Source organism: Streptomyces sp. NK08204, assembly GCF_020400585.1.
GTDB lineage: Bacteria > Actinomycetota > Actinomycetes > Streptomycetales > Streptomycetaceae > Streptomyces.
Map to the genome: position 1 here is coordinate 1 of NZ_JAINVF010000014.1, position 174,705 is coordinate 174,705.

The 174,705-nt window shown below is 71.5% G+C and carries 147 protein-coding genes, 1 pseudogene and 1 riboswitch; of the genes and pseudogenes, 41 read left to right on the forward strand and 107 right to left on the reverse strand.

The window, feature by feature from the left end; translation table 11 throughout:
• Positions 1-319: 319 nt before the first annotated feature.
• Together K7G59_RS21260 and ptsP are read left to right on the forward strand one after the other, a co-directional pair.
• Complete coding sequence (locus tag K7G59_RS21260; RefSeq protein ID WP_225836553.1) at positions 320-769, forward strand: PTS glucose transporter subunit IIA; 450 nt, start codon at positions 320-322, stop codon at positions 767-769.
• A gap of 81 nt (positions 770-850) precedes the next feature.
• Positions 851-2,521 (forward strand): phosphoenolpyruvate--protein phosphotransferase, encoded by a 1,671-nt coding sequence (gene ptsP / locus K7G59_RS21265; protein ID WP_225836555.1) that lies wholly within the window; start codon positions 851-853, stop codon positions 2,519-2,521.
• A gap of 69 nt (positions 2,522-2,590) precedes the next feature.
• On the opposite strand, the gene K7G59_RS21270 is transcribed toward ptsP, so the two are convergent.
• Complete coding sequence (locus K7G59_RS21270) at positions 2,591-3,484, reverse strand: hypothetical protein (protein ID WP_225836557.1); 894 nt, start codon at positions 3,482-3,484, stop codon at positions 2,591-2,593.
• Positions 3,485-3,611: 127 nt separating this feature from the next.
• Positions 3,612-5,579 (reverse strand): acetoacetate--CoA ligase, encoded by a 1,968-nt coding sequence (locus tag K7G59_RS21275; protein ID WP_225836559.1) that lies wholly within the window; start codon positions 5,577-5,579, stop codon positions 3,612-3,614.
• Between the two features lie 214 nt (positions 5,580-5,793).
• Here K7G59_RS21275 and K7G59_RS21280 point away from each other — a divergent pair, with 214 nt between their 5' ends.
• Positions 5,794-8,154 (forward strand): glycoside hydrolase family 31 protein, encoded by a 2,361-nt coding sequence (locus K7G59_RS21280; protein WP_225836561.1) that lies wholly within the window; start codon positions 5,794-5,796, stop codon positions 8,152-8,154.
• Positions 8,155-8,164: 10 nt separating this feature from the next.
• Here the strand turns inward: K7G59_RS21280 and K7G59_RS21285 are convergent, their stop codons facing one another.
• The gene (locus tag K7G59_RS21285; protein WP_225836563.1) at positions 8,165-8,701 is read right to left on the reverse strand and encodes an NUDIX domain-containing protein; all 537 of its coding nucleotides are present in this window, start codon (positions 8,699-8,701) and stop codon (positions 8,165-8,167) included.
• Between the two features lie 616 nt (positions 8,702-9,317).
• Between K7G59_RS21285 and K7G59_RS21295 the strand changes: the two genes are divergently transcribed.
• From K7G59_RS21295 to glpK, 3 genes are all read left to right on the forward strand, one after another.
• On the forward strand, positions 9,318-10,970 hold the full coding sequence (locus K7G59_RS21295) for a GGDEF domain-containing protein (protein ID WP_225836565.1): 1,653 nt from the start codon (positions 9,318-9,320) through the stop codon (positions 10,968-10,970).
• 358 nt (positions 10,971-11,328) lie between these two features.
• Entirely contained in the window at positions 11,329-12,078 is a 750-nt protein-coding gene (locus K7G59_RS21300; protein WP_225836566.1) for an MIP/aquaporin family protein, read from the forward strand.
• 144 nt (positions 12,079-12,222) lie between these two features.
• A complete protein-coding gene (gene glpK, locus K7G59_RS21305; RefSeq protein WP_225836567.1) occupies positions 12,223-13,758 on the forward strand; it encodes a glycerol kinase GlpK in 1,536 nt (511 codons plus the stop codon).
• Between the two features lie 124 nt (positions 13,759-13,882).
• Here glpK and K7G59_RS21310 read toward each other — a convergent pair whose 3' ends face one another.
• The 5 genes from K7G59_RS21310 to K7G59_RS21330 are packed head-to-tail and all read right to left on the reverse strand — an operon-like array spanning position 13,883 to position 21,760.
• Positions 13,883-14,488: an ATP/GTP-binding protein gene (locus tag K7G59_RS21310; protein ID WP_225836568.1), complete on the reverse strand. Its 606-nt coding sequence runs from the start codon at positions 14,486-14,488 to the stop codon at positions 13,883-13,885.
• Entirely contained in the window at positions 14,469-18,107 is a 3,639-nt protein-coding gene (locus K7G59_RS21315; RefSeq protein ID WP_225836569.1) for a hydantoinase B/oxoprolinase family protein, read from the reverse strand. Before K7G59_RS21315 ends, K7G59_RS21310 begins: the two co-directional genes overlap by 20 nt.
• A gap of 24 nt (positions 18,108-18,131) precedes the next feature.
• Positions 18,132-18,527 (reverse strand): DUF742 domain-containing protein, encoded by a 396-nt coding sequence (locus K7G59_RS21320; protein ID WP_225836570.1) that lies wholly within the window; start codon positions 18,525-18,527, stop codon positions 18,132-18,134.
• A gap of 9 nt (positions 18,528-18,536) precedes the next feature.
• Positions 18,537-18,971, reverse strand: coding sequence for a roadblock/LC7 domain-containing protein (locus K7G59_RS21325; protein ID WP_225836571.1), 435 nt, complete (start codon positions 18,969-18,971; stop codon positions 18,537-18,539).
• Positions 18,968-21,760, reverse strand: coding sequence for a nitrate- and nitrite sensing domain-containing protein (locus tag K7G59_RS21330; protein ID WP_225836572.1), 2,793 nt, complete (start codon positions 21,758-21,760; stop codon positions 18,968-18,970). Before K7G59_RS21330 ends, K7G59_RS21325 begins: the two co-directional genes overlap by 4 nt.
• Before the next feature lie 420 nt (positions 21,761-22,180).
• Here K7G59_RS21330 and K7G59_RS21335 point away from each other — a divergent pair, with 420 nt between their 5' ends.
• Complete coding sequence (locus tag K7G59_RS21335) at positions 22,181-22,714, forward strand: hypothetical protein (RefSeq protein ID WP_225836792.1); 534 nt, start codon at positions 22,181-22,183, stop codon at positions 22,712-22,714.
• Between the two features lie 107 nt (positions 22,715-22,821).
• Here K7G59_RS21335 and K7G59_RS21340 read toward each other — a convergent pair whose 3' ends face one another.
• Genes K7G59_RS21340 through K7G59_RS21350 form a run of 3 tightly spaced genes read right to left on the reverse strand, consistent with a single transcriptional unit; the run spans position 22,822 to position 24,487 of the window.
• The gene (locus tag K7G59_RS21340; RefSeq protein WP_225836573.1) at positions 22,822-24,006 is read right to left on the reverse strand and encodes an NAD(P)/FAD-dependent oxidoreductase; all 1,185 of its coding nucleotides are present in this window, start codon (positions 24,004-24,006) and stop codon (positions 22,822-22,824) included.
• Positions 24,003-24,167, reverse strand: coding sequence for a hypothetical protein (locus tag K7G59_RS21345; protein WP_225836575.1), 165 nt, complete (start codon positions 24,165-24,167; stop codon positions 24,003-24,005). The genes K7G59_RS21340 and K7G59_RS21345 overlap by 4 nt, the downstream gene beginning before the upstream one ends.
• The gene (locus K7G59_RS21350) at positions 24,164-24,487 is read right to left on the reverse strand and encodes a bifunctional 3-phenylpropionate/cinnamic acid dioxygenase ferredoxin subunit (RefSeq protein ID WP_225836577.1); all 324 of its coding nucleotides are present in this window, start codon (positions 24,485-24,487) and stop codon (positions 24,164-24,166) included. Before K7G59_RS21350 ends, K7G59_RS21345 begins: the two co-directional genes overlap by 4 nt.
• A gap of 299 nt (positions 24,488-24,786) precedes the next feature.
• Between K7G59_RS21350 and K7G59_RS21355 the strand changes: the two genes are divergently transcribed.
• The 9 genes from K7G59_RS21355 (at position 24,787) to K7G59_RS21395 (ending at position 37,044) form a co-directional block, all read left to right on the forward strand.
• Positions 24,787-25,626 (forward strand): IclR family transcriptional regulator, encoded by an 840-nt coding sequence (locus tag K7G59_RS21355; protein WP_263976595.1) that lies wholly within the window; start codon positions 24,787-24,789, stop codon positions 25,624-25,626.
• A gap of 218 nt (positions 25,627-25,844) precedes the next feature.
• Positions 25,845-26,930, forward strand: a complete 1,086-nt coding sequence (locus K7G59_RS21360) for an S-(hydroxymethyl)mycothiol dehydrogenase (RefSeq protein ID WP_225836579.1) — start codon at positions 25,845-25,847, stop codon at positions 26,928-26,930.
• On the forward strand, positions 26,927-27,547 hold the full coding sequence (locus K7G59_RS21365) for an MBL fold metallo-hydrolase (RefSeq protein WP_225836581.1): 621 nt from the start codon (positions 26,927-26,929) through the stop codon (positions 27,545-27,547). Before K7G59_RS21360 ends, K7G59_RS21365 begins: the two co-directional genes overlap by 4 nt.
• A gap of 62 nt (positions 27,548-27,609) precedes the next feature.
• Positions 27,610-30,114 (forward strand): FAD-dependent oxidoreductase, encoded by a 2,505-nt coding sequence (locus tag K7G59_RS21370; protein ID WP_225836583.1) that lies wholly within the window; start codon positions 27,610-27,612, stop codon positions 30,112-30,114.
• Positions 30,115-30,123: 9 nt separating this feature from the next.
• Positions 30,124-31,278 carry an N-methyl-L-tryptophan oxidase gene (solA, locus tag K7G59_RS21375; RefSeq protein WP_225836585.1) on the forward strand — a complete coding sequence of 385 codons (1,155 nt, stop codon included), beginning with the start codon at positions 30,124-30,126 and terminating at the stop codon, positions 31,276-31,278.
• An 8-nt stretch (positions 31,279-31,286) separates the two neighbouring features.
• Entirely contained in the window at positions 31,287-32,423 is a 1,137-nt protein-coding gene (locus tag K7G59_RS21380; RefSeq protein WP_225836587.1) for an aromatic ring-hydroxylating dioxygenase subunit alpha, read from the forward strand.
• On the forward strand, positions 32,416-33,882 hold the full coding sequence (locus K7G59_RS21385; protein ID WP_225836589.1) for an aldehyde dehydrogenase family protein: 1,467 nt from the start codon (positions 32,416-32,418) through the stop codon (positions 33,880-33,882). The genes K7G59_RS21380 and K7G59_RS21385 overlap by 8 nt, the downstream gene beginning before the upstream one ends.
• Before the next feature lie 12 nt (positions 33,883-33,894).
• Positions 33,895-35,466: an APC family permease gene (locus K7G59_RS21390; protein WP_225836591.1), complete on the forward strand. Its 1,572-nt coding sequence runs from the start codon at positions 33,895-33,897 to the stop codon at positions 35,464-35,466.
• Between the two features lie 27 nt (positions 35,467-35,493).
• Positions 35,494-37,044: a GMC family oxidoreductase gene (locus K7G59_RS21395; protein ID WP_225836593.1), complete on the forward strand. Its 1,551-nt coding sequence runs from the start codon at positions 35,494-35,496 to the stop codon at positions 37,042-37,044.
• A gap of 3 nt (positions 37,045-37,047) precedes the next feature.
• On the opposite strand, the gene K7G59_RS21400 is transcribed toward K7G59_RS21395, so the two are convergent.
• From K7G59_RS21400 to K7G59_RS21415, 4 genes are all read right to left on the reverse strand, one after another.
• Positions 37,048-41,658, reverse strand: a complete 4,611-nt coding sequence (locus K7G59_RS21400) for a hypothetical protein (protein WP_225836595.1) — start codon at positions 41,656-41,658, stop codon at positions 37,048-37,050.
• A gap of 89 nt (positions 41,659-41,747) precedes the next feature.
• Positions 41,748-42,626, reverse strand: coding sequence for a hypothetical protein (locus K7G59_RS21405; RefSeq protein ID WP_225836597.1), 879 nt, complete (start codon positions 42,624-42,626; stop codon positions 41,748-41,750).
• Between the two features lie 31 nt (positions 42,627-42,657).
• A complete protein-coding gene (locus tag K7G59_RS21410; protein WP_225836599.1) occupies positions 42,658-44,187 on the reverse strand; it encodes a hypothetical protein in 1,530 nt (509 codons plus the stop codon).
• 300 nt (positions 44,188-44,487) lie between these two features.
• Positions 44,488-45,195 carry a GntR family transcriptional regulator gene (locus tag K7G59_RS21415; RefSeq protein ID WP_225836601.1) on the reverse strand — a complete coding sequence of 236 codons (708 nt, stop codon included), beginning with the start codon at positions 45,193-45,195 and terminating at the stop codon, positions 44,488-44,490.
• A 141-nt stretch (positions 45,196-45,336) separates the two neighbouring features.
• Between K7G59_RS21415 and K7G59_RS21420 the strand changes: the two genes are divergently transcribed.
• Genes K7G59_RS21420 through K7G59_RS21440 form a run of 5 tightly spaced genes read left to right on the forward strand, consistent with a single transcriptional unit; the run spans position 45,337 to position 49,770 of the window.
• Positions 45,337-46,656: an MFS transporter gene (locus K7G59_RS21420; protein WP_225836603.1), complete on the forward strand. Its 1,320-nt coding sequence runs from the start codon at positions 45,337-45,339 to the stop codon at positions 46,654-46,656.
• The gene (locus tag K7G59_RS21425) at positions 46,656-47,483 is read left to right on the forward strand and encodes a putative hydro-lyase (protein ID WP_225836605.1); all 828 of its coding nucleotides are present in this window, start codon (positions 46,656-46,658) and stop codon (positions 47,481-47,483) included. Before K7G59_RS21420 ends, K7G59_RS21425 begins: the two co-directional genes overlap by 1 nt.
• 22 nt (positions 47,484-47,505) lie before the next feature.
• On the forward strand, positions 47,506-48,264 hold the full coding sequence (locus K7G59_RS21430; RefSeq protein ID WP_225836607.1) for a LamB/YcsF family protein: 759 nt from the start codon (positions 47,506-47,508) through the stop codon (positions 48,262-48,264).
• A complete protein-coding gene (locus tag K7G59_RS21435; RefSeq protein ID WP_225836609.1) occupies positions 48,261-48,878 on the forward strand; it encodes an allophanate hydrolase subunit 1 in 618 nt (205 codons plus the stop codon). Before K7G59_RS21430 ends, K7G59_RS21435 begins: the two co-directional genes overlap by 4 nt.
• A 22-nt stretch (positions 48,879-48,900) precedes the next feature.
• Positions 48,901-49,770, forward strand: coding sequence for a biotin-dependent carboxyltransferase family protein (locus K7G59_RS21440; RefSeq protein ID WP_225836611.1), 870 nt, complete (start codon positions 48,901-48,903; stop codon positions 49,768-49,770).
• Positions 49,771-50,017: 247 nt separating this feature from the next.
• Here the strand turns inward: K7G59_RS21440 and K7G59_RS21445 are convergent, their stop codons facing one another.
• Entirely contained in the window at positions 50,018-51,433 is a 1,416-nt protein-coding gene (locus tag K7G59_RS21445) for a HEAT repeat domain-containing protein (RefSeq protein WP_225836613.1), read from the reverse strand.
• Positions 51,434-51,744: 311 nt separating this feature from the next.
• Positions 51,745-52,137 (reverse strand): ankyrin repeat domain-containing protein, encoded by a 393-nt coding sequence (locus K7G59_RS21450; protein WP_225836615.1) that lies wholly within the window; start codon positions 52,135-52,137, stop codon positions 51,745-51,747.
• Between the two features lie 332 nt (positions 52,138-52,469).
• Here K7G59_RS21450 and K7G59_RS21455 point away from each other — a divergent pair, with 332 nt between their 5' ends.
• Both K7G59_RS21455 and K7G59_RS21460 read left to right on the forward strand, forming a co-directional pair.
• Complete coding sequence (locus tag K7G59_RS21455) at positions 52,470-52,664, forward strand: hypothetical protein (RefSeq protein WP_039656925.1); 195 nt, start codon at positions 52,470-52,472, stop codon at positions 52,662-52,664.
• A gap of 40 nt (positions 52,665-52,704) precedes the next feature.
• A complete protein-coding gene (locus K7G59_RS21460; RefSeq protein ID WP_225836617.1) occupies positions 52,705-54,384 on the forward strand; it encodes a type IV secretory system conjugative DNA transfer family protein in 1,680 nt (559 codons plus the stop codon).
• 20 nt (positions 54,385-54,404) lie between these two features.
• On the opposite strand, the gene K7G59_RS21465 is transcribed toward K7G59_RS21460, so the two are convergent.
• On the reverse strand, positions 54,405-55,913 hold the full coding sequence (locus tag K7G59_RS21465; RefSeq protein WP_225836619.1) for a PLP-dependent aminotransferase family protein: 1,509 nt from the start codon (positions 55,911-55,913) through the stop codon (positions 54,405-54,407).
• Positions 55,914-55,977: 64 nt separating this feature from the next.
• Here K7G59_RS21465 and K7G59_RS21470 point away from each other — a divergent pair, with 64 nt between their 5' ends.
• From K7G59_RS21470 to K7G59_RS21485, 4 genes are all read left to right on the forward strand, one after another.
• Positions 55,978-56,667, forward strand: coding sequence for a YitT family protein (locus K7G59_RS21470; protein ID WP_225836621.1), 690 nt, complete (start codon positions 55,978-55,980; stop codon positions 56,665-56,667).
• Positions 56,664-57,437 (forward strand): glycerophosphodiester phosphodiesterase, encoded by a 774-nt coding sequence (locus K7G59_RS21475; RefSeq protein ID WP_225836623.1) that lies wholly within the window; start codon positions 56,664-56,666, stop codon positions 57,435-57,437. Before K7G59_RS21470 ends, K7G59_RS21475 begins: the two co-directional genes overlap by 4 nt.
• A 60-nt stretch (positions 57,438-57,497) precedes the next feature.
• Positions 57,498-58,844, forward strand: a complete 1,347-nt coding sequence (locus K7G59_RS21480) for an MFS transporter (RefSeq protein WP_225836625.1) — start codon at positions 57,498-57,500, stop codon at positions 58,842-58,844.
• A gap of 278 nt (positions 58,845-59,122) precedes the next feature.
• A complete protein-coding gene (locus K7G59_RS21485; protein WP_003977404.1) occupies positions 59,123-59,497 on the forward strand; it encodes an RNA polymerase-binding protein RbpA in 375 nt (124 codons plus the stop codon).
• Between the two features lie 96 nt (positions 59,498-59,593).
• On the opposite strand, the gene fxsA is transcribed toward K7G59_RS21485, so the two are convergent.
• The 4 genes from fxsA to K7G59_RS21505 form a co-directional block, all read right to left on the reverse strand.
• Positions 59,594-60,145, reverse strand: coding sequence for an FxsA family membrane protein (fxsA, locus tag K7G59_RS21490; protein WP_225836627.1), 552 nt, complete (start codon positions 60,143-60,145; stop codon positions 59,594-59,596).
• A gap of 84 nt (positions 60,146-60,229) precedes the next feature.
• Positions 60,230-61,024, reverse strand: coding sequence for a polyprenol monophosphomannose synthase (locus K7G59_RS21495; protein ID WP_225836628.1), 795 nt, complete (start codon positions 61,022-61,024; stop codon positions 60,230-60,232).
• A 562-nt stretch (positions 61,025-61,586) separates the two neighbouring features.
• On the reverse strand, positions 61,587-63,191 hold the full coding sequence (locus K7G59_RS21500) for an amidohydrolase (RefSeq protein ID WP_225836630.1): 1,605 nt from the start codon (positions 63,189-63,191) through the stop codon (positions 61,587-61,589).
• A 69-nt stretch (positions 63,192-63,260) separates the two neighbouring features.
• The gene (locus K7G59_RS21505) at positions 63,261-63,701 is read right to left on the reverse strand and encodes an Lrp/AsnC family transcriptional regulator (RefSeq protein ID WP_043498889.1); all 441 of its coding nucleotides are present in this window, start codon (positions 63,699-63,701) and stop codon (positions 63,261-63,263) included.
• Between the two features lie 246 nt (positions 63,702-63,947).
• On the opposite strand from K7G59_RS21505, the gene K7G59_RS21510 reads away from it, so the two are divergent.
• Positions 63,948-64,385, forward strand: a complete 438-nt coding sequence (locus K7G59_RS21510) for a hypothetical protein (protein WP_225836633.1) — start codon at positions 63,948-63,950, stop codon at positions 64,383-64,385.
• 960 nt (positions 64,386-65,345) lie between these two features.
• Here the strand turns inward: K7G59_RS21510 and K7G59_RS21515 are convergent.
• The 6 genes from K7G59_RS21515 to K7G59_RS21540 form a co-directional block, all read right to left on the reverse strand.
• The gene (locus K7G59_RS21515) at positions 65,346-66,518 is read right to left on the reverse strand and encodes an acyl-CoA dehydrogenase family protein (protein ID WP_225836635.1); all 1,173 of its coding nucleotides are present in this window, start codon (positions 66,516-66,518) and stop codon (positions 65,346-65,348) included.
• A gap of 178 nt (positions 66,519-66,696) precedes the next feature.
• Complete coding sequence (locus K7G59_RS21520) at positions 66,697-67,368, reverse strand: TetR/AcrR family transcriptional regulator (protein ID WP_225836638.1); 672 nt, start codon at positions 67,366-67,368, stop codon at positions 66,697-66,699.
• Between the two features lie 76 nt (positions 67,369-67,444).
• Positions 67,445-67,591, reverse strand: a complete 147-nt coding sequence (locus tag K7G59_RS21525) for an SCO1431 family membrane protein (protein ID WP_225836640.1) — start codon at positions 67,589-67,591, stop codon at positions 67,445-67,447.
• Positions 67,592-67,690: 99 nt separating this feature from the next.
• Complete coding sequence (locus tag K7G59_RS21530) at positions 67,691-69,064, reverse strand: peptidase C39 family protein (protein ID WP_225836642.1); 1,374 nt, start codon at positions 69,062-69,064, stop codon at positions 67,691-67,693.
• 731 nt (positions 69,065-69,795) lie between these two features.
• A complete protein-coding gene (locus K7G59_RS21535; protein WP_225836644.1) occupies positions 69,796-71,334 on the reverse strand; it encodes an amino acid permease in 1,539 nt (512 codons plus the stop codon).
• Between the two features lie 53 nt (positions 71,335-71,387).
• Positions 71,388-72,344, reverse strand: coding sequence for a hypothetical protein (locus tag K7G59_RS21540; RefSeq protein WP_225836645.1), 957 nt, complete (start codon positions 72,342-72,344; stop codon positions 71,388-71,390).
• 303 nt (positions 72,345-72,647) lie between these two features.
• On the opposite strand from K7G59_RS21540, the gene K7G59_RS21545 reads away from it, so the two are divergent.
• Both K7G59_RS21545 and K7G59_RS21550 read left to right on the forward strand, forming a co-directional pair.
• Complete coding sequence (locus tag K7G59_RS21545) at positions 72,648-73,268, forward strand: uridine kinase (RefSeq protein WP_225836802.1); 621 nt, start codon at positions 72,648-72,650, stop codon at positions 73,266-73,268.
• 432 nt (positions 73,269-73,700) lie between these two features.
• A complete protein-coding gene (locus tag K7G59_RS21550) occupies positions 73,701-75,563 on the forward strand; it encodes an AAA family ATPase (RefSeq protein ID WP_225836647.1) in 1,863 nt (620 codons plus the stop codon).
• Between the two features lie 156 nt (positions 75,564-75,719).
• Here K7G59_RS21550 and K7G59_RS21555 read toward each other — a convergent pair whose 3' ends face one another.
• From K7G59_RS21555 to K7G59_RS21595, 9 genes are all read right to left on the reverse strand, one after another.
• Positions 75,720-76,808 carry a hemolysin family protein gene (locus K7G59_RS21555; protein ID WP_225836649.1) on the reverse strand — a complete coding sequence of 363 codons (1,089 nt, stop codon included), beginning with the start codon at positions 76,806-76,808 and terminating at the stop codon, positions 75,720-75,722.
• Positions 76,805-78,139, reverse strand: coding sequence for a hemolysin family protein (locus tag K7G59_RS21560; RefSeq protein ID WP_225836650.1), 1,335 nt, complete (start codon positions 78,137-78,139; stop codon positions 76,805-76,807). Before K7G59_RS21560 ends, K7G59_RS21555 begins: the two co-directional genes overlap by 4 nt.
• Before the next feature lie 246 nt (positions 78,140-78,385).
• Positions 78,386-78,838: a PH domain-containing protein gene (locus tag K7G59_RS21565; RefSeq protein WP_225836652.1), complete on the reverse strand. Its 453-nt coding sequence runs from the start codon at positions 78,836-78,838 to the stop codon at positions 78,386-78,388.
• 42 nt (positions 78,839-78,880) lie between these two features.
• Positions 78,881-79,738: an ATP phosphoribosyltransferase gene (hisG, locus tag K7G59_RS21570; RefSeq protein WP_225836655.1), complete on the reverse strand. Its 858-nt coding sequence runs from the start codon at positions 79,736-79,738 to the stop codon at positions 78,881-78,883.
• A gap of 48 nt (positions 79,739-79,786) precedes the next feature.
• Positions 79,787-80,059: a phosphoribosyl-ATP diphosphatase gene (locus K7G59_RS21575; RefSeq protein WP_225836656.1), complete on the reverse strand. Its 273-nt coding sequence runs from the start codon at positions 80,057-80,059 to the stop codon at positions 79,787-79,789.
• 34 nt (positions 80,060-80,093) lie between these two features.
• Entirely contained in the window at positions 80,094-80,579 is a 486-nt protein-coding gene (gene ribH / locus K7G59_RS21580; protein WP_225836657.1) for a 6,7-dimethyl-8-ribityllumazine synthase, read from the reverse strand.
• A 23-nt stretch (positions 80,580-80,602) separates the two neighbouring features.
• Positions 80,603-81,943: a bifunctional 3,4-dihydroxy-2-butanone-4-phosphate synthase/GTP cyclohydrolase II gene (locus K7G59_RS21585; RefSeq protein WP_225836658.1), complete on the reverse strand. Its 1,341-nt coding sequence runs from the start codon at positions 81,941-81,943 to the stop codon at positions 80,603-80,605.
• Positions 81,940-82,581 (reverse strand): nicotinamide mononucleotide transporter family protein, encoded by a 642-nt coding sequence (locus K7G59_RS21590; RefSeq protein WP_225836659.1) that lies wholly within the window; start codon positions 82,579-82,581, stop codon positions 81,940-81,942. Before K7G59_RS21590 ends, K7G59_RS21585 begins: the two co-directional genes overlap by 4 nt.
• Positions 82,578-83,180 (reverse strand): riboflavin synthase, encoded by a 603-nt coding sequence (locus K7G59_RS21595; protein ID WP_225836660.1) that lies wholly within the window; start codon positions 83,178-83,180, stop codon positions 82,578-82,580. The genes K7G59_RS21590 and K7G59_RS21595 overlap by 4 nt, the downstream gene beginning before the upstream one ends.
• 155 nt (positions 83,181-83,335) lie before the next feature.
• Positions 83,336-83,466: riboswitch (FMN riboswitch) on the reverse strand.
• A 299-nt stretch (positions 83,467-83,765) separates the two neighbouring features.
• Here K7G59_RS21595 and K7G59_RS21600 point away from each other — a divergent pair.
• Positions 83,766-84,524, forward strand: coding sequence for an SDR family oxidoreductase (locus tag K7G59_RS21600; protein WP_225836661.1), 759 nt, complete (start codon positions 83,766-83,768; stop codon positions 84,522-84,524).
• 300 nt (positions 84,525-84,824) lie between these two features.
• Here the strand turns inward: K7G59_RS21600 and K7G59_RS21605 are convergent, their stop codons facing one another.
• Positions 84,825-86,063, reverse strand: a complete 1,239-nt coding sequence (locus K7G59_RS21605; protein WP_225836662.1) for an ROK family transcriptional regulator — start codon at positions 86,061-86,063, stop codon at positions 84,825-84,827.
• A gap of 116 nt (positions 86,064-86,179) precedes the next feature.
• Here K7G59_RS21605 and K7G59_RS21610 point away from each other — a divergent pair, with 116 nt between their 5' ends.
• A complete protein-coding gene (locus K7G59_RS21610) occupies positions 86,180-87,394 on the forward strand; it encodes an MFS transporter (RefSeq protein WP_225836664.1) in 1,215 nt (404 codons plus the stop codon).
• On the opposite strand, the gene K7G59_RS21615 is transcribed toward K7G59_RS21610, so the two are convergent.
• Together K7G59_RS21615 and K7G59_RS21620 are read right to left on the reverse strand one after the other, a co-directional pair.
• Positions 87,354-87,812, reverse strand: coding sequence for a thioesterase family protein (locus K7G59_RS21615; RefSeq protein ID WP_225836666.1), 459 nt, complete (start codon positions 87,810-87,812; stop codon positions 87,354-87,356). The two genes, K7G59_RS21610 and K7G59_RS21615, sit on opposite strands and share 41 nt — an antisense overlap.
• A 386-nt stretch (positions 87,813-88,198) precedes the next feature.
• Complete coding sequence (locus K7G59_RS21620; RefSeq protein ID WP_225836668.1) at positions 88,199-92,536, reverse strand: hypothetical protein; 4,338 nt, start codon at positions 92,534-92,536, stop codon at positions 88,199-88,201.
• Positions 92,537-92,731: 195 nt separating this feature from the next.
• Between K7G59_RS21620 and K7G59_RS21625 the strand changes: the two genes are divergently transcribed.
• On the forward strand, positions 92,732-92,890 hold the full coding sequence (locus tag K7G59_RS21625; protein WP_225836669.1) for a hypothetical protein: 159 nt from the start codon (positions 92,732-92,734) through the stop codon (positions 92,888-92,890).
• 34 nt (positions 92,891-92,924) lie between these two features.
• Here the strand turns inward: K7G59_RS21625 and K7G59_RS21630 are convergent, their stop codons facing one another.
• Positions 92,925-93,239: a transposase gene (locus K7G59_RS21630; RefSeq protein WP_225836670.1), complete on the reverse strand. Its 315-nt coding sequence runs from the start codon at positions 93,237-93,239 to the stop codon at positions 92,925-92,927.
• Between the two features lie 192 nt (positions 93,240-93,431).
• On the opposite strand from K7G59_RS21630, the gene K7G59_RS21635 reads away from it, so the two are divergent.
• Together K7G59_RS21635 and K7G59_RS21640 are read left to right on the forward strand one after the other, a co-directional pair.
• Positions 93,432-94,118, forward strand: a complete 687-nt coding sequence (locus K7G59_RS21635; RefSeq protein ID WP_225836671.1) for a DUF5995 family protein — start codon at positions 93,432-93,434, stop codon at positions 94,116-94,118.
• Between the two features lie 115 nt (positions 94,119-94,233).
• Positions 94,234-95,163: an LLM class F420-dependent oxidoreductase gene (locus tag K7G59_RS21640; RefSeq protein WP_225836672.1), complete on the forward strand. Its 930-nt coding sequence runs from the start codon at positions 94,234-94,236 to the stop codon at positions 95,161-95,163.
• A gap of 82 nt (positions 95,164-95,245) precedes the next feature.
• On the opposite strand, the gene K7G59_RS21645 is transcribed toward K7G59_RS21640, so the two are convergent.
• The 10 genes from K7G59_RS21645 to K7G59_RS21690 all read right to left on the reverse strand — a co-directional run bounded on the left by K7G59_RS21645 (position 95,246) and on the right by K7G59_RS21690 (position 107,108).
• A complete protein-coding gene (locus K7G59_RS21645) occupies positions 95,246-96,943 on the reverse strand; it encodes an NAD(P)/FAD-dependent oxidoreductase (RefSeq protein WP_225836673.1) in 1,698 nt (565 codons plus the stop codon).
• Positions 96,944-96,998: 55 nt separating this feature from the next.
• Complete coding sequence (locus K7G59_RS21650) at positions 96,999-97,787, reverse strand: carbon-nitrogen hydrolase family protein (protein ID WP_225836674.1); 789 nt, start codon at positions 97,785-97,787, stop codon at positions 96,999-97,001.
• A 270-nt stretch (positions 97,788-98,057) separates the two neighbouring features.
• The gene (locus K7G59_RS21655; protein WP_225836675.1) at positions 98,058-98,438 is read right to left on the reverse strand and encodes a DUF742 domain-containing protein; all 381 of its coding nucleotides are present in this window, start codon (positions 98,436-98,438) and stop codon (positions 98,058-98,060) included.
• 7 nt (positions 98,439-98,445) lie between these two features.
• Complete coding sequence (locus tag K7G59_RS21660; RefSeq protein ID WP_225836676.1) at positions 98,446-98,883, reverse strand: roadblock/LC7 domain-containing protein; 438 nt, start codon at positions 98,881-98,883, stop codon at positions 98,446-98,448.
• Entirely contained in the window at positions 98,873-101,563 is a 2,691-nt protein-coding gene (locus K7G59_RS21665) for a nitrate- and nitrite sensing domain-containing protein (protein WP_225836678.1), read from the reverse strand. The genes K7G59_RS21660 and K7G59_RS21665 overlap by 11 nt, the downstream gene beginning before the upstream one ends.
• A 92-nt stretch (positions 101,564-101,655) precedes the next feature.
• Entirely contained in the window at positions 101,656-103,149 is a 1,494-nt protein-coding gene (locus K7G59_RS21670; RefSeq protein ID WP_225836681.1) for an HAD-IA family hydrolase, read from the reverse strand.
• A 16-nt stretch (positions 103,150-103,165) separates the two neighbouring features.
• Entirely contained in the window at positions 103,166-104,242 is a 1,077-nt protein-coding gene (locus K7G59_RS21675) for an ABC transporter ATP-binding protein (protein ID WP_225836683.1), read from the reverse strand.
• Positions 104,243-104,248: 6 nt separating this feature from the next.
• Entirely contained in the window at positions 104,249-105,067 is an 819-nt protein-coding gene (locus tag K7G59_RS21680; RefSeq protein ID WP_225836685.1) for an ABC transporter permease, read from the reverse strand.
• On the reverse strand, positions 105,052-105,951 hold the full coding sequence (locus K7G59_RS21685) for an ABC transporter permease subunit (RefSeq protein WP_225836687.1): 900 nt from the start codon (positions 105,949-105,951) through the stop codon (positions 105,052-105,054). Before K7G59_RS21685 ends, K7G59_RS21680 begins: the two co-directional genes overlap by 16 nt.
• The gene (locus tag K7G59_RS21690; protein WP_225836689.1) at positions 105,948-107,108 is read right to left on the reverse strand and encodes an ABC transporter substrate-binding protein; all 1,161 of its coding nucleotides are present in this window, start codon (positions 107,106-107,108) and stop codon (positions 105,948-105,950) included. The genes K7G59_RS21685 and K7G59_RS21690 overlap by 4 nt, the downstream gene beginning before the upstream one ends.
• Positions 107,109-107,331: 223 nt before the next feature.
• Here K7G59_RS21690 and K7G59_RS21695 point away from each other — a divergent pair, with 223 nt between their 5' ends.
• Complete coding sequence (locus K7G59_RS21695) at positions 107,332-108,072, forward strand: GntR family transcriptional regulator (RefSeq protein WP_225836691.1); 741 nt, start codon at positions 107,332-107,334, stop codon at positions 108,070-108,072.
• A gap of 36 nt (positions 108,073-108,108) precedes the next feature.
• Here the strand turns inward: K7G59_RS21695 and K7G59_RS21700 are convergent, their stop codons facing one another.
• The 9 genes and pseudogenes from K7G59_RS21700 to fmt all read right to left on the reverse strand — a co-directional run bounded on the left by K7G59_RS21700 (position 108,109) and on the right by fmt (position 116,248).
• The gene (locus K7G59_RS21700; RefSeq protein WP_190059775.1) at positions 108,109-108,561 is read right to left on the reverse strand and encodes an Lrp/AsnC family transcriptional regulator; all 453 of its coding nucleotides are present in this window, start codon (positions 108,559-108,561) and stop codon (positions 108,109-108,111) included.
• A 27-nt stretch (positions 108,562-108,588) separates the two neighbouring features.
• Positions 108,589-108,816 (reverse strand): annotated as a pseudogene (locus K7G59_RS21705) (amino acid permease C-terminal domain-containing protein); the annotation flags it as partial.
• A 233-nt stretch (positions 108,817-109,049) separates the two neighbouring features.
• On the reverse strand, positions 109,050-110,492 hold the full coding sequence (locus K7G59_RS21710) for a GuaB1 family IMP dehydrogenase-related protein (RefSeq protein ID WP_225836693.1): 1,443 nt from the start codon (positions 110,490-110,492) through the stop codon (positions 109,050-109,052).
• A 94-nt stretch (positions 110,493-110,586) separates the two neighbouring features.
• Positions 110,587-110,955, reverse strand: a complete 369-nt coding sequence (locus tag K7G59_RS21715; protein ID WP_225836695.1) for a barstar family protein — start codon at positions 110,953-110,955, stop codon at positions 110,587-110,589.
• Positions 110,952-111,443 carry a ribonuclease domain-containing protein gene (locus tag K7G59_RS21720; protein ID WP_225836697.1) on the reverse strand — a complete coding sequence of 164 codons (492 nt, stop codon included), beginning with the start codon at positions 111,441-111,443 and terminating at the stop codon, positions 110,952-110,954. Before K7G59_RS21720 ends, K7G59_RS21715 begins: the two co-directional genes overlap by 4 nt.
• An 86-nt stretch (positions 111,444-111,529) precedes the next feature.
• On the reverse strand, positions 111,530-112,573 hold the full coding sequence (locus K7G59_RS21725; RefSeq protein ID WP_225836699.1) for a sugar-binding transcriptional regulator: 1,044 nt from the start codon (positions 112,571-112,573) through the stop codon (positions 111,530-111,532).
• Positions 112,574-112,663: 90 nt separating this feature from the next.
• Positions 112,664-113,350 (reverse strand): ribulose-phosphate 3-epimerase, encoded by a 687-nt coding sequence (gene rpe, locus K7G59_RS21730; protein WP_225836701.1) that lies wholly within the window; start codon positions 113,348-113,350, stop codon positions 112,664-112,666.
• Between the two features lie 481 nt (positions 113,351-113,831).
• Positions 113,832-115,250: an RsmB/NOP family class I SAM-dependent RNA methyltransferase gene (locus K7G59_RS21735; protein ID WP_225836703.1), complete on the reverse strand. Its 1,419-nt coding sequence runs from the start codon at positions 115,248-115,250 to the stop codon at positions 113,832-113,834.
• Between the two features lie 65 nt (positions 115,251-115,315).
• Positions 115,316-116,248 (reverse strand): methionyl-tRNA formyltransferase, encoded by a 933-nt coding sequence (gene fmt, locus K7G59_RS21740; protein ID WP_225836705.1) that lies wholly within the window; start codon positions 116,246-116,248, stop codon positions 115,316-115,318.
• 257 nt (positions 116,249-116,505) lie between these two features.
• Here fmt and K7G59_RS21745 point away from each other — a divergent pair, with 257 nt between their 5' ends.
• Positions 116,506-117,054 (forward strand): hypothetical protein, encoded by a 549-nt coding sequence (locus K7G59_RS21745; protein ID WP_225836707.1) that lies wholly within the window; start codon positions 116,506-116,508, stop codon positions 117,052-117,054.
• Positions 117,055-117,154: 100 nt separating this feature from the next.
• On the opposite strand, the gene K7G59_RS21750 is transcribed toward K7G59_RS21745, so the two are convergent.
• From K7G59_RS21750 to pyrR, 14 genes are all read right to left on the reverse strand, one after another.
• Positions 117,155-119,308, reverse strand: a complete 2,154-nt coding sequence (locus K7G59_RS21750; protein ID WP_225836710.1) for a primosomal protein N' — start codon at positions 119,306-119,308, stop codon at positions 117,155-117,157.
• 122 nt (positions 119,309-119,430) lie between these two features.
• On the reverse strand, positions 119,431-120,639 hold the full coding sequence (metK, locus tag K7G59_RS21755) for a methionine adenosyltransferase (protein WP_225836712.1): 1,209 nt from the start codon (positions 120,637-120,639) through the stop codon (positions 119,431-119,433).
• 264 nt (positions 120,640-120,903) lie between these two features.
• Entirely contained in the window at positions 120,904-122,106 is a 1,203-nt protein-coding gene (gene coaBC / locus K7G59_RS21760) for a bifunctional phosphopantothenoylcysteine decarboxylase/phosphopantothenate--cysteine ligase CoaBC (protein WP_225836714.1), read from the reverse strand.
• Between the two features lie 112 nt (positions 122,107-122,218).
• Positions 122,219-122,491 carry a DNA-directed RNA polymerase subunit omega gene (gene rpoZ, locus K7G59_RS21765; RefSeq protein WP_005319902.1) on the reverse strand — a complete coding sequence of 91 codons (273 nt, stop codon included), beginning with the start codon at positions 122,489-122,491 and terminating at the stop codon, positions 122,219-122,221.
• 38 nt (positions 122,492-122,529) lie between these two features.
• Entirely contained in the window at positions 122,530-123,087 is a 558-nt protein-coding gene (gene gmk, locus K7G59_RS21770) for a guanylate kinase (RefSeq protein ID WP_225836716.1), read from the reverse strand.
• A 60-nt stretch (positions 123,088-123,147) separates the two neighbouring features.
• On the reverse strand, positions 123,148-123,471 hold the full coding sequence (locus K7G59_RS21775; RefSeq protein ID WP_003977346.1) for an integration host factor: 324 nt from the start codon (positions 123,469-123,471) through the stop codon (positions 123,148-123,150).
• Between the two features lie 278 nt (positions 123,472-123,749).
• Positions 123,750-124,604 carry an orotidine-5'-phosphate decarboxylase gene (gene pyrF / locus K7G59_RS21780; protein WP_225836718.1) on the reverse strand — a complete coding sequence of 285 codons (855 nt, stop codon included), beginning with the start codon at positions 124,602-124,604 and terminating at the stop codon, positions 123,750-123,752.
• Positions 124,601-125,707 (reverse strand): quinone-dependent dihydroorotate dehydrogenase, encoded by a 1,107-nt coding sequence (locus tag K7G59_RS21785; protein ID WP_225836720.1) that lies wholly within the window; start codon positions 125,705-125,707, stop codon positions 124,601-124,603. Before K7G59_RS21785 ends, pyrF begins: the two co-directional genes overlap by 4 nt.
• Positions 125,708-125,772: 65 nt before the next feature.
• Positions 125,773-129,081: a carbamoyl-phosphate synthase large subunit gene (gene carB, locus K7G59_RS21790; RefSeq protein WP_225836721.1), complete on the reverse strand. Its 3,309-nt coding sequence runs from the start codon at positions 129,079-129,081 to the stop codon at positions 125,773-125,775.
• Positions 129,074-130,216: a glutamine-hydrolyzing carbamoyl-phosphate synthase small subunit gene (gene carA / locus K7G59_RS21795; RefSeq protein WP_225836724.1), complete on the reverse strand. Its 1,143-nt coding sequence runs from the start codon at positions 130,214-130,216 to the stop codon at positions 129,074-129,076. The genes carB and carA overlap by 8 nt, the downstream gene beginning before the upstream one ends.
• Positions 130,213-130,851 carry a hypothetical protein gene (locus K7G59_RS21800; RefSeq protein WP_225836725.1) on the reverse strand — a complete coding sequence of 213 codons (639 nt, stop codon included), beginning with the start codon at positions 130,849-130,851 and terminating at the stop codon, positions 130,213-130,215. The genes carA and K7G59_RS21800 overlap by 4 nt, the downstream gene beginning before the upstream one ends.
• Positions 130,848-132,134 (reverse strand): dihydroorotase, encoded by a 1,287-nt coding sequence (locus K7G59_RS21805; RefSeq protein ID WP_225836728.1) that lies wholly within the window; start codon positions 132,132-132,134, stop codon positions 130,848-130,850. Before K7G59_RS21805 ends, K7G59_RS21800 begins: the two co-directional genes overlap by 4 nt.
• A gap of 5 nt (positions 132,135-132,139) precedes the next feature.
• Positions 132,140-133,153, reverse strand: coding sequence for an aspartate carbamoyltransferase catalytic subunit (locus tag K7G59_RS21810; RefSeq protein ID WP_225836731.1), 1,014 nt, complete (start codon positions 133,151-133,153; stop codon positions 132,140-132,142).
• A gap of 98 nt (positions 133,154-133,251) precedes the next feature.
• Positions 133,252-133,833: a bifunctional pyr operon transcriptional regulator/uracil phosphoribosyltransferase PyrR gene (pyrR, locus tag K7G59_RS21815; protein ID WP_225836734.1), complete on the reverse strand. Its 582-nt coding sequence runs from the start codon at positions 133,831-133,833 to the stop codon at positions 133,252-133,254.
• 252 nt (positions 133,834-134,085) lie between these two features.
• Between pyrR and bldD the strand changes: the two genes are divergently transcribed.
• The gene (gene bldD / locus K7G59_RS21820; protein WP_014671524.1) at positions 134,086-134,589 is read left to right on the forward strand and encodes a transcriptional regulator BldD; all 504 of its coding nucleotides are present in this window, start codon (positions 134,086-134,088) and stop codon (positions 134,587-134,589) included.
• Between the two features lie 186 nt (positions 134,590-134,775).
• Here bldD and nusB read toward each other — a convergent pair whose 3' ends face one another.
• The 18 genes from nusB to K7G59_RS21910 all read right to left on the reverse strand — a co-directional run bounded on the left by nusB (position 134,776) and on the right by K7G59_RS21910 (position 153,942).
• Positions 134,776-135,210, reverse strand: coding sequence for a transcription antitermination factor NusB (gene nusB / locus K7G59_RS21825; protein ID WP_225836738.1), 435 nt, complete (start codon positions 135,208-135,210; stop codon positions 134,776-134,778).
• Between the two features lie 2 nt (positions 135,211-135,212).
• On the reverse strand, positions 135,213-135,779 hold the full coding sequence (gene efp / locus K7G59_RS21830) for an elongation factor P (protein WP_225836740.1): 567 nt from the start codon (positions 135,777-135,779) through the stop codon (positions 135,213-135,215).
• Between the two features lie 50 nt (positions 135,780-135,829).
• On the reverse strand, positions 135,830-136,936 hold the full coding sequence (locus K7G59_RS21835; RefSeq protein WP_225836743.1) for an aminopeptidase P family protein: 1,107 nt from the start codon (positions 136,934-136,936) through the stop codon (positions 135,830-135,832).
• 80 nt (positions 136,937-137,016) lie between these two features.
• Positions 137,017-137,823, reverse strand: a complete 807-nt coding sequence (locus K7G59_RS21840) for a Pro-rich N-terminal domain-containing protein (RefSeq protein ID WP_225836745.1) — start codon at positions 137,821-137,823, stop codon at positions 137,017-137,019.
• Positions 137,824-138,018: 195 nt separating this feature from the next.
• On the reverse strand, positions 138,019-139,110 hold the full coding sequence (aroB, locus tag K7G59_RS21845) for a 3-dehydroquinate synthase (RefSeq protein ID WP_225836747.1): 1,092 nt from the start codon (positions 139,108-139,110) through the stop codon (positions 138,019-138,021).
• The gene (locus tag K7G59_RS21850) at positions 139,107-139,589 is read right to left on the reverse strand and encodes a shikimate kinase (RefSeq protein ID WP_225836804.1); all 483 of its coding nucleotides are present in this window, start codon (positions 139,587-139,589) and stop codon (positions 139,107-139,109) included. Before K7G59_RS21850 ends, aroB begins: the two co-directional genes overlap by 4 nt.
• Positions 139,590-139,621: 32 nt before the next feature.
• The gene (gene aroC / locus K7G59_RS21855) at positions 139,622-140,806 is read right to left on the reverse strand and encodes a chorismate synthase (RefSeq protein ID WP_225836749.1); all 1,185 of its coding nucleotides are present in this window, start codon (positions 140,804-140,806) and stop codon (positions 139,622-139,624) included.
• 178 nt (positions 140,807-140,984) lie between these two features.
• On the reverse strand, positions 140,985-141,824 hold the full coding sequence (locus tag K7G59_RS21860; protein ID WP_225836751.1) for a shikimate dehydrogenase: 840 nt from the start codon (positions 141,822-141,824) through the stop codon (positions 140,985-140,987).
• Between the two features lie 800 nt (positions 141,825-142,624).
• Positions 142,625-144,346, reverse strand: coding sequence for an endolytic transglycosylase MltG (mltG, locus tag K7G59_RS21865; protein ID WP_225836752.1), 1,722 nt, complete (start codon positions 144,344-144,346; stop codon positions 142,625-142,627).
• Positions 144,347-144,467: 121 nt separating this feature from the next.
• A complete protein-coding gene (gene ruvX, locus K7G59_RS21870) occupies positions 144,468-144,932 on the reverse strand; it encodes a Holliday junction resolvase RuvX (protein WP_225836754.1) in 465 nt (154 codons plus the stop codon).
• A 27-nt stretch (positions 144,933-144,959) separates the two neighbouring features.
• A complete protein-coding gene (gene alaS, locus K7G59_RS21875) occupies positions 144,960-147,632 on the reverse strand; it encodes an alanine--tRNA ligase (protein WP_225836755.1) in 2,673 nt (890 codons plus the stop codon).
• Positions 147,632-147,976, reverse strand: coding sequence for a hypothetical protein (locus tag K7G59_RS21880; RefSeq protein ID WP_225836757.1), 345 nt, complete (start codon positions 147,974-147,976; stop codon positions 147,632-147,634). The genes alaS and K7G59_RS21880 overlap by 1 nt, the downstream gene beginning before the upstream one ends.
• A gap of 9 nt (positions 147,977-147,985) precedes the next feature.
• Positions 147,986-148,432: a DUF948 domain-containing protein gene (locus tag K7G59_RS21885; RefSeq protein ID WP_225836759.1), complete on the reverse strand. Its 447-nt coding sequence runs from the start codon at positions 148,430-148,432 to the stop codon at positions 147,986-147,988.
• A 396-nt stretch (positions 148,433-148,828) separates the two neighbouring features.
• A complete protein-coding gene (gene rpsD / locus K7G59_RS21890; protein ID WP_225836760.1) occupies positions 148,829-149,443 on the reverse strand; it encodes a 30S ribosomal protein S4 in 615 nt (204 codons plus the stop codon).
• Positions 149,444-149,746: 303 nt separating this feature from the next.
• Positions 149,747-151,102 carry a replication-associated recombination protein A gene (locus K7G59_RS21895; protein ID WP_225836762.1) on the reverse strand — a complete coding sequence of 452 codons (1,356 nt, stop codon included), beginning with the start codon at positions 151,100-151,102 and terminating at the stop codon, positions 149,747-149,749.
• 44 nt (positions 151,103-151,146) lie between these two features.
• A complete protein-coding gene (locus K7G59_RS21900) occupies positions 151,147-151,803 on the reverse strand; it encodes a vitamin K epoxide reductase family protein (RefSeq protein WP_225836764.1) in 657 nt (218 codons plus the stop codon).
• A gap of 153 nt (positions 151,804-151,956) precedes the next feature.
• The gene (gene hisS, locus K7G59_RS21905) at positions 151,957-153,219 is read right to left on the reverse strand and encodes a histidine--tRNA ligase (protein ID WP_225836765.1); all 1,263 of its coding nucleotides are present in this window, start codon (positions 153,217-153,219) and stop codon (positions 151,957-151,959) included.
• Positions 153,220-153,231: 12 nt separating this feature from the next.
• Entirely contained in the window at positions 153,232-153,942 is a 711-nt protein-coding gene (locus K7G59_RS21910) for an MBL fold metallo-hydrolase (protein ID WP_225836767.1), read from the reverse strand.
• A gap of 186 nt (positions 153,943-154,128) precedes the next feature.
• On the opposite strand from K7G59_RS21910, the gene K7G59_RS21915 reads away from it, so the two are divergent.
• Together K7G59_RS21915 and K7G59_RS21920 are read left to right on the forward strand one after the other, a co-directional pair.
• Positions 154,129-154,962: a peptidylprolyl isomerase gene (locus K7G59_RS21915; protein ID WP_225836769.1), complete on the forward strand. Its 834-nt coding sequence runs from the start codon at positions 154,129-154,131 to the stop codon at positions 154,960-154,962.
• A 142-nt stretch (positions 154,963-155,104) separates the two neighbouring features.
• A complete protein-coding gene (locus K7G59_RS21920; protein ID WP_225836770.1) occupies positions 155,105-156,334 on the forward strand; it encodes a DUF349 domain-containing protein in 1,230 nt (409 codons plus the stop codon).
• Positions 156,335-156,395: 61 nt separating this feature from the next.
• Here K7G59_RS21920 and K7G59_RS21925 read toward each other — a convergent pair whose 3' ends face one another.
• The 15 genes from K7G59_RS21925 to pgsA form a co-directional block, all read right to left on the reverse strand.
• Positions 156,396-158,906, reverse strand: coding sequence for a bifunctional (p)ppGpp synthetase/guanosine-3',5'-bis(diphosphate) 3'-pyrophosphohydrolase (locus tag K7G59_RS21925; protein WP_225836771.1), 2,511 nt, complete (start codon positions 158,904-158,906; stop codon positions 156,396-156,398).
• A 239-nt stretch (positions 158,907-159,145) separates the two neighbouring features.
• Positions 159,146-159,685, reverse strand: coding sequence for an adenine phosphoribosyltransferase (locus K7G59_RS21930; RefSeq protein ID WP_225836772.1), 540 nt, complete (start codon positions 159,683-159,685; stop codon positions 159,146-159,148).
• The gene (gene secF, locus K7G59_RS21935; RefSeq protein ID WP_225836773.1) at positions 159,682-160,788 is read right to left on the reverse strand and encodes a protein translocase subunit SecF; all 1,107 of its coding nucleotides are present in this window, start codon (positions 160,786-160,788) and stop codon (positions 159,682-159,684) included. The genes K7G59_RS21930 and secF overlap by 4 nt, the downstream gene beginning before the upstream one ends.
• A 3-nt stretch (positions 160,789-160,791) precedes the next feature.
• Positions 160,792-162,609, reverse strand: coding sequence for a protein translocase subunit SecD (gene secD / locus K7G59_RS21940; protein WP_225836774.1), 1,818 nt, complete (start codon positions 162,607-162,609; stop codon positions 160,792-160,794).
• Between the two features lie 140 nt (positions 162,610-162,749).
• On the reverse strand, positions 162,750-163,250 hold the full coding sequence (gene yajC, locus K7G59_RS21945) for a preprotein translocase subunit YajC (protein WP_225836775.1): 501 nt from the start codon (positions 163,248-163,250) through the stop codon (positions 162,750-162,752).
• Between the two features lie 178 nt (positions 163,251-163,428).
• Positions 163,429-164,517 (reverse strand): Holliday junction branch migration DNA helicase RuvB, encoded by a 1,089-nt coding sequence (gene ruvB, locus K7G59_RS21950; RefSeq protein ID WP_225836776.1) that lies wholly within the window; start codon positions 164,515-164,517, stop codon positions 163,429-163,431.
• Between the two features lie 53 nt (positions 164,518-164,570).
• Entirely contained in the window at positions 164,571-165,176 is a 606-nt protein-coding gene (gene ruvA / locus K7G59_RS21955; protein ID WP_225836777.1) for a Holliday junction branch migration protein RuvA, read from the reverse strand.
• Positions 165,173-165,712: a crossover junction endodeoxyribonuclease RuvC gene (gene ruvC, locus K7G59_RS21960; protein WP_225836778.1), complete on the reverse strand. Its 540-nt coding sequence runs from the start codon at positions 165,710-165,712 to the stop codon at positions 165,173-165,175. The genes ruvA and ruvC overlap by 4 nt, the downstream gene beginning before the upstream one ends.
• Before the next feature lie 105 nt (positions 165,713-165,817).
• On the reverse strand, positions 165,818-166,570 hold the full coding sequence (locus tag K7G59_RS21965) for a YebC/PmpR family DNA-binding transcriptional regulator (protein ID WP_225836780.1): 753 nt from the start codon (positions 166,568-166,570) through the stop codon (positions 165,818-165,820).
• Positions 166,571-166,618: 48 nt separating this feature from the next.
• Positions 166,619-167,224: a pyridoxal 5'-phosphate synthase glutaminase subunit PdxT gene (gene pdxT / locus K7G59_RS21970; RefSeq protein ID WP_225836782.1), complete on the reverse strand. Its 606-nt coding sequence runs from the start codon at positions 167,222-167,224 to the stop codon at positions 166,619-166,621.
• 36 nt (positions 167,225-167,260) lie between these two features.
• Positions 167,261-168,166, reverse strand: coding sequence for a pyridoxal 5'-phosphate synthase lyase subunit PdxS (gene pdxS / locus K7G59_RS21975; RefSeq protein WP_023552068.1), 906 nt, complete (start codon positions 168,164-168,166; stop codon positions 167,261-167,263).
• Positions 168,167-168,279: 113 nt separating this feature from the next.
• On the reverse strand, positions 168,280-168,822 hold the full coding sequence (locus K7G59_RS21980; protein ID WP_225836784.1) for a hypothetical protein: 543 nt from the start codon (positions 168,820-168,822) through the stop codon (positions 168,280-168,282).
• A gap of 663 nt (positions 168,823-169,485) precedes the next feature.
• A complete protein-coding gene (locus tag K7G59_RS21985) occupies positions 169,486-170,646 on the reverse strand; it encodes a glycosyltransferase family 4 protein (protein ID WP_225836786.1) in 1,161 nt (386 codons plus the stop codon).
• On the reverse strand, positions 170,643-171,551 hold the full coding sequence (locus K7G59_RS21990) for a phosphatidylinositol mannoside acyltransferase (RefSeq protein WP_225836788.1): 909 nt from the start codon (positions 171,549-171,551) through the stop codon (positions 170,643-170,645). The genes K7G59_RS21985 and K7G59_RS21990 overlap by 4 nt, the downstream gene beginning before the upstream one ends.
• Positions 171,548-172,279, reverse strand: a complete 732-nt coding sequence (pgsA, locus tag K7G59_RS21995) for a phosphatidylinositol phosphate synthase (protein ID WP_225836805.1) — start codon at positions 172,277-172,279, stop codon at positions 171,548-171,550. Before pgsA ends, K7G59_RS21990 begins: the two co-directional genes overlap by 4 nt.
• 225 nt (positions 172,280-172,504) lie before the next feature.
• Here pgsA and K7G59_RS22000 point away from each other — a divergent pair, with 225 nt between their 5' ends.
• The gene (locus tag K7G59_RS22000; protein WP_225836790.1) at positions 172,505-174,703 is read left to right on the forward strand and encodes an elongation factor G-like protein EF-G2; all 2,199 of its coding nucleotides are present in this window, start codon (positions 172,505-172,507) and stop codon (positions 174,701-174,703) included.
• Positions 174,704-174,705 lie beyond the last annotated feature (2 nt).

Consider the following 174,705-nt stretch of genomic DNA (forward strand, 5'->3'; position numbering starts at 1 on the left):
ATGTTTCAAACTCTATCAGTGTTTTTCCGTCTCCCTGACCACATCTCCCGCGGACATGCGGAAGGCGACCCTGGATGGGATCTGACAAGTTTGGATGCTGCTGAGAGATGACGCTTTCACGCCGGTCCGCCTCAAGCAGGGTTACGACTGTACACGGAGCCCCGAAGCAGGTGCAAATGAACCGGGCTGGTGGTCTAGACCACTAGCTGGTAGCTTCCATGCGGAACGGCCACTTCATCTGGCATACCCTGCTGCTGCGTGTGCCGTCCGGGACAGCCCGTGACGGCTCCTGTGCAGCTCCACCCCTGGGAGGCTTCCCATGACCACCGTGACGTCCCCGGTCGCTGGACGCGCCATCGGACTGGCCGCTGTGCCGGATCCGGTCTTCTCCGGGGCCATGGTCGGCCCGGGCACGGCGATCGACCCCGTACGTGAACCCTCCGAGGCGGTAGCGCCCGTCGACGGCGTCATCCTCTCCCTGCACCCGCACGCCTTCGTCGTTCTCGACGCGAGCGGACGCGGCGTACTCACCCATCTCGGCATCGACACCGTGCAGCTCAACGGCGAGGGCTTCGAGCTCCTCGTCAGCAAGGGCGACACCGTCACGCGCGGCCAGGGCATCGTGCGCTGGGACCCCGCCGCAGTGGAGGCTGCGGGCAAGTCCCCGGTGTGCCCGATCGTCGCGCTCGAGGCCACGGCCGAGTCCCTCTCCGACCTCCGCGACAGTGGCGATGTGAAGGCCGGCGACAGCCTCTTCGCCTGGCAGTGACGGCAGTGCCGGCCCGAAGGGCGGCGAACACGACAACCCCTGCGGCGGCGGGACCTGCCGCACTTATCGGAGACGGGTGAGATGGAAACAACGCTGCGAGGCGTCGGCGTGAGCCATGGCGTGGCGATCGGCGAGGTTCGGCACATGGGAACCGCGGTGCTCGAACCGCCGGCGAAGCAGATCCCGGCGGAAGAGGCGGGACGCGAGCAGGGCCGCGCCCGTCAGGCCGTGGACGCCGTTGCCGCCGACCTGGTGGCGCGCGGCAATCTGGCGGGCGGCGAGGCCCAGGCCGTGCTCGAGGCGCAGGCCATGATGGCGCAGGACCCCGAGCTGATGGCGGACGTGGACCGGCGGATCGCTGTCGGCAGCACGGCGGAGCGTGCCGTGTACGACGCGTTCGCCGCCTACCGTGAGCTGCTGGCCGGTGCGGGTGAGTATCTCGCCGGCCGCGTAGCCGACCTGGATGACGTGCGCAATCGCATCGTCGCCCGGCTGCTCGGGGTGCCGATGCCCGGTGTCCCGGACAGTGACGAGCCCTATGTGCTCGTGGCGCGCGATCTCGCGCCGGCCGACACGGCACTTCTCGACCCGGCCCTCGTGCTCGGCTTCGTCACCGAAGAGGGCGGGCCGCCGAGCCACAGCGCCATCCTCGCGCGGGCGCTCGGCGTCCCGGCGGTCGTGGCGCTGCCGGGCGCCGGTGAGCTGGCGGAGGGCACGGTGATCGCCGTGGACGGCAGCACCGGTGACGTCTTCGTGAACCCGAGCGCCGAGAAGACGGCGCAGCTGGAGGCCGCTGCGGCCGAGCGCAAGGCCGCGCTGGCCGCCGCGACCGGGCCCGGTGTCACCGCCGACGGGCACAAGGTGCCGCTGCTGGCCAACGTGGGCGGCCCGGCGGATGTGCCGGCCGCGGTGGAGGCCGGGGCCGAGGGCGTCGGTCTGTTCCGTACCGAGTTCCTGTTCCTGGACGACAGCAAGAACGCGCCGTCCGAGGAGAAGCAGGTCGAGGCCTACCGGCAGGTGCTGGAGGCGTTCCCCGAGGGCCGGGTGGTCGTACGGGTGCTGGACGCGGGCGCCGACAAACCGCTGGACTTCCTGACGCCGGCGGACGAGCCGAACCCGGCGCTGGGCGTGCGGGGCCTGCGGACGCTGCTCGACCACCCCGACATCCTGCGTACGCAGCTGACCGCGCTGGCGAAGGCCGCCGAGGGGCTGCCGGTCTACCTCGAGGTCATGGCGCCCATGGTGGCGGACCGTGCCGACGCCAGGGCGTTCGCGGACGCCTGCCGGGCCGCGGGGCTGCCGGCGAAGTTCGGCGCGATGGTCGAGATCCCGTCGGCCGCTCTTCGGGCACGGTCGATCCTGCAGGAGGTCGAGTTCCTGTCGCTGGGGACGAACGACCTCGCGCAGTACACGTTCGCGGCGGACCGGCAGGTGGGCGCGGTGTCGCGGCTGCAGGACCCATGGCAGCCCGCGCTCCTGGACCTGGTCGCCCTGGCCGCCGAGGCGGCCAGGGCCGAGGGCAAGAGCTGCGGCGTGTGCGGCGAGGCCGCGTCCGACCCCCTGCTGGCCTGCGTGCTGACGGGTCTGGGCGTCACCTCCTTGTCCATGGGTGCGGCGGCCATTCCTTATGTGCGGGCGACGCTGGCGAAGTACACGCTGGCGCAGTGCGAGCGGGCCGCTGCCGCTGCTCGTGCCGCCGACAGCGCCGAGGACGCGCGCTGCGCTGCTCAGGCGGTGCTGTCCGGCGAGTAGTCGTACCGGCGCGGCCGGTCTGCCGGGTTAAGGGGCGCCCCGCCTTCGGGTGGGGCGCCCCTGCTGTGCTCAGTGGCGGTGTTCCGGTGCCGTGTCCTCCTCTGCGAGGTCGGGTGGCTCGCAGTAGTCGACGCCGGACTCCGGGGAGAGGAGGTCGCCCGATTCGACGTCGGTGCAGTAGGCGTCGAAGACCTCCGAGGCGGTGAGGGGTTCCAGGCCGCCGCCGCGCAGCCGCCAGCCGCAGACCCGGTCGGCCGTGCCGGCGGTGCTGGTGCGCATGACGAGGCCGCCTGGGCTGCGGGTCGCGAGTCCCAGGGCGAGGACGCTGGTGAATTCCAGGGCTTCCGCGTCGTCGAATCGCGGGCGGCCATCGGCGTCCCGGTCGCCGTGGAGGACGGAGATCAGGGTTTCCGGTGGTCCGGAGACGCTGCAGACGAGGTGCCTGTCGCCGGCAGGAGCGCTGTGGAGGATGCGGGTCAGGATGGTGGAGGCGCGGTCGAAGGCCGCGCGGCCGATGTCCTCGCCGCAAGTGGGGCAGGGACCGAGGCGGGTCAGCAGGGTGGTGGCGTACTCCCAGGTGGCCTGCCGTACCGCCTCGTCCACGAGGGCGGGCAGGAGCGTGGCCAGGGGCCGGCCGTCGTAGGGGACGGTGGGGCCGGTGGCCGCGAGTTCAGCGGTGAAACGGGTCCGGCTCGCGGGTGCCTCGGGATCGAGACCTGTGCTCGCGCAGAATTCGGCGTATTCCTCGGGGTCGAACAGGGCGAGTGTGGTGTGGCTGCCCTGGGCGGCCCGTGTCTTGAGGAGGGCCTCGACCTGCTGCAGGTAGGTGGGATGGTCGTCGAAGGTGAAGCTGCGGTAGCGCCGCATGGCACGGAAGTCGTGCTCGTCGGTGAGCAGGCCGATGGTGCCGGCGATTTCGCGGCGCAGGAAGCGTCGCATGGTGGTGTGGTCGGAGTGCGCCATGTTTTCCCCCAGTCGCGCAGTCGATCAGTGCTCACTCACCGTAACCGGCAGCACTGACAACGGAACCGGCCCCGGATCATGCCGAGGTGTTCGGCGAGCTCCGGGGCCGGTGGTGGAAGGGGGCGGGTCAGGCGCGCTTGCGGGCCAGTTCCTCGTAGAAGCCCAGCAGGGCCAGGTTGTCGATGGATCCGGGGTTGACCGCCTTCTGCAGCGGTGTGCCCTGCAGGAGCCGCTTGACCGGGACCTCGATGCGCTTTCCGGTGAGAGTGTGGGGGATGCCGGGGACCTCGATGATCTCGTCGGGCACGTGGCGTGGTGAGAGCTGCTCGCGGATGGCCTTCTTGATGCGGGTCAGCAGTACCTCGTCCAGGACGGCACCCGGGGTGAGGTGGACGAACAGGGGCATCCAGTAGCCGCCGTCGGGCTCTTCGATGCCGATGACGAGGGACTCCCTGATCTCGGGCAGGCGTTCGACGACCTCGTAGATGTCGGCCGACCCCATGCGGACGCCCTGCCGGTTGAGGGTGGAGTCGGAGCGGCCGTGGATGATCACCGAGCCGCGTGAGGTCAGGGTGATCCAGTCGCCGTGGCGCCAGAAGCCGGGATAGGTGTCGAAGTAGCTGTCGTGGTAGCGGCTGCCGTCGGGGTCGTTCCAGAAGCGGATCGGCATGGAGGGCATGGGATTGGTGACGACCAGCTCGCCCACCTCGTCCACCAGGGGCTTGCCGCTGGGGTCCCAGGACTGCAGGTCGGTGCCGAGGCCGGGGGCCTGGAGTTCGCCGATGTGGACGGGCAGGGTCGGTACGGCTCCGGCGAAGCAGGAGCAGACGTCGGTGCCGCCGCTGACGGAGGCGATCCACAGGTCGTCGCGGACCTCGTCGTGGAGCCAGCGGAACCCGTCGGGCGGCAGGGGGGAACCGGTGGTGGCGACGCACTGGATCTTCGAGAGGTCGAAGTCGCGGGCGGGGTGCACCCCCGCCTTGCGGCAGGCCATGACGTAGGCGGCGGAGGTGCCGTAGAGGGTGGCTCCGGTGCGTTCGGCGATCCGCCACTGGGCTCCGGTGTCGGGGTACCCGGGGCTGCCGTCGTACAGGACGATCGTCGTTCCGGTGAGCAGGCCGGAGACGAGGAAGTTCCACATCATCCAGCCGGTGGACGTGTACCAGAAGAAACGGTCCCCGGGGCCGAGGTCGCAGTGCAGGCCGAGCTGCTTGAGGTGCTCGACCAGGATGCCGCCCTGGGACTGGACGATGGCCTTGGGAAGACCGGTGGTGCCGGAGGAGTACAGCACCCACAGGGGGTGGTCGAACGGGACCTGCTCGAAGACGGGCTCGGTGTCGGCCGAAGTCAGGGCAGCCCAGTCCAGGACGCCCTCGGGTGCCTCGGTGCCGAGGAGAGGAATGTGCACCACGGCGCGCAGGGTAGGCAGCTCGCGGCGCAGCTCGGCGACGATCTCGCGACGGTCGTGCTCCTTGCCGCCGTAGCGGTAGCCGTCGACGGTGAACAGGACGACGGGCTCGACCTGCTGGAAGCGGTCGAGGACGCTGCGGGCGCCGAAGTCGGGGGCGCACGAGGTCCACACGCCGCCGACGGCCGCCGTGGCGAGGAGGGCGACGACGGCCTCGGGGATGTTGGGGAGGTAGCCGCTGACGCGGTCGCCGGGACGGACGCCGAGCGCGCGGAGTTCGGCGGCCAGGGAGCCCACCTGGCGGCGCAGCTCGGACCAGGTCACCGGGCGTGGGTCGTGGGTCTCGTCGACGTACAGGAGGGCGGGTTCGTCCTCGCGGCCGGCCGCGGCGCGCAGGGCGTGTTCGGCGTAGTTGAGGGTGGCGCCGGGGAACCACTGGGCGCCCGGCATCGACCGGTCGCCGAGCACGCGCGAGTAGGGGGTGGAGAAGCGTACGTCGAACCACTCGGTGACGGCTTTCCAGAAGGTGTCGAGCTGGTCGACGGACCACCGGTGCAGGGCCGGGTAACCGCCCTCGGCGGGGGCGCCGTGGTGCTCGGCGGCCCAGGCCTGGAATTTGGTGATGTGCGCCTGGGCGATCCGCTCGGGATCGGGCTGCCAGAGTGGCTGGGCGTTCTCTGTCGACATGTGGGCGGCTCCCGGGCTGTGCGCGTCGTGTGCGTCGGTCCGCGCACGGGCTGGGGTGTGCGCGTGACGCGGCTGACAGGACGATGCCATGTGATCGACTTATGCACCAGGGCGTGCCCCACATAGTCGGTGTCATGAAGATGTGGGCCTGGCACGGGTGAACGGTAGTTGAACGCCACGCGCGCGTGGGGCGGTCAGTGGCAGGGTGAGCAGCATGGACGGTCGTGACCTGGTGCGTTCGGTGAGTGTGGTCGGTTCGGGAAAGGCGGCTGGGAGGTTGCGCACCGTACGGGCCGCGTGGCGCAGGAGGCGGATAGACGCCACCGGGCTGCCGCCGCGGGGGGCCGAGCGCGCGCGGGTTCCGGGACGGGTCCAGGAGGTGGAGCCGGGTCCCGGAGGCGGTCTGATCCGCTTCAGCCGGTCGGAGCTGCGGATCACCGTGGCGGTCAACGGAGCTGTCTTCCTGGGCTGGGACGGGGCGGGTCCGGAGCCGTCGTACGCGCTTGCCGGCGGCTGTCCCGAGCCGGATCCGCGGGCGGTGCTGGAGCCGGACAAGGACGGCGGCTGGCGGGTGGTCGCCGAGAGGGTGACGGTGGTCGTCTCGCGGCACGGCGCGGTGGAGGTGTGCACGCCGGGCGGTGTGACCCTGCGCCGGGACCTTCCGCCGCGCTGGTGGGAGCCGGTCGGCGGGGGTGAGGCTCGGTGGATGCAACGGTCGGAGGTGGCGGCGGACGCCAGGTTCTTCGGCCTGGGTGGGCGCGCCTGCGGGCCCCGACTGCGAGACGGCACGTACCGGCTGTGGAACACCGACCCTGGCCGGGCGTTCGGGCCGGGCGACGATCCGCTGTATCTCACCATGCCGGTGCAGCTGGTGGTGGCGGACGCCGCCGCGCATCTGGTGTTCCACGACACCTCGTGGGACGGCACGGTGACCCTGCGGGAGGGCGAGGAGGGCGCCGGCTCCGGGCACGACCGGGCGGGGCGCTGCGAGGTGCGGATGGACGGCGGCCCGCTGCGGTGCTGGGTGGCGGTGGGCACGCCCGCGCGCGTGCTGCTCACGTGGGCGTCGCTGACCGGGGCGCCGGCGCTGCCGCCCGCGTGGGCGCTCGGCCATCATCACGCGCGGTGGGGTTTCGGCAGTGAGCAGGAGGTGCGCCGGATCGTCTCGGGTTACCAGGAGCGCGGCCTTCCGCTCGACGCGGTCCACCTGGACATCGACCATTTCGAGGACCATCAGGTGTTCACGGTCGACCAGGAACGCTTTCCCAAGCTCCCCGTGCTCGCGGAGGAGCTGCGCCGCGACGGGATCCGGCTGGTGTCCATCGTCGACCCAGCGGTGAAGGCCGCGCCCGGCAATCCTGTCTACGACAGCGGTTCGGCCGTGGACGCGTTCGCGCAAGACGCCTCTGGGCGCACGGTACGGGGTGTGGTGTGGTCCGGCGAGTCGGTGTACCCGGACTTCACGCACGCGCGCGTACGCAAGTGGTGGGGCGGGCTCTACGAGGAGCGACTGGGGCAGGGTTTCGCGGGTTTCTGGCACGACATGAACGAGCCCGTGTCGTTCACCGCGTTCGGTGAGCAGACGTTGCCGCGTTCGACACGGCACTCCTTGGAGGGCCGTGGCGGTGATCACCGGGAGGCCCACAACGTGTACGCGCTGTGCATGGCGCAGGCGGCCTACGAGGGGCTGCGCGAGCTGTCTCCGCACGAGCGGCCGTTCCTGTTCTCCCGCTCCGGCTGGGCGGGGATGCAGCGCTACGGGGGCACGTGGTCGGGGGACGTGGCGACAGGCTGGCCGGGGCTGCGGGCGTCGCTGTCGCTGGTCCTGGGGCTCGGGCTGTGCGGGGTGCCGTACTCGGGGCCGGACGTGGGCGGGTTCGACGGAAGTCCGTCGCCGGAGCTGTACCTGCGGTGGTTCCAGCTGGGGGCGCATCTGCCGTTGTTCCGGACGCATGCGAGCCTGCGGGCGGGGCGCAGGGAGCCGTGGGAGTTCGGTGCCGAGGTGCTGGAGCACGCGCGCGTGGCGCTGCTGCGACGCCGGCGTCTGCTGCCGTACTTCATGACGCTGGCGCATCTGGCCCGGCGCACCGGCGCGCCCTATGTGCGGCCCCTGTGGTGGGGGGCTCCGGAGGATCGCGCGCTGCGTGACTGCGAGGACGCGTTCCTGCTGGGCGACAGCCTTCTGGTGGCTCCGGTACTGGATCCGGGCGCCGACCGGCGTGCCGTGCAGCTGCCGCCGGGCCGCTGGTACGACACGGTGACGGAGGAGGCGTACGAGGGTGCGGCGCGGGTTCTGCTGGACGCGCCGCTGTCCCGGATACCGGTGCTGGCGCGGGCGGGTGCCGTACTGCCCGTGCGCGGCGCGGACGGCGGGCTGGAGCTGGAGGTGTGGGCACCCGCGCGGGGGCGGACGGGGGGCGGACTGGTGGTGCCGGACGCGGGCGACGGGTGGGACGAGCCGGAGATGGAGCGCTACGTCGCCCGCCGGCAGGGCCGGCGGGTGGTGGTCACCAGGGAGCGGGAGGACGGCGTGCAGGAGCCGCCCTACCCGGTGCGTGTGCGGGGGCTCGGCTGAGCGGTACGGCTCAGACGTACCGGCCGTCGAACCATGCCTTCACGGCCGCGGTGTGCAGCGGGAAGGCGAGTTCCTCGGGCCTGCGCAGCAGCCGCCAGCCCTCGGTCTCGTCCGTGGGGGCGGAGGGCGGCAGGCCGTCGGCCGGGCGTTCCGGGAGCAGTCCGAACAACAGCAGGTGCCCGTCGGGCGAGCTCATGGCGTCCACGAGCCGTACGTCGCGGGCGGCGGCGTCGATGCCCGTCTCCTCCTTGAGTTCGCGGACTACGGCCTGCTTCCAGTCCTCCCGGTCGTCGACGTATCCGCCGGGCAGTGCCGTGCCTCCGCGCGCGGGGGCGACGGTTCGGGTGACGACGACCAGGGCGGTGCCCTTGGTGTCGTAGACGGGCTGGAGCGCGATCGCGACCGGCAGCGGGTTGCGGTAGGCGACGGTGCCGCAGGAGGGGCAGGTGCGCGGCCAGCCGGAGATGCCCTCTCCGTAGGGCGCTCCGCAGCTCGAACAGTGAGAGTCCGGAGCGGAGTTGGCAGTTGAGTGCTGAGTTTCGGACACGCGCGGACTGTATCCGATCGCGGGAAGGACGTCTTCCGGAAGCAGAATGACAGGGATTGACGAGGCCGGGTGACCCCCGGCGGTTCACCGCAGCGGTCTGCCTCTTCGCGACGGCTCGCGGCGGATTCCCTGACGTTCCGCCAGGTGGGGGCGGCCGGCATGGACTTCGCCACCGGCACGGGGCGGCCCGGCCGTTGCGGATCCTGGCGGTACGAATTCCGGCGGTACGGATCCAGGTGGAGTCGACGCCGACCCCGCGCTTCCCGGGGCGCGACAGGTCTCAGGGACCGTGCAGCGGGACGACGCCGGCGCCGGGCTCACCTCTTACGGGAAGGCCGTGCCCGCTCAGGCCGTCGCCAGGTCTGTGAAATGACGTGGCAGTCGGCAGACGCCGCGGGCACGCGCCAGGTCGCCGGGGCCCGTGGGGGAATCACCGCCGGTCAGGGGGTGTTCGGGTGGGAATCGGCGGTGGTCGCGGCGCGCTGCCGAATGCGGCGACGCGAGTGCGGCAGCCGGGTCCGATGATGTTGTCGACGCTCTGCGACCACCCCGGAATCCTGCGTGAACGTCTCATGAACTGCGCCTGGGCGCACGCGGTCGGAGCCATCATGCTCCCGTGCACTCCTGGACGGATACTCTCCGCTTCGCCTTCCAGCCCGTGGTCAACCTGAGGACGAGCACGGTCGCCGCACTGGAGACGCTCGCCCGCCCGGAGACCGGCGACGTCCTGGCCGAGGCTCGTCGGGACCCCGAGCTCGACGCCAGGCTGACCGTGTTGGCGCTCCGCGCGGCGACTCGCACCAAGACGCTGCTGCCGCTGCACCTCAACGTGTTCGCGGCCACGCTCGCCGACCTCGGCGGCCTCACCCCGCTGCACGACGCCGTACGCGCGGCGGGGCGCCTGCCCTGGGAGGTGACGCTCGACATCGTCCCGCCCTACACCCATGTGCCCCAACGGGCCCTGCTCGAGGCAGTGACCACCTTGCGTGCGCAGGGCTTCCGGATCAGCGCGGACGGTGTCGGGGAGGGGGATGTGCCCCTCAGACTGCTCACCGACCTCTCTCCCGACCTGGTCAAGCTCGACGCCTCGCTGCTGACGCGGCCGGCCGCGGTGCGGGCCATGCGCACGCTGTGCGAACAGCTGGGCGCGCTGGTGGCGGTGGAGGGTGTGGAGACCGAACTGCAGTGCGCGGCGGCCGTGTCGGCGGGTGCCCAACTGGCCCAGGGGGAGCTGCTCGCTCCCGCCGCCCGGATTCCCGCCGCGGACGTGTACGTTCCGTCCGGCTCCGGCGGGTCCGTGGCTGCCGCGCCCCGATCGGGCCCCTCGGTGCGGGAGTTCGTGCGCCCCGCCGCCGTTCTGCCGGCCACCGCCTCCGCCGGGCAGGTGCGGGCGCTGCTGACCGGCTCCCCGGACGTCTCCGGGGTGCTGCTGGTGGACCAGGCCGGGGCGCCCCTCCGGTCGGTTCACCGCTCCCGCTTCCTGCTGTCCATGTCCGGGCGTTACGGGCACGCCCTTTACGCGGACCGCCCGGCGTTCAAGCTCGGTGACGCGCCGCGCACGGTCGGTGTCGACGCCACCGCCTGGGAGGTGCTGGACGTGGTCGCGGTCGGCGGCCGGGACCGTACGTCGGACGATGTGGCGGTGGTCGACCGACATGGCCGGTGCGTGGGCGTCGTACGGCTCGCGGATCTCGTTCGGGCACTGGCCGAGAGTCGGGTGGAGGAGGCGGCGGGGCTCAATCCGCTGACCAGGCTGCCTGGTTCGCAGGCGATCACGGACGAGGCGGACCGGCGGATCGCGGACGGCCGGCCGTTCGCCCTGAGCTGGCTGGACATCGACCACTTCAAGCAGGTCAACGACGGCGCCGGGTTCGCCGCGGGCGACGAGCTGATCCGCTCGGTCGGGCGGGCACTGCAAGAGGCTGTGCCGGGGCACGCGCGCGTGGGGCACATCGGCGGGGACGACTTCCTGGTGCTGGCCGACGAGGAGGCGCTGGACGCGCTGGTCGCCGCGGTGCTCGACGCTCCCTGGTCCGCGGGCGGCCGGCCGGTCACCCTGTCCCTGGCGACGGTCGTGTGCGCACCCGGCAGCGTGGCCGACCACCGGCAGGCCGCCGCCCATCTCGCCCCTCTGAAGAAGGCGGCGAAGGCACTGGACGGCGCCGGCTGGGTGCTCGGGCGTGCCGGGCTTCCCGGCCACGAGGTACGGCGCGGTTCGGGCACGGCGCCGGCCCGGGCGGGCTACGCGGCGGCCGAGCCGGGTGGGTGAACGGCCCGCCTGTGCAGGTCCGTCGAGGCGCATCCCGGGGACAAGGGCCGTCGGGGAGACTCCGGGTGAGTCGCTGTCACCGTTGCCGTCGTCGACCTTGACGCCCCTCGAACGCCGGTGAACACTTCCCGGTGTCAGCCGACATCGCCGCACATTCTCGGCGTTATCAGGCACTGCGCCATGGGTCTGCCCTGCTCCACGTCCCTTTCTGCCCAGGCGGTCCGGCTGCGACGGCACGCTCGTCATCGACGCCTGGCGGGGCGCGGACCCTCCCCGCCTTCGGCTGAAGTCGCCAAGGGAACGTTCCTGCACGGAGGGCCGGGGCCGATCGCCCCGAGCCGACGCCTAGGGAGCCGCCATGAGCAATGGAGACATATTCGTCGGCGAAGTCATCGGCACCGCGATCCTGATCCTCTTCGGTGCCGGTGTCTGCGCCGCCGTCACCCTCAAGCACTCGAAGGCACGGGCCGCGGGCTGGATCGTGATCGCGTTCGGCTGGGGGTTCGGCGTGCTCGCGGGCGCGTACACCGCCGCTCCCCTCTCCGGCGGGCATCTGAACCCCGCGGTCACCATCGGCATCGCCGTGGACACCGGCAAGTGGGGCAAGGTCTGGGTGTACCTGCTGGGCCAGATCGTCGGCGCGATGCTCGGTGCGGTCCTCGCCTACCTGGTCTACCTCGCCCAGTTCCAGGCCAACGTCCGCCCGGAGGGCACGACCGAGGCGACCGACGACGAACCGGTGCCCACGCTCGGCATCTTCTCGACCGTCCCGGAGATCCGGAACCCGGTCGCCAACCTGATCACGGAGATCATCGCGACGGTCGCGCTGGTGCTGCCGATCCTCGCCTTCGGGCTGACCAAGGGCCTCGGCGAGTCCGGCACCACCGTGCTGATCGTCTCGCTGCTCGTGGTCGGCATCGGACTCTCCCTCGGCGGGCCCACCGGCTATGCCATCAACCCGGCCCGTGACCTCGGCCCGCGCATCGTGCACCACTTCCTGCCGATCCCGAACAAGGGCACCTCCGACTGGGGTTACGCGTGGATCCCGGTCGCCGGCCCGCTGATCGGCGGAGTGCTCGCGGGTCTCGTCTACAACGCGGCCTTCTGAGACCGCCGGGCTCGTGCGACACGGCGCGCGAGCCCCCGCGATCCGCCCCTCGAATCCCACCCCAGCGACCCGGCTCAGCGACCACCCCAGCGACCACCCCAGCGACCCGGCCCAGCGATTCGACCCAGCGACCCAGGGACAGCCATGACGGACACCGCCGAGAAGTACGTCGCCGCCATCGACCAGGGCACCACGTCCAGCCGCTGCATCATCTTCGACCACGGCGGCGCGATCGTCGCCGTCGACCAGCGCGAGCACCGCCAGATCTTCCCGAAGCCGGGCTGGGTGGAGCACGACGCCACCGAGATCTGGTCCAAGGTGCAGGCCGTGGTGGCCGGGGCGCTCGCCAAGGCCGGGCTGCGCGCGGACCAGCTGAGTGCCCTCGGCATCACCAACCAGCGGGAGACGACGGTCCTGTGGGACCGCGCCACGGGCAAGCCCGTGCACAACGCGATCGTCTGGCAGGACACCCGTACCGCGGCCCTGTGCCACGAACTGGGTGGCACGGACGGCCAGGACCGCTTCCGCGAGCGGACCGGGTTACCGCTGGCCAGCTACTTCTCCGGGCCCAAGGCGGCCTGGCTGCTGGATCACGTGCCGGGCCTCCGGGAGCGCGCCGAACGCGGCGAGATCGCCTTCGGGACCATCGACTCCTGGCTGATCTGGAACCTCACCGGCGGCACCGACGGCGGCCGGCACGTCACCGACGTCACGAACGCCGGCCGCACCATGCTGATGAACCTCGACACCCTCCAGTGGGACACCTCCATCCTCTCCACGATGAACATCCCCGAGGCGGTCCTGCCCGAAATCAGGTCCTCCGCCGAGGTGTACGGCCCCGCCGTCGGTCAGCTCGCCGGTGTGCCCGTGGCCTCGGCGCTGGGCGACCAGCAGGCCGCCGTGTTCGGGCAGGCCTGCTACGACGTCGGCACCGCGAAGAACACCTACGGCACCGGAAGTTTCCTGCTGCTCAACACCGGCGACCGGCCGGTGCCGTCCAAGAGCGGGCTGCTGACGACGATGGGCTACAAGCTCGGCACCGAGGCGCCGGTGTACTGCCTGGAAGGGTCCATAGCGATAACGGGCGCGCTGGTCCAATGGTTCCGCGACCAACTCGGGATCATCCGCACCGCCGATGAGATCGAGCCTCTCGCGGCGAGCGTCGAGGACAACGGCGGCGCCTACATCGTGCCCGCCTTCTCCGGTCTGTTCGCGCCCTACTGGCGTTCCGACGCGCGTGGGGTCGTCACCGGGCTCACCCGCTATGTGACGAAGGCCCATCTGGCGCGCGCGGTGCTGGAAGCCACGAGCTGGCAGACCCGGGAGGTCGTGGACGCCATGTACCAGGACTCCGGGGTCAGGATCACCACCCTGAAGGTCGACGGCGGCATGACCGGGAACAACCTGCTCATGCAGCACCAGGCGGACGTCCTCGGCGTCCCCGTGATCCGGCCCCGGGTGTCCGAGACCACCTGCCTGGGCGCCGCCTACGCGGCCGGTCTGGCGACGGGTGTGTGGAACGACCTCGACGAGCTGAAGTCGCACTGGCAGAAGGACGCGGAGTGGGCGCCCGCCATGGAGGCGTCCGTGCGCGACCGTGAGTACGGCAACTGGCGCAGGGCCGTCGGGAAGAGCTTCGGGTGGCTGGCGGAGGGCGACGCTCAGAGCCGCCCGTCGTAAGTCGCTTCACGCGCTTTGGCCCTTCCCAGGACCACGGCCCGTACCCCGGTCGGCGGGATACGGGCCGTACGCGCGCACGGACGCGGCGTAGCGGGTCCGCGGGGGGACGGGGTGGGGGTGCCGGTCAGACGATGACGGCCCGGCGGCGGTCGGCCGCGTACTCCATCGCGTGCTGGACGACGCCGATGAGTACTTCCTTGACGGACTCCCGGTCGCGGGCGTCGCACAGCAGGACGGGTACGTCGGTGTCCAGGTCGAGGGCCTGGCGTACCGCGTCGGCCGGGTACCGGTCGGCCCCCTCGAAGCAGTTGACGCCGACCGTGAACGGTATGGAGCGCCGCTCGAAGTAGTCGACGGCGGCGAAGCAGTCCTCCAAGCGGCGCGTGTCGGCGAGCACGACGGCACCGAGCGCGCCCTCGGACAGCTCGTCCCACATGAACCAGAACCGTTGCTGTCCGGGCGTGCCGAACAGGTACAGCACCAGGTCCTCGCGCAGGGTGATGCGCCCGAAGTCCATGGCCACGGTGGTGGTGCGCTTGCCCTCCACACCACTGGTGTCGTCCACCGGCCGCCCGGCCTCGGTGAGTGACTCCTCGGTGCGCAGCGGCCTGATCTCGCTGACCGCGCCGACGAGAGTCGTCTTGCCCACGCCGAAGCCACCGGCCACCAGGATCTTGAGGGTGACGGGCTCGACCGGAGGCATCGCTCGCTCAGAACGCCCGCAGATCATCGGTCTCTTCTCCTGCTTGAAGGGGGTCGGGCGACGGTCGGCCGTAGCCGCCGCCACCTGGGGTTTCGATGACGAGTACGTCGTGGGGGCCGACGTCCGCGGAACCGCTCGCGCCGAGGTCGGTGACCGTGCCGTCGGCTCGCTCCACCCGGTTGGCGCCGAGCGCGCCGGGGCCGCCGCCCGCCATGCCGTACGGCGGGACGCGGCGGTGCTGGGAGAGCGTGGAGACGGTCATGGGTTCGAGGAAGCGGATGCGGCGCAGAGCGCCGTCTCCGCCGCGCCAGCGTCCGCTTCCGCCGCTGCCCCGCCGGACGGTGAACTCCTCCAGCCTGACGGGCAGGCGCCACTCCAGGACTTCCGGGTCGGTGAGCCGGGAGTTGGTCATGTGGGTCTGGACGACGTCGGCGCCCGGGAAACCGTCACCGGCACCCGATCCGGAGGCGACGGTCTCGTAGTACTGGTGGCGTTCGTTGCCGAAGGTCACGTTGTTCATGGTGCCGGAGCCCTCGGCCTGGACTCCGAGCGCGGCGTAGAGGGCACCGGTGATGGACTGGGACGTCTCGACGTTGCCCGCGACGACGGCGGCGGGCGGCTCGGGCGCGAGCATGGAGCCGGGCGGCACGACGATGTCCAGGGGGCGCAGACACCCGTCGTTGAGTGGGATGTCGTCGGCCACCAGGGTGCGGAAGACGTACAGGACGGCCGCGTTGACCACGGCGAAGGGGGCGTTGAAGTTGGTGGCGAGCTGTGCCGAGGTGCCCGTGAAGTCGATGGTCGCGCGGCGCTCGGTGCGGTCGACGCGGACGCGGACGCGGAGGACGGCGCCCGAGTCGGTCTCGTAGGCGTACTCCCCGTCGTCCAGGGCGTCGATGACACGGCGGACCGCTTCCTCCGCGTTGTCCTGGACGTGCCGCATGTAGGCCTGGACGACATCGAGGCCGAACTCCTCGATCATGCGGCGGACTTCGTCCACGCCCTTCTGGTTGGCGGCGATCTGTGCCCGCAGGTCGGCGAGGTTGGTGTGCACGTTCCGGGAGGGATGGGGCGCCTCGGCGAGCAGGCGCCTGGTCTCCTCCTCGCGCAGCCGGCCGTTCTGCGCGAGCAGCCAGTTGTCGAAGAGGACTCCCTCCTCCTCGATGCTGCCGCTGTGGGCGGGCATGGAGCCGGGGGCGATGCCGCCGATCTCGGCGTGATGGCCCCGTGAGGCGACGTAGAAGAGGATCTCCGGCTCACGTTCCGTGTCGGTTGCGGAGTCGGTGTCGAAGACGGGGGTGATCACGGTGACGTCGGGCAGGTGTGTGCCGCCGTGGTACGGGTCGTTGACGGCATAGGTGTCGCCCGGTCGCATCGAGGCGCCGCGGCGGCGGATGACCTCCTTGACGCTGGTGCCCATGGATCCCAGGTGCACGGGGATGTGGGGGGCGTTGGCCACCAGGTTTCCGTCCGGATCGAACAGGGCGCAGGAGAAGTCCAGGCGTTCCTTGATGTTGACGGACTGGGCCGTGGACTCCAGCCGTGCGCCCATCTGTTCGGCGATCGACATGAAGAGGTTGTTGAAGACCTCCAGCAGAACCGGGTCGGCTTCTGTGCCGATGTCGGAACTCTGCGTGATCGCCGCGCGTTCCATGACCAGATGCCCGTCCTCGGTCGCCGCGGCCCGCCAGCCGTCGTCGACGACGGTGGTCGCGCCGGCCTCCGCGATGATCGCGGGGCCGGTGACGGTCTCGCCGGGAGGAAGGTTCTCGCGGCGGTGGAGGGGTACGTCGCGCCAGACGCCGCCGGTGTGGAGGCGGACGGTGCCGGGGGCGGCCGGGTGGCCTTCGTAAGGGGCGAGGGCGGACAGATCGGGGGGCGCGGTGATGCCGGTGGCTTCGACGGAGAGGGCTTCGACGACGATCGGGCGGTCGAGGGCGAAGGAGTACGTGGCGCGATGGCGTTCTTCGAAGGCGTGCCTCATCGCGCCGGGCTCGGCCAGCTCCACGGTCAGGGTGGTGTCGGTGCCGTCGTAACGGAGCTGAGCGCGCCGGGTGACCTCGATGCGGTCCTCCGGCACGTCCTCGGCGAGGAGTTCGGCGCGGGCGGCGCCCTCCAGGTCGTCGGCCGTCTTGAGGACGGCCGGCATCGAGGCGGCCCGCAGGGGTGCCTCGACGGACTGTTCGCGCATGGCGGTGGTGTCGGCGAGTCCGATGCCGAGCGCGGACAGGACACCGGCCATGGGAGGTACGAGGACGGTACGGATGCCGAGCGAGTCGGCGACCCTGCACGCGTGCTGGCCCCCCGCCCCACCGAAGGTGGTGAGGGCGTACCGGGTGACGTCGTGGCCCTTCTGGACGGAGATCCGCTTCACGGCGTTGGCGATGTTGGCGACGGCGATCTGCAGGTAGCCCTCGGCCACCTGCTCCGGGGTGCGGTCGTCGCCGGTCTTCTCCCGGATCTCGCGGGCGAGGGCGGCGAAGCGGTCGCGGACCAGGGCGGTGTCGAGGGGCTGGCCGCCGTCGGGCCCGAACACGCTGGGGAAGTGGCCGGGCTGGATACGGCCGAGCATCACGTTGGCGTCGGTGACCGTGAGCGGGCCGCCCGCCCGGTAGCAGGCGGGGCCGGGGTCGGCGCCCGCCGAGTCGGGGCCGACGCGGTACCGGGAGCCGTCGAAGTGCAGGACGGAGCCGCCGCCGGCCGCGACGGTGTGGATGTCCAGCATGGGCGCGCGCAGCCGGACGCCCGCGATCTGGGTGGTGAAGACCCGCTCGTACTCGCCGGCGAAGTGCGAGACGTCGGTGGAGGTGCCGCCCATGTCGAAACCGATGACGCGCTCGAAGCCCGCGCGCTGCGACATGCGGGCCATACCGACGATGCCGCCGGCCGGCCCGGAGAGAACGGCGTCCTTGCCGCGGAACTGTCCGGCCTCCGCGAGTCCGCCGTTGGACTGCATGAACATCAGGCGCACGCCCTGGAGTTCGTCGGCGACGTGCCGCACGTAGCGGCGCAGCACGGGCGACAGGTAGGCGTCCACGACGGCGGTGTCCCCCCGCGGCACCAGCTTCATCAGCGGGCTGACCTCGCTGGACAGCGAGATCTGCGGGAAGCCGGTGCGGGCGGCGAGGTCGCCGATGGCCCGCTCGTGGGCGGGGTACAGGTGGCTGTGCAGGCAGACGACGGCGACCGCGCGGATACCGTCGTCGTACGCCTGCCGCAGCGGGCCCGCCAGGGCGTCCAGGTCGGGGGCGCGCAGGACGGTGCCGTCGGCGGCGACGCGTTCGTCGGCCTCGACGACCCGCTCGTAGAGCAGCTCGGGCAGTTCGATGCGGCGGGCGAAGATCCGGGGCCGGTTCTGGTAGGCGATGCGCAGGGCGTCACCAAAGCCCCGGGTGATCACCAGAAGGGTGCGTTCGCCCTTGCGTTCGAGCAGGGCGTTGGTGGCGACCGTCGTGCCCATGCGGACGGCGTCGATGGGCTCTTCGGAGCCGTCGAGGAGTTCACGGACGCCGGCGACGGCCGCGTCGGTGTACCGGGCGGGGTTTTCGGACAGAAGCTTGTGCGTGAGCAGCCGGCCGTCCGGGCGACGCGCGACGATGTCGGTGAAGGTGCCGCCTCGATCGACCCAGAACTGCCAGCCTGTCACGTCACTACTCCGCTTCCGCGCCGGTCACAGTGCCCGGAGGCCGTTGATCACGTCGCGCAGGATACTCTCGTCCGGCAGCTCGGCCGGGGGCACCGGCCGTGTCACGTGGACGAGCTCCGCGTGCACGAGGTCGCCGATGAGCACACGGACGACCCCGATCGGCAGATCGAGTTCCGCGGCGAGTTCGGCAACCGACTGCGGTGCCGTACGACAGAGTCCGACGATCTCCACATGCTCCGGGGACAGTGTCTGGTCCGCCTCCGGATCACCCGTGCCGGGTTCCGTGCCGACCACCGCGATCAGGTCGAGGCGGTGCTGGGCCGCGCTCGTGGTGCGGCCACGCGTCATGGCGTACGGACGGACGACCGGTCCGGCCTCGTCGTCGAACCAGTGGCTTGTTCCCTGACCGTCTCCGCTCATGCCATCCCACTACCCGCCCAGGGGCAGACCGGTGCGCGGAGCAGTGCCCAGATGCACACCGACCCGCTTGACCAGCAGTGTCATCTCGTAGGCGACCTGCCCGACGTCCGAGTCCGCGTCCGAGAGGACGGCGAGGCAACTGCCGTCCCCGGCGGCGGTCACGAACAGGAAGGCGTCGTCCAGCTCGACCACGGTCTGCCGGACGCTACCCGCGTCGAAGTGACGGCCCACGCCCTTGGCCAGGCTGTGGAAGCCGGACGCGACGGCTGCCAGATGCTCGCTGTCCTCCCGGGTCAGATCCTTGGACACTCCCGTGGGCAGACCGTCACCGGAGAGTATGACGGCCTTGCGGATGCTGGCGACCCGGTCGACGAGGTCGTCGAGGAGCCAGTTCAGCTCTCCCTTGTTCGTCTCCGTGTGGCCGGTGGCCTTCGGTGCGGTCATCGACCGTCCCCCTTAGTCGTTCCTCGTGCTGCGCCGTTCTGGGCCCCGTCGCCCGCGGCGTTGTCCTCACGGCCGCGCTGCCAGCCGCGCTGGAGCGAGGCCATCCGGCTGCGGACCTCGGCGGCGTCGCGGTCGCCGACGGGCTGCGGTCGGCGTTCGGCGCTGCGTTCGATGTCCTGCCTCAGCTGCGGGGCCAGGCTGGCCTGTCGTACGCGCCGGGGCAGCGGGCTCATGCCCGGCATCGGTTCCCGGGCGGTGCCGTGGGCCGCCGGGGCCTGCTCTCCCGGTCCACCGGTCAGGGCGGCGGGCCGGGGCCGCCTGGGCAGCGCCGGGTGCCCCGCGGTCTCGTCACCGCCCGGAACCGGCCCGCGCTCCTCGACGCGGTCGGTGTGTCCCGTGACGTCGCGGGAGGCGTCTGTGCTCCGGCGGCTGGGCAGCGGGGCCAGTGTGCCCCCGCCGGGCTGTTCCTGCGGCTCGCCGAAGTGGGAGCGCTGCTCGGTCACGGGCCTGCCGTGGGAGCTGACCAGCTTGGGCGTCTGCCGCCGGGGCAGCGGTACGGGCCCGCCGACCACTCCGTTCTGCGGGTCCCCCAGCTGCGAGGGGGCCGGCTGATGACGGTCGCCCGGCTGGAAGGCACCCGGGTCGTCGGCGCGGGAGCGGGAACGGCGGGGGCGGAAGAGTCCGCCGCGCTCGCTGTCCTGGTCCGTCAGGGCGCCGGGGAAGTCGTTGAGCGCGTCCAGGCCGACGGGCGCCTCCAGCTCGACCGGTCCGTCCAGCACGGACGTCGGCATCCCGGGCAGCTGCGCCGGTGCCTGCGCGCGGGCGACGGCGCGGCCCGCCGCCGGTTCGGACTCCTGCGCGGGCCGGTTCCGGTCGAGGCGGAAGCCGGTCCCGTCGGTGTCCGGGACGTCCTCGGTCAGAAGCGTGTCGGGGATGAAGAGAACGGCGGTGGTCCCGCCGTAGGGGGAGGGCTGGAGGGAGACCCGGACGTTCTGGCGCTGGGCGAGACGGCTGACCACGAAGAGGCCGAGCCGGTCGGTGTCGGAGAGTTCGAACTCGGGCGTCTCGGCGAGCCGCAGGTTGGCGTCCAGCAGCGCGTCGGCCGTCATGCCGAGGCCCCGGTCGTGGATCTCCAGGGTGAAGCCGTTGGCGACTCGCTCGCCGAGGACCTGGACGGCGGTGTGCGGGGGCGAGAAGACCGTGGCGTTCTCCAGGAGTTCGGCCACGAGGTGGGTGATGTCGGCGACGGCCGGTCCGGTGACGGCGATGCGCGGCAGGCGCCGTACCTCGATGCGCTCGTAGTCCTCGACCTCGGCGACGGCGGCCCGGACGACGTCCATCAGCTGCACGGGGCGGCGCCACTGCCGTGACGGTGCGGCGCCGGACAGGATCACCAGCCCCTCGGCGTGCCGGCGCATGCGGGTGGTGAGGTGGTCCAGGCGGAACAGGTCGGCGAGTTCGTCGGTGTCCTCGGTCCGGCGTTCCATGGTGTCCAGCAGCGTGAGCTGCTTGTGCAACAGCACCTGGCTGCGGCGGGCGAGGTTGACGAACACCTCGGAGACGCCCGCCCGCAGTTCGGCCTGCTTGACGGCGGCCTCGACGGCGGCGCGCTGCAGGGTGTTGAGGGCCTGGCCGACCTCGCCGATCTCGCTCTTGTCGTACTCCAGCCGCGGCACCTCGGTCTCCACGTCGACCTGTTCCCCGGCGGACAGGCGGCGCATCACGCTGGGCAGTCGGACACCGGACGCCTCGTGGGCCTCCGTCCGCAGCTGCCGCAGGTCGCGGATGAGGTCGCGGCCGACGCGGATGGACATGACGATGGAGAACACGACGGCGAACAGGCCGAGCAGGCCCGCGATGACCGCTTCCACGATGACGTGCATGGCCAGGGGACGTATGCGGTTCTGGAAGTGGTCGTTCGCCTGGTCGTCGAAACCGCCGAGTTGACGGAGGGCGGGGCCGGCCGCGGAGTCCCAGCTCTTGGCGGTGATCCCGCGGGGGGTTCCCGGATCGCTGCGGGTGACGGTCTCTTCGGCTGCGCGCAGTGCCGCCGTGGGGGCGTTCTTCCAGAAGCGTTCGTAGCGTTCGCGCTCCGCGGTGGGCAGCTGCGCAAGGCCGACGGCGTACAGCGCCGTGCGCTGGGCGGCGAGGTCGGCGATCTCACGGATCTCGTTGCGGGTCAGCGTGCCGACGACCAGGGCGGAGCCGAGCAGCGCGTCCTCGCGGGAGAGCAGATCGCGGGCGGCGGAGACGTGGACCAGGGCGCGAGCCTGCTTGTCCAGGTCGACGTCGTCGACCTGGTCGAGGGAGCTGAGCAGGGTGTAGCAGGAGCCGATGAGCCGGTTGTACAGGTCGAAGGCCTGGGCGCGGGTGACCGTGCCCTCTTCGACGCTGCGGCGCAGCGAGTCCAGACCGTCGAACCCGTCCAGCACGGTGGTGAGACGGTCGCGCCCGTTCCCGTCGAGTCCGTCCTGGCCCTCGGCGTTCTTGCGGACCTCGGCGATCGCCTGGTCGGAGGCCGTGCGGGTGTGGTTGAGCGTCGAGACGGCGTCGGTGGCCCGCGGGTCGGCGAGGTAGAGCAGCGTCTGGCGGCGTTCCTCCTGCAGGACACGGATCGCGTCCTCCGTCGGATAGCCGATGTCCTGCCTCTCACCCGTCACATGGAACAGCTGGGCCACTTCACGCCCCGTCAGTACCGTCGCGAAGCCCCAGACAGCGGTCAGGGACACCAGCGGCACGAGGAGCAGCGCCACGATCTTCCGGCGGATCGACTTCCCGCGAAAGCGCATGGCCTCCCCCAGCTCGGCCCCCGCCGACCGGGGGCACGTATATCCGTCAACAAACGGCGCGAGCCTACTACCGCATCACAGGTAACTCGAAGACATATTCGGAGTGTGAAATTCCGTACTGGCAGCGGGAGATGGCGAGTTGTCCGGGCATTGCGGGAGATTGTCCCCGCGATTCGACCGCCCGCGACGGGACCGGCCGCAGCGGCCCGGACAGGTGGTTGGCTGGAAATTTTCGCCGAGGGGAATCTTCGCGGGACCCCGTTCGTCCTTCTCTACAGGAAATGGGGGCGGAATCGGACACAGGAGCCGCATCCCGCATCTCGGCGGCGTAAAGCAGCGCAAGCCGGGCAGCCACTGGGGAGTCGGTGTCTTCGGGTGCCGGGGGTGAGCGGTCTGCCGGCGGTGGGGAGTGACACGGTGATGGGCACGGCGGAGCGGCGCGAGGCGCCGGAGGAGAACGTGGCGGATCGCTGGGCGATGCGGCGGGGCCGAGGGGCGCTGGATCGCGACATTCCGGCGCGGGAGCACATCCGGGGGTCCAACGAGCGTCAACGGCAGGCGCGAAACCGGCCGTTGTGGGTCGATGAGCCCGCGCGCCGACGCCGGATGCCCGATCCGGTGCGTACGGCCGCGGTGCGGGCGGTACTGATCACCTCGGTGACGCTGATCCAGGCGATGATCGCGTTCCTGTGCACCATGGCCGGGTCCTGGCTGGCCTTCCCGATGGTGATCGGCAGCGTGGTGAGCACGGTGGTGGCCACCTGGGCCGTGGTCGACGTATGGGTGACCCGCCAGGTGTGGAACCAGCGGTACGGGGTCGTCTCCGAGCCGAGCAGCACGGCCCGGGCGCTGCGCCGGGAGCGCCGCGCCCGTCGGCGCGAGGAGCGGTCCGCCAGGCGGGAGCAGGAGCGCATACGCCGACGGGGCGGCGCCGGGCGGCTGTCGCACCCCTGATCCCGGGATCGTCCTGGGCGGGGACACCGGCAGTCACGGCGAGTCCCGCTGCCGCGGCCCGGCCGGTGCTCACGGCGAGGCACCGCTGCCGTGGTCCCGGTCGCTCCTCACGGCACGGCCGGCTGCACTCGCCCCTCTTCTCGGCCGAGTTCCCGCCGGGCCCGTGTGAAGGGGCGGGGGCGGTCCACCGCGAGCACGGCGACCGTGCGGCCGTCGCGTTCGTAGCGGGCGAGGAAGCCGCTCTCCCCGGGATCGTCGGCCGTGAGGTCGCCCTCCGTGACCCGGACGGTGTCCCCCTCGCGCCACCGGCCGGCGAACTGCAGGCGCGAGCCGTACTGGTCGGACCAGAAGTACGGCACTGTGCGCAGGGTGTGGAGGGTGCGGCCGGCGAGCAGGTTGGCCACGGCGACTCGGGGCTGCTCGGTCGCGGAGGTCCAGTGCTCGGCCCGGACGCCGCCGACGCGGGCCACGTCGCCGACCGCGACGACCTGGGGCAGGCCCGTTGCACAGCCGCCGTCGCAGAGCACGCCGTCGTGGCGGGCGAGCGTCGAGCCCGTCAGCCAGGACGTGTTGGGGGTGGTGCCGATCCCGACGATCACGACATCGGCGGGCAGGGTGCGGCCGTCGGTGAGGTCGACGCCGCTCACCCTGCCGGTACCGCGCAGCCCGGCCACGCCGGTTCCGGTGACGAGGTGCACCCCGCCGCGGCGATGGAGCGCGGCGCACACGGCGGCCATGTCGGCGCCGAGATGGGCCACGAGCGGGAGCGGGGCGGCTTCGACGACCGTGACGGCGTGGCCGAGCAGGGCGCACGAGGAGGCGGTCTCGGCGCCGATGAAGCCACCGCCGATCACGACGACTCGGCTCGGACCCCGGGTGAGGTCGGCGCGCAGGGCGCGGGCGTCGTCCAGGGTGCGCAGGGTGTGCACCCCCGCCGGGCTGTCACCGGGCAGGCGGCGGGCGGTGGCGCCGGTGGCGATGACGACGCCGTCGGTGGGCACGGTACGGCCGTCCTCCAGCAGCACGCTACGGCCGCGGGTGTCGAGTCCGCGCGCGCGGACGCCGAGCAGCCACTCGGCGCCGAGCCCGGCGAGGTCGTCGGGATCGGTGAGGGCGAGTTGGTCCTCGCCGGCGCGGCCGGTGAGGAAGTCCTTGGAGAGAAGGGGGCGGTCGTAGGGGCGGTGGGTTTCCTCGCCGACGATCACCAGTCGGCCGTCGAAACCCTGGGCGCGCAGTTCACGGGCCGCATAGAGCCCGGAGAGGGAAGCACCGACGACGGCCACCGTCCTCATGCGGCACCGTGCCTCTCCCCGGTCAGCCACCGGACGGCGCCGGGGGCGGTCAGTGCGGTCGCGGCCGTACCGCGGCGCCTTCCCGGGGAGTCGGGGGCGAGCGCGGGTGCCGGGGCGGCGCGTGCGGGTGTACCGGGCCGTTGCGGGTCGGCGTCGTTCATGCGGCCGTGTCCTCCTGCGCGGTGAGATGGACGTGGACGACGCCGTCCTCGACGGTGACGCGGTGGGTGCGGACGGGGCGCCGGGCCGGGAGGCAGGTCGGCTCGCCGGTGCGCAGATCGAAGCACGCGGCGTGCAGCGGGCACTCGACCAGGCAGCCCTCGAGCCAGCCCTCGGAGAGGGACGCGTCCTGGTGGGTGCAGGTGTCGTCGATGGCGTACAGCGCTCCGTCGTCGGTGCGGAACACGGCGACCGGCGGTGAGGTGGCGACACGGACGGACTCGCCCTCGGGGAGGTCTTCGAGACGGCAGACGGGAATCACGGGCCCCCTCTCGGTCCGGACGCTCGGTCCGGGACCTTCTCGGTGCAGGCTGTGGGGATGCGGGCGGGCGTCCGGACCTTCGTCGCTCCGGGCGGTGACGCAGCGCGGGAGTGACGGACCGATCGGCGGCCCACGTGGTCCGCAACCCTTCCGGGATCCGGACGCTTCGGTAACATGATGTTTCGTATGGCGCAGAAGCGAGCGCTATACGCAACAGAATCCGGGCGGGACGACCGTCGCGTCAAGGGCTTCCCGCAGATGCGGCCCGAACCGGGCCCACAGGTGGTGAGAGTTGAGCCATGACCCGCGCGCAGAAGCAGTCTGACCGCAGCGAGGGGGCCACGGAGGACCCACGGGCCCCGCAGAGGCAGGACGGCCGCGGAGCAGCCGGCGCGGTGCAGTCGGTGGACCGCGCCGTGAGCGTGCTGGAGATCCTCGCCCGGCACGGCGAGGCGGGCGTCACCGAGATCGCCGAAGAGCTGGACGTGCACAAGTCCACGGCGTTCCGGCTGCTCGGCGTACTGGAGAACCGTGGCCTGGTGGCGCAGGCCAAGGACCGCGGCAAGTACTACCTGGGGGCCGGCGTACTGCGCCTCGCGGGCGCGGCGGCAGTGCGGCTGGACATCTCCCAGGAGGGCGTCCCGGTCTGCCGCGAGGTCGCGGACGAGCTGGGCGAGACGGTGAACATCGCCGTACTGGACGACGACGCGGCCGTCAACATCATGCAGGCCCGTGGCACGGCGTCGGTGACCGCGCAGAACTGGCTGGGCAGGCGCACCCCGCTGCACGCCACCTCCAGCGGCAAGGTGCTGCTCGCCCACCTGTCGCCCACCCTGCGCGAGGGCCTGCTGGCCCGTCCGCTGCACCGGTTCACGGACCGCACGATCACCGGTGCGGCGATACTGCGTGCCGAATTGGAGGCCGTGGTGAAGCAGGGCTACGGCGTCACGATCGAGGAGCTGGAGCTCGGCCTGGCCGCCGTCGCCGCGCCGGTCCGGGCGCACGACGGCAAGGTGATCGCGGCGATCAGCGTCTCGGGTCCGGTGTACCGGCTGCACCCGGACCGGTTGCCGGAGGTGGCCAAGCGGACGGTGGCCGCGGGGGCCGAGCTGTCCCGCCGTATGGGCTACGGCTTCTGACGGAGAAACAGCGTGCGCACGGCGCGCGAAACAGTGCAACGACGGTGCGGTCCCGGGGAGTTCCCGGACCGCACCGTCGTGTGTCCGAGAGGTCCGGCCCCGCGGATGTCTGTAGGACAAGGGTTGCCCGCACCTCTTGACGGCCCCGCGGCGCCGTTCTCAATATGTTTCTCATCGTGCAACCCATCGTGTTATGCGCAACAGCAGAGGAGCTTGTCGTGCCACACGAGGTCCGTGCCGTAGTCGCTGTGAAGAAGTGCGCACCGGTGGAGGTGCGGACGATCGTCGTCCCCGACCCGGGTCCCGGTGAAGTGCTCGTGACCGTGCAGGCCTGCGGGGTGTGCCACACGGATCTGCACTACCGGGACGGCGCGATCACCGAGGACTTCCCGTTCCTGCTGGGCCACGAGGCCGCCGGGACGATCGAGGCGGTCGGCCCCGGAGTCACGGACCTCGAGCCGGGCGACTACGTGGTGCTGGCCTGGCGCGCGCCCTGCGGCAGCTGCCGCTCCTGTCGCCGCGGCCGGCCCTGGTACTGCTTCGACTCCCGCACCGCCGCCCAGCCGATGACGCTGCTGGACGGCACCGCGCTCACCAACGCCCTCGGCATCGGCGCCTTCGCGGAGAAGACACTGGTGGCAGCGGGTCAGGCGGTGAAGATCGACCCTGCCGCGCGTCCGGAGGCAGCGGGGCTCGTCGGCTGTGGGGTGATGGCCGGTTACGGCGCCGCGGTCAACACCGCGAACGTCGGCCGCGGCGACTCGGTGGCCGTCATCGGCTGCGGTGGCGTCGGCAACGCGGCCATCGTGGGGGCCTGCCTGAACGGCGCCATGAAAGTCATCGCCGTCGACATCGACGACAAGAAGCTGGACCAGGCGGAGAGGTTCGGCGCCACCCACACGGTCAACTCCCGGGGCACGGACCCGGTGGAGGCGGTCCGCGCGCTCACCGACGGCCTCGGCGTCGACATCGCGATCGACGCGGTGGGCCGGCCGGAGACGTTCACCCAGGCCTTCTACATGCGCGACCACGCGGGCCAGCTGGTCCAGGTCGGCGTCCCCGTCCCCGACGCGAAGGTCGAACTCCCGCTGATCGACGTCTTCTCGCGCGGCGGTGCCATCAAGTCCTCCTGGTACGGCGACTGTCTGCCGAGCCGGGACTTCCCGTTCCTCATCGACCAGTACCTGTACGGCCTGCTCGACCTCAACGCGTTCGTGTCCGAGACGATCACCCTGGACCAGGTGGAGGAGGCGTTCGCAAAGATGCACCGCGGTGAGGTGCTGCGCTCGGTGGTGGTCCTTTGAGCGGCGCCGTGCGGGCCGAACACGTCGTCCTGCGCGGCACCTTCGGCCTCGACGGCGAGACCTTCGACGTCGACGACAACGTCCGGGCGATCGGCGACGACGACCAGGTGCTGGGCGTGGACGCCGCGCACGACGCGGTAGCGATCGAGCGGGCGGTCGCGGGACGGCACGTCACCGCCGTCGTCTGCAACCAGCCCCACGACGACCACGTCGACACGGCGGCCGAACTCTGCGTCGCCACCGGCGCGCCCGTGCTGCTCCACCCGGACGACAACGAGTTGCGCTCGCACGCGCACCCCGGGCACAAGCCCGACGGCAAGCTGAGCGAAGGCCGCGTCACGGCCGTCGCCGACGTCGAACCGCCGGTCCTGCACATCCTCCGCCACACCCGGGACAGCTGCTGTCTCGACGTCCGGTCCGCCGGCGCCGTCCTCACCACAGACACCCTCTTCCACGGCGGCCCCGGCGCCACCGGCCGCTCGTACTCCGACCGCCCCACCATGGAGGCGTCCCTCCGCACCCGGCTGCTCACACTGCCCGGCCTCGCCGTCGTCCACACCGGGCACGGCCAGGACACCACGGTCACCGCCGAGCGGCCGGGCATCCCCACGGCCTGAGCGACTCCTCAGCCCGAGCGACTCCCCCGCACCTGCCATCCCCGCCACCCGCAAGGAGGGGCATGTCCAGCACACCCGAAGACCGCTCCCGCACCCCGGCAGGCCGCACCCGTGCTCTCGAAGTCCGCACCCGGGGGCCCCGCGTCGTCGTCATCGGCGCCGGTATCGTCGGCTGCTCCCTCGCCGACGAACTGACCGCCCGCGGCTGGACCGACGTCACCGTCCTCGAACAGGGCCCCCTGCCCGCCCCCGGCGGATCCACCTCGCACGCCCCCGGTCTCGTCTTCCAGACCAGCCCGTCCAAGACCCTCACCCGGTTCGCCCGGTACACGGTGGAGAAGTTCCGCTCCCTCGACGTCGACGGAGTCTCCTGCTTCGACCAGGTCGGCGGCCTGGAACTCGCCACCACCCCGGAGCGCCTGGCCGATCTGCACCGCCGGGCCGGTTACGCCGCCTCCTGGGGCGTCCGCGGCGAGGTCGTGAACACCGCCCGGTGCAGGGAACTCTGGCCGCTGCTGGACGAATCGGCCGTGCTCGGCGGTTTCCACACCCCGGACGACGGCCTGGCCCGCGCGCTGCTCGCGGCCCGCGCCCAGATGGACCGGGCCACCGCGCGCGGAGCCCGCTTCCTCGACCGGCACACGGTCACCGGCATCGAGCGGGAGGACGGCCGCGTCACCGGCGTGGTCACCGACCGGGGCACCTTCCCGGCCGACCACGTCGTCTCGGCGGCCGGGTTCTGGGGCCCGGTGATCGGCCGTATGGCCGGGGTCGACGTACCGCTGCAGCCCCTCGCCCACCAGTACGCGAGGACCCGGCCGTTGCCGGAGCTGAGCGGGGCCACGCAGGAGGCGGTCCGGCCCATCCTGCGCTTGCAGGACCGCGATCTGTACTTCCGCGAGCACACCGACCGCATCGGCATCGGGTCGTACGCCCACCGGCCGCTGCCGGTCGACCCGTTGGCCGTGCCCGCGTACGACGAGGCGCGTGCCCGGGACATGGAGATGCCCTCCTCGTTCCCCTTCACGGCGGAGGACTGGGAGCCGAGCTGGGAGGACTGCCGACGGCTGCTGCCCGCGCTGCGCGGGGTGGAGATCGAGAGCGGGTTCAACGGGGTGTTCTCGTTCACCCCGGACGGCATGCCGGTCCTCGGGGAGGCGCAGCAGCTGCGGGGCTTCTGGCTGGCGGAGGCGGTCTGGGTCACGCATTCCGCCGGTGTCGCCAAGGCGGTCGCCGAGTGGATGGTGGACGGCCGGCCGGCGATCGACGTGCACGAGTGCGACCTCGCGCGATTCGAGGAAGCGCAGCGTTCACCGTCGTACGTCCGTGAACGCGGTTCACAGCAGTTCGTGGAGGTGTATGACGTACTGCACCCCCTCCAGCCCATGGACCGGCCCCGGCCGCTGCGGGTCAGCCCCTTCTACGCACGCCAGCAGGAACTCGGCGCGTACTTCCTCGAGGGCACCGGCTGGGAGCGACCGCACTGGTACGAGGCCAACGCCCCGCTCGTGGACGCCCTCGGCGACCTGCCCGCACGTGACGCCTGGTCGGCCCGCTACTGGTCCCCCGTCGCCGCCGCCGAGGCGAAGGCGACCCGCGAGAGGGTCGCCCTGTACGACATGACCCCGCTGCGTCGTCTGGAGGTCACCGGACCCGGCGCCCTCACCTTCCTCGACCGCATGACCAGCAACAACCTCCGCAAGAAGCCGGGGGCGGTCACCTACACGCTGCTCCTGGACGAGACCGGAGGCATCCGCTCCGACCTCACGGTCGCCCGCCTCGGTCCCGACCGCTTCCAGGTCGGCGCCAACTCCCCCGCCGACCTGGACCGGCTGCTCCGCCACGCGCCCGCCGACGTCCGGATCCACGACATCACCTCCGGCACCTGCTGCATCGGCGTCTGGGGCCCCCTCGCCCGCGCCCTCGTCCAGCCGCTGGCCGGCGACGACTTCTCCCACGAGGGCTTCGGCTACTTCCGGGTGAAGCAGACGTACATCGGACATGTGCCGGTGACCGCGATGCGCCTGAGCTATGTGGGCGAGCTGGGCTGGGAGCTGTACACCACGGCCGACCTGGGTCTGAGGCTCTGGGACACGCTGTGGGAGGCCGGACGGGACCTCGGCGTGCTTGCCGCCGGCCGGTCCGCCTTCAACTCCCTGCGTCTGGAGAAGGGGTACCGGGCCTGGGGCGTCGACATGACCGACGAGCACAACCCCTTCGAGGCGGGACTCGGTTTCGCGGTCCGCATGGACAAGGAGGAGTTCGTCGGTCAGGAGGCCCTGCGGCGCCTGCCCGCGCCGGCCCGCCGGCTCACCCCGCTCCTCCTCGACGATCCGGCCGCCGTGGTGCTCGGCAAGGAGCCCGTGTTCGTCGGCGGGACCCCCGCCGGCTACGTGACCAGCGCGTCGTACGGCTACACGCTGGGCCGCTGTGTCGCCTACGCCTGGCTGCCGGCCGGTCTCGCCACCGGCACGGGCGTGCACATCGAGTACTTCGGCGAGAAGGTGCCGGCCACGGTCGCCGAAGAACCGCTTTTCGACCCGGAGATGACCCGCATCCGTCACTAGGAGGCGCCCGTGTCACCGTCTTACGACGTCATCGTCATCGGCCTCGGCGGCATGGGCAGCGCCGCCGCCCACCACCTGTCCGCGCGCGGCGCCCGCGTGCTCGGGCTGGAGAAGTTCGGCCCGGTGCACAACCGCGGCTCCAGTCACGGCGGTTCGCGGATCACCCGGCAGTCCTACTTCGAGGACCCGGCGTACGTGCCGCTGCTGCTGCGCGCCTACGAGCTGTACGAGGACCTGGCGCGGGAGACGGGCCGGGAGATCGCCGTCCTCGGCGGCGGTGTGATGATCGGCCGGCCGGAGTCGCGGACGGTCTCCGGCTCTCTGCGCTCGGCGCTGCGGTGGGACCTGCCGCACGAGATGCTCGACGCGAAGGAGATCCGCCGCCGCTTCCCCACTCTCGCCCCGCGCGACGACGAAGTGGCCCTGTACGAGAAGAAGGCAGGTCTGCTCCGCCCCGAGAACACCGTCGCCGCGCATCTGCAGCTCGCCACCCGCCAGGGCGCCGAGCTGCACTTCGAGGAGCCGGTGGTGCGCTGGGAGCCGTACCGGGGCGGGGTGCGCGTCCACACGGGCGTGACCACCTACACGGCGGCCGGGTTGGTGATCTGCCCTGGTGCGTGGGCGCCGCGGCTGCTCGCCGACCTCGGGGTGCCGTTCACCATCGAACGGCAGGTCATGTACTGGTTCCAGCCGCGGGGCGGCACCGAGCCGTTCCGCCCGGAGAACCACCCGATCTACATCTGGGAGGACGCCGAGGGCGTCCAGGTGTACGGCTTCCCGGCCATCGACGGCCCGGAACTGGGCGCGAAGGTCGCCTTCTTCCGGAAGGGCCGGGTCACCACCCCGGAGACCATCGACCGGACCGTGCACGAGGACGAGGTCGAGGCGATGGCGCAGCACATGTCCCGCTGCATCCCCGACCTGCCCGGCACCTTCCTCAAGGCCGCCACCTGCATGTACTCCAACACCCCGGACGAGCACTTCGTGATCGCCCGGCACCCCGCCCACCCGGCGTCGGTCACCGTGGCCTGCGGGTTCTCCGGGCACGGTTTCAAGTTCGTGCCCGTCGTCGGTGAAATCCTCGCCGATCTGGCGCTGACCGGCTCCACCGCGCACCCCATCGGCCTGTTCGACCCCGCCCGGCTCGCCGCCGCGCCCGCCTGACGAGGAGCATGCCCGTGTCGACGACCCCGGCCCCCGCGAGCCTCATCGCGACGCTGCCCGGCCGCTACTACACCGACCCGGAGATCTTCCGGAAGGAACAGGAGAAGCTCTTCGAGTCCATGTGGTTCTGCGCGGTCCGCAGCGCCGACCTGAGCGGGCCGGGTGCCTTCCGCACGGTCCGGGTGGGCCGCGAGAGCATCGTCATCACCCGCTCCCGCAGCGGCGAACTGCGCGCGTTCCTCAATGTGTGCCGGCATCGCGGGGCGCGACTGTGCACCGAGGAGTCCGGCCAGGTGCGCCGCAGCCTCCAGTGCCCGTACCACGCCTGGACGTACGACCTTGACGGCAAGTTGATCGCCGCACCCAACTTGATCAAGATGCCCGACGTCGACCGGGTCGCTTACGGGTTGATCAAGGTTGCCCTGCGCGAATGGCTCGGCTATGCCTGGGTGTGCCTCGCCGACGAACCGCCCTCCTTCGAGGACACCGTGATGTACGCGGCGGTCGAACGGCTCGGCGACGCAGCCGCCATCGAGCACTACGGCACCGAGAACCTGGCCCTCGGCAAGCGCATCACCTACGAGGTGAAAGCCAACTGGAAGCTGATCGTCGAGAACTTCATGGAGTGCTACCACTGCGCGACGATCCACCCCGAGCTCACCGCAGTGCTCCCGGAGTTCGCGAAGGGTTACGCGGCCCAGTACTACGTGGGCCACGGTGCCGAGTTCGGCGAGCGGATCCAGGGGTTCACGGTCGACGGCAGCGCGGGCTTCGGCAAGCTGGCCGAGGTCAGCGCGGAGCAGGACCGCCGCTACTACGCCATCACCGTCAAGCCGACCGTGTTCGTCAACCTCGTACCGGACCACGTCATCCTGCACCGCATGTTCCCGCTGGCCGAGGACCGCACGTCGGTGGAGTGCGACTGGCTGTACGCACCAGAGGTGGTGGCCTCGGGCGCGGACGTGTCGAAGTCGGTGGAGCTGTTCCACCGGGTCAACGTCCAGGACTTCGCGGCGTGTGAGCGCACCCAGCCGGCGATGTCCTCGCGCGCGTACCGCAGCGGCGGTGTGCTCGTCCCCAGCGAGCACCACATCGGGATCTTCCACGAATGGCTGCTCGGCCGGCTGGGAGACGCCCGTGCCTGATCTGTACATCGACGGCGAGTGGCGCGGCGCCCTGGACGGGCGCATCCGCGAGATCCGCTGTCCCGCGGACGGCTCCCTGGTGGGGGTCGTGGACGAGGCGTGCGGCAAGGACACGGCAGAGGCGATCGCGGCGGCCCGCCGTGCCTTCGACACCGGCCCGTGGCCGCGTACGACCCCCGAGGAGCGCGGTGACCTGCTGCTGCGGGTCGCCGACCTGCTCGTCCGCGACAGGGACGCCCTCGCCCGCGCCGAGTCCCTGGACACGGGCAAGCGGCTGGTGGAGAGCACCGGCGACATCGACGACGTCGTGAACTGCTTCCGCTACTTCGGGCGGCTGGCGGCGGGTGAGACCGGGCGGGTGATCCACACCGGCCGGGAGGACGTCGACAGCCGGGTGGTGTACGAGCCCGTCGGCGTCTGCGCGCTGATCACGCCCTGGAACTACCCGCTGTTGCAGACCGCGTGGAAGGCCGCCCCGGCCCTCGCGGCCGGCAACACCTTCGTGCTGAAGCCGAGCGAACTGACCCCGCACACGGCGATCCGCCTGGTCCGGCTGCTGGCGGAGGCAGGACTGCCGGCGGGCGTGGCCAACCTGGTGCTGGGCGCAGGCCCCGAGGCGGGAGCTCCGCTCGGCGACCATCCGGACGTCGACCTGGTGTCGTTCACGGGCGGTCTGCGGACCGGTCGCCGGCTGATGGCGGCGGCGGCCGGCACGGTGAAGAAGGTCGCGCTGGAACTCGGCGGCAAGAACCCGAACATCGTCTTCGCGGACGCCGCCTTCGAGGCCGCGGTCGACATGGCGCTGACCGCCGTGTTCCTGCACTCCGGGCAGGTGTGCTCGGCGGGGGCCCGGTTGCTGGTAGAAGACACGCTGCACGACCGGTTCGTCGACGAGGTCGTACGGCGGGCGCGGCGCATCCGGCTGGGCGGGCCGTTCGACGAGCGGGCCCACACCGGGCCGCTGATCTCGGCGGCCCATCGGGCCGGGGTGGAGGCCTACGTGGCCAGAGGGCTTCAGGAGGGCGCGGTGCTGCGCTGCGGCGGCGCCCGGCCCACGGGTCCCGGCTACGACGAGGGCTTCTACTACCTGCCGACCGTCCTGGACGAGTGCACCAGCGGCATGACCGTGGTGCAGGAGGAGTCCTTCGGGCCGGTGCTGACCGTCGAGCGGTTCCACGGCGAGGAGGAGGCCGTCCGGCTCGCCAACGACACCGTCTACGGGCTCGCCGGCGCCGTGTGGACGAGCGACGAGGCCAGGGCCGCCCGGGTCGCCGCGCGGCTGCGGCTCGGCACGGTCTGGATCAACGACTACCACCCGTATGTGCCGCAGGCCGAATGGGGAGGTTACAAGCAGTCCGGGTTCGGCCGCGAACTCGGGCCCGCAGGGCTCGCCGAGTACCGCGAGACGAAGCACATCTGGCGCGCCACCGCGCCCGCGCCGCAAGGCTGGTTCGCCTGAAGGAGTCCGCTCATGACGCCCACCGAGCAATCGCCAGGCCCACACCACCACGACGACGCCGAACTCGCCGAGTTCGGCTACAGACCCGAACTCAAGCGCACCCTGGGCAACTTCCACACCTTCGCCGCCGGGATCAGCTACATCTCGATCCTGACCGGCACCTTCCAGCTCTTCTACTTCGGCTACGGCAGCGGCGGCCCCGCCTACTGGTGGTCGTGGCCGATGGTGTTCGCCGGCCAGTTCATGGTCGCTCTGTGTTTCGCCGAGCTGGCCGCCCGCTATCCGGTGGCGGGATCGGTCTACAACTGGTCCAAGAAGATCGGCAATCCGCATCTCGGCTGGCTGGCCGGGTGGATGATGTTGATCGCGTCCATCGTGTCCATCTCGGCCGTCGCGCTCGCCTATCAGTTGACCCTGCCGCAGATCTCGTCCGCCTTCCAGTTCGTGGGGGACGGCACGGGGAAGTACGACGTGGCGACGAACGCGGTCGTCCTGGCGGCCGTGTTGATCCTGTTCACCACGCTCGTCAATGCTTTCGGCGTCAAGCTGATGGCCACGATCAACACCGCGGGTGTCTTCATCGAGTTGATCGCCACCGTTGTATTGATCATCCTGTTCGCCGTCCACATCACCCGGGGCCCTCAAGTCGTCATGGAGACGAACCACACGGGCGCGGGCTACTCCACCGGGTACCTGGGCGCGTTCCTGGTCGCCTCGCTCGCGTCGGCGTACGTCATGTACGGCTTCGACACCGCCGCCTCGCTCGGCGAGGAGTCGCTGGACCCGTCCCGCAACGCCCCGCGCGCCATCGTCCGGGCGATCGTCGCCTCGTTCCTCCTGGGCGGTCTCGTGCTGCTGCTGGCGCTGATGAGCGTCTCCAGCCTCAAGGGCGACAAACTGTCCACGGACGGCCTCCAGTACGTCGTGCTGGACGTGCTCGGCCCGACGGCCGGCAAGGCCATGCTGTGGTGCGTGCTGATCGCCGTCACGGTGTGCGCCCTGGCCGTGCACACGGCGGCGATCCGGCTGGCCTTCGCGATGGCCCGCGACAACAACCTGCCCGCGTCCTCGCTGATGGCCCGGGTCAGCCCGCGCTTCCAGACTCCGGTGCTGCCGGCCGTGATCATCGGTGTGCTGGCGCTGGCGATCCTCGTGGTCAACATCCGCCAGCCGCAGATCTTCACGGTCGTCACCAGCATCGGCATCGTCATGATCTACCTGGCCTATCTGGGCGTGACCGCGCCAATGCTGGTGGCCCGGCTGCGCGGGAAGTGGCAGCCGGCGGGCGGGGACAGGTTCTCGCTGGGCCGCTGGGGGCTGCCGGTCAACATCGTCGCGGTGGTGTGGGGCGCGGCCATGACGGTCAACCTGATCTGGCCGCGGGCCGCCGTCTACAACGCGTCCGCGCCGTACCACTGGTACCTGCGCTGGGGTGCGGTGCTGTTCGTCGCGGTCATCTCGGGCGGCGGCTTCGCCTACTACTGGTTCGTCCAGCGCCGCCGGACCGGCGTGCTCGCCGAGCACCGCCTGGAGGCCGCGCCCGCCGCCCCGTCCGCACCGCTCGCCGCTCCGGCGGCCGACTGAGTCCCGACTCCCAGGAGGTCACTGCTCATGAGCATCGATGAGTTCGACTACGTCGTGGTCGGCGGCGGCACCGCGGGCAACGTCGTGGCGGCGCGGCTCTCCGAGGACCCGTCCGTGACGGTGTGCGTCCTGGAGGCCGGCCCGAGCGACGTCGGCGACGACGACGTCCTCAGACTGGAGCGCTGGATGGGGCTGCTCGAGTCCGGCTACGACTGGGACTACCCGGTCGAGCCGCAGGCCGGCGGCAACAGTTTTATGCGGCACGCGCGCGCGAAGGTGCTGGGCGGCTGTTCGTCGCACAACTCCTGCATCGCCTTCTGGGCGCCCGCGGAGGACCTGGACGACTGGGCCGCACAGGGCTGCAGGGGCTGGAGCGCGGCCGACCTGTTCCCGCTGTACCGGCGGCTGGAGAACAACGACGCGCCCGGCGACCATCACGGCCGCAGCGGTCCGGTGAGACTGCGCACGCTCAAGGGCGAGGACCCGTGCGGCACGGCCCTGCTGGAGGCGTGCGCACAGGCGGGCATACCCACGGTCCCGTTCAACACCGGCAGGACCGTGGTGCGCGGGGCGAACTGGTTCCAGATCAACTCCGACGAGAACAACATCCGCCAGTCCTCGTCCGTGGCGTACCTGCACCCGGTGCTGGGCAAGCGGCCGAACCTGGATGTACGGACCGGAGTGCGGGCCAGGAAACTCGTGCTGGAGGGGCGGCGGTGCGCGGGCGCCGAGTACCTCGGTCCGGACCTGGTGCACACCCGCACGGTACGGGCCCGGCGCGAGGTGATCGTCTCCTGTGGCTCGATCGACTCCCCCAAGCTGCTGATGCTGTCGGGCATCGGGCCGGCGGAACATCTCCGTGAGATCGGCGTCGAGGTGGTCGTGGACTCGGCGGGCGTCGGCGAGAACCTCCAGGACCACCCCGAGGGCGTCATCATGTGGGAGGCCCGGCAGCCCATGACGACCACGTCCAGCCAGTGGTGGGAGGCAGGGGTCTTCTACGACACCGAACCCGGCCTGGACCGCCCGGACCTGATGTTCCACTACGGTTCGGTGCCGTTCGACATGAACACCGCGCGGTGGGGCTATCCGACCTCGGAGAACGCGTTCTGCCTGACGCCCAACGTGACGAAGGCGAAGTCACGGGGCACGGTGCGGCTGCGGACCCGGGACTACCGGGACAAACCCAGGGTGGACCCCCGGTACTTCACGCATGAGCACGATGTGCGCGTGATGACGTACGGCTTCGGGCTCGCCCGGAAGATCGCCGCGCAGCCTGCGCTGAGCGGCTGGGCGGGGGCGGAGCTGGCCCCGGGACCGGATGTGCGGTCGGACGACGAACTCCTCGACTACATCCGCAAGACCCACAACACCGTCTACCACCCTTCCTGCACGGTGAAGATGGGAGCCGACGACGACCCCTCGGCCCCGCTCGACGCGCGGCTGCGGGTCAAGGGGGTCGAGGGGCTGCGGGTCGCCGACGGGTCGGTGATGCCCGACCTGATCGCCGTCAACCCGTGCATCACCACGATGGTGATCGGGGAGAAGTGCGCGGACCTTCTGAAGGAGGACGCCTGACCGTCATGCCGGGCGCCGGAACACCCGGGTCGCCGTGATCTCGCTGTGCACCGTTTCTCCGGCCTGGGGCTGCTGGGGCAGACCGGGCCGCAGGTGTTCCTCGACGCTGATGTACTTCAGGCCCGCTCTGAGGTCGGCGTCGTTGCGCAGCCGGATGACCAGCGGGAACTCCGCGAGCGCGGTCGTGTCGAACAGGCCTGTGGTGTACAGCAGCTGCACGCCCAGCGCATCCGACACGGCCCGCTGCAGCTCCAGCAGGTACGTGGCGTTGGCGCGGCCGATCGGGTTGTCCAGGAACAGCGTGCCGGCGTGCCGGTGCTTGTCCCGGCCCCGGTCGTTGGAGCGCAGGGCCGCCATCGTGCAGTACAGGGCGATGGCGGCCGTCAGCAGCTGACCGCCCGAGAACACGTCGCCCATCTGCCCGACGGGAACGCGCTCGGCGCGCAGTACGGCGTCGGGCTTGAGGATCTCGACGGCCACGCCCTTGGGCTGGAGGGCGGCGGCGACTCCGCGCAGCAGCAGGGACATGCCGTCGCGGCGCAGGTCGGAGTTCTTCTTGACGGCCGCGCGTGTGGCCTCGTCGATGACGTCGCCGAGCCGTTCGGTGAGCGTTGCCTGGTCGGGTTCCTCGAAGCGGATGCGCAGGAACTCCTGTCCCGACCACTCGCCGAGCCCTTCGGGCAGCCGGGAGAGCCGCTGGGCGGACCTGAGCGTCGCCAGCGCCGACTCCACGAGGCCGCGCAGGCGGTCCACGATCGAGTCACGGTTGCGCTCCAGCTGCGCCAACTCGTCGGTCAGGACGCGCAGCCGGGGTGCGAAGGCGTCCGCCCACCTCTGGGCGTGCTCGGGCAGGGCGGAGGCGGGCAGCTCGCGGATCTGCTGCCGGGCGGGGGTGCGGACCTGTTCGTAGCGCGTGGAGTTGGCGTGCCGGACGAGGACGTCGCTCGCCTCGCGCACGGCCGACTCGGCGGCGGACAGGTCGGCGGCGCAGCCGCGCAGCGAGCGGCGGGCCTCGGCGCCGGAGTGCCGGGCCTCCTCCAGGGTGCCGGGGTAGGGCTCCGGTTCGTCCTGCTCCTCTTCCAAGGCGTGCTCGCGCAGCAGGTCGCGGAGCATCGCGGCGATCTCGTCGAAGCCGCCTGCCGCGTCCTCGGCGGCCCGGTGGGCCTCCAGCAGCTCGGCGTGTGCCTCGCGGGCCTGAGCCAGCGCCTCGGTGCGGGCCGCGAGTTCGGCGGTGGCGGTGCGCAGCAGGGCCTGGGCGTGCTCGGCGTCGCGCGGGACGAGTTCCTCGGACAGCCCGGTGTGCGCCTCGCCGTCCTCGGGGGCGAGACGCTCGGCCTCGCCACGCAGCCGGCCGAGCTGCTCGCTCGCGGACGACATACGGGTCTCCAGGAGCTGCACCAGCTCCTCCGCGCGTGCGGCCGCGGCCTGCCGGGAGGGGCCGTCGGAGCCGTCAGGCGACTGCAGGAGTTGCTCGGCGCGGGTGCGGACCTTGTTGCTGAGGCGGTCCAGTTCGGCGCGGGCCGCGCTCTCGTCGCTCTCCGCGCGGGCCTGCTCGGCGCGCAGGTCGGCGCCGACGCCGACCTTCTCGTACACCTGCGAGGCGGCCCGGTAGGCCTCGCGGAGGGCGGCCAGGGGGGCCTCGGGGGCGTCGGTGCCGTCGTCCGGTACGTCGTCGGGGGCGCCGGCGATCTCGGAGCGCTCGGCGCGCAGCGCACGCGCGGTGCGTCGGGCGTCGTCGGCGGCTCGCTGGGCGGCGCGGCGGTCCTCGTCGGCGGCTCGCGCGCGCTCCAGGCAGGCCTGGGCGCGGACCTCGCACTCGGCGGCCTCGTCGGCGAGTTCGCGCAGGCGGGCCTGCCAGCCGGCTCGCTCGCGCAGCCGGTAGGCGAGTCCGGCGAGGGCGTCGGCGGCGCGACGGGCCTTCTGCGCGGCCTCCTGCCGCTCGTCCCGGACCCGCGTGCTCTCGGCGGCGCTCTCGTCGGCCTCCGCACGGGCGGTCCGGGCCTCGGTGAGTTCGGCCTCGGCCTCCTCGGCGAACGCGCGCGCGTCCCGGGCGGCCTGGGCGAGTTCGGTGAGCCGGCCGGCCGGGCAGCCGGTGCGCCAGGAGGCGAGCCGGGCGGCCAGCTCGCGGTCCTTGCCGAGCCGGGCGGCCAGGGCGCGGATCTCCTCGTCGCGCTCGGTGGCCCGTACGCGCAGTGCCTGCCGCTCCTCGTCTGCGGCGTGCTCGTCGTGCATGGCCGGGTTCGGCGGCACGAGGAAGACGTCACCGGAGCCGGCGCCGGCGGCGGGCGGCGGGGCGAGCAGGGCCGCGGCCGTTCCGACGGCGACGGCCGAGCGTGGCAGCAGGGCCGCCTCGGCGAGCGCCTCGCGGGCACGCACGTGTGTGTCCGGGTCGGTGATGATCACGCCGTCGACCAGTTCGGGGCGGGCGGCGAGCACGCGCGCGTGGTCGGCGGGGTCGACGGCCTGGGCGAGGTAGCGCCAGCCGGGCAGCGCGGGGATGCCGTGCTCGCCGAGGTACTCGACGGTGGCCAGCACGTCGGGGCCGGGCGGCAGCAGTCCGCCGTCGCCGAGGGCGCCGAGGATGCGGGCGTCGTCGGCGGCGGCGGTGCGCAGCTCGAACAGGTGCCGTTCGGCGGTGGACACGGTGTCGTCGAGGAGTGCGCGCAGGTCGTCGGCGAAGCGGTCGAGTTCCTCGGGGCTGAGCACGGCCTGCCGTGCGTCGCCCGTCTCGCCGTCATGGCGCGGCTGGGGGATCAGCGGGCGGTCGTCGCCCGTGAGGCCCAGCAGTTCCGCGAGCCGCTTCTCGGCCGCCAGTGCCTCGGCGAGCCGGCGCTCGGCGTCGTACGAGCGCTCCGCGGCCGTCGCCGCGTCGGCCGCGCGGGCCGCGGTGAGTTCCGCGCGGGACTCTGCCGCGGCCGCCTCGCGCGCGTGCTCGGTGGCCGTGCGGGCGGCTTCGCGGGCCGCGTCCCAGGCGGCCACGGCGGTCTTCTCGGCGTCGCTGGCGGCGAGCGCGGCACGGGCCGGGTCGGCGTCCGGGGCGCTGTCGTCGAGCCAGCCCGCGCGGACGGCCTCGGCGGTCTCCTGCTCGACCTCGGCGAGGCGCTGGCGCAGGTGCCCGGCCTCGCTGCGGGCGCGCTGCGCCTCGGTGGCGGCAGCCGTGTTGTCGCGGTAGGCGGCGTCGCTGACCTCCTGGAGGGCGGCGGAGCGCTCCTCCTCCTCGTTGGCGAGGGACTCGGCGCTCCCGGCCGCCGTGTGCAGGGCCCGTACCAGGTCCACGGCGGCCTTGGCGCGGGCGGCGAGCGCGGGGGCCGCGTCCCGCTCGGCCTCCTGGATGGCGGCGGACACGCGCGCGACCCGGTCGGCGGCGGCACGGTGGCGCAGCGCGGCCTCGGCGGCCTGCCACGCGGCGTGCAGCGTGCGCGCGTCGGCCAGCTCGCGTTTCTGTGCGGCGGCGGACTTCTCGGCGGCGGCGAGCGCCAGGGAGGCGTGCCGGTAGGCGAGTTCGGCGGCGACCAGGGCACTGCGCTCACGGGCGCCCTCGGAGTGCGTGACGGCGTAGGCGGCGGCCGTGACCCGCTGGGCGAGGTCGGCGGCCCGCACCCGCTCCCGCACGGCCCGCGCGGACAGCCGCCGGGCCAGCGTTCGGGTGCGGCGCTCGGCGCCGGCGTGGACGTCACGCGCGCGTGAGCGGGCCTCGGCCGCCTCCACGATCCGCCCGAGCAGGTCCACGGAACCGGCGGTGAAGTCCCGTTCGGCCATCAGTTCGGCGCGTCGGCCCAGCTTGTTGCCGAAGCCGCTGACCAGGTCGGCGAGGCCGTCGGTGTCGCGGGTGTCGGTGACCGCGCGCAGCAGCAGGTCGGTGAAGTCGGAGTCCTTCTTGACCGCGAAGAGGCCGGCCGCCTCGCCCTCGTCGGCGTTCATCTCCCGCTGGTAGCGGAAGAGTTCGGGGTCGAGGCCGAGGTCGCCGAGGTGCTCGGTCCAGCGTTCGTGGGTCTCCTCCCAGTGCACCTCCAGGTGCGGGTACGCCTTCCCCGCCTCGGTGAGGGCGTCCCGGAAACCCTTCATGGTGCGGCGGCGGCCCTGGGCGCCGGAGGAGCCCTCCGCGGGCGGCCGTACGGCGGTGGACTCGGCGACGGGGAGGTTGTCCAGGCTGAGTCCAGGTCCGGGCCGGAAGGAGTACCAGGCCTCCGCGAACTTGCGGGGGTCGTTGGAGACCTGACGGCCGCGCCACTCGCTGACCTTGCCGACGACGACGCACTCGCCGGTCTGCACGTGCTGCCACTCCAGGGCCACGTGTCCGCAGTCGTCGGCGAGCAGGAACTTGCGCAGCACGCCGGAGCTGGCGCCGCCGAGGGTGTTGCGGTGGCCCGGCAGCATCACCGAGAAGATCAGCTTGAGCAGCACGGACTTGCCGCCGCCGTTCTCCAGGAACAGCACGCCCGCGGGCGCGGGCCGGCGCGGCGGTCCGGTCGGCTCCTCCTCGAAGAACTCCGCCTGCGTGGGCGCCGGGTCGGGCACGGGCTCGCCCACGCCCCGCAGGTCAAGCACGGTGTCGGCGTAGCGCGCACCGGCGGGCCCGATGGAGTAGAGGCGGACCCGGGACAGCTCGTACATGGCGGACTCTCGTCGTAAGTCTTCGTAAGTCTGGAAAAGGTGCGGTGGTGCGGTGCGGGGGCTTGTGACGCCCCGCGGCTTCCGCGGGCTCAGGAGTGGAAGGGCAGGCCCGCGTCGGCCACCAGGTCGAGGTCGTCGAGGTCCTCGGCGGGCAGCAGGCTTGCGGTGCCGTCGGTGACCGGGACGATGCCCAGCTCCAGCAGTTCGGCCATGGCGGCGCTGCCGGCCATGTCGCGGACCTGGAGCTGGTAGCGGGCCGTGGTGCGGTACGTGCCGCCGTTCTCGTCGCCGGTGCGCTGCAGGAAGCCCGAGTCGGTGAGGAAGGCCGTGGCCTTGGCGACGATGCCCGTGGTGGAGGCGGCCGGCCGGCGTGCGTCCTTGGTGGCGCCGGTGGCGCTGCGTCTGGACCAGATCCGCCAGGCGGCCTCCAGGCCGGGCGCGCCGGTGGCCGGGTCGGTGTTCTCGCCCTGTTCCTCGGCGCGCTCCTCCAGACGGCGGCAGGCCTGTCGGACGAAGGCGTCGACCCCGTTGACGGTGACGCGGCCGATGTAGGAGTCGTCGGCCAGGTCCTCGGGGCGCGGGAACGCCAGCGCGGCGACGGCGAGATGGGCGAGGCCGTGCAGGAAGCGGTCGCCGGAGTCGGCGGCGGTGCGGCGCGCGTAGTCGCCCATGCGCACGGCGAACACCGAGTCCTCCGCGGCCGTCACGGCCATCCCGGCGCGCGGGGACACTTCCAGCACGACGAGGCCGAGGCCGGCGGCGACGGCATCCGCGAGGCGCGCGAAGGCGGGGTCCTCGCGGTAGCGGCGCAGCAGCTCCGTGTACTCCTGGTCCCGGGCGGGCTGCAATTTGGGCTGGAGCCCGAAGGCGACGAGCCGCGCCGCATCGGCGGCGTCGGCGGGGGTGACGGCGGCGGACGCCGCCGGAGCCGGGGCCTCCGTCTCACTCCATTCGACGTGCTCGGTCACGGTCGGGGCTCCTTGTCACGCTGGTGTTCACTCATGCTGCTTCCGTCCGGTCCGCCGCCATGCCCGCCGCGTCCAGCAGGGCGGTCCCCACGATCAGGTCGGCCCCGCCGAACTCGGGGTCGTCCAGCTCGGTGCCGTCGTCCACGGCGAACAGCAGCTTCTCCTCGCCCTGCCGGTAGGCGGTGCCGACCGCGGGGCTGGCCGCGTGGACCGCCAGCAGGGCGACCAGGTAGGCCAGATCGGGATCGCCGGTGCGCCGGGCCTGCGCGAGCAGTCCGGACAGTCGGCGGGGGGCGTCCGCGGGCAGGTCCAGCAGTTCCATGGCGGTGGCCAGCTGTTCGTCGCTGAACCGGCTGTCGTCCGGGGTGGCGATCAGGTCGGGCTCGGGCATCTCCGCGCCCAGGTGCTCACGCTCGACGGGCGGCGTCAGCAGGATGTCGACCAGGTCCGCGACGCGTACGGACACGGGGGTGCGCAGTCCGGTGCCGTGCGCGAAGAACGCGTCCGTGACTCTGATGGCCTGTTCACGCGGCAGTGGCAGCAACGGGGCGAGCAGGTGACCGTACAGGTCGGTGCCGGACGTCGCGGCCGGTGCGGCGAAGGCCTGCCGGTCCTGCTCGGCGCGGAAGAGGGGGCCGGCCTCCAGCAGGCGCGACTGGAGCTGGGTGTGCCGCCGGATGCAGTCCTTGACGATGTCGACCAGTTCGGCGGCGCGGCGCTTGTGCTCGGGTTCCTCGGTCTCGTCGCGGGCCCTGCGGATGTTGGTGAGGATCGCGTTCTCGTGGCGGTAGCGGTCGGCCACGTGGTCGAGGGCCTCGGCGATCATGTCGGGTACGGCGCCCAGCCAGTCGACCGCGCGGACGTTGCGCCGGGTGGCCTCCAGGGCGCGGCGCAGGGTCTCCGAGTACTGCACGGTGCGGTAGCGGGCCTGCTCGGCAGCGAGCTGGGCGTCGGCGAGCCGGCCGCGGCTGATCAGCACCTCCAGCTTGACCTCGGCGGCGATCTGGGCGCTGGTGACATCGGTGTCCAGGGCACCGACGAGGACGTTGACGGCTTCGTCGGTCGTGCGGAGGTAGACCGTGCCGCCGGGGCCGGGGACCTCCTCGATCAGCTTGAAGTCGTAGTCACGGCGTACGTAGCTGCCGTCCTGGGCGAAGGTTCCGTACACCGCGCGGAAGCCGCGGTCCACGCTGCCGACGTTGATCAGGTTCTCCATGACCCAGCGGGCCACCCGCTCGTGCTCCTCGGCGGGACGCTGGGGGGCCTGCGCGGAGATCCGCGGGACGAGCCGGGCCACGATCTGGTCGTGGTCGGCGCCCGTGTCGAAGTCCATGTTCAGGGTGACGAGGTCGATGGCGGCCAGGGCGACCTCGGCCATGCCGTACACCGAGTACTCGCCGGCCAGGTTGGCCTTGCGGGCGTCGAGGTCGTGCAGGGGCGCGGTGCAGGCGAGCGCGCGCAGCCGCCGCGCCAGGCCCTCGTCGGCGGCCGGCCCCGGGGCGGGGCGCGGCCCCGCGCTGAGCTGGGGCGGAACACGGTCCGTCGGTGCAGGCGAAGTCACGGTGCACAGACTAGGTCCTCGGTCTGACAACGACCCAAACGGACGCAGAAGCGACGGCCGTCACGACGACGACACGGAGCCGTGCCGGCGGTGCCCGGCGGGGGTCACTCGCTCAGCCCGCGGCCGTCACGGGGACCGTCTCGGGGACCGCGGGCCGGCCTGGGGCCGGCTTGGGGGCGTCACGGGGGGGACCGCCGGGGGGATACGTCAGGCCGGGGCATGCGTCAGGCGGGGGCCACGCCGTCGTGGGTCGTCGGCAGCGGCGCCCAGCCCTTCTCCTGGCCCGCCACGGCACCAGCGTCACAGGCCGCCCTGGACGTCCTCACCGACCCGTCGCCGGTACACCTCGACGATCCGGTCCAGGGAGTCCTCGAGGTACCGCTCCAGCAGCTGCTCCGCCCCCGTGCGGTCGCCGTCCTCGAGGGCCCGCAGGATGTCGCGGTTGCGGACGAGGTAGGGCTCGTGCAGGCGACGCGGGTCGTCGACGACGTGGAAGGCAAGGCGCAGCTCGGCGAAGACACTGCGCATCAACTCGTCGGTGCGCTCGCTGCCGGCCAGGGAGACCAGTTCGCGGTGGAAGTGGATGTTCGCCGTCCCCATCGCTTTCCAGTCATTCTCCCGGGCGGCCCGCAGCCCCTCGGTGACGGCCTCGGCGAGCCTGTCGAGCGCGTACGGCGGCTCACCGAGGCCGCGTACGACGGCGCACTCGACGAGGGTCCGGGTGCGGTAGATGTCCTCGACGTCCTGCACGGTCAGGACGCGGACGAAGACGCCGCGGTTGAGTTCGTGGACGAGCAGGCGTTCATGGGTGAGCAGCCGGAAGGCCTCACGCAGCGTGTTGCGGGAGACCCCGAGGGCGCCGCCGATGGCGTCCTCGGACAGCCGTGTGCCGGGCGGGAAGTAGCCGTCGGCGATCCGGCTTCTGAGGATGTCGGAGACCCGTTCGGCGGTGCTCGTGCGCCCCAGGAGCGCGCGGTCGTCGGCCAGTCCCGTCAGCTGCTCTGCCATGCCCGGAATTCAATCGCAGACCCAGGAACGAAACAACGCGAGTATTGAAGGATCGTTGAACGATCCTCTACGGTGCTCCGCACGGAACGGCTCTCGGAACGGCTCTTTTCAGCACCCTCCGTCCCTTTCTGCGAGGTGCCCATGAGCACAACCCCTCCACCGCGGCTCCTGACGCCCGGCTCCCTCCCCGGCGAGGCCGAACACGCCGCAGATGACGGCGCGTTCGGCTGGTTGCGCGCCCTCGGTCCGCGTGGACGGCAGGCGTTCGCCGGAGCTTTCGGCGGATATGCCCTGGATTCCTACGACTACTTCACGCTGCCGCTGAGCATGGTGACGCTCGCGGCGTACTTCGGCCTGGACAGCGGCCAGACCGGCCTGTTCACGACCGTCACCCTGGTCGTCTCCGCGATCGGCGGTGCCGTGGCGGGTGTGATGGCGGACCGGCTGGGCCGCGTCCGGGCACTGATGATCACGGTGACCACCTACGCCGTCTTCACCGTGGCCTGCGGCTTCGCGCCCAGCTACGAGGCCCTGCTGGTCTTCCGCGCGCTACAGGGCCTCGGCTTCGGCGGCGAGTGGGCGGTCGGCGCGGTGCTGGTCGCCGAGTACACGAGCGCGCGGCACCGGGGCCGTACGCTCGGCGCGGTCCAGAGTTCCTGGGCGGTCGGCTGGGCGCTGGCCGCGGTCGTCTACACGCTGGTCTTCTCCCTCGTCGGCGACGACTGGGCCTGGCGCGTGATGTTCTGGACGGGCGCCCTGCCCGCGCTGCTCGTGGTGTGGCTGCGGCGCCGGGTGCACGACGCCCCCGCGGCCACGGCGGCCCGTGAACAGAGCCCGCGGCGCGGCTCGTTCACGGCGATCTTCCGGCCGGGTTCGGGCGAGGAGCCGGGCCTGCTGCGTACGACGCTGTGCGCGGTGCTGCTGTCCACGGGCGTGCAGGGCGGCTACTACACGCTGGCGACCTGGGTGCCGACGTACCTGAAGACCGAGCGCGGCCTGTCGGTCGTCGGCACCGGCGGGTACCTGACCTTCCTGATCTGCGGCGCCTTCCTCGGGTATCTCACCGGCGGACACCTCACCGACCGGCTCGGCCGGCGCCGCACCATCTGGTTGTTCGCGCTGCTGTCGGCGCTGTGCGTGCTGGTGTACGCGCACATCCCGCACGGCGCGAACACCGTGCTGCTGGTGCTGGGCTTCCCGCTCGGCTTCTGCATGTCGGCGATCTTCAGCGGCTTCGGCTCGTACCTCAGCGAGCTGTACCCGACGGCGGTGCGCGGCACCGGCCAGGGCTTCACCTACAACGCGGGCCGCGCGGTCGGCGCGGTGTTCCCCACGCTGGTGGGCTTCCTGGCGGACGGCTGGGGCGTGGGCGGCGCGCTCGTCTTCGGCGCGATCGGCTACGGCCTCGCCGCGCTGGCGCTCCTCGGGCTGCCGGAGACGCGCGGGAAGGAGCTGGTGTGATGCGGCGGGATCCTGTCGAGGACCGGGCGGTGACCCTCGTCGACGCGCACGCGCGCGCGTGGAGCCCGAAAACCGCGCGGGAGCGCTTCCGGGCGGGCCTCGCGGGCCCCACGGCCGGCGTCGCAGCGGGGCACACGCAGGCCAATCTCATCTCGGTGCCGGCCGACTGGGCGTACGACATGCTGCTGTTCTGCCAGCGCAACCCGAAGCCCTGCCCTGTGCTCGACGTCACGGACGCGGGGTCGCCCGCGACCGTGCTCGCGGACGGCGCCGATCTGCGCACCGACCTGCCGCGCTACCGGGTGTGGGAGAACGGCGAGCTGGTCGACGAGCCCACGGACGTGCGGGCGTACTGGCGGGACGACCTGGTGTCGTTCCTGCTGGGGTGCAGCTTCACCTTCGAGTGGGCGCTGGCCGGGGCGGGTGTGCCGATCCGGCACGTGGAGCAGGGCCGCAACGTGCCGATGTACACGACCAGCCGCCAGTGCCGTCCGGCGGGGCGGCTGCGCGGGCCCATGGTGGTGTCGATGCGCCCGGTGCCGCCCGAGCACCTGGCAGCCGCGATCCGGGAGAGCAGCCTGCTCCCGGCGGTGCACGGCAGTCCCGTGCACTGCGGCGACCCGGCGGGGCTGGGCATCCACGACCTCGCCCGCCCCGACTTCGGCGACCCGGTGGCCGCCGAGCCGGACGACATCCCGGTGTTCTGGGCGTGCGGGGTGACCCCGCAGGCGGCGGTGATGGCCTCCCGGCCGCCGTTCGCCCTCACCCACGCACCGGGCCAGATGTTCCTGACCGACGCCCGTGACGAGCAGTACCGCGTGGCCTGAACCGACCAGCACGAAGGACATCATGACCGCGATCGATCTGAACGCCGACCTCGGCGAGGGTTTCGGCCGCTGGCGGCTGACCGACGACGAACAGCTGCTGTCCGTCGTCACCAGCGCCAACGTGGCCTGCGGATTCCACGCCGGGGACGCGGTCACCATGCGCCGGGTCTGCGAACTGGCCGCCGCGCGCGGAGTGGCGATCGGCGCGCAGGTCTCCTACCGGGACGTGGCAGGATTCGGGCGGCGCGCCATGGATGTGCCGCCCGCCGAGCTGACGGCCGAGGTCGCCTACCAGATCGGCGCACTGGAGGTGTTCGCGCGGGCCGCGGGCGCACGCGTGGCGTACGTCAAGCCGCACGGCGCGCTGTACAACCGGGTCGTGCACGACGGGGAGCAGGCCGCCGCCGTCGTGGACGGCGTGCTCCTGGCGGACGCCTCGCTGCCGGTGCTGGGGCTGCCCGGGTCGCAGCTGCTGGAGCTGGCCGCGAAGGCGGGCCTGTCAGCCGTCACGGAGGCGTTCGCGGACCGCGCGTACACCGACGAGGGCACCCTGGTGCCACGCGGCCGGGAGGGCGCCGTGGTGACCGACCCCGACGCGGTCGTGGAGCGCTCGGTGAGCCTCGCACGCCACGGCGAGGTGACCACGCACTCCGGCGCGCGGGTCCAGGTGCGCGCCCGCTCGCTGTGCCTGCACGGCGACACGCCCGGCGCGGTGGAACTGGCCCGCCGGGTGCGCGAGAAGCTGGCGGCGGCCGGTGTGACAGTGGAGGCCTTCGCGTGAGAGCACTGCCTGTCGGCGAGCACGCACTGCTCCTGGAAGGAACGTCCGGCGAGGAGGCGCGCGCCCTGCACGCGGAGCTGCTGCGGCGCCGCGCGGAGGGCTCGCTGACCGTCCGCGAGATCGTCCCGGCCGCCCGTACGGTCCTGCTCGACGGCCTGGACGACCCCGCCCGCTGGGCGGCCGAGCTGGCATCCTTCGACGTGCCGCCGGTACCGCCGTGCGCGCGTGAGCTGGTCGAGCTGCCCGTGCGTTACGACGGCCCCGACCTCGCGGAGGTCGCCGCGCGCTGGCAGGTACCCGAGGACGAGGTGGCCCGCATCCACGCGGGCACCGAGTTCACGGTGGCCTTCTGCGGGTTCGCGCCCGGCTTCGGCTACCTCACCGGCCTTCCCGCCCGCTGCCACGTGCCGCGCCGGTCCACTCCGCGCACGGCCGTCCCCGCCGGCGCGGTGGCGCTGGCCGGCCCGTACACGGGCGTGTACCCGCGCTCCTCGCCGGGCGGCTGGCAGCTGATCGGCACGACGGACGCCGTGCTGTGGGACCACGCGCGCGTACCGGCCGCGCTGCTCTCCCCGGGCACGCGCGTGCGCTTCGTACCCGTGGAGAACTCATGACCGCCGTACCGGTGGAGGGGACATGACCGACCGTGCGCTCGTCGTCGTGCGCTGCGGGGCGCTGACCACCGTGCAGGACCGTGGGCGGCCCGGGTACGCGCACCTGGGCGTGCCGCGCTCGGGCGTGCTCGACCCGCCCGCGGCGGCGCTCGTCAACCGGCTCGTGGGCAATCCCCCGGACTCGGCCGTCCTGGAGACAACCCTGAACGGCTGTGCGGTGCGCCCGCGTTCCACGCTGACGGTGGCGGTCGGCGGTGCGCCCTGCCCGGTCACCGTGGGCGGGCGCCCGGTGGGCTGGGGCGCCCCGGTCGTCGTCCCCGCCGGTGAACTGCTGGAGGTGGGCGCCGCCGTGGCCGGGGTGCGCAGCTACCTGGCCGTCGCGGGCGGCATCGCCGTGGAGCCGGTCCTCGGCAGCCGCGCCACCGACCTGCTGTCGGGGCTCGGCCCGGCGCCGCTCACGGACGGCACGGTGCTGCCGCTCGGCGCCCCGTCGGGCCCTCCCGCGCGCGTGGACGTCGCGCCGCAGCCGGGTCCGCCCGCCGAACTCGTCCTCCGGGTGACGCCGGGCCCGCGGGACGACTGGTTCACCACGCGGGCGGTGCGGGACCTCAGCACGCGCGGGTACCGGGTGTCGTCGGCGAGCAACCGCATCGGCCTGCGCACCGAGGGCCCCGCCCTGGAGCGGGCCCGGTCCGGTGAGCTGCCCAGTGAGGGGATGGTGCGCGGGGCGGTCCAGGTGCCGCCGGACGGCCGCCCGGTGGTCTTCCTGGCCGATCATCCGACCACCGGGGGCTACCCGGTGATCGCGGTGGTCCGTGCCGCCGACCTCCCGGCGGCGGCCCAGGCGGTGCCGGGCACACCGGTCCGATTCGTGCCCGTGCACCGTCGCTGACCCGCCGCGGACGGCCAGCCAGGTCACCCGCACCGGCCTTCCGACAGCGGCCCGGGCAGCCCCGGACATCACCCCGGTCCGGTTCGTGCCCGTACACCGCCGGCCGAGGAACGCCCCATGAGCGTTGCCGCGCACCCGTGCAGGTCAGGCGGTGTCCATGCCCGCCTGACCCGGGGGTCACCGCACGTTCACACGACGGGCGGAAATCCGCCCCTGCCCATGTGCGTGCGTCCGGCCTGCCGGCTGGTCAGCCGGTGGTGTCCGGTCCGAAGCGGCTGCGCACCGCGGTCTGTACCTCGGCCTCCTCCGCCGGGTCGGCGGCGAGGCGGCGGAGTCGTTCGACGACGCGGGTGTCACCGGTCTCGGCGTGCCGGGCGGCGAGTTCGCGGGTGGTCTCCTCGCAGTCCCACAGGCATTCGACGGCGAAACCGGTGGCGAAGGAGGGGTCGGTGGCGGCCAGCGCGCGGGCGGCACGGCCGCGCAGGTGCGAGGAGGCCGTCTCACGGTAGATGTGGCGCAGCACGGGGGCGGCGCAGGCGATGCCGAGGCGCCCGGTGCCGTCGACGAGGGTCCACAGGGTCGGGGCGTCGGGGCCCTGACCGCGTACCGCCTCACGCAGGGCGCCGAGGACGAGGTCCTTGTCCTGGGCTCCGCCCCGGCAGGCGAGCATGCGTCCGGCGGCGGCGCCGAGGGCGTCGGGGCGCTGGGCCCAGCCGCGCGCGCGGTCGACGGCGGCGATGCTGCGCATCCGCTCGAAGGCGTCGACGGCGGCCTCCGTGACGCCGCTCGTCGCGTCGGTCACGGCGGCCTCGATCAGGTCGAGGGCGTCGGGATCGTTGCTGTCGGCGAGGTAGCGCAGTGCGGTGCAGCGGGCTCCCTCGGTGCCGCTCCGGGCGGCCTGGAGGATCTCGGGGCGGTCCTCCGGTCCGGCCACGGCACTCAGGCAGCGGGCGGCGGGCACATGGAGGGCCGCACCGCGCTCCACGCCCTGCTGGGCCCATTCCAGGACGGCGCGCACGCTCCAGCCGGGGCGGGGTCCGGTGGGCCGCAGCTGGCGCTGCCAGCGGTCGAAACAGCCGGTCTCGTGTGCGGCACGCACGCGCGTGGCGATCCATTCGCGGGGATCGTCGGCCCACAGCCGCCAGGGCCTCGGTTCGAAGGCGTCGCGGACGGCGGCGGCCAGCTCGGCCTCGCCCTCGGGATCGGTGGAGAAGCGGGCGAGGACGGGCGCGGCCAAGGCGCGCAGGCCGGCGTCGTCGTCCCGGAGGGCCAGCTCGTCCAGGGCCCAGGCCCAGTTGGAGCCGTTGGTGGCGTACCGGCGCAGCAGCTCCAGCGCGTCCCGCCTGCCGTAGGAGGCGAGGTGTCCGAGGACTGCCAGCGCGAGGCCGGTGCGGGACTCGCAGGTGTCGAGGACGTCTTCGGGGTCGAACAGGTGCGCCTCGATGGTGTCCAGCTCGCCGTTCAGGTCCAGGTAGAGGCGGGCGTAGTAGAGGGAGCGGTTCTCCACCTGCCAGTCGTGGCGGGGGTCGCGCAGCACACAGTGGTCCAGGGCCGCGAGCGCTTCCGCGCGCGGGGCGGTGAGCGCGTGCAGTGTGCCGTCGCCGCGGCCCCGCTGGAGCAGGCCGAGCAGTGTGCCGCTGGGCGCTATGACCGGATCGAACATGGGAAACAGCCTCACATCAAGCGTCGACGCAACCGGGGAACACGCACTACCTGGCCGCGGGACACAACGTCGGAGCGTCCGCCGTCTCTTGCTTGCTGTAGACCATTTCTCTCTGCCTCTCGTCGGTGGCCCAAGCGGACCGCATCACGGCCCGCGCGGTGCGGCAACACCTGCCCAGCCATCGCGTCCGTGAACCACGTCGTCATGATGACCCGCGGTCTGTGCTGCCGCGACCGTATTTCCGGCGGCCTTTTACCGCCTCCCCCGTTATGTGTGTCGTGCCCGGTCAGTACCTGGTCAGGACGTTCGGATCACTGTGCGCCGAACAATTCCAGCAATTCCGTCCTGCCGAACATCCGCGCCGTGTCGACGGCCGAGGGAGTGCCCGCGGCCGGGTCGGCGCCGCTCTCCAGGAGAGCCTTGATCACTTCCGTCTCACCCTTGAAGACGGCCCCCGCGAGCGGGGTCTGACCCCGGTCGTTGACCCGGTCCGCGGACGCGCCCCGGGAGAGCAGTGCGCGCACCGCGTCGGCGTGTCCGTGATAGGCGGCGAGCATCACCAGGCAGTCGCCGCGGTCGTTCGTGAGGTCGGCCGGCACGCCCGCGTCGACGTACGCCACGAGGGCTTCGGTCTGCCCCTGGCGGGCCAGATCGAAGATCTTGGTCGCCAGCTCCACCACCTCGGGGTCGGGGGCTTCACTCATCGGGCGGACCGCCTCTCCTTGCGAACTGCTGAGTCACTTCGGGGACTGAGGGAGCGTACGGCAGCGAGTGGGGCACGGCCGTACGGGTGAATCGCCAGCGTACTGGCTCGCAAGGCACATGACCCGATCTGCCCTAGGTAAAGATCAGCAACATACCCCCGCCAAGGCGACAGAACCGCCCAACCAGGACAGGAGCGCACATCAGGACCACTCCACCAAATGAGGGAAATCAGCCGAATTTCACCCAGTTGCACCTTTTATCGTATGGATACATCCTGTGATCCTGGAAGTACTCATGGTGACTGTCCCCCTTCGACACCAGGAGGCCTCAAATGATCCTCTCCATGTCCGGCGTCGTCCTGCTCGGCATCATCGTCTTCCTCTTCTTCCGCAAGGACGGGCTGAAGGGCTCGCACGCCGCGGTCTCGGCCCTGTTCGGCTTCTACCTCGCGAGCACGGCCATCGCCCCGAGCATCAAGGCCGGCGGCGAGAGCCTGGCGAGCCTCCTGGGCGGCATCAAGTTCTGATCCGCCCCGTCCCCACCGCACGCACCATCAGGAGACAGCAGTGGCCCGGCGCCCTCTCCCCCACATTCTGAGCAACGGCAGCGCGGACTACGCCCGCACGCAGATCGCCCGGAGCCGGGAGCTGGCCCGGACGGCGGCCGACAGCGCCACCGACGTCCTCCATCCGCTGATCACCGTCTCGCGGGGGCTGTGCCGGCTGGCCGCGGCCGGACGGCGCAAGTGGGCGGACACGCCCAAGGACAAACGGGGACCACTGCTCTTCCTCGTGGCCTCTGTGATCCTGGTCGTGGCGCTGGTGCCGTACGGCCTGTTGCTCGCCGCCATCACCCTGATGGCGGCGGCGGCCTGGCAGGGCCGCGACCGCACCCCGTCGGCACCCGAAGGGCCCGACGAGTCGCAGATCGAGCGGCTCCAGTCCCTGTACGAGGCCCTGGTGCCGTACTTCTCCGCCCCCGAGGACCCGGCACCGCTGTACGCGCACGGCGGGAAGTGGGACAAGGTCTTCACCGCGCACGAGTTCGACGACGCCGGCCGCGTCGCCCACCTCGCGATCCGCTATCCGGCGTACTTCCCGGACGGTGAGCCCGAGGCCCGCGCGCGGGTCGAGCAGTTGCTCACCGCCAAGGCCGGGCGGGGCCGCGAGTACCGCTTCGCATGGGACGAGGAGGGCAACCGGCTCGACGTCACCGTCCTCGCGCCGCTGCCAACCGACTTCGCCGCCCAGCATTTCGTGACCGCGCCCGGTGAGACGGTCCTCGGCCTCACCGACCCGACCGAGGTCCAGCGCACGCTCCCCCTCTCCTACGGGGCGGAACAGCGAGACGTCCCGCCGGTCGTCTGGCGCACCGGTCTGCGCTCCACCGAGCCGCACCTGCTGGCCCTGGGCCACCCCGGCAGCGGCACCTCGACCCTGCTGCGCTCGATCGCCCTGCAGGCGCTCCGGTACGGCGACGTCCTGATCGTCGACGGCGGCGGCACCGGCGAGTACGCGTGCCTGACCGGCAGGGACGGCGTCCTCGCCGTGGAGTGCGCCCTCACGGGCGCACTGGCCAGCCTGGAATGGGCCGCGAGCGAGACCGAGCGGCGGCTCATCGCGGTCAACCGGGCCCGGCAGGCGGGCGACCCGCCGCCCGAGGACACCAGGCGACCGTTGTGGATCTTCCTGGACCGCCCCACCGTCTTCGACCCCGTCGCGGCGGCGGACGGCCGCAAGGACCCGCAGTCGCTGCTCCAGGTGCCCCTGCGGCACGGCCGGGCGGCGAACGTGACGGTGGTGGTGGCCGAACAGTTCGACAGCGCCGAGCTGCTCAGCGAGGCGGTACGGCAGCACACGCGCGCGCGTGTCGTCCTCGGACCCGTCGCACCGCAGCTGGTGGAGGCGGTACTGGGAGCACCGCCGCACACCACGCCGCCGGCCGAGGTGCCGCCGGGGCGCGGATACGCCCGCCTGGGGTCCGGCCCGGTGCACCGCCTGCAGGTGCCGTCGACCCCCGACCCGTACGACGACGCCACGAGCGAGACGGACCGCCAGGCGGTACTGGCGCTGCTGCCGGCGCGGACGTGTCCCGCCGACGCGGCACCCACCGAGACGATGGAGACCGTACAGACGGTGGAGGCCGTCGAGCCCCTGCCGGTGGAGGCCGTACCCCTGGAGGCCGTCGACGCCGTACGGGTGAAGACCGCGGAGACGGTGAAGGCCGTGGCCGCCGAGAGTTCGTGAACGAAGGCAGCGGCTGGCGGTCACGCCACGAACGTGCGGGGCGCCTCCGTTGCACCGGTCATGCCGGTCTCCACCAGCCTCGCCGCCGCCGCCAGGCGCGTCGCCGCCTCCTCCGCCAGCGCTCCCCCGACGGTGAAGGGAAGGCGTACGTAGCCCTCGAAGGCGCCGTCGACGCCGAACCGGGGTCCTGACGGGACGCGGACGCCCACACGTTCGCCCGCCTCCGCGAGACGGGACCCGGACAGGCCGCCCGCGCGGACCCACAGGGTCAGGCCGCCCTCGGGGACCTCGAACTCCCAGGTGGGCAGTTCCCGGCGCACCGCGGCCACCAGGGCGTCCCGGTTCTCGCGGGCCTGGACGCGGCGCAGCTCGACCGCCTGCTCCCAGCCACCGGTGCTGAACAGCCAGTTCACGGCGAGCTGTTCGAGGACGGGCGTGCCCAGGTCGGCGTACGCGCGGGCGGCGACCAGGCTGCGGATCACGTCCGGGGCCGCCCGCACCCAGCCGATGCGCATGCCCGCCCAGAAGGCCTTGCTGGCCGAGCCCACGGTGATCACGGTCGAGCCGGCCGGGTCGAAGCCGCAGACGGGGCGAGGCATCCGCCCGTCGCCGAAGTCCTCGTCGAGCCACAGTTCGCTCATCGTCTCGTCCGCGACGAGGACGGTGCCCGCCGCGCGAGCTGCGTCCACCAGCCGGCGCCGCTGGTCCTCGTCGGCGAGCGCGCCGGTGGGGTTGTGGAAGTCGGCCACCACGTAGGCGATGCGGGGCGCGGCCTCGCGCAGGACCTGGCGCCAGCGGTCCATGTCCCAGCCGGCCAGCCCCTCGGCCATGGCGACGGGGACGAGCCGGGCGCCCGCCTCACGCATGAGCTGAAGGATGTTGGCGTAGGACGGGGACTCCACGGCGACCCGTTCACCGCGGCCGGCGAAGAGGTGGCAGATGGCGTCTATGGCGCCCATCGCACCGGTCGTCACCATGATCTGCTCGGGCATGGTCGCGATGCCCCGCGCGGTGTAGCGCTCGGCGATCATCGCGCGCAGGGCGGGCAGCCCGGCCGGGTAGTCACCGTGCGTGTGGGCGTAGGGCGGCAGTTCCTCCAAAGCGCCCTGCACCGCGCGGGTGAGCCACGGTTCGGGTGCCGGAAGGGCCGCACAGCCCAGGTCGATCATCGAGCCGAGGGCCTCGGGGGGCAGCGGTTCCAGGCCACGCGCCGGCAGCGGGTTGCCGGCGGGTACGGCGGTCCAGCTGCCGGCGCCGCGCCGGGATTCCAGGAAGCCCTCGGTGCGCAGGGCCTCGTAGGCGGCGGCGACGGTGGTGCGGCTGACGGACAGGGCGAGGGCCAGCTCGCGTTCGGCGGGGAGCCTGGCGGCCACCGGGACGCGTCCTTCGAGCACCAGCAGCCGGATGCCGTCGGCGAGGGAACGGTAGGCGGGCGGGCGGCGCGTGCCGGGACCGGCCGGCCGGTCCTGCTGGGAGTGGAGCAGCCGAGCAAGCTGCGTGGCACCCACAGCCGAAGTCCAGTGCGTCATGACGATCAGTCCACCTTCCCCGAATTGGCCATGGATGGTGTTCCATCCCAAGCCACAGAGTGTCATGCATCAGGCCACCGCCACCACCCAGGGGGTATTCGTGTCCATTCCCGGCCGTCTCGGACGACGGTTGATCCAGCTGTACGCCGGACTCGCGCTCTACGGAGCGAGTTCGGCGCTCCTCGTCCAGGCGGACCTGGGTCTCGAACCCTGGAACGTGCTGCACCAGGGGATCGCGGAACTCACCGGGCTGAGCATCGGGGTGGTGTCGATCATCGTGGGGGCGGCGGTGCTGCTCCTGTGGATACCGCTGCGGCAGCGCCCCGGGCTCGGCACGGTCTCCAACGTCTTCGTCATCGGGCTCGCCCTGGACGGCACCCTCGCCCTCCTCCCGGAGACGCACGCGCTCCTCGTACGGGTCCCGCTGCTGCTGGCCGGGATCGTGCTGAACGGCGTGGCGACCGGCCTGTACATCACGGCGAGCTTCGGGCCGGGGCCGCGTGACGGGCTGATGACGGGCCTGCACCGGCGCACCGGCCGCTCGGTGCGGCTGATGCGGACGGGGATCGAGGTGACGGTGGTGGCCACCGGGTTCGCCCTGGGCGGCACCATCGGCGTCGGCACCCTGCTGTACGCGGTGTCCATCGGACCGCTGGCCCAGCTGTTCCTGCGGACGTTCGCCGTCCCCGCGGCGTCGGGCGGCAGCACGGTCGTTGCCAGGCAGACACCCGGACGAGCGATACTGCGTCGGTGAGCACGCCGATACGCACCCGCCACCCGTACCTGGACCACCCCGGCCCCATCCCCTTCGCCCATCGCGGCGGGGCCGCCGACGGGCTGGAGAACACCGCGGCGCAGTTCCGCAGGGCGGTCGAGCTGGGCTACCGGTACATGGAGACCGACGTGCACGCCACGGCGGACGGCAGGCTCGTCGCCTTCCACGACGCGACCCTGGACCGGGTCACCGACGGCATGGGCCGCATCGGCGACCTGCCCTGGGAGGAGGTGCGGCACGCGCGCGTGGGCGGCCGCGAACCCGTGCCGCTCTTCGAGGAACTGCTGGAGACCTTCCCCGACGTCCGCTGGAACGTCGACATGAAGGCCGAGTCCGCCCTGCGACCGCTGCTCGAACTGATCGAGCGCACGCAGGCCTGGGACCGGGTGTGCGTGGGCTCCTTCTCCGAGGCGCGGGTGGTGCGCGCACAGCGGCTGGCCGGGCCGCGGCTGGCCACCTCGTTCGGCACGCGCGGGGTGCTCAGCCTGCGGCTGCGCTCCCTGGGGCTGCCGGTCGCGGTACGCCGGTCCGCGGTCGCCGCCCAGGTGCCGCAGGCGCAGTCGGGCGTTCCGGTGGTCGACCACCGCTTCGTGCGCACCGCCCATGCGCTCGGGCTGCAGGTGCACGTGTGGACGATCAACGAACCGGAGCGGATGCACCGGCTCCTGGATCTCGGAGTCGATGGCATCATGACCGATCACATCGACACGTTGCGCAAGGTCATGGAGGACCGCGGCGTCTGGGTCTGACCGCCCGGGCGCCGGAACCGCACCTTCGCACGGCACGACAGCGGAGAAGCGAGGGTGCGTATGAGCATCGGCACCGTGCGGGCGGAAACGCCCGACGACAGGGCCGAACGGCAGCGTGAGCAGCGCGGCTGGTACGTCTACGACTGGGCGTGCTCGGTGTATTCGACGAGCGTGCTCACCGTGTTCCTCGGCCCGTACCTCACCTCGGTCGCCGAGTCGGCGGCGGACGCCGACGGCTATGTGCACCCGCTGGGCGTCCCGGTCCGGGCGGGCTCCTTCTTCGCCTACTCGGTGTCCCTGTCGGTGATCGTGGCAGTCGTGCTGATGCCGCTGGCGGGCGCCGCGGCCGACCGCACGGGCCGTAAGAAACCGCTGCTCGGCGCGGCGGCGTACACGGGGGCCGCGGCGACCACGGGCATGTTCTTCCTGGACGGCCACCGCTATCTGCTCGGCGGGGCGCTGCTCGTCGTCGCCAACGCGGCGCAGTCGGTTGCGGCGATGGTCTACAACTCCTATCTGCCGCAGATCGCCCCGCCCGAGGAGCGGGACGCGGTCTCCTCGCGGGGCTGGGCCACCGGCTACGCGGCGGGCTCCCTGGTGCTCGTCGCGAATCTCGTCCTGTACTCCGCACACGACTCCTTCGGCCTGTCCGAGACGGCGGCGGTCCGCGTCTGCCTGGCCTCGGCCGGTCTGTGGTGGGGCACCTTCACCCTCGTACCGCTGCGCCGTCTGCGCGACCGGCACGCGCGCGTGGAGCACACCGGCGCACCCGGCCTGCGGCAGCTCGCGGCCACCGTCCGGGACATGCGCCGGCATCCGCTGACGCTGGCGTTCCTGCTGGCCTACCTCGTCTACAACGACGGCATCCAGACGGTGATCTCCCAGGCCTCGGTCTACGGCTCCCAGGAACTGGGGCTCGGGCAGTCGACGCTGATCGAGGCCGTGCTGCTGGTGCAGGTGCTGGCCGTGGCGGGCGCGCTGGCGATGGGACGGCTGGCCCGGACCTACGGCGCGCAGCGGACGATCCTCGGCTCACTGGTTGCCTGGACGCTCACGCTGGCGGCCGGCTACTTCCTGCCCGCCGGGGCGCCGGTGTGGTTCTTCGTGCTGGCCTCCGGGATCGGGCTGGTGCTCGGCGGCAGCCAGGCGCTGTCGCGGTCGCTCTTCTCGCATCTGGTGCCGCCCGGCAAGGAGGCCGAGTACTTCTCCGCGTACGAGGTGAGCGACCGCGGCATGAGCTGGCTCGGGCCGCTGCTGTTCGGCGTCACCTACCAGCTGACCGGAAGCTACCGCTCCGCGATCATCTCGCTGGTGGCCTTCTTCGTCATCGGATTCGCCCTGCTCGCACGGGTTCCGGTGCGGCAGGCGGTCCGCGCGGCGGGCAACCCCGTTCCGGAGAAGATCTAGCCAGAATTTAGCGCTCGGGGCGAAAGCGCTGTAGTATACGCCTTTGGCCTGCCAGGCGTACCGTTACTGCGCGTCAAAGACGCCGAAACGTTGGGTGACATCTGCTAGCAGATGTGACAAACCGGGCGCCTGTGGGTAGAACAAGGGGCGGCTACGACGGCGACGCATGACCCGGAACGGGACCCGGAACGGGAATCTTTACCGCCGACCGGACGTTGACCGGATGACGACGACAGCGACACCTGTCCTGTGGGCGACAAGCCCGGGAGGCACGATTCATGAGTGAGCGAGCTCTTCGCGGTACGCGCCTCGTGGTGACCAGCTACGAGACGGACCGCGGCATCGACCTGGCCCCGCGCCAGGCCGTGGAGTACGCATGTGAGAAGGGGCACCGTTTCGAGATGCCCTTCTCGGTCGAGGCGGAGATCCCGCCGGAGTGGGAGTGCAAGGTCTGCGGGGCCCAGGCACTCCTGGTGGACGGCGACGGTCCCGAGGAGAAGAAGGCAAAGCCTGCGCGTACCCATTGGGACATGCTGATGGAGCGCCGCACGCGTGAGGAACTCGAAGAGGTCCTCGAGGAGCGTCTGGCGGTCCTTCGCTCCGGGGCGATGAACATCGCGGTTCACCCCAGGGACAGCCGCAAGTCGGCGTAGTCCCCTACCGGACCGCCGGAGAACGCACGAAACAACCGCGGGCGCCGTACGTGAGTCAACGTACGGCGCCCGCGGTTTGGCATACCGCCTTCTCGCTCACCGGGTCAACGGCGGCCACTGCTCCCCCGGCTCGGGGCGGTCCTCCCTGATGACCTCACCCGGTACCACCTTCCCGTCCGGCCGGTGCATGCGTACCTGCTGGAAGGCATCACCCAGGCTGCCCGGCGCGGACCGGCGCAGCCTCCTGTCCAGAGCGCCCTCCGCGTAGCGGCTCACGGCCTTCTGGACCGGCGGGACCAGCAGGAGCAGGCCCGCCGCGTCCGAGACCAGGCCAGGGACGAGCAGCAGCAGACCGCCGAGCATCATCAGCCCGTTGCCGCCCCCGCCTCTTGGCGAACCGCCTTGCTGCACGGCCTCGTTGAGGTTCTGGAAGGCGCGGCGGCCCGCCCGCTTGATGACCACGGAGCCGGCCACGACGCCCGCCACCAGCAGCAGGAACACGGTCGGACCGCCGGCCGCGCCCGCGACCACGGTCAGCAGCCAGATCTCCAGTACCAGCCAGGCGGCGGCACCCAGCGGCAGGTATCTGCGCAGCGGGGAGCGCCGGGGCCGGGCGGTGGTCGGGGAGGTCGGGGCGCCAGTCGTCATGGTCCCAGTGTGCCTGGGCGCGGCTCAGCGCGGGATAAGGGGATGGACGGCCTGATGGACGGCCGGCCGGAGCGGGCGCCGGTGTTACGGCTGCTTGCCCTTGCCGGTGATCCTGCCCACGCGGTCCCCGACACCCCAGGCGGTCACCCGCCACAGGGCCTCGACGAGGATGTCGCGGCTCATCTTGGAGTCGCCGAGTTCGCGCTCCACGAACGTGATGGGGACCTCGACCACGTGGTAGCCGGCCTTGACGGCACGGCGGGCCAGGTCGACCTGGAAGCAGTAGCCCTGCGAGGCGACCTCGTCCAGGCCGAGCCCTTCCAGGGTCTCGCGGCGGAAGGCGCGGTAGCCGCCGGTGATGTCCCGCAGCGGCAGGTCGAGCGCGAGGCGGGAGTACAGGCTGCCGCCGCGGGAGATGAACTCGCGGGACTTGGGCCAGTTGACCACCCTCCCGCCGGGCACCCAGCGGGAGCCGAGCACCAGGTCGGCGTTCTTGAGGGCGGTGAGCAGGCGGGGCAGTTCCTCGGGCTGGTGGGAGCCGTCGGCGTCCATCTCGATCAGCACGCCGTAGCCGCGCTCCATGCCCCAGCGGAAGCCCGCGAGGTAGGCGGCGCCGAGGCCCTCCTTGCCCTTGCGGTGCAGCACCTGGACGTGGTCGTCCGCGGCGGCCAGCTCGTCCGCGAGCTTGCCGGTGCCGTCGGGGCTGTTGTCGTCCGCCACCAGTACGTGGGCCTCGGGGACGGCCTTGCGTACCCGGTCCACGATGGTCTTGATGTTCTCCGCCTCGTTGTAGGTCGGAATGATCACCAAGGCCGTGCCGAGCGGGCCGTACTTCTTCCCCTGGGCCTTGCCCGCGAGGGTCCCGTCGCCGTCGTTCACTGCTGCCCCTTCTGGTCGTACGCAGGCACCACCATAGTGGCCACGGCCTGCACTGACGTTCCGGCACGTGTGTATGGGGGTGTCGATTCCTCAAGAGTGGGGTAAGAAGACCCTTTTCGGCCTGCGCGTCCGCGGCGGATGGGGGCCCGGCGCCCTTCGGGCCGACCTGGGACCCGCTGGCTGCGGGTCGACCGAAAGCCGTTGTCTACTGAGCGCCCGGGCCCCACCCGGGTCACACCTCCCCCGAGCTCTCGACTTCGCTCGAGCAGGGGGACTCCCACCCCGGAACATTCCCTCGTCGGCGCGGGCACTGAGCCTGGCTCCCAGCGACGGTGCCCCGGTACGGCACACCGTCCCTGACCCAGCGGCGCTTCGACGAGTGCGAACGCTCCCAGGTCGGGCGTCCGGTGGTGGACTCGGACGAACCTACCGGCCGACGGCCGCCGACTGTCAACAAGGGTTTGGCCTGCGCAAACAATCTACGGTTCACGCGGAGCGCGGAGGAGGCGCAGGTCGGGCGACGGACGGCGACGGGCGGTCGCCGCCGTACCGGCCCCGCAGATCACTCGCCCGGCCGTACGAACACCGTCCGCCCGCCGACCACGGTCCGCAGGCAGACCGGCAGGTCGCGGCCCGGGGTCAGGTCGGGCAGGCCGGGCGTGCCGGAGCGCGGGTCGGTCGACCAGCGGGCCACGCGGTCGTCGGGGGCCTGGACGACCAGTTCGCCGGTGTGCCACACGGCGTAGTCGGCGGGTGCCCCGGGCACCAGGACGCCCGCGTCGTCGCGCCCGATGGCCCGCCAGCCGCCGCGCGTGTGCGCGGTGAACGCGGCGCGCACGGAGACCCGGTGCTCGGGCGTGCGGTGGAAGGCGGCGGCGCGGACCGTGCCCCAGGGGTCGAGCGGGGTGACGGGGCTGTCGGAACCGAAGGCGAGCGGGACGCCCGCGCGCAGCAGGGCCGCGTAGGGATTGAGGGTGCGGGCCCGCTCGGCTCCCAGCCGGTCGGCGTACATGCCGTCCTCGCCGCCCCACAGCGCGTCGAAGGCGGGCTGGACCGAGGCGATCAGGCCCAGCTCGGCGAAAGCGGCGACGGTCTGCGGGGTGAGCATCTCGGCGTGCTCGACGCGGTGCCGGGCGGCGCGGACACGGGCCAGGCCGACCTTCTCGGCGGCGGCGCGCACGCCCTCCACGACGGCGGTCACGGCGGCGTCGCCGATGGCGTGGAAGCCCGCCTGGAGGCCGGCCTCGGTGCAGGCGACGACGTGGGCGGCGACGGCGTCGGCGTCCAGGTAGGCGGTGCCGGTGTGGTCGGCGTCGGCGTACGGCTGGTGCAGGCAGGCGGTGTGCGAGCCGAGGGCGCCGTCCACGAAGAGGTCACCGGCGGCGCCGAGCGCGCCCAGTTCGCGGGCCTTGTCGACGTTCTGCTCGGCCCAGTAGCCGACCACGCGCGGCCCCGGCACCGTGGCGGCGAGCCTCAGCAGGTCCGTGAAGTCGTCCTCGGAGGAGATCTCCGGTCCACCGCACTCGTGCACGGTTCCGATGCCGAGGGAGGCGGCGTGGGCGAGGGCGGCGCGCTGGGCCTCGGCCCGCTGGGCGGGGGTGACGGCGGCGAACGCGGCGCGGCGCACGGCGTGGTGGGCGTCGGCGGTCAGCGGGCCGTCGACGGGGCCGAGGCCCGGCACGAGGTCGATCAGCGCGGAGGTCACGACCGCGGAGTGGACGTCGATGCGGGAGAGGTAGAGCGGGCGTCCGCCGGTGGCCGTGTCGAGTTCCGCGCGGGTCGGCGGTCGGCCTCCGGGCCAGCGGGCGGCGTCCCAGCCGTGGCCGAGCAGGACGCGGTCGTCCGGGCGGGCGGCGGCGAAGTCGCGGACCCGGGCGAGGGCCGCCTCCAGGGAGGGCGCGTCGGACAGGTCGAGGCCGGTCATCGCGAGGCCGGTGGAGGTGGTGTGGACATGGGCGTCGGTGAAGGCCGGGGTGACCAGGGCGCCGTCGAGGTCGAGCACCTCGTCCACGCCGTCGGCGAAGGCGTCCGCGGCGCCCTCGGAGCCGACCCAGGCGACTTGTCCGGCCTCGACGACCATCGCTGTGGCGAAGGGGTCCGCGGGGCTGTGCACCTCGCCGCGGCGCAGGAGGACGGTCTTGGGGGGCTCGGCGGTGCGCTCACTCATAGCGGACAGTTTCTCTCGCCTGCCGGGGGCGGTTGCACCTGGGGCCGTGCCCGGCCCGGCGGGCCGCGGTCAGATCCGCGGCGGGCGGGCCTCGTACGGCGTCGACAGGACCACCGTGGTGCGCGTCGACACCCCGGCCAGGCCGCGCAGCCTCGCCAACAGCTCTTCGAGTTCATGGGGGGTGGCCACGCGCACCTTGAGGATGTAGTTCTCGTCGCCGGCGACGCTGTGGCAGGCCTCGATCTCGGGGACGCCTGCCAGGCGGTCCGCGATGTCGTCAGGGGCGCTGGGGTCGAACGGCTTCACCGAGATGAAGGCGGTGAGCGGCAGCCCGACGGCCTCCGGGTCGACCACCGCCGCATAGCCGCGGATGACGCCACGCTGTTCGAGCCGTCGCACCCGCTGGTGCACGGCCGACGTGGACAGGCCCGTGGCCTTGCCCAGATCGGTGTAACTCATCCGCCCGTCCTTGACGAGCAGCTGCACGATTTGACGGTCCAGCTCCTCCATGGCGCAAAAACCTACAGTGCCTCTGATCTCCTCGGATACATCTGCACCGCAGGTCACACCCGGTTCGTGATGCGCCTCGGACAAATACCCCACACCGGGCACACTTCCGTGGCATGTGACGAACGCCACATGCCACTGGGCGCGCTCCGTGATGTTCCCGTGATTACCGCCGAGACCGGACGGGAAATGCTTGCTGTGGTCGAGGCCTCAGTGCCTTTTCGGCCCAGCCTTCAGGGGGAGAATCCCATGCAGAGTGTCAATCGCGCCGGTCGTTCCGCGAACAAGCGGCAGTCTCAGGTCGTCGACCCCGATCCGGAGGGCGTCGAACCCGACCTCTTCGAGCTCGAGGACCTGGACACCTACGACACCTTCGAGATGTACCGGGTCACCTGCCCGGACTGCGCGCAGCCGATCGCCCTGCTCGCGGACGAGGAGGTTCTGCCGGAGCACGCGCTGTGCGCCTCGCCGTGGAACCCGTTCGGGCTCACGGTGTGTGCGGGCACGGGCCGTCCGGCGGCCGACGCCCGCCCAGCGGACGAGTCCTTCGCCCCGCAGGAGCAGGACACCGCCCTGCTGCTCACGCTCCCCCAGGGCCTGAACTGGCGTACGCAGCCCTTCTCGCACGCCGGCGGCCCGGGCTCTCGCCCGATGCGCGTACCGGTGATGCGCCGCCAGGCCGCCTGAGTCGCCTCACCCGCCCCAGTAACTGCCCTGCACCATGGCTCGCAGGCCGTCATGGTGCAGGATCAGTGTGTCCGGCCGCCGGTACGGCGACCTCCCCGAAACAGGCCCGCCCCCGCCGGTCGGCGATTCCCACGGGGCAAGCGCCGTCGTCTCCCGGTCGGGGACGGTCGCGTGGCGTACGCAGCCCTTCTCGCACGCCGGCGGCCCGGGCTCTCGCCCGATGCGCGTACCGGTGATGCGCCGCCAGGCCGCCTGAGTCGCCTCACCCGCCCCAGTAACTGCCCTGCACCATGGCTCGCAGGCCGTCATGGTGCAGGATCAGTGTGTCCGGCCGCCGGTACGGCGACCTCCCCGAAACAGGCCCGCCCCCGCCGGTCGGCGATTCCCACGGGGCAAGCGCCGTCGTCTCCCGGTCGGGGACGGCCGCGGGTCCGAAGCCGTCGTGGACGACGTTTCCGGCACATCGCCCCGGATGCCGCGCAGGACGGTTCCCGCACGGGCAGGGTGAGGAGGCCGGCCTCCGTCCCGGGCCCTGGTCATGCAGCCGGGCGAGGGGGTGGGAGCCGGTGAACCGGTGGATCACGGCGGCCGGACGAGCTGTGCTCGATGATGCCGTACCCGGCCCTGGGCGGAGTGCTCGCTGCGGCGGGGCGGGTTCCCGGAGGAGGCCGGAGCAGGGGTCGGACGGCGGTGAACTCACGCTCGAATGCGTCGAGCGGTGACCTGCCCGGCCGCTGCCGCGTTGCCCAGGCATGACCCCCATGTACCCGGCAACCGGGCGTCAGCGCCGAATCTTCGTCCCCCGCCCCGGAGAATCGGTTCCGCCTCCACCGGCGCAGCCGGACCCGCCGATCTACCGTGATCTGCTGCGCACCTGGGCCGACCGGGGCCGCACCCTGCCGGGCCGCCACGACCCGGAGTGGGTCAGGCTGGCGGCCCCGACGGTCACCAGGGGGCAGTTCAGCGACCCTCGGGTCCCGCCACGTGACGGGCTATGACCAGGCGCTGGATCTGGTTGGTGCCCTCGACGATCTGCAGCACCTTGGCCTCGCGCATGTAGCGCTCGGCCGGGAAGTCGGCGGTGTAGCCGTAGCCGCCGAGGATCTGGACGGCGTCCGTGGTGACCTTCATGGCCGTGTCGGTGCAGTGCAGCTTGGCCATGGCGGCCTGCTTGGAGAAGGGCTTGCCCGCGTCACGCAGCCGGGCCGCCGCGAGGTACAGCGCCCGGCCGGCCTCGATCTGGGTGGCCATGTCGGCGAGCATGAAGCGCAGGCCCTGGAAGTCGGATATGGCACGCCCGAACTGCCGGCGCCCGGTGGCGTAGGCGACCGCCTCGTCCAGCGCCGCCTGGGCGACGCCTATCGCGCAGGCGGCGATGCCGAGCCGCCCGGAGTCGAGGGCGGAGAGGGCGATGCCGAAGCCCTGCCCTTCCTCGCCGACGCGGCGGTCGTCGCCGACCCGGACGCCGTCGAAGTGGATCTGGGCGGTGGGCGAGCCCTTCATGCCCATCTTCTTCTCGGGGGCCGCAGCGCTCAGGCCCTCGGCGTCACCGGGCACGAGGAAGGCTGTGATTCCACGGGGGCCCTCGGCGCCGGTGCGGGCCATGACGGTATAGAAGTCGGCGATGCCGCCGTGCGTGATCCAGGCCTTGGTGCCGTTGATCACCCACTGGTCGCCGTCGCGGACGGCCTTGGTGCGCAGCGAGGCCGCGTCCGAGCCGGAGGACGGCTCGGAGAGGCAGTAGGCGCCGAGCAGGCCGCCGCCGAGCATGGCCGGCAGGTGCTCAGCCTGCTGCTCCTTGGTGCCGTAGGTGGCGAGCGCGTAGGAGGCGAGGCTGTGCACGCTGACGCCGAGGGCGACGGTGAGGCGGGCCGCGGCCAGCTCCTCCAGGACCTGCAGATAGACCTCGTACGGCTGGTCGCCGCCGCCGTACTCGGAGTCGTACGGCAGACCGAGCAGGCCGGATTCCGACAACAAGGTGAAGACCTCGCGCGGGAAGCGCCCGGCGTCCTCCTCCTCGGCGGCCTTCGGTGCGATCTCGCGCTGTGCAATCTCACGGACGAGCGAGATCAGGTCTCGCGCTTCCTCCGTTGGCAGCTGACGCTCCACCGGCTGCGGGTCGCGGTCGGACATGGCGTCGGTCTCCTCCCTGTTCGGGCACCGGCGGTCTGACCCGCTGGGTGGGGGCGGCTCCGCCTGATCGTTCCGGTTCTGCCGAAGGCACCGGCCTCCGGGTCTCAGAGGCCGCTGACCAGCGGCTGCGCTGTGAGTATGCCCGATCGACGAGTGCGCGTCACCAGTTAACGACCGCTTACTTCGAGAATCCGCCAGCGTCGTCACGGCGAGCCGGTGGCGGGGCCGGACAGGACGGGTCCAGCTCTTCGATGGCCCGCAGGGCACCGCCGAGGGTCTTCACCAGCAGATCACGCAGCGCGTCGCGGGACAGGCCGGGCCGGTCGATCCAGTCCAGCACGGCGCCCTCGACGCCGCACACCCAGGAGAGCAGGCCGGTGCGGGCCAGCGGGGAGATGGCGCGGCGGCCGTAGGCGCCTTCGGCGATGGTGGCGATGATCGCCTCACGCACACCGTCCCGGATGGCGTGCACCTCCGCGTCGAAACCGACCCCGCCGCTGACGATCGTGCGGTATGCGGCCTGGTGGTGCTCGGCATAGCGGAGGTAGCGGTCGACGGTGCGGTGGACGCGGTCCACGGCAGGCAGTTCCAGCCCGCTCGCGGCGAAGCTGACCAGGTCGGCGACGGAGTCCTGGACAATGGCCAGATAGTAGCCGCGCTTGGACTCGAAGTAGTAGTAGATCAGCCCCTTGGCGACACACGCATGGCGGGCTATGTCGTCCATGGACAGCGCGTCGTAGGACGTGTCGGCGAACAACTTCCGCCCGATGGCGATCAGTTCGGCGCGCCGCGCCTGTGAACGCTCGGTGCCGCGCGCCCCGGGAGGGACGGCGGCACGCTGGTGACGCATATTCACATTCGACCCTGGTTCAGTCGGTCGGCGGGATATCCGAAGTATGTCAGAACAAGGGTCGCGCGGTTGACGATCAGAGCAGTCCGAGCTGGGTCACCAGCATCGCGGTCACCGCGACCAGGACCCAGCCCATGAGGTGCTCGAGGATCTTCGGCCCGTCTTCCTGAGGGCCGCCCGTGCGGGCGCGGGCGCGGGTGGTGGTGGCCACGTGTGCGGTCATGGTTTCTCACAGAGGTCGGACGTACAGGATGAAACCCCCCGCCATCCGTCCACCTTGCCACCCGCGGCACCGCTTGCGGCGGAGATGTTGGTCACATGATCAGCGCACGCCCACCGCCGCGAGTGCCTTGCGCTGGCGCGGGCTCGGCTGGGCCGGGAAGTACAGGTAACAGACGCCTCCCGTGCCGGAGACGACCTTGCCGGTGGAGTTGTACCGCTTGGTTCGCAGCCAGATGTTCTCGAACTCCCGCCGGAGGTAGACGCGACGCACCGCCTGGTCGCTCGGTGAGGCCGGGTCGTTGGCGATCACGTCGCCGTCCGCGGTGAAACCGATGACCGTCATCAGGTGGCCGGACGTGCCGTAGCCGGCGCCGGTCAGCTCGGTCTTCAGGAAGGACTGCGACGTTATGGCCGGGATACCGGCCGCGATCAGGGTCTCCAGGTCGGTCAGCGAGGCGAGCCGGGTGACGACGCCCTGCAGGTCCGGGAAGGTGGCCGCGTAGGCGGCGTTGAACGGCCAGTTGCCGCAGCCCTGGTACTGGTAGTCGTAGGTGAAGCGGGCCGCATGGTCGACCTGGGGGTCGGCGTAGCTCGGATCGACCCAGGACAGCTGCTCGGGGGTGAGCCGGCCACCCCAGTACTCGATGATCATCTGCGAGGAGGTGGGGCTGCACCAGGCCTCGCCGCCGTTGTCGTACTGGGGGTACTGCCCCTTGTGGATCTCCTGCGAGTAGCGCGGGACGGCCAGCTCCTGGGCGAGGCCCGGAGCGGAAGCCGGGACGGTGAAGCGGTCGGGGATGTCGGAGCCCATGGCGCCGAGCCGCCACACGGTCGGGGTGAGGTGCGTGCCCGGGGTGCGGTAGAGGGTGAGGCGCAGGCGGTACGAGGTGAGGCGCAGGCCGGTGCCGGCGTCGTCGATCGCGAAGGTGTCGGTCCAGATGGTGCTCTTGCCGTCGCTCTGGCCGTCCACCGAGGTCCGCCTGATGTCCTCGTCCCCGGCCGCCCAGCGGCCCATGACGTACCAGGGCGTGTCCGTGCCGTCGCTGTAGGTGCCGCGCAGCTCGACCTGGAGCCAGGTGCCGGCCGGGGTGTGCGCGTTCCAGGAGGCGATGGCCTCCGTCGCCGGGACGGTGAGCTGGTGGACCGGGGAGGTCCAGGTGGCGTACTCCCAGGTGGCGGTGGTGCCGGTGTGCGGGTCGGTGTAGTCGGTGCGGCCCGCCGCGGCACCGATCTCGACGCCGGGACGCAGGCCGGCGACGGCCCGGACGCCCTCGGCGGTGCCGCACCGCCAGTCGCGGTACGTGGTCCAGGCGCAGTAGTCGATGGGGCGGGCCGGCTCCTGGCCGGTGTCGTCGGTTTCACCGATGACGGATGTCCGAGTGCTCGCGGCGGCGGGGACCGCTCCCCCGGCCACCGCGGCGGCCACGGCGACGGCGAGGACGGTTCTACGGGACGGCTGTTGGGCTCTGCTCATGGGCGCGACTACCCCCACGTGTCCGATTCGGGCAGGTCCGGTGCACGGTCGTGCGCCAACTATGGAGCAGGCAGCATGCCCCTGCCAGCACTTCGGCCCATGCCGCGCCATGAATATTGGTCTCGGCCACTGGAGCGGACCTGCGGACGCGGCACGCGTGTGGCACCTGCACGGCTGGACCTCGCACGCGGATGTGCCCCGCCAAGCCCCCGGGACCAGGCGCGACGCACCCCTGTCCGGATGGGACAAGACCTCATCAGGCCGGCCATGACGTGCGTGCCCAGCCGAGGCAGGGACCCCGGCCGGGCCGGTCCGGGACGAGCTGTGTTCGCGTCCGTGGTGGGGTGTTTCGTGTCGGGCCTGTGGTCCCGGGTGCGTCCGTGGCGAGGCGCCTTCGGGTCCGGTGTGCGGGCGATCGCATCCGGGCCCGGTCGTCCCGCGCGGCGCGCTTCCCAGCTCGGACACGACACGTCCCCTCCCGGACGGAAACCGGTCCGGCCCTGGTCAGACGTGACATCGCCCCCAGCCCTTCACGCTGCCCTCACGCGACACGGTCAGGACCTGGGCACGACACGGCCCCGGCGCGGCAAGGTGCCGTGCGCCGGGGCCGGGGTCCGCTGCGGCTGCCCCAGGGCCTCCGCAGGACCCGGGTCAGCCACGGTGGCCCGGGGTCAGCCGCGGTGGCCCGGGGTCAGCCGGTCTGGCCCGCAAACAGCCGGGCGAGACCGGGGTCAGATGAGGTCCATCGCGGCGACCTCGTCGGGGCGGCCGTAGCTGATCGGGCCGCGGAAGCGGCGGCGGGCGGTGGCGAACCACCACACCGTGGCCACGAGCAGGACAGCGCCCAGGGCGATCGGCGCGTAGTTGAAGGAGTCGGCGGTGATCGGCGAGGCCTGCGGCAGCATGAACAGGACGCTGCTGAGCAGGATCCAGATGACCGCCACCCAGCCGATCGGCCTGCCCCAGCGGCCCAGGTTCCACGGCCCCGGCTCGAACCCGTCGCCCAGCCGCAGCCGCAGGAAGATCGGGACGGCGTAGGCGAGGAAGAGCCCGACCACGTTGACGCTGACGATGGCGGTGAACGCCGTGTGCGACCACCAGCCCGGCACGATCAGGGCGAGCGAGCAGAGCACCGCGAGCCACACCGCCTTGACGGGCGTCCGGGTCCGCAGCGAGACCGAGTGCCACCAGCGCGAACCGGGCATGGCGCCGTCCCGGGAGAAGGCGAAGATCTGCCGGGTGTTGCTGGTGAGGTTGGCGAGGCCGCAGAAGAGCATCGCACCGATGACGACCAGAAGCATCAGCTTGGCGGTGCGCAGGCCCAGGCCGTCGATGAGGATCTGGACGGGCGGCGCGGCCGAACCGGCGACCTCGTCGTAGTCCCTGATGCTGTAGACCAGTGCGAGCATCAGGATCAGGCCGGTGATCGCCGAATAGCCGATGGACCGGGTGATCCCCTTGGGTGCGTTGACCGTGGCGTGGACGGTTTCCTCGGACATGTGGAAGCTGCCGTCGAAGCCGGTGAACGTCCAGCTGGTGACCAGCAGGCCGAGCATGCCGCCGTAAAGGCCGTTGGCGAAGCCGGTGTTGTTCTCGAAATGCGTCACGAAGGACGCCGACTGATGATGATCGGGCATCACTATGAGTGTGCTCACGATCACCACGAGTCCTATCAGCAGCCACCACACGGAAATACGGTTGAGCAGGGCGACGAGCTGGACGGTGTAGGTGTTGGCCAGGCCCTGGACCACGATGATCAGGCCCGTGATCAGGACCGTCTGGTGGGTGGTCGGGCGGTACGAGGTCCACTGCAGGGCGATGAAGGCCTGGATGAAGGTGGCCGCCGCATATCCGGTGGCGGCGGTGCCGCCGATCTGGCCCACGAAGTTCAGCCAGCCCGTGAACCAGGACCATGCACCCTTGTGCCGTTTGGCGAGTTTACCGGCGGAGAAATACAGCGCGCCGCTCGTCGGATAGGCGGACGCGACTTCTGCCATTGCCGCGCCGATGAACAGCACCATGACGGACACGCCGATCCAGCCGAACACGAGAATGCGCGGCCCGCCCGCGTTCATACCGAACCCGAAGGACGAGAAAATACCGGAAAGAATATTGATGATGGTGAAGGAGATAGCGAAATTGTCGAACGCCTTGAAGCGCCGGGTGAGTTTCCTCGGGTAGCCCATCGCATGCAGGGTGGCGTCATCGTCGAGTACGACGGGGGCAGCATCGCGGGCCGTCGCCCGTGACGCCGGAGTCCGTTCCGACACGGATCGACCTTTCTCTCGGGGGAGGAGCAGTCAGGAGCAGGGGAACGTGCGGGTCACAGGGGTCCGGGGACGGGCAGGCCGCAGGTGCGCCGGGCCCGGGAGAGCTGCTCGGCGGGGTCACCGAAGGCACTCCAGGGCATGCGCGAGGCGTAGGGGCCCATCGCCGTGAACACGGCCCGTGCCTCGAACGCGCACTCGGCCATGACCAGCGCGTGCGCGAGGTAGGCCAGGTCGAGAACCGGGGTGAAGCGGTAACCGGCCACCGTGGGCAGCCAGTTGTGGTAGATCGCCAGCGCGGTGGAGCGCCACTGCGGCTGTTCCCAGACCCGGTCGGCCAGCAACTGGGTGGGGTTGTAGCTCTCCACGAGGGCGACCAGGGGCAGCAGCCGCAGGGCGGAGCCCGCAGGCGCCCGCTGACTGAGGAAGGCGGCCACGTCCCAGGCCGCATTGACCGAGCCGCCGTGGCGGGTGAAGAAGAACGACAGGAACCGGTGATGGGCCTCACGGTGCCACGGATCGAGGGAGAGCACGTGCGCGAACAGCCGCCAGGGGCCCGGCGGGGCGGTGAGCAGCCCGTGCGGGGCGGGGTCGCGCAGCCGGTGCAGCCGGGCCATGGCCAGCTTGGCGACCCAGGGGGTGGGGTCGTCGGGGCCCAGGGCTGCGGCCCGGTCGCAGGCGGCCAGCGCGATCCGCTCCAGCATCTCGGCGCGCTCGTCCCGTTCGTCGGCGGCCCGCATCGCCCGCTGCACCGCCACCCGGGCCCACATCAGCGCGGCCTCGGGCGAGGGATCCTCGGCCAGCCAGCGCTCGACCAGATCGGTGCCGGCCGCCTCGGACGCCAGCACCAGGGACCGGTGGGCCCGCAGGGCGAAGTCGGACCGCGTCTCGGTGAGAGCCTCGTACGCGCTCCGATAACGCCCGGCTCGCACGTCGACGCATACGCTCGCCAGGACACGGTCGTCCGCCGCCGGATGCCATACATAGTGTCCTTCGAATAACCCCGCGGCCATACTCCCCTGTCCGTCCACGTTCGACGCATCGCTGTCGCGCTGGAGGCACCTTACTCAGCGGCGGGCACCCCCGGAACGCCGAATTCGACATATCGGTCAGCGGATTCGGAATGTTTTATCGGAGGATTGATCGATCGCCGACCGGTAGTTCAAAGCGCGACGTTTTCCAACGGCTTCCAGCGGCTTCCCACTGGCTTCCCGCCCGCTTGCCCCTGGCTGCCACCGGCCGGGTCCAGCGGCATGGCCCGTCACTAGACTGTTTCCGGAAACCCCTCCGCACCGCACCACACCTCGGGACTCGCCATTCACGACCTCGCCGCCCGGCTGCGCCGGCTCCCCCCGTCCCTCGGACCGGTCCGGCTGATCGGCATCGACGGGCACGCCGGCTCCGGGAAGTCCACCTTCGCGGGCCGCCTGGCCGCGGCGCTGGGCGGGGCACCGGTGCTGCACCTCGACGACATCGCGAGCCACGAACAGCTCTTCGACTGGACCGGACGGCTGCTGACCCAGGTGATCGAGCCTCTCGCCCACGGCGAGAGCGCGCACTACTCCCCCTACGACTGGTGCGCCCGCGCGTTCACGGCGCCGCGCCCGCTGCCGCCCGCACCGGTGGTCCTCGTCGAGGGAGTCGGCGCCGGCCGCCGGGCGCTGCGCCCGCATCTGGCGCGGCTGCTGTGGATGGAGCTGCCCAGCGAGGCCTCCTGGGCGCGCGGACGGCTGCGGGACGGTGCGGAGCAGCGGGAGTTCTGGGACGAGTGGGTCGCGGCGGAGCAGGCGCACTTCGCCGTCGACCCCTCCCGACCCCATGCCGATCTTCAGGTGTTGCAGACACCCGTGGGCTACCGGGTGCTGCCGGGGCCGGTTTCGCCGTCTGAGGCAGGCCAGGAGATCACTCACCGTGATGAGCCATCCGCGATGTGGTGAAACGGTGAAGAGCTTGACTGGAGAACTTCTTCGAGTGCCCCAACTGCGCTTGACCGGGGGACCGTGCAGGACTTACGTTCTCAATGTGCGGCTTTCGGAGCCGCCCGCAGACACGAAGCCCCCGGTTGTTCCCCCGTGATCGGGGGCTTCGTTCTGCCCCGTACCCCGTTTTCCGGCCGCCCCGCACACGCCGATGCTCACCCTCGGTCACCGCAGGGTGTGCTTCCCGCCTGCCCCCACCTCGCCGAACGGACCACTGCGCCACCCTTCGGCACGTGGCCCTGCCGCAGGTACGATGCCCTCGGTGCGACCTTCGAGCGGCTGCCTCGCGCACCTGCAACTCCGGTCCACGGCACAGCGGTTCGACCGCGGCGGCCGCCGGACGACTGCCCCGGTGGTGAACCACGGGGGCACGGTCTGTGGGGGGACGTGATGGACTTCGGCACGCAGGGCCCCGAGGCCCCGGCCGACCTCGCCTGGCTGCGAGGTGTGGACGCCTACACGATGGGCGCCTATCCGCAGGCGGAGGAGGAGTTCCGGGCCGCCGTTCGGCTGGACCCCGCCATGGCGGACGCCTGGCTGGGGCTGCACGCCTTACGGGTGGACACGACGACCGCGCTGCTCAGGATGTTCCGGCACCGGGACCGCTTCGGGGAGCAGCGCGCCCGGCACCGCCGATCCCTCAACTCCTGGTACTGGCTGGGCTGGTGGGTGCAGCCGGTGCTGGAGAGTCCGCGCGACCTGCTGCTCGCCCACGCCTCGCACTGGCTGGACGGCCGGCACGTGCCTGAGCTGGACCGGGCGCTCGCGGGGCTGCCGCCGGTGGACACCGATCCGCAGGTCCGCTTCCTGCACGCCTGCCGCACCTATCTGGTCAAGGACTGGGACCAGTTGGTACGGCACACCGACCCGCTGCTCGACGACCCCCTGCTCGGCATAGAGGCGGGCCTGTTCGGCGGCATGGCCCGGGTCCGGCTGGAGATGTACGGGCAGGCCGAGCCGCTGCTGTCGACGGCACTGATGCGCTGCCGCAGCGAGCAGCCCCAGCGCAAGGAGCTGCGCTACTGGCTGGCCCGCGCCCACGAGGGCACCGGCCGCTCGGCCGCCGCCCTGCCGCTGTACCGGGCGGTGCACCGGGTCGACCCGGCGTTCATGGACACCGCGGCCCGGCTCGCCGCGATCACCGCGGGCGACGGGTACGACGACGCGGTGGATCTCGCCACGATCACCCTCACCGGGGCGGGGCAGGACGCGGTGGACGGGCCGGACGGGTTCGATCCGCTCTTCGGCGTCGAGGGCCGTGATCTGCGGCTGCCGGACCCCGACGCGCCGGCCGGTCCGCTGCCGTCGGTGGGCGATCCGGCGGTGCGGTTGAAGACCGGAGTGCCCTCGTCGCCGATCCCGGCCGGGCCGACCGACCCCGAGCTGCTCGCGGAGGCGCTCGCCGAGCTGGAGCGCATGGTGGGTCTTGAACCGGTCAAGCGGCAGGTCAAGGCGTTGTCCGCGCAGCTGAACATGGCCCGGCTGCGGGCCGGGCAGGGGCTGCCGGTGCAACCACCGAAGCGGCATTTCGTCTTCTCCGGGCCGTCCGGCACGGGCAAGACCACCGTCGCCCGGATCCTCGGCCGGGTCTTCTACGCGCTCGGGCTGCTCGGCGGCGACCATCTGGTGGAGGCCCAACGGGCCGATCTCGTCGGCGAGTACCTGGGCCAGACGGCCGTGAAGGCCAACGAACTGATCGACTCCGCGATCGGCGGAGTGCTGTTCGTGGACGAGGCGTACTCGCTGTCCAACTCCGGCTACGGCAAGGGGGACGCGTACGGCGACGAGGCCCTGCAGGTGCTGCTGAAACGGGCCGAGGACAACCGTGACCACCTGGTGGTGATCCTGGCGGGCTACCCGGAGGGCATGGACCGGCTCCTCACCGCCAACCCCGGACTGTCCTCCCGCTTCACCACCCGCGTCGACTTCCCCTCCTACCGGCCCCAGGAACTCACCGAGATCGGCAAGGTGCTGGCCGCGGAGAACGGCGACCTGTGGGACGACGAGGCACTGGAGGAGCTGCGGTCCATCGCCGGGCACGTGGTCGAACAGGAGTGGATCGACGAACTGGGCAACGGACGGTTCCTGCGGACGCTGTACGAGAAGAGTTGTGCGTACCGGGATCTGCGGTTGTCGGCGTATCCGGGGGCGCTGTCGCGGGAGGACCTCGCGACGTTGCGGCTGCCGGATCTGATGCAGGCGTACGGGGAGGTGCTGTCGGGACGGGGGCCGCAGGATCCGTCCGGCATGTAGGGGGCTGGGCGCGGGCGGGTTGTCACTCGCCCGCGCTTGCGGAGTGCCGCTGCGCCCGCCTGCCGCCCGGGGGCCTGCTGGAAGCAGCCGGGGAGGCACGACTGCCCTCGGAACGGCGGGGCGGTGCCACGAAGCCCACCCACGGCACCGTCCGGGCTACGTGGCCAGCGCCTCCTCCGGTTCCCCGCTCAGCCTCGGCTCCATCATCAGCTTCACGTCGGCCGTTTCCCGGTGTGCCGGGTCCCGTACCTCACCGACCAGCAGTTCCAGTACGTCCTCCAGGGCGACCAGGCCGAGCGCTCTGCCGTTCGCGTCCGCCACCTGGGCCAGGTGGGTGGCCGCTCTGCGCATCACCGTCAGGGCGTCGTCCAGGGGGAGTTCCGCGCGCAGGGTCGTCATGGGGCGCCAGACGTGCTGGGGCACCGCCCGGTCCGACTCCTCCAGGTCCAGGACGTCCTTGACGTGCACATAGCCCATGAAGGCACCCGTCTCCGCCGCCACCGGGAAGCGTGAGTAGCCGGTGCGGGCGGTCAGGGCGACGATCTCTCCAGCGGTGACCGACGGCGTCACCGTGACCAGTGACTCGCGTGTGAGGAGGACGTCGGTGACCGGGCGGGAGCCCAGCTCCAAGGCGTCCTCCAGCCGCTCCTGCTCCTCGGGGTCGAGCAGGCCCGCCTGCCCGGAGTCCTCCAGCAGGCGGTTGAGCTGCTCGCTGGTGACGACGGCCTCGACCTCGTCCTTGGGCTCGACGCGGAAGAGCCGCAGGATGCCCTGGGCGCAGGCGCCGAGGGCCACGGTGATCGGCTTGCAGAGGCGGGCGAAGTAGACCAGGCCGGGGCTGAGCCACAGCGCGGCCTTCTCCGGTGCCGCCATCGCGAGGTTCTTCGGGACCATCTCGCCGATGACGAGGTGGAAGAAGACCACGCCGGCCAGGGCGATGACGTAACCCAGCGGGTGGACCATGCCGTCGGGCAGCCGGACCGCCGCGAACACCGGCTCCAGAAGGTGGGCCACGGTCGGCTCGGCGACCGCGCCGAGCGTCAGGGAGCACATGGTGATGCCGAACTGCGCGGCGGCCATCATCTGCGGCAGCCGCTCCAGGCCGTACAGCACCTGGCGGGCCCGCGCGGTGCCGAGCGGTTCGATCTGGCTGCGGCGTACGGATACGAGCGCGAACTCGGCGCCGACGAAGAAGCCGTTGGCGAGCACGAGCAGCGCGGCGAGGAGCAGTTGGAGGACGCTCATCGGGCGGCCTCCATGACATTGACCGCCGGGACCGTCCTGACCAGGCGGACCCGTTCGGCGCGGTAGTGGCCGACCTGGCGGACCGAGAGCCGCCAGCCGGGCAGTTCGGCCCGGTCGCCGGGGGCGGGGATCCGGCCGAGCAGGTCGGCGACCAGGCCGGCGACGGTCTCGTAGGGCCCCTCGGGCACCTCGAGTCCTATGCGCTGGAGGATGTCGACGCGGCAGCTGCCGTCCACGTCCCAGGCGGGGTTGCCGTCCTCCGGGGGCACGGCGGCGAGTTCCGGCACGTCGTGGCCGTCGTGCTCGTCGCGCACCTCGCCGACGAGTTCCTCCACGATGTCCTCCAGGGTGACCACGCCGGCTGTGCCGCCGTACTCGTCCACGACGACCGCGATGGGCTGCTCGCTGCGCAGCCGGGCGAGGAGGGGCTGGACGGGCAGGGTCTCGGGGACCAGCAGCGCCGGGCGGGCGATGCGGCCCACCGGGGTGCGCAGCCGGTCCTGCACGGGGACCGCGAGGGCGTCCTTGAGATGGGCCATGCCGACGACCTCGTCGATCTTCTCCCGGTAGACGGGGAAGCGGGACAGACCCGTGGCGCGGGTGAGGTTGACGACGTCCTCGGCGGTGGCCGAGTCCTGGAGCGCGCTGACCTTCACGCGCGGGGTCATGACGTGCTGCGCGGTCAGCTCGCCCAGCGACAGGGTGCGCACGAAGAGGTCGGCCGTGTCCTGCTCCAGGGCACCGGCCTGCGCGGAGTGCCGGGCGAGGGAGACCAGTTCGCCGGGGGTGCGGGCGGAGGCCAGTTCCTCGGCGGGCTCGACGCCGAGCGCACGCACCAGGCGGTTGGCGACGGTGTTCAGTGCGGCGATCACCGGCCGGAACAGCCGGGAGAAGTGGTACTGGGGGCCGGCCACGAACCGCGCGACCTGAAGCGGCTTGGACACCGCCCAGTTCTTGGGCACCAACTCGCCGATCACCATCTGCAGCGCGGAGGCGAGCAGCATGCCGACGACCACGGCGATGCCGGAGGCGGCGCCTTCGGGGATGCCGGCCGCGGCGAACGGGCCGCGCAGCAGGTCGGCGAGGGCCGGTTCGGCGAGCATGCCGACGACGAGGGAGGTGATGGTGATACCGAGCTGGGTGCCGGAGAGCTGGAAGGACAGTTCCTTGAGCGACTCGACGACTGTGCGGGCGCGCTTGTCGCCGTCGGCGGCGGCCTTCTCGGCGTCCGGGCGCTCGACCGTCACCAGGCCGAACTCGGCCGCGACGAAGAAACCGTTGGCGACGATCAACAGGAAAGCCGCTCCGAGGAGCAGCAGCGGGATGGTCATGATGCCGCCGCCTCCGCGTACGCGCGGAACGGGTCCGCGATATGTCGGGAGGGGACGGCGCGGGTACTACAGGACGATCCGTCCATTGCTGGAGGGGGTCACTCCTCGGGTTGCAGGAACCCCTGTGCACCGGGCGGTGCAGCAGGGGTGGAGGCGTGGTGTTCCGCCTCTGCCACCAGATTAATCAAGACCGGGGTCCGTGCGGCAGGGTGGACGCCCCCGAGTGTGCCCGGAGTGAGCCCTGACTCAGCCCTGACGCCCCTGCGGATGGTGGACGGACCGCTGCTCCACCAGGGCGCGCAGGGTCCGCGCGTCGGCGATGGCGCGCTCCCTGGACATGCCCGGCTGGATGCCGAGCGCGGCCAGACTGGTGCCGTCGCTGAGGTCGAGGAACACCCAGGGATCGCCCGGACGGAGGTTCACCTGCAGGATCTCGGCCCAGTCCAGCCGCCGCCGGGTGGCGATGTTGACCACGGTGACCCCCGAGTCGTCGGCGACGACCTTCACCCGGGCGATCCGGGTCAGCACGTAGCAGATCAGCGCGCCGGTGACGACGAAGCTGAGCCGCTCCCCCGGGCCGATGTCCAGCAGCATCCCGACTCCGGAGATCACCAGAAGGATCAGCACGCCCGCGGTCAGCAGGATGGCCCGGGTCAGGGTCGGCCGGAAGGTGACGGGGAGGTCGGGCACGTCGGACATCTCGTTCTCGAAAAGCGGCTCGGTCTCGGCGGCGGGTCGTTCTCAGAGGCGGCAGGCGTGGATGGCCGTGGTCAGGATGGCGCGGGCACCGATGGCGTACAGGTCGTCCATGATCCGCTGGGCCTCCTTGGCGGGGACCATGGCACGAACGGCGACCCAGCCCTCGTTGTGCAGCGGGGAGACGGTCGGGGACTCCAGGCCGGGGGTGAGTGCCACGGCCTTCTCCAGCTGCTCGACGCGGCAGTCGTAGTCCATCATCACGTACGTGCGCGCCACCAGGACGCCCTGGAGGCGGCGCAGGAACTGCTGCACCTTCGACTCAGCCGCCTCCTCGGCGTCGGCGCCGGTGCGGCGGATGACGACGGCCTCGGACTTCATGATCGGCTCGCCGAAGACCTCCAGGCCGGCGTTGCGCAGCGAGGTGCCGGTCTCCACCACGTCGGCGATGACCTCGGCGACACCCAGCTCGATGGCGGTCTCGACGGCGCCGTCGAGGTGGACGACGGAGGCGTCGACACCGTGCTCGGCGAGGTGCCCGGCGACGATCCCCTCGTAGGAGGTGGCGACCGTCTTGCCCTTCAGGTCCTGGACGCCGTCGGCGGTGCCCGGCTTGGCGGCGAAGCGGAAGGTGGAGCGGGCGAAGCCCAGCGGCAGGATCTCCTCGGCGTCGGCGCCGGAGTCGATCAGCAGGTCCCGGCCGGTGATGCCGATGTCGAGGCGGCCGGAGGAGACGTAGATCGCGATGTCGCGGGGGCGGAGGTAGAAGAACTCGACCTCGTTCTCCGGATCGACGATCCGCAGCTCTTTGGACTCCCGGCGCTGCTGGTAGCCGGCCTCATGCAGCATCTCCGCCGCAGGGCCGGACAGTGAACCCTTGTTGGGGACGGCGATGCGCAGCATGAGGTCGGCTTCCTTTGCGTTCAGGGATGTGACGGTGGGCTGGTGTGCTTACAGGTGGGCGTAGACGTCGTCCAGGGAGATGCCGCGGGCGACCATCATCACCTGGAGGTGGTACAGCAGCTGGGAGATCTCCTCGGCAGCCGCCTCCTTGCCCTCGTACTCGGCGGCCATCCAGACCTCGGCGGCCTCTTCGACGACCTTCTTGCCGATGGCGTGGACACCCTTGCCGACCAGCTCTGCGGTACGGGAGGTGGCGGGATCGCCGTGGGCGGCCTTGTGCTGCAGCTCGGTGAAGAGCTGCTCGAACGTCTTCTTGGACATGGTGATGCCCACCCTACGCGGTGTGCGGGGCTCCTCAGTGCCAGGGTTCGGATACTGAGCGGAGCGTCACCGCGGTCGAGACCGCCGCGGTCACCGCCTCGTGGCCCTTATCCTCGTTCGAGCCCTCGATGCCGGCCCGGTCCAGGGCCTGCTCCTCGGTGTCGCAGGTGAGTACGCCGAAGCCGACGGGGACGCCTGTGTCGATGGACACCTGGGTGAGGCCCTGGGTGACGCCCTGGCACACGTAATCGAAGTGGGGGGTGCCGCCGCGGATGACGACGCCGAGGGCGACGACCGCGTCGTAGCCGCGGCCCGCGAGGACCTTCGCGGCGACCGGAAGCTCGAAGCTGCCGGGTACCCGGAGCAGGGTCGGCTCGTCGATCCCCAGCTCGTGCAGGGCGCGCAGCGCGCCGTTCACCAGACCGTCCATCACCTTCTCGTGCCACTGCGCCGCGATGACGGCGACCCTGAGGTCGCTCGCGTTGCGTACGGACAGTTCCGGTGCACCCTTGCCGCTCACGTCTCTCCTAAGTCGGTTCTTGCTTACTGGTTGCCGCAGGTGGCCGCGGGGGCGGCCACGGAGGCTGTCACGGACGCGGCGGCGGAGGCCGTCGCGGCCGACGTGTCCAGCCAGGGCAGGTCGTGCCCCATCCGGTCCCGCTTGGTACGCAGGTAGCGGAGGTTGTGCTCGCCCGCCTGCACGGCCATCGGCTCACGGCCGTTGACCTTCAGGCCGTTGCGCTCCAGCGCGTCGGTCTTGTCGGGATTGTTGGTCATCAGGCGGACGCTGCGCACGCCGAGGTCGGCGAGGATCTGCGCACCCGCACCGTAGTCGCGGGCGTCGGCGGGCAGGCCCAGTTCGAGGTTGGCGTCCAGGGTGTCCCGGCCGCGTTCCTGGAGTTCGTAGGCGCGCAGCTTGGACAGCAGGCCGATGCCGCGTCCCTCGTGTCCGCGCAGGTAGACGACGACGCCCCGGCCCTCGTCGTGGATGCGGTCCAGGGCGGCGTCCAGCTGCGGGCCGCAGTCGCAGCGCAGGGAGCGGAAGACGTCGCCGGTGAGGCACTCGGAGTGGAGCCGGACCAGGATGTCCTCGCCGCCCGCGATCTCGCCGTGGACGAGGGCGACGTGCTCGACGCCGTCGACGGTGGACCGGTAGCCGTAGGCGGTGAAGGTGCCGTGCGCGGTGGGCAGGTGGACCTCGGCCTCACGGCGGACGGTGGGCTCGTTGCTGCGGCGGTAGGCGATCAGGTCCTCGATGGAGATGATCGTCAGGCCGTGCTTGCGGGCGAAGGGGATGAGCTCGGGCAGGCGCAGCATGCGTCCGTCCTCGCCGGCGATCTCCACGATGGCGCCGACCGGCCGCAGGCCCGCGAGCCGGGCGAGGTCGACGGCGGCCTCGGTGTGGCCGTTGCGGACGAGGACGCCACCGGGCCGGGCGCGCAGCGGGAAGATGTGGCCGGGGCGGACGAAGTCGGACGGCTCGGCCGTGCCGCTCGCGAGCAGCTGAAGCGTGGTCGCCCGGTCGAAGCCCGAGATGCCGGTGGTCACGCCGTGTGCGGCGGTGGCGTCCACGGAGACGGTGAACGCGGTCTTCATCGACTCGGTGTTGTCCTCGACCATCTGCGGGAGCTGCAGCCGGTCGAGTTCCTCGCCCTCCATGGGGGCACAGATCAGGCCACGGCATTCGCTCATCATGAAGGCGACGATCTCGGGGGTCGCCTTCTCGGCGGCGATGACGAGGTCGCCCTCGTTCTCGCGGTCCTCGTCGTCCACGACGACCACCGGGCGGCCGAGGGCGATGTCGGCGATGGCCTGCTCGACCGGGTCGAGCGTGAAGTCCTCGATGTCGTCGTCGGTGCCGTACAGCGCGGGGGCCGAGGTCATGCCGGTGCTCCTTCCAGGACGGGCTGCGGGCTCGTGCGGGAGCGCAGCCACCAGTCGCGCAGGCCCCACAGGACGAGCGCGCCGTAGATGACGTAGACGAAGCCGGAGAAGGCGTAGCCGTTGGTGAAGTTGAGGGGGACGCCGACGAGGTCGACGAGCAGCCAGGCGATCCAGAACTCGACCATGCCCTTGGCCTGGGCGTACATGGCGACGATGGTGCCGACGAAGATGTAGGCGTCCGGCCAGGGGTCCCAGGACAGGTTCGGGTAGGCCTTGAAGAGCAGGGCGACGGCGACCGTGCCGGCGCCGGCCGCGGCGAGCATGGCCGTGCGCTCGGGCCAGGTGGCGAACCGTACGGTGATCCGGCCGTCGCCGTCCTCGCCCGCGCCGCGCCGCCACTGCCACCAGCCGTAGAGCGCGACGGCCATGACGACGGCCTGCTTGCCGGCGCTGCCGGTCAGGTGGCCGTAGAAGGCGGCGAAGAGGACGAGGCCGGAGAGGAACTGCACGGGCCAGGTCCACAGCGAGCGGCGCCAGCCGAGGGCGAGGGTGATCAGGCCCAGGATGTTGCCGGTCATGTCCGACCAGATGATGTGCTGTCCGAGGAGCGTGAACGCCTCGGAGTTGAGCCAGTTCACCGGTCGGCCCCCTGACTGGCGAGGAGCCGCTCGACGTACTTGGCGATGACGTCGACCTCGAGGTTGACCGGGTCGCCGGGCTGCTTCACGCCGAGCGTGGTCAGGGCCAGGGTGGTCGGGATGAGGCTGACGGTGAAGTAGTCCGGGCCGGCCTCCACGACCGTGAGGCTGATGCCGTCGACGGTGATGGAGCCCTTCTCGACGACGTACCGGGCGAGGTCCGCGGGGAGCGAGATCTTCACGATCTCCCAGTTCTCGGAGGGCTTGCGCTCCAGCACCTCGCCGGTGCCGTCGACGTGGCCCTGCACGATGTGCCCGCCGAGGCGTGCGCCGACGGCAGTGGGGCGCTCGAGGTTGACGCGGGAGCCGACGGTGAGTGCGCCCAGGCTGGAGCGGGTCAGCGTCTCGGCCATGACGTCGGCGGTGAACTCGTCGCCCTCGTGTTCGACGACGGTGAGGCAGACCCCGTTCACGGCGATGGAGTCGCCGTGCTGCGCGCCCTCGGTGACGACGGGGCCGCGGAGCCGGAAACGGGAGGAGTCGCCGAGCTTCTCGACGGCGGTGACCTCACCCAGCTCTTCGACGATTCCAGTGAACACTTCCCGGGTCCTCCAGCCTCTTCGGGCGCGGACTCCGGGGCCTGTCGATGACGACAGCATGTACGGGTGGACACACCGGGAACGTCGCCGAGTTGGGCCCGTCCACGGAGGGACGAACCCGGATACGGCGGCGTGCACACGTGCATGCCCGCCCGCCGCGCACTGCCTCCCATCCGGACTTTAACCGTCGGTCCAGGAATTTCACCTGGTCAACCGGCCGCTGGAAGCGACCGGGTCGCGGACTGTAACCGCCGGTTCGGACTTTCACCGACCCCGGAGTGCGCTGCTTGTGGTACATGGCCAGTTTGCCACGCCCGATGCCCACTCATACAGGCGAAGGGTGTGGATTCGCTCACAGCGTGTGTCGCCGGGGTTGCACGGAACGCCTCTTCACCCCAACGGCCCTGCGCCTCCGAGGTGTTGAGGGACCGGGCAATCAGTGCCCGAACCATTGACCATATTGGTCTAGTCCTCTTATGGTGCGGGCGCGCCCGGCGGCGGTGACGACACCCCTTGCCCCGCCGTCGGGTTGTCAGGACCGGGTCTTCCGTGACGAAGCACACCGCTTTTGCCACAATTCCGGACATGACGACAATCCTGGTGACCGGCGGGACCGGCACGCTCGGCCGGCTCGTCACGGAGCGGCTGCGGGCAGACGGACACGAGGTGCGGGTGCTGAGCCGGCACAGCCCGCCGTACGCCGTCGACCTGCGTGCGGGCGGTGCCGTTCTGGACACGGCCCTCGCGGGCGTCGAGACGGTGGTGCACTGCGCCAGCACCCAGCGGGGCGGGGACGAACGTGCGGCGGCGAACCTGATCGCGGCGGCACGCCGGGCGGGGGTGGGCCACCTGGTGTACATCTCCATCGTCGGCGTCGACCGGGTGCCCCTCGGCTACTACCGGAGCAAGCTGACGGTGGAGCGGCAGATCGAGGAGTCGGGGCTGGGCTGGACGGTGCTGCGCGCGACCCAGTTCCACGACCTGATGGTCACGCTCCTCCAGGCGCTGGCGAAGCCGCCGGTCATGCCGCTCCCGGCCGGGCTGTCCGACCAGCCGGTGGAGGTGGCCGAAGTGGCGGCCGAACTCGCCGGCTTGGCACTCGCCGCGCCGGCCGGACGGGTGGCGGACCTGGGCGGCCCGGAGGTCCGCACGATGGACTCCCTGGCCCGCGCGTACCTGCGAGCGGCGGACCGGCACCGGACGATCGTGAACGTCCCCCTCTTCGGCAGGACCTACCGCGCCTATCGCACGGGCGCCCACATGGCACCGAAGCGCACGGTGGGCAAGGTGACGTTCGAGGAGTACCTGGCCCGCCGCTTCGGGAACAGCGGACAGCGGGCCTGAAAGCCGCCGCCGGGCAGGGCCGGCACCGCTGCAGCGCTCGGGCGGCGGTGAAGCCTCCGCCCGATCAGCGCCCCGGCGCCACCGCAACCCGCCCCGACCAGCGCTCGGCACGGCCGAGGGCCCCGCCGGAAACAGCACCCGGACCACGCGCCGACACCCACTGGATGCAACGCCCGGACACGCCCGACACCCACGGGAAGCACCGCCCGGACACGCCCGACACCCACGGGAAGCACCGCCCGGACACGACCGACACCCACCGGAAGCAGAGCCCCGACACCGCCGAAAAACCCGTCGGGTTCAGCGCTCCGGCGGTGCGAACAGTTCGTCCTGGGCTCGCTCGCGTGCCGTGAGCAGGGCTCCGCGCAGGACGGCGGTGCCACCGAGGCTGCTCGGACGCACCTCGGTGACCAGGGGGGACATCCGGCGGAGCCGGTCCTCCACCCGGACGGCCAGCGCCGGGCCCCCGGCCTGCCCGATCTCCCCGCCCAGGACCACACATCCGGGATCCAGGATCGCGGCGACGGACGCGGCCCCCACCGCGACGCGGTCCGCGAGGGCGTCCAGGAAACGGTCGGCGTTGCCGCCCGGCGCGGCTGCGGCCCGGGTCACCGCCCCGAGGACGGTCTGCGCCGCTCCCGGCCCGTCCATCGCCGCGTCCGGCACCGGCAGACCGCACTCGGCCGCCAGCGCGCCGATGGCCGCGGCCCCGGCCAGGGAGTGGAATCCGCCGTCGCAGTCGGTCGCGGACGGCAGGCACGCCGTACCGGGGACCGGCAGGAAGCCGATCTCGCCGGTGCCGCCCGAAGCGCCGCGGCGCAGGGCGCCGTCGAGGACGACGGCGGCGCCGACACCGTGCCCGAGCCACAGCAGGACGAAGGTGTCCCGGTCGTGGGCGGCGCCCTCGCGCTGCTCGGCCACCGCGGCCAGGTTGGTCTCGTTCTCGACGGTGATCCGGGCCCCGGGCAGCCGTTCCCGCAGGGCCGAGGCCAGGCGGCGGTGCCAGGCGGGCAGACCGCCGGAGTCGCGGAGGTCGCCGGTGGCGGGGTCGATCAGGCCCGGCGCTCCGATGCCGACGGTGTGGACCCTCCCCCACGCCCGGACATCCTCGTGCGACGGCACCACCATGGAACCGGCCTCCTTCGCGGTGCGCTCCACCGCGGCCACGACCGCCTCCACCGCGGGCCCGGTCCTGGTGTCCTCGCCGATCGGCACGGACGTCTCGGCGAGCACCCGCCCGACGAGGTCGGACACCAGCACGAAGACACCCTCGGTGCGCACGTCGAGGGCGGCGAGGTGGGCGCGATCGGCGACGATGCCGTACAGCCGTGCGTTCGGGCCCCGGCGCACCTCGCCGGACTCGCCGACCACCGTGATCAGGCCGGAGGCGGTGAGCCGTTCGACGAGGTCCGCGACGGTGGGCCGGGACAGTCCGGTCAGCTGCTTCAGCCGCCCTGCCGTCAGCGGGCCCTCCTGCTGCAACAGCCGCAGGGCCAGCCGGTCGTTGATGGCCCGGGCGGTACTGGGTGATGCGGGCATGACGGGAATCCTCCCAGAGACGGCGACCTCGACGGTCCCTATCTATCAGGCAGGGACCCTGATAATTTACGGCGATGTCGCGCGGCGCGGCCGGGAACTCGTGGAGGGGTTGCAACATGAGTGACGTGGGTGAGACGCGCGACGAGGTGATGCGCGCCCGGTACGCGGTGGCGGCCGTGTTCGCCGTGCACGGCGCGGTGACCGGGACCTTCGCGACTCGGGTGCCCTGGATCCAGGAGCACACCTCACTGAGCACCGGCCAGTTGGGGCTCGCCCTTGCGTTCACGGCGTTCGGCGCCTCGTGCTCGATGCCGCTCGCCGGCCGCATCAGCCACCGCTTCGGCAGCCGTACGGCCCTGCGCGGGCTGATCGCGCTGTGGACCCTGTCCCTGGTCCTGCCGTCCTTGGCGCCGAACCTGTACACGCTGTGCCTGGCGATGTTCGTCTACGGCGCGAGCGCGGGCATGGCCGACGTCGCCATGAACGCGCTGGGGGTCGAGGTCGAGCGGCTGCTCGGGAGGTCGGTCATGTCGGGGCTGCACGGCATGTGGAGTGCGGGCGCGCTGACGGGGTCGGCGGCGGGCACGCTCGCCGCGCACCTGGGGTCGGACGCCCGCGTGCACTTCGCGCTCGCGGCGGCCGTCCTCACCGTGCTCGGCGTACTGGCCTGCCGCTGGGTGCCGGACGTGCAGCCCACCGAGGACGAGGAACCGCCCCCTCGGTTCGCGCTGCCGCCCCGCTCGGCGCTGCTGATCGGTGCGGTCGGCTTCTGCGCGGTGTTCGCGGAGGGCGCGAGCCTGGACTGGTCCGCCGTGTTCCTGCGGGACCGGCTGGACAGCTCGGCGGGGCTCGCGGCGGCCTCGACGACCGGCTTCATGCTGACGATGGCGGCGGCCCGGATCGCCGGGGACGCGGTGGTGAACCGCTTCGGCGCGGTCCGCACCGTACGCGCCGGCGGGGTCCTGGCCGCACTGGGCGGCCTGCTGATCGTCCTCGCGGGACACCCGGCGGTGGCCATGGCCGGGTTCGCGCTGATGGGGCTCGGCATCGCCGTGGTCGTACCGCTGTGCTTCGCGGCGGCCGGGCACGCCGGACCCAACCCCAGTCAGGCCATCGCGGGCGTGGCGACGATCACCTACACCTCGGGGCTGGTCGCGCCGAGCCTGATCGGCACGGTGGCCCAGGCGACCAGCCTGGTGGTGTCGTTCTGCCTGGTGACCGCGCTGACGTGCGGACTCGCCGGGTTCGCGGGTGTGCTGCGCACGGCCGGGCGCGGCGCCCGCGGCGAGATCACCGCGCGGGCCGGAGCAGTTCCCGAGCCACGGTCCTGAAGGCGTCGCTCCAGGGGGCCGGGCGCAGGGTCGTGGCGTCCAGCCGGACCAGGACCCGGGTGCCCTGCGCGTAGGTCTGCGTCCCGTCGGCCGAGCAGAAACGGAAGCCGTAGGTCAGGCCCGTGGTGCCGAGCCGCTCCAGCCAGAGGTGGACGGCGTAGAGCCCGGGGCGGGTCACGGGGGCCTCGTAGGTGATGCGCAGCTCGCGTACGGCGTTACAGGCGTCCCCCGCGGCCACCCAGTCGCCGTCGAAGCGGACGCCGTGCTCGTGCCACAGCTCGGTCCAGGCACGCTCGGCCAGCAGCGGGTAGCGGGCGTTGTGCAGGAGGCCGAGCGCGTCGAGGTCGTCGAAGTGGACGGTGACGGGGATCAGCCTGCCGTGGGTGACGGCGGGGGCGATCGGGGCTTCGGCGGTCACGGAGGGGCTCCTGGGCGTCGCGGGGATGCTGCGGTCCCCTCATACTAAGCGACCGCTCAGGAGCACAAGGCGGCGTGTGGGGGCATCGCGCCCGGCCCCTGGTCGTTCGTCGTCGGCTGCCGCCCGTGGTGCGTCTTCAGCCGACCACCTCAAGGAAGGGCTGCCGTTGGGTCCTCGGCGGGGTCGTGCTCGCCTTCCTGACTGCCTTGACTCGGTCCAGGCGCCGAACGGTCCGGGGATCACCGGGTTGGCCGGCAGGGAGGTGAACTTCACGGCCTTCTCCTGCTCGATCGGGTCGCTCGCCGCCACGGCACCGTGCTGGCCGAAGCGCACCCAGCCCGAGAAGCCGTCACGCCTGTTGGTGGAGGATCCCCCAACGAACATCGTCATTCAGTGCGATTCTTGCGGTACAGCAAGGCCCGGGCTGCGTGCTCGCGGATGAAGCCGTCCAGGGTGGTGTCCTGGGCGAGACGGGACAGCTCATCGACTCCCGCTTGCTCGTGCCCTCCCAGCCGGGCGAGAGCCTGGGCCGCGTTGAGACGGGAAGAGCTGTCCAGGGCGGTGTCCTGGGCAAGACGGGACAGCAGGTCGGCTCCCGCTTGCTCGTGGCCTCCCAGCCGGGCGAGAGCCTCGGCCGCGCCCATACGGGTGAAGCCGTCCAGGGCGGTGTCCTGGGCGAGACGGGACAGCTCATTGACTCCCGCTTGTTCATGCCCTTCCAGCCGGGCGAGAGCCATGGCCGCGTATTTGCGGGCGAGGCCGTCGAGAGTGGTGTCCCGAGCAAGGCAGGTCAGTCTGTCGGCTCCCGCTCGCGCCTCGAGTCGGGCGAGATCCTCGGTCGCGTTCGAGCGGGCGAGGCCGTCCAGAGTGGTGTCCCGGGCCAGGCGGAACATCAATTCGGCTCCGGTTTGCTCGTGCCCCTCCAGCGCGGTCAGGGATTCAGCCGCGCACACCCGGTAGAAGCCGTCCAAGGTGGCGTCCTGGGCGAGACGGGACAGCAAGCCGGCTCCGGTTTGCTCGTGCCCCTCCAGCGCGGTCAGGGATTCAGCCGCGCGCACCCGGTAGAAGCCGTCCAAGGTGGTGTCCTGGGCGAGACGGGACAGCAAGCCGGCTCCCACTTGCCCGCAGTCCTGCAGCGCAGCCAGGGCCCGAGCCGCCTCCACCCGGCCGGAGCCGTCCACGGTGGTGTCCTGGGCGAGACGGGACAGCAAGCCGGCTCCCACTTGCCCGCAGTCCTGCAGCGCAGCCAGGGCCCGAGCCGCCTCCACCCGGCCGGAGCCGCGCACGGTGGTGTCCTGGGCGAGACGGGACAGCAGGTCGGCTCCTGCTTGCTCATGCCCCCGAAGCCGGGCAAGAGCCTCGGCCGCAACCGTGCGCTGGGAGTCGTACAGCAGGGTGGTGTCCTGCGCGAGGCGGGACAGCAGGCCGGCTCCGGTTTGCTCGTGCCCCTCCAGCGCGGTCAGGGATTCAGCCGCGCACACCCGGTGGAAGCCGTCCAAGGTGGCGTCCTGGGCGAGACGGGCGAGCTGGTCCGCCGCTGTTTGCTCGTGCCCCTCCAGCCAGGCAAGAGCCTCGGCCGCGTCCACGCGGTAGAAGCCGTGCAAGGTGGTGTCCCGGGCGAGACGGGTCAGTTGCTCGACTCCTGCTTGTTCGTGCCCCTCCAGCCGGGCGAGAGCCTCCGCCGCGCCCACGCGGGAGGGGGGTTTGTGCGTGGTGTCGCCGACGAGGCGGGTGAGCCGGTCGGCTTCCGCCTGCTTGTCCCCACGTAACCGGGCCAGAGCCTCGGCCGCGGTCACGCCGTAAGAGTCGTACCGGACGTCCTCCGCGAGGCGGGCGAGCAGGTCGGCTCCCGCTTGCTCATGCCCCCGGAGCCGGGCGAGTGCCTCGGCCGCGTCCACGCGGCAGAAGCCGCCCTCCAGGTAGCTGGTGTCCTGGGCGAGACGGGTCAGTTGCTCGACCCCTGCTTGTTCGTGCCCCTCCAGCCGGGCGAGAGCCTCCGCCGCCTCCACGCGGAAGCGGGGGTGACGCGTGGTGTCGTCGGCGAGGCGGGTGAGCCGGTCGGCTTCCGCCTGCTTGTCCCCACGTAGCCGGACCAGGGCTTCCGTTGCACGGCTACGGGCAAGGTCGCTGAGAGTGGTGTCCCCGGCGAGGCAGGAAAGTTGCTCGGCCCCCGCACGGGCATCCAACTGGGCCAGGGTGTCGGCGGCACGCACACGAAAACCACTGGCCAGGGAGGTGTCCTGGGCGAGGCGGGTCAGCCGTGCAGCCCCTCTGGGTGCGTCGAGCCGGGCAAGCTCCGTGGCTGCTGCCAGGCGGTCGCTGTCCTCCCTGATTCCTTCGCTGAGATCGAATGCCCACTGCACGCCTCTCGCGAAAATATCTATCAACAAGGCCGCGTCCAGGCGGTCTGAGTGGTGCAAAGTGCTGTCCTGGGTGGCGAGACTGACCAGTTGTGCAATTCCCTCCCGTGCGTTCACCTTGCCCAGGGCATGGGCGGCGCGCACGCGGTGCCAGCCGTCCAGGGCACTGTCATCGGGGATGAGGACGGTCAGTATGCCGACTCCCGTTTGCTCGTACCCCTCCATCCGGGCAAGGGCCTCGGCCGCCGCGACGCGGGAGGAGCCGTACACGGTGGTGTCCTGGGCGAGGCGGGCGAGCAGGTCGGCTCCCGTTTGCTCGTACCCCGGGAGCGGGGTCAGGGACCAGGCGGCCTCGATGCGGTCGCGGTCGTCCGCGGTGGTGTCCTGGGCGAGGCGGGTGAGCCATACGGCCGTCATGTCGTCGGGGAGGGCGGTCCCCGATCGCACCAGCCACAAGAGGACTTTCCCGGCCTCCAAGCCTCCGCGGGCGGTGACGTCGTCCAGGTGTTGGAGGGTCTGGGTGGCGATCTGGTCGCGGGGAGCGAGGAGGCAGTCGATAAGGAAGAGCAGGTACGAGACGTCCGGGTCCGGTGGCTCCCAGTGGTCCTCGGCCGTGGTGCCCTGCGCGGGGAACAAGGTGTGCAGAAGCTGGGTGCGGGTTTCCTCGGTGCGGGTGGCGTGGCGGGCTGCGTGGTATTCGAGGTGGGTCTTGTGGAGGAAGTGGAAGTCGCCTGTGTGCTGGGTCAGCAGGCCGGTGGGGCGCAGGAGGTCGCCGAGGAAGGCGTTCCACAGGTGTTCTTTGATTTTCGCGGGGCGTGGGGTGGGCAGGAGTTGAGCGCACAGGGCGAGGGTGGGGGTGGTGTTGCCGTTGATCTTTTCGTGCGCCAGGTGGTCGATCAGCTCGGGCAGGTGGTCGCGTACGTGCTGGGCGGCGTGGTCGGCGGCCTGGAGGTCTTTGGGGATCTGGTGGTGGCTCTTGAGGGCTTGGATCGCCTGCTCATGGATGCGGGTGATGTTCTTGTGGGTGTTCTGCTCGTAGACCAGCTCGATGAATGCCTGGTAGGCGCCGATGCGGCCTGATGGCAGGGGTTTGCTGGGGTCGGCGGCGTACAACTGGCAGAGCATGCTGGCCATGAGCGGGGTGCGGGCCAGCTCGTCGAGCCCGGGCTGGAGCTGGTCGGTGAACGCGCTGGCGTGACGCTCTGGTTCGTCCAGGGTGTGGAACCATGCCTCGGCGTAGTCGTGCAAGTCCTGGCGGGTGAAGGGCAGCAGTTCGAAGCGGGGTACCTGCGTGCCGAGGGTGTCGAGTTCCCCTGGGGGCAGGGGGCGGGTGGCCACGACGAACCGGTACAGCGCCGGCTCGGCCGCGGCTGCTGCGGTCAGTGTCCGCAGCACGGTGCCGCGGTGGTGCCGGTCGGGGAGTTCGTCGAGGCCGTCGACCATCACCAGCCAGGGCACCCCGGTACGCGGCTGGCGGCGGAAGAAGCCCGCGTCCAGCTCGTCCAGCAGCCCGAACTGCCCAAGGGCGGCGGTGGTGGCGGTAGCCAGGGCTTTGGGCAGCGGGTCGGTGCCGGTAAGGGCATCGGCGCTGACCACGACTGGGACGGTGCCGCCGGGGATTTCGCCGAGCCAGCGGCCGGCGGAGTCGGCCAGGTGGACGCGCAGCAGGCTCGACTTGCCGCCCCCGGGGCCGGCCAGGAGCACGCAGATGCTGTTGCGCGTGGAGAAGACCTCGTCGGCAGGTATCGGGGAACCGGCTGTGCCTGCTGCCACCGCGGCGCCGGCGACGCCCGTGGGGCTGTTGGCTTTCGGGGTGGGGATACGGGTCTGCTGGCGTACATAGACCTGGGCCAGCGGGGGCAGGCCCGCATCGCCCATGACACCGGGGTAGGGATGCTGTGTGGCGGCATCCCGCGCGGCCTGCAAATACTGAATCAGCCGTCGCGGACCAGACGCCGCAGGCGCGTTCGAGGCATCCCGTGTCCCGGTCTGTTTCCGGGCATCGCGTGTCCGGGCCTGCTCCCACCGCGTCTGCCATAACTCCTTGGTACTGGTCCACTTGCCTGTGGCTTTGGCCCGTTCCAGGCCGGTCAGCCGATGCTCGGGAGTGTTCCCGGCCCATTCCAGAAGGACGCGGACCAGCGCCCACAAGGGCTGGAAGTCCCTCGCCGGACTGCCCTGTTCGAACCAGCCGCCGACCGTGGTGGTCGACAGCCTGCGCAGCCCGTCACGCTGCAGCCGACGGCTGGCCTCGTCGATCGCGTCCTTGCGCGTGCGCCCGCTCTGGAGCGCCCGCATCTCCAGGTCCCGCAGCTCGTCCCGCAGTACCTGTCGTCCCGCGCTGAGGCCCTCCGGGCCGGTCACTGACTGACCTCCGGGCCGTCCGCGCGTCCGGCGGATCCGGCCGCACGGCAACCGGGCAGGGGCGTGACCTGGTCTTTTGATGCCCATATCCGGTCGGTCCGGTACAGGTTCACCCTCGTGGCCTGGTCCTTTGCACTAGCTCTCGGGCGCTGCCGGATCGGGCGGCCGAGAATGCGGAGGGATCTGATGGACGTCATGGTCTGGGCTTTGGTGCCGGTGGCGGGCATGGTGGTCGTGGCCACTGCGGCCGTGCTCATCGCGGTCATCGCGCTGAAGGGCACCGCCGCGCGAGAGCGCGCCCATATCCTGCGTGCTGCCGCCGAGCTGGTCCGCGCTGTGCGCGGGCAGCGGTGAAGGCGCTCGCGCCCCGGCAACGGCCGCATCCGTGTCACCGCCCGCTCCCGGCAGGTGCGGTCTCCCCAAGGTGCAGGCGGGTGCCGGGTTCGAAGCGGACTTCGCCGTAGGGGCGGACGTGGTGCCGGAACAGCGGGGTCGGCCCGCGCCGGCCGTCCCGGGTGAGCAGCCCGGACCAGGCAGGTTCAGCGAGGACGGCCTGGAGCATCAGGGTGTTGACGTACACCAGGGACGCCTGAAGGATCCGCAGGCGCAGCGCGGCCATCTCCACCTCTTCACGCCGGTTGGTGGAGATCTCCCCGCTTTTGCCATAGCAGTAAACCGTGTTCGCCCGGTTCCAGGACTCCACCCTTCAGGCCCTCCTCGATCTGGCGTTGGAGGCCGCGGTCGCGAAGGCAGGCCGAGTCCACCGAGCCTGAAGGCCCACGACGCCTCGAGGTACCCGGCCGGGTCCATGAACGGGCGCCCGGTGTTCCCTCGATCCGGCGAAGCGCCGGGCCGGTCGGCACGCCCGTCGGCCCGCGGCTGGGACCCTTCCCCCATGGCGCAGTTGGAACACCTCACCACGTCCGTCGACGCCGTCGTCCGCCGCATGCGCGCACTCGACGCGTCCCTGCCCGAGTGGGACGGGGTCGCCGTGTTCAACCGTGTCTACCTCGCCGTCACCGAGGAGGTCGACCGGCGCCTGGAGGCCGGGGAGTTCCCGGACGCGCGAGCGGCGAGCACGCTGGACGTGCGGTTCGCCGAGCGGTATCTGGCGGCGGTCGTCGCGGCGGACGCGGATCGCCGTCCGCCCGCCTGCTGGCGCCCGCTGTTCCAGCTCCGCCGCCATCCCGGCGTACGGCCGCTGCAGTTCGCGCTGGCGGGCGTCAACGCGCACATCGGCCACGACCTGGCCCTCGCGGTGGTCGACACCTGTCACGCGCTCGGCTGCGAACCGGCCGACCTGGAGGACGAGTTCGACCGCGTGGGCGAACTCCTGGTCTCGCTGGAGGAGCGCATCCGCGAGGATCTGATGCCGGGCCCCGACCTGTTGCAGATCGCCGACCCGCTCACTCATCTACTGGGTTCGTGGAGCCTGGAACGGGCCCGGGACGCGACCTGGGCGGCGGCCCGCGCGCTGTGGGCGCTGCGCCGCTGCGAGGACGTCGCCGAGGAGTTCACCGAACGGCTGGACGCGGCGGTGGGCTTCGCCGGGCGGATGCTGCTGACCCCTCTGCCCGGCTGACGGGGTCCTCCTCCACCGGACCTGGCCTGATCCTTTCGCCGCGCGCCGCCTGTGGAAATCCCTTGAGATCACCGTACGTTGACCGGCCGGTATCCGATCGCAGAGGAGCGGTGGTATGGCGACCAGGCTCGGCCTCAGTCTTCCCCAGATGCAGCAGTACTCCCTCGGCAGGGACGTGGCCGACGTGGCACGCGCCGCCGAGGAGATCGGCTACGACAGCCTGTGGGTCTTCGAGCGGGCGCTGTTCCCCGAACCCGCCACCCAGGGGTTGTTCGGCATCGAGGGCATGCCCTGGCCCGACCAGTACCGGGGTGTGGCGGACCCGCTGGTCACGCTGACCCTCGCGGCAGCGGCCACCGAGCGGGCCCGGCTCGGCTCCAGCGTGCTGGTCGCACCGCTGCACGTGCCGTTCCAGCTCGCCAAGGCCCTTGCGACGCTGGACGCGGCGAGCGGCGGCCGGGTGATCGCGGGCTTCGGCACCGGCTGGTCCCTGGACGAGTACGCGGCATCCGCCGTCCGGCCCTTCGAGGAGCGCGGGGCCGTGCTGGACGAGGTCATCGAGGTGTGCCGGAAGGTGTGGGGGCCGGATCCGGTCGTCCACGACGGCAGGATCACCAAGATCGCCTCCGCGGTGGTCGGGCCCAAGCCGGCCCGGCCGATACCGATCATGCTCGCCGCGGGCAACAAGCGGGCCAAGCGGCGCCTCGTGGACCACGCCGACGGCTGGCTGCCGGTCGCCCTCGGGGCCGGGAAGCTTGCCGCCGAGTGGCGCGAGCTGCAGGAACTGGCCGAGGAACGGGGCCGTACGGAGCCGATCCGGACGGTCCTCCGGGTGAACAGCAGCTGGCGGTCCAAGCCGTACGAGGGAGCGGACCGGATGCCCTTCCAGGGGGACGTGGAACAGATCGTCGAGGATCTGGCGGAGTACGCACAGGTCGGCCTGGACGAGATCATGCTCGACCTCCAGAACCTCGCGCGGGACGCGGAGGAACTGAAGGACATCGCCGCCGAGGTGTTCGAGAAGGCGCGGGCGGCCGGAGTCTGAGGCCGGCCGCCCGCGCCTTGGTTGGTGCCCGCTGGACCTGGTCGGATCTGGTCGGGTCCAGTCGGGTCCGGTCGGATGCCGGTCAGTCCTCGGGCAGTTCCACCGGGGCGATCTCGTCGTAGCGGTCGCCCGGGCCCGGGTTGGCCGGGTCGGTGGCTCCGCCGAAGTGGTGCATGACGCCCCAGACCGCGTTCAGCGCGGTCTGGATCGCGCCCTCGGCCCAGCCTGCGGTCCAGGAGATGTCGTCGCCGGCGAGGAAGATGCCCCGCTTGTCCTCGGGCAGCCGGTCCTGCATGAAGTGCGTGAACAGGCGCCGCTGGTAGCGGTAGTGGCCGGGCAGGTTGGCCTTGAACGCGCCCATGAAGTAGGGCTCGTTCTCCCAGGAGACGGTCACCGGGTTGCCGATGATGTGCTTCCTGATGTCTACCTTCGGGTAGATCTCGCCGAGCGACTTCAGCATGACCTCCATCCGCTCGTTCGCGGACAGCGGCAGCCACTTCAGGCTGTCGTCGCACCAGGTGTAGGACAGGCAGATCACGGCGGGCTTGTCCGGGCCGTCGTCCAGCAGGTAGGTGCCGCGGGTCATGCGGTCGGTGAGCGTCATCGACATGACGTCCCGGCCGGTCTCCTCGTCCTTGTCCAGCCAGAACGGACGGTCCACGGGCACGAACAGCTTCGAGGACTCCATGTAGTGGGTGCGCTCGATCGCGGTCCAGTGGTCGATCGGGAAGAGCGAGTCGTCGCAGGCGATCTTGGACAGCAGCATCCAGGACTGGGCGGTGAAGATGGCCGCCTTGTAGGTGCGGATGTCGCCGTTCGCGTCCGTCACGGTGATCTGGTTGCCCGCGGTGCGGTGCAGCCGGGTCACTGCCGGGCGGGGCTCGCCGTCCACGTGCAGGGACTTCAGCGAGGTGCCGTACGGCCAGTGGACGATCTTCTCCGGCTCGCGCTCCCACAGGCGCAGCGGCAGCTGCTGGGAGCCGCCGACGATGCCGCGGTGGTGGTCGTCGGCCTCGGTGTAGACGACCCGCAGGATCTCCAGGATGGAGTTCGGGAAGTCGGTGTCCCAGCCGCCCGTGCCGAAGCCGACCTGGCCGAAGATCTCGCGGTGCCGGAAGGACTTGAAGGCCTCGGAGTCGCAGAGGAAGCCGTAGAAGGTCTGGTTGTCGAGCTTCTCGACCAGCTTCGCCCAGATCTCGCGGATGCGCGGGACGTCCCGCTCACGCATGGCCCGGTTCATGTCCGAGAAGTCGGCGCCCTCGTCCAGGCACTTGTTCCAGGCGTCGGCCACGTCACGGTAGACCTGGGGCAGGTCGTCGATGGTCTCGGCGTAGTGCGTCTCGCCCTTGAGGTCGACGACGGTCGACGGAGTGGCCTCGGCCAGCGGGTTCGGGAAGGGCTTGGTCTCCAGGCCGACCAGGTCGATGTAGTGCTGGAGGGCGGTGGAGGACGGCGGGAAGCGCATGGCGCCCATCTCGGCGGTCAGCGACTCGTCGCAGCCGTCGAAGCCGACGGTGCGCAGCCGGCCGCCGAGCTGATCGGCCTCGTAGACGACGGGCTTGAGGCCCATCTTCATCAGCTCGTAGGCGGCGACGACGCCGGACAGACCGCCGCCGATGACCGCGACCTCGGTGCCGTGCTCGGTGGCCGGCACCTGGCCGAGGCCCGCCGGGTGGGCGAGGAAGTCGTCGTAGGCGTACGGGAAGTCCGGGCCGAACATGGTGATCGGCGGCTGCTGCTCGTCGGCGTGTTCGACGGCGTTGGGCACCGTGGACGTCATGGGGTACGGACTCCTTGCGCGTGGTGAAACTGGGGGAGCTGTGGTAAGGGGTCGCTCAGACCAGGGACCCGTACAGGCCGGGGCGGCGGTCCTTCAGGTACGGGTTGCCTTCCCGGGACGCAGCCAGGAAGGCGGGGTCGGCATCGGCGAACACCAGCTGCTCGGCGCGTCCGGCGCGGGTGCGGGCGATGCCGTCCGGCCCGGCGAGGGTGGAGAGCCCGACGAACTCGAACTCCCCTTCCTGACCGACCCGGTTGACGTACGCGACGTACATCTGGTTCTCGAAGGCGCGCACCGGGACCACCGACTCGGCGACGAACTGGAAGGGGTGCATCTGCGCGGTCGGGACGACGAGGAGGTCGGTGCCGGCCAGCGCGTGGGCGCGGACGTTCTCCGGGAACTCGACGTCGTAACAGATCATCAGGCCCACGGTCAGGCCGTTCAGCTCGGCCTGGACGACCGGCTGCCCGCCCGGCGTGAAGTGGTCGCGCTCGAAGCAGCCGAAGAGATGGGTCTTGCGGTAGTTCGCGAGCCGGGTGCCGTCGGCGGAGATCAGCTGGGCGGAGTTGTAAACGGTCTCGCCGTCGCGCTCCGGGTAGCCGTAGGCGATGGCCAGGCCGTGCCGGGCGGCGGTCTCGGCGATCGCAGCGGCGGAGTCGCCGTCGGCGGGCTCGGCGAGCCGGGCGATGTCGTCGCCGATCGCGTACCCGGTCAGGAACATCTCCGGTGCGGCCAGCAGCGCGGCGCCCGCGGCGGCGGCACGGCCCGCGGCCTCGTCGAGAACCTTGAGATTCTCGACGATCGAGCCGGGACGGCCGGAGCTCTGGAGCAGGGCGGTGCGCATGCGTGATCCTCACCGGACGGGGGTTGGGGGGCCAGTTAGAAGGTACGGTCGGCGCGCTCGGGCGGACAAGAAGGAGCCGTTGCGCGCCGATGCGCGGATCGTTGCGTGCGAGGGGGGTCGGACGGCGATTCGTTGCGTGCCCTCGGTAGGGGTTTCCCCGACCTGCCTCTGGATCCCCTTCCGGAACACCTTCCGGAACCCTTCCGGAACCCCTTGTGGTTGTCCTTGTGGTGCTCCTTGTGGGTTCTGGCAGGTGTTCTTCCGCTCCCTCTAGATCTGCTTCAGGCGCTCCACGATCTCCTTGAGCAGCCCCGGGTCGGCCGCCGGTCCGCTGGGCAGCACGCGGCGGGGCGCGTCGATGCGGATGTGGCCGGACTCGGCGAGGTCGCCGAGCAGGACGCGGACGACGGTCAGGGGCAGGTCAGCGTCCGCGGCCAGCTCGACCACGGGGCGCGGGCCGCGCAGGACGAGATCGAGGAGCGCGGCACGGGCGTGGTCGATGCCGGGCCCTCCCGCCTCGGTGTCCACCGCGGTGACCTGCGACATCAGGTCGATGGCATGCCGACCCGGGGGCCGGGTGCGGCCCCCGGTCACCGTGTAGGGGCGCACCATCGACCCGGTCTCGTCCTCGTACCAGTGCTCGTCGTTCACCGCGGGATCATGGGGCCGTGCGGGCGGCGGCGTCCAGATGGTGGCCGAGCCTGCGGACGAGCAGCGCCATCTCGTGGGCGAGCTGCCCGACGTCGGTGCCCGCCTCGCTGAGCACGGCGAGCCGGCTCCCCTGCCCGGCCGGGGTGATGAACAGGTAGGCGTCGTCCAGCATCACCATGGTCTGCCGCACCTCGCCCGCCTCGAACCGCTCCCCCGCCGAGCGGGCCAGGCTGTGGAAGCCGGAACACACGGCGGCCAGGTGCTCGATGTCCCGTCGGCGCATGCCCTCCGAGCTGCTGAGCGGGAGGCCGTCGGCGGTGAGCAGGACGGCCTGACGGACGTGGTCGGTGCGCGCCACGAGGTCATCCAGCAGCCAGCCGAGATCCGTGCCGGGCGCTCCGGCGGGTGCGGCGGGGCGCTCGGGGGTCTGGTCGTCACCGTGCATGGTCGCTGTCCGTCCCTTCGTGGGTGTCGGTGGACGCGTCGTGCGCGTCGCTGGTCGTGGGCAGGCCCTTACGGCCACGGTCCAGCCCACGTTGGAACGCGCCGAAGATGGCACGCATCTCCTCGGCGTCGGTCTCACGCCCGCGCACCGCGTCCGGGGCCACCGGCTCGTCACGCAGCTCCGGGACCAGCGATGCCTGCCGAATCCGTGTGGGCAGAGCGGGGGCAGGGGCGGCGGGTTCCGGGGCGGGGGCCGCGTGCTGCGGGTGCGGGTCGAGGGCGGGGGCTGGGGCCTCCGGGCCGAAGGTGGCGGCCTGCGGCTCGGGCAGAGGATCACCGGCCGCGGCCCCCGGGCCGAGTCCAGCCGCCACCGCCTCCGGGCCGGCCGCGACGACCCGCGGCTCGGCCGGAGAAGTACCGGCCGCGACGTGAGAACCAGGGGCGGGAGCCGTGCGGCCCTGGTCGGGGGCCACGGCCGCGGCGCCCCGGTGCGGCCCGGTGACCGAAGCCTCCGGGCGGGCGGCGGTGCCGCCGGCTTCCGGGTGCGGGGCAGCGGCCCGGGAATCCGGGCCCGGTGCCGGCTTGGGGCGGCTTCGCGTGGGCAGACTCGGCCTCGGCGCGTGCACGGAGGGCCTCGGCAGCGGCTGTACCCCGGCTTGCGCCCCCCACCGCTCCCGCTGCGCAGGTTCCGGGCCCGGCGACCGTCCTGCGGTCGTCTCCGTCGGCGTTCCAACCGCCGGTGCCCCCACCGCCGGGGTGTCCTCCCCCGGCGCCCCCTCGGCCAGTACCGCCTCCGGCAACAGCACCACCGCCGTCGTTCCCCCGGACGGCGAGTCCCTGAGAGTCACCCCGATGCCGTGGCGGGCGGCGAGGCGGCCGACGACGTAGAGGCCGAGACGGTCGTGGCGGGTGGGGTCGAAGGCGTCGGGGTCGGTGAGGGTGCGCCGGGCGTGCTCGTGCTGGTCGGTGTCCAGGCCCAGCCCTCGGTCGTCGATCTCCAGCGCGAAGCCGCCGTCGGCCCGCCCGGTGCGCACCGTGACCTGGGTGTGCGGCGGCGCGAACACCGTGGCGTTCTCCAGCAGTTCGGCGATCAGGTGGACGACGTCGGCGACCGCGTCCGCGGCCACGCCGACCTCCGGCACCGGCGGCACCACCACGCGCGTGTAGTCCTCGATCTCGCTGACGGCCGAGGCGACGACGTCTGCGAGGGGCACGGGCCGGCGCCAGCGGCGGCCGGGGGCGGCGCCGGAGAGGATGATCAGGCTCTCCGCGTGCCGGCGCATGCGTGTGGTGAGGTGGTCGATGCGGAACAGCTCGCGCAGGACGTCGGGGTCCTCGGTGCGCCGTTCCAGTGTGTCCACGAGCTTCAACTGGCGGTGCACCAGCGCCTGGTTGCGGCGCGCGATGTTGAGCAGCACCGCGGACAGGCCCCGGCGCAGGGCGGCCTGCTTGACGGCGGCCTCCACGGCGGCCAGACGCGCGGTGTTGAAGGACCGGCCGACCTGCCCGATCTCGTCGGCGCGCACCTCGTCGGCGGCGAGCGGCGGCGCCTCGGCGAGGGCGTCCACCTCCTCGCCCGCACTCAGCCTGCGCATGACATCCGGGAGTTGCTGCGTGGTGAGGACGTCCGCCGCGTCCCGGAGGGTCTCCAGGCGACGCGATATGCGCCGGGCACCGCGGACAGCGAGCCACAGGGACAGCGCGACAGCGGCCAGGCCGACCGCGCCGACGACGGATGCCTTGGCCAGTTCCCGGTAGGCGAAGGACCGCCCGCGCGCGGCGGAGTTCTCGGCCGAGCGGGTGCACAGCTGCATGTAGCGCTCGACGGCCCGGTCGGTGGTCGAGCGCCAGGTGTCCGCCGCGACGGCCCGCCCGGCATGTGCGGCCCCGGCCCGCAGCAGCGCGTCCTCGCCGTGCACCAGGGAGCGGTACAGGTCCCCGCGCTGGAACTGCTCGAACACGCCGCGCGAGTCCGCGGGCAGGTCGGGCACATACGTCCGCTCGAAGACGCGCCGGTCCTCGATGGTCGCCGTCAGGGTGTCGTACTGCCGGTCCGTCAAGGTGCCGGCCGCACGGGCACCGGCGACGAGGGCGTCCTCCCGGGAGACGAAGTCCCGTACCCGGACCAGCTCGATGACGACCTGGGCCTCCCTGGCGAGCTGCCCCGCCTGCAGGGCGGTGAGCGTGGACTCGACGTCGAAGCCGGGCTCGACGAGGGCGCTGTAGTCGGTGACCGCCCGGTCCCAGGAGATCCGCCGGGCCAGCACGTCGGCGCGCAGCCGGTCCAGTCCGCCGGTGGCCGCGGCCATGGCGTCCAGGGCCTGGCGCTGCCGCCGGGTGAGCCGGCCGCGGTCCCCGCCGCGGATCGCCTTCCGCATGGCATCCAGGGCCCGGTCGGTACGGCGCTGCTGCCTGAGCAGGTCGCCCGCCGTGGCCGGGCCACGGCCCGCGCCCAGGTAGGCGGCGGACATCCGGCGCTCGATCTGGATCTGCCCGATGGCGGTGTCCACCGGGGTGCCGAAGTCCTCGTACACCCCTTGGAGCCGGATCAGGACCCGCAGTTCGCCGGTGACGGACACCATGGCGAAGCTCCACAGGGCCATCAGCGCGACGGCCGGGGCGAGAGCGAGCGCCACGATCCTCGTGCGCACGGTGGGGGGACGGCCGACGGGCCAGCGCATGGGGTACCTGCCGGTTACCAGTCAGTAAAGAGTGCGGTCAACCTACGGGATGATCACCCGGGACCGCAATGGTGACCTGGGGTGACCCTCGGTCACATCCGGGTCACGGCGAACGTCGTGAGCACCGCCGCGTGGTCCGAGGGCCAGTCGTTCCCGGCCACCTCGGGCCAGGGGTTCGGGGCGCCCGTGACGAGGGTCCGGGAGTCCCGCACGGTCAGCCCGCCCCGGTGCAGGACGTAGTCGATCCGGTCCTGCGGCTCGGGTCGCCCGCTGCCGTCCTCGTGGACGGGGTGGATCGGCGACCAGGTGTGGCCGGGCTCCGCGGCCGGGTCGGGGTGGGCCTCACGGAAGGAGTCGGCGAAACCCGCCTCCTCGGCCGCCTGCGTCACCGGCCACGCCACCTCCGGCCGGTCCAGGTGCGAGGGGCAGTTGAAGTCGCCGACGAGGACGACCGGGACGCCGTCGCGCGAGGACCCGTCGATCCGGCGCAGCGTGTCCCGCATCTGCCCGAGCCGCACCTCCTCGTGCGCGATCAGCTCGGCGGCCGGCAGGCCGTCGAAGGCGGACTCGTAGGGCCCGTACGGCGTGTAGTGCAGGTGCGCGGTCCACACGTCGACCTCACGGCCCGGCGCGACCTCGATCCGGACTCCGGCGGCGCCGTAGAAGCCGATGCCGGGGTCGCCGAACCGGGCGGTGATGGGATGGCGGCTGATGACGCCGAGGTTCTCGCCCGCCCGGTGGTGGTGCCAGCCGAGGAGCTGGGCCAGCTCCTGCGCCGAGGTGCCGGCGGTCTCCTGGAGGCCGACGACGTCGGCGCCGCTGTCCAGGATGGCCTTGACCTGCTTGGCCCGGTGGTCGTCCACCGCGCTGCCGCCGAGCCACAGGTTCCAGCTCATGACCCGCAGTTCTGCTGCGACCATCTGCTCCAGCTCCTTGGTGGTGACGCCGACGAGACTGTCCCGCACGGTACGTCCCGGCCCGGCGCCGATCGGGGCGAGCGAGGGTACGGCGAGCACGGCGCACCCGGCGGCCTCGGCGGAGGCCACGCCGGTCTCGGTGTCCTCGACGGCCACGCAGGCCGCCGGGTCGACGCCGAGGGAACGGGCGGCGGCGAGGTAGGGGTCGGGGGCCGGCTTGGTGCGGGGCGTGTCGTCGGCGGTGACGGATGCGGCGAAGCGCTCGGCGCCGAGGGCGTCGAGGACGACGTCGGCGACCGCGCGCGGGGACGCGGTGACCAGGGCGGTGGGGACACCGGAGCGGGCCAGCGCGTCCAGCAGTTCCCGGGCGCCGGGGCGCGGCACGACGCCGGTGCGGACGCGTGCGGCGAACTCGCGGTGCAGGTCGGCGGCGAGGTCCGCGTCCGGCCGGCCGGTGCCGGCGGCGAGCCAGGCCGCGGTGTGCTCGACGGCGCGGCCCAGCACGTCCGGCTGGTCGGCCTCGGTCAGCGGGCGCCCGGCGACCAGCTCGACCGCCTCCCACCACAGGCGCTCGGTGTCGACGAGCGTGCCGTCCATGTCGAACAGGACGGCCTGCAGCGGGCGACCGGAGGTACGGGGGCGCGGTCGTTCGGGGGTACGGGGGGTCACGTTCCTGTCTTCCTCACTACTTCTGGATGCGTCCGGCCACCAGCACCGGCCGCTCGGGCAGCGACACGGTCACGGCGGATCCGGCGCCGAGCCCGGCGGCGTCGTGCGCGGGCAGGTCGGCCTTGGCCTCGGTGCCGTCGGCGAGCCGTACGGTGACCCGGACGACCGCGCCCAGGAAGGCGGTGGCGACGACCCGGGCGCTGCCCTGTTCGTCGGCCCGCACCCGTACGGCCTCGGGCCGCACCAGCACGTCCACGGCACCGGCGGGCACCTGACCGTCGGCCGGCAGCCGCTGTCCGAGCAGTTCGACCGTGCCGTCCGACAGCTCGCCCGGGATGCGGCTCATCGTGCCGACGAACTCGGCGACGAAGGCGGTGGCGGGGCGGTTGTACAACTCGGCCGGTCCGGCGCACTGTTCGAGTCGTCCGGCCCGCATCACGGCGACCCGGTCGGCGACCGACAGCGCCTCTTCCTGGTCGTGGGTGACGAACAGGGTGGTGATGCCGAGTTCCTGCTGGAGCCGGCGGATCTCCTCGCGCAGGCTGAGCCGCACCTTTGCGTCGAGGGCGGACAGTGGTTCGTCCAGCAGGAGGACGCGCGGGCGCAGGGCGAGCGCGCGGGCGAGCGCCACGCGCTGCTGCTGCCCGCCGGAGAGCTGGTGCGGGTAGCGCTCCCCCTTGTCGCCGAGGCCGACCAGCTCCAGCAACTCGGCTGCGCGAGCGCGCCGTTCGGCCGTACGCACCTTGCGCATGCGCAGTCCGAAGGCGACGTTGTCGATGGCGTTCAGATGCGGGAAGAGGCTGTAGGACTGGAAGACCATCCCGGCGTCGCGGCGGTGGGCCTGGACGTGGGTGACGTCCTCGCCGTCCACCAGCACCGCGCCGGAGTCGGGGTGTTCGAACCCGGCGAGCATGCGCAGCGCGGTGGTCTTGCCGCAGCCGGAGGGGCCGAGCAGGGCCAGGAACTCCCCCGGGCGCACGGTCAGGTCGAGTCCGTCGAGGGCGACGGTGGCCCCGAACTCCCTGCGCAGTCCGCGGAACTCGACGGTGGCGGCCTTTTCGCGGGTGGCCGTCTCAAGGGTGGTGGCGGTCATGGTGATTCATCCCCGGGAGGAAGCGGTTCGGGTGCGGCCGCCGGCACCGGCGAGCGCGAGGAGCAGGGCCCAGGTGACGAGCAGGCTGAGCACGGAGACGGCGACGGACATCTGGGCCTGCGATTCGCCGACGTTGTAGATCCACACGGCGAACGGCGTGTAGCCGAGCAGACGGGCCACGGTGAACTCGCCGAGGACCAGGGCCAGGGTGAGGAAGGCCGCGTTCAGCAGCGCTCCGCGCAGGTTCGGCAGCACGGCCCGCACGAGGGCCTGCGGCCAGGAGGCGCCGCAGCTGCGCGCCGCCTCGACGAGGGTCCGTACGTCGATGGCGCGCAGGCCCGTGTCCAGGGCACGGTGGACGAACGGCAGGGCCATCACGACGTAGGCGAGGACCAGCACGACGGGGAAGTTCTCGTTCTGGATCGCCACGAACGTCTGGAACAGCGGGGTGCGGGACAAATGGTCCGGCCCCCACTTCAGCACGGTCGCGATGCCGGCGGAGAACGCGATCGGCGGCACCACCAGCGGCAGCGAGCACACGACCTCCACCACCGGCCGCAGCCGGGGCACGCCCAGCCTGATCGCGACCACCGCGGGCACCAGCAGCAGCAGTACGGCTGCGATGGTGGCGGCGGCCAGCTCCAGCGAGAGCAGCAGGCTGGAGACGAAGCCGTCGGCGGAAAGGATCCTGCTGTAGGCGTCGAAGGTGATGCCCTGGCCGGGCACGTCGATGGTGAAGACCACGGACGCGCCGAGCGGCACCAGGAAGTACAGGGCGGCCAGGCCGAGGACGGCCCAGCGCCAGGGGGTCAGGCGTCGAGCCATCGGGCGCTCCGTCGTTGCAGGGGCAGGTACACGGCCATCACCAGGCCGGCCACGAGGACCATGTCGAGGCTGAGGGCGAGGGCCACGTTCTCCTGGCCGACCAGCACGTTGCCGGACAGCGCGTCGGCGATCTGCAGGGTGACCAGCGGGACCGCGCTGCCGACCATGGCGGCGGCGGTGGCGTAGGCGGCGAAGGCGCTGCCGAACAGCAGCACCAGGCCGCCGAGCAGGGACGGCGCGAGCACGGGCAGGGCCACGTGCCGCCGGTACTGCACGCCGGTGGCGCCGCTGTTGCGCGCGGCCTCCCGCCACTGGGCGCGCAGGCCGTCCAGGGCCGGGGTGATGGTGAGGACCATCAGGGGGATGAGGAAGTACAGGTAGACCATGACCAGGCCCCAGAAGCTGTAGAGGTTCCAGCCGCTGTCCTGCAGACCCAGATGCACGGTCAGCACGCCCGCGTTGCCGAGGGTGGCGACGAAGGCGAAGGCCAGTGGCACACCGCCGAAGTTGGCGAGTACGCCGGAGGCGGTCAGTACCGCCTCGCGCAGCGCGCGGGAGCGGGAGCTGACCACGGAGTGGGCAAGCGGCAGCCCGAGCAGGGCGCCGAGCCCGGCGGAGACCGCCGACAGCTTGACGCTGCCGATCAGTGCGGTGAGGTACGGGCCCTGCAGCGAGGTCGTCAGGTTGGTGCCGGTGTAGGACGTGGCGCCGCTGGCCGGGTCCTTGACCGTGAAGGCGCCGTTCAGCATGGCGAGGGCGGGCAGACCGAAGGCGATGGCCGTGAAGACCAGCAGTGGCACCACGGCGAGCCAGGCGGGGGCGCGGCGCCGTCGCTTCGCCGAAGCGACGGGCGCCACGTCCGCGTGCGGAAGAGCGGCGGTCATCCGGAGACGGCCTTCCCCCAGCCCTGCGCGATGACCGTCTTGGCCTTGCTCTGCTGGGCCTCGGTCGGGAAGGAGGGGGTACCGGTGACCTGCGGGAGCTTGGCGGCGGCGGCCTTGTCGAGGGTGCCGGCCTTCTCCATGGCGGTCATCAGGGCCGGGCGGGCGTAGCCACGCAGCCACAGGTTCTGCCCCTCGGCGCTGTACAGGTACTCCTGCCACAGGCGGGCGGCCGCCGGGTGCGGGGCGTCCTTGGTGATGGCCTGGGAGTAGTACTGGGCGTACTGGCCGTCGCTCGGGACGGCGACCTTCCAGTCGAGGCCCTTGGACTTGAACTCGTCGGCGTAACCGGCGTTCAGGTAGTCCCAGTCGATGCTGATCGGTGTCTCGCCCTTCTCGACGGTGGCCGGGGTGGACTCGACGGGCGTGTAGTTGCCGTTCTTCTTCAGCTCGGCGAAGAAGTCGAGGCCGGGCTGGATGTCGTCGAAGGAGCCGCCGCCCGCGAGGGCCGCCGCGTACACGCCGCCGAAGGCCGAGCCGGACTTGGTGGGGTTGCCGTTGAGGGCGACCTGGCCCTTGTACTCGGGCTTGAGAAGGTCCTTGAAGGTGGTCGGGCACTGCTTGACGCGCCCCGCGTCGCAGCCGATGGAGATGTAGCCGCCGTAGTCGTTGTACCAGCGGGCCTGCGGGTCCTTCTGACCGGCCGGGATGTCGCCGTAGGAGGCCACCTTGTAGGGGGCGAGCAGGCCCTGCTGTGCGGCGCTGAGGGCGAAGGAGCTACCCAGGTCGAGCGCGTCGGGGACGCGGTTCTGGCCCTTGCGGGAGGTGACGGCGTTGATCTCGTCCTGGCTGGTGCCGTCGGGGCTCTCGTCCTCGATCTTGATGCCGTACTTCTTCTGGAAGCCGTCGATGAGGGCGCCGTAGTTGGCCCAGTCGCGGGGCACCGCGATGATGTGCAGCGAGCCCTCCTTCTTGGCTGCCTCGACCAGGGCGTCCATGCCGCCGAAGTCGGCCGCGGAGGTGGTGGTCGCGGCGTTCTTGCCGTCCTTGGTGGTGGTCGACGCGTTGTCGGGGGCGGCGCCGCAGGCGCTCAGCGCGAGCGCGGCGACGACGGCGAGGGAGCCGCCGAGGACGGCGTTTCGCGGCAGGGACACGGTCACGGTCTCTCCAGGGGTGCGCACGGGGTGAGGCGGTGCGATGACTTGCTGCAGGGAACTTGTCTGAACAAGTTGGCCCCAGTACGCCCGTGCCTGGTGTCCCGTTGATGAACGCCGGCAAAACCCCGAACGCTCTTTCGCTGCACAGTTACCGTTGACACAGATCAGCCCAGGACGTCGATTAGGCTGGTCACGCTGTGCACAGCGGCCTACCCAGAGGGGAAGCATGACGGCACGACACGAGGAGATCGCCGACGAACTGCGGCGAGCGATCGACCGCGAGGAGTACACGGTCGGCAGCCGGCTCCCCTCGGAGTCGGAGCTGGCCGCGCACTACGGCGTGTCCCGCGGCACGGTCCGCCAGGCCGTCGCGGCCCTCACCTCGGAGGGCCTGATCGGCTCCCGGCAGGGCGCCCGCCGGGTGGTGCTGGCCAGCCGCCGCAGCCAGAGCTTCGCCGAGCTGCGCAGCTTCGCGCAGTGGGCGCGGGCGATGGGCCGCGAGGCCACGGGCCGTGTCGCGGTCCAGGAGTACCGGCCGGCCACGCACGAGGACGCGATACGCCTCCAACTGTCCGTCGGCACACCGGTGTTGCACGTGCTGCGGGTACGCGGCCTGGACGGCGAGCCGGTCCTGGTGGAGCGCACCGTCTACGCCGACTGGATCTCTCCCGCGGTCGAGTTCATAGAGCCGGACTGCCCCTCGGTGACACAGCGGCTGTACGACGACAGGGGGCTGGTCTTCGCGTACGGGGAGCACGTGATCGACGCGGTCGCGGCCGGCGCACAGGACGCCGAGCTGCTGGGCGTGCGCCGTACGAGTCCGCTGCTGCGGGTGCGGCGGATCACCACGACCCACGAAGGACGGCCGGTGGAGTGGTCGGACGACCGGTACCGGCCGGATGCCGTGAGCTTCAGCGTCCACAACTCGATCGGGAACAACCCGCTCGCCCGGAAGACGGCGGAGTAGGCCCGGGGGCGGGGAGTTACCCGCCCCCGGGGTGTCTCAGCCCGGCGCGCCGGAGGAGAAGCGGCGCAGCAGCGGCGAGAGCACCAGCACGGACTTGGTCCGTTCCACGAACGGCTCCCCGGCGATCCGCTCCAGCACGCGCTCGAAGTGACGCATGTCGGACGCGAAGACCTGGGCGATCGCGTCCGCGTCGCCGGTGACGGTCGACGCGGCCACGACCTCCTGGTAGCGCTCCAGGCCCCGCTGGATGGTCTCTGGGGAGGTGTTGCGCCGGCAGTAGATCTCGATGAACCCCTCGGTCTCCCAGCCGAGCGCCGCCGGGTCCACCCGGACGGTGAATCCGGTGATGGCTCCGGTCGCGCGCAGCCTGTCCACGCGCCGTTTGACGGCGGGCGCGGACAGGCCGACCAGTTGGCCGATGTCCGCGTAGGAGCGGCGGGCGTCCTCGGCGAGGGCGTGCACGATGCGTTCGTCGAGATCGTTCAGCACAGCGGGTGGTTCACTTCTTCGGTTCGGTCACAGCTCTGCCGTCACGGCGACGTTCTCTGCGGTCGCGAGACGGGAACGGCGATAGCCGTACAGGAAGTAGAACACGAGCCCGACGGCCATCCAGACACCGAACACGACCCAGGTGACGCTGGACAGGCTGCCCATCATCCACACGCAGAACATGAAGCCCAGCGGCACACGGAACGTGCGGTGCATGTGCGGGCGGGTGCGGCGCAGCACCACGGCGGCGACGTGGCCCCCTCCGCGATCAGCCGTTCCACGGGCTTGCGACGCATGAGGCGCGCGGCGACGCCCGGGGACGCGGGGGGGGGCGACTCTCTCAGATCATTGCGTTCCCGGCCGCGGGGCAGGTGTTCGTGCGTCGACGGTTTCGACCGTTGCACGCGGCACGACGACGGCCCCCGTCCGTCCCGGTGACCGGGACCGACGGGGGCCGCGCAGGAGGGGCCGTGTGAGAGGAGGGCGCCTCAGCTCCAGCTGGCGTGCAGCGGCTTGCCCTCGGCGTAGCCGGCGGCGCTCTGGATGCCGACGATGGCCTTCTCGGCGAACTCCTCCAGGGAGCCGGCACCGGCGTAGGTGCAGGAGGAGCGGACGCCCGCGACGATCGAGTCGATCAGGTCCTCCACGCCCGGGCGGGCCGGGTCGAGGAACATGCGCGAGGTGGAGATGCCCTCCTCGAACAGCGCCTTGCGGGCACGGTCGTACGCCGACTCCTCCGACGTGCGGTTGCGCACCGCACGGGCGGAGGCCATGCCGAAGGACTCCTTGTAGAGGCGGCCGTCCGCGTCCTGCTGGAGGTCGCCCGGTGACTCGTAGGTGCCCGCGAACCAGGAGCCGACCATCACGTTCGACGCGCCGGCCGCGAGGGCCATGGCCACGTCGCGCGGGTGGCGGACACCGCCGTCGGCCCATACGTGCTTGCCGTACTTCTTCGCCTCGGCGGCGCACTCCAGGACCGCGGAGAACTGCGGCCGGCCCACGCCGGTCATCATGCGGGTGGTGCACATGGCGCCGGGACCGACACCGACCTTGATGATGTCCGCACCGGCGTCGATCAGGTCCTTGACGCCCTCGGCGGAGACGATGTTGCCCGCGACGATCGGTACCTGCGGGTCGAGCGCGCGCACCACGCTGATCGCGTTGATCATCGGCTCCTGGTGGCCGTGCGCGGTGTCGATGACGAGCGTGTCCACGCCCGCGTCGAGCAGCTGCTTGGCCTTGCCCGCGACATCACCGTTGATGCCGACGGCCGCGGCGATGCGCAGCCTGCCGTGCGCGTCGACGGCCGGGGTGTACAGCGTGGCGCGCAGCGCTCCCTTGCGGGTGAGGATGCCGGCGAGCCTGCCGTCCTTGTCGACGGCCGGGGCGTAGCGGCGGTTGTGCGCGTCGAGCGTGTTGAACGCCTCGCGCGGGTCGATGTCCGCGTCCAGCAGGAGCAGGTCCTTGGACATGACCACTTCGAGCTGGGTGAAGCGGTCGACACCGCTGAGGTCTGCGTCGGTGACGACGCCGACGGGCCGGTGGTCCTCGTCGACGACCACACCGGCGTTGTGCGCCCGCTTGGGCAGCAGCGCGAGGGCGTCGGCGACGGTCTGGTGCGGGGCCAGCACGATCGGGGTGTCCAGCACCAGGTGGCGGCTCTTCACCCAGGAGACGACATCGGTGACCACGTCGATCGGGATGTCCTGCGGGATGACCACCAGGCCGCCTCGGCGGGCCATCGTCTCGGCCATACGACGGCCGGCGATGGCGGTCATGTTGGCGACGACGAGCGGGATGGTGGTGCCCGTGCCGTCCGGCGAGCTGAGGTCCACGCCCTGGCGGGAGCCCACCGCCGAGCGGCTCGGCACCATGAACACGTCGTCGTACGTCAGGTCGTAGGCGGGCTGGATGTCATTGAGGAAACGCACGTGCTGCACATCCCAGTCGATCAGAGGTGACCCCCCCGACGGGTGCGCCAGGGGGAAAGAGCACGTACTTCAGTGTCCCATGGCGGGGGTTCTGTCATGCCCCCACAGAACCTCCAGGCCGGCCGGAGTGGCCCTGGGAGGATCCTCCAAGGGCGAGGGCCACGTCCAGCGGCGGGCTGCCGCCCACCGACGCCGAGAACACCTCCTGGGCGATCCGCCACTCCTCCGGCCGGGCTTTCGCATACGCCTGCCAGCCCCGGACGACGACGAGCATGCCGCGCTCCACGGCCCCGGCGGGCCACAGGGTCTCGTCGCCGAGGCTGTCCGCCAGCGCGTCCCAGTTCCGGCCGAACCAGTCGGGCAGCGCGAGGGCCCTGGCGGCGCGGTCCATGAGCCCCGCCCTGTCGGTGACGCCGTCGAGGTCCAGCGTGACCACGACCCGGCCCGCGAGCTCTTGCGTCATCTCAGCACCGCCCGGAACGACTCGTAGTGGTCGTCGGTGTAGTAGATCTCCGCGTTGTGTCCGGTGACGATGCGCCGGGCCCCGCGGTCGTACGAGCCGGGTGTCCGCACCGTGTACTCGTGGTAGTAGCCGCGCCGGTGTGTGGGCAGCAGTCCTTCGAAGTTCCCGAAGACGACCCCGTCCCGCGCGTACGGAAACGGCCCGCCCCTGTCGATCAGGGCCAGAGTCTGCCGGGCCTCGGGAGGGAGCCGGGACACCTCGACGGTGCGCATGCCCCGGGCCCAGGCGGGGGCAGGGGCCGCCGTGGCCTTCGACGTCCTCCCGACCGACGACGCCGTCGCGGCATGGGAGGCCTGCGTGGCCTGTGTGGCCGAGACCGCGGAGCCCGAGGAGCACCCGGTCAGCAGTACGGCGAGGGCGACGAGGAGCCCCGCGAGCGAACGGGGCACGCGCCGCCCGAGTGCGTGGGGGACGAACCGCGGCAGCATGCCGACGATGCTGCCACGGCCGTCCCGCTACGACGACGCCACGACCCGCCGTCCGGGCCGGCCGTCGGAACCCGCGGTCAGGACCGTCAGGACCCGTCCGGGTCCGCGCGGCTGAGTGCGGGCTTCGGTGTCGGCCCTGCCGTCATCAGGTAGTCCGCGGCCGAGGTGTCCGTGACCAGGCTGGTGACCAGCCCGGAGCGCAGGACCGCATCGATCGCGGACGCCTTGCGCTGGCCGCCCGCGATCGCCACGACCTCCGGGATACGGCGCAGCTGGTCGGCCGTGACCGTGATGCACCGCTCCTGCAGGTCCCGCCCGATGCGGCGCCCCTCGGCGTCGAAGAGGTGCGCGGACATCTCGGCGGCGACACCGAGCGAGGCGTAGTGCGCACGCTCCTCGTCGCTGAGCATGTCGTGCACGGTCGAGATGCCCGGCCCCCAGGAGCCGATGGAGACACAGGCGACCGTGACCTTGTCGAAGTACTCGTAGGCCCGGGCGATCCCGGTCTGGTTGCGCAGAGCCGTGGCGGTGGCCACGTCCGGCAGCAGCATCGGGGCGTAGATGGGGTGCGCGTCGCCGCCCGAGACCTGCGCGGCCCGGCGTACCGCCTCCACGGAGCCGCGCTCGGCGGTCCCGGCGTCGTACACGCCCGTCAGCTGGACCACCGTGCACGGCGGCAGCCGGTCGAGCGCCGCCGCCATGTGGATGGTGGAGCGGCCCCATGCCAGGCCCAGTACGTCCCCCTCGTTGACGAGCTCGCCGAGCAGGTCGGCGGCGACCTCGCCGAGGTTCTCGGGGTCGGGGGTCTCCTCGGCCTCCGCCGGGGACTCGACCACGACTGCGTGCCTCAGTCCGTAGCGGGCGCGCAGCGCGTCGGAGCGCTCGGCGTCCAGCTCGGCCGGCACACGGATCTCGATACGTACGAGATCCCGTTCGAGGGCCGTTTCCAGGACCCGGGCCACCTTGAAGCGGCTGACGCCGAACTCCTCAGCGATCTGGATCTTGGACTTGCCCTCGAGGTAGAAGCGGCGGGCCATAGCCGCCGCCTGCACCAGCTCAGCGGGTCCCATCCGCATGGCTGACCGGCCCGCCGACATACCCGACACGGCGATCTCCTCACTGCTGTTCACACTCTGGATTCGCCGTTCATCCTTGCAGATTCGGCGCAACTGATTCGCCCTGATGGGCGCCGTTCACTCAACCGTTCACGTTTGTATGGCTCAGTGGTCGCACGCCCAGGACGCCTTGTCGGTGGCCGCCTCGGCCTGGGCGCGCAGTGCGCGTACGGCCTCTGCCGGGTCCTGGGCTCCGTAGACCGCCGAGCCGGCGACGAAGACGTCCGCGCCCGCTTCCGCGCACTGCTCGATGGTCGAGGCCGAGACACCGCCGTCGACCTGCAGCCAGAGCTGGAGACCGTGCTTGTCGATCAGCTCTCTGGTGCGGCGGATCTTCGGCAGCATGATGTCCAGGAACGCCTGGCCGCCGAAGCCCGGTTCGACCGTCATGATCAGCAGCATGTCGAGTTCGGGCAGCAGGTCCTCGTACGGCTCGATCGGCGTCGCGGGCCTGAGCGCCATCGAGGCGCGAGCGCCCTTGGCGCGGATCTCGCGGGCCAGCCGCACGGGGGCGGCGGCGGCCTCCACGTGGAACGTGACGGACGAGGCGCCCGCCTCGACGTACTGCGGTGCCCAGCGGTCCGGCTGCTCGATCATCAGATGGCAGTCCAGCGGGGTGTCCGTCGCACGAGCCAGGGACTCCACGACCGGCACGCCGAGCGTGAGGTTCGGGACGAAGTGGTTGTCCATGACGTCGACGTGGAGCCAGTCGGCGCCTTCGACCGCCTTGGCCTCCTCCGCGAGGCGCGCGAAGTCGGCGGACAGGATGCTGGGATTGATCTGCACGGCCATGACCCAAGCCTGCCATGTCCGGGGCACTGATGTTCGCCCCGGTCAACAGGCGAGACCGTTCATCCTATTTGTCCGAAGGTACACCGGCACCTGTGGACGGAGCGGGCCGGACGGGGCCGGGGTGGCCGGCCCGGTCAGCGGGCCACCGGATCAGCGTGCCGACGAACAGCAGCGACCGGACCACCGGACCAGCAAGCCCACGAACAGCAGCCACAGGACCACCGGACCAGCAGGCCCACGGATCGGCGAGGCTCGGTGAGCAGGGTCGGCCGGGGAGGCGGGTTCGCCGGTCCGGGCCGACATGGAAAGCGGTCCCGGGAGCCCCTCCACGGCAGCGGCCCCGCCCCCGGTCCGCCAGGACAGGGTCCGCCGATCAGCGGGCCGGCCGGTCTCTCCGTCAGCCGCTGCGGCCGGCGGTGAGCGCCAGGCCTGGCGCCCGGGCCGCCGGGCCGCAGGTCATCCGGTGCGGACCGGCGTCCGTTCAGCCGGTCCGCCGGATCAGCGCCAGGTACATCGCGTCCGTGCCGTGCACATGCGGCCACAGCTGTACGTCCGGCCCCTCGCCGAGCGCGGGGACGCCGGGCAGCAGCGGACGGGCGTCGATGAGTTCGCTCTCCGGGCGCTGCTTGAGCACGTCGGCGACGACCGCGCGGGTCTCGGCCAGGTGCGGCGAGCAGGTCGCGTAGCCGACGACCCCGCCGACGCGCACGGAGTCGAGCGCGGTGCGCAGCAGGGCGCGCTGGAGCGGCGCGAAGTTGTCCAGGTCCTCGGGGCGCCGCCGCCACCGGGCCTCAGGCCGCCGGCGCAGGGCGCCGAGCCCGGTGCAGGGCACGTCCATCAGCACGCGGTCGAAGGTGCCGGGCTGCCACGGCGGTCGGGTCCCGTCGGCGGCGATCACCTGACAGGGCCCGGGATTCCCTTCCAGCGCCTTCGCGACCAGCCCGGCCCGGTGCGGCTGCTTCTCGGAGGCGAGCAGCGCGGCCCCCCGCTCGGCGGCCAGGGCGGCGAGCAGCGCCGCCTTGCCGCCTGGCCCCGCGCACCCGTCGAGCCACTTCTCGTCGCGCCCCTCCAGCGGCGCGTTGGCCAGGGCGAGGGCGACCAGCTGACTGCCCTCGTCCTGCACCCCGGCCCGCCCCTCGCGCACCGCTTCGACGGCGCCCGGCTCGCCACCCTCGGCGAGCCGCACGGCATACGGCGACCAGCGCCCCGGCACGGCCGCGTCCTCGCGCAGCAGCTCCTCGGCGGTGGCCCGCCCCGGCCGCGCCACGAGGGTCACCGCGGGCCGCTCGTTGTCGGCCGCCAGCAGCTCCTCGATCCCGGCCCGGCCGCCCCCGAGGGAGTCCCACAGCGCGGAGACGACCCAGCGCGGATGGGAGTGCACGACCGCGAGATGGTCCTCCGGATCCTCGTCATAGGGCGGAGCGACCTTCTCCAGCCAGCCGTCGAGGTCGTCCTGGGCCACCTTGCGCAGCACGGCGTTGACGAACTTGGCCCGCCCGTCGCCGAGCACGACCCGCGCCAGCTCCACGGAGGCGGACACGGCCGCGTGCGTGGGGATCCGCGTCCCGAGCAGCTGGTGCACGCCGAGGCTGAGCACGTCGAGCACCGGCGGGTCGACCTCGCGCAGCGGCCGGTCGATGCAGGCGGCGATGACCGCGTCGTACGTGCCCTGGCGGCGCAGCGTCCCGTACACGAGCTCGGTGGCGAAGGCGGCGTCACGGGCGTCGAACCCGCCCTTGTCCCGTGCCTTGCGCAGCAGCGGCGGCAGCACGAGGTTGGCGTAGGCGTCCCGCTCGTCCACCGCGCGCAGCGCCTCGAAGGCGAGCATGCGGACGGGGTCCTTCTCGGGACGACGGTAGGGCTTGGCGGGCCTGTGGGGCCGCCGGGACTGCTCACTCACGAAAAAGGTGCTCCGGATATCAGTTGACGTGCGAATCCCAGCGTACGTCGGGACACGGCGGCCCCTCAGCGGCCGAGGGTCTCGCCCTCGCTGATACGGACGCCCCGCGCCCAGTCGGCCGCGCGCATCGGCTTCTTGCCCTGGGCCTGCACCCACAGCAGCTCGACGGCGTAGGAACCGGTGCCGACGTGCACGGTGTTCTTGCCGACGGCGAGCTGCCCGGGGCCGAGGAGGGCGTGCTCGGGCACGGGCCTGACCTGGATCAGCTTGAGCCGCTCGCCACGGAAGGTCGTCCAGGCGCCGGGCGCTGGGGTGCAGCCGCGCACCACCCGGTCCACGCGCAGCGCGGGCGTGGCCCAGTCGACCTGCGCGTCCTCGACGGTGATCTTCGGCGCGAGGGTGACGCCCTCGGCGGGCTGCGGTACGGCCTTCAGGGTGCCGTCCGCGATGCCGTCCATGGTCGCGGCGAGCAGTCCGGCACCGGCGAAGGCGAGCCGGGTGAGCAGGTCACCGCTGGTGTCGGTGGGCCGGATCTCCTCGGTGACCGTTCCGTAGACGGGCCCCGAGTCCAGGCCCTCCTCGATGAGGAAGGTGGACGCGCCGGTGATCTCGTCCCCGGCCATGATGGAGTGCTGGACGGGCGCGGCTCCGCGCCAGGCGGGCAGCAGCGAGAAGTGCAGGTTGACCCAGCCGTGCGCCGGGATGTCCAGGGCCTCCCTGGGCAGCAGGGCGCCGTAGGCGACGACGGGGCAGCAGTCGGGCGCGATCTCCCTGAGCCGCTCCAGGAACTCCGGGTCGCGCGGCCGGACCGGCTTCAGCACCTCGATCCCGGCCTCCTCCGCCCGCTCGGCCACGGGGGACGCGACCAGCCTGCGCCCCCGCCCGGCCGGCGCGTCGGGCCGCGTGACGACGGCGGCCACCTCGTGCCGCCCGGAGGCGATCAGGGCGTCCAGAGCGGGAACGGCGACCTCGGGGGTACCGGCGAAGACGAGCTTCATGGGCGGGATCGGGCCTCTCGGGGCGGGGTTGGACGGGCAGCGCACCAGTCTATGGCCGGCTCCCCCTCCACCACCCCACCGGGCTTCTCGGCCCACCGGACAGGTGGTGTGCGAGCGGGCGAACGGCGTACGCATATGCCCATACGCCCCCACACCGTGACCAGGGGACCGCAGGCGCGTTGGTCAAGAAAGAGTTGACCACATCGGGCCCCTTTCGCGGCCCAATTCCTTTCAACGCCGGTTCGAGAGGCTTGTTCATGGCCGACCACGCAACCCACGACGCCCAGGCCCGGGCCAGCCTGCACCTGCTGGTGCGGGACATCGAGCGGGTCCGCCGCCAGGTGGACGCGCTGCGCACGCTCACCGCCCAGTTGGGCAATGTCTACCGCCCGCGCCGCTCCGGCCCCTCCACGGGCTTCGTCGTCTACGGACGTGCCCCCGCCCCGACGGTCCGTCTCGCCCAGGAACTCCGGGACAGCGTCGAAACCCTGGTCACGGCCGCCGTGGACTTCGACCGCTCGCTCGGCTTCTCCTGGGACGCGGTGGGCTCCGCGCTCGGGGTCACCAAGCAGGCGGTGCACCGCCGTTACGGTGCCCGCCGCGCCGCGGCCCAGGCAGCCGCCGAGGCCGAGCGGACCGCGGAGCCGTCCGGCTCCCGCACGGTCAATGTGAACACCGGCCTGCCTGTGGCCGAGCCGACGGTCCCCGCCCCCGCCCGCTCGATGCCGACCCAGCCCACCGCCGGCAGCCCGGCCCTCCGCGACGACGTCCGCCCCCCGGCCTTTCCGAGCCCACGCAACGGCTGACGCACCTCACCCTTGCCCTCCCCGAGCACGGCCGGGAGGGCAGACACATGTCCGCACCCACCGGGGGCCCGGTCGGCCAGGAGCCGGCCGGGCCTCCTCGTCATCCGATGTCCGGCGGGTCGATCCGCACCCGCACCCGCGCCGCCTCACCGCTTCCCCGTGCCATGCGGGCGGCCATCGCGTGCTTCAGGGCAGTGGCCAGGGCCGCGCCGCTGCCCGGTGGTACGCGGACGAGGACACGCTCCCAGTGCTCCCCGGGCGGGGGCGCACCGGGTCGGCGTGGGCGGCCGGGTGGTGTGGGCGGGACCGGAACCGGGCCCAACACCTCTGCGTCCGGAGGCAGTTCGGCCGATCCCAGGAACTCGGCCACGGCAGTCGGCGCCCCGGACAGGGAGGCCATCCGCGACACCGGCGGGAAGCCCAGTTCCGCCCGTTCGGCCAGCTCCCGCACCGCGTGCCCGACAGGGTCCCACCGCACGAGAGCCTGCACGGGACGCAAGGTCGGCTCGGCGACGACGACCACGGTCCCGCGCTCGCTCTGCGGCCGTACGAGCGCCCCGGCCGCGATCCACCGGCGCAGCGCGTCCTCCCCGGCCCGCAGGTCGGGGCGGCCGAGCATGGCCCAGCCGTCCAGCAGCAGGGCCGCCGCGTAGCCGCCCTCGGCGACCGGTTCGGCGCCCGGTGTGCTCACGACCAGCGCGGGTGTGCCCGGCACGGTGTCCAGCACGTGCTCCCGTCCGGAGGTGCGCACCGGTACGGCGGGAAAGGCCCGGCCCAGTTCCTCGGCGGTACGGCGGGCACCGACGATCTGGGCCCGGAGCCGGAAGCCGCCGCACTCCGGGCAGTGCCAGGCGGCTTCCTCACGCCCGCACCAGTCGCAGCGCAGAAGGCCCGCGTCCTGGCCCTGGAGCGGCCCGGAGCAGTGCCCGCACCGGGCAGCGGCACGGCACTGGACGCACGCCAGGCGCGGCACGTAACCGCGCCGGGGCACCTGCACCAGCACCGGTCCGTGCCGCAGCCCTTCCCGCACGACCTGCCAGGCCAGGGTGGGCAGCCGGGCGGCGCGGGCGGCCTCGTCCCGCGCGAGGTCGCCGTCGCCGACGGTCCGCACGAGCGGCGCGGCCCGTCGTACCTGGTCCCGCCCGGCGGCCAGGGGGCGTGCCCAGCCGCTCTCCACGAGCTGCGCGGCCTCCACCGTGCAGCTGAAGCCGCCCAGCAGGAAGGCGCACCGGTCCAGCGCGGCACGCAGCAGCAGCACGTCACGGGCGTGCGGCTGCGGGGCGTGCGGCTCGCTGTGGCTGTCGTCGCCGTCGTCCCATATGGCGACGAGCCCCAGGTCCCGTACGGGGGCGAACATGGCCGCCCGGGTCCCCACGACCGCGCGCACGGAGCCGCGCCGCACGGCGAGCCACTGCTCGTACCGCTTCTCGGGTCCGGCGTCGGCGGTGAGCAGCGCGTGCCGGCCCTCGCCGAGCACCGTGGTCAGCGCGGCGTCGACCCGCGCGGCGGCCCGCCCGTCCGGTACGACGACGAGCGCGCCGCGTCCCGAGGCGAGCGTCGCGGCGACGGCCCGGGCCAGCTCCTCGCTCCACAGCGGCCCCGGCAGGGCGTTCCACACCGCCCTCGGTGCTCCTCCGCAGACCAGCGAGTCGAGGAAGGCGCCCCCGTGCTCGTACCGCACCCACGACCCGGCGTCGGGCGCGGCCGGCGGTGGCAGGGGCTCGGGCGACGGCCGCCGCTCGGCGCGCGCGCTCCGGGGCGGCACGGCGAGTTGCAGCACATCGGCGAGGCTGCCCGCATACCGGTCGGCGACGGCTCGCGCGAGCCCGAGCAGTTCCTCGTTCAGCACCGGCTCGGGCGACACGACCTGGGCCAGCGCGGCCAGCGGCCCGGAGTAGTCGGACTCGGCCCGCCGCTCGACGAGGAAGCCGTCGACGAGTCCTCCGCCCTCCCGGCGCCCCTCGCGCACCCGGTGCCGCCCGGCGCCGAACCGCACCCGCACCCGCACCCCGGGCTGCGCGTCCGCGTCCAGCTCCTCGGGCACGGCGTAGTCGAAGTACCGGTCGAGATGCAGCACACCCTTGTCGACCAGCACCCGTGCGACGGGCAGCTCCTTGGCCAGCGCCGCCCCCCGCCAGGTACGCGGCTTGGCCCGCGGCACCCTGGCCCCGCGCACACTCTCCCGAATGAGCGCAAGCTGCTCCGGCGGCGCCCCTTCGCCCCCGCCGCCCCCCGGCCCGTTCTCGCTGCTCACGCTTGCATTCTTACCAAACAGCACTGACAAACGACCGCGCGAGCAGCCTCGGGGGGCAGAGGACGCCACAAGGCCCGGCACCCCGAAGGGACACCGGGCCTCGCTGGGCGTTCGTGGTGGGCTTACAGGCCCGCGGCCTTGCGCAGGGCGTCCACGCGGTCGGTGCGCTCCCAGGTGAAGTCGGGCAGCTCGCGGCCGAAGTGGCCGTAGGCGGCGGTCCGGGAGTAGATGGGGCGCAGCAGGTCGAGGTCACGGATGATCGCGGCCGGGCGCAGGTCGAAGACCTCGTCGATGGCCTTCTCGATCCTCTCGGTGTCGACCTTGTGGGTGCCGAAGGTCTCGACGAACAGGCCGACAGGCTCGGCCTTGCCGATCGCATAGGCGACCTGGACCTCGCAGCGGGCGGCGAGGCCGGCCGCGACGACGTTCTTGGCGACCCAGCGCATCGCGTAGGCGGCCGAGCGGTCGACCTTGGACGGGTCCTTGCCGGAGAAGGCGCCGCCGCCGTGGCGGGCCATGCCTCCGTAGGTGTCGATGATGATCTTGCGGCCGGTCAGGCCGGCGTCACCCATCGGACCGCCGATCTCGAAGCGGCCGGTCGGGTTGACCAGCAGGCGGTAGCCCTCGGTGTCCAGCTTGATGCCGTCGTCGAGCAGCGCCTTCAGCTCGGGCTCCACGACGAACTCGCGGATGTCGGGGGCGAGGAGGGACTCCAGGTCGATGTCCGAGGCGTGCTGGGAGGAGACGACCACGGTGTCCAGGCGGACCGCCTTGTCGCCGTCGTACTCGATGGTGACCTGGGTCTTGCCGTCCGGGCGCAGGTAGGGGATGGTGCCGTTCTTGCGGACCTCGGACAGGCGCGCCGACAGACGGTGCGCGAGGAAGATCGGCAGCGGCATGAACGTCGGCGTCTCGTCCGTCGCGTAGCCGAACATCAGGCCCTGGTCGCCCGCGCCCTGCCGGTCCAGCTCGTCCTCGTCACCCTCGACCCGGGACTCGTACGCCGTGTCGACACCCTGCGCGATGTCCGGGGACTGCGCGCCGATCGAGACCGAAACGCCACAGGAAGCGCCGTCGAAGCCCTTCTTCGAGGAGTCGTAGCCGATCTCGAGGATCTTGTTGCGGACGAGGGTCGCGATGTCCGCGTACGCCTTGGTCGTGACCTCGCCGGCCACGTGCACCAGGCCGGTGGTGATCAGAGTCTCGACCGCGACGCGCGAGGACGGGTCCTCGCGCAGCAGCGCGTCGAGGATGGTGTCGCTGATCTGGTCAGCGATCTTGTCGGGGTGACCCTCGGTCACGGACTCCGAGGTGAACAGGCGACGGGACACAACGCTCCCTGGGGTTGCAGCGGCTGCTGGCTGATCATTGACGGACGACACGGGGGGCTGCGCCCGGCGTCGTCCGGGAACAGTTTATCGGTCGCACTCGGCCGCCGGTTCACGTGTCTCGCCTCTTGGGAGCGCTGTGACCTGCGGCACGGGCATTCTGCACAATCGTGCGCGGCCTTGGCCAGAGGCGCCCCGCGAACATGACCGGTCCGGAGCAAGAGGCCGGACGGACCGCAGACCCCGGACCTGACGGCCTGAACCGCGTCAGGCCAGGCGGGCGGCGACGAGGTCCCAGACGACGTCGGCGAGCGCCTCCTTGGGACCGTGCGGGACGGGCGTGTCACTGCCGTCGGCGCCCAGTACGACCGCCTCGTTCTCCTCCGCGCCGAAGGTCTTGCTCTCGCCCACCTCGTTGACCACGAGGAGGTCGCAGCCCTTGCGGGCCAGCTTGGCCCGGCCGTTGGCGAGGACGTCGTCGGTCTCGGCGGCGAAGCCGACGACGACCTGTCCGGGGTGGGCGCGCTCGGCCGAGATCTCCGCGAGGACGTCGGGATTGCGCACCAGGACGATCGGATCGGGGTCCTTGCCGTCCTTCTTCTTGATCTTGCCGGCCGCGTACGCCGCCGGGCGGAAGTCCGCGACGGCGGCGGCCATGACGACGGCGTCGGCGTCCGCCGCGGCCTTGAGGACGGCCTCGCGGAGCTGGACGGCGGTGCCGACCGGGACGACGTCCACGCCGGCCGGGTCGGGCAGCGTGGAGTTGGCGGCGATCAGCGTCACCCGGGCGCCGCGGGCCGCGGCCGTGCGGGCGAGGGCGTAGCCCTGCTTGCCGGAGGAGCGGTTGCCGAGGAAGCGGACCGGGTCCAGGGGCTCGCGGGTGCCGCCCGCGGAGACGACGACATGGCGGCCGACGAGGTCGGGCGTGGTGACGCCGCGGGCCAGCACCCGGCGGCAGACCTCGAAGATCTCCGCCGGGTCGGGGAGCCGGCCCTTGCCGGTGTCGACACCGGTGAGACGGCCGACCGCGGGCTCGATGACGACCGCGCCGCGCCGGCGCAGGGTGGCCACGTTCTCCTGGGTGGCCGGGTGCTCCCACATCTCGGTGTGCATCGCCGGGGCGAAGACCACCGGGCAGCGGGCCGTGAGGAGGGTGTTGGTCAGCAGGTCGTCCGCGAGGCCGTGGGCCGCCTTGGCGAGCATGTCGGCGGTCGCAGGCGCCACCACGACGAGGTCGGCGTGCTGCCCGATGCGGACGTGCGGGACCTCGTGGACGTCGTCCCAGACCTCGGTGGAGACCGGGTTGCCGGACAGGGCGGACCAGGTGGCGGCGCCGACGAAGTGCAGGGCGGAGGCGGTGGGCACGACGCGGACGTCGTGACCCGACTCCGTGAGCCTCCTCAGCAGCTCGCACGCCTTGTACGCGGCGATGCCGCCACTGACCCCCAGAACGACCTTGGGCTTGTCCACCGTCTCTCCCCGGCTCGGCAACCTACGAGTCCATCAGACACCACAGGCCCGGCAGTCGTGCTGCCGGGCCTGTGGAAAAGTCAACCGCGATCTGAAAGTACTACTGCGAGTACTACTGGGCCGGGCCCTCGATGGCCTCGGACGTCAGCAGACCGGCGTTGATCTCGCGCAGGGCGATCGAGAGCGGCTTCTCGTGAACGTGGGTGTCGACGAGCGGACCGACGTACTCGAGGAGGCCCTCGCCCAGCTGGGAGTAGTACGCGTTGATCTGGCGGGCACGCTTGGCCGCGTAGATCACGAGGCTGTACTTGGAGTCGGTGGCCTCAAGCAACTCGTCGATCGGCGGGTTGATGATGCCCTCGGGCGCGGTGATGGAAGAGGACACGCTCTACCTTCCGAAAGAGGGGAAAAGATCAGACACAATCACACAACGTCCATCAAGGCTAGCAGCTCACGCGCCACGCCCTCGACGGAGGTGTTGACCAGGGTCACGTCGAACTCCGGCTCGGCCGCCAGCTCGGTCCTGGCCGCCTCCAGGCGGCGCTCGATGACCTCGGGCGGCTCGGTGCCCCGACCGGTGAGCCTGCGCACCAGCTCGTCCCAGGAGGGCGGAGCCAGGAACACCAGCTGGGCCTCGGACATGGACTCACGGACCTGCCGGGCGCCCTGGAGGTCGATCTCCAGCAGGACGGGCTCGCCGTTCTCCAGTCGCTCCTGCACGGCCGCACGGGGCGTGCCGTAGCGGTTGCCGGCGAACTCGGCCCACTCCAGCAGCTCACCGTTGGCGATCAGCTTGTCCATCTCCTCGTCGGTGACGAAGAAGTAGTGGACTCCGTGCCGCTCGCCGGGGCGGGGGCTGCGGGTGGTGGCCGACACCGAGAGCCAGACCTCGGGGTGTTCCTTGCGCATATGGGCGACGACCGTGCTCTTGCCGACCCCCGAGGGGCCGGAGAGCACGGTCAGCCGCGGACGTTCACTCATGCAGCGATTATTCCAGCAATCCCGGAGTGCCCGGGACTCCCGGTCGGGCGGGACCCGGACTCAGGAGCCGGTGCTGCCGAACTCACGCTCCAGGGAAGCGATCTGGTTGGAACCGAGACCACGCACGCGGCGGCTCTCGGAGATGCCCAGACGCTCCATGATCTGCTTGGCGCGGACCTTGCCCACGCCCGGAAGGGACTCCAGCAGGGCCGAGACCTTCATCTTGCCGATGACGTCGTTCTCCTGGCCCTGCTTGATGACCTCGTGCAGGGAGGCGCCGGAGTGCTTGAGTCGATTCTTGACCTCGGCCCGCTCCCGGCGAGCCGCGGCGGCCTTTTCGAGCGCGGCTGCGCGCTGTTCAGGGGTAAGGGGCGGAAGAGCCACGCCTACGTCACCTCGGATGTCGAACTGTCGGATACGGACCGGTGAGGAACCTAGTCGCCCCACACCTGGGGAGCTACGAGCAACACACTTCGCCCGCTCTCCCCCACTGCCTTGAGGGCGTGGGAGGTGCCCCCACTGCTCGGAGACTAGCGGGCAAGCGCGCCGGAGTCAGCGAGAACAGCGGAAAAGTCCTGGTCAGCCTCCGTCAGGCCGGACATTTCAGACATATTGCCCTCGATTTGGGAAAGTATCCACCCTCACATCGCCCCCGCGCGGACTCAGGAGGCGCCGACAGCGGTCCCGATCTCCTCGGCGAAGCGCTCGGCCGCCGCGCGCAGCGCCCCGACCTCGGGACCGTGACGCAGAACACCCCGGCTGACGTTCGGGACGACGTTGTGCAGCGCGGACCCGAAGACCTTGGGCAGGTCCGCCGGCGTCGCCCCCTGCGCCCCGACGCCGGGTGCGAGCAGTGGACCGTTGATGTCGAGGTCGTACGACGACAGGTCGCCGACCGTGGCGCCCACGACGGCCCCGAAGGAGCCCAGCGGCTCCTCCCCCGCGTTCTCGGCCGCCAGGTGGCGCAGCATGGTCGCGCCCACGTTCCGGCCGTCCGCGCGGACGGCGTGCTGCACCTCGGGACCCTCCGGGTTCGAGGTCAGGGCCAGCACGAACAGGCCGGCGCCGCTCTCCCTGGCCAGCGCGACGGCCGGGCTGAGCGAGCCGTAGCCGAGGTAGGGCGAGACGGTGAGGGCGTCGGAGAACAGCGGGGCGCCGGGGCGCAGGAAGGCCTCGGCGTAGCCGGCCATGGTGGAGCCGATGTCTCCGCGCTTGGCGTCCATCACGATCAGGGTGCCCGCCTCGCGCGCCTCCTGGACCACCTTCTCCAGGACGGCGACGCCGCGCGAGCCGAACCGCTCGAAGAACGCGCTCTGCGGCTTCATCACGGCGACCCGGTCGGCCACCGCCTCGACGACCGTGCGGCTGAACCGCTCCAGACCGGCCACGTCGTCGTCCAGGCCCCACTCAGCGAGCAGGGAGGCGTGCGGGTCGATGCCGACGCACAGCGGGCCGCGCTCGTCCATGGCGCGGCGCAGCCGGGCGCCGAAGGGCTCGTACGGGGTCGTGCTGGTCATGCCGGCTTCCTCACGTCGGCGCCGACCGCGTCGGCGAGGGTGGCGTACGGACTGGTGCGCAGTCGCGCGGCGAGGCCCTTGTGGATCGCTCGGCACCAGAAGGGGCCCTCGTAGATGAAGGCGCTGTAGCCCTGGATCAGCGTGGCACCGGCCAGGATGCGCTGCCAGGCGTCCTCGGGGGTCTCGATGCCGCCGACGCCCACCAGGGTGATCCGGTCGCCCACGCGCGCGTACAGGCGGCGCAGCACCTCCAGGGAGCGCGCCTTGAGCGGGGCGCCGGAGAGCCCGCCGGTCTCCTGCACCAGCGAAGCTCCGGACCTCAGGCCGAGGCCCTCGCGCGCGATGGTGGTGTTGGTGGCGATGATGCCGTCCAGGCCCAGCTCCACGGCCAGGTCGGCGACGGCGTCGATGTCCTCGTCCGCGAGGTCCGGGGCGATCTTCACCAGGAGCGGGACGCGCCGGTTGGCGACCGTACGGTCGGCGGCCTCGCGCACGGCGCTCAGCAGCGGACGCAGCGCCTCGGTGGCCTGGAGGTTGCGCAGACCCGGCGTGTTGGGCGACGACACGTTCACGACCAGGTAGTCGGCGTACGGCGCGAGCCGCTCGGCGGACTTCACGTAGTCGGTGACGGCCTCCGCCTCCGGGACGACCTTGGTCTTGCCGATGTTGACACCGACGACGGTCCTGAAGACCGGCTCCCGGGTCGCGAGGCGGGCGGCGACGGCGAGCGAGCCGTCGTTGTTGAAGCCCATGCGGTTGATCAGAGCCCGGTCCGGGACCAGCCGGAACAGCCGCTTCTTGGGGTTGCCGGGCTGCGGTTCCCCGGTGACCGTGCCGATCTCGACGTGGTCGAAGCCGAGCATCGACATCCCGTCGATCGCCACGGCGTTCTTGTCGAAGCCGGCGGCCAGTCCGAACGGGCCGTGCATGCGCAGCCCGAACGCCTCCGTGCGCAGCTCCTTGTGGCGGGGCGCGAGCGCCGCGGCGATGAACGTGCGCAGCACGGGGATCCGGACGGCGAGGCGGATCCAGCGGAAGGCCAGGTAATGGGCCTCCTCGGGGTCCATCCGTTTGAAAACCAGACGGAAGAACAGCTTGTACATCTCGGAAAAGTCCTCGGGTCCTCATGACGAGGGGGACACCGTTTCCGGTGTCCCCCTCGTGGCTGCTAGTCGCGGGCCGCGGTCAGGTGTTCCGCGTGTTCCTGGAGCGAACGGACACCCACGTCACCGTGGTTGAGGGCGTCGATGCCCTGGACCGCCGCGGCAAGCGCCTGGACGGTCGTCAGGCACGGCACCGAGCGCGCCACGGCCGCCGTACGGATGTCGTAGCCGTCGAGGCGGCCACCGGTGCCGTACGGGGTGTTGACGATGAGGTCGACCTCGCCGTCGTGGATGAGCTGGACGATGGTGCGCTCGCCGTTCGGGCCGGGGCCCTCGGACTGCTTGCGCACGATGGTGGCGTTGATGCCGTTCCGCTTGAGGACCTCGGCCGTGCCGGACGTGGCCATCAGCTCGAAGCCGTGCGCGACCAGCTCACGGGCCGGGAAGATCATCGAGCGCTTGTCCCGGTTGGCCACCGAGATGAACGCGCGGCCCTTCGTCGGCAGCGGGCCGTAGGCACCCGCCTGCGACTTGGCGTACGCCGTGCCGAAGACGGAGTCGATGCCCATGACCTCGCCGGTGGAGCGCATCTCCGGGCCGAGGACGGTGTCGACGCCGCGGCCCTGGATGTCACGGAAGCGCGACCACGGCATGACCGCCTCCTTGACGGAGATCGGCGCGTCCAGCGGCAGTTCGCCGCCGTCGCCGTTCGCCGGGAGCAGGCCCTCCGCGCGCAGCTCGGCGATGGTGGCGCCCAGCGAGATGCGGGCGGCGGCCTTGGCCAGCGGCACCGCGGTCGCCTTCGAGGTGAAGGGAACCGTACGGGAGGCGCGCGGGTTGGCCTCCAGGACGTAGAGGATGTCACCCGCCATCGCGAACTGGATGTTGATCAGACCGCGCACCCCGACACCGCGCGCGATGGCCTCGGTGGAGGCGCGCAGCCGCTTGATGTCGAAGCCGCCGAGGGTGATCGGGGGCAGGGCGCACGCCGAGTCGCCGGAGTGGATGCCGGCCTCCTCGATGTGTTCCATGACACCGCCGAGGTACAGCTCCTCGCCGTCGTAGAGGGCGTCGACGTCGATCTCGATGGCGTCGTCCAGGAAACGGTCGACGAGGACCGGCCGGGAGGGGCTGATCTCGGTCGACTCGGCGATGTAGGAGGCGAGGCGGGTCTCGTCGTAGACGATCTCCATGCCGCGCCCGCCGAGGACGTAGGACGGCCGGACGAGAACCGGGTAACCGATCTCGTCGGCGATGGCCTTGGCGCCCTCGAACGTGGTGGCGGTGCCGTGCTTGGGCGCGGGCAGACCCGCCTCCGCGAGGACGCGGCCGAAGGCGCCGCGGTCCTCGGCGGAGTGGATCGCCTCCGGGGAGGTGCCGACGATCGGCACGCCGTTGTCCTTCAGGGCCTGCGCGAGACCCAGCGGGGTCTGACCGCCCAGCTGGACGATGACGCCCGCGATCGGGCCGGCGAGGGACTCCGCGTGGACGATCTCCAGCACGTCTTCCAGCGTGAGCGGCTCGAAGTACAGGCGGTCGGAGGTGTCGTAGTCCGTGGAGACGGTCTCCGGGTTGCAGTTGACCATCACGGTCTCGTACCCGGCGTCGGACAGCGCGAAGGAGGCGTGGACGCAGGAGTAGTCGAACTCGATGCCCTGGCCGATGCGGTTGGGGCCGGAGCCCAGGATGATCACCGCGGGCTTCTCGCGGGTGGCGACCTCGGACTCCTCGTCGTAGGACGAGTAGAAGTACGGGGTCTTCGCGGCGAACTCGGCGGCGCAGGTGTCGACCGTCTTGTAGACCGGGCGGATACCGAGGGCGTGCCGTACCTCGCGGACGACGTCCTCGCGCAGGCCGCGGATCTCGCCGATCTGCTGGTCGGAGAAGCCGTGCCGCTTGGCCTCGGCGAGCAGCTCGCGGGTCAGCTCGGGAGCCTCGGCCAGCTCGTCCGCGACCTCCTTGATCAGGAACAGCTGGTCGACGAACCACGGGTCGATCCTGGTGGCCTCGAAGACCTCCTCGGGCGTGGCGCCCGCGCGGATGGCCTGCATGACCGTGTTGATCCGGCCGTCGGTGGGCCGTACGGCCTCGTCGAGCAGCGTGCCCTTGTCACCGGGGTCGCCGACGAAGGTGAACTGGCTGCCCTTCTTCTCCAGGGAGCGCAGCGCCTTCTGGAAGGCCTCGGTGAAGTTGCGGCCGATGGCCATGGCCTCGCCGACCGACTTCATGGTGGTGGTCAGCGTGGAATCGGCCTGCGGGAACTTCTCGAAGGCGAACCGCGGGGCCTTGACGACCACGTAGTCGAGGGTCGGCTCGAAGGAGGCCGGGGTCTCCCGCGTGATGTCGTTCGGGATCTCGTCCAGCGTGTAGCCGACGGCGAGCTTCGCGGCGATCTTCGCGATCGGGAAGCCGGTCGCCTTGGAGGCGAGCGCCGAGGACCGCGACACGCGCGGGTTCATCTCGATGACGATGACGCGGCCGTCGACCGGGTTCACCGCGAACTGGATGTTGCAGCCGCCGGTGTCGACGCCGACCTCGCGGATGACGGCGATGCCGATGTCCCGCAGGATCTGGTACTCGCGGTCGGTCAGCGTCATCGCGGGCGCGACGGTGATCGAGTCGCCGGTGTGCACGCCCATGGGGTCGAAGTTCTCGATGGAGCAGACGACCACGACGTTGTCGTGCTTGTCGCGCATCAGCTCCAGCTCGTACTCCTTCCAGCCGAGGATGGACTCCTCCAGGAGCACCTCGGTGGTCGGGGAGAGCGTGAGGCCCTGCCCGGCGATGCGGCGCAGCTCGTCCTCGTCGTGGGCGAAGCCGGAACCGGCGCCGCCCATGGTGAAGGAGGGGCGGACGACGACGGGGTAGCCGCCGAGCTGCTCGACGCCCCCCAGGACGTCGTCCATGGAGTGGCAGATCACCGAGCGGGCGGACTCGCCGTGGCCGATCTTGGCGTTGACGGCGTCGACGACGGCCTTGAACTGCTCGCGGTCCTCGCCCTTGTGGATCGCCTCGGGCTTGGCGCCGATCAGCTCGACGCCGTACTTCTCCAGGACGCCGTTGTCGTGCAGCGAGATGGCGGTGTTGAGCGCGGTCTGGCCGCCCAGGGTGGGCAGCAGGGCGTCGGGGCGCTCCTTGGCGATGATCTTCTCGACGAACTCGGGGGTGATCGGCTCGACGTAGGTGGCGTCGGCGATCTCCGGATCGGTCATGATCGTCGCCGGGTTGGAGTTGACGAGGATGACGCGCAGGCCCTCGGCCTTGAGCACGCGGCACGCCTGGGTGCCGGAGTAGTCGAATTCGGCGGCCTGGCCGATGACGATCGGGCCGGAGCCGATGACCAGGACGGACTGGATATCGGTGCGCTTAGGCACGCTGGCCCTCCATCAGGGAAACGAAGCGGTCGAACAGGTAGGCGGCGTCGTGCGGGCCCGCTGCCGCTTCGGGGTGGTACTGGACGGAGAAGGCCGGCTGGTCGAGCAGCTGCAGCCCCTCCACTACGTTGTCGTTCAGACAGACGTGAGAGACCTCGGCGCGGCCGAACTTCGTCTCACTGACCTTGTCGAGCGGGGCGTCCACGGCGAAGCCGTGGTTGTGCGCGGTGACCTCGACCTTGCCGGTCGTACGGTCCTGGACCGGCTGGTTGATGCCGCGGTGGCCGTACTTCAGCTTGTAGGTGCCGAAGCCGAGGGCGCGGCCGAGGATCTGGTTGCCGAAGCAGATGCCGAACAGGGGCGTCCTGCGCTCCAGGACGGCGGTCATCAGGGCCACGGGGCCGTCCGCGGTGGCCGGGTCGCCGGGACCGTTGGAGAAGAACACACCGTCGGGATCGACGGCGTAGACGTCCTCCACGGAGGCCGTGGCCGGCAGGACGTGCACCTCGATGCCCCGCTCGGCCATGCGGTGCGGGGTCATGCCCTTGATACCGAGGTCGACGGCGGCGACGGTGAAGCGCTTCTCGCCGATCGCGGGGACGACGTACGCCTCCTTGGTCGCGACCTCCTCGTAGAGGCTCGCGCCCTTCATGTGCGGCTGGGCCTGCACGCGCTCCAGCAGCTCGGCCTCGGCGGCGATCGCCTCACCGGAGAAGATGCCGGCGCGCATGGAGCCGCGCTCGCGCAGGTGGCGGGTGAGGGCGCGGGTGTCGATCCCGGAGATGCCGACCACGCCCTGGGCGGCCAGCTCGTCGTCCAGGGAGCGCTTGGCGCGCCAGTTGGACGGCACGCGTGCGGGGTCGCGCACGACGTAGCCGGAGACCCAGATGCGGCTCGACTCGTCGTCCTCGTCGTTCCAGCCGGTGTTGCCGATCTGCGGCGCGGTCGCCACGACGATCTGGCGGTCGTAGGACGGGTCGGTGAGGGTTTCCTGGTAGCCGGTCATGCCGGTGGAGAACACGGCCTCGCCGAAGGTCTCCCCCACGGCCCCGTAGGCCCGGCCGCGGAAGGTGCGGCCGTCCTCCAGGACGAGTACGGCGGGAACCCTGGCAGTTCCCCTGGTGGAGGTCGTCATCGTGCGCCTTCCGTGTCGTTGATCATGTCGTTCAGGGTGTCGACCCATGCGGCGTGCTCCGCGGCGTGGTCGGAGCGGAAGCCCGAGTCGATCAGTTTGTCGCCGTGTGCCCAGGTCACCACGAGCAGGCCGCCTTCGGTCAGCACCTTGCCGGCGATGCCCTTGTCCAGCCGGGCCCCGCGCAGTTGTGCGGCCGGGACGAAGAAGTCGGTCGCCCCGGGGCGTTCGACGTCCAGACCGGCCTCCGTGAGGGTCAGCTCGACACGACTGCGGGTGCCGAGGCCGTGGGCCACGATGCGGTCCAGCCACTGACCGGCGGTGGTGGAGCCGTGGTAGCGGCCACTCATGGTCAGTCTCGCCTCGCCGGGCCCGTCCGGCATTCCAGACAGCGGCGGCTTGCCGCCTCCGCCGAGGGTGGAGGCGGGAGACGGGCGGGTGGGCAGCTCGGGAAGGTCGCTCTGGAGGGTGCCGCGCCACTTCCAGCCCTCACGCATCAGCCAGTAGACGAGCGCCACGAACAGGACGAGTCCGACGAGCCAGCCGATGCGGGCGCCCCAGTGGGTCACCGAGGCCGATCTCCTCTCGGCCGCCAGTCCCGTGGCGATTCCGGCTGCCAGCACAGTTGCAGGTGTCACGTGAGCTTCCCGTCGACGAGGGTGGCCTTCCCCCGCAGCCACGTGTGGGTCACACGGCCCGGCAGCTCGCGTCCCTCGTAGGGCGTGTTGCGGCTGCGCGAGGCGAAGCCCGCGGGGTCCACCGAGCCACGGTATGCCGTGTCGACGAGCGTCAGGTTGGCGGGCTCACCAACCGAGACGGGACGGCCGTGCCCGGTGGCCTGCCCGATCTGCGCGGGCTTGAAGGACATGCGGTCGGCGACGCCCGCCCAGTCCAGCAGGCCGGTGTCGACCATGGTCTCCTGCACCACCGACAGGGCGGTCTCCAGGCCGACCATGCCCATGGCGGCGGCGGCCCACTCGCAGTCCTTGTCCTCGTGCGGGTGCGGGGCGTGGTCGGTGGCGACGATGTCGATCGTGCCGTCGGCCAGGGCCTCGCGCAGGGCCATCACGTCGCGCTCGGTGCGCAGCGGCGGGTTGACCTTGTAGACGGGGTTGTAGGTGCGCACCAGTTCGTCGGTGAGCAGGAGGTGGTGCGGGGTGACCTCGGCGGTGACCTGGATGCCGCGGGACTTGGCCCAGCGGACGATCTCCACGGAGCCGGCGGTCGACAGGTGGCAGATGTGGACGCGGGAGCCGACGTGGTCGGCGAGCAGCACGTCCCGGGCGATGATCGACTCCTCGGCGACGGCCGGCCAGCCGCCCAGGCCCAGCTCGGCGGAGACGACGCCCTCGTTCATCTGGGCGCCCTCGGTGAGCCGCGGCTCCTGCGCGTGCTGGGCGACGACGCCGCCGAAGGCCTTCACGTACTCCAGCGCCCGGCGCATGATCACGGCGTCGTCCACGCACTTGCCGTCGTCGGAGAAGACGGTGACACCGGCGGCGGACTCGTGCATGGCGCCCAGCTCGGCGAGCTTCCTGCCCTCCAGACCGACGGTGACGGCGCCGATGGGCTGCACGTCGCAGTAGCCGTGCTCGCGGCCGAGCCGCCAGACCTGCTCGACGACGCCGGCGGTGTCGGCGACCGGGAAGGTGTTGGCCATGGCGAAGACGGCCGTGTACCCGCCGGAGGCGGCGGCGCGGGTGCCGGTCAGGACGGTCTCGGAGTCCTCGCGGCCGGGCTCGCGCAGGTGGGTGTGCAGGTCGACCAGGCCCGGCAGGAGGACCTTGCCGCCGGCCTCGACGACCTCGGCGCCCTCGGCGCTGAGGCCGGTGCCGGTCCCGGCGATCGTCCCGCCGTCGATCAACACGTCCTGCGGCTCGCCGCCGAGTACCTTCGCACCACGGATCAGGATCTTGCTCATGGGGATTACTTCTCCTCGGCCGCGAAGGTGGTGTGCGCGGAGCTCTCGTCGGAAGGGCGGGTGTGGGTGACGGCGGGCTCGTTCCCGCCCAGCAGCAGGTACAGCACGGCCATCCGGATGGAGACTCCGTTCGCGACCTGCTCGACGGCGGTGCAGCGGTCGGAGTCGGCGACCTCGGCGGTGATCTCCATGCCGCGGACCATCGGGCCGGGGTGCATCACGATGGCGTGCTCGGGCAGCTTGGCCATGCGGTCGCCGTCGAGGCCGTAGCGCCGCGAGTACTCGCGCTCGGTCGGGAAGAAGGCGGCGTTCATCCGCTCGCGCTGGACGCGCAGCATCATCACCGCGTCGCTCTTGGGCAGCACGCTGTCCAGGTCGTACGACACCGCGCAGGGCCAGTTCTCGACGCCGACCGGCACCAGGGTGGGCGGCGCGACCAGGGTGACCTCGGCGCCGAGGGTGTGCAGCAGGTCGACGTTGGAGCGGGCGACCCGGCTGTGCAGGACGTCACCGACGACGGTGATGCGCTTTCCGGCGAGGTCCTGGCCTATCCCGGCATCGCGGCCGACCAGGCGGCGGCGCATGGTGAAGGCGTCCAGCAGGGCCTGGGTGGGGTGCTGGTGGGTGCCGTCACCGGCGTTGATGACGGCGGCGTCGATCCAGCCGGAGTTGGCGAGGCGGTAGGGGGCTCCGGAGGCGCCGTGCCGGATGACGACGGCGTCGACGCCCATCGCCTCCAGGGTCTGGGCGGTGTCCTTCAGGGACTCGCCCTTGGACACGCTGGAGCCCTTGGCGGAGAAGTTGATGACGTCCGCGGACAGCCGCTTCTCGGCGGCCTCGAAGGAGATCCGGGTGCGGGTGGAGTCCTCGAAGAAGAGGTTGACCACGGTGCGGCCGCGCAGGGTCGGCAGCTTCTTGATCGGCCGGTCGGCGACCCGGGCCATCTCCTCGGCGGTGTCGAGGATCAGGACGGCGTCGTCGCGGGAGAGGTCGGCGGCCGAGATGAGATGACGCTGCATCTGTCAGGCTCCGTAAGGCAGTTCAGGTTCTGGGAGATTCCGGGCAGACCCACGCATGGGTGAGCGCGCTGAAGCGGTCGCACCCTGCGTCCGGCTTGCTACTGGCCGGCCGGCTTCACACCGAGCAGCACGGTGTCGCGACCGTCCTCCTCGGCGAGCTGGACCTTGACCGTCTCCCGCAACGACGTGGGGAGGTTCTTGCCGACGTAGTCGGCGCGGATGGGCAGTTCACGGTGGCCGCGGTCGACCAGGACCGCGAGCTGCACCGCACGCGGGCGCCCGATGTCGTTCAGGGCGTCCAGGGCGGCGCGGATGGTGCGGCCGGAGAAGAGCACGTCGTCGACGAGGACCACCAGACAGCCGTCGATGCCGTCACCGGGGATCTCGGTGCGGGCCAGCGCACGCGGCGGGTGCATGCGCAGGTCGTCGCGGTACATGGTGATGTCGAGCGAGCCGACCGGGACCTTGCGGTCGGTGATCTGCTCCAGCTTGGCGGCGAGGCGCTGGGCCAGGAAGACGCCCCGGGTCGGAATGCCGAGGAGCACCACGTCGTCGGCGCCCTTGGCGCGCTCGACGATCTCGTGGGCGATACGGGTCAGCACCCGTGCGATGTCGGGGCCCTCGAGAACGGGCCTCGCACCGGACGCCTGCGGACTGGCGTGCGTGTCGTGCTTGTCCATACGAAACGGACCTCCTTCTCCGCCTCACGGGACGGACCTTAAAGGACGTCGGATTTGCGCCATACACGTTAGCAGGTCCTGGCCGGGGCCCTGATCACCCCCTCGGCCCAAGTGGGCCTCACTACCACGGAACAGTCGGGGTGGACCATTCGGCTTGACGCACAAGAGTCACGCTGCGTAACCTCACAGTGAGTTACCAGCCGCGCGGCGGGACAACAGCCGGCCGCGTCGACACAGTGTCCGGGGAGCTATATGTCCAGCGAATACGCCAAACAGCTCGGGGCCAAGCTCCGGGCCATCCGCACCCAGCAGGGCCTTTCCCTCCACGGTGTCGAGGAGAAGTCCCAGGGGCGCTGGAAGGCCGTCGTGGTCGGTTCGTACGAGCGCGGCGACCGTGCCGTCACCGTGCAGCGCCTCGCCGAGCTGGCCGATTTCTATGGCGTTCCTGTGCAGGAGCTGCTGCCGGGCACCACGCCGGGCGGCGCCGCCGAGCCGCCGCCGAAGCTGGTGCTCGACCTGGAGCGGCTGGCCACCGTGCCGGCCGAGAAGGCAGGCCCCCTGCAGCGCTACGCCGCGACGATCCAGTCCCAGCGCGGTGACTACAACGGCAAGGTGCTGTCGATCCGCCAGGACGACCTGCGCACACTCGCCGTCATCTACGACCAGTCCCCCTCGGTGCTCACCGAGCAGCTGATCAGCTGGGGTGTCCTGGACGCGGACGCACGCCGCGCCGTGGCCACGCACGAAGAGGCCTGAGTCGCCCGACAGCTCAGCAGAAACGTGCCGCCGGGGTGGCTGGAACTGTACGGTTCCGGCCACCCCGGCGGCTTTCTGCGCGCCTCGTGGGACACGGGGGTACACATACGCCAGGAGGGGCGTCCGGACACGCAGGAGGGCCCACAGCAAGCGCTGCGGGCCCTCCCAGGCGTTCTCTCGTACCGCTTACGCCTCGTCCCGGCGCAGCGTCGGCTTCAGCTCCTTGAGCCGGCCGAGCAGGCCGTTGACGAACGCGGGCGACTCGTCCGTGGAGAACTCCTTCGCGAGCTGCACCATCTCGTCCAGGACGACGGCGTCCGGCGTCTCGTCCACCCAGATCAGCTCGTAGGCGCCCAGACGCAGCAGGTTGCGGTCGACGACCGGCATCCGGTCGAGCGTCCAGCCGACGGCATACTGGGCGATCAGCTCGTCGATGCGCCTGGCGTGCACCGCGTAGCCCTCGACCAGCTGCATCGTGTACTCGCTCACCGGCGGCTGCCGGGTGTCCGTCCGGGAGTGCCGCACCCAGTCGGCGAGGACGGTCAGAACGTCGGCGCCACGCTGGTCGCCCTCGAAGAGGATCTGGAAGGCGCGCTTGCGGGCCGTGTTGCGGGCAGCCACGGTTAGCTGTTCACCCGGCCGAGGTAGTCGCTCGTACGGGTGTCGACCTTGATCTTCTCACCGGTGGTGATGAAGAGCGGAACCTGGATCTGGTGGCCGGTCTCCAGGGTGGCGGGCTTGGTGCCGCCGGTGGAGCGGTCGCCCTGGACGCCCGGCTCGGTCTCGGCGATGGTCAGCTCGACGGCGGCGGGCAGCTCGACGAAGAGGACCTCGCCCTCGTGCTGCGCGACGGTGGCGGTGAAGCCCTCGATCAGGAAGTTCGCGGCGTCGCCGACGGCCTTCCTGTCGATGTGGAGCTGGTCGTAGGTCTCCATGTCCATGAAGACGAAGTAATCGCCGTCCATGTACGAGAACTGCATGTCGCGCTTGTCGACAGTGGCCGTCTCGACCTTGACGCCGGCGTTGAAGGTCTTGTCGACGACCTTGCCGGACAGCACGTTCTTGAGCTTGGTGCGCACGAAGGCCGGGCCCTTGCCGGGCTTGACGTGCTGGAACTCGACGACGGACCAGAGCTGGCCGCCTTCGAGCTTGAGCACCATGCCGTTCTTGAGGTCGTTCGTGGAAGCCACGGTTGCGGAATCTCCTGGACTGACGTACGACCCCGGGGGCGCGCACCTTCCTAGAGGGCGAGCAGCTCCTTGGTCGTGATGGTGAGTAGCTCGGGACCGCCGTCCGCCTCGGGGCGTACGACGAGCGTGTCATCGATCCGGACGCCGCCCCGGCCCGGGAGGTGGACCCCCGGTTCGACGGTGACCGGCACGCAAGCGTCCAGTTTACCCATGGCCGCGGGGCCCAGCTGCGGGTCCTCGTCGATTTCGAGCCCGACACCGTGTCCGGTCAGCGGTGGCAGTGCCTCCGCATAGCCCGCGGAGTCCAGCACCTGGCGTGCTGCCCGGTCCACGTCACGGTAGGCCGCACCGGGTGCCAGGGACTCGCGTCCGGCGCGCTGGGCGGCGAAGACCACTTCGTACAACTCGATCTGCCAGTCGGCGGGCGAGGTGCCGATGACGAAGGTCCGGCCGATCTCGCAGCGATAGCCGCGGTAGGTGGCCCCGAGGCAGACGGACAGGAAGTCGCCCTCCTCCACTCGCCGGTCGGTCGGGCGGTGGCCACGGCGGCCTGCGTTCGGCCCGGTGGCCACGGAGGTCGGGAAGGCGGGACCGTCGGCGCCGTGATCGACCAGCCGCCGCTCCAGCTCCAGCGCGAGGTGCCGCTCGGTGCGGCCGACCAGGATGGACTCCAGCAGCTCGCCGAGTGCCTGGTCGGCGATCTCGGCGCCGATGCGCAGACAGGAGATCTCCTCCTCGTCCTTGACCACCCTGAGCTGCTCCACGGCGCCGCCGAGGTCGGTGAGGCGGAGACGGGGGACCACGGAGGCGACGGCTCTGTAGCGGCTGACGGTGAGGTGGTGCTCCTCGACGGCGAGTGCGTCGGCCTCCTGCGCCACGGCGAGGTCGGCCGCCGTGACCGCGGAGTCACCACCGGGTTCGGACAGGATGTGCAGCCGCAGGTGCTCGTCCGGGCGCCCCTCGGCGGGACGGTCGTCGGGCGGCACGGCGCAGACGAGAACGTCCTCGCTCTTGCCGAGGAGCAGGACGGAGCCCTGCGGGGCGGCGCCCGCCAGGTACCGCACGTTGGCAGGGCGGGACACCAGGGCGGCGGGGGCACCGGACGCGTAGCAGCGCTCTCTCAGCCGGGATCGGCGGGTCGCGTACACCTCTGACATGAGACGAGCGTAGGAGTTTTGTCCGGGTTGTGCCGATTTTTCAGGGCCGAGTGGGTCCGCGGGCAGGTGCATGGCCCTGATCACCAGCTCGGGGGGCTCGCTATCGCCCTTGCCAGGACCTCGTCCAGCACCCTCGCCGTGCCCGGTACATCCAGCTGGGAGTTGTCGATGATCGGGAGGCCCGAGCCGTACCAGCCCGCCATGCGGCCATGGATGCGGGCCACCTCCTCGTCGGTGAGACGGCGGTTGCCGGTGCGTTCGGCGTTGCGCTCCAGGACGATGTCGAGGCCCGGGAGCAGGACGACCGGGAGGAGGCCGGGGCCCACGTGGCGCTTCCAGCCGCCGAGCCCCACGACCGGGCGGTCGGGGAAGACCGCGTCGTCGAGGATGCACGAGATGCCGTTGGCCAGGAAGTTCCGCGCGGCGAAGCCACAGGTACGGCGGGCCAGGCGGTACTGGGCCTCGCTGTTGTCGTTCCAGCCGGACTGGGGGTCGGCGAAGCCCGAGCGGACCCATTCGCGGACGTCGTCCAGGCTGATGTGGGCGGTGGGCACCCGGCGGTGGTCCGCCCAGTACTTGGCCACGCTGGTCTTGCCGGCCCCGGCCGGGCCGATCAGCAGCACGGCCAGGGTGGTGGTCGTCGGGTCCGGGACCGTGGCCGGGGCCGGGGACTCGGCGGGGACGCCGACCGGTCCGCCGGGCGGCAGTGGCACATGACCGGTGGTGTCCGGGGCCGGGGGCACCTGGGGTGCCGGCGGCACCGGGACGGTGCCCTGGGGGGCTCCCGGGGGCGGGCCCGGGTGGTGTGCGGCCGGTGCCCAGCCGGCGTGCGGCCCCTGCCCCGGCTGGTGGGGCTGCGGCAGCGGAGACCCCACTGCGTGCTGCATCCGTAGCCACTCCGTCTCGTGCATTTCCGTTCCTGCCGGCAGCGGGGGCGAGCCCGCTGCCCACCGAACCGTACCGTCCCCGGCCGTCGTTTGGTGAAACGACCGGGGGCTCCCTGAAGTGCCCGTTCCGCAAAGGGATTCGGAGTGGACGACGACCGGGCGGAGGACGTCGCGGCGAACGGAGCGGCGGCGGACCTACTGGCCCACTTCTCCGTATGCGGCGAGCAGGACGGCGGGGTCCGGGCCCTCCAGGACGGTCGGCTTGGCCAGCCCGTCGAGGACGATGAAGCGCAGCAGGTCACCGCGGGACTTCTTGTCGACCTTCATCGTCTCCAGCAACTTGGGCCACTGGTCGTAGCGGTAGCTCAGCGGCAGGCCGACCGATTCGAGGATCGTCCGGTGCCTGTCCGCCGTCGCGTCGTCCAACCGGCCCGCCAGGCGGCCGAGTTCGGCGGCGAAGTGCATGCCGACCGCCACCGCGGCGCCGTGCCGCCACTTGTAGCGCTCGTTCTTCTCGATGGCGTGACCGAGCGTGTGGCCGTAGTTGAGGATCTCCCGCAGCCCCGACTCCTTGAGGTCCGACGAGACGACCTCGGCCTTCACACGGATCGAGCGTTCGATCAGCTCGGCCGTGTGCGGGCCCGCCGGGGTCCGGGCGGCCTCGGGGTCGGCCTCGATGAGGTCGAGGATCGCCGGGTCGGCGATGAAGCCGGCCTTGATGATCTCCGCGAGCCCGGAGACGTAGTCGTTGACCGGCAGGGAGTCCAGCGCGGCCAGGTCGCACAGCACGCCGGCCGGCGGGTGGAAGGCGCCGACGAGGTTCTTGCCCTCGGCGGTGTTGATGCCGGTCTTGCCGCCGACCGCCGCGTCCACCATGGCCAGCACGGTGGTGGGGACGGCGATCCAGCGCACCCCGCGCAGCCAGGTCGCGGCGACGAAACCGGCCAGGTCCGTCGTCGCGCCGCCACCGACGCCGACGATGACGTCGGTGCGGGTGAAGCCGGACTGACCGAGCGCCTTCCAGCAGTAGGCGGCGACCTCGGCGGTCTTGGCCTCCTCGGCGTTCGGCACCTGGATGGCGATCGCCTCGTAGCCCTGCCCGGCCAGGTCGGCGCGCAGCGCGTCACCGGTCTCGGCGAGCGCCTCCGGGTGGACCACGGCCACGCGCTTGGCCTTCTGGCCGATCAACCCGCCCAGCTCGCCCAGGAGCTGCCGGCCGACCAGCACCTCGTAGGGGTCGGTGCCCGCGGTGCCGGCGACCTGGATCCGGGTGACTGCCTCGCTCATGCTTCCTTCAACTCCAGTGCGTCCAGCGCTGCTTGGGTGACCTCTTCAGGGGTACGGCCGTCCGTCGCCACGACGGCGGTCGCCACCTCCTCGTACAGGTGCCGCCGGGCCTCCATCAGCTCGCGCCACTGCTTGCGCGGGTTGACCGCGAGCAGCGGCCGGGCCACGTTGAGGCCGGTGCGCCTGACGGCCTCCTCGACGTCCATGGAGAGGTAGACCACACGGTGCCCGGTGAGAAGTGCACGCGTGTCCGCGTCGAGGACCGCCCCGCCGCCGAGCGCGAGGACGCCCTCGTGCTCGGCGAGCGCGGTGTGCACGGCCCGCTTCTCGATCACACGGAAGGCGGGCTCGCCGTCCTCCACGAAGATGTCGGCGATGGTGCGCCCCTCGTCGGCCACGATGTCGTCGTCGGTGTCGCGGTAGCCGACCCCGAGCCGCTCGGCCAGCAGTCGGCCAACGGTGGACTTGCCCACGCCCATCGGTCCGACGAGTACGACCGCAGGCACGGCGCTCACCGGATGTGGAGGTTGTCGAGGTACGACCGGACGTTGCGGCGGGTCTCCGTGACGGAGTCGCCGCCGAACTTCTCCGCGACCGCGTCGGCCAGGACGAGCGCCACCATCGCCTCCGCGACGATGCCCGCGGCCGGCACGGCGGAGACGTCGGAACGCTGGTGGTGGGCCTGGGCCGCCTCGCCGGTGGTGACATCCACGGTCTTCAGGGCGCGCGGCACGGTCGCGATCGGCTTCATCGCGGCCCGCACCCGCAGCAGCTCGCCGGTGCTCAGGCCGCCCTCGGTGCCACCGGCCCGGCCGGAGACGCGCCGGATGCCCTCGGGCGTGTTCACGATCTCGTCGTGCGCCTTGGAACCGGGCGTCCGGGCCAGCTCGAAGCCGTCGCCGATCTCGACGCCCTTGATCGCCTGGATGCCCATCACAGCACCGGCGAGACGGGCGTCCAGCTTGCGGTCCCAGTGCACGTGCGAGCCGAGCCCCACCGGAACCCCGTACGCCAGCACCTCGACCACGCCGCCGAGCGTGTCACCGTCCTTGTGGGCCTGGTCGACCTCCGCGACCATCGCCTTCGAGGTGTCGGCGTCCAGGCAGCGCAGCGGGTCGGCGTCCAGCTTCTCGACGTCGGCCGGCGTGGGGTACACGCCCTGCGGGGCCTTCACGGAGCACAGCTCGACGACGTGCGAGACGATCTCGATACCGGCCGTCTCCTTCAGGTACGACCGGGCGACCGCGCCGAGGGCCACCCGGGCAGCGGTCTCGCGGGCGGAGGCACGCTCCAGGATCGGCCGGGCCTCGTCGAAGCCGTACTTCTGCATACCGGCGAGGTCGGCGTGGCCGGGCCGGGGGCGGGTCAGCGGCGCGTTGCGGGCGAGGCCCGCCAGGATCTCGGGGTCGACCGGATCGGCCGACATCACCTGCTCCCACTTGGGCCACTCGGTGTTGCCCACCATGATCGCGACCGGGGAACCGAGGGTCAGCCCGTGCCGGACACCGCCCAGGAAGGTGACCTCGTCACGCTCGAACTTCATCCGCGCGCCACGGCCGTACCCGAGGCGCCGCCGAGCCAGGTGGTCCGCCACCATCTCCGTGGTGATCGGCACGCCGGCGGGAAGGCCCTCCAGCGTCGCGACGAGTGCGGGGCCATGAGACTCCCCCGCGGTCAGCCAACGCAGCCTGCTCAACGAAGCTCCTCAGTGTTCGCGCCCGGTACTGCCCTGCGTACGCGTGTCTTCGCGTACGGCGACGGCGCGACCGGATGCGCGACCCCGGCCCGCCATCTCCGATCCTCCCACGTCCGCGGGCAGGAACCGGTGCCCGGTCCAGCAGACGGGACGGAGCGGCGGAAAAACCGGGCGCGGTTCAGCGTGCCGCGAGCGCCTGCTCACCGGCGTGCCGCATGGCCTCCAGGGGGGCCGGGGAGCGGCCCGTCATCTGTTCGACCTGCAGCACGGCCTGGTGGACCAGCAGGTCGAGGCCACTGACCACGGCGCCGCCGACCATGGACCAGCGGGCCGCCAGCTCGGTCGGCCAGGGGTCGTAGAGGACGTCGAAGAGGGTGGCCGGACGCTCCGGTACGGCGGCGGCGAGGGCGTCCGTGGTGCCGGCGGGCGTGGTGGCGATCACCAGCGGGGCGCGCAGGGCCTCGGCGGCGTCCGTCCAGTCGGCGGTGCGGACATCGACGTCCAGCCGTTCGCCCCACTGCCGCATCTCGGCGGCGCGGGCCTCGCTGCGGACGTAGGCGACGACCTCGCCGGTGCAGATCCGGGCGAGCGCGGCGAGCGCGGAGGAGGCGGTGGCGCCGGCGCCGAGGATCGCGGCGGAGCCGACCTGTTCGATGCCGTGCTCCCGCAGGGCGGCCACCATGCCCGGGATGTCGGTGTTGTCGCCGAGCCGGCGCCCGTCCTCGGTGAAGACGACCGTGTTGACGGCGTCCACAGCGGCGGCCGTGTCGCTGATCCCGTCCAGCAGCGGGATGACCGCCCGCTTCAGCGGCATGGTCAGCGACAGCCCCGCCCACTCGGCCCCGAGCTTCTCGAGGAAGCCGGGCAGCGCGGCCTCGTCGACCTCGAAGCGGTCGTACGACCAGTCGGTGAGCCCGAGGGCGTCGTACGCGGCCCGGTGCAGCACCGGGGAGAGGGAGTGGGCGATGGGCGAACCGAGCACGGCGGCCCGGCGGGCGTCAGTTGCCCGAGCTGGCATTGAACTTGTCCTTGAGCTTCTCGAAACCCCGTGCACGTACTCGCACCCGACGCCACACCTTCAGGCCAGCCCACCGTTAGGCGTAGTCGGTCCTGCTGACACACGTGCTTGTAAACACGTCTGCGCTACCGTATTCGCCAATGCAGGCTTCGATGACGACCTTTCTCCCTTCCGGTATCCAGGTACGATTAGTGCTCACGCATGTGCCAGACCCGTTGGGGTTCCAGTCATACCCCTGCCATCCGTAACCGTCGACCCAAATCCTGCCAACCGCGGAATGACCGTCTGCCTTTTCGTCGCAGACATCGTCGCGATCACCGTAGGATGCCCAACCGACGAGCGCTCCGCCCTCCGAAGAATGGATAATTCCGTCAGCGTGGGCCGGCGCTACCGCAAAACCGACGAGCGCTGCACCCATAGCCGCAATGGATCCAAGTCGAGAGATTTTCACGCTTCTCCTTCATCCATAAAACAAAAAAGATGACCCCCCGCAGGCAGCGATCACCATTTCAAGATTAACACACCTCTACGAGCTCGCACAGACAGGCGTGCGCTCACGGGCGCGGTTCTGGGCGGCCGTCCCAGCGGTGTCGAGGACTTCCTGCTGCCCACCGGCAGCCCCCGGGCAACCCCCGAGGACCTTATGACCCCGACCACTTAGAACACCGTTGACCACCTGCCAGCGGCCCCGCACCGGGCGTCCCATCCGCGGCGGAGCCAACAACGGCTCGATCATCGCCCACGACTCATCAGTCGCAACGTCCAGGCCGCATTCGACCTTCGTGAGTCGGGCCGTGTCATCAGTTTTTGTTCCTCGACGCCGTCCACTCCTCGACCAGCTTTTCGTGGTCCGCGTACGTCTTGGTGAACCTGGTCGTCGTGCCGTCCATCGAGATGAAGTAGTACCACCCGTCGTGCGTCGGGTTGAGCGCTCCCTGGATGGCTTCTTCGCCAGGGTTGTCGATGGGACCGGGCGGCAATCCCTTGTCGTGGTACGTGTTGTACGGGTTGTTGTACTTGCGTACCTCAGCGATGGTCAGGTCGAGCTTGCTCTGGTTCTTCACATAGTTGTACGTGGAGTCAAACTCCAGCGCGCCGTAGGTCTCGGGGTTCCCAGGCTTGAGGCGGTTGTAGACCACTTCGGCCATCTTCTCGAAGTCCTCGTGGCTCCTGCCTTCGGCCTGCACCAGGCTCGCCACGGTGAGCAGCTGCCAGGGGCCGTCGAGCCCCAGGCTCTGGGCCCTCTTCTCCAGGCCGAGCTCCGCGTACTTCTCCTTGGCCCGGTCGACCATCGACTTCAGGACGGCCTGGGGCTTCTGGCCCTTGGTCACCGCATAGCTGGAGGGGAAGAGGAACCCTTCCAGCGGGTCATGCAGATTGGGGTGGTTCAGCGCCCAAGCAGGCAAGCCCAGGGACTTGTAGCCGTCCTTGGCAACCTTCGCCGTGGTGCCCGCCGGCACCTTGAGGCGCTTGTCGATCATGGCGTAGACCGCCACGTTGCGCGTGCCCTCGGCGATGATCAGGTTGCTGCGGCTCTTCGGGCTGAGCATCAGTTCCACCGCGCTGGCCGCCGACATGTGCTTCTGCAGCGTGTAAACGCCGTCCTGGAGCGACTTGCCGTCGGGGTTGGCCTGCTGGGCGGAGACGAACGCGTCGACGCTTTCGACGACGCCGGCCTCCTTCAGCTTCTGGCCGATGACGTACCCGCCCGCGCCCTTCGGGATCTCGACCACCACCGTCTCGCCGTTGCCACTGCCCGCGTAGTCCGGGGCCGGGCCGAAACGATTTTGGTAGAACTTGTAGCCGAAATACCCGACTCCGCCCAGGCCGCCCCCGAACACCAGGACGACCACCATGCAGGCGCAGCCGGTACGGCGCTTCTTGCTCTTGACCGGTTTCCGGCCCTTGCCGCGCCGGTCGCCCCGGCCGCGGCGGCTCTCGGACTCGTCCTCGTCCTCGTCGTCCCCGTCGTCCTCGCCGCCATTGAAGAAGGCGTGCTCGCCCTGGTCCTCCCCCGGGTCCCAGCCGGTCTCCGGGTCGGGGTCCGGGCCCGGCTGCGGCTCCGGGCGCCTGCGGCCGGGCGGCATGGGCGGTGGGTAGGCGTCGTCGGTGCCGTAGAAGTCGGGCTGCTCCCCGCCGTAGGCCGTCGGACTCTGGCCGTACGGGTCACCGGGGTCGGCGGCGTACGGCACCTGGCCGTGGGTGCCGGTCGCGTCCCAGCCGCCCTGGTACTGGCCGTCCTGGTACTGCTGGTACTGCTGCTGGGTCTGACCGGGGAACTGCTGGTCGTACTGCGGCCGGTCCTGTCCGTCGTAGTACGGGTACTGCTGCCCGCCGTACCCCGCCTGCTGCTCCTGGGACCAGTCGCCGTACTGCGGCTGCTGCGGGTACTGCTGCGGCTGGCCGCCGTAGGCGGACTGCTGACCCACGTGGGTCTGCCGTCCTCCCCATCCGCCGTCCCCGTACAACGGGTCCTCGGGATGCCACGGTTCGGAGCCTGGGCCCCGGCCATACTCAGTCATCGATCCCCTAGAGCCGCGAGGCCGACCGGTCACCGGCCGGTCGGCCCGCTTCCGTTCCACCTCTTGCTGTGCCCCGGCTGTCGAACACCGGCGCATCGCGCGGAACGTTACCGTATCGCGATCAGATGACCACTTCGACGTCCTCGCCGGGTGGTTTACCTGACACCCGTTCGGATTCGAGGGCTTGCTGAAGGATGATGACGGCCGCGGCCTGGTCGATGACGGACCGGCCCTTCTTGGACCTGACACCCGAGGCGCGCAGTCCCTGACTTGCCGTCACGGTCGTCATCCGCTCGTCCACCAGGCGGACCGGCACCGGCGTGATGCCCTTCGCCAGCTCCTGGGCGAAGGCCCGGACCTTGACGGCGGCCGGGCCCTCGCCCCCCTTGAGGGAGCGGGGGAGGCCGACGACGACCTCGATCGGTTCGTACTCCTCCACCAGTTGCCGCAGCCGGCGGTGGGCGGCCGGGACGTCCCGGCCGGGGACGGTCTCCACCGGGGTGGCGAGGATCCCGTCGGGGTCGCACGAGGCGACCCCGATACGGGCGTCCCCGACGTCGATCGAGAGCCGACGTCCTCTGCGCATCTTCTCGGCCGTTTCCTGCTCAGCGTCCTACTTGGCGGTCTCGGCGACCAGGCGTTCGACGGCCTCGACGGCCTCGCCGACAGCGGCGGGGTTCTGGCCGCCGCCCTGGGCGACGTCGGGCTTGCCGCCACCGCCGCCGCCGAGCGTCTTGGCGGCGGTACGGACCAGGTCACCGGCCTTCAGGCCACGCTCGCGGGCGGGCTCGTTGGTGGCGATGACCGTCAGCGGCTTGCCGTTGTTCACCGTGAAGAGGGCGACCACGGCGGCCCGGCCACCCTGGATCCGGCCGCGCACGTCGAGGACCAGCTTGCGCAGGTCGTCCGGCGTGGTGCCGTCCGGGACCTGTCCGGTGACGACGGCCACACCGCGCACGTCCTTGGCGGACTCGGCAAGACCGGCGGCGGCCTGAAGCACCTTCTCGGCGCGGAACTTCTCGATCTCCTTCTCGGCGTCCTTCAGCTTGCCGAGCATGGCGGAGACCTTCTCCGGCAGCTCCTCCGGACGGCCCTTGATCAGCTCCTGGAGCTGGGCGACGACCGTGTGCTCACGGGCGAGGAAGTTGTAGGCGTCGACGCCTACAAGGGCCTCGATACGGCGCACCCCCGAGCCGATGGACGACTCGCCGAGCAGCTTCACCAGGCCCAGCTGGGCGGTGTTGTGCACGTGCGTGCCACCGCACAGCTCCTTGGAGAAGTCGCCGATGGTCACGACGCGCACGCGCTCGCCGTACTTCTCGCCGAACTCGGCGATGGCGCCCTGCTTCCTGGCGTCGTCGATGCCCATGATCTCGGCGTGCACGTCGAGGTCGCGGGCGAGCACCTCGTTGATCTTCTGCTCGACGTCGGTCATCACCGCCGTCGGAACGGCGGACGGGGAGCCGAAGTCGAAGCGGAAGCGGCCGGGCTGGTTCTCGGAGCCGGCCTGGGCGGCCGTCGGGCCGAGGGCGTCACGCAGGGCCTGGTGGGTCAGGTGGGTCGCCGAGTGGGCGCGGGCGATGGCCTTGCGGCGGTGGGCGTCGATGGAGGCGTGGGCCTTGGCACCGACCGTCACCTCGCCGACCTGGACGACGCCCTTGTGGACGTACACGCCCGGGACCGGCTTCTGGCAGTCACGGACCTCGATGACGGCACCGGAGTCGATCCGGATCCGGCCGGTGTCTCCGATCTGGCCGCCGCCCTCGGCGTAGAACGGGGTGCGGTCGAGGACGATCTCGACCTCGTCGCCCTCGGCGGCGGCCGGGGAGGAGACGCCGTCGACCAGGATGCCGACGACGGTGGACTCGCCCTCGGTGTCGCTGTAGCCGATGAAGTCGGTCTCGCCGGCGGTGTCGGCGATCTCGCGGTAGGCGCCCATGTCGGCGTGGCCGGTCTTCTTGGCCTGGGCGTCGGCCTTGGCGCGCTCCCGCTGCTCCTTCATCAGGCGGCGGAAGCCCTCCTCGTCCACGGAAAGGCCCTGTTCGGCGGCCATCTCCAGGGTGAGGTCGATCGGGAAGCCCCAGGTGTCGTGGAGCAGGAAGGCCTTGTCGCCGGCAAGGACCGTGCCGCCGGCGGCCTTGGTCTCGGTCACGGCGGTGTCGAGGATGTTGGTGCCGGCCTTCAGCGTCTTGAGGAAGGCGGCCTCCTCGGCGAGGGCGACCTTCTCGATGCGCTCGCGGTCCGTGATCAGCTCGGGGTACTGCCGGCCCATCATGCCGATGACGACGTCGATCAGGTCCTTGACGACGGGGCCGGTGGCGCCGAGCAGGCGCATGTTGCGGATGGCACGGCGCATGATGCGGCGCAGCACATAGCCGCGGCCCTCGTTGCCCGGCGTCACGCCGTCGCCGATCAGCATGGTGGCCGTGCGCATGTGGTCGGTGACCACACGCAGGGACACGTCCGAGGCGTGGGCGTCGCCGTAGCGGACGCCGGTCAGCTCGGTGGCCTTGTCGATGACGGCCATGGAGGTGTCGATCTCGTACATGTTCTGCACGCCCTGCAGAATCATGGCGAGCCGCTCCAGGCCGAGGCCCGTGTCGATGTTCTTGCTCGGCAGGTCCCCGAGGATCTCGAAGTTGTCCTTGCCGGTGCCCTCGCCACGCTCGTACTGCATGAAGACGAGGTTCCAGATCTCCACGTACCGCTCGTCGTTGACGGCGGGGCCGCCCTCGACGCCGAACTCCGGGCCGCGGTCGTAGTTGATCTCGGAGCAGGGGCCGCACGGGCCGGGGACGCCCATGGACCAGAAGTTGTCCTTCATGCCCAGGCGCTGGATGCGTTCCTTGGGCACGCCGACGACCTCGTGCCAGATCTGCTCGGCCTCGTCGTCGTCCTGGTAGACGGTGATCCAGAGCTTCTCCGGCTCCAGGCCGTAACCGCCCTTGTCCTGGGGCGTGGTGAGCAGCTCCCAGGCGAGCTTGATGGCGCCTTCCTTGAAGTAGTCGCCGAAGGAGAAGTTGCCGCACATCTGGAAGAACGTGCCGTGGCGCGTGGTCTTGCCGACCTCTTCGATGTCGGGTGTGCGCACGCACTTCTGCACGCTGGTGGCGCGCGGGAACGGCGGCTTGACCTCGCCCAGGAAGTAGGGCTTGAAGGGCACCATGCCGGCGGGGACGAGGAGCAGAGTCGGGTCGTCCGCGATGAGCGACGCCGAAGGCACGACGGTGTGCCCGCGCTCCTCGAAGAAGCTCAGCCAGCGGCGGCGAATCTCGGCCGACTCCATCAGTGGTCCTCATTCCGGTTGTACGAGTACGTCGGGGTTTCGATGTACTTCGGGCTGGTGCGGTTCTCGATGGCGGTGTACCGCCGGGGCGCGGGGAGTTCGGGGCTCTCGTGGATACCGAGGGCGTCTTCGAGCTCGGCCTCCCGCTGGGCCATGTTGTCGCGGACGTCGAGCGCGAAGCCGACCGCGCGGTCCTTCAGGCGCTGACCGGTCTCCAGGGCCTTGTTCGCCGCGGTCGCGGCGAGGCTCTCCGGGGTCAGCTGCTTCAGCTTGCGGTTGACCTTGGTGGTGGCCCACACACCTGCGGCGACACCCGTGGTGAACCAGAACGTACGGCGGAACATCGCTCGGTCTCAGTCCCTCTTCCCGCGGAGGTTTCTCTTGTCCCGCCGGGCGGCCGGGACGGTCCGGCCCACGATCACGGTACGCCTCGGCGTCCGCGCGGGCACGTCCTCCTTGCGGCCGCCCAGGGCCCGCCGCACGCCGTAGCCGAAGGCGGCGACCTTGACCAGCGGGCCGCCGAAGGTGGAGGCGACGGTGGTCGACAGCGCGGAGGCGTTCGACGTGACCTCCTGGACGTCGGAGGCGATCGCGTCGACCCGGTCGATCTGGGTCTGCGCGGACCGCACGGTCGCGGAGGCGTCGGCCAGCAGCGGGACGGCCTGCTCGGTCACGTCCGCCACGAGCTTGGTGGTCGCCTTGAGCGTCTGGGCCAGCCTCGCCAGTGCGACGGCGAGGAAGGAAACCAGGATCGCCCAGAAGACGGCTACCAGGATCCCGGCCACCTCTCCACCGGACACTGTGCGCACCCGCTCCCTGAAACGTGCTCTGACATCGGAACCGTGAAAAAAGCAGTGCACCGAGCCTATCGCGCCGGGACTGACGCTCCATACCGGATTCCGGTGCGCGGGAGGGGGAGTTACGAGAAGCGATTGTACGGAATGAACATGGTTCAGCACGTACCGTGCCCGCAGGTGAGGTCCTCGGCGCCGCGGTCCCTCCGCGGGCACCGGTCCGCCCCTCGAACTGACCTTTCTCGTCGGACGCCCGACGGAACGGGACGCTCTGGCGCACGTCCTCGCGCCGCGGGCGGGCTGCGGGAGGGGCAGGCCCGGACCGGGAAACGCGAACCCGCCGCCTCGCCCACCCGGAAGGGTGGGGAGACGGCGGGCTGAGGTGCTGCGCCGGGGCTGGGATCAGCGGGCGTAGTACTCGACGACGAGCTGCTCGTCGCAGATCACCGGGATCTCCTTGCGGTTCGGCTCGCGGTCCAGGCGGAACGCCAGGGCCTTGAGGTTCACCTGCAGGTAGCGGGGGGTCTCACCGTCGGCGGCGAAGCCACCCTCACGGGCGATCGTGAAGAGCGTCTTGTCCTTGGAACGGTCGCGGACCTGCACGACGTCGTCCGGGCGGACGCGGAAGGACGGCTTGTCGACCTTCTGGCCGTTGACCTGGATGTGGCCGTGGACGACCATCTGGCGGGCCTGGTAGATCGTGCGAGCGATGCCCGAACGCAGGACCAGCGCGTCAAGGCGACGCTCCAGCTCGACGATCAGGGCCTCGCCGGTCTTGCCCTGCACCTTGGAGGCACGCTCGTAGGCGCGGACCAGCTGGCGCTCGGAGATGTCGTACTGCGCGCGCAGACGCTGCTTCTCCAGCAGACGGACCTTGTAGTCGGAGGTCTGCTTGCGGCCACGGCCGTGCTCACCCGGCGGGTACGGACGGGCCTCGAAGTACTTGACGGCCTTCGGGGTCAGCGCGATGCCGAGGGCACGCGACTTCTTGACCTTGGGGCGGGACTGATTCGCCACTGTCTTTCGTCTCTTTCGTAGTTTCGGCTCGTCAGGGTTACGGAGGTCGCATCCGCAGCCGGGAAAACCCGTCGGGTCCGCAGGGGACCTGTCGGGCAGCCGCTTCCCTGGTCTGGGCACATACGTGCAGCACGCGAGTGGCCCACCGACCTCTCCGGGGACCCGGGTGGTGGTGGGCTGCCCGCGACACCGTTCGACGGTGCGCGACGCTCCTGGAGTCGATCCGTGAAGGACCGGATCTCCGGCCGGCTGTCCTGCTCTGACAGCACAGGACTCAGCACTTCACAGCAGTCTACAGGGTGGTCACGACCGGTTTCGACCGAGGTGCTTGCGGGTCCATTCGACCGCGTCGGCGTATCTGGCCTCGGCCCCGTGCCGGGTCGGGGTGTAGTAGGTGCGGTCCTTCAGCGCGTCCGGGGCGTACTGCTGCTGGGCGATGCCCTCGGGCAGGTCGTGCGGGTACACATAGCCCTGGGCATGGCCGAGCTTGGCCGCGCCCTTGTAGTGCCCGTCGCGCAGGTGCGGCGGCACCGGGCCGGCCAGCCCCTTGCGCACGTCCTCCAGGGCGGCGCCGATCGCGGTGGTCGCGGAGTTGGACTTCGGAGCGAGCGCCAGGGCGATGGTGGCGTGGCTGAGGGTGAGGGCGGCCTCGGGGAAGCCGATCATGGCGACGGCCTGGGCCGCTGCGACCGCGATGGGCAGGGCGCTGGGGTCGGCGAGACCGATGTCCTCGCTGGCGGAGATCATCAGGCGGCGGGCGATGAACCGGGGGTCCTCGCCGGCCTCGATCATCCGGGCCAGGTAGTGCAGCGCCGCGTCCACGTCCGAACCCCGGATCGACTTGATGAGGGCGCTGGCGACGTCGTAGTGCTGGTCGCCGTCGCGGTCGTACTTCACCGCGGCCCGGTCGACGGTCTGCTCCAGGGTCCGGAGACTGATCCCGGTCTCGCCCTGATCGAGGGCGGCGCCGGCGGCGGCCTCCAGGGCGGTCAGGGCACGGCGGGCGTCGCCGCCGGCGATGCGCAGCAGGTGCTCCTCGGTGTCCTCGGGGAGGGTGACGGCGTTCTTCAGGCCGCGTTCGTCCGTGAGGGCCCGCCTCAGCAGGCCCCGGAGGTCGTCGTCGGTGAGGGGTTCGAGAGTGAGCAGGAGGGAGCGGGAGAGCAGCGGGGAGATCACCGAGAAATACGGGTTCTCCGTGGTGGCCGCGATCAGGGTCACCCAGCGGTTCTCGACGGCGGGGAGCAGGGAGTCCTGCTGGGCCTTGCTGAAGCGGTGGATCTCGTCCAGGAAGAGAACGGTCTCCTTGCCGAAGCCGCCGGCGGCGCGGCGGGCGCCGTCGATGACCGCGCGGACCTCCTTGACGCCGGCGGTGATCGCGGACAGCTCCACGAACCGCTTGTCGGTGGCCTTGGAGACGACATAGGCGAGCGTCGTCTTGCCGGTGCCGGGCGGCCCCCACAGGATCACCGAGGACGGTCCCGCCGGGCCGCCGTTGCCCTCGCCGACCAGTCTGCGCAGCGGGGACCCCGGCTTGAGCAGGTGTTGCTGGCCCACCACCTCGTCGAGAGTGCGCGGGCGCATACGGACCGCCAGGGGGCTGGCTGCCGGGTCCTTCTCCTGGCGTTCCTCTGCTGCGGCGGTGAACAGGTCGGGTTCCACACCGGAAACCCTATGTCACCCCGCTGACAGTGTGGTCCGGGCTGTCAGCTGGTCCAGAAGTCCCACCAGCGGGTCAGGATGAGCATGCCGATGATGCCGGTGTGCAGGACCGGCAGCACCCAGGTGAACTCGCCGAAGAAGGACTTCAGCCCGCGCGGGACCGGCAGCAGGTCGTTGCGGATGTTGAACGAGGTGACGTACCAGAACATGGTGATCGTGGCGACCCAGGCCAGCGAGCACCACAGACACAGCGCGTTGATCCGGTACAGGGACTGGAACTGCAGCCAGGTGCAGAAGGCGACGCCGAAGAGGGTGCCGAGGTTGAAGGTCAGCCAGTACCAGCGCGGGAAGCGGGCGCGGGTCAGCAGGCTCACACCGACGCAGATGACGATGCCGTAGGCGACCAGGCCGAGCATCGGGTTGGGGAAGCCGAAGGCGGCGGCCTGCTTGCTCTCCATGACGCTGCCGCAGGAGACGACCGGGTTGAGGCTGCAGCCGGGGGTGTAGGTCTTGCCCGCGACCTTCGCTTCCAGGATCTTGAACTTGTCGATCGTGATGACCCAGGAGGCGAGCAGTCCGGCCGCGCCGGCGATCACCAGCAGCAGGGCGAACGCGCGGCTGCCGCCCACCGCACGGGACGCGCCGGGGGTGTGCTCGGGACCGGGCTCCGTGGAGACGTCTTTGACTGAGGTCTTGCTCATCTTGCCGATTCCGTCAGTTGGACCATCTTCGGGCAGGACGCTCATTGTGCCGCACGGACCTGTGCGTCCACCGTTCGCTGCGCATAAGTACCTCGAAAGAGAAGGGCGCCGGGGGTTTTCCCCGGCGCCCTCTGCTGTACCGCCCGGACCGGGCTAGCCGAGCCGCGACTCCAGTTCCGCCACGATCTCGTGCACGCCGACCGCCGTCTGCTCGCCGGACTCCAGGTCCTTGAGCTGGACGACGCCCTCGGCGAGGTCGCGTTCGCCGGCGACGATCGCGTACCGCGCGCCGCTGCGGTTGGCGTTCTTCATGGCACCCTTCAGCCCCTTCCCGCCGTACGAGAAGTCCGCCGCGACGCCCTGCTTGCGCAGCTCGGTGACCTTGGCGAACAGGACCCGGCGGGCCTCCTCGCCGAGCGGGACGGCGTAGACGCTGGTGGCGGACGGGATGTCGAGCTCGACGCCCTCCGCCTCCAGGGCGAGCACCGTGCGGTCGACACCGAGGGCCCAGCCGACGGACGGCAGCGCGGGGCCGCCGATCATCTCGGAGAGGCCGTCGTAGCGACCGCCTCCGCCCACCGCGGACTGGGAGCCCAGGCCGTCGTGCACGAACTCGAAGGTGGTGCGGGTGTAGTAGTCGAGGCCGCGCACCAGCTTCGGGTCGTCCTGGAAGGCGACGCCCGCCGTGGTGATCAGCTCGCGGACCTCCTCGTGGTACGTCTTGCAGCCGTCGCACAGGTAGTCCCGCAGCAGCGGCGCGCCCGTCAGCTGCTTCTGGACCGACTCGCGCTTGTCGTCCAGGACGCGCAGCGGGTTGATGTCGACCCGGCGGCGGGTGTCCTCGTCCAGGTCGAGCCCGCGCAGGAAGTCCTGGAGCGCGGCCCGGTACACCGGACGGCACTCCTTGTCGCCCAGCGAGTTCAGCAGGATGCGGAAATCGCTCAGGCCCAGGGAGCGGTACGCCTGGTCGGCCAGGATGATCAGCTCGGCGTCGAGAGCCGGGTCCTCCGCGCCGATCGCCTCGGCGCCCACCTGGGAGAAGTGCCTGTAGCGGCCCTTCTGGGGGCGCTCGTAGCGGTAGTACGAGCCGGAGTACCAGAGCTTGACCGGGAGGTTGCCGCTCTTGTGCAGGTTGGCCTCCAGCGCGGCGCGCAGCACGGAGGCGGTGCCCTCCGGACGCAGGGCCAGCCTGTCGCCGCCCTTCGTCTCGAAGGCGTACATCTCCTTCGTCACGATGTCGGTGGACTCACCGACACCGCGTGCGAACAGTTCGACGTTCTCGAAGCCAGGGGTCTCGATGTAGCCGTAGCCGGAGTTGCGCAGCGGGGCGGCGATCGCCTCGCGGACCGCCAGGTACTTGGCGGAGTCCGGCGGGATCAGGTCGTAGGTGCCCTTGGGGGCCTTGAAGGTGCTCACGGAAGTCTTTCGTCACATTCCTCGTCGGGGAGCGTCGACGTCCGCTCCCAGGCCGGCGGCCACCTGCCGCAGATACGGGTTGGTGGCGCGCTCCTGGCCGATGGTCGTCTGGGGACCGTGTCCGGACAGCACCACGGTGGAGTCGTCGAGCGGCAGGCACACGCGGGCCAGCGAGTCGAGGATGTCCTCCATGGAGCCACCGGGCAGATCGGTGCGTCCGATGGAGCCGGCGAACAGCAGATCCCCGGAGAAGAACACCGACGGGATGTCGGCGGTCTCGGGCATCCGGAAGGTCACCGACCCCTTGGTATGGCCCGGTGCGTGGGCGACGGAGAACTCCAGCCCGGCCAGCGGAAGCACGGCGCCGTCGGTCAGCTCCCTGACGTCGTCCGGCTCCCCCACGGTCAGCTCGCCCATCAGCGGCATGCCGATGGACCGGCCGAACGCCTTCGCGGGGTCGCTCATCATGTACCGGTCCTCGGGGTGGATCCAGGCAGGCACGTCGTGCGCGCCGCACACGGGGACGACCGAGGCCACATGGTCGATGTGGCCATGGGTGAGGACGACGGCGACGGGCTTGAGCCGATGCTTCGCGAGTGCTTCCTCGACGCCTTGGGCGGCCTGGTGGCCGGGGTCGATGATCACGCACTCCTCACCAGGGGCGGGGGCGACGAGATAACAGTTCGTCCCCCAGGCCCCGGCGGGGAACCCGGCAATGAGCACGATCGTCCTTCGGTGTGTCGATTCACAGGCGTACAGGCGGCTGCAGGTGCAGTCAGAGCCTACCGGCGCTGCCGTTTCCACAGCGAACCCATATACGGTACGGGGCTACACGCAGCGATCGGCTCACAAGACGCACGCGTACCGCTCGAAACACATCGACACACGACTCGCATAGGAGAGAACCCGGTGGTCAGCCAGGAGCAGCGGCGGCGTCAGCTCGCCCGGGAGAAGTTCTTGCGGCAGCAGCAGCGTCGCACCCAGGCGCGGCGCAAGGCGCGCATGCGCAACTCCGTGATCGCGTCGGTGCTCGGCGTGGTCGTGATCGGCAGCGTGGCGCTGTACACGACCGGGGTGCTGAAGAACGACGACGACAAGAAGTCGAACGCGAGCGCCGAGGCCACGCCGAGCGCCGCCCCGACCAGCAAGGCTCCGGACCCGTGCGCGAAGCCGGCGGCCGGCTCGGTGAAGAAGCTGAGCTGGAAGAAGGAGCCGGCGATGACGATCGACACGTCGGCGAAGTACGCGATGAAGCTCTCGACGACGTGCGGTGACATCGGCATCGCGCTGAAGACGGCGGCGGCTCCGCACACCGTGAACTCCTTCGCCTTCCTGGCGGGCAAGGGCTTCTTCGACCACACCAAGTGCCACCGGCTCACCGCCGAGGGCATCTTCGTGCTGCAGTGCGGCGACCCGCAGGGCACGGGCATGGGCGGGCCGGGCTACACCATCCCGGACGAGAACCTGAAGGACGCCAGCCTGAAGGGCAACAAGTACCCGGCGGGCACGGTGGCGATGGCCAACACGGGCCAGAAGCACACCGGCGGCAGCCAGTTCTTCCTCGTGTACAAGGACAGCCCGCTGCCGCCGAGTTACACACCGTTCGGCACGGTCGACGCGGCGGGCATGAAGGTCCTGGACAAGATCGCGAAGGCGGGCACCCAGCCGGCCGACGCGACCACGGGCAACACCGCCCCGAACGCGACCGTGGTGATCAACAAGGCGACGGTCACCAAATCCTGACGTCCAGGACGCGGGCAGCGGAATTCGGTCGCGCTGGATGCGGACAGGCAACCCGCTGGTCGCCTATGTTGGCCGTGACGAAACTGTGGACGATGCCCGGGGGTGCTGAGGCCCCCCGCAGGCATCATGTGGAGGAGGCGCTGTGAGCAGCGACCCGTGGGGCCGCGTCGACGAGACGGGGACCGTGTACGTGCGTACGGCCGACGGCGAGAAGGTCGTCGGTTCCTGGCAGGCCGGCTCCCCCGAGGAGGCGCTTGCCTACTTCGAGCGCAAGTACGAGGGCCTGGTTGTCGAGATCGGCCTCCTCGAGAAGCGAGTGAAGACCACCGACCTGTCCGCGAAGGACGCCCAGACCGCGATCGGCCACCTGCGCGAGCAGGTGGACGCGCACCACGCGGTCGGCGACCTGGACGCGCTGCGCAGCCGTCTGGACAAGCTGGTGGCGACCGTCGAGTCCCGGCGCGAGGAGCGCAAGCAGCAGCGGGCCAAGCAGTCCGACGAGGCCCGCAAGGCCAAGGAGGATCTGGTCACCGAGGCCGAGCAGCTGGCGCAGTCCGACCAGTGGCGGGCCGCCGGTGAGCGGCTGCGTGCCCTCGTGGACACCTGGAAGGGGCTGCCGCGGCTGGACCGCAAGTCCGACGACGAGCTGTGGCACCGCTTCTCGCACGCCAGGTCGGCGTTCTCCAAGCGCCGCAAGGCGCACTTCGCGCAGCTCGACGCGCAGCGCGAGGACGCCCGCAAGGCCAAGGAGCGGCTGGTCGCCGAGGCGGAGGCGCTGTCCGGTTCGACGGACTGGGGTCCGACGGCGGCCCGCTACCGCGAGCTGATGTCGGAGTGGAAGGCCGCCGGCCGCGCCCAGCGCGAGCACGAGGACGACCTGTGGAACCGCTTCCGCGGCGCCCAGGACGTGTTCTTCGCCGCCCGCAGTTCGGTCTTCGCCGAGCGGGACGCGGAGCAGTCGGAGAACCTCAAGCTGAAGGAGGAGCTGGCCGAGGAGGCCGAGAAGCTCCTGCCCATCGAGGACCTGAAGGCCGCGCGGGCCGCCTTCCGCTCGATCAACGAGCGCTGGGAGGCCATCGGCCACGTGCCGCGGGACGCGCGTCCCAAGGTCGAGGGCCGGATGCACACGGTGGAGCGGGCCATCCAGGAGGCCGAGGAGGCCGAGTGGCGCCGCACCAACCCGGAGGCACGCGCGCGTGCCGAGGGTCTGACCGGTCAGCTGCAGGCCGCGGTGGACAAGCTGAAGGCGCAGATCGAGCAGGCGCGCGGCCAGGGCAACAACGCCAAGGCCGACAAGCTGGAGAAGGAGCTGGAGGGCCGTCAGGCGCTCCTGGACCAGGCTCTGAAAGGCCTGCAGGAGTTCGGCGGCTGATCCCCGCATCACGTATGTGAAAGGCCCCGTACGCGTCGTACGGGGCCTTTCACATACGTGTTCAGGACCGGGTGCGCCCCGAGGTCACCCGGTACACGTCGTACACGCCCTCCACGCCCCGTACCGCCTTCAGGACGTGGCCCAGGTGCTTCGGGTCGCCCATCTCGAAGGTGAACCGGGACGTGGCGACCCGGTCGCGGGAGGTCTGGACGGCCGCGGAGAGGATGTTGACGTGCTGGTCGGACAGGACGCGGGTGACGTCCGACAGCAGCCGGGAGCGGTCCAGCGCCTCGACCTGGATGGCGACCAGGAACACCGAGGACTGGGTGGGCGCCCACTCGACGTCGAGGATGCGCTCCGGCTCGCGGGAGAGCGACTCGACGTTCACGCAGTCGCTGCGGTGCACCGAGACGCCGCTGCCACGCGTCACGAAGCCGATGATCGGGTCGCCGGGTACGGGCGTGCAGCAGCGGGCCAGCTTGACCCACACGTCGTCGACGCCCTTGACGACGACGCCCGGGTCGGCGGTGGAGCGGCGCTTGCGGCTGCGGCTGCGGGACGGCGGGACCGTCTCGTCGATCTCCTCGGTGGCCGCCTCCTCGCCGCCGAGGGCCTGGACGAGCTTCTGCACGATGTGCTGGGCGGAGACGTGCCCCTCGCCGATCGCCGCGTACAGGGCGGAGATGTCCGAGTACCGCATCTCGTGCGCGAGGGTGACGAGGGAGTCGCCGGTGAGGATGCGCTGGATCGGCAGGTTCTGCTTGCGCATGGCCCGCACGATGGCGTCCTTGCCCTGCTCGATCGCCTCGTCGCGGCGCTCCTTGGAGAACCAGGCCCGGATCTTGTTGCGTGCCCGGGGCGACTTGACGAACCCGAGCCAGTCGCGCGACGGGCCCGCGCCGGGCGCCTTGGAGGTGAAGACCTCCACCAGGTCGCCGTTGTCCAGGGTGGACTCGAGCGGTACCAGGCGGCCGTTGACCCGCGCCCCTATGGTGCGGTGGCCGACCTCGGTGTGGACGGCGTACGCGAAGTCCACCGGTGTGGCCCCGGCCGGCAGCGCTATGACGTCGCCCTTGGGTGTGAAGACGAAGACCTCGTTGCGTGAGAGGTCGAAGCGCAGGGACTCCAGGAACTCGCCGGGGTCCTCGGTCTCCTTCTGCCAGTCCAGCAATTGCCGCAGCCACGCCATGTCGTTGATGGCGTCCTTGTCCTTGGCCGACGCCTTGGGCGCGTCCGTACGGACCTTGGAGGCGCCGGCGACGGCTTCCTGCTTGTACTTCCAGTGGGCGGCGATGCCGTACTCCGCGCGACGGTGCATGTCGAAGGTGCGGATCTGGAGTTCGACGGGCTTGCCGCCCGGCCCGATGACCGTCGTGTGCAGCGACTGGTACATGTTGAACTTGGGCATCGCGATGTAGTCCTTGAACCGGCCGGGGACCGGGTTCCATCGCGCGTGCACGGTGCCGAGGGCGGCGTAGCAGTCACGGACGGTGTCGACCAGGACGCGGATGCCCACCAGGTCGTAGATCTCCGCGAAGTCACGACCACGGACGATCATCTTCTGGTAGACGCTGTAGTAGTGCTTCGGGCGGCCGGTGACCGTCGCCTTGATGCGGGCGGCCCGCAGGTCGGCCTGGACCTCGTCGGTCACTATGGCGAGGTACTCGTCCCGCTTGGGCGCCCGCTCGGCGACGAGCCGCACGATCTCGTCGTACATCTTGGGGTAGAGGATCGCGAACGCGAGGTCCTCCAGCTCCCACTTGATGGTGTTCATGCCCAGTCGGTGGGCGAGCGGCGCGTAGATCTCCAGCGTCTCGCGCGCCTTCTTCTCCTGCTTCTCGCGCTTGAGGTAGCGCATGGTGCGCATGTTGTGCAGGCGGTCGGCGAGCTTGATGACCAGGACGCGCGGGTCCTTGGCCATCGCGACGACCATCTTGCGCACGGTCTCGGCCTGCGCGGCCTCGCCGAACTTGACCTTGTCCAGCTTGGTGACGCCGTCCACCAGCAGGGCGACGACGTCGCCGAAGTCACGGCGCAGGTCCTCCAGGCCGTACTCGGTGTCCTCGACGGTGTCGTGCAGCAGCCCCGCCATGAGCGTGGCCGGGTCCATGCCCAGTTCGGCGAGGATGGTGGTGACGGCGAGCGGGTGCGTGATGTACGGGTCGCCGCTCTTGCGTTTCTGACCCCTGTGCCAGCGCTCGGCGACCTGGTAGGCGCGCTCGATCTGACGCAGCGTCGAGGTCTCGATCTTGGGGTCGTTGCTGCGCACTATCCGCAGCAGCGGCTCCAGGACCGGGTTGTACGGGTTCGCGCGCTGCACGCCGAGCCGGGCGAGGCGGGCGCGGACGCGGTTGGAGGAGCCGCTGCGGGTGGGCTGGGCGGTGGCGGGACGCAGGGGCGCCGGTTTGGGGCGCGCGGTCTCGGTGGTCTTCTCGACGGGCGCGGACTGGGCGTGCTCGACCCTCCCGCGCGTGTCGTTCTTCGCGTCGGACGCGTTGGGCGCGGGCTTGGCCGCGGCGGCCGAGGCCTGCTCGGGCTTGGCGGCGGTCAGTGGCTGGGCCTCGTCTGGCAAGAGGACTCCTCGTGCGCGATCCGGGTCCCCCGGTCAGGCTCCGGAAGACCCCATGGTAGCGATCCTGGGCCTGGTCATCGCCTGCAGGATGGAGTGGGGACCGTCTGTTCGTGAAACGCGCCGGGCGTCCTGCGGATTCCGCGAGGTGGCCATGAGGTGCTGTCCGGGGGCGGCGGGTGCCCGAACGGCGACGGCCGCCCCGGTGCGGTGCCGGGGCGGCCGTACGGTGATCAGCCGGGTCAGATCTGGAGGAGTGCCTGAAGCGGGGAGCCGTTCAGGGACGCTTCCAGGCGGGCACGGCCGCCGAGGAAGCCCAGTTCCATCAGGACGGCGAGGCCCGAGACCTCGGCGCCGCCCCGCTGGATGAGCTGGATCGCGGCCTCGGCGGTGCCGCCCGTGGCCAGGACGTCGTCCACGATCAGCACACGGTCGCCGGGGGTCAGGTCCTCGGCGTGGACCTCGATCTCGGCCGAGCCGTACTCCAGGTCGTAGGCCTGGCGCAGGGTCGCGCCGGGCAGCTTGCCCGCCTTGCGGACCGGGATGAAGCCCAGACCGGCACGGACGGCGACCGGGGCGCCCAGGATGAAGCCACGGGCCTCCAGACCGACGACCTTGGTGGAGCCGGTCTCGGTGGCGATCTCGGCCAGCGCGTCGGTGAGGGCCGTGAACGCCGCCGGATCCGCGAGCAAGGGGGTGATGTCCTTGAACATCACGCCGGGCTCGGGATAGTCGGCCACGTCACGGATGCGGCTGAGCAGCAGCTCCTGGATGCCGGTCATCGGCGCTTCCCGGAGGCGCGGCCACGGCCCCGGCCGCGGGGTCCGGACTGGCTGCGCTGGCCGACGACGGCGGGCGCGGCGTCCTCCGGCTCGTCCGCGGCGCCGCGGGTCTCCACGAGGTCCTCCTCGGCGGCGGCCTGGGCCCGCTTGGCCAGGACCCGCTTGCGGAGGGCCTTCATCGCCGGCTCGCGCTCCTTGAGGTCGGCGACGAGCGGCGTGGCGATGAAGATCGAGGAGTACGCGCCGGCCGCGAGGCCCACGAACAGCGACAGCGAGATGTCGTTCAGCGTGCCGGCGCCGAGGAAGCCGCCACCGATGAACAGCAGGCCCGCCACCGGCAGCAGCGCCACCACGGTGGTGTTGATCGAACGGACCAGGGTGCCGTTGATCGACATGTTGGCGATGTCGCTGTAGGTGTAGCGGGTCTGCTTGGTGATGTCCTTCGTCTGCTCCTTGAGGCTGTCGAAGACGACGACCGTGTCGTAGAGCGAGTAACCGAGGATCGTCAGCAGACCGATGACGGTACCGGGCGTGACCTCGAAGCCGACGAGGGCGTAGATGCCGGTCGTGATGGTGATGTCGTGGATCAGCGCGACCAGGGCCGCGATGGCCATGCGCCACTCGAAGGCGATCGCCAGGTAGATCACCACGAGGACCATGAAGATCGCCAGGCCCTCCCAGGCCTTGTTGGCGATCTGCTCGCCCCAGCTCGGGCCGACCAGGTCGGCGGCGAGCTTCTCCGGGTTGAGCTTCAGGTCCTTGGCCAGGGTCTGCTTGATCTGGTCGGACTTGTCGGTCTCGATGCCGGCGATCTGGATGCGCAGGCTGCCGTTGCCGAGCTTCTGGACGATCGCCTCGTGCCCGGCGGCGTCCCTGGCGTACTCCTCCGCCTTGGCCACCGAGGTGCTCATGTGCGTCGGGGTCGTGAAGACCGCGCCGCCGCGGAACTCGATGCCCATGTTCAGGCCGCGCACCGCCAGGCCGAGGACGGCCGTGATGGTGATCAGGATCGAGATGCCGTACCAGATCTTGCGCTTGCCGACGAAGTCGTAGCTGATCTCACCACGGTGCAGTCGGGCGCCGAGGCTGCCGAGTTTCGACATCGCTCACGCTTCCTTCGGGTCGACAGAGCCGGTGGCGGGACCGGCGGGACGGCGGGTACGGCGCAGCGGCGGCTTGGCGCCCAGGCTCTTCGGGTCGAGCCCGGACCACTTGTGGCCGTTCGCGAAGAACTTGCGGCGGGCGAGGAGCGTCATCAGCGGCTTGGTGAAGAAGAAGACGACGACCACGTCGAGCACAGTGGTCAGACCCAGCGTGAACGCGAAGCCCTGCACCTTGCCGACGGTGACGATGAACAGCACCGCGGCGGCGAGGAACGACACGAAGTCGGAGACCAGGATCGTGCGCCGCGCTCGCGGCCAGGCCCGCTCGACCGCGGGGCGCAGCGAGCGGCCCTCGCGGATCTCGTCCCGGATGCGTTCGAAGTAGACGATGAACGAGTCGGCGGTGATACCGATGGCCACGATGGCACCGCAGACGGCCGGCAGGTTCAGCGCGAAGCCGATGGCCGGGCCGAGCAGCGACATGATCACGTAGGTGAGGATCGCGGAGACCACGAGGGAGGCCATCGCCACGATCGAGAGGCCGCGGTAGTAGGCGACCAGGTAGATCACGACCAGGGCCAGGCCGATCGCGCCGGCGAGCAGACCGGCGTGCAGCTGCTCACCGCCGAGCGCGGCGGTCACCGTGGTGACGGTGTCCTCCTTGAAGGACAGCGGCAGGGCGCCGTACGACAGCATGTTGGCGAGGTTCTGCGCCTCCTGCTGCGTGAAGCGGCCGGAGATCTCGGCCTGGCCGCCGACGATGGCGGTGCTCACACGCGGGCTGGAGACGACCTGGCCGTCGAGGACGATGCCGAACTCGTTCTGCGGCTCCTGGTTCTTGGCCAGCTCACCGGTGACGTTCGCGAACTTCTTGGACCCGCTGGAGTTGAAGTTCATCTGCACCTGCCAGCCGGCGGCGCCCTGGGTGTCGAAGACGGCGCGGGCCTTCTTGACCTCGGTGCCGTCGACGGCGGCCGGGCCGAGCACGTACTTGTACCAGACCTTGTCGATCTCGCCGCAGGCCACGGTGGGCTCGCTGGGCTTGGCGTTGGTGCCGGCCTTGGCACGCTCGGCGGGCTTGGAGCAGTCCAGGGCGGCGTACTGGGCCTGGAGCCTGCTGGTGGAAGTGCTGCCGCTCGCGGACGCGGACGGGCTGGCGGAGGGCTTCGCGCTGGACGAGGCGCTCGGCGAGGCGCTGGAGGACGAGGAGGCGTTCGGCGAGGCGGACGGCGACGGCGTGGCGTCGGCCTTCAGCGCGTCGGTGACCGCGCGGCCCTGGGAGGTGGCGGTGGCGGTCGGGGCCGCGGAGGAGGACGAGGACGAGGACGCCTTCGGCTTCGGCGACCCGCTCGCGGAGGGGTTGGGCTTGGTGGTTCCGCTGGGCGAGGCACTCGGCGAGGGCTTCTGCGCGGCGGTGCCGGTGGGCTCGGTGGCGAGCACCGGGCGGAAGTACAGCTTGGCGGTGGTGCCGACCTGCTCCTGGGCCTGCTTGGAGTTGGTGCCCTTGGGGATGTTGACGATGATGTGGTCGTTCCCCTGGGTCTGCACCTCCGCCTCGGAGACGCCCAGGCCGTTGACACGGCGGTTCATGATGTCGACCGCGGTGTCCATGTTGGCCTTGTTGATCGCCGACCCCTGGTCGGCCTTCGCCTTGAGCGTGATGCTCGTACCACCGGCAAGGTCGATGCCGAGACGCGGAGTGGTGTTTCCGGAGGCGAACATCCCCCCGGTGAGCGCCACGATGGCGATCAGGATGAGGGCCAGCGAGCGCCCTGGCTTGCTCTGGGCGCTCGCGCTCCGGCCCCTCTTAGGTGCTGCCACCTTCTCGTACTCCCTCTCGGGCCGCTGCGCGCCCGGTCGGCGCGGAGCGGCCATGACATGGTCGGGTCCCGTCCGGGACACAGACGCGCCCGGGGCGCGCGGGGCGCCATCATGCCGCGCCGCTACGCCCCGGGTCGTGACTACTTCGCGTCGGTGTCGCCGTCGGTCTTCTTCGGCTCTTCGTCCGCCTCGGCCTCGGGGGCCTCGGGCGCGTGGGTCTCGTCCCCGGCGGTTTCCTTCTTACCGAGGTCGACGGTCTTGTCGTCGGAGGCGGCGGCAGGCTCGTCGGTCTTGTCGCCCTCGGTGAGCGAGGAGGCGTCGTCCGGAACGGTGTCGGCGTCGGACTTCAGGTCGTGCTCGATGCCGTGGACGATGCGGTTGTACTCGTCGTCCGTCAGGACGGCGCCGATCGCGTTCTTCGCGAAGAGGAGTTCGACGCCGGGGCCGGCGTCGAGGAGGACCGTGTCCTCGTTGATCTCCTTGACCGTCGCGTACATTCCCCCGATCGTGCGGACGCCGGAGCCGGGCTGCATCTCGTTCCGCATCTGGGCGGCCTGCTGCTGCTTCTTCTTGGCCGAGCGCGTCATCAGGAACATGGCCGCGATGAGCACGATGAACGGGAGGAGAGTGACTGTCTTCACGGGACGGGGTTTCCTTCGCGCGACCGCGACGGAGAGCGGCCTGTTGATGGGGGTGTGGGTCGGCGCCGCCCGCAAGGGTGGCATCGGCGGAGTCTAAGCGAGTCCGCATGCATGGAACAACGCTCAGCATGGCACCTGGGTTCCTGCCCCCGCCATTGCCCTCGCCGTCGCGGCGCCGTCAGGTCCCGAAGAGGTCCTGTTGTCCGGTTCCCGCAGCTCTTCCGGCTCCGCCGGCCGCCGGGCCGGACGGGGTGAGGCCGAGATGCGCCCAGGCCGCGGGCGTGGCGACCCGGCCGCGCGGGGTGCGGGCGAGCAGTCCCTCGCGGACGAGGAACGGTTCGGCGACCTCCTCGACGGTCTCCCGTTCCTCCCCCACCGCGACGGCGAGCGTCGACAGCCCGACCGGGCCGCCGCCGAACAGCTTCAGCAGCGCCTCCAGCACGGCGCGGTCGAGCCGGTCCAGGCCGCGTGCGTCGACCTCGTACACCTTCAGGGCCGCCGCGGCGATCTCCCGGGTGATCAGACCGTCCGCCTTGACCTGGGCGTAGTCGCGCACGCGGCGCAGCAGGCGGTTGGCGATGCGGGGCGTGCCGCGCGAGCGGCCGGCGATCTCGGCGGCGCCGTCCGGCTCAATCCCGACGTCGAGGAGGCTCGCCGAGCGGTGCACGACGCGCTCCAGCTCGTGCGGCTCGTAGAACTCCATGTGCGCGGTGAAGCCGAAGCGGTCGCGCAGCGGCGGTGGCAGCAGGCCGGCGCGTGTGGTGGCGCCGACCAGGGTGAACGGGGGCAGTTCGAGCGGGATGGCGGTGGCGCCGGGGCCCTTGCCGACGATGACGTCGACGCGGAAGTCCTCCATCGCCATGTACAGCATCTCCTCGGCGGGCCGGGACATGCGATGGATCTCGTCGAGGAACAGGACCTCGCCCTCCTGCAGGGAGGAGAGGATCGCGGCGAGGTCGCCGGCGTGCTGGATGGCGGGCCCGGAGGTGATGCGGATGGGAGCACCCATCTCCGCCGCGATGATCATCGACAGGGTGGTCTTGCCGAGGCCGGGCGCGCCGGAGAGCAGCACGTGGTCGGCGGTGGCGCCGCGCGCGCGTGCGGCGCGCAGGACGAGGTCGAGCTGTTCGCGGACCTTCTCCTGGCCGATGAACTCGTCGAGGTCCTTGGGCCGCAGTGCGGCCTCGACGGCCTGGTCCTCGCGGTCGGCGACAGATCCCACCAGCCGCTCGGAGGCGGTCGCGTCGGTCGTGTCGTCCCAGTTCATGTGGTGTGCCTTCAGCTATGGGGCTACGGGGGTCGGCTCGGGGGCTACGCGGGTCAGCGGGCTCGGTTCAGGGTCTGCAGGGCGGCCCTGAGCAGTTGCCCCACCTGCGGGGTGCCGCCCGCCGCCTCGGCCTGCGGGGCCACGGCGGTGACAGCCTCGTCGGCCTCCCGGGTGGCGTAGCCGAGGCCGATCAGGGCCGCGTGCAGCTGGTCGCGCCAGCCCTGGGTGACCGGTGCGCCGACCGCGGGTGCTCCGACGGGCTCGCCGAGGCGGTCCTTCAGCTCCAGCAGCAGCTTCTGCGCACCCTTCTTGCCGATGCCGGGGACAGCGGTGAGCGCCTTCTCGTCGCCGGTGGCGACGGCACGGCGCAGGGCGTCCGGGGTGTGCACGGCGAGCATGGCCTGGGCCAGACGCGGGCCGACGCCGCTCGCGGTCTGCAGCAGCTCGAAGACCTGGCGTTCGTCGTCGTCGGCGAAGCCGTACAGGGTGAGGGAGTCCTCGCGGACGACGAGGGACGTGTGCAGCTTTGCGGGCCGGCCGAGACGCAGCGTCGACAGGGTGTCGGGTGTGCACTGGACGGCCATGCCGACACCGCCGACCTCGACGACGGCGGCGTCGGGAGCGAGTGCGGCGACCGTGCCGCTGACGAAGGCGATCATGCCGTACGGCCTTTCGTTGCCTGGGCGGTGTGCAGGGCCACGGCCCGCTGGAGCCGGTTCTGGGCGGGGGCGCGCCAGATGTGGCAGATGGCGAGCGCGAGGGCGTCGGCGGCGTCGGCGGGCCTCGGCGGTGCGGAGAGCCGCAACAACCGGGTGACCATGGCGCCGACCTGTGCCTTGTCGGCGCGTCCGCTGCCGGTGACGGCGGCCTTGACCTCGCTGGGGGTGTGCAGGGCGACGGGGATGCCGCGCCGGGCGGCGCACAGCATGGCGACGGCGCTGGCCTGGGCGGTGCCCATGACGGTGCGTACGTTGTGCTGGCTGAAGACGCGCTCGACGGCGACGTACTCGGGACGGTGCTCGTCCAGCCACTGCTCGATGCCCTGCTCGACGGCGAGCAGCCGGTGGCCGAGGTCGGCGTCCACGGGCGTGCGGACGACCCCGACGCCGAGCATGGTCAGCGGGCGACCGGCGACCCCCTCGACGACGCCGACACCGCACCGGGTCAGCCCGGGGTCCACCCCCAGTACGCGCACCGCGCCCCTCCCTTCGACGGCCTGTTCGTGCAGGCTATCGGGTGCCACTGACAACGCGACGGGCCGACGGGGTGTGTCCCGTCGGCCCGTGGGGTCGCGTCGGCGTCAGGCTTCGACCTTCTCCATGATCTCGTCCGACACGTCGAAGTTCGCGAAGACGTTCTGCACGTCGTCGCTGTCCTCCAGCGCGTCGATCAGCTTGAAGATCTTCTTCGCGCCCTCCTCGTCCAGCTCCACCTGGACGGACGGCACGAAGCTGGACTCGGCGGAGTCGTAGTCGATGCCGGCCTCCTGCAGCGCGGTGCGGACCGCGACCAGGTCGGTGGCCTCGCTGATGACCTCGAAGGTCTCGCCGAGGTCGTTGACCTCCTCGGCACCGGCGTCCAGGACGGCGCCGAGCACGTCGTCCTCGGTCAGCTCACCCTTGGGGACGATGACGACGCCCTTGCGGCTGAACATGTACGACACCGAGCCCGGGTCGGCCATGTTGCCGCCGTTGCGGGTCATGGCGACGCGGACGTCGGAGGCGGCGCGGTTGCGGTTGTCGGTGAGGCACTCGATGAGCACGGCGACACCGTTCGGGCCGTAGCCCTCGTACATGATCGTCTCGTAGTCGGCGCCACCGGCCTCAAGGCCACCGCCACGCTTGATCGCGGAGTCGATGTTCTTGTTCGGGACCGACTGCTTCTTGGCCTTCTGGACGGCGTCGTAGAGCGTCGGGTTGCCGTCGAGGTCCACGCCGCCCATCCGCGCCGCGACCTCGATGTTCTTGATCAGCTTCGCGAAGAGCTTGCCGCGCTTGGCGTCGATCACGGCCTTCTTGTGCTTCGTCGTGGCCCATTTAGAGTGGCCGGACATCTGCCTGTCTCCTTCGCGTAACCCATCTATGAACGAACGCCAGAGATCCTACAAGGACTCCGGTGTCCGGTTGGCGCGCACCATCTCGACGAACAGGGCGTGCACGCGGTGGTCGCCGGTCAGCTCCGGGTGGAACGACGTGGCGAGCGCGTTGCCCTGGCGGACCGCGACGATGTGGCCCTCGTGCTCGGCCAGCACCTCGGTCCCGGCGCCCACGGACTCGACCCAGGGGGCGCGGATGAAGACGCCTTCCACAGGATCGCCCGTGATGCCCTTGACGTCGAGCGCGGCCTCGAACGACTCGTTCTGCCGTCCGAAGGCGTTGCGGCGCACGATCATGTCGATGCCGCCGATGGTCTCCTGACCCGAGCGCGGGTCGAGGATCTTGTCGGCGAGCATGATCATGCCCGCGCAGGTGCCGTAGACCGGCATACCGGCCCGTACGCGCGCGCGGAGGGGCTCCATCAGTCCGAAGAGGACGGCGAGCTTGGAGATGGTGGTCGACTCGCCGCCGGGCAGTACGAGGCCGTCGACCTCGGCGAGTTCCTCGGGGCGCCGCACCGGCCTGGCCACGGCGTCGGCCGCGGCCAGGGCGATGAGGTGCTCCCGTACGTCGCCCTGGAGGGCCAGGACGCCTATGACAGGAGTGTTCATGGAGTCAGTACCTGGTGAGTGCTCAGTACCTGCTGATTACCAGCCGCGGTTGGCGTAGCGCTCGGTCTCGGGCAGGGTGTCGCAGTTGATGCCGACCATGGCCTCGCCCAGGTTGCGGGAGGCGTCGGCGATGATCTTCGGGTCGTCGTAGAAGGTCGTGGCCTTCACGATGGCGGCGGCGCGCTTGGCCGGGTCGCCGGACTTGAAGATGCCGGAGCCGACGAACACGCCCTCGGCACCGAGCTGGCGCATCAGGGCCGCGTCGGCCGGAGTGGCCACGCCACCGGCGGAGAAGAGGACCACCGGGAGCTTGCCCAGCTCGGCGACCTCCTTGACCAGCTCGTAGGGGGCGCGCAGCTCCTTGGCGGCGGCGTACAGCTCGTGGTTGTCGAAGCCGCGCAGCTTGGCGATCTCGTTCTTGATCTGGCGCAGGTGACGGACGGCCTCGACGACGTTGCCGGTACCGGCCTCGCCCTTGGAGCGGATCATCGCGGCGCCCTCGGCGATGCGGCGCAGGGCCTCGCCCAGGTTGGTGGCACCACAGACGAAGGGGGTGGTGAACGCCCACTTGTCGGAGTGGTTGACCTCGTCGGCCGGGGTGAGGACCTCGGACTCGTCGATGTAGTCCACGCCGAGGGACTGCAGGACCTGGGCCTCGACGAAGTGGCCGATGCGGGACTTGGCCATGACCGGGATGGAGACGGCGTCGATGATGCCCTCGATCATGTCCGGGTCGGACATGCGGGCCACGCCGCCGTCCTTGCGGATGTCGGCCGGGACCCGCTCCAGAGCCATGACGGCGACGGCGCCCGCGTCCTCGGCGATCTTCGCCTGCTCCGGCGTGACGACGTCCATGATGACGCCGCCCTTGAGCTGCTCGGCCATGCCGCGCTTCACTCGGGCGGTGCCGGTCTCGGGAGCCTGGTTCTCGGTGGTGGACACGGATGACCTCACTGGAAGAAAGAGGGATGCTGCTGCGAAGAGGAAACGCGAGTGGACCAGGCCACAGCAAGGGCCAATGTGAAGTCGGTGGATCCTTTTGCTCCGCTTGGTGGTCAGGAGACCCGTTCCACCAGGGCCGCCGGCGGCTCGTCGTCCATCTCGAAGGCCAGCGGGAACGGGGCGTGGCCGGCCAGCCGGAACCAGCGCACCTTGCGGTGCTCGCGGAGCCTGCGGGCGGCCCCTACGGCGTCGTTGTGGAAGCGGCGGGCCATCGGCACCCGGCGTACGGCCTCGGCCAGCTCACGGGCCGCGTCCTCGCCTCCGGGCGCGGCGCGCACGCCCTCGACCTGCTGCGGGTCCTCGAACACCGCCCGCAGGGCCTGGCTCAGCTCGCTCTCGGCGACCTCCCGCTGCTCCTCCTCGGCCTGCCGTGCCGCATGGGCGGCCTCGTACAGCACGATCGAGGCGGCGGGATCCAGCACACCCGAGGTCGCCAGCTCCTGCGCCACGGACGCCCGCCGCAGCAGCTGCGCGTCGAGCGCGGCCCGCGCGGCGTCCATCCGCACGTGCAGCCGGTCCAGCCGGCCGGCCGTCCAGCTCAGGTACAGGCCGATCGCCAGGAGCGCGACAAGGATCCAGATGAGGGTTGCGGTCACGGGCGAAGGCTATCGGTGGGCTCTGACTCGCCCGCATCCCGTACGGGGGCCGACGGCGCCGTCACCGGCGTCGACCGCGCTGTCCCGGGGGTCAGCCGCGCCGTCCACGTGACAGCGGCGCTCTTCGGGGCGACCGGTCACGCCCATCAGGCCGGCCGCGCAGGGCGGGCCGGCCGCGTCACTCAGGGTCGACCGCGTCACTCCGGGTCGACCGCCGTCGCCGGAGTCAGCCGCGCAGTCAGGATCTGCCGCGTTCCGAGGTCAGTCGGGTCGCCCCGGGACCAGCCGCATCGACCGAGGTCAGCCGTGCCCGGTCAGGATCGACCGCACCGGACCGAGGTCATCGGGCCGGTCAGGCCAAACCGATGCGAGTCGGCCACAGCGCGCCAGACGCTCCGGCGGAGATCACCCGGCCGTCCCCGAAGGCAGTCGCACCCATGCCGACCGGGCGCACCACGCCAGGAACCGCGCCGACGCAGGGCACCCGCACCTCACGGAGCCATGCACCCCAGGGCTCGCCCACGTCGTCCCCGAAACAGCCGCGTCCGTGCCGGCCGGCCCGCACCGGGGCCGCACCGCACCAGGACCGCACCGGGCCGCGCCGGTCAGGTCGGCCGCGCTCCTGAAGCCGGCTGTCGCGGCGACCAGTCGTGCCGTTTCAGATCAGTCGCGCGCCAGACCGAACCGTGCTCGCAGGCCCGAGCGCTCGTCCGTGGCCACCGCCGCCGTGCCTGTCGTGACCGTCTCGTAGACGGAGAGGATGTCGGCGCCCACCGTCGACCAGTCGAAGCGGCGGACGTGTGTGCTGCCGCGTTCGCGCAGCTCAGCGCGGCGGGCCGGGTCGGCCAGGAGGCGTACGGCCGCGTCGGCCAGCGCGTCCGCGTCCTCGTTGGCGAAGACCTCGCCCGCCTTCCCCTGGTCGAGGACCTGCACGAAGGCGTCCAGGTCGGAGGCGAGGACGGGGGCGCCCGCCGACATGGCCTCCACCAGGATGATGCCGAAGCTCTCGCCGCCGGTGTTGGGCGCGATGTACAGGTCGACGCTGCTCAGGAAACGCGCCTTGTCCTCGTCACTGATCATGCCGAGGAACTCGACACGGGAGCGAAGTTCCTTCGGCAGGCCGGCCACGGCCGCTTCCTCGTCGCCGCGCCCGGCGACCAGCAACCGGGTCCGCGGGCGGGCGGCAAAGATCTTCGGCAGCGCTTCCATGAGCACCGGCAGGCCCTTGCGGGGCTCGTCGATACGGCCGATGAAGCCGATGGTGTCGCCCTGCCACTCGGGCTTGGGTTCGGCCTTGGCGAAGAAGTCGACGTCGACGCCGTTGGGGATCACCACGGCGTCCCCGCCCAGGTGTTCGACGAGGGTGCGGCGGGCGTACTCACTGACCGCGATGCGTGCGCTGATCTTCTCCAGGGCGGCCTGGAGGATCGCGTACGCGGCGATCATCGCGCGCGAGCGCGGGTTGGAGGTGTGGAAGGTCGCGACGATGGGCCCCTGCGCGGCCCAGCACGTCAGCAGGCCCAGCGAGGGAGACGTCGGTTCGTGGATGTGCACCACGTCGAAGGCGCCGTCGTGCAGCCAGCGGCGGACCCGGGCGGCGGACAGGAACCCGAAGTTCAGGCGGGCCACAGAGCCGTTGTACGGCACGGGGACCGCACGCCCTGCGGAGACGACGTACGGCGGCAGCGGGGTGTCGTCGTCGGCGGGGGCGAGCACGGAGACCTCGTGGCCGAGCCGGACGAAGTACTCGGCGAGGTCGCGGATGTGGAACTGCACGCCGCCGGGGACGTCCCAGGAGTACGGGCAGACGATCCCGATTCTCACGAGGGTCCCTTCGCGGGGTCGAGGTCGGCGAGCCACAGCCGCTGGAGCATGTGCCAGTCCTCCGGATGGCCGGCGATCCCGGTGGCGAAGGCGTCGGCCAGCGCCTGCGTCATGACGGACGTCTTCTCGGCCCGCGTGCCCGACCCGGGTACCTCGACCGGGGGATGCACCTGTCCCTGCATGACAGGCGAGTCGTCGTACCAGAGCGTGACCGGAAGCAGCAGTGCCCCGGTCTGCTGCGCGAGGAGCGCCGGTCCCGCGGGCATCCGTGCCCGCTCGCCGAAGAAGTCCACCTCGACGCCGGACGCGGACAGGTCACGGTCGGCGACCAGGCAGACCAGGCCGCCGTCGCGCAGTCGTCGGGCCAGCGTGCCGAAGGCGCTCCCGCCGCTGTGCGGCAGGACCTCCATGCCGAGCCCCTCGCGGTAGGCGACGAAGCGGTCGTACAGCGTCTCGGGCTTCAGCCGCTCGGCGACCGTCGTGAACCGCGTCTGAAGCTCGGTGGTGACCCAGGCGCCGGCCAGGTCGTAGTTGGCCATGTGCGGCAGGGCGAGGACAACGCCCTGGCCGGAGGCCAGACCGTCGGTGAGGTGGTGCAGGTCCTTCGGGTCGAAGCCCGCGCTCACCCGCTCGCGGCTCCAGGCCGGCAGCCGGAAGGACTCCATCCAGTAGCGCAGGTACGAGCGCATGCCCGCGCGGGAGAGCTCGGCGAGGCGTTCGGGGGTGGCGCCGGGCACCACACGCGCGTAGTTGGCCTCCAGCCGTTGCACGCCCTTGCCGCGCTGCTTCCAGGCGAGGTCGGCGATGACGCGGCCGAGGCGGACCGCGACGGGTTCGGGAAGCTTCCTGACGGAGCTCCAGCCCAGTCCGTACAGCGCGTCGCTGAGCCGTTCGCCGGTGCTCACTTCGCCGCCTCACTCCCCTCGGACGCGTTCTCTCGGGCGGCCTCGGCCTCCGCCTCGGCGGACTCGCGGCGGACGGTGACGACCCGCTGGATCAGCGTGACGAGGCTGCCCACGGCGACGACCCACAGGGCGATCGGCAGCAGCCACTGGATGCCCGGCACGCCGAACTTGTGCAAGCCCGCGAAACCGGCCGCGACCAGCGAGATCACCAGCCGCTCGGCGCGTTCGACCAGCCCGTTGACGGCGACCGGCAGCCCGATCGACTCGCCGCGCGCCTTGGTGTACGACACCACCTGGCCGCTGGCCAGGCAGAAGATGGTGACCGCGCACAGCGCGTTGTCGTCCCCGCGGCCCGCGTACCACAGGGCGAAGCCGCCGAAGATCGCGCCGTCGGCGACCCGGTCGAGCGTGGAGTCCAGGAAGGCGCCCCAGCGGCTGGAGCGGCCCAGCTGGCGGGCCATGTTGCCGTCGACCAGGTCGGAGAAGACGAACAGGGTGATCACGACCGTGCCCCAGAAGAACTCGCCCCGGGGGTAGAAGACCAACGCGCCGGCGACCACCCCGGCCGTACCGATGAGCGTGACCGTGTCGGGGCTGACGCCCCTGCGGATGAGAAACGCGGCGAACGGTGTGAGGACACGCGTGAAGAAGGCACGCGCGTACTTGTTCAGCATGGTCTTCCCGACGGTTGGTGTCGCCGCGGCCCTGGTGGCCGCCGGCTGGCCCATCGTAGCCACGCGCGCGCGTGCGTGACGGCCGGGCACCCGGACCGATCCCGCAAGGCGCCGCACGCCCCGCACCGGCGCGCGTGGCGTGATCGGCGTCCGTCGTATGGACGCAACGTGACGGGAGTGGAAAGCTCGAAGGACCGCGGGCGTCGCAGGAGCCGCCAGTGCACGCGGTGCCGCGTGTCCGCGCCCACAGTGACCTCACCGTGCACGGGAGGCAGGATCATGGGCGACAAGGTTCAGACACACTCCGGGGCCGCCGGCAGGGCTCTGGCGGCCGACCACCCCGCGTCCGTACGGAACGTGGTGCTGGTCGGCCACTCCGGGGCGGGCAAGACGACTCTGGTGGAAGCCCTCGCGCTGACCGCGGGGGCGGTGAACCGGGCGGGCCGCGTGGAGGACGGCGGCACCGTCTCCGACTACGACGAGATCGAGCACCGGCAGCAACGCTCGGTCCAGCTCTCGCTGGCGCCCGTCGAATGGGACGGCATCAAGATCAACCTGCTCGACACCCCCGGATACGCCGACTTCGTCGGGGAGCTCAGAGCCGGTCTGCGCGCCGCGGACGCGGCTCTCTTCGTCGTCTCGGCCTCGGACGGGGTGGACGGCTCGACCCGGACGGTGTGGGAGGAGTGCGCGGCCGTCGGCATGCCCCGGGCGATCGTGATCACGCACCTGGAGGCCGCCCGCGCGGACTTCGAGGAGATGACCCGGATCTGCGCGCAGGCGTTCGGCGGCGAGGACCCCGACGCCGTACTGCCCCTGTATCTGCCGCTGCACGGCCCCGAGGGCCCCGACGGGCACGCGCCCGTGACCGGGCTGATCGGGCTGCTGTCCCAGCGGCTGTTCGACTACTCCACCGGGGAGCGCAAGGAGTCCGAACCCGGCCCGGACCAGGTGCCGGACATCGAGGCGGCCCGCAACCGGCTGATCGAGGGGATCATCGCCGAGAGCGAGGACGAGACCCTCATGGACCGCTACCTCGGGGGCGAGCAGATCGACGTCGAGACGCTCGTGCAGGACCTGGAGCGGGCCGTGGCACGCGGCACGTTCTTCCCCGTCCTGGCCGCCGCCCCCGCCGCCGACGGGGCCCGGCAGGGCCTCGGCACGGCGGAGCTGCTGGAGCTGATCACCGGCGGGTTCCCGACCCCGTTCGAGCACCCCATGCCCGAGGTCACGACCATCGGCGGCAAGCCCCGCGAGCTGAAGCCGTGCGACACCGGCGGACCCCTGGTCGCCGAGGTCGTCAAGACCGCCTCCGACCCCTACGTCGGCCGGATCTCCCTGGTCCGCGTCTTCTCCGGCACCCTGCGCCCCGACCAGACGGTGCACGTCTCCGGGCACGGGCTGACCGACCGCGGCCACGAGGACCACGACGTCGACGAGAAGGTCGGCGCCCTGTCCATGCCCTTCGGCAAGCAGCAGCGGCCGGTGACACACGCCGTCGCGGGCGACCTGGTGTGCGTGGCCAAGATCGGCCGCGCGGAGACCGGCGACACGCTCTCCGGCAAGGACGACCCGCTGCTCATGGAGCCCTGGCAGATGCCCGACCCGCTGCTGCCGCTCGCCATCGAGGCGCACAGCAAGGCCGACGAGGACAAGCTCTCGCAGGGACTGGCCCGCCTGGTCGCCGAGGATCCCACGATGCGCCTGGAGCACAACCAGGACACCCACCAGGTGGTCCTGTGGTGCCTGGGCGAGGCCCACGCCGACGTGGCCCTGGAGCGGCTGCGCAGCCGCTACGGCGTCCAGGTCGACGTCGTCCCGCACAAGGTCGCCCTCCGGGAGACCTTCGCGGCCAAGGCCGCCGGGCGAGGGCGGCATGTGAAGCAGTCCGGCGGCCACGGCCAGTACGCCATCTGCGAGATCGAGGTGGAACCGCTGCCGGGCGGCTCGGGCATCGAGTTCGTGGACAAGGTCGTCGGCGGCGCGGTGCCCCGGCAGTTCATCCCGTCCGTCGAGAAGGGCGTACGGGCGCAGGCCGCCAAGGGGGTCGCCGCCGGCTATCCGCTCGTGGACGTACGGATCACCTTGCTGGACGGCAAGGCGCACTCCGTGGACTCCTCCGACGCCGCCTTCCAGACCGCGGGCGCGCTCGCGCTGCGCGAGGCGGCCGCCGACGCGAAGATCCACCTGCTGGAGCCGGTCGCCGAGGTGACCGTGCTGGTCGGTGACGACTACGTGGGCGCCGTGATGAGCGACCTGTCCAGCCGCCGCGGCCGGGTGCTCGGCACCGAGCAGGTCGGCTCCGGACGGACTCTGGTGCGCGCCGAGGTGCCCGAGTTCGAGATCGGCCGCTACACCGTCGACCTTCGTTCGCTGTCGCACGGCACGGCCCGCTTCAACCGCTCCTATGTGCGACATGAGCCGATGCCGCCACAGGTCGCCGAGCGGATCCGCGAACAGGCGGGCGAGGCGCCGTAGGC

Excerpts from the sequence above, each read along its gene's own strand:
- K7G59_RS21260 (WP_225836553.1), top strand. The coding sequence starts at position 320 with ATGACCACCGTGACGTCCCCGGTCGCTGGACGCGCCATCGGACTGGCC.
- ptsP (WP_225836555.1), top strand. The coding sequence starts at position 851 with ATGGAAACAACGCTGCGAGGCGTCGGCGTGAGCCATGGCGTGGCGATC.
- K7G59_RS21270 (WP_225836557.1), bottom strand. The coding sequence starts at position 3,484 with ATGGCGCACTCCGACCACACCACCATGCGACGCTTCCTGCGCCGCGAA.
- K7G59_RS21275 (WP_225836559.1), bottom strand. The coding sequence starts at position 5,579 with ATGTCGACAGAGAACGCCCAGCCACTCTGGCAGCCCGATCCCGAGCGG.
- K7G59_RS21280 (WP_225836561.1), top strand. The coding sequence starts at position 5,794 with ATGGACGGTCGTGACCTGGTGCGTTCGGTGAGTGTGGTCGGTTCGGGA.
- K7G59_RS21300 (WP_225836566.1), top strand. The coding sequence starts at position 11,329 with ATGAGCAATGGAGACATATTCGTCGGCGAAGTCATCGGCACCGCGATC.
- glpK (WP_225836567.1), top strand. The coding sequence starts at position 12,223 with ATGACGGACACCGCCGAGAAGTACGTCGCCGCCATCGACCAGGGCACC.
- K7G59_RS21310 (WP_225836568.1), bottom strand. The coding sequence starts at position 14,488 with ATGATCTGCGGGCGTTCTGAGCGAGCGATGCCTCCGGTCGAGCCCGTC.
- K7G59_RS21320 (WP_225836570.1), bottom strand. The coding sequence starts at position 18,527 with ATGAGCGGAGACGGTCAGGGAACAAGCCACTGGTTCGACGACGAGGCC.
- K7G59_RS21325 (WP_225836571.1), bottom strand. The coding sequence starts at position 18,971 with ATGACCGCACCGAAGGCCACCGGCCACACGGAGACGAACAAGGGAGAG.
- K7G59_RS21330 (WP_225836572.1), bottom strand. The coding sequence starts at position 21,760 with ATGCGCTTTCGCGGGAAGTCGATCCGCCGGAAGATCGTGGCGCTGCTC.
- K7G59_RS21335 (WP_225836792.1), top strand. The coding sequence starts at position 22,181 with ATGGGCACGGCGGAGCGGCGCGAGGCGCCGGAGGAGAACGTGGCGGAT.
- K7G59_RS21340 (WP_225836573.1), bottom strand. The coding sequence starts at position 24,006 with ATGAGGACGGTGGCCGTCGTCGGTGCTTCCCTCTCCGGGCTCTATGCG.
- K7G59_RS21345 (WP_225836575.1), bottom strand. The coding sequence starts at position 24,167 with ATGAACGACGCCGACCCGCAACGGCCCGGTACACCCGCACGCGCCGCC.
- K7G59_RS21355 (WP_263976595.1), top strand. The coding sequence starts at position 24,787 with ATGACCCGCGCGCAGAAGCAGTCTGACCGCAGCGAGGGGGCCACGGAG.
- K7G59_RS21370 (WP_225836583.1), top strand. The coding sequence starts at position 27,610 with ATGTCCAGCACACCCGAAGACCGCTCCCGCACCCCGGCAGGCCGCACC.
- K7G59_RS21380 (WP_225836587.1), top strand. The coding sequence starts at position 31,287 with ATGCCCGTGTCGACGACCCCGGCCCCCGCGAGCCTCATCGCGACGCTG.
- K7G59_RS21390 (WP_225836591.1), top strand. The coding sequence starts at position 33,895 with ATGACGCCCACCGAGCAATCGCCAGGCCCACACCACCACGACGACGCC.
- K7G59_RS21395 (WP_225836593.1), top strand. The coding sequence starts at position 35,494 with ATGAGCATCGATGAGTTCGACTACGTCGTGGTCGGCGGCGGCACCGCG.
- K7G59_RS21400 (WP_225836595.1), bottom strand. The coding sequence starts at position 41,658 with ATGTACGAGCTGTCCCGGGTCCGCCTCTACTCCATCGGGCCCGCCGGT.
- K7G59_RS21415 (WP_225836601.1), bottom strand. The coding sequence starts at position 45,195 with ATGGCAGAGCAGCTGACGGGACTGGCCGACGACCGCGCGCTCCTGGGG.
- K7G59_RS21420 (WP_225836603.1), top strand. The coding sequence starts at position 45,337 with ATGAGCACAACCCCTCCACCGCGGCTCCTGACGCCCGGCTCCCTCCCC.
- K7G59_RS21425 (WP_225836605.1), top strand. The coding sequence starts at position 46,656 with ATGCGGCGGGATCCTGTCGAGGACCGGGCGGTGACCCTCGTCGACGCG.
- K7G59_RS21430 (WP_225836607.1), top strand. The coding sequence starts at position 47,506 with ATGACCGCGATCGATCTGAACGCCGACCTCGGCGAGGGTTTCGGCCGC.
- K7G59_RS21440 (WP_225836611.1), top strand. The coding sequence starts at position 48,901 with ATGACCGACCGTGCGCTCGTCGTCGTGCGCTGCGGGGCGCTGACCACC.
- K7G59_RS21445 (WP_225836613.1), bottom strand. The coding sequence starts at position 51,433 with ATGTTCGATCCGGTCATAGCGCCCAGCGGCACACTGCTCGGCCTGCTC.
- K7G59_RS21450 (WP_225836615.1), bottom strand. The coding sequence starts at position 52,137 with ATGAGTGAAGCCCCCGACCCCGAGGTGGTGGAGCTGGCGACCAAGATC.
- K7G59_RS21455 (WP_039656925.1), top strand. The coding sequence starts at position 52,470 with ATGATCCTCTCCATGTCCGGCGTCGTCCTGCTCGGCATCATCGTCTTC.
- K7G59_RS21465 (WP_225836619.1), bottom strand. The coding sequence starts at position 55,913 with ATGACGCACTGGACTTCGGCTGTGGGTGCCACGCAGCTTGCTCGGCTG.
- K7G59_RS21470 (WP_225836621.1), top strand. The coding sequence starts at position 55,978 with ATGCATCAGGCCACCGCCACCACCCAGGGGGTATTCGTGTCCATTCCC.
- K7G59_RS21480 (WP_225836625.1), top strand. The coding sequence starts at position 57,498 with ATGAGCATCGGCACCGTGCGGGCGGAAACGCCCGACGACAGGGCCGAA.
- K7G59_RS21485 (WP_003977404.1), top strand. The coding sequence starts at position 59,123 with ATGAGTGAGCGAGCTCTTCGCGGTACGCGCCTCGTGGTGACCAGCTAC.
- fxsA (WP_225836627.1), bottom strand. The coding sequence starts at position 60,145 with ATGACGACTGGCGCCCCGACCTCCCCGACCACCGCCCGGCCCCGGCGC.
- K7G59_RS21500 (WP_225836630.1), bottom strand. The coding sequence starts at position 63,191 with ATGAGTGAGCGCACCGCCGAGCCCCCCAAGACCGTCCTCCTGCGCCGC.
- K7G59_RS21505 (WP_043498889.1), bottom strand. The coding sequence starts at position 63,701 with ATGGAGGAGCTGGACCGTCAAATCGTGCAGCTGCTCGTCAAGGACGGG.
- K7G59_RS21510 (WP_225836633.1), top strand. The coding sequence starts at position 63,948 with ATGCAGAGTGTCAATCGCGCCGGTCGTTCCGCGAACAAGCGGCAGTCT.
- K7G59_RS21515 (WP_225836635.1), bottom strand. The coding sequence starts at position 66,518 with ATGTCCGACCGCGACCCGCAGCCGGTGGAGCGTCAGCTGCCAACGGAG.
- K7G59_RS21520 (WP_225836638.1), bottom strand. The coding sequence starts at position 67,368 with ATGCGTCACCAGCGTGCCGCCGTCCCTCCCGGGGCGCGCGGCACCGAG.
- K7G59_RS21525 (WP_225836640.1), bottom strand. The coding sequence starts at position 67,591 with ATGACCGCACACGTGGCCACCACCACCCGCGCCCGCGCCCGCACGGGC.
- K7G59_RS21530 (WP_225836642.1), bottom strand. The coding sequence starts at position 69,064 with ATGAGCAGAGCCCAACAGCCGTCCCGTAGAACCGTCCTCGCCGTCGCC.
- K7G59_RS21540 (WP_225836645.1), bottom strand. The coding sequence starts at position 72,344 with ATGGCCGCGGGGTTATTCGAAGGACACTATGTATGGCATCCGGCGGCG.
- K7G59_RS21550 (WP_225836647.1), top strand. The coding sequence starts at position 73,701 with ATGGACTTCGGCACGCAGGGCCCCGAGGCCCCGGCCGACCTCGCCTGG.
- K7G59_RS21555 (WP_225836649.1), bottom strand. The coding sequence starts at position 76,808 with ATGAGCGTCCTCCAACTGCTCCTCGCCGCGCTGCTCGTGCTCGCCAAC.
- K7G59_RS21560 (WP_225836650.1), bottom strand. The coding sequence starts at position 78,139 with ATGACCATCCCGCTGCTGCTCCTCGGAGCGGCTTTCCTGTTGATCGTC.
- K7G59_RS21565 (WP_225836652.1), bottom strand. The coding sequence starts at position 78,838 with ATGTCCGACGTGCCCGACCTCCCCGTCACCTTCCGGCCGACCCTGACC.
- hisG (WP_225836655.1), bottom strand. The coding sequence starts at position 79,738 with ATGCTGCGCATCGCCGTCCCCAACAAGGGTTCACTGTCCGGCCCTGCG.
- K7G59_RS21575 (WP_225836656.1), bottom strand. The coding sequence starts at position 80,059 with ATGTCCAAGAAGACGTTCGAGCAGCTCTTCACCGAGCTGCAGCACAAG.
- K7G59_RS21585 (WP_225836658.1), bottom strand. The coding sequence starts at position 81,943 with ATGACCTCGGCCCCCGCGCTGTACGGCACCGACGACGACATCGAGGAC.
- K7G59_RS21600 (WP_225836661.1), top strand. The coding sequence starts at position 83,766 with ATGACGACAATCCTGGTGACCGGCGGGACCGGCACGCTCGGCCGGCTC.
- K7G59_RS21605 (WP_225836662.1), bottom strand. The coding sequence starts at position 86,063 with ATGCCCGCATCACCCAGTACCGCCCGGGCCATCAACGACCGGCTGGCC.
- K7G59_RS21610 (WP_225836664.1), top strand. The coding sequence starts at position 86,180 with ATGAGTGACGTGGGTGAGACGCGCGACGAGGTGATGCGCGCCCGGTAC.
- K7G59_RS21625 (WP_225836669.1), top strand. The coding sequence starts at position 92,732 with ATGGTCTGGGCTTTGGTGCCGGTGGCGGGCATGGTGGTCGTGGCCACT.
- K7G59_RS21635 (WP_225836671.1), top strand. The coding sequence starts at position 93,432 with ATGGCGCAGTTGGAACACCTCACCACGTCCGTCGACGCCGTCGTCCGC.
- K7G59_RS21640 (WP_225836672.1), top strand. The coding sequence starts at position 94,234 with ATGGCGACCAGGCTCGGCCTCAGTCTTCCCCAGATGCAGCAGTACTCC.
- K7G59_RS21645 (WP_225836673.1), bottom strand. The coding sequence starts at position 96,943 with ATGACGTCCACGGTGCCCAACGCCGTCGAACACGCCGACGAGCAGCAG.
- K7G59_RS21650 (WP_225836674.1), bottom strand. The coding sequence starts at position 97,787 with ATGCGCACCGCCCTGCTCCAGAGCTCCGGCCGTCCCGGCTCGATCGTC.
- K7G59_RS21660 (WP_225836676.1), bottom strand. The coding sequence starts at position 98,883 with ATGCACGGTGACGACCAGACCCCCGAGCGCCCCGCCGCACCCGCCGGA.
- K7G59_RS21665 (WP_225836678.1), bottom strand. The coding sequence starts at position 101,563 with ATGCGCTGGCCCGTCGGCCGTCCCCCCACCGTGCGCACGAGGATCGTG.
- K7G59_RS21675 (WP_225836683.1), bottom strand. The coding sequence starts at position 104,242 with ATGACCGCCACCACCCTTGAGACGGCCACCCGCGAAAAGGCCGCCACC.
- K7G59_RS21680 (WP_225836685.1), bottom strand. The coding sequence starts at position 105,067 with ATGGCTCGACGCCTGACCCCCTGGCGCTGGGCCGTCCTCGGCCTGGCC.
- K7G59_RS21685 (WP_225836687.1), bottom strand. The coding sequence starts at position 105,951 with ATGACCGCCGCTCTTCCGCACGCGGACGTGGCGCCCGTCGCTTCGGCG.
- K7G59_RS21695 (WP_225836691.1), top strand. The coding sequence starts at position 107,332 with ATGACGGCACGACACGAGGAGATCGCCGACGAACTGCGGCGAGCGATC.
- K7G59_RS21715 (WP_225836695.1), bottom strand. The coding sequence starts at position 110,955 with ATGACGCAAGAGCTCGCGGGCCGGGTCGTGGTCACGCTGGACCTCGAC.
- K7G59_RS21720 (WP_225836697.1), bottom strand. The coding sequence starts at position 111,443 with ATGCTGCCGCGGTTCGTCCCCCACGCACTCGGGCGGCGCGTGCCCCGT.
- rpe (WP_225836701.1), bottom strand. The coding sequence starts at position 113,350 with ATGGCCGTGCAGATCAATCCCAGCATCCTGTCCGCCGACTTCGCGCGC.
- fmt (WP_225836705.1), bottom strand. The coding sequence starts at position 116,248 with ATGAAGCTCGTCTTCGCCGGTACCCCCGAGGTCGCCGTTCCCGCTCTG.
- K7G59_RS21745 (WP_225836707.1), top strand. The coding sequence starts at position 116,506 with ATGGCCGACCACGCAACCCACGACGCCCAGGCCCGGGCCAGCCTGCAC.
- gmk (WP_225836716.1), bottom strand. The coding sequence starts at position 123,087 with ATGAGTGAACGTCCGCGGCTGACCGTGCTCTCCGGCCCCTCGGGGGTC.
- pyrF (WP_225836718.1), bottom strand. The coding sequence starts at position 124,604 with ATGACCAGCACGACCCCGTACGAGCCCTTCGGCGCCCGGCTGCGCCGC.
- K7G59_RS21785 (WP_225836720.1), bottom strand. The coding sequence starts at position 125,707 with ATGTACAAGCTGTTCTTCCGTCTGGTTTTCAAACGGATGGACCCCGAG.
- carA (WP_225836724.1), bottom strand. The coding sequence starts at position 130,216 with ATGACGACCTCCACCAGGGGAACTGCCAGGGTTCCCGCCGTACTCGTC.
- K7G59_RS21805 (WP_225836728.1), bottom strand. The coding sequence starts at position 132,134 with ATGAGCAAGATCCTGATCCGTGGTGCGAAGGTACTCGGCGGCGAGCCG.
- K7G59_RS21810 (WP_225836731.1), bottom strand. The coding sequence starts at position 133,153 with ATGCAGCGTCATCTCATCTCGGCCGCCGACCTCTCCCGCGACGACGCC.
- pyrR (WP_225836734.1), bottom strand. The coding sequence starts at position 133,833 with ATGGACAAGCACGACACGCACGCCAGTCCGCAGGCGTCCGGTGCGAGG.
- bldD (WP_014671524.1), top strand. The coding sequence starts at position 134,086 with ATGTCCAGCGAATACGCCAAACAGCTCGGGGCCAAGCTCCGGGCCATC.
- K7G59_RS21835 (WP_225836743.1), bottom strand. The coding sequence starts at position 136,936 with ATGTCAGAGGTGTACGCGACCCGCCGATCCCGGCTGAGAGAGCGCTGC.
- K7G59_RS21840 (WP_225836745.1), bottom strand. The coding sequence starts at position 137,823 with ATGCAGCACGCAGTGGGGTCTCCGCTGCCGCAGCCCCACCAGCCGGGG.
- aroB (WP_225836747.1), bottom strand. The coding sequence starts at position 139,110 with ATGAGCGAGGCAGTCACCCGGATCCAGGTCGCCGGCACCGCGGGCACC.
- K7G59_RS21850 (WP_225836804.1), bottom strand. The coding sequence starts at position 139,589 with ATGGGCGTGGGCAAGTCCACCGTTGGCCGACTGCTGGCCGAGCGGCTC.
- K7G59_RS21860 (WP_225836751.1), bottom strand. The coding sequence starts at position 141,824 with ATGCCAGCTCGGGCAACTGACGCCCGCCGGGCCGCCGTGCTCGGTTCG.
- mltG (WP_225836752.1), bottom strand. The coding sequence starts at position 144,346 with ATGACTGAGTATGGCCGGGGCCCAGGCTCCGAACCGTGGCATCCCGAG.
- ruvX (WP_225836754.1), bottom strand. The coding sequence starts at position 144,932 with ATGCGCAGAGGACGTCGGCTCTCGATCGACGTCGGGGACGCCCGTATC.
- alaS (WP_225836755.1), bottom strand. The coding sequence starts at position 147,632 with ATGGAGTCGGCCGAGATTCGCCGCCGCTGGCTGAGCTTCTTCGAGGAG.
- K7G59_RS21880 (WP_225836757.1), bottom strand. The coding sequence starts at position 147,976 with ATGTTCCGCCGTACGTTCTGGTTCACCACGGGTGTCGCCGCAGGTGTG.
- K7G59_RS21900 (WP_225836764.1), bottom strand. The coding sequence starts at position 151,803 with ATGAGCAAGACCTCAGTCAAAGACGTCTCCACGGAGCCCGGTCCCGAG.
- K7G59_RS21930 (WP_225836772.1), bottom strand. The coding sequence starts at position 159,685 with ATGACCGGCATCCAGGAGCTGCTGCTCAGCCGCATCCGTGACGTGGCC.
- secF (WP_225836773.1), bottom strand. The coding sequence starts at position 160,788 with ATGTCGAAACTCGGCAGCCTCGGCGCCCGACTGCACCGTGGTGAGATC.
- ruvB (WP_225836776.1), bottom strand. The coding sequence starts at position 164,517 with ATGAACTGGGACGACACGACCGACGCGACCGCCTCCGAGCGGCTGGTG.
- ruvA (WP_225836777.1), bottom strand. The coding sequence starts at position 165,176 with ATGATCGCCTTCGTCAGCGGCACGGTCGCCGCACTCGCTCCCGACGCC.
- K7G59_RS21965 (WP_225836780.1), bottom strand. The coding sequence starts at position 166,570 with ATGTCCGGCCACTCTAAATGGGCCACGACGAAGCACAAGAAGGCCGTG.
- pdxT (WP_225836782.1), bottom strand. The coding sequence starts at position 167,224 with ATGAACACTCCTGTCATAGGCGTCCTGGCCCTCCAGGGCGACGTACGG.
- pgsA (WP_225836805.1), bottom strand. The coding sequence starts at position 172,279 with ATGGGCCAGCCGGCGGCCACCAGGGCCGCGGCGACACCAACCGTCGGG.
- K7G59_RS22000 (WP_225836790.1), top strand. The coding sequence starts at position 172,505 with ATGGGCGACAAGGTTCAGACACACTCCGGGGCCGCCGGCAGGGCTCTG.